At 73.0% G+C, this 224,943-nt stretch carries 208 protein-coding genes and 1 pseudogene (2 of these 209 only partly in view); 104 read left to right on the top strand and 105 right to left on the bottom strand.

The genetic code is table 11. The features are described 5' to 3' along the window. Positions 1-201 carry the 3' end of an ABC transporter ATP-binding protein gene (locus AC3RJ8_RS17180; RefSeq protein WP_489713766.1) on the top strand. Its footprint begins 588 nt before the window's first position, so only the last 201 of its 789 coding nucleotides appear in the window; its start codon lies beyond the left edge, outside the window; the stop codon is at positions 199-201. A gap of 202 nt (positions 202-403) precedes the next feature. Next, positions 404-4,597, top strand: coding sequence for a PQQ-dependent sugar dehydrogenase (locus AC3RJ8_RS17175; RefSeq protein WP_489713765.1), 4,194 nt, complete (start codon positions 404-406; stop codon positions 4,595-4,597). A gap of 156 nt (positions 4,598-4,753) precedes the next feature. Here AC3RJ8_RS17175 and AC3RJ8_RS17170 read toward each other — a convergent pair whose 3' ends face one another. The 6 genes from AC3RJ8_RS17170 to AC3RJ8_RS17145 form a co-directional block, all read right to left on the bottom strand. Continuing rightward, complete coding sequence (locus AC3RJ8_RS17170) at positions 4,754-6,385, bottom strand: alpha-amylase family glycosyl hydrolase (RefSeq protein WP_489713764.1); 1,632 nt, start codon at positions 6,383-6,385, stop codon at positions 4,754-4,756. A 107-nt stretch (positions 6,386-6,492) separates the two neighbouring features. After that, positions 6,493-8,127, bottom strand: coding sequence for a glucoamylase family protein (locus tag AC3RJ8_RS17165; RefSeq protein WP_489713763.1), 1,635 nt, complete (start codon positions 8,125-8,127; stop codon positions 6,493-6,495). Between the two features lie 85 nt (positions 8,128-8,212). Further along, positions 8,213-9,403 (bottom strand): glycoside hydrolase family 1 protein, encoded by a 1,191-nt coding sequence (locus tag AC3RJ8_RS17160; protein WP_489713762.1) that lies wholly within the window; start codon positions 9,401-9,403, stop codon positions 8,213-8,215. Positions 9,404-9,414: 11 nt separating this feature from the next. Beyond that, a complete protein-coding gene (locus tag AC3RJ8_RS17155) occupies positions 9,415-10,320 on the bottom strand; it encodes a carbohydrate ABC transporter permease (RefSeq protein WP_489713761.1) in 906 nt (301 codons plus the stop codon). Positions 10,321-10,342: 22 nt separating this feature from the next. Continuing rightward, positions 10,343-11,290, bottom strand: coding sequence for a carbohydrate ABC transporter permease (locus tag AC3RJ8_RS17150; protein WP_489713760.1), 948 nt, complete (start codon positions 11,288-11,290; stop codon positions 10,343-10,345). A gap of 3 nt (positions 11,291-11,293) precedes the next feature. Then, positions 11,294-12,583, bottom strand: a complete 1,290-nt coding sequence (locus AC3RJ8_RS17145; protein ID WP_489713759.1) for an extracellular solute-binding protein — start codon at positions 12,581-12,583, stop codon at positions 11,294-11,296. 147 nt (positions 12,584-12,730) lie between these two features. On the opposite strand from AC3RJ8_RS17145, the gene AC3RJ8_RS17140 reads away from it, so the two are divergent. After that, positions 12,731-13,738, top strand: a complete 1,008-nt coding sequence (locus tag AC3RJ8_RS17140; protein WP_489713758.1) for a LacI family DNA-binding transcriptional regulator — start codon at positions 12,731-12,733, stop codon at positions 13,736-13,738. Positions 13,739-13,809: 71 nt separating this feature from the next. Here the strand turns inward: AC3RJ8_RS17140 and AC3RJ8_RS17135 are convergent, their stop codons facing one another. Together AC3RJ8_RS17135 and AC3RJ8_RS17130 are read right to left on the bottom strand one after the other, a co-directional pair. After that, positions 13,810-14,580 (bottom strand): polysaccharide lyase family 7 protein, encoded by a 771-nt coding sequence (locus AC3RJ8_RS17135; protein WP_489713757.1) that lies wholly within the window; start codon positions 14,578-14,580, stop codon positions 13,810-13,812. A 524-nt stretch (positions 14,581-15,104) separates the two neighbouring features. Further along, positions 15,105-15,671, bottom strand: coding sequence for a carboxymuconolactone decarboxylase family protein (locus AC3RJ8_RS17130; RefSeq protein ID WP_489713756.1), 567 nt, complete (start codon positions 15,669-15,671; stop codon positions 15,105-15,107). A gap of 136 nt (positions 15,672-15,807) precedes the next feature. On the opposite strand from AC3RJ8_RS17130, the gene AC3RJ8_RS17125 reads away from it, so the two are divergent. Continuing rightward, on the top strand, positions 15,808-16,413 hold the full coding sequence (locus tag AC3RJ8_RS17125) for a TetR/AcrR family transcriptional regulator (RefSeq protein ID WP_489713755.1): 606 nt from the start codon (positions 15,808-15,810) through the stop codon (positions 16,411-16,413). A 7-nt stretch (positions 16,414-16,420) separates the two neighbouring features. Here AC3RJ8_RS17125 and AC3RJ8_RS17120 read toward each other — a convergent pair whose 3' ends face one another. From AC3RJ8_RS17120 to AC3RJ8_RS17105, 4 genes are all read right to left on the bottom strand, one after another. Then, on the bottom strand, positions 16,421-18,403 hold the full coding sequence (locus AC3RJ8_RS17120) for a right-handed parallel beta-helix repeat-containing protein (RefSeq protein ID WP_489713754.1): 1,983 nt from the start codon (positions 18,401-18,403) through the stop codon (positions 16,421-16,423). Positions 18,404-18,544: 141 nt separating this feature from the next. After that, positions 18,545-19,501 (bottom strand): sugar kinase, encoded by a 957-nt coding sequence (locus tag AC3RJ8_RS17115; RefSeq protein WP_489713753.1) that lies wholly within the window; start codon positions 19,499-19,501, stop codon positions 18,545-18,547. Next, positions 19,498-20,355: a fumarylacetoacetate hydrolase family protein gene (locus tag AC3RJ8_RS17110; protein WP_489713752.1), complete on the bottom strand. Its 858-nt coding sequence runs from the start codon at positions 20,353-20,355 to the stop codon at positions 19,498-19,500. The genes AC3RJ8_RS17115 and AC3RJ8_RS17110 overlap by 4 nt, the downstream gene beginning before the upstream one ends. Next, a complete protein-coding gene (locus tag AC3RJ8_RS17105) occupies positions 20,352-21,428 on the bottom strand; it encodes a LacI family DNA-binding transcriptional regulator (protein WP_489713751.1) in 1,077 nt (358 codons plus the stop codon). The genes AC3RJ8_RS17110 and AC3RJ8_RS17105 overlap by 4 nt, the downstream gene beginning before the upstream one ends. Before the next feature lie 241 nt (positions 21,429-21,669). On the opposite strand from AC3RJ8_RS17105, the gene AC3RJ8_RS17100 reads away from it, so the two are divergent. From AC3RJ8_RS17100 to AC3RJ8_RS17065, 8 genes are all read left to right on the top strand, one after another. Further along, the gene (locus AC3RJ8_RS17100) at positions 21,670-22,977 is read left to right on the top strand and encodes an ABC transporter substrate-binding protein (RefSeq protein WP_489713750.1); all 1,308 of its coding nucleotides are present in this window, start codon (positions 21,670-21,672) and stop codon (positions 22,975-22,977) included. A gap of 69 nt (positions 22,978-23,046) precedes the next feature. After that, positions 23,047-23,988, top strand: coding sequence for a carbohydrate ABC transporter permease (locus AC3RJ8_RS17095; protein WP_489713749.1), 942 nt, complete (start codon positions 23,047-23,049; stop codon positions 23,986-23,988). Beyond that, positions 23,988-24,920: a carbohydrate ABC transporter permease gene (locus AC3RJ8_RS17090; protein WP_489713748.1), complete on the top strand. Its 933-nt coding sequence runs from the start codon at positions 23,988-23,990 to the stop codon at positions 24,918-24,920. The genes AC3RJ8_RS17095 and AC3RJ8_RS17090 overlap by 1 nt, the downstream gene beginning before the upstream one ends. 26 nt (positions 24,921-24,946) lie before the next feature. After that, on the top strand, positions 24,947-25,711 hold the full coding sequence (locus tag AC3RJ8_RS17085) for an SDR family NAD(P)-dependent oxidoreductase (protein ID WP_489713747.1): 765 nt from the start codon (positions 24,947-24,949) through the stop codon (positions 25,709-25,711). Further along, positions 25,708-27,474, top strand: a complete 1,767-nt coding sequence (locus tag AC3RJ8_RS17080; RefSeq protein ID WP_489713746.1) for a heparinase II/III domain-containing protein — start codon at positions 25,708-25,710, stop codon at positions 27,472-27,474. Before AC3RJ8_RS17085 ends, AC3RJ8_RS17080 begins: the two co-directional genes overlap by 4 nt. Then, positions 27,471-29,456 (top strand): DUF4962 domain-containing protein, encoded by a 1,986-nt coding sequence (locus tag AC3RJ8_RS17075; protein ID WP_489713745.1) that lies wholly within the window; start codon positions 27,471-27,473, stop codon positions 29,454-29,456. The genes AC3RJ8_RS17080 and AC3RJ8_RS17075 overlap by 4 nt, the downstream gene beginning before the upstream one ends. Beyond that, positions 29,453-30,118 carry a hypothetical protein gene (locus AC3RJ8_RS17070; protein WP_489713744.1) on the top strand — a complete coding sequence of 222 codons (666 nt, stop codon included), beginning with the start codon at positions 29,453-29,455 and terminating at the stop codon, positions 30,116-30,118. Before AC3RJ8_RS17075 ends, AC3RJ8_RS17070 begins: the two co-directional genes overlap by 4 nt. Further along, the gene (locus AC3RJ8_RS17065) at positions 30,115-31,314 is read left to right on the top strand and encodes an MFS transporter (protein ID WP_489713743.1); all 1,200 of its coding nucleotides are present in this window, start codon (positions 30,115-30,117) and stop codon (positions 31,312-31,314) included. Before AC3RJ8_RS17070 ends, AC3RJ8_RS17065 begins: the two co-directional genes overlap by 4 nt. Before the next feature lie 69 nt (positions 31,315-31,383). On the opposite strand, the gene AC3RJ8_RS17060 is transcribed toward AC3RJ8_RS17065, so the two are convergent. The 3 genes from AC3RJ8_RS17060 to AC3RJ8_RS17050 are packed head-to-tail and all read right to left on the bottom strand — an operon-like array spanning position 31,384 to position 32,881. Then, positions 31,384-32,088, bottom strand: coding sequence for an HAD family hydrolase (locus AC3RJ8_RS17060; RefSeq protein WP_489713742.1), 705 nt, complete (start codon positions 32,086-32,088; stop codon positions 31,384-31,386). Beyond that, positions 32,085-32,606: a hypothetical protein gene (locus tag AC3RJ8_RS17055; RefSeq protein ID WP_489713741.1), complete on the bottom strand. Its 522-nt coding sequence runs from the start codon at positions 32,604-32,606 to the stop codon at positions 32,085-32,087. The genes AC3RJ8_RS17060 and AC3RJ8_RS17055 overlap by 4 nt, the downstream gene beginning before the upstream one ends. Next, positions 32,603-32,881 (bottom strand): OsmC family protein, encoded by a 279-nt coding sequence (locus AC3RJ8_RS17050; protein ID WP_489713740.1) that lies wholly within the window; start codon positions 32,879-32,881, stop codon positions 32,603-32,605. Before AC3RJ8_RS17050 ends, AC3RJ8_RS17055 begins: the two co-directional genes overlap by 4 nt. A 120-nt stretch (positions 32,882-33,001) precedes the next feature. Here AC3RJ8_RS17050 and AC3RJ8_RS17045 point away from each other — a divergent pair, with 120 nt between their 5' ends. Continuing rightward, a complete protein-coding gene (locus tag AC3RJ8_RS17045; RefSeq protein ID WP_489713739.1) occupies positions 33,002-33,358 on the top strand; it encodes a hypothetical protein in 357 nt (118 codons plus the stop codon). Positions 33,359-33,421: 63 nt separating this feature from the next. On the opposite strand, the gene AC3RJ8_RS17040 is transcribed toward AC3RJ8_RS17045, so the two are convergent. The 4 genes from AC3RJ8_RS17040 to AC3RJ8_RS17025 form a co-directional block, all read right to left on the bottom strand. Then, positions 33,422-34,861 (bottom strand): HNH endonuclease signature motif containing protein, encoded by a 1,440-nt coding sequence (locus AC3RJ8_RS17040; RefSeq protein WP_489713738.1) that lies wholly within the window; start codon positions 34,859-34,861, stop codon positions 33,422-33,424. Positions 34,862-35,080: 219 nt separating this feature from the next. Beyond that, positions 35,081-35,533, bottom strand: coding sequence for a nitroreductase/quinone reductase family protein (locus tag AC3RJ8_RS17035; protein WP_489713737.1), 453 nt, complete (start codon positions 35,531-35,533; stop codon positions 35,081-35,083). Between the two features lie 60 nt (positions 35,534-35,593). Further along, positions 35,594-36,472 carry an SDR family oxidoreductase gene (locus tag AC3RJ8_RS17030; RefSeq protein ID WP_489713736.1) on the bottom strand — a complete coding sequence of 293 codons (879 nt, stop codon included), beginning with the start codon at positions 36,470-36,472 and terminating at the stop codon, positions 35,594-35,596. A 106-nt stretch (positions 36,473-36,578) separates the two neighbouring features. Further along, positions 36,579-37,559 (bottom strand): ArsR/SmtB family transcription factor, encoded by a 981-nt coding sequence (locus AC3RJ8_RS17025; protein ID WP_489713735.1) that lies wholly within the window; start codon positions 37,557-37,559, stop codon positions 36,579-36,581. A gap of 85 nt (positions 37,560-37,644) precedes the next feature. Here AC3RJ8_RS17025 and AC3RJ8_RS17020 point away from each other — a divergent pair, with 85 nt between their 5' ends. Together AC3RJ8_RS17020 and AC3RJ8_RS17015 are read left to right on the top strand one after the other, a co-directional pair. Next, complete coding sequence (locus tag AC3RJ8_RS17020) at positions 37,645-37,980, top strand: cupin domain-containing protein (protein WP_489713734.1); 336 nt, start codon at positions 37,645-37,647, stop codon at positions 37,978-37,980. After that, entirely contained in the window at positions 37,980-38,273 is a 294-nt protein-coding gene (locus AC3RJ8_RS17015) for a DUF4287 domain-containing protein (protein WP_489713733.1), read from the top strand. Before AC3RJ8_RS17020 ends, AC3RJ8_RS17015 begins: the two co-directional genes overlap by 1 nt. Positions 38,274-38,298: 25 nt before the next feature. Here AC3RJ8_RS17015 and AC3RJ8_RS17010 read toward each other — a convergent pair whose 3' ends face one another. The 3 genes from AC3RJ8_RS17010 to AC3RJ8_RS17000 are packed head-to-tail and all read right to left on the bottom strand — an operon-like array spanning position 38,299 to position 40,226. Next, entirely contained in the window at positions 38,299-39,495 is a 1,197-nt protein-coding gene (locus AC3RJ8_RS17010) for an NAD(P)/FAD-dependent oxidoreductase (RefSeq protein WP_489713732.1), read from the bottom strand. A gap of 3 nt (positions 39,496-39,498) precedes the next feature. Then, entirely contained in the window at positions 39,499-39,747 is a 249-nt protein-coding gene (locus AC3RJ8_RS17005) for a helix-turn-helix domain-containing protein (RefSeq protein ID WP_489713731.1), read from the bottom strand. After that, positions 39,747-40,226 carry a DUF2975 domain-containing protein gene (locus AC3RJ8_RS17000; protein ID WP_489713730.1) on the bottom strand — a complete coding sequence of 160 codons (480 nt, stop codon included), beginning with the start codon at positions 40,224-40,226 and terminating at the stop codon, positions 39,747-39,749. The genes AC3RJ8_RS17005 and AC3RJ8_RS17000 overlap by 1 nt, the downstream gene beginning before the upstream one ends. Positions 40,227-40,355: 129 nt before the next feature. On the opposite strand from AC3RJ8_RS17000, the gene AC3RJ8_RS16995 reads away from it, so the two are divergent. Beyond that, the gene (locus AC3RJ8_RS16995) at positions 40,356-41,204 is read left to right on the top strand and encodes a PhzF family phenazine biosynthesis protein (protein ID WP_489713729.1); all 849 of its coding nucleotides are present in this window, start codon (positions 40,356-40,358) and stop codon (positions 41,202-41,204) included. A 57-nt stretch (positions 41,205-41,261) separates the two neighbouring features. Here AC3RJ8_RS16995 and AC3RJ8_RS16990 read toward each other — a convergent pair whose 3' ends face one another. The 3 genes from AC3RJ8_RS16990 to AC3RJ8_RS16980 form a co-directional block, all read right to left on the bottom strand. Then, on the bottom strand, positions 41,262-42,221 hold the full coding sequence (locus AC3RJ8_RS16990) for an LLM class flavin-dependent oxidoreductase (protein WP_489713728.1): 960 nt from the start codon (positions 42,219-42,221) through the stop codon (positions 41,262-41,264). Positions 42,222-42,266: 45 nt separating this feature from the next. Then, entirely contained in the window at positions 42,267-43,097 is an 831-nt protein-coding gene (locus AC3RJ8_RS16985) for an aldo/keto reductase (RefSeq protein ID WP_489713727.1), read from the bottom strand. A gap of 94 nt (positions 43,098-43,191) precedes the next feature. After that, complete coding sequence (locus AC3RJ8_RS16980) at positions 43,192-43,965, bottom strand: thioesterase family protein (protein ID WP_489713726.1); 774 nt, start codon at positions 43,963-43,965, stop codon at positions 43,192-43,194. A 77-nt stretch (positions 43,966-44,042) separates the two neighbouring features. Here AC3RJ8_RS16980 and AC3RJ8_RS16975 point away from each other — a divergent pair, with 77 nt between their 5' ends. Both AC3RJ8_RS16975 and AC3RJ8_RS16970 read left to right on the top strand, forming a co-directional pair. Then, on the top strand, positions 44,043-45,500 hold the full coding sequence (locus AC3RJ8_RS16975; RefSeq protein WP_489713725.1) for an ATP-binding protein: 1,458 nt from the start codon (positions 44,043-44,045) through the stop codon (positions 45,498-45,500). Between the two features lie 24 nt (positions 45,501-45,524). Beyond that, a complete protein-coding gene (locus tag AC3RJ8_RS16970; RefSeq protein ID WP_489713724.1) occupies positions 45,525-47,888 on the top strand; it encodes a beta-galactosidase in 2,364 nt (787 codons plus the stop codon). Here AC3RJ8_RS16970 and AC3RJ8_RS16965 read toward each other — a convergent pair. The 5 genes from AC3RJ8_RS16965 to AC3RJ8_RS16945 form a co-directional block, all read right to left on the bottom strand. Continuing rightward, complete coding sequence (locus AC3RJ8_RS16965; protein WP_489713723.1) at positions 47,878-48,444, bottom strand: DJ-1/PfpI/YhbO family deglycase/protease; 567 nt, start codon at positions 48,442-48,444, stop codon at positions 47,878-47,880. The two genes, AC3RJ8_RS16970 and AC3RJ8_RS16965, sit on opposite strands and share 11 nt — an antisense overlap. Positions 48,445-48,543: 99 nt before the next feature. Next, positions 48,544-49,140, bottom strand: coding sequence for a DUF1775 domain-containing protein (locus AC3RJ8_RS16960; protein WP_489713722.1), 597 nt, complete (start codon positions 49,138-49,140; stop codon positions 48,544-48,546). After that, positions 49,137-50,858: a copper resistance CopC/CopD family protein gene (locus tag AC3RJ8_RS16955; protein ID WP_489713721.1), complete on the bottom strand. Its 1,722-nt coding sequence runs from the start codon at positions 50,856-50,858 to the stop codon at positions 49,137-49,139. The genes AC3RJ8_RS16960 and AC3RJ8_RS16955 overlap by 4 nt, the downstream gene beginning before the upstream one ends. Positions 50,859-50,863: 5 nt before the next feature. Beyond that, the gene (locus AC3RJ8_RS16950) at positions 50,864-51,631 is read right to left on the bottom strand and encodes a YcnI family copper-binding membrane protein (protein ID WP_489713720.1); all 768 of its coding nucleotides are present in this window, start codon (positions 51,629-51,631) and stop codon (positions 50,864-50,866) included. A 99-nt stretch (positions 51,632-51,730) separates the two neighbouring features. Continuing rightward, positions 51,731-52,276: a hypothetical protein gene (locus AC3RJ8_RS16945; RefSeq protein WP_489713719.1), complete on the bottom strand. Its 546-nt coding sequence runs from the start codon at positions 52,274-52,276 to the stop codon at positions 51,731-51,733. 144 nt (positions 52,277-52,420) lie between these two features. Between AC3RJ8_RS16945 and AC3RJ8_RS16940 the strand changes: the two genes are divergently transcribed. Next, complete coding sequence (locus tag AC3RJ8_RS16940; RefSeq protein ID WP_489713718.1) at positions 52,421-52,729, top strand: DUF5808 domain-containing protein; 309 nt, start codon at positions 52,421-52,423, stop codon at positions 52,727-52,729. A gap of 97 nt (positions 52,730-52,826) precedes the next feature. Here the strand turns inward: AC3RJ8_RS16940 and AC3RJ8_RS16935 are convergent, their stop codons facing one another. Continuing rightward, the gene (locus AC3RJ8_RS16935; protein ID WP_489713717.1) at positions 52,827-53,828 is read right to left on the bottom strand and encodes a LacI family DNA-binding transcriptional regulator; all 1,002 of its coding nucleotides are present in this window, start codon (positions 53,826-53,828) and stop codon (positions 52,827-52,829) included. Positions 53,829-53,947: 119 nt separating this feature from the next. On the opposite strand from AC3RJ8_RS16935, the gene AC3RJ8_RS16930 reads away from it, so the two are divergent. The 5 genes from AC3RJ8_RS16930 to AC3RJ8_RS16910 are packed head-to-tail and all read left to right on the top strand — an operon-like array spanning position 53,948 to position 59,427. Then, positions 53,948-54,883, top strand: coding sequence for a carbohydrate ABC transporter permease (locus AC3RJ8_RS16930; RefSeq protein WP_489713716.1), 936 nt, complete (start codon positions 53,948-53,950; stop codon positions 54,881-54,883). Continuing rightward, a complete protein-coding gene (locus tag AC3RJ8_RS16925; RefSeq protein ID WP_489713715.1) occupies positions 54,873-55,817 on the top strand; it encodes a carbohydrate ABC transporter permease in 945 nt (314 codons plus the stop codon). Before AC3RJ8_RS16930 ends, AC3RJ8_RS16925 begins: the two co-directional genes overlap by 11 nt. A gap of 25 nt (positions 55,818-55,842) precedes the next feature. After that, positions 55,843-57,144, top strand: a complete 1,302-nt coding sequence (locus tag AC3RJ8_RS16920) for an ABC transporter substrate-binding protein (protein ID WP_489713714.1) — start codon at positions 55,843-55,845, stop codon at positions 57,142-57,144. 11 nt (positions 57,145-57,155) lie between these two features. Then, positions 57,156-58,325, top strand: coding sequence for a Gfo/Idh/MocA family protein (locus AC3RJ8_RS16915; protein ID WP_489713713.1), 1,170 nt, complete (start codon positions 57,156-57,158; stop codon positions 58,323-58,325). A 28-nt stretch (positions 58,326-58,353) separates the two neighbouring features. Continuing rightward, positions 58,354-59,427 (top strand): Gfo/Idh/MocA family protein, encoded by a 1,074-nt coding sequence (locus AC3RJ8_RS16910; RefSeq protein ID WP_489713712.1) that lies wholly within the window; start codon positions 58,354-58,356, stop codon positions 59,425-59,427. A gap of 442 nt (positions 59,428-59,869) precedes the next feature. On the opposite strand, the gene AC3RJ8_RS16905 is transcribed toward AC3RJ8_RS16910, so the two are convergent. The 3 genes from AC3RJ8_RS16905 to AC3RJ8_RS16895 form a co-directional block, all read right to left on the bottom strand. After that, complete coding sequence (locus tag AC3RJ8_RS16905; protein WP_489713711.1) at positions 59,870-62,935, bottom strand: InlB B-repeat-containing protein; 3,066 nt, start codon at positions 62,933-62,935, stop codon at positions 59,870-59,872. Positions 62,936-63,192: 257 nt separating this feature from the next. Continuing rightward, entirely contained in the window at positions 63,193-64,209 is a 1,017-nt protein-coding gene (locus AC3RJ8_RS16900) for a LacI family DNA-binding transcriptional regulator (RefSeq protein WP_489713710.1), read from the bottom strand. Then, positions 64,206-67,916 (bottom strand): glycosyl hydrolase 115 family protein, encoded by a 3,711-nt coding sequence (locus tag AC3RJ8_RS16895; RefSeq protein WP_489713709.1) that lies wholly within the window; start codon positions 67,914-67,916, stop codon positions 64,206-64,208. The genes AC3RJ8_RS16900 and AC3RJ8_RS16895 overlap by 4 nt, the downstream gene beginning before the upstream one ends. Positions 67,917-68,025: 109 nt before the next feature. Here AC3RJ8_RS16895 and uxuA point away from each other — a divergent pair, with 109 nt between their 5' ends. Beyond that, entirely contained in the window at positions 68,026-69,207 is a 1,182-nt protein-coding gene (uxuA, locus tag AC3RJ8_RS16890; protein ID WP_489713708.1) for a mannonate dehydratase, read from the top strand. On the opposite strand, the gene AC3RJ8_RS16885 is transcribed toward uxuA, so the two are convergent. Then, the gene (locus tag AC3RJ8_RS16885) at positions 69,152-70,714 is read right to left on the bottom strand and encodes a carboxylesterase/lipase family protein (RefSeq protein ID WP_489713707.1); all 1,563 of its coding nucleotides are present in this window, start codon (positions 70,712-70,714) and stop codon (positions 69,152-69,154) included. The genes uxuA and AC3RJ8_RS16885 overlap by 56 nt on opposite strands. 114 nt (positions 70,715-70,828) lie before the next feature. Here AC3RJ8_RS16885 and AC3RJ8_RS16880 point away from each other — a divergent pair. Continuing rightward, a pseudogene (locus AC3RJ8_RS16880) lies at positions 70,829-71,455 on the top strand (MFS transporter); the annotation flags it as partial. Positions 71,456-71,496: 41 nt separating this feature from the next. Here AC3RJ8_RS16880 and AC3RJ8_RS16875 read toward each other — a convergent pair. The 5 genes from AC3RJ8_RS16875 to AC3RJ8_RS16855 are packed head-to-tail and all read right to left on the bottom strand — an operon-like array spanning position 71,497 to position 75,162. After that, the gene (locus AC3RJ8_RS16875) at positions 71,497-71,661 is read right to left on the bottom strand and encodes a hypothetical protein (RefSeq protein WP_489713706.1); all 165 of its coding nucleotides are present in this window, start codon (positions 71,659-71,661) and stop codon (positions 71,497-71,499) included. Positions 71,662-71,677: 16 nt separating this feature from the next. Next, a complete protein-coding gene (locus AC3RJ8_RS16870) occupies positions 71,678-71,950 on the bottom strand; it encodes a metal-sensitive transcriptional regulator (protein ID WP_489713705.1) in 273 nt (90 codons plus the stop codon). Between the two features lie 18 nt (positions 71,951-71,968). Then, complete coding sequence (locus AC3RJ8_RS16865) at positions 71,969-73,660, bottom strand: FAD-dependent oxidoreductase (protein WP_489713704.1); 1,692 nt, start codon at positions 73,658-73,660, stop codon at positions 71,969-71,971. 45 nt (positions 73,661-73,705) lie between these two features. Then, positions 73,706-74,722 (bottom strand): NADP-dependent oxidoreductase, encoded by a 1,017-nt coding sequence (locus AC3RJ8_RS16860; RefSeq protein WP_489713703.1) that lies wholly within the window; start codon positions 74,720-74,722, stop codon positions 73,706-73,708. 41 nt (positions 74,723-74,763) lie between these two features. After that, the gene (locus AC3RJ8_RS16855) at positions 74,764-75,162 is read right to left on the bottom strand and encodes a DUF1304 domain-containing protein (protein ID WP_489713702.1); all 399 of its coding nucleotides are present in this window, start codon (positions 75,160-75,162) and stop codon (positions 74,764-74,766) included. Positions 75,163-75,260: 98 nt separating this feature from the next. Between AC3RJ8_RS16855 and AC3RJ8_RS16850 the strand changes: the two genes are divergently transcribed. From AC3RJ8_RS16850 to AC3RJ8_RS16820, 7 genes are all read left to right on the top strand, one after another. Next, positions 75,261-75,851 (top strand): TetR/AcrR family transcriptional regulator, encoded by a 591-nt coding sequence (locus tag AC3RJ8_RS16850; protein ID WP_489713701.1) that lies wholly within the window; start codon positions 75,261-75,263, stop codon positions 75,849-75,851. A 176-nt stretch (positions 75,852-76,027) separates the two neighbouring features. Then, complete coding sequence (locus tag AC3RJ8_RS16845) at positions 76,028-76,288, top strand: hypothetical protein (RefSeq protein ID WP_407319699.1); 261 nt, start codon at positions 76,028-76,030, stop codon at positions 76,286-76,288. A 70-nt stretch (positions 76,289-76,358) separates the two neighbouring features. Further along, positions 76,359-78,197: a glutamine--fructose-6-phosphate transaminase (isomerizing) gene (gene glmS / locus AC3RJ8_RS16840; protein ID WP_489713700.1), complete on the top strand. Its 1,839-nt coding sequence runs from the start codon at positions 76,359-76,361 to the stop codon at positions 78,195-78,197. Between the two features lie 64 nt (positions 78,198-78,261). Further along, positions 78,262-79,206, top strand: coding sequence for a metal ABC transporter substrate-binding protein (locus AC3RJ8_RS16835; protein ID WP_489713699.1), 945 nt, complete (start codon positions 78,262-78,264; stop codon positions 79,204-79,206). Then, positions 79,203-80,015, top strand: coding sequence for a metal ABC transporter ATP-binding protein (locus AC3RJ8_RS16830; protein WP_489713698.1), 813 nt, complete (start codon positions 79,203-79,205; stop codon positions 80,013-80,015). The genes AC3RJ8_RS16835 and AC3RJ8_RS16830 overlap by 4 nt, the downstream gene beginning before the upstream one ends. Next, positions 80,012-80,875, top strand: a complete 864-nt coding sequence (locus AC3RJ8_RS16825; RefSeq protein ID WP_489713697.1) for a metal ABC transporter permease — start codon at positions 80,012-80,014, stop codon at positions 80,873-80,875. The genes AC3RJ8_RS16830 and AC3RJ8_RS16825 overlap by 4 nt, the downstream gene beginning before the upstream one ends. 90 nt (positions 80,876-80,965) lie before the next feature. Next, positions 80,966-82,228, top strand: a complete 1,263-nt coding sequence (locus AC3RJ8_RS16820; protein ID WP_489713696.1) for an arginine deiminase — start codon at positions 80,966-80,968, stop codon at positions 82,226-82,228. Positions 82,229-82,249: 21 nt separating this feature from the next. On the opposite strand, the gene AC3RJ8_RS16815 is transcribed toward AC3RJ8_RS16820, so the two are convergent. Next, positions 82,250-82,651: a VOC family protein gene (locus tag AC3RJ8_RS16815; protein ID WP_489713695.1), complete on the bottom strand. Its 402-nt coding sequence runs from the start codon at positions 82,649-82,651 to the stop codon at positions 82,250-82,252. A gap of 76 nt (positions 82,652-82,727) precedes the next feature. On the opposite strand from AC3RJ8_RS16815, the gene AC3RJ8_RS16810 reads away from it, so the two are divergent. The 8 genes from AC3RJ8_RS16810 (at position 82,728) to AC3RJ8_RS16775 (ending at position 90,529) form a co-directional block, all read left to right on the top strand. After that, positions 82,728-83,309, top strand: coding sequence for a TetR/AcrR family transcriptional regulator (locus AC3RJ8_RS16810; protein ID WP_489713694.1), 582 nt, complete (start codon positions 82,728-82,730; stop codon positions 83,307-83,309). 63 nt (positions 83,310-83,372) lie between these two features. Further along, complete coding sequence (locus AC3RJ8_RS16805) at positions 83,373-84,575, top strand: inositol-3-phosphate synthase (RefSeq protein WP_489713693.1); 1,203 nt, start codon at positions 83,373-83,375, stop codon at positions 84,573-84,575. After that, positions 84,572-85,459: an SCO3242 family prenyltransferase gene (locus AC3RJ8_RS16800; protein WP_489713692.1), complete on the top strand. Its 888-nt coding sequence runs from the start codon at positions 84,572-84,574 to the stop codon at positions 85,457-85,459. The genes AC3RJ8_RS16805 and AC3RJ8_RS16800 overlap by 4 nt, the downstream gene beginning before the upstream one ends. After that, complete coding sequence (locus AC3RJ8_RS16795) at positions 85,456-86,334, top strand: sugar phosphate isomerase/epimerase family protein (RefSeq protein WP_489713691.1); 879 nt, start codon at positions 85,456-85,458, stop codon at positions 86,332-86,334. Before AC3RJ8_RS16800 ends, AC3RJ8_RS16795 begins: the two co-directional genes overlap by 4 nt. Beyond that, positions 86,331-86,939 carry an EboA domain-containing protein gene (locus AC3RJ8_RS16790; RefSeq protein ID WP_489713690.1) on the top strand — a complete coding sequence of 203 codons (609 nt, stop codon included), beginning with the start codon at positions 86,331-86,333 and terminating at the stop codon, positions 86,937-86,939. The genes AC3RJ8_RS16795 and AC3RJ8_RS16790 overlap by 4 nt, the downstream gene beginning before the upstream one ends. Before the next feature lie 87 nt (positions 86,940-87,026). After that, positions 87,027-87,941: a TatD family hydrolase gene (locus AC3RJ8_RS16785; protein WP_489713689.1), complete on the top strand. Its 915-nt coding sequence runs from the start codon at positions 87,027-87,029 to the stop codon at positions 87,939-87,941. Between the two features lie 3 nt (positions 87,942-87,944). Then, positions 87,945-89,132 (top strand): metabolite traffic protein EboE, encoded by a 1,188-nt coding sequence (gene eboE, locus AC3RJ8_RS16780; RefSeq protein WP_489713688.1) that lies wholly within the window; start codon positions 87,945-87,947, stop codon positions 89,130-89,132. A gap of 5 nt (positions 89,133-89,137) precedes the next feature. Next, on the top strand, positions 89,138-90,529 hold the full coding sequence (locus tag AC3RJ8_RS16775; protein ID WP_489715664.1) for an alkaline phosphatase family protein: 1,392 nt from the start codon (positions 89,138-89,140) through the stop codon (positions 90,527-90,529). On the opposite strand, the gene AC3RJ8_RS16770 is transcribed toward AC3RJ8_RS16775, so the two are convergent. Beyond that, positions 90,495-91,700 carry an ROK family transcriptional regulator gene (locus AC3RJ8_RS16770; protein WP_489713687.1) on the bottom strand — a complete coding sequence of 402 codons (1,206 nt, stop codon included), beginning with the start codon at positions 91,698-91,700 and terminating at the stop codon, positions 90,495-90,497. The genes AC3RJ8_RS16775 and AC3RJ8_RS16770 overlap by 35 nt on opposite strands. 409 nt (positions 91,701-92,109) lie before the next feature. On the opposite strand from AC3RJ8_RS16770, the gene AC3RJ8_RS16765 reads away from it, so the two are divergent. The 3 genes from AC3RJ8_RS16765 to AC3RJ8_RS16755 all read left to right on the top strand — a co-directional run bounded on the left by AC3RJ8_RS16765 (position 92,110) and on the right by AC3RJ8_RS16755 (position 97,091). Further along, positions 92,110-95,427, top strand: coding sequence for a PQQ-dependent sugar dehydrogenase (locus tag AC3RJ8_RS16765; RefSeq protein WP_489713686.1), 3,318 nt, complete (start codon positions 92,110-92,112; stop codon positions 95,425-95,427). A 129-nt stretch (positions 95,428-95,556) separates the two neighbouring features. Then, entirely contained in the window at positions 95,557-96,489 is a 933-nt protein-coding gene (locus tag AC3RJ8_RS16760) for a sugar phosphate isomerase/epimerase family protein (protein ID WP_489713685.1), read from the top strand. A gap of 143 nt (positions 96,490-96,632) precedes the next feature. After that, positions 96,633-97,091 (top strand): DUF2255 family protein, encoded by a 459-nt coding sequence (locus AC3RJ8_RS16755; RefSeq protein ID WP_489713684.1) that lies wholly within the window; start codon positions 96,633-96,635, stop codon positions 97,089-97,091. Positions 97,092-97,118: 27 nt separating this feature from the next. Here AC3RJ8_RS16755 and AC3RJ8_RS16750 read toward each other — a convergent pair whose 3' ends face one another. From AC3RJ8_RS16750 to AC3RJ8_RS16715, 8 genes are all read right to left on the bottom strand, one after another. Continuing rightward, on the bottom strand, positions 97,119-98,264 hold the full coding sequence (locus AC3RJ8_RS16750; RefSeq protein ID WP_489713683.1) for a winged helix DNA-binding domain-containing protein: 1,146 nt from the start codon (positions 98,262-98,264) through the stop codon (positions 97,119-97,121). 59 nt (positions 98,265-98,323) lie between these two features. Beyond that, positions 98,324-100,168, bottom strand: coding sequence for a Na+/H+ antiporter NhaA (gene nhaA, locus AC3RJ8_RS16745; protein WP_489713682.1), 1,845 nt, complete (start codon positions 100,166-100,168; stop codon positions 98,324-98,326). 119 nt (positions 100,169-100,287) lie between these two features. Continuing rightward, positions 100,288-101,124 carry an HAD family hydrolase gene (locus AC3RJ8_RS16740; protein WP_489713681.1) on the bottom strand — a complete coding sequence of 279 codons (837 nt, stop codon included), beginning with the start codon at positions 101,122-101,124 and terminating at the stop codon, positions 100,288-100,290. A 70-nt stretch (positions 101,125-101,194) separates the two neighbouring features. Further along, on the bottom strand, positions 101,195-102,640 hold the full coding sequence (locus AC3RJ8_RS16735) for a family 43 glycosylhydrolase (RefSeq protein WP_489713680.1): 1,446 nt from the start codon (positions 102,638-102,640) through the stop codon (positions 101,195-101,197). 178 nt (positions 102,641-102,818) lie between these two features. Continuing rightward, complete coding sequence (locus tag AC3RJ8_RS16730) at positions 102,819-104,504, bottom strand: ribonuclease J (RefSeq protein WP_489713679.1); 1,686 nt, start codon at positions 104,502-104,504, stop codon at positions 102,819-102,821. Positions 104,505-104,612: 108 nt separating this feature from the next. After that, positions 104,613-106,184, bottom strand: a complete 1,572-nt coding sequence (locus AC3RJ8_RS16725) for a SulP family inorganic anion transporter (protein WP_489713678.1) — start codon at positions 106,182-106,184, stop codon at positions 104,613-104,615. A gap of 211 nt (positions 106,185-106,395) precedes the next feature. Further along, complete coding sequence (locus tag AC3RJ8_RS16720) at positions 106,396-107,988, bottom strand: peptide chain release factor 3 (protein ID WP_489713677.1); 1,593 nt, start codon at positions 107,986-107,988, stop codon at positions 106,396-106,398. Then, positions 107,985-108,401: a MerR family transcriptional regulator gene (locus AC3RJ8_RS16715; RefSeq protein ID WP_407319657.1), complete on the bottom strand. Its 417-nt coding sequence runs from the start codon at positions 108,399-108,401 to the stop codon at positions 107,985-107,987. The genes AC3RJ8_RS16720 and AC3RJ8_RS16715 overlap by 4 nt, the downstream gene beginning before the upstream one ends. A 116-nt stretch (positions 108,402-108,517) precedes the next feature. On the opposite strand from AC3RJ8_RS16715, the gene AC3RJ8_RS16710 reads away from it, so the two are divergent. The 5 genes from AC3RJ8_RS16710 (at position 108,518) to AC3RJ8_RS16690 (ending at position 113,262) form a co-directional block, all read left to right on the top strand. Continuing rightward, positions 108,518-109,183, top strand: coding sequence for a pentapeptide repeat-containing protein (locus AC3RJ8_RS16710; protein ID WP_489713676.1), 666 nt, complete (start codon positions 108,518-108,520; stop codon positions 109,181-109,183). Then, positions 109,173-110,120, top strand: a complete 948-nt coding sequence (locus AC3RJ8_RS16705) for an alpha/beta hydrolase (protein ID WP_489713675.1) — start codon at positions 109,173-109,175, stop codon at positions 110,118-110,120. Before AC3RJ8_RS16710 ends, AC3RJ8_RS16705 begins: the two co-directional genes overlap by 11 nt. 130 nt (positions 110,121-110,250) lie before the next feature. Continuing rightward, positions 110,251-110,928: a response regulator transcription factor gene (locus tag AC3RJ8_RS16700; RefSeq protein WP_489713674.1), complete on the top strand. Its 678-nt coding sequence runs from the start codon at positions 110,251-110,253 to the stop codon at positions 110,926-110,928. Position 110,929: 1 nt separating this feature from the next. Beyond that, the gene (locus tag AC3RJ8_RS16695) at positions 110,930-112,285 is read left to right on the top strand and encodes a sensor histidine kinase (RefSeq protein ID WP_489713673.1); all 1,356 of its coding nucleotides are present in this window, start codon (positions 110,930-110,932) and stop codon (positions 112,283-112,285) included. Beyond that, positions 112,285-113,262, top strand: coding sequence for a TAXI family TRAP transporter solute-binding subunit (locus AC3RJ8_RS16690; protein ID WP_489713672.1), 978 nt, complete (start codon positions 112,285-112,287; stop codon positions 113,260-113,262). The genes AC3RJ8_RS16695 and AC3RJ8_RS16690 overlap by 1 nt, the downstream gene beginning before the upstream one ends. Positions 113,263-113,268: 6 nt before the next feature. Here AC3RJ8_RS16690 and galE read toward each other — a convergent pair whose 3' ends face one another. Further along, positions 113,269-114,420, bottom strand: coding sequence for a UDP-glucose 4-epimerase GalE (gene galE, locus AC3RJ8_RS16685; protein ID WP_489713671.1), 1,152 nt, complete (start codon positions 114,418-114,420; stop codon positions 113,269-113,271). 129 nt (positions 114,421-114,549) lie between these two features. Here galE and AC3RJ8_RS16680 point away from each other — a divergent pair, with 129 nt between their 5' ends. After that, the gene (locus tag AC3RJ8_RS16680) at positions 114,550-114,975 is read left to right on the top strand and encodes a hypothetical protein (RefSeq protein ID WP_489713670.1); all 426 of its coding nucleotides are present in this window, start codon (positions 114,550-114,552) and stop codon (positions 114,973-114,975) included. 15 nt (positions 114,976-114,990) lie between these two features. On the opposite strand, the gene AC3RJ8_RS16675 is transcribed toward AC3RJ8_RS16680, so the two are convergent. Together AC3RJ8_RS16675 and AC3RJ8_RS16670 are read right to left on the bottom strand one after the other, a co-directional pair. After that, positions 114,991-115,686: a GPR1/FUN34/YaaH family transporter gene (locus AC3RJ8_RS16675; RefSeq protein WP_489713669.1), complete on the bottom strand. Its 696-nt coding sequence runs from the start codon at positions 115,684-115,686 to the stop codon at positions 114,991-114,993. A 61-nt stretch (positions 115,687-115,747) separates the two neighbouring features. Further along, a complete protein-coding gene (locus tag AC3RJ8_RS16670; RefSeq protein ID WP_489713668.1) occupies positions 115,748-116,725 on the bottom strand; it encodes a LacI family DNA-binding transcriptional regulator in 978 nt (325 codons plus the stop codon). A gap of 199 nt (positions 116,726-116,924) precedes the next feature. On the opposite strand from AC3RJ8_RS16670, the gene AC3RJ8_RS16665 reads away from it, so the two are divergent. The 7 genes from AC3RJ8_RS16665 to AC3RJ8_RS16635 all read left to right on the top strand — a co-directional run bounded on the left by AC3RJ8_RS16665 (position 116,925) and on the right by AC3RJ8_RS16635 (position 128,167). Beyond that, positions 116,925-117,845, top strand: a complete 921-nt coding sequence (locus tag AC3RJ8_RS16665; protein ID WP_489713667.1) for a carbohydrate ABC transporter permease — start codon at positions 116,925-116,927, stop codon at positions 117,843-117,845. Beyond that, positions 117,842-118,777 (top strand): carbohydrate ABC transporter permease, encoded by a 936-nt coding sequence (locus AC3RJ8_RS16660; RefSeq protein ID WP_489713666.1) that lies wholly within the window; start codon positions 117,842-117,844, stop codon positions 118,775-118,777. Before AC3RJ8_RS16665 ends, AC3RJ8_RS16660 begins: the two co-directional genes overlap by 4 nt. Positions 118,778-118,863: 86 nt before the next feature. Continuing rightward, a complete protein-coding gene (locus AC3RJ8_RS16655; RefSeq protein ID WP_489713665.1) occupies positions 118,864-120,204 on the top strand; it encodes an ABC transporter substrate-binding protein in 1,341 nt (446 codons plus the stop codon). Between the two features lie 118 nt (positions 120,205-120,322). Continuing rightward, positions 120,323-122,413 (top strand): beta-galactosidase, encoded by a 2,091-nt coding sequence (locus AC3RJ8_RS16650; protein WP_489713664.1) that lies wholly within the window; start codon positions 120,323-120,325, stop codon positions 122,411-122,413. Positions 122,414-122,494: 81 nt separating this feature from the next. Continuing rightward, positions 122,495-125,812 (top strand): Ig-like domain-containing protein, encoded by a 3,318-nt coding sequence (locus tag AC3RJ8_RS16645; protein ID WP_489713663.1) that lies wholly within the window; start codon positions 122,495-122,497, stop codon positions 125,810-125,812. Positions 125,813-125,898: 86 nt separating this feature from the next. After that, complete coding sequence (lhgO, locus tag AC3RJ8_RS16640; protein WP_489713662.1) at positions 125,899-127,095, top strand: L-2-hydroxyglutarate oxidase; 1,197 nt, start codon at positions 125,899-125,901, stop codon at positions 127,093-127,095. A 64-nt stretch (positions 127,096-127,159) separates the two neighbouring features. Further along, positions 127,160-128,167 (top strand): LacI family DNA-binding transcriptional regulator, encoded by a 1,008-nt coding sequence (locus tag AC3RJ8_RS16635; RefSeq protein ID WP_489713661.1) that lies wholly within the window; start codon positions 127,160-127,162, stop codon positions 128,165-128,167. A gap of 96 nt (positions 128,168-128,263) precedes the next feature. Here the strand turns inward: AC3RJ8_RS16635 and AC3RJ8_RS16630 are convergent, their stop codons facing one another. From AC3RJ8_RS16630 to AC3RJ8_RS16620, 3 genes are read right to left on the bottom strand one after another with little or no spacing between them, the layout of a single operon-like run. Further along, positions 128,264-129,181 (bottom strand): cation diffusion facilitator family transporter, encoded by a 918-nt coding sequence (locus tag AC3RJ8_RS16630; protein WP_489713660.1) that lies wholly within the window; start codon positions 129,179-129,181, stop codon positions 128,264-128,266. Then, on the bottom strand, positions 129,181-129,876 hold the full coding sequence (locus AC3RJ8_RS16625; RefSeq protein ID WP_489713659.1) for a cation diffusion facilitator family transporter: 696 nt from the start codon (positions 129,874-129,876) through the stop codon (positions 129,181-129,183). Before AC3RJ8_RS16625 ends, AC3RJ8_RS16630 begins: the two co-directional genes overlap by 1 nt. Further along, entirely contained in the window at positions 129,873-130,256 is a 384-nt protein-coding gene (locus AC3RJ8_RS16620; protein WP_489713658.1) for an ArsR/SmtB family transcription factor, read from the bottom strand. The genes AC3RJ8_RS16625 and AC3RJ8_RS16620 overlap by 4 nt, the downstream gene beginning before the upstream one ends. A 342-nt stretch (positions 130,257-130,598) precedes the next feature. On the opposite strand from AC3RJ8_RS16620, the gene AC3RJ8_RS16615 reads away from it, so the two are divergent. After that, a complete protein-coding gene (locus tag AC3RJ8_RS16615; protein ID WP_489713657.1) occupies positions 130,599-131,162 on the top strand; it encodes a hypothetical protein in 564 nt (187 codons plus the stop codon). A gap of 4 nt (positions 131,163-131,166) precedes the next feature. On the opposite strand, the gene AC3RJ8_RS16610 is transcribed toward AC3RJ8_RS16615, so the two are convergent. The 5 genes from AC3RJ8_RS16610 to AC3RJ8_RS16590 all read right to left on the bottom strand — a co-directional run bounded on the left by AC3RJ8_RS16610 (position 131,167) and on the right by AC3RJ8_RS16590 (position 135,370). Then, positions 131,167-131,724: an RNA polymerase sigma factor gene (locus AC3RJ8_RS16610; RefSeq protein ID WP_489713656.1), complete on the bottom strand. Its 558-nt coding sequence runs from the start codon at positions 131,722-131,724 to the stop codon at positions 131,167-131,169. Between the two features lie 107 nt (positions 131,725-131,831). Further along, positions 131,832-132,422: a ScbR family autoregulator-binding transcription factor gene (locus tag AC3RJ8_RS16605; RefSeq protein WP_489713655.1), complete on the bottom strand. Its 591-nt coding sequence runs from the start codon at positions 132,420-132,422 to the stop codon at positions 131,832-131,834. Positions 132,423-132,603: 181 nt separating this feature from the next. Next, on the bottom strand, positions 132,604-133,413 hold the full coding sequence (locus AC3RJ8_RS16600; protein ID WP_489713654.1) for a hypothetical protein: 810 nt from the start codon (positions 133,411-133,413) through the stop codon (positions 132,604-132,606). Between the two features lie 31 nt (positions 133,414-133,444). Next, positions 133,445-134,104 carry a response regulator gene (locus AC3RJ8_RS16595; RefSeq protein ID WP_489713653.1) on the bottom strand — a complete coding sequence of 220 codons (660 nt, stop codon included), beginning with the start codon at positions 134,102-134,104 and terminating at the stop codon, positions 133,445-133,447. 3 nt (positions 134,105-134,107) lie between these two features. Beyond that, on the bottom strand, positions 134,108-135,370 hold the full coding sequence (locus AC3RJ8_RS16590) for a sensor histidine kinase (protein ID WP_489713652.1): 1,263 nt from the start codon (positions 135,368-135,370) through the stop codon (positions 134,108-134,110). A 148-nt stretch (positions 135,371-135,518) separates the two neighbouring features. Here AC3RJ8_RS16590 and AC3RJ8_RS16585 point away from each other — a divergent pair, with 148 nt between their 5' ends. Continuing rightward, on the top strand, positions 135,519-135,932 hold the full coding sequence (locus AC3RJ8_RS16585) for a hypothetical protein (RefSeq protein ID WP_489713651.1): 414 nt from the start codon (positions 135,519-135,521) through the stop codon (positions 135,930-135,932). A gap of 53 nt (positions 135,933-135,985) precedes the next feature. Next, complete coding sequence (locus AC3RJ8_RS16580) at positions 135,986-137,476, top strand: multicopper oxidase family protein (protein ID WP_489713650.1); 1,491 nt, start codon at positions 135,986-135,988, stop codon at positions 137,474-137,476. An 83-nt stretch (positions 137,477-137,559) separates the two neighbouring features. Here AC3RJ8_RS16580 and AC3RJ8_RS16575 read toward each other — a convergent pair whose 3' ends face one another. The 5 genes from AC3RJ8_RS16575 to AC3RJ8_RS16555 form a co-directional block, all read right to left on the bottom strand. Then, entirely contained in the window at positions 137,560-138,609 is a 1,050-nt protein-coding gene (locus AC3RJ8_RS16575; RefSeq protein WP_489713649.1) for a 3-keto-disaccharide hydrolase, read from the bottom strand. Positions 138,610-138,716: 107 nt separating this feature from the next. Then, a complete protein-coding gene (locus AC3RJ8_RS16570; protein WP_489713648.1) occupies positions 138,717-139,547 on the bottom strand; it encodes a hypothetical protein in 831 nt (276 codons plus the stop codon). Continuing rightward, on the bottom strand, positions 139,544-141,667 hold the full coding sequence (locus tag AC3RJ8_RS16565; RefSeq protein WP_489713647.1) for a coiled-coil domain-containing protein: 2,124 nt from the start codon (positions 141,665-141,667) through the stop codon (positions 139,544-139,546). Before AC3RJ8_RS16565 ends, AC3RJ8_RS16570 begins: the two co-directional genes overlap by 4 nt. Further along, a complete protein-coding gene (locus AC3RJ8_RS16560) occupies positions 141,667-141,984 on the bottom strand; it encodes a hypothetical protein (protein ID WP_489713646.1) in 318 nt (105 codons plus the stop codon). The genes AC3RJ8_RS16565 and AC3RJ8_RS16560 overlap by 1 nt, the downstream gene beginning before the upstream one ends. 93 nt (positions 141,985-142,077) lie before the next feature. After that, complete coding sequence (locus AC3RJ8_RS16555; protein WP_489713645.1) at positions 142,078-142,749, bottom strand: hypothetical protein; 672 nt, start codon at positions 142,747-142,749, stop codon at positions 142,078-142,080. A 175-nt stretch (positions 142,750-142,924) separates the two neighbouring features. Here AC3RJ8_RS16555 and AC3RJ8_RS16550 point away from each other — a divergent pair, with 175 nt between their 5' ends. Continuing rightward, positions 142,925-143,413, top strand: coding sequence for a hypothetical protein (locus tag AC3RJ8_RS16550; protein ID WP_489713644.1), 489 nt, complete (start codon positions 142,925-142,927; stop codon positions 143,411-143,413). 35 nt (positions 143,414-143,448) lie between these two features. After that, complete coding sequence (locus AC3RJ8_RS16545) at positions 143,449-144,327, top strand: alpha/beta fold hydrolase (protein ID WP_489713643.1); 879 nt, start codon at positions 143,449-143,451, stop codon at positions 144,325-144,327. Positions 144,328-144,367: 40 nt separating this feature from the next. On the opposite strand, the gene AC3RJ8_RS16540 is transcribed toward AC3RJ8_RS16545, so the two are convergent. Next, positions 144,368-146,131, bottom strand: a complete 1,764-nt coding sequence (locus AC3RJ8_RS16540; RefSeq protein WP_489713642.1) for a carbohydrate-binding module family 20 domain-containing protein — start codon at positions 146,129-146,131, stop codon at positions 144,368-144,370. Positions 146,132-146,326: 195 nt separating this feature from the next. Between AC3RJ8_RS16540 and AC3RJ8_RS16535 the strand changes: the two genes are divergently transcribed. Then, positions 146,327-147,232, top strand: a complete 906-nt coding sequence (locus AC3RJ8_RS16535) for a ribokinase (protein WP_489713641.1) — start codon at positions 146,327-146,329, stop codon at positions 147,230-147,232. A gap of 49 nt (positions 147,233-147,281) precedes the next feature. Here the strand turns inward: AC3RJ8_RS16535 and AC3RJ8_RS16530 are convergent, their stop codons facing one another. Beyond that, positions 147,282-147,944, bottom strand: coding sequence for a PepSY domain-containing protein (locus AC3RJ8_RS16530; RefSeq protein WP_489713640.1), 663 nt, complete (start codon positions 147,942-147,944; stop codon positions 147,282-147,284). 88 nt (positions 147,945-148,032) lie between these two features. On the opposite strand from AC3RJ8_RS16530, the gene AC3RJ8_RS16525 reads away from it, so the two are divergent. The 5 genes from AC3RJ8_RS16525 (at position 148,033) to AC3RJ8_RS16505 (ending at position 152,168) form a co-directional block, all read left to right on the top strand. Next, entirely contained in the window at positions 148,033-148,917 is an 885-nt protein-coding gene (locus tag AC3RJ8_RS16525) for an oxygenase MpaB family protein (protein ID WP_489713639.1), read from the top strand. Positions 148,918-149,150: 233 nt separating this feature from the next. Then, positions 149,151-149,672 (top strand): DUF402 domain-containing protein, encoded by a 522-nt coding sequence (locus AC3RJ8_RS16520; protein WP_489713638.1) that lies wholly within the window; start codon positions 149,151-149,153, stop codon positions 149,670-149,672. Between the two features lie 61 nt (positions 149,673-149,733). Further along, positions 149,734-150,834: an AI-2E family transporter gene (locus tag AC3RJ8_RS16515; RefSeq protein ID WP_489713637.1), complete on the top strand. Its 1,101-nt coding sequence runs from the start codon at positions 149,734-149,736 to the stop codon at positions 150,832-150,834. A 42-nt stretch (positions 150,835-150,876) separates the two neighbouring features. Then, positions 150,877-151,635 carry a MerR family transcriptional regulator gene (locus AC3RJ8_RS16510; protein WP_489713636.1) on the top strand — a complete coding sequence of 253 codons (759 nt, stop codon included), beginning with the start codon at positions 150,877-150,879 and terminating at the stop codon, positions 151,633-151,635. Between the two features lie 110 nt (positions 151,636-151,745). Further along, positions 151,746-152,168, top strand: coding sequence for a hypothetical protein (locus AC3RJ8_RS16505; protein ID WP_489713635.1), 423 nt, complete (start codon positions 151,746-151,748; stop codon positions 152,166-152,168). Positions 152,169-152,179: 11 nt separating this feature from the next. Here the strand turns inward: AC3RJ8_RS16505 and AC3RJ8_RS16500 are convergent, their stop codons facing one another. From AC3RJ8_RS16500 to AC3RJ8_RS16475, 6 genes are all read right to left on the bottom strand, one after another. After that, complete coding sequence (locus AC3RJ8_RS16500; RefSeq protein ID WP_489713634.1) at positions 152,180-153,403, bottom strand: hypothetical protein; 1,224 nt, start codon at positions 153,401-153,403, stop codon at positions 152,180-152,182. A gap of 51 nt (positions 153,404-153,454) precedes the next feature. Continuing rightward, positions 153,455-154,417, bottom strand: coding sequence for a hypothetical protein (locus tag AC3RJ8_RS16495; RefSeq protein ID WP_489713633.1), 963 nt, complete (start codon positions 154,415-154,417; stop codon positions 153,455-153,457). After that, a complete protein-coding gene (locus AC3RJ8_RS16490) occupies positions 154,414-155,349 on the bottom strand; it encodes an FAD-dependent oxidoreductase (RefSeq protein ID WP_489713632.1) in 936 nt (311 codons plus the stop codon). Before AC3RJ8_RS16490 ends, AC3RJ8_RS16495 begins: the two co-directional genes overlap by 4 nt. A gap of 30 nt (positions 155,350-155,379) precedes the next feature. Beyond that, positions 155,380-156,141, bottom strand: coding sequence for an amino acid ABC transporter ATP-binding protein (locus AC3RJ8_RS16485; RefSeq protein ID WP_489713631.1), 762 nt, complete (start codon positions 156,139-156,141; stop codon positions 155,380-155,382). Next, positions 156,134-156,787, bottom strand: a complete 654-nt coding sequence (locus AC3RJ8_RS16480; protein ID WP_489713630.1) for an amino acid ABC transporter permease — start codon at positions 156,785-156,787, stop codon at positions 156,134-156,136. Before AC3RJ8_RS16480 ends, AC3RJ8_RS16485 begins: the two co-directional genes overlap by 8 nt. Before the next feature lie 111 nt (positions 156,788-156,898). Beyond that, on the bottom strand, positions 156,899-157,705 hold the full coding sequence (locus AC3RJ8_RS16475) for an amino acid ABC transporter substrate-binding protein (protein ID WP_489713629.1): 807 nt from the start codon (positions 157,703-157,705) through the stop codon (positions 156,899-156,901). 221 nt (positions 157,706-157,926) lie between these two features. Between AC3RJ8_RS16475 and AC3RJ8_RS16470 the strand changes: the two genes are divergently transcribed. From AC3RJ8_RS16470 to AC3RJ8_RS16460, 3 genes are read left to right on the top strand one after another with little or no spacing between them, the layout of a single operon-like run. Further along, positions 157,927-158,403 carry a heme-degrading domain-containing protein gene (locus AC3RJ8_RS16470; protein ID WP_489713628.1) on the top strand — a complete coding sequence of 159 codons (477 nt, stop codon included), beginning with the start codon at positions 157,927-157,929 and terminating at the stop codon, positions 158,401-158,403. A gap of 47 nt (positions 158,404-158,450) precedes the next feature. Further along, the gene (locus AC3RJ8_RS16465) at positions 158,451-159,956 is read left to right on the top strand and encodes an amidohydrolase (protein WP_489713627.1); all 1,506 of its coding nucleotides are present in this window, start codon (positions 158,451-158,453) and stop codon (positions 159,954-159,956) included. Beyond that, on the top strand, positions 159,946-160,317 hold the full coding sequence (locus AC3RJ8_RS16460) for a TraR/DksA family transcriptional regulator (protein WP_489713626.1): 372 nt from the start codon (positions 159,946-159,948) through the stop codon (positions 160,315-160,317). The genes AC3RJ8_RS16465 and AC3RJ8_RS16460 overlap by 11 nt, the downstream gene beginning before the upstream one ends. A 6-nt stretch (positions 160,318-160,323) precedes the next feature. Here the strand turns inward: AC3RJ8_RS16460 and AC3RJ8_RS16455 are convergent, their stop codons facing one another. Genes AC3RJ8_RS16455 through phnD form a run of 5 tightly spaced genes read right to left on the bottom strand, consistent with a single transcriptional unit; the run spans position 160,324 to position 164,386 of the window. Next, the gene (locus tag AC3RJ8_RS16455) at positions 160,324-160,929 is read right to left on the bottom strand and encodes a TetR/AcrR family transcriptional regulator (RefSeq protein WP_489713625.1); all 606 of its coding nucleotides are present in this window, start codon (positions 160,927-160,929) and stop codon (positions 160,324-160,326) included. After that, positions 160,926-161,774 carry a tyrosine-protein phosphatase gene (locus tag AC3RJ8_RS16450; RefSeq protein WP_489713624.1) on the bottom strand — a complete coding sequence of 283 codons (849 nt, stop codon included), beginning with the start codon at positions 161,772-161,774 and terminating at the stop codon, positions 160,926-160,928. Before AC3RJ8_RS16450 ends, AC3RJ8_RS16455 begins: the two co-directional genes overlap by 4 nt. Beyond that, positions 161,771-162,640 carry a phosphonate ABC transporter, permease protein PhnE gene (gene phnE / locus AC3RJ8_RS16445; RefSeq protein ID WP_489713623.1) on the bottom strand — a complete coding sequence of 290 codons (870 nt, stop codon included), beginning with the start codon at positions 162,638-162,640 and terminating at the stop codon, positions 161,771-161,773. The genes AC3RJ8_RS16450 and phnE overlap by 4 nt, the downstream gene beginning before the upstream one ends. After that, positions 162,627-163,409 (bottom strand): phosphonate ABC transporter ATP-binding protein, encoded by a 783-nt coding sequence (locus tag AC3RJ8_RS16440; RefSeq protein ID WP_489713622.1) that lies wholly within the window; start codon positions 163,407-163,409, stop codon positions 162,627-162,629. Before AC3RJ8_RS16440 ends, phnE begins: the two co-directional genes overlap by 14 nt. A 44-nt stretch (positions 163,410-163,453) precedes the next feature. Continuing rightward, positions 163,454-164,386, bottom strand: a complete 933-nt coding sequence (gene phnD, locus AC3RJ8_RS16435; RefSeq protein ID WP_489713621.1) for a phosphate/phosphite/phosphonate ABC transporter substrate-binding protein — start codon at positions 164,384-164,386, stop codon at positions 163,454-163,456. Between the two features lie 163 nt (positions 164,387-164,549). On the opposite strand from phnD, the gene AC3RJ8_RS16430 reads away from it, so the two are divergent. From AC3RJ8_RS16430 to AC3RJ8_RS16415, 4 genes are all read left to right on the top strand, one after another. Further along, positions 164,550-165,170 carry a nucleoside/nucleotide kinase family protein gene (locus tag AC3RJ8_RS16430; RefSeq protein ID WP_489713620.1) on the top strand — a complete coding sequence of 207 codons (621 nt, stop codon included), beginning with the start codon at positions 164,550-164,552 and terminating at the stop codon, positions 165,168-165,170. A 166-nt stretch (positions 165,171-165,336) separates the two neighbouring features. Beyond that, on the top strand, positions 165,337-166,734 hold the full coding sequence (locus AC3RJ8_RS16425) for a class-II fumarase/aspartase family protein (protein WP_489713619.1): 1,398 nt from the start codon (positions 165,337-165,339) through the stop codon (positions 166,732-166,734). A gap of 90 nt (positions 166,735-166,824) precedes the next feature. Further along, the gene (locus tag AC3RJ8_RS16420; protein WP_489713618.1) at positions 166,825-168,876 is read left to right on the top strand and encodes a hypothetical protein; all 2,052 of its coding nucleotides are present in this window, start codon (positions 166,825-166,827) and stop codon (positions 168,874-168,876) included. Positions 168,877-168,962: 86 nt separating this feature from the next. Next, a complete protein-coding gene (locus AC3RJ8_RS16415; protein WP_489713617.1) occupies positions 168,963-170,714 on the top strand; it encodes an LPXTG cell wall anchor domain-containing protein in 1,752 nt (583 codons plus the stop codon). 309 nt (positions 170,715-171,023) lie between these two features. Here the strand turns inward: AC3RJ8_RS16415 and AC3RJ8_RS16410 are convergent, their stop codons facing one another. Beyond that, complete coding sequence (locus AC3RJ8_RS16410) at positions 171,024-171,380, bottom strand: ArsR/SmtB family transcription factor (protein ID WP_489713616.1); 357 nt, start codon at positions 171,378-171,380, stop codon at positions 171,024-171,026. A gap of 79 nt (positions 171,381-171,459) precedes the next feature. Between AC3RJ8_RS16410 and AC3RJ8_RS16405 the strand changes: the two genes are divergently transcribed. Beyond that, complete coding sequence (locus AC3RJ8_RS16405; RefSeq protein WP_489713615.1) at positions 171,460-172,821, top strand: FAD-dependent oxidoreductase; 1,362 nt, start codon at positions 171,460-171,462, stop codon at positions 172,819-172,821. 19 nt (positions 172,822-172,840) lie between these two features. Beyond that, entirely contained in the window at positions 172,841-173,170 is a 330-nt protein-coding gene (locus tag AC3RJ8_RS16400) for a hypothetical protein (protein WP_489713614.1), read from the top strand. A 7-nt stretch (positions 173,171-173,177) separates the two neighbouring features. Here the strand turns inward: AC3RJ8_RS16400 and AC3RJ8_RS16395 are convergent, their stop codons facing one another. From AC3RJ8_RS16395 to arsB, 5 genes are all read right to left on the bottom strand, one after another. Then, positions 173,178-174,443, bottom strand: a complete 1,266-nt coding sequence (locus AC3RJ8_RS16395; RefSeq protein ID WP_489713613.1) for an APC family permease — start codon at positions 174,441-174,443, stop codon at positions 173,178-173,180. A 61-nt stretch (positions 174,444-174,504) separates the two neighbouring features. Then, positions 174,505-176,238 carry an FAD-dependent oxidoreductase gene (locus AC3RJ8_RS16390; protein WP_489713612.1) on the bottom strand — a complete coding sequence of 578 codons (1,734 nt, stop codon included), beginning with the start codon at positions 176,236-176,238 and terminating at the stop codon, positions 174,505-174,507. Further along, on the bottom strand, positions 176,235-176,648 hold the full coding sequence (locus AC3RJ8_RS16385; RefSeq protein ID WP_489713611.1) for an arsenate reductase ArsC: 414 nt from the start codon (positions 176,646-176,648) through the stop codon (positions 176,235-176,237). Before AC3RJ8_RS16385 ends, AC3RJ8_RS16390 begins: the two co-directional genes overlap by 4 nt. Positions 176,649-176,659: 11 nt before the next feature. Continuing rightward, positions 176,660-177,730 (bottom strand): metalloregulator ArsR/SmtB family transcription factor, encoded by a 1,071-nt coding sequence (locus AC3RJ8_RS16380; protein ID WP_489713610.1) that lies wholly within the window; start codon positions 177,728-177,730, stop codon positions 176,660-176,662. Continuing rightward, positions 177,727-178,854 (bottom strand): ACR3 family arsenite efflux transporter, encoded by a 1,128-nt coding sequence (gene arsB / locus AC3RJ8_RS16375; protein WP_489713609.1) that lies wholly within the window; start codon positions 178,852-178,854, stop codon positions 177,727-177,729. Before arsB ends, AC3RJ8_RS16380 begins: the two co-directional genes overlap by 4 nt. Before the next feature lie 112 nt (positions 178,855-178,966). Here arsB and AC3RJ8_RS16370 point away from each other — a divergent pair, with 112 nt between their 5' ends. The 3 genes from AC3RJ8_RS16370 to AC3RJ8_RS16360 are packed head-to-tail and all read left to right on the top strand — an operon-like array spanning position 178,967 to position 182,414. Beyond that, positions 178,967-179,710, top strand: coding sequence for a TetR/AcrR family transcriptional regulator (locus AC3RJ8_RS16370; RefSeq protein ID WP_489713608.1), 744 nt, complete (start codon positions 178,967-178,969; stop codon positions 179,708-179,710). Next, positions 179,707-180,741 carry an ABC transporter ATP-binding protein gene (locus tag AC3RJ8_RS16365; RefSeq protein ID WP_489713607.1) on the top strand — a complete coding sequence of 345 codons (1,035 nt, stop codon included), beginning with the start codon at positions 179,707-179,709 and terminating at the stop codon, positions 180,739-180,741. Before AC3RJ8_RS16370 ends, AC3RJ8_RS16365 begins: the two co-directional genes overlap by 4 nt. Further along, positions 180,738-182,414 carry an ABC transporter permease gene (locus AC3RJ8_RS16360; protein WP_489713606.1) on the top strand — a complete coding sequence of 559 codons (1,677 nt, stop codon included), beginning with the start codon at positions 180,738-180,740 and terminating at the stop codon, positions 182,412-182,414. Before AC3RJ8_RS16365 ends, AC3RJ8_RS16360 begins: the two co-directional genes overlap by 4 nt. A 13-nt stretch (positions 182,415-182,427) precedes the next feature. On the opposite strand, the gene AC3RJ8_RS16355 is transcribed toward AC3RJ8_RS16360, so the two are convergent. Beyond that, positions 182,428-183,216 carry an SDR family NAD(P)-dependent oxidoreductase gene (locus tag AC3RJ8_RS16355; protein WP_489713605.1) on the bottom strand — a complete coding sequence of 263 codons (789 nt, stop codon included), beginning with the start codon at positions 183,214-183,216 and terminating at the stop codon, positions 182,428-182,430. Positions 183,217-183,302: 86 nt separating this feature from the next. Between AC3RJ8_RS16355 and AC3RJ8_RS16350 the strand changes: the two genes are divergently transcribed. From AC3RJ8_RS16350 to idi, 5 genes are all read left to right on the top strand, one after another. After that, positions 183,303-183,917 carry a TetR/AcrR family transcriptional regulator gene (locus AC3RJ8_RS16350; protein ID WP_489713604.1) on the top strand — a complete coding sequence of 205 codons (615 nt, stop codon included), beginning with the start codon at positions 183,303-183,305 and terminating at the stop codon, positions 183,915-183,917. Positions 183,918-183,926: 9 nt separating this feature from the next. Next, on the top strand, positions 183,927-185,354 hold the full coding sequence (locus tag AC3RJ8_RS16345; protein WP_489713603.1) for an amino acid permease: 1,428 nt from the start codon (positions 183,927-183,929) through the stop codon (positions 185,352-185,354). Next, positions 185,347-186,012 carry an MOSC domain-containing protein gene (locus tag AC3RJ8_RS16340; RefSeq protein ID WP_489713602.1) on the top strand — a complete coding sequence of 222 codons (666 nt, stop codon included), beginning with the start codon at positions 185,347-185,349 and terminating at the stop codon, positions 186,010-186,012. Before AC3RJ8_RS16345 ends, AC3RJ8_RS16340 begins: the two co-directional genes overlap by 8 nt. Positions 186,013-186,103: 91 nt before the next feature. Further along, positions 186,104-187,747: an HNH endonuclease signature motif containing protein gene (locus AC3RJ8_RS16335; RefSeq protein ID WP_489713601.1), complete on the top strand. Its 1,644-nt coding sequence runs from the start codon at positions 186,104-186,106 to the stop codon at positions 187,745-187,747. An 18-nt stretch (positions 187,748-187,765) separates the two neighbouring features. Continuing rightward, a complete protein-coding gene (gene idi, locus AC3RJ8_RS16330) occupies positions 187,766-188,359 on the top strand; it encodes an isopentenyl-diphosphate Delta-isomerase (protein WP_489713600.1) in 594 nt (197 codons plus the stop codon). An 8-nt stretch (positions 188,360-188,367) separates the two neighbouring features. On the opposite strand, the gene AC3RJ8_RS16325 is transcribed toward idi, so the two are convergent. Together AC3RJ8_RS16325 and AC3RJ8_RS16320 are read right to left on the bottom strand one after the other, a co-directional pair. After that, the gene (locus AC3RJ8_RS16325; RefSeq protein ID WP_489713599.1) at positions 188,368-188,898 is read right to left on the bottom strand and encodes a PH domain-containing protein; all 531 of its coding nucleotides are present in this window, start codon (positions 188,896-188,898) and stop codon (positions 188,368-188,370) included. Between the two features lie 4 nt (positions 188,899-188,902). After that, positions 188,903-189,526 carry a histidine phosphatase family protein gene (locus AC3RJ8_RS16320; protein ID WP_489713598.1) on the bottom strand — a complete coding sequence of 208 codons (624 nt, stop codon included), beginning with the start codon at positions 189,524-189,526 and terminating at the stop codon, positions 188,903-188,905. 123 nt (positions 189,527-189,649) lie between these two features. Here AC3RJ8_RS16320 and AC3RJ8_RS16315 point away from each other — a divergent pair, with 123 nt between their 5' ends. Further along, entirely contained in the window at positions 189,650-190,120 is a 471-nt protein-coding gene (locus tag AC3RJ8_RS16315) for an NfeD family protein (protein ID WP_489713597.1), read from the top strand. Between the two features lie 45 nt (positions 190,121-190,165). After that, positions 190,166-191,641, top strand: coding sequence for a flotillin family protein (locus tag AC3RJ8_RS16310; protein WP_489713596.1), 1,476 nt, complete (start codon positions 190,166-190,168; stop codon positions 191,639-191,641). Between the two features lie 80 nt (positions 191,642-191,721). Here the strand turns inward: AC3RJ8_RS16310 and AC3RJ8_RS16305 are convergent, their stop codons facing one another. Further along, positions 191,722-192,351: an RNase H family protein gene (locus AC3RJ8_RS16305; protein WP_489713595.1), complete on the bottom strand. Its 630-nt coding sequence runs from the start codon at positions 192,349-192,351 to the stop codon at positions 191,722-191,724. A gap of 222 nt (positions 192,352-192,573) precedes the next feature. Between AC3RJ8_RS16305 and AC3RJ8_RS16300 the strand changes: the two genes are divergently transcribed. Both AC3RJ8_RS16300 and AC3RJ8_RS16295 read left to right on the top strand, forming a co-directional pair. Further along, positions 192,574-193,680 carry a VIT1/CCC1 transporter family protein gene (locus tag AC3RJ8_RS16300; RefSeq protein ID WP_489713594.1) on the top strand — a complete coding sequence of 369 codons (1,107 nt, stop codon included), beginning with the start codon at positions 192,574-192,576 and terminating at the stop codon, positions 193,678-193,680. A 64-nt stretch (positions 193,681-193,744) separates the two neighbouring features. Beyond that, the gene (locus AC3RJ8_RS16295) at positions 193,745-194,041 is read left to right on the top strand and encodes a GNAT family N-acetyltransferase (protein WP_489713593.1); all 297 of its coding nucleotides are present in this window, start codon (positions 193,745-193,747) and stop codon (positions 194,039-194,041) included. 10 nt (positions 194,042-194,051) lie between these two features. Here AC3RJ8_RS16295 and pgm read toward each other — a convergent pair whose 3' ends face one another. The 3 genes from pgm to AC3RJ8_RS16280 all read right to left on the bottom strand — a co-directional run bounded on the left by pgm (position 194,052) and on the right by AC3RJ8_RS16280 (position 198,449). Next, positions 194,052-195,734, bottom strand: a complete 1,683-nt coding sequence (gene pgm / locus AC3RJ8_RS16290; RefSeq protein WP_489713592.1) for a phosphoglucomutase (alpha-D-glucose-1,6-bisphosphate-dependent) — start codon at positions 195,732-195,734, stop codon at positions 194,052-194,054. Between the two features lie 76 nt (positions 195,735-195,810). Continuing rightward, on the bottom strand, positions 195,811-196,746 hold the full coding sequence (locus tag AC3RJ8_RS16285) for a 3-oxoacyl-[acyl-carrier-protein] synthase III C-terminal domain-containing protein (protein ID WP_489713591.1): 936 nt from the start codon (positions 196,744-196,746) through the stop codon (positions 195,811-195,813). After that, on the bottom strand, positions 196,743-198,449 hold the full coding sequence (locus AC3RJ8_RS16280; RefSeq protein WP_489713590.1) for a thiamine pyrophosphate-binding protein: 1,707 nt from the start codon (positions 198,447-198,449) through the stop codon (positions 196,743-196,745). Before AC3RJ8_RS16280 ends, AC3RJ8_RS16285 begins: the two co-directional genes overlap by 4 nt. Before the next feature lie 241 nt (positions 198,450-198,690). Here AC3RJ8_RS16280 and AC3RJ8_RS16275 point away from each other — a divergent pair, with 241 nt between their 5' ends. Next, positions 198,691-199,164 carry a nitroreductase family deazaflavin-dependent oxidoreductase gene (locus tag AC3RJ8_RS16275; RefSeq protein ID WP_489713589.1) on the top strand — a complete coding sequence of 158 codons (474 nt, stop codon included), beginning with the start codon at positions 198,691-198,693 and terminating at the stop codon, positions 199,162-199,164. 2 nt (positions 199,165-199,166) lie between these two features. On the opposite strand, the gene AC3RJ8_RS16270 is transcribed toward AC3RJ8_RS16275, so the two are convergent. Both AC3RJ8_RS16270 and AC3RJ8_RS16265 read right to left on the bottom strand, forming a co-directional pair. Continuing rightward, positions 199,167-200,753 (bottom strand): Na+/H+ antiporter NhaC family protein, encoded by a 1,587-nt coding sequence (locus AC3RJ8_RS16270; protein ID WP_489713588.1) that lies wholly within the window; start codon positions 200,751-200,753, stop codon positions 199,167-199,169. Positions 200,754-200,765: 12 nt separating this feature from the next. Then, complete coding sequence (locus AC3RJ8_RS16265; RefSeq protein ID WP_489713587.1) at positions 200,766-200,942, bottom strand: hypothetical protein; 177 nt, start codon at positions 200,940-200,942, stop codon at positions 200,766-200,768. Positions 200,943-201,090: 148 nt separating this feature from the next. Here AC3RJ8_RS16265 and AC3RJ8_RS16260 point away from each other — a divergent pair, with 148 nt between their 5' ends. Next, positions 201,091-202,290, top strand: coding sequence for an SH3 domain-containing protein (locus AC3RJ8_RS16260; protein ID WP_489713586.1), 1,200 nt, complete (start codon positions 201,091-201,093; stop codon positions 202,288-202,290). Positions 202,291-202,296: 6 nt separating this feature from the next. Here the strand turns inward: AC3RJ8_RS16260 and AC3RJ8_RS16255 are convergent, their stop codons facing one another. Beyond that, positions 202,297-203,061: an SDR family oxidoreductase gene (locus tag AC3RJ8_RS16255; RefSeq protein ID WP_489713585.1), complete on the bottom strand. Its 765-nt coding sequence runs from the start codon at positions 203,059-203,061 to the stop codon at positions 202,297-202,299. Between the two features lie 114 nt (positions 203,062-203,175). Between AC3RJ8_RS16255 and AC3RJ8_RS16250 the strand changes: the two genes are divergently transcribed. Beyond that, on the top strand, positions 203,176-204,021 hold the full coding sequence (locus AC3RJ8_RS16250) for a helix-turn-helix transcriptional regulator (RefSeq protein WP_489715663.1): 846 nt from the start codon (positions 203,176-203,178) through the stop codon (positions 204,019-204,021). 16 nt (positions 204,022-204,037) lie between these two features. Here the strand turns inward: AC3RJ8_RS16250 and purB are convergent, their stop codons facing one another. Together purB and AC3RJ8_RS16240 are read right to left on the bottom strand one after the other, a co-directional pair. Continuing rightward, positions 204,038-205,546 carry an adenylosuccinate lyase gene (gene purB, locus AC3RJ8_RS16245; protein WP_489713584.1) on the bottom strand — a complete coding sequence of 503 codons (1,509 nt, stop codon included), beginning with the start codon at positions 205,544-205,546 and terminating at the stop codon, positions 204,038-204,040. A 16-nt stretch (positions 205,547-205,562) separates the two neighbouring features. Beyond that, positions 205,563-206,894: an FAD-binding oxidoreductase gene (locus tag AC3RJ8_RS16240; RefSeq protein ID WP_489713583.1), complete on the bottom strand. Its 1,332-nt coding sequence runs from the start codon at positions 206,892-206,894 to the stop codon at positions 205,563-205,565. A 113-nt stretch (positions 206,895-207,007) separates the two neighbouring features. Between AC3RJ8_RS16240 and AC3RJ8_RS16235 the strand changes: the two genes are divergently transcribed. The 3 genes from AC3RJ8_RS16235 (at position 207,008) to AC3RJ8_RS16225 (ending at position 209,718) form a co-directional block, all read left to right on the top strand. Further along, positions 207,008-207,859, top strand: a complete 852-nt coding sequence (locus AC3RJ8_RS16235; RefSeq protein WP_489713582.1) for a sigma-70 family RNA polymerase sigma factor — start codon at positions 207,008-207,010, stop codon at positions 207,857-207,859. 81 nt (positions 207,860-207,940) lie between these two features. Further along, entirely contained in the window at positions 207,941-208,171 is a 231-nt protein-coding gene (locus AC3RJ8_RS16230) for a hypothetical protein (protein ID WP_489713581.1), read from the top strand. Continuing rightward, on the top strand, positions 208,168-209,718 hold the full coding sequence (locus AC3RJ8_RS16225; protein WP_489713580.1) for a lipase family protein: 1,551 nt from the start codon (positions 208,168-208,170) through the stop codon (positions 209,716-209,718). Before AC3RJ8_RS16230 ends, AC3RJ8_RS16225 begins: the two co-directional genes overlap by 4 nt. Positions 209,719-209,728: 10 nt before the next feature. On the opposite strand, the gene AC3RJ8_RS16220 is transcribed toward AC3RJ8_RS16225, so the two are convergent. After that, on the bottom strand, positions 209,729-210,121 hold the full coding sequence (locus AC3RJ8_RS16220; RefSeq protein WP_489713579.1) for a phage holin family protein: 393 nt from the start codon (positions 210,119-210,121) through the stop codon (positions 209,729-209,731). 59 nt (positions 210,122-210,180) lie between these two features. Between AC3RJ8_RS16220 and AC3RJ8_RS16215 the strand changes: the two genes are divergently transcribed. The 3 genes from AC3RJ8_RS16215 to hisC all read left to right on the top strand — a co-directional run bounded on the left by AC3RJ8_RS16215 (position 210,181) and on the right by hisC (position 212,615). Continuing rightward, entirely contained in the window at positions 210,181-210,537 is a 357-nt protein-coding gene (locus AC3RJ8_RS16215) for a hypothetical protein (protein ID WP_489713578.1), read from the top strand. 238 nt (positions 210,538-210,775) lie between these two features. Continuing rightward, complete coding sequence (locus tag AC3RJ8_RS16210; RefSeq protein ID WP_489713577.1) at positions 210,776-211,384, top strand: carbohydrate-binding protein; 609 nt, start codon at positions 210,776-210,778, stop codon at positions 211,382-211,384. Between the two features lie 103 nt (positions 211,385-211,487). After that, positions 211,488-212,615, top strand: a complete 1,128-nt coding sequence (gene hisC, locus AC3RJ8_RS16205) for a histidinol-phosphate transaminase (RefSeq protein WP_489713576.1) — start codon at positions 211,488-211,490, stop codon at positions 212,613-212,615. On the opposite strand, the gene AC3RJ8_RS16200 is transcribed toward hisC, so the two are convergent. The 5 genes from AC3RJ8_RS16200 to soxR all read right to left on the bottom strand — a co-directional run bounded on the left by AC3RJ8_RS16200 (position 212,572) and on the right by soxR (position 218,228). Further along, positions 212,572-214,311, bottom strand: coding sequence for a pyruvate dehydrogenase (locus AC3RJ8_RS16200; RefSeq protein ID WP_489713575.1), 1,740 nt, complete (start codon positions 214,309-214,311; stop codon positions 212,572-212,574). The two genes, hisC and AC3RJ8_RS16200, sit on opposite strands and share 44 nt — an antisense overlap. Before the next feature lie 492 nt (positions 214,312-214,803). After that, positions 214,804-215,466, bottom strand: coding sequence for an SDR family oxidoreductase (locus AC3RJ8_RS16195; protein WP_489713574.1), 663 nt, complete (start codon positions 215,464-215,466; stop codon positions 214,804-214,806). Positions 215,467-215,544: 78 nt separating this feature from the next. Further along, a complete protein-coding gene (locus tag AC3RJ8_RS16190) occupies positions 215,545-216,468 on the bottom strand; it encodes an RNA polymerase sigma-70 factor (protein WP_489713573.1) in 924 nt (307 codons plus the stop codon). A gap of 4 nt (positions 216,469-216,472) precedes the next feature. Further along, positions 216,473-217,696 (bottom strand): NAD(P)/FAD-dependent oxidoreductase, encoded by a 1,224-nt coding sequence (locus AC3RJ8_RS16185; protein ID WP_489713572.1) that lies wholly within the window; start codon positions 217,694-217,696, stop codon positions 216,473-216,475. 43 nt (positions 217,697-217,739) lie between these two features. Further along, positions 217,740-218,228, bottom strand: coding sequence for a redox-sensitive transcriptional activator SoxR (gene soxR, locus AC3RJ8_RS16180; protein WP_489713571.1), 489 nt, complete (start codon positions 218,226-218,228; stop codon positions 217,740-217,742). 53 nt (positions 218,229-218,281) lie between these two features. On the opposite strand from soxR, the gene AC3RJ8_RS16175 reads away from it, so the two are divergent. Together AC3RJ8_RS16175 and AC3RJ8_RS16170 are read left to right on the top strand one after the other, a co-directional pair. Continuing rightward, on the top strand, positions 218,282-218,974 hold the full coding sequence (locus AC3RJ8_RS16175; RefSeq protein WP_489713570.1) for a thiamine pyrophosphate-dependent enzyme: 693 nt from the start codon (positions 218,282-218,284) through the stop codon (positions 218,972-218,974). Continuing rightward, positions 218,971-219,903, top strand: a complete 933-nt coding sequence (locus AC3RJ8_RS16170; protein WP_489713569.1) for a transketolase family protein — start codon at positions 218,971-218,973, stop codon at positions 219,901-219,903. Before AC3RJ8_RS16175 ends, AC3RJ8_RS16170 begins: the two co-directional genes overlap by 4 nt. Positions 219,904-219,984: 81 nt before the next feature. On the opposite strand, the gene AC3RJ8_RS16165 is transcribed toward AC3RJ8_RS16170, so the two are convergent. Further along, positions 219,985-220,398, bottom strand: coding sequence for a DUF952 domain-containing protein (locus AC3RJ8_RS16165; protein WP_489713568.1), 414 nt, complete (start codon positions 220,396-220,398; stop codon positions 219,985-219,987). A 45-nt stretch (positions 220,399-220,443) separates the two neighbouring features. On the opposite strand from AC3RJ8_RS16165, the gene AC3RJ8_RS16160 reads away from it, so the two are divergent. Both AC3RJ8_RS16160 and AC3RJ8_RS16155 read left to right on the top strand, forming a co-directional pair. After that, positions 220,444-221,052, top strand: a complete 609-nt coding sequence (locus AC3RJ8_RS16160; protein WP_489713567.1) for a TetR/AcrR family transcriptional regulator — start codon at positions 220,444-220,446, stop codon at positions 221,050-221,052. Between the two features lie 9 nt (positions 221,053-221,061). Continuing rightward, positions 221,062-221,427, top strand: coding sequence for a cupin domain-containing protein (locus AC3RJ8_RS16155; RefSeq protein ID WP_489713566.1), 366 nt, complete (start codon positions 221,062-221,064; stop codon positions 221,425-221,427). Positions 221,428-221,506: 79 nt separating this feature from the next. Here the strand turns inward: AC3RJ8_RS16155 and pdxR are convergent, their stop codons facing one another. Then, on the bottom strand, positions 221,507-222,946 hold the full coding sequence (gene pdxR, locus AC3RJ8_RS16150; protein WP_489713565.1) for a MocR-like pyridoxine biosynthesis transcription factor PdxR: 1,440 nt from the start codon (positions 222,944-222,946) through the stop codon (positions 221,507-221,509). A gap of 71 nt (positions 222,947-223,017) precedes the next feature. On the opposite strand from pdxR, the gene AC3RJ8_RS16145 reads away from it, so the two are divergent. Next, positions 223,018-223,719, top strand: coding sequence for a pyridoxamine 5'-phosphate oxidase family protein (locus AC3RJ8_RS16145; RefSeq protein WP_489713564.1), 702 nt, complete (start codon positions 223,018-223,020; stop codon positions 223,717-223,719). 95 nt (positions 223,720-223,814) lie between these two features. After that, a protein-coding gene (locus AC3RJ8_RS16140) for a pyridoxal phosphate-dependent aminotransferase (protein ID WP_489713563.1) crosses the window boundary here: on the top strand, positions 223,815-224,943 show its 5' portion. 86 nt of this gene lie beyond the right edge of the window; the window shows 1,129 of its 1,215 coding nt (coding positions 1-1,129); it begins with the start codon at positions 223,815-223,817; its stop codon lies off the right edge, out of view.

Raw genomic sequence — 224,943 nt, 5'->3', positions numbered from 1 at the left:
GGCGTCGCCGTGCTCCTCGTGGAGCAGAACGCGCGCCGGGCGCTCGAGACGGCCGACATCGGCTGCGTGCTCGACCTCGGGCGCGTCCACATCACCGGGCCGGCGCCGGAGCTGCTCGCCGACCCGCAGCTCTCGGAGCTCTACCTGGGCGGCCGGGCGTCGGCGACGAGCGGCGACGGCGCCGCCCGTACCGCGCGCTGACCTCGTCCGCCGCGTACCACCCGTACCTCCCGTACCTCCCACCGGTGCCCGGTCCCGACCGGGCACCGGTGCCCGGTCCCGACCGGGCACCGGTGGGACGCAGCCCCCACCAGTGTCCGCCGGACGACGTGCCGCGCCGCGGCGGGTGGCAGGACAGCACTCGGCACAGAACTGATCGACAACGACGTTGAGAGGTGACCCGATGCACCAGCGCACCGCACGACCGCCGGCCATCCGGCGGAGAACCACCGAGCACAGACACTCGCACCCCGCACGCACGGCCGCGGCGGCCGTGGCCGCCACGCTCGTCGGGACCGTCCTGGTGAGCACGCCCTCCGTGGCGGCCGACCCCGTACCGTTCACCGAGCTGCTCGACTTCGAGCAGTACGAACGCACCTCCCTCGACGGGCAGGACGGCTGGACCGCGTCCACCGCACCGCGCGTCGTCGCCGACCCGCTCGACGCCAACAACCAGGTCCTCGAGTCGGTGGGCGGGGGCCAGCGGGCCTACCGCGCCATCCCGCCGATCACCGACGGCGACACCGGGACGCTCTTCTTCCGGTTCCTGCGCAGCGGCAGCGTCGACACGTCGTTCGGGATCACCGACGTCGACGCGCCGGCGGACTACCCGAACAGCCGCGCCTACGTGAACAACCAGAACAGCGACGTCATGCTCGTCCGGGACGGCGGCGCCTTCCGCCCGGTCGGCACGTGGTCGCGCGACACCTGGCAGTGCGTGTGGATCGTTGCCGACAACGCCGCGGACGAGGTCACGGTCTACAGCCAGGGCGGACCCTACGAGGAGATCACCCGCCTGCCGGAGGGCACCGAGCAGCAGTTCGACTTCCGGGAGAACGTCACCGGGGCGCTCGACAGGTTCTTCTGGATCAACGGCTCGAACAGCGCGGGGCGCCTCCTGCTCGACGACGTCGCGGTCGACGACTCCGGCGAGAACCTCTCGATCGCGACGGAGAACCCGGGCGACTGCGCCGCCGGCGGCACCGAGCCGGACGCACCGCTGGTCAACCCGCTGCCCGACCCGGCGCCGTCGAGGCTGGGCATCGAGGTCACCGAGCTCGCCCAGCTGCCGGAGTCGCAGACGACCCCCGCGACCGCGGACCAGCGCCTGGTGCGGCACAACCGGATCACGCACCTCGACGAGGTGCCCGACGGGTCCGGCCGTCTCGCGGTACCGGACATGAACGAGAGCCTGTACCTGGTCGACGAGGAGACCGGCGAGCACGTCGAGTACCTGAACGTCCGCGACGAGTTCGTCGACAACTTCCACAACCACGCAGGTCTCGGGACCGGGTTCGGGTTCGTCGAGTTCCATCCCGAGTTCGCCGACAACGGCCTGATCTACACCGTGCACACCGAGTCGGGCAGCGCGCTGACGGAGGACACCCCGGACTTCCCGGCGTTCGGTGGCACGAACTATCACAGCGTCGTCACGGAGTGGACGGCGACCGACCCGGCGGCCGAGACGTTCGAGGGTACGAGCCGCGAGCTGATGCGCGTGCCGTTCGCCGGCCGGGTGCACACCGTCCAGCAGATCGCGTTCAACCCCACCGTGGAACCGGGCGACCCCGACCACGGGATGCTGTACATCCTGGTGGGTGACGGCGGCAACGGCGTCGGCAACGGCAACCCGCAGGACCTCTCCACGCCGCAGGGCAAGATCTTCCGGATCGACCCGTCCGGGGACGACAGCGCGAACGGGCGCTACGGCGTGCCGTCCGACAACCCGTTCGTCAGCACACCCGGGGCGCTGGGCGAGATCTACGCCGTCGGCATGCGCGACCCGCACCGCATCAGCTGGGACCCCGAGGGCGACCACGCGATGTACCTCGGGCACATCGGCGAGTGGCAGGTGGAGTCCGTCTACGAGGTCGAGGCCGGCGACAACTTCGGCTGGTCCGACCGTGAAGGACCGTTCGTCGCCGAGAACCGCCAGATCTTCCCCCTGCCGGCCGACGACGCCGAGCGGTTCGACTTCACGTACCCGGTCGCGGCCTACGACCACAACCGCGACCCCGGCCAGACCGGCGACGCGGGCGTGGCGCTCAACGGCGGCTTCGTCTACCGCGGCGAGATCCCCGAGCTGCGGGGGCGGTACCTGTTCACCGACCTCGTGCGGGGCTGGGTGCTGTCCACGCAGGCCGACGAGATGCAGCGCAACGACGGCGACCTGGAGGACCTCGCCGAGATCGAGCAGCTGCGGGTGTTCCACGACGGCGAGGAGACGACGTTCCAGGACCTCGTCGGGGACCGGCGCGTCGACCTGCGGTTCGGCGCCGACGCCGACGGCGAGCTCTACCTGGTCTCGAAGGCCGACGGGAAGATCTGGAAGGTGACCGGCGCCCGGCAGGTCGGGGCCTCGTCACCGTTCGCCCTGCCCGAGCTCGCGCCCCACCTCGTCGCGCACTACGACTTCGACCACCCGGTCGCGGGCGCTGCGACGTGGGAGGACGACCAGGGCTGGTCGGGCACGGACATCGAGCTGGTCAACGGCGGCACCGAGATGCGCGTCGCGGACCGGGCGTACCCCGGTGCCGGGGATGCGCTGCAGACCCAGCAGATGAGCCCGCGGACCCCGTCGAACGACGACTGGAAGGCAGGTGTGTACGACGCCGACGGCGTGGACACGCTGGACGCGTTCGCGGGGACCGACGAGGCCGCCGTCATGGGCTGGTTCAAGCCGACCGGCGACCACCCGGCGCTCAACTCCGGGTCGGCGAACCCGGACGACCGGTACAACGCGGTCGGCCTGGCCGGCGTCCTGACCGGGACGTCCGACGGCCACGCCGTGCGTGCGTTGCTCGAGGTCATCACGGTCGACGGCGAGCTGAAGCTCGTCGCTCTCGGCCGTCGCGTCGACGGGGCCGGCTCGTGGACGTACGCGGCCGACCTGCCGTGGCAGGACATCCTCCAGAAGGGCCGCTGGGTCCACCTCGCCGCGACGTTCGACTTCGCGGGCGGGGAGATGAAGCTGTTCATGGACGGAGAGGAGCTCGAGGGCGACTACACGGCCTCGAACAGCTGGGGCCCGGGGTCCACGTCCCCGTCCGACCCGGCGGGCATCAAGATCGGCGGCAGCTACCCGCAGAACTCCCGGGAGGCGAACCCGTTCACCGGTCGGATGGACGACCTCATGCTCCTCGACGTCGCGCCGACGGCCGAGCAGGTCGCGGCCCAGTACGAGCTGTTCGGCGCCACCGAGCCGGAGCCACCGGCCGAGCCGTCCTGCACGCCCGCCGGGCAGGAGATCACCGACGTGATGTCCGCGGAGGACTGGGCGCCGCGCACGCCGGCCAAGTGGGCGTTCCCCGGTGACGAGGTCGTGCTCACCGAGCCGGGGACGAACCCGAACGACGGCATCCGCCGCCCGTTCGAGTACGCCGTCCTCACCGAGGGGCCGGAGCTCGGGTCGTTCGACCTGTCGGGCCAGGTCCGGCTCGACGCCCCGGCGTCGCTGAACAACCGCGACGTGATCGTGGTGTTCGGCTGGCAGTCGGACACGGAGTACTACTACGCGCACCTCTCGCAGGACAACACGATCTACGCCCACAACGGCATCTTCAAGGTGGACGGCGCCGACCGGGAGCGGATCGACGACCAGTGGGACGGCACCGTCGGTGCGCCGCCGGCCGTCACCGACGAGGAGTGGCACGACGTCCGCGTCGTGCGGTGCGTGGACAGCGGTGACGTCGCGGTCTACGTCGACGGGCTCGACGCCCCGTTGCTCACGGCGAACGACTCCACGTTCTCCGAGGGCCGGGTGGGCTTCGGCTCGTTCGACAACCACGGGCGCATCCGTGACCTCACGGTCACGAGCACCCCGACCGACACGACCGGCCCCACGGTGACCGTCAAGGAGGGGGCCGAGTTCACCACCGGTGTCGAGGGCGCCTACGGGAAGGTGTCGTTCAAGCTGTACGACGAGGGGAAGGTTGACGGGCTGACGCTCAACGGGGTGGACAAGGACCTGACGGACGCCGTCTGGTCGGACCTCAACTTCGTGAAGCCGGGTGCCTTCGGCGCGGTCGCGGGGGAGAACACCCTCGTGGTGCGGGACGTCGCGGGGAACACCACCACGGTGACGTTCGTGCTCGACGGCACGGCACCGGAGGTCACGGTGAAGGAGGGCGGCCGGTACACCGTGGGGAGCGACCCGAGCTACCGCAAGGTGTCCTTCAAGCTGTACGACGCGGGGAAGGTCGACGGGCTGACGCTCAACGGGGTGGACAAGGACCTGACGGACGCCGTCTCGTCGGACCTCAACTTCGTGAAGCCCGGTGTCTTCGGCGCAGTCCGGGGCGAGAACACCCTGGTCGTGCGGGACGTCGCGGGGAACACCACCACGGTGACGTTCGTCCTCGGCGCCAACGCGTCGTAAGGCCGACTCTGGGAGGGGCGACGCCCCCGGTCTACCGCTCGGGCAGGCCGGGGGCGTCCGCGCGTGGCCGCCGCCCCCGGCCGGCCGTCAGAGGCCCGGGACGAGTGCGTCGTCGACGGAGCAGCAGACCCGTCCCGGCCTCGAGGACGAACCGGCTCACCGGATCGCGAGATCGATCACCGCGTACCCGTGGCCGGCCAGGTGCACGGCATCGGCGTCGAGCCGACAGCCCCGGACCAGGAGCGGCGTCGACGTTCCGGCTCCCGGCAGCGGCTGAATGACCGTATCGCGCCCGGGGTTGAGCACGACGGCGAGGCTGCCGCCGCGCAGGTAGGCCATCGGGTAGCCGGTGGCCAGCACCTCGACCGGGGACCCGACGTCGAGCCGGCGGTCCCGGTGTCGCAGGGTGATCAGCTCGCGCACGAGATGCAGCAGGGAGTCGGGGTCGGCGACCTGGTCGGCCACCGTCGGACGGGCGGGTTCGGGGTCCGTCGGCAGGTACGCCGACGTCGCTGGAGTGCCCGGGCCGAGCGGATCGGACGCCAGGTCGCCCCACTGCATGGGGGTGCGGGAGCCTGCACGGTCGTAGGTCGGCCCGAGCCGGGACCCCTCGATGGTGGGGGCGCCGGCGACGTACCGCATACCGATCTCGTCGCCGTAGTAGAGCGCTGGCATCGCCGGCCAGGTCATGACGAGCACGTGTGCGGCGCGCGCCTGCTCGGCGTCTCGCGACCCGGCGACGAGCCGCGTGAAGTCGTGGTTCGACGTCGGGAGACCGACCACGCCGCCACGACCCGCGGCGGCGATCGCCTCGGTCGCGGCCGTCCACTCCCGCACGAACGCGACAGCGTCCCCACGCCCTTCGGCGTCGGCCCACGCGGGCACGTCGCCCCAGGTGGGCTGGGTGGTGCCGGCGCCGTTGTTCCACAGCGAGCGCAGCGGAAGGCCGTCGTCGTCCCCGCCGAACTGGAGCAGGAAGTCGGCGTGGAACCCTGCCGGGACGGCGACCTTCGGGTCACCCCACTCGCTGATCAGGACCCGTCCGGGATAGGAGCGGTCGAGCCAGTCACGCGTCTCGCGCCACAGGCGGCGTGTCTCGACGAGCCCGGGGTCGTCCTTGACGAGGGAGGCGGCCATGTCGACGCGGAAGCCGGCCACGCCACGGTCGAACCAGAACGCCATGATCTCGCGCAGTGCGGCTCGGTTGGCCTGCGGGCCGGGGGCGTCGACGGGCTGTCGCCACGGCTCGGCCGGGTCGAGGCGGGCGTACCCGTAGTTGAGGGCGGGCTGCACGGGGAAGAAGTTGGGGCGGTAGTAGCCGCCGCGTCGGCCGGTGCCAGGCTCGAACCCGACGACCGGGACGTCGCTCCACACGTACCTGTCGTCGTCCGGGTCGTCGATCGCCGCGCGGAACCAGGGGTGCTGGTCCGACGTGTGGCCGGCCACGAGATCGAGCAGGACCGCGATGCCGCGGCGTGCCGCCTCCTCGGTGAGGTGCTCGAGGTCGGCGTTGGTGCCGTACCGCGGTGCGATGCGCAGGAAGTCGGCGACGTCGTAGCCGGCGTCGGCGAACGGGGAGACGAAGCAGGGGCTGAGCCAGATCGCGTCGACCCCGAGCCAGGCCAGGTAGTCCAGGCGGTCGGCGATGCCACGCAGGTCGCCGATGCCGTCGCCGTCGGCGTCCGCGAAGCTCTGCGGGTAGATCTGGTACAGCACCGTTCGGTCGAGGCGCTCCGCCAGGTCCGTGACCTGACCACTGCTGCGGGGTTCCGGGGTCGTGCCGGCCATCGTGCGTGCTCCTTCGTCGGGGCTGATCGAGCCCTCTGTCGTCGCGACGGACGGTCCCCGGGAGGCGCACCTCCCGGGGACCGCCCGCCAGCGGCGGACCCCCGTCGTCACTTCCCGTGCGACGGTTCCCGGCCGGAGGCGGTGAACTCCTCCATCTCCATCAGGGGACGCAGCGAGTCCTCGACCGCGCCGTCGGAGACGTAGCCGCGGACCGAGTCGTCGGCCAGCGCGTTGCCGAGTGCGGCCATGATCATGCCCTGGTCGAGCGCGAGGTAGCGCTCGGAGACCTGCCCGGAGCGCACCGCGACGGCGTCGTAGAACCCGCCCGGACCGTAGGCGTCGAAGTCGCGGGCGATCTTGCGCAGGTTCTTGACCGCCTCCTGCGGGGCGTACCGCAGCGCGAGGAACGAGGCGTGCGGGGTGACGACGCCGTCGCCGTACTCCGTCGGCGCCTCGGAACCCTCCCGGCAGCCCTCGTACGGCTGTTCCACCGTGGTGCGCTCCTGGTCGGAGGTGTACCCCGGACCGTCCATGCCGAGCTGGTCGACGCCGTACTCACGGTAGCCCCCGGCCGGGTCGTTCGACGGCGAGAAGCCCCAGTAGCCGTAGTCGGCCTCCTTCAGCCCGTGCTCGATCTGCCCCTGCACGTACAGCGGGTGGTTGACGGCCCAGGAGTCCGGGCCCCACTCCTCCTCCGGCACGAACAGCGGCACCATGAGCGCCTCGAACATGCTGCCGCCCCAGGTCGGCACGATGTCCATGCCGCGGTAGGGCAGCGTGCCCTCGAAGACGTCCACACCCAGGTAGTTCTTCCACTCACCGGACGCGTCGGTCTCCGTCCACGACCAGTCGCAGGTCGGCTCGAAGGTGCGCACCGGGCCGAAGTAGTGCTCGGCAGGGATCTGTCCCTCGGCGATCCCCAGGTAGGACGCGATGCGCGGCTCGGTGTTGAACGCGCCGTAGTGGTGGCCGGTGTACCAGACGTCGGTGCCCATGCCGCAGTAGTCGTCCACGGGCAGGTTCGGGTCGTCCTGGTCGGTGTCCCAGAACCCCCCACGGATCTGGTTCACCTCCGGGTCGTAGAAGCAGCCGAAGTCCATCTGCTCGCGCACCGCGTCCGCCTCGTCGGCGAGCGACGGCTCGGCGTTCGCTGCCAGCAGCAGGCCGGTGGCGAGCCAGCCGTTGTCCACGCTGGACAGGAACTGCTCGACCGGGTCGTCCTCGCCCAGCTCATCGAGCTTGGCGCCCGTGGCCGGGTCGTACCAGTTGTAGAACATGCCGCTCGGATCGTGCTTCTCGAGTCCAGCCACGGTCTCCAGCGTGGTGGCCATGCGGTCGTGGGCCTCATCGTCCTCGATCAGCCCGGCGTCACGGGCGACGACCGTGCTCCACAGGTAGGCGCCGATGTTGGTCGGTGACGTGTACCCGCCGCGGCTGTCGGGGCTGAGGTCGCCGCCGATGTTGTCGTCGGGCAGGCCGGTCTCGTCGACGACGAGGGCCTCGAACGAGGTCCAGGTGTCCTGCGTCCACTGCTCCAGCAAGCGCTGCTGCCTGCCGCGGTGGCCGTCGTCGTGCCTGCCTCGATCCTGTCCCTCCACGGCGGGGTGGACGCGTTCGGCGCCGGCCCCTCCGGTGCTCGCGGCGCTCGCCGGGATCGTGGCGCTCGCCGGGATCGTGGCGCTCGCGGCGAGCGCCACGCCTGCGGCCGCCAGGGCGGCCACGGTGGTCCGTCGTCTGGTCATGGGTCGTCTCCTCAACGTCGTCGTCGTGCGAAACGTGCGGGTGCCGCCACCGGGTGCGGCGGCGGCACCCTCTCCCGGGCGCCGGTCAGGCGGCCGGGAGGCTTCCGGTGCGCGCCACCTTCCCGAGCCAGGCGAGGCTCGGCTTGGGGGCACGCACGAACGTGCTCCGGTCGACGGCGATCAGCCCGAAGGTCGGGCGGAAGCCGGACATCCACTCGTAGTTGTCGAGCAGCGACCAGTGCAGGTAGCCCTCGACCCGGCAGCCGTTCTCCATGGCGCGGGCCATGGAGGCCAGGGCGTCGCGGGTGTAGTCGATGCGGCGGGCGTCGTCGTCGGTCGCCATGCCGTTCTCGGTGACCAGCATGGGCACGCCGCCGGTGATCCGGTGGGAGTACTCCAGGGCTTCACCGAGGGCCTGCGGATAGTACTCCCAGCCGGTGAGCGTCTTCTCGACGTCGTCGCCGAACGGGACGGGTTCGCCGTCGGGCCCGATGATCGTGCGCAGGTAGCTCTGCACGCCGACGAAGTCGTCGTCGCGGGCCACCTCGAGGAAGAAGTCCTCGCGTGGGTAGGCGTACGCGTCGCGCGCCTCGTCCGCCCCGGGGGCGGCCTGGAACACCTGGTTGGCGATGGACCAGCCCGCGCGCACGTGTCCGAGCCCGTGGAGGAGCTCGACGGCGCGGCGGTGGGCCTTGGCCTGGACCTCGGACGCCTCCTGGTCGGGGGCGGCCAGCCCGGCGGCGTCGAGGTTGGTGCGGCGGCTCGCGCCCAGCATCATCGAGGTGATGTTGGGCTCGTTGATGGTGACGACCTGGTCGACGTCGTCGAGGATCGTCGCGACCGTCTCGACGTACCGGGTGTAGGTGTCCACGGCGTCCGGGGCCAGCCATCCGCCGCGCTCCGCGAACCAGCGCGGCAACGTGAAGTGCAGCAGCGTGACGATCGGCGTGACGCCGGCGGCCAGGCAGGTGTCGATCATGCGGCGGTAGTGGTCGAGCTGGGCGCGGGAGACCTCGCCCTCGGCGGGTTCGATGCGCGCCCACTCCACGGAGAAGCGGTAGGCGTTCAGCCCGGCGTCGGCCAGCAGGCCGATGTCCTCGCCGTAGCGGTGGTAGCTGTCGACGGCGTCGCCGGAGCTCTCGGCGCACAGGGTGCCGGGCTGGTGCTCCTTGGCCCACCAGTCGCTGTTGACGTTGCCGCCCTCGATCTGGTGAGCCGCCGTGGAGGCGCCCCAGCGGAAGTCGGGGGCGGCGGGCAGCGTGATCGCGTGGGTCACGGGGGTGCTCCTTACTTGATGCCGGTGGTGGCGATGCCCTGGATGATGCGGCGCTGCAGCACGAGGAAGACGACGAGGATCGGCGTCACGATGACGGTCGCGCCGGCGAGCAGCAGCCCGTACTGCACGGTGTTCTGGCCGGTGGAGTACAGGGCGAGGGCGACGGGCAGGGTGTACATGTCGGCGGACTGGACCGCCACGAGCGGCCACAGGAAGTTGTTCCAGGACCCGAGGAAGGTCAGGATCCCGAGCGTGGCCAGCGCGGGGCCGGTCTGGGGCAGCACGATGCGGAAGAAGGTGCGGAACTCGCCGGCGCCGTCGACCCGTGCGGCGTCCAGCAGCTCGTCGGGGATGTCGAGCATGAACTGGCGCATGAGGAACACCCCGAACGGGGCGGCGAGGAACGGCAGGATGAGTGCCGCGTAGGTGTTGATCAGGTCGAGGTTGGCCACCAGGACGAACAGCGGCACGAAGGTGATGGTCCCGGGCACCATGAGGGTGGCCATGATCAGCAGGAACAGCGCCTTGCGGCCGGGGAAGTCGATCTTGGCCAGCGCGTAGCCGACCATCGCGCTGAACAGGACCGCCCCGACGGTCACGGCGAGCGCCACGATCACGGAGTTCAGGAAGAACTGCGGGAAGTTCATCCGGTCGAAGAGCGCGGTGTAGTTCTCCAGCGTCACGTCCTGCGGGATCAGCGTCGGTGGGAACTGGCGGATCTCGCCCTCGGGCTTGACCGAGGACAGGACCATCCAGATCAGGGGACCGAGCGAGGCGGCGAGCCCGACGAGCAGCGCGCCGTTGAGCAGCAACGCGCGGGGGGTGAACAGGCGACGTCGCTCGCCGCGGGTGCGCTGCTCGGACGCGACGTCCGGCGCGGCGTCGGTCGCCACCGGGGGCAGGGGTGTGGTGGTCACGGGTGCTCCTCTCGCTGCCCGGTCAGTTCTTGGGCCGCAGCAGGCGGAACTGGACGAAGGACAGGATCGCGATGGCGACGAACAGCAGGTAGCTCATCGCGGCGGACAGGCCGTAGTCGCCGAACCCGAACTGGTTGTAGATCTCGTAGGCCACGGAGTTGGTGGCACCGAGCGGGCCGCCCTGGGTCATGACGAACGGCTCCTCGAAGAACTGCAGGTAGGCGATGCCGGTCATCACGGCGCAGAACAGCAGCGTCGGGCGCAGGAGGGGAACGGTCACGGACCGGAAGGTGCGCACCCCTCCCGCACCGTCGAGGGCCGCCGCCTCGTACAGGTCCTTGGGGATGCCCTGCAGCCCGGCCAGCAAGATGACCATGGAGAAGCCGACGTTGCGCCAGACGGCGAGCATGATGAGCGACGGCATCGCCCAGGTGGGATCGGTGAGCCAGTCGGGCCCGTCGATCCCCACGGTGCCGAGCACGGTGTTGATGAGCCCGAAGTCGGGCTGCAGCAGGAAGCGCCAGACGACGGCGACCGCGACGATGGAGGTCACCACCGGGGCGTAGAACCCGACGCGGAAGACCGACCGGAACCAGGTGAGACCCGAGTTGAGCAGCGCGGCGAGCAGCAGTGCGACACCGAGGGTGAGGGGCATCGCCACCCCCACGAAGTAGACGGTGTTGCCGGCGGCCTGCTGGAACTGCGGGTCGGTGACCGCCGTGACGAAGTTGTCGAGGCCGATGAAGTTCACCGCCAGCGGGGACCGGAGGTCGGCGCCGCGCATGTCGGTGAACGCCATGTACAGCGAGGCGCCCACCGGCAGGATCATGAAGAGGGCGAACAGGACGGTGAACGGCAGCGCGAACCCCCAGGCCGCGTAGCCGCGCCGGCGGCGTCGGGCGCTCTCCGGGCGGCGGCCACGCGTCGCGGGACCGCCGGAGACCGGTCGAACCTCGGTGCTCTGGGCCACGGCTCAGCCCAGCCCGGTGCCGACGGAGTCGGCGGCGTCCTGCATCTGCTGGGCGGCCTCGGCGGGGTCGAGCTGGCCGTTCACGACCTGCTCGATGATGAGGTTCAGCTCGTGCTCGATCTCGGACCAGGTGGGCAGTGCCGGGGTGGAGCGGGCGGTCTCGAGCGCCTCGCCGTAGACGGCGAGCGACTCGTCGCCGGCCAGCGTCTCGTCGTCCCAGGAGGCCTGGACGGCGGGCAGGTCGTGGGAGATATCGAACCAGTCGACCTGGACGTCGGGTTCGGTGGCGAACTCGACGAACTTCCAGGCGGCGTCGGGGTTGGCGGCCTCGGCGGTCACGGCGAGGTTGGAGCCGCCGATGAACGAGGCGGCCTGCTCGTCGGCGGGCAGGGCGGTGACGGAGAACTTGTCCGCGAAGTCGTCACCCGCGGTGGTGAGCAGGTTCGAGCGCTCCCACGGTCCCGACACGAACGCGCCGAGCTCGCCGTCGATGAAGTCCTGGACCTTCTCGTCCTCGACGAGGCTCTGCGGGGCCAAGCCGTCGGCCATGAAGGAGGAGTAGTAGTCGAGCGCCGCGACCTGGGCGTCGTCCGCGAGCGTGAACTCGCCGGCGTCGTCCGTGATCTCGCCGCCGGCCTGCCAGTAGAAGGGGAAGTACATGAGCGCGGTGCCCTCGCCGTTGGTCTGCAGGGCGATGCCGTGCTCGGCGCCCGTGTCCTGCATCCCGGCGGCGAACGCCGTGAGCTCGTCCCAGCTCTGCGGCTCGTCGACGCCGGCCTGCTCGGCGAGGTCGGTCCGGTAGTACAGCACCCGGGTCTCGACGTACCAGGGGACGCCGTAGGAGGTGCCGTCGACGACGGTGGTCTCCCAGGCGCCCGGGAAGAACGCCGACGAGTCGATGCTGTCGGGCGTCTCGGCCAGCCCGCCCAGCTCGACGAACCCGCTCATCAGGGTGGTGCCTGCCTGCAGGACGTCAGGGACCTCGCCGGTGGCCATCGCGGTGTTGATCTTCTGGACCGCGGAGTCCCAGGGCACGGGCGTGACCTCGACGGTGACGTCAGGGTTGTCGGTCTCGAACTGCTCGGCCAGTTCGGGCAGGAGCTCGCCCTCGGTGCCCATGGCCCAGACCTCGATGGTCCCCGACGCAGGTCCTTCGGAGATCTCGATGTCGGTACCGCTGTCGGAGCCGGCCGAACCGGTGTCGCCGTCGTCGCGCCCGCAGGCCGTCAGCCCGAGCGTGAGGACGAGTGTCGAGGCGGTCGCCGCGGCGGCGCGGCGTGCGGTGCTGTTCACGGTCACTCCTTCGTTGATCCGTCGAAATTTCGGAACCTACACTCGAAATTGCTCGGCGACAATAGAGCGCCGACGAGGTCATGTCAACGACAGAACAGCGATTGAGGTAGCATCCGGGTTTCGGAAACGGTCGAAGAAGGAGGAGGCATGGCGGCCGAGAGACCGGACGTGCCGCTCGCCGTCGTGGCCGCCGAGGCCGGGGTCTCGGTGCCGACGGTGTCGAAGGTGCTCAACTCGCGCACGGACGTCGCCAGCGCGACTCGCGAGCGGGTCACCGCCGTCCTGCACCGCCACGGCTTCACGCTGCGTCCGCGGCGTCGGCGCGCCACCGGGATGATCGACGTCCGGATCGTCGATCTGGAGGGGACGTGGTCCGAGGCCGTGGTCCGCGGTGCCGTCGCCGGAGGGCGCCGCCTGGGCCTGGACGTCGTCCTCGCCGTCGAACCCGACCCCGACGACTGCAGCGCCTGGGTACGGCATGCGCTCGAACGCGGCACGGACGGGCTGGTCAGCGTCGTCGCCGTGCCCGACGCCGATGCCCGCCGTGCGCTCGCCGACTCCGAGACGCCGCTCGTCGTCGTCGACCCGCGGCAGCGACCGCCGGAAGGCATGCTGTCCGTCAGCGCGACCAACTTCCAGGGCGGGCTGGAGGCCACGGCGCACCTGCTGTCCTTGGGTCACCGCCGCATCGCCACCATCACGGGCGCGCTGGAGCAGGACAACGCCATCGCCCGTCTGGCCGGATACCGGGCCGCCCTGCTCCAGGCGCGGGTCGAGGTCGACGACGACCTCGTCGTGGACGGCCCCTACGGTGTGACGGCCGGGTACGACGGGGTGCAGCGGCTCCTGGCCCTGGCCGACCCGCCCACCGCGATCTTCACCAGCAGCGACGACACCGCGCTCGGGGCGCTGCACGCCCTGCGGGAGAAGGGGCTCGCGGTGCCCGACGACGTCTCGCTCGTCGGGTTCGACGACCTGCCCGTGGCACCGTGGATCGATCCGCCGCTGACCACCGTCCGGCAGCCGCTCGCCGAGATGGGCGCCACCGCCGTCGACCTGGTGCACCGGGCGCGGAGCGGCAGCGGGCACACGCTGCGCACCGAGCTCGCGACGAGCCTCGTGGTGCGGGAGTCCACGGCGGCGCCGAGGCACTGAGGTCGCGACGACGCCGCCGGGTGCGAGCCTGCTGGCTGCACCCGACGGCGTCGGATCCTGGTCAGGTCAGATCAGGAGTGGGTGACGTTGAGCTTGTAGAGGGTGGCTTGGCCGTAGTTGGAGTCGTTGCAGGGTGAGGAGTTGTCGCAGTTGGCCTGGGTGTAGGCGCCGGCCTTGAAGTAGTTGCCGGACTTCGCGTGGTCGATCGTGGTCTGGAGCACTCCGTTGTAGTAGACCTCGATCTCGCCGTCGCTGACGACGAACTTGCCCTCGAACACCTGGTGCATCTGGTAGTTGCTGGTCACGAGCTTGTGGTGGGTGTCGTTGCCCTCGGTGATGTAGAGGTTGTTGCCCTCCACACGGAACACCGTGACGTCGTCGTCACCGTCGTGGATCTGCCCGACGACGACGTGCGGCTTGTCCTCGGGCAGGTGGTTGACGGCCGTGCGGAACGTCATGGTGTGGGTGCCGGACGTCGAGGACCAGGCGGCCCGCTCGGTCCCGCCGTCGGTCATCTCGCGCAGCTCGGAACGGGGGTAGCCCGAGCCCGAGGTGGTCACCCCGTTGACCGCGGCGCGGAACTGGATGCCGGTGCACTTGCTGTTCACCTGGAACCACGGCGCGACCGAGAAGTCTTCGAGGTCGGGCTGCTTGATCTCCGTGGGGGAGTTGCCCGAACCGGTCGGAAGGGTGACCTTCCAGTTCTCCAGGTCGACCTGCTGGGCCGGGTAGTCGCACGGGTCGGCGGCGGTCGCGCTGCCGATGCCGCCCAGCTGAGCAGCGACGAAGACGGTCGTGGCGAGCATGGTGGCCGCGAGGCCGTGCTTGCGGTGGAGTCTCATGATGGTGCGGTTCCTCTCGGATGGTCGCCCTGGACGTCTGAGGTCGTTCGCCGTCGGCGGTCGTCGGAAGGCGTGCCCGTCGGCACGTCTCCGCCATGTCGTCGTTGACGTGGTGGGGAGGGCTCGCCCGCACCCATGACGACCTCTGCACTGCCGGAGCCGCCGAGCAAAGCTCCCTTCGTCGGCGAGGGGGACGGCTCCGTCCTGATGGCCACACGGTGGTGCATCGCTGCACCAGAGATCTCACTAGTGAACCTAAGCGTGCCCTGGCGAACTGTCAACAGGGAGGGCTGAGGTGATCAGAGTGGAAGTAAAAAGCCTGGTGAAATCGCTCCTCACGCATCCCTGCGCCTCCAGCGGGCCGATGGCCAGCGGTAGTGATTGTAGTGAAACGATGCATCGACGTGGCTGACCATCGGCTCCGATCGTCGGCCTCGTCCGGGCGGTGCCTGTGCGGTGGCGCACGCGAGGGGCCCGGGCCCCGACGTGCGCGGGGCCCGGGCCCTTCGAGGTGATGGCCGGCGTCAGCTCGGGACGACGGTGCCCTTCCACTCGTACTTGCGGTTGGGCTCGTCGATCGGCGTCCGGGCCAGGTGGTTGGTGTAGTTCGACATCACCTTCTGGGCGATGCCGAGCACGATCTCGAGCACCTGACGCTGGGTAAACCCGGCGTCGAGGAAGGTCTGGACGGTGGCGTCGTCGACCTCGCCACGCTCGCGGACCATGGCCAGCGTGAACGTGCGCAGCGCCTCGAGGCGGGGCTCGTGCAGGGGCGTGCCGTCACGCAGCGCGTCGATGATCTCGTCGTCGACGCCCATGCCCTTGGCGATCGCCGTGTGGGCGGGCACGCAGTAGTGGCAGGAGTGCTCGACGTTGATCGACTGCCAGACGACCGTGATCTCGTCGGCGTCGAAGCTGGTGGAGTTCTGGAAGAGGCCGTGGAGCTTCTGGTAGCCCTCGAGCAGTCCGGGAGCCTCGGCCATCACCGCGTGGAGTCCGGGGACGCGCCCGAAGTTCTGCTTCGAGGTGGCCAGCAGTTCCTGGCTCTCGGCCGGGGCGGTTTCCTCGTCGTGCAGCGTGAAGTCGACCATGGGGTTCTCCTTGTCGTCTGTGCCTGCGGCCTCCCATTCTGTACCGATCGGTACTCAATAACGCAAGCGCGCGGTGTGCGGTGGATCTCCCCGGCCTCGCGCCCTTCGGCAGCGCCGGCGCTCGTAGGATGGACCGATGGGCACGCAGGAGAAGGCCCCCGCCGGTCGCCCCCGGTCATTCGACGAGGAGGTCGTCCTCGCCGAGCTCACGGCGCTCTTCTGGCGACAGGGCTACGGACAGACCTCGATGACCGACCTCGTGGTGGCCAGTGGGGTCCACAAGCCGAGCCTGTACCGAACGTTCGGCAGCAAGGAAGAGCTCTTCGCGACGGTGCTGCGGCGTTACCTGCGCGAGCGGATGGAGATGTTCGCCGCCCTGGTCGATCGGTCCGGGCCCGGCGTCGGCGGCGTCCATCGGTTCCTGGACCTCCTCGGCGCTGACGCGGAATCCGAACGCGGCCGCGACGGCTGCCTCATGGTGATGGCGTCCAACGAGCTGCGCGGCACGTTGCCGGGCTACGACTTCGGCGCCGACTACCGGCTGCGTATGCACGACGTGCTCGGCACCCTCGTGCAGCGCACCCTGTCGGGCACGCCGGACGACGACGCGGTGCTGCGGCTCCGGACCGACCTGCTCACGACCCACCTGCTCGGTCTGCACGTCGTCATGCGGTCCGGGGCGCCGCCCGAGGAGATCAGGAGCTACCTCGCCGCCATGCACCACGTCGTCGACACCTGGTGACCGACGGCTACTCGACCGTCACTCCGGCGCCGTCGTCGATCTGCGTGTCCTGGCGGTTGCCCCGGATCTTGTTGTCCGTGAGCCGGATGTCCTGGCCGGTGTCGATCCGGACGCCGCCGGTGTTCCCCACCACGAGGTTCTGCTCGAGCACCACGTCGGTGGGCACTCCGCTCGCGTGACCGTCGTCGCCCGGGTCCTCGGCGAGGTGGATGCCCCAGAACCCGTCGGCCCGGTTGGCCAGCACGGTGTTGTGCCGCACCACTGTTCCCGGGGCGTTGCGCACCTCGATGCCGGAGCGCACGTGATCGCCGCGACCACGGGTGATCACGTTGCGCTCCACCAGGGTGTCGGGGGTGCCGAGGATCAGCAGGATGCCCTCACGGTTGTTCTGCAGCACGTTGCTGTGGATCCAGTTCCCCGGACCCGCGGCGTCGTGCTGCGTGGCCGTGCCGCCGGTGTTGCCGAGCGCGATCGCCGCAGCCTGCACGTCGGTGATCTTGTTGTGCCGGACCTCGTTGAGGTACTCGTCCTCGCCGTGCATGTCGATGGCGTCGAGCACGCCGCCGTCGATGGTGTTGCGCGCGACGAGGTTGTTGTGGGTCCAGTACTGCAGCAGGATGCTGTGGCGCAGGTGCGTGCCGTCGAACTCGTTGTCGACGACCACGTTGTGCCGGGAGTCGTCGGTGTACGCGTAGCGGTCCTTGCCGGCGGTGCCCTGGATGGAGATGCCGTAGCCGTTGCCGCCGCCGCCGACGCTGGTGGCGTCGCGGAAGGTGCTGCCCCGCACGGTGACCTCGCGGCTCTTCTCGATGCGCACACCCATCTTCTGGAAGCGCTCGACGACGACGTCCTCGACGAGCACCTGCTGGCTCGCCCGGGAGCCGAGGTTCGCCACGACGATCCCGTAGGCGGGGCCGCCACCGGCGGCGTCGTCCTGGTGGTCGGTGGGCAGCGGGCCGTCGTAGGTCGAGCTCACCGTCAGGTCGCTGATCCGGACGTCCTGGACGCCGTAGCCGCGCAGCACCTTGCCGGAATGCGTCTCGGGCGTGAACGCCGATCTCAGGACGGTGCGCGCACCGTCGCCGCGGAGGTCGACGCCGGTGCGCAGCGCCACGTGGGTGGTCGGGTCGGCGGCCTCGGTGCTCTCCAGGTCGTACGTGCCCTCGGGCAGGTAGACCTCGTCACCGGGCTGGGCGTCGGCGAGAGCGGCACGGATCGCCGCGGCGTCGTCACCCGACTGCGGGGCGGGGTCGGCGCCGTGGTCACGGACGTCGATGGTCCGGCCGGTCGCCTCGCCGGGCTCCTGGGGTCGGAACCGGTCCCCTGCGGGGGTGACCAGCCCGGGCTCGGTCCAGGGCTTCGCGTCCGGGTCGGGGGTCGGAAGGAGCCCGGAGAGGTCGTCGACGACGGCGCCGTCCGGGTTCGGCGGGTAGACGCGGATCTCGGTGACGCTGTTCCAGCCCGAGACGCTGTTGCCGAGACCGAGGTAGCGCACGTAGCGGGCCTCGGAGCCGCTGGTCGCGTCACCGCCCAGGACGACCGGTTCGAGGTTCGACGAGGTTCCCGAGCTGGCCTGGTCCTGGGCGGCGGGCTGCCAGGTCGATCCGTCGGTCGAGACCTCGACCTCGTAGAGGGACTGGCGCTGCTCACCCTTGTGCCAGGCGATGCCCAGGTAGCCGACCGACCGGACCTCACCCAGATCGAGGACGAGCCACTGGGGCTCCTCGGGGCTCTCGGTCAGGGACGACCAGCGGGTCGCCGGGTCGTCGTCGACGGCGAACTCGGGCAGGTTGCCGTCGCTGCTCAGGGCGCGGACCGACTCGACGGTCCAGTGGTCGGGTGCGCCGGTCGCCTCCGCGGGCGGCGGGGCGGTGACAGCGGTGGTGTGGTCGGTCGTGGTGGCCGCGGCGGGGCCCCCGAGACCGATGCCGAGAGCGGCCGCGAGCAGGGCGGCCACGGACTGTGGTGCAACGATTCGCCATCGGATCATGGTCAGACTCTGGCACCGACGGCGCGCTAGAGCAAGAGTCGAGGGTGATGTTCTTCGAAGCGTGGGCCGTGCTGGAGCATCTTGGAATGTAACGATGCACCGAGGAACGGGCAGCGACGATCTTCTGGGCGCAGGGCCGTGCTACCGCGTGACGGGTTCGCTGCCGGTCAGGCGGTCGAGCTCGTCCCGGCGGGGGAGGACCTCCCAGTCCCCGTCCCCGGTGCAGGCGTACGCGCCGACGGCGGCCGCGGTGGCCAAGGCCGTCGGGACGTCCCGTCCCGCGATCCGGTCCGCGAGGAACCCGGCCACGAACGCGTCCCCGGCACCGACCGTGTCCCGTACCTCGACCGGTACGCCCGGCGCGGAGAACATGCCGTCCTCGGTCGCGGCGACGGCGCCGTCCGGTCCGCGCTTCACGACGGCGGTCCGTGCGCCGAGGGCGTGCAGCTCGCGGGCGGCGGCGTCGGCGTCGTTCCCGCTGCACCCGAGCAGCGCTGCCTCGTCCAGGCCGGCGAAGACCACCGCGCAGCGCGGCACGATGCGGGCGTAGACGTCCCGGGCCGCTTCGGGCGTCCAGAGCGACGAGCGGTAGTTCAGGTCGAACGAGAGCGGCACGCCGAACTTCTCGGCGCGTTCCACGAGGTCCAGCGTGAGTTCGAGCGCCGACGACGAGAGCGCGGGGGTGATACCGGTCAGGTGCACCGTCGCGGCCGACCGGACCGCCTCGTCGGGTACGTCACCCGTGGCGAGGCGGGACCCGGCGCTCCCGGCCCGGTAGTACCAGATCCGAGTCTCCATGGTGGAACGCCGCTCCTTGAGCATCAGCCCCGTCGGGGCTTCGTCGTCGCGCAAGCAGGTCGTCGCGACGTCCTCGCCGCGCAGCAGGCGCTCGACCAGATCACCCGCCGAGTCGGTGCCGATGCGCCCGATCCAGGCCGACGGAGCGCCCAGCCGGCGCAGGCCGATCGCCACGTTGCTCTCCGCGCCGCCCATGCCGAGCGACATGAGGGTGCTGTGCCGGAGCGGCTCCGGGCGGGTGCTGCCGACGAGCACCATGGTCTCCCCGACCGTCAGGACCGGAGCGGACGGCGGACTCATCGAGGCGCGACCACGCGCTGACGCTGCGAGCCCAGGCCGTCGATGCCCAGCTCCACGATGTCACCGGGCTGCAGCCACGCCGGGTCGGCCATCCCGTTCGCCACCCCCGGTGGCGTGCCCGTGTTCACCAGGTCACCGGGTTCGAGCACCATGTACTGGCTCAGATGACACAGGATCTCGTACGGGTCGAACACCATGGTGGCCGTGCTGCCCGTCTGGCGGCGTGTCCCGGAGACGTCCAGCCACATGCCCAGCGCGGAGACGTCGTCGATCTCGTCGGGCGTGACCAGCCAGGGACCGCAGGGGTTGAACGTCTCGGCCGACTTGCCCTTGAGGATCTGTCCGCCGTGGTCGTCCTGGAAGGCGCGTTCGCTGACGTCGTGGCACACCACGAAACCGGCGACGTGCTCGCGCGCCTGCTCGGGACCGTCGAGATAGCTCGCCCGGCGGCCGACCACCACGCCCAGCTCGACCTCCCAGTCGAGGCGGCTGAAACCGCGTGGCGCGCGGACGTCGTCGTGCGGCCCGACCAGGGTGTTCGGGGACTTCGAGAACACCAGCGGCAGCTCGGGCACGTCCGCCCCGATCTCCTCGGCGTGGTCCCGGTAGTTCAGGCCGACGCACAGGATCTGGTGCGGACGGGCCACCGGGGCGCCGATCCGGCGGTCGCCGAGCGGTGCTGCCCGGCCCGCGGCGACGCGGTCCTCGACGTGCTCGCCCAGCCAGGCCAGGCCGCCGGGCAACGTCGTGGCGTCGACGTCGGCCAGCAGGTCGCTCACGTCGACGTAGGCGTCGGGTCCGACGACGACGGCGGGCCGTTCCCGGCCGGGCGGGCCCAGACGGACGATCCTCATCGGAGCACCCCGTCCTCGCTGGTGGAATCTGAGGGCGCGAGGGCGGCAGGGGCGGCAGTGGACTCACGCACGACCAGCTCCGGGCGCAGCAGCACCGAGCGGCCGGGCTCGCGGTCGTCCTCCTTGAGCGCCTCGTCGAGGCTGAGTGACGCCATCCGCGCGATGGGCTGGCGCACCGAGGTCAGCGGCGGGTCGTACAGCTCGGCCAGGATGATGTCGTCGAACCCGACCACCGAGACGTCCGTGCCGACGTGCAAGCCCTGGTCACGCAGGCCGCGGCAGAACCCGAGCGCCGTCATGTCGTTGATCGCGACGATCCCGGTGGGTGCTTCCGTCGAACCGGAGAACAGGTCGTGGGCGGCCTGGCGTCCCACCTGCGCGGCCTCCACGTCCCCGAACGGGGCACCGTCGCCCGCGGTCCACGTCGGCATCGCGCCGGGGTCGAGACCGACGGCCTCGAGCGCTGTGCAGAAGCCGCGGAACCGGCCGGTCCGGTTCACCGCGGCCAGCGAGCCGGAGACGAAGGTCAGCCGCTCGTGACCGAGCCCGGTCAGGTGGGACGTCGCGAGGAATCCGCCGACGTGGTTGTTGATGCTGACGCTGACGACCTCCTCCGGGTCGCCGGCCTGGGCCGGACGGTCGAAGGTCACCAGGCGCAGGCCGCGCCGGACGATGTCGGCGAGATGGTCGAGCGTCGGCAGGGAAGAGCACAGGACGATGCCGCGGACACCGTCCTCCCAGAGTTCCTCGACGTAGCGGCGCTCGCGGTCCGGGTCGCGCTCGCTGTTGCAGAGGAGCACGTTGCATCCCGCGGCCAGGGCTGCGACCTCGAGCTCGCGGGCGAACGCGCCCCAGAAGGGGTTGCCGACGGAGGGCACGATGAGACCGACGGTCTGCGTGCGCCCGGTCCGCAGCTGGCGCGCGGCACGGTTAGGGCGGTAGCCGAGGTCGGCGATCGCCCGTTCGATGCGGTCCTTGGTCGCCGGCACCATCCGGTTCGTCCGGCCGTTCAACAGGTTCGAGACCGTGCTGGGAGAGACCCCTGCGGTGGCTGCGACCTGCTGGATCGTCACGCGTGCCACGCTTCCTCCAACGTCATCGGTGGTGCACGAACTGTGCATCGTTGCAGTCATCCTAGCCGAGATCAGGCCGACGGCTGGACGGACGCGGTTCGAAAGTCGTGACTGCTGCGCAGTCGACCGGGAGTTGACGCGGGTGCCTCGATGTGCCTAGTTTTGTGCATCGTTACACCGGCATCGTCGCCACGGCGGAGTCGTCCGACACCAGCCGACCGCACAACGTGAAGGATCAACGATGATCATCAAGAGTCAGAACCGCCGACGGTTCACGGGCGCCGCAGCCCTCGCCGCCGTCGCGTTGAGCATCACCGCCTGCAGCTCGGGCACGACCACGGACACCGCTGGCGGGGACGGAGGCGAGGTCTCCGGCGACATCACGCTGCTCACCCCGATCTTCGAAGGAACCGATGGTCAGCAGCTCCTCGAGGACGAGCTTCTGCCGCAGTTCTACGAGGAGTACCCGGACGTCACGGTGTCCGTGGACTACACCACCTACGGCAACCTCAACGAGAAGCTCACCACCGCCGCCGTCTCCGGCGCGGTGCCGGACGTCATGATGATGGGTGTCGGCTGGATCGAGGGCTTCGCCGACCGTGGGCTGCTGGCGGACCTCAGCGAGCTCGGGCTGACGGAGGACCAGCTGCTGGAGACCTACACGCCGGCGATCGTCGACGCCGGCACGTGGGACGGCGGCGTCTACGGCGTGCCCATCATGCTCGACACCCGGTACGGCGTCGCCAACATGGAGCTGCTCGAGGAGGCCGGCTACGACTCCCCGCCGTCGTCCTGGGACGAGCTCGTCGAGATCGCCGAGACCTTGACGGTCCGAGCCGACGACGGGACGCTCGAGCGGGCCGGCTTCGACATGCTCTCCCTCGACCCGCGACAGGCCTTCGAGACGATGCTCTTCTCCGCCGGTGGGGACCTGTTCAACGAAGACGTGACAGAGCCGGCCTTCAACGGTCCGGAGGGCGTCTCAGCACTGCAGCTCATGACCGACCTCATCAACGAGCACGAGGTCGAGGACATCGGGTTCTCCTCCCCGGACGCCGCTGTGAACCCCCTGCTCAACGGGCGCGCCGCGATGGGCATCGCCCACAACAACCTGTGGACGCAGGGTCTCGAGGCCGACCCCGAGGCGCTGGACAAGCTCGAGCCCTTCGTGATCGAAGGTGGGGGGTCCGGCATGTTCTTCGGCGGAACGTTCGCCACTCGCTCGGCCACCTCGCAGAACCCGGAGGCCGCACAGGCCTTCCTCGAGTTCCTGGCCAGCCCCGGGCCCGCCCTGGCCGCCAACGAGCAGCGCGGCAACGTGCCCGCACTGACCGAGCTTCTCGACAGCGACTACGTGGAGTCCAACCGGTTCGTCCAGTTCTCCATGGAGAACCTCGAGGTCGCGAAGCGTGAGGGCGGACCGGCCGAGTGGCTCGAGGTCCGCGGTGACTTCGCTCCCGCCGTCGAAGCGGCGCTCCTCGGCCAGTCGGAGCCCCAGGTCGCGCTCGACGAGCTCGCGGGGCTCGTCGAGACCGCGATGGACCGGTAGCACCGACCCCTCTCGGAGCGTCGGGCAGTCCTCGCGGAGGCCCGACGCTCCTCGGAAGAAGTAGGAACCATGTCACGCACCGAGACCCCACCAGGGGCAGCGCTCGCCTCGCGGGCACCAGCGCCCGTCCGGCGCCACAAGTACTCGCCCGCGGAGCGCAAGCTGCGACGGACGGGATGGCTGATGGTGACGCCGGCTCTCCTGCACATCGGCCTGTGGACCGCCATCCCGGTGGTCGCCACGTTCGCGCTCGGGTTCACGGACTACAACGTGTTCTCCCCGCCGCGATGGATCGGCCTGCAGAACTATGTCGAGATCGTCCAGGACCCCGTCTTCCTCAAGGCGACCTGGAACACCATCGTCTACACCTTCTGGACCGTGCCGGTCTCGATGGCCATCGCGCTGGTGATCGCCGTCGCGCTCAACCAGGGCCTGCGCTTGCAGAAGTGGTACCGGACGGCGTTCTTCCTGCCGCAGGTCACGGCGACCGTCGCGATCGCCATGGTCTGGTTGTGGATCTTCAACCCACAGCAGGGGCTCCTCAACGCCTTCCTGGGCCTCTTCGGCATCCCCGGCCAGGCCTGGCTCGCCGACCCCGACTGGGCGTTGTGGGCCGTCATCCTCGTCGGCGCCTGGCAGGGCATCGGCATCAAGATGCTCATCTACATCGCGGCGCTGCAGAACATCGACGGTTCCCTCTACGAGGCGGCCTCGGTCGACGGTGCGTCCACCGTCCGCAAGTTCTTCGCCATCACGGTGCCGATGCTCAAGCCGGCCACGTTCTTCGTGCTGGTCATCTCCATCATCAACGCGTTCCAGGTGTTCGACCAGATCTACGTGCTCACCAACGGCGGTCCCGCCAACGCGACCACGATGATGACCTACGAGGTCTACCGGTCCGCGTTCGAGGAGTTCCGCATGGGCATGGCCTCGGCGCAGTCGGTCGTCCTGTTCGTCTTCCTGCTCTTCATGACGCTCGTCGGTCGACGGGCCACCCGAGAGGACCACTGATGGCTCTCCTCGCCCCCCGGTCCACCGCCGGCCCCACGAGGTCCGGACCTCCTCCCCGCCTGAACCAGTCGTCCGTGCGCCGGCGCAACAAGATCGTCCTGCACGCGCTGCTGATCCTCGGTTCGGTCACGATGGTGATCCCGTTCGTCTGGATGCTGTTCACCTCGGTGAAGTCGCCGGCGGAGCTGGCACAGTTCCCGCCGACGTTCTTCCCGCAGGAGTGGCACTGGTCGAACTATGCCGAGGCGCTGGACGCCGCCCCGTTCGACAAGTACTTCCGCAACAGCCTGATCATCGCGACGGGACACACCCTCATCACGCTGGTCGTCGGGTCGATGGCGGGCTACGCCCTGGCACGCATCCGGTTCCGCGGCCGGGAGATCGTGTTCCTGTCCATGGTGGCGATGCTGATGATCCCCACCTACACGAAGATCGTCCCGCAGTTCCTCATCGTGAAGTTCATGCCGCTCTTCGGCGGCAACGACATCCTCGGCCAGGGCGGGAGCGGCTGGCTCGACTCCTGGTGGGCGCTGCTCATCCCGGGTGGGCTCAGCGCCATGTCGATCTTCCTGTTCCGGCAGTTCTACCTGACGCTGCCCAAGGAGCTCGAGGAGGCGGCGCGGCTCGACGGCCTCGGCGAGTTCCGCATCTTCGCGCAGATCTACACACCGCTGATGAAGCCTGCGGTGGCGACGGTCGCGCTGCTCACCTTCCAGGAGAGCTGGAACAACTTCCTGTGGCCGCTGCTCGTCACCAGCTCCGACGACCTACGGGTCATCCAGGTCGGTCTGGCGGTCTTCCAGCAGCTCGAGAGCACCGCGTGGCAGTACCTGATGGCCGGGACGACGCTGGCGACCGTCCCCATGGTGCTGCTGTTCGTCCTGGCGCAGAAGTACTTCATCCAAGGATTCACGAACTCGGGCATCAAGTGAGCCCGACGACCGACGAAAGAGGAAACATGCAGCACGTACTCAACGGGCGCTCCGCGCTCGTCACCGGTGGTGGCCACGGGATCGGCGCCGCACTCGCCCTCGGGCTCGCCGAGGCAGGCGCTGACGTCGCGGTCCACTACGCGCACAGCGGCGACGCCGCGGCGACCGTCGTTGACAAGATCACGGGTATGGGCCGGCGCGCCGTCGCCGTCCAGGGAGACCTCACCGACCCCGAGGCCGCACGGGCCGTCGTCGCGACCGCCGCGGGTGAGCTCGGTGGCCTGGACGTCCTCGTCAACAACGCCGGTCACCTGGTCGGTCGAGCGACGGTGGCCGAGATGACCGACGAGCACTGGGCCCAGGTCTGGAACGTCAACGTCTCGAGCGCGTTCTACGTGACGCGCGCCGCCGTCGAGCACCTCAAGGCCAGCGACGCCGGTCGGGTCGTGACGATGGCGTCCCTCGCTGCAGAGAACGGCGGCGGTCCGGGATCGGTCGCGTACGCCGCGGCGAAGGCGGGCGTGGTCGGGTTCACCCGAGGGCTGGCCAAGGAGCTGGCTGGGGACGGGATCACCGTCAACGCGCTCGCACCGGGTTTCATCGGGGACACGCCGTTCCACGACGCCTTCACCCCGCCGGAGGCCCAGGCGAACATCGTCTCGGGCATCCCACTGGGTCGGGCGGGTTCCGTCGACGACGTCGCGGCGGTGACGACGTTCCTCGCGTCGGACGCCGCCGGCTACATCACCGGGCAGGTCATGGACATCAACGGAGGGCTCAACTTCCGATGACGACGGTCCCCCCAGGGCTGGGCGGCTGGTGGCACGACTACGTGTGCCCCACGCACGGCACCGAGCTCGTCGGCGTCGAGGGCAGCGGTCACCGGTGCTCCCGAGGGTGCACCGTGACCGGGCCCCGCGTCGACGGCGCCCGGAGCGTGCTCGACCACCAGGCGTGCGCGAGAGAGATCCGGCTGCTCGCCCGCCGGGCCGCCAGCACGGGGTCGGGCACCGACCGGGACCGCGCGCTGTCCCTGCTCTCCGACTACGCCGACGTCTACGCCGGAGCGGTCGGTCCGGGCTGGAGCGAGGCTGCGGAGCCCTGGATGCTCCGGGGGCGGCTCTTCTCCCAGGCGCTGACCGAGGCGCAGTGGGCGGTCCAGATCGCCGACGCCGTGATCCTGTGCGGACGGGACGCGGCCGGACCAGGGGTCGTCACGATGCTGGAGGACCTGCTGGCGACGTTCGAGCAGGCGTACGCGATCCTCGTCGACGAGCGCCAGGACGAGCGCAACAACTACACGGCGTGGCTCGGGGCCGCCGGGGCCCTCGTGGCGCAGGCGCTGGAGGCGCCCGCCACCGTGACAGGACCGTGGCGGGAACGGGTGCTGCAGCACGTCGGCCTCGCGGTCCGCGACGACGGCTGGGAGTGGGAGGCGTCGGTCTACTACCACCTCTTCGTCCTCCGGGCCTACCTGCTGGCGCTCCGTGGCGCGGTTCCGGCGGAGCTGCCGCCGGCAACGACGGAGCGGCTGGCGGCCATGGTCCGGGTGCTCGCCGAGGTGGCAACGCCGGACGGCCGACTGCCGGCGTTGCACGACGGTCCGTACGAGCGGGTTCCCGCGCACCGCGAGGTGCTCGAGGTCGCCGAGCTCGCCCGCGGGCTCATCAGCCCGACAGGTTTGCACACGGTGGAGCGCTTCGCGCGAGAACGCCTCGGCGACGACGACGACGGCCTGGAACCGTTGCTGTCCGGCTGGTTCGCCGGTGACCCCCTTCAGGTCCCTGCACCGTCCCGGGACAGCGTGCTCTTCCCAGACGTCGGCTACGCCGTCCTGCGCGACGACGACGACACGTTCCAGGCGATCCTCGACGCGGGCCCGCATGGAGGGGCCCACGGGCACCTCGACAAGCTGGCCGTATACCTGTACGGCTCCGCCCCGTGGCAGCCGGGGCCCGGGGTGCCGCCGTACGCGAGTCCGCTACGGCGGGGCTACTACGCCCGCACCGTCGCGCACCCGACGGTGCGGGTCGACGGCCTGGACCAGGACGAGGCGACCGGGAAGATCGTGGACTGGGACCCGGACGCCGGGACGCTGACGGCGACGGCCGAGCCTGTCGCCGGGGTCCGTCTGCGGCGCACCCTCGGGCTGGCGGCAGGGTGCCTGGCCGACGTCGTGACGGTCGAGTGCGACAGCCCGCGGGAGGTGGCACTCGCACTGCGTCCCGCTGTCGATCTCGAGGTCCGGACCACGGCGGACGGCGCGGAGACGACGTGGACGGCGGCCGACGGCACCGTCCTGCGGGGTTTCCACGCCGCGTCCGTGCCCGCGTCGCTCGTCGCTGCGCCCGGTCGAGGCCCGTCCGACGACCCGGCCCGGCCTCTCACCGTGGCCGACTGGACCGCGACGGGAGACCGGGTCGTGCTCGCCTCCCTCTACCACCAGGGGCCGCGCCCACCGTCTCCCGTCACGATCTCCTTCGCGCCCGACGGCGGCGCGATCTTCCACCTGACCACCCCCGACGGGGACTCGACGATCGAGGTATCACCATGACTGAACCCCTGCTCATCGCCGGACGTGAGGACTCCCTGCGGGCCGAGCTCCGCGACGTGCGCAGCGCGCAGTTCCGCCGGCTGGTCGACGAGTGCGAACGCCTGACCTCGCTGGAGCTCCCGGAGGAACACCCGCTGGCCTCGATCACCTACCTGGGCGCGGGCGCCGCGAACCTGGCGCTCGCGCACCGTCTGACGGGCCAGTCGCACTACCTGGACGAGCTGCGTCGCTGGCTGACCCCGGCGCTGTCGTTCCCGCACTGGGGTCGGGCGAACCTGCCCGACCACGACCTCGACGCCGGGTGGTTGCTGCACGGCCTCGGGCTCGCCTACTCGTGGGCGGGCAGCGCGCTGGAGCCGCGCGAGCGTGCGGCGCTGCGCGACAAGCTGATCCTCCAGGGCACCCGGCTGTACGACTACGCCGTCGAGTCGGAGGGGGGATGGTGGTCGTCGTCGTACTGGCAGAACCACAACTGGATCTGCTATGCGGGCCTCGCGACGGCGGGGTACGCCCTGCGGGACGACCACGAACCCGCGCACGAGTGGACCGAGCGCGCCAAGGAGAACTTCGCCACGGTGCTGCGGATGCTCCCCGAGGACGGTTCCAACAACGAGGGTGTCGTCTACTGGCGCTACGGCGTGCCGTGGCTGGTCAGCTACCTGGACGTGTTGAAGTCCACCGAGGGTCTCGACTGGTTCGTGGACAGCGACTACCTCCGGGAGACCTTCTGGTATCGCCTCTACCAGGCGGCCCCGGACCTCGAACGGATCGTCGACCACGGCGACTGTCACGACCGGCGCAGCGGTCACCCGGTGGCGATGTACTACAAGCTGGCCGCGGAGTACCGGATCCCGCAGTGCCAGTGGCTCGCGGACAAGGTGGCCGACGAGTTCTTCTGGCGCGAGGCCTACGAGTCCGGCGTGCGGCCGGGGGTCCGGGCCGAGGCGTACCAGGAGCTGCTCTGGTTCGACCCGACGGCTCCGTCGGAGGGTCCCGAGCAGCTGCCGACGAACCGGTGGTTCACCGACCTCGGGCTCGTGGTCGGTCGCACGTCGTGGGAGCCGGACGCCGTCATGGTCTCGTTCAAGGCGTCGCCGGGCGGCGGGCACAAGGCCTGGGACACGTCGCACCGCATCAAGCGTGAGACCGGGTGGACGACGCTGAACGCCGGCCACCACCACCCCGACGCCGGCACGTTCGCGCTGCTCGGTCACGGTGCCTACCTCGCGCTCGACGAGGGCTACTCCTCGCGCAAGCGCACCGAGCACCACAACGCCGTCCTGGTGGACGGCAACGGGTTCGTCAACGAGGACCGCTACCACGTCTTCGAGAACCTGGCCGAGGAGTACGAGGCGCACATCGTCACCGCGACCCTGACCGACGGCTGGGTGCACGCGGTCAGCGAGACCTCGGCCATGTACGACCGGGCGCTCGGCGTCACCCGGGCTCGGCGCCACCTGGTTCTCACGCCGGGCGGCACCGTGGTGCTGCTGGACGACCTGCGGTCAGAGGCGCCCCGCACCTGGACGTGGCTGCTGCAGACCGAGCACGCCGCACGACCCGAGGGCGCGGGGGAGTGGCTCGCCGAGGCAGGCACCGGCTGTCTGCTCGTCACGGCGCTCGACGACGTGACCGACACGGACGTGGTGCCCACCCCCGTGCACGCCAACCCGACGTCGTCGACTCCCAGCCTGGCCATCGAGAAGGTCCAGCACACGCTGCGCCGGTCGACCGCTCCGACGGAGCGAGGACGGTTCGTCACCGTGCTCGAGCCGCGCGCCTGGGACGACACCGGGCGGTCGCGGGTCACGGTCGACGAGTCCGACGGGACCTACACCGTCCAGGTGTCTCGCGACGGCCGCACCGAGACGGTCGTCCTGTCGCTGGAGCTCGAGTCGCCGGTGGCGGCGCCTGACAGCGCCACCGGACGAGGGTTCGCCGGCCGGGTGTCGGTGGCTGCGACGGCGGGCGTGTCCGCGTGAGCGCGGCGACGGCGCCCCGACGGCGGACGGGCGGGTGGGAAGCAGCGACGCTGCGTGCCCTGATGTATCCCGCCAACATCGTGCTCGGTGGCGTCGTCGCCTTCCTCCTCGCGCTTCCCCTGGTCACCGCGCTGCCGGTGGCCGTCGCGCTCGGCCGGTCGCTCTCGACGTGGCACGTCGAGTCCGACGACGCCGTGGTGACCAACCTGCTGCGTGAGCTCCGGGCGACCTGGCGGCGTACCTGGCGGCTCGGCGTCGCCGTCGGCATCGCGCTGTTCCTCCTCGCCGCCGACGTGCTGTTCCTCCTTTCGCGGCTCGGGACACCCTCCGAAGGGCTCGCCGTCGTCGTGGGCGGGGCGACCCTCCCCGTCGCGTGCGTCGTCGTGCTCGCCGCCCTGTTGGTGCCCGTGGCCGCCGCCCGGGACCGGCAGGGTGACGTGCGGGCGTGGCTGACGGATGCGCTCGGCATCGCGACGGGCACTCCGGCTCGCACCGCGGCGATCTTTCTGCTGAGCTGCGGGATCGTCGCGACGTGCATCGCCCTTCCCACCCTCGCGCCCTTCGTCCTGATGTCCCTGCCCCTCGACCTCGCGGTGCGGGCCTGGCCCGCGCTCCCGGCCGCGGGTGGTGTGGGAACCGGCGCCTCCGGCGACGGCGAGTGAGACGCCGCGGGGCCGGCGCAGGCGGCGGCGCCCTGTGGGTGCTCTATGGCGACACGCTGACGATGGCCGTCGGCTTCTACATGCTGGTGCCCCTGCTGGCCTACCACTTCCTGCAGGACCTCGGGCTGACGATCGCCCTGGTCGGTGCGCTCACGGCCCTGCGCTCGGCAGCACAGAACGGCATCATGCCGATCTCCGGCTGGGTCGCCGATCGCATCGGCTACCGGCGGGCGATCGCCGGTGGCGTGCTCGTCCGCGCGGCAGGGTTTGCCGTGCTGGGCTCGGTCTCGAGCGTGCCGCTCCTGGTGGCGGGCTCCGTGCTCACCGGGCTGGGGGGCGCCCTGTTCCACCCTGCGAGCTATGCGGCGTACACGGCGTTGGCCGTCGGGCGCGACGCGGTGCGGGTCTACTCGACGCGCGAGCTCTTCTCGAACGTCGGGTTCGTCATCGGACCGATGCTCGGTGGTCTGCTGGCCGGCGTGGACTTCCAGTGGGTGGCCTTCTCGTCGGCCGCCCTGTTCCTCGGAGCCTTCGTGCTCACCGTGGTGGGACTGCCCGCCGGGCTGGCGCCCACGGGTGGTCGGCCGGCGCGGTTCGGTGAGGCGCTGAAGGACCGGGTCTTCCTGCGCTACTGCCTGCTGGCGGCGACGCTGTGGTTCCTGGTGTCCCAGCTCTACCTCGTGGTGCCGGTCCGGGCGAGCGACGTGCTCCCGGGAGCCATCGGCGTGGGACTCGTCTACACGGCTGCTGCCGTCTTCATGGTGCTGGTCATGCTCCCCCTGACCGGCTTCGTCTCCCGGCGTCTGGTGCCGCGCCGGATCCTCGCGCTCGGCGCCCTCTCGCTGGGGAGCGGGATCGCCGTCATGGGTCTGTGGGGCACCGTGGCAGGGCTCGTCGCCGGGGTGCTGCTCTTCACGGTGGGGCAGATGCTCTCCCAGCCGGTGATGAACGCCGTCGTCTCCGACTTCGCCGACGGTGGTGCGGTCGCGTCCTACTTCGGAGCACTGGGCCTCGCTCAGGCTGCGGGTGGCGTGGCCGGGAACCTGGTAGGCGGTGCGCTGTACTCGGTGGCAGGTGCCGGCGGCCCGCACGCGCAGCTCGTCTGGTACGTGTTTGCCGCCTGCGGTGCGACGGTGGCCCTCTTGTTCTGGACGGTGGGTCCGCAGACCGGTGGTGCGGCACGAGAGGAGCACTGACCGTCACCCGCCGGGAGCCGACCCGGGTGGCGCAGGACGACGGCTGCCGCACCTCCGCTCGGGTGGTGCTCAGCCCGTCGGGCGCAGCACCGCTGCGAGGGCGCTGCCGTCCAGGTCGGCGAGCAGCTCCGCGACGTCCGTGCGGATCTCGACGGCGCCCGCCTCGGTCAGCTCGTGCGCGCCGACCCCGCCGCTGAGGACGCCGATGCACGGCACACCGGCCCGCTCCGCGGCGATGACGTCCCAGACGGAGTCGCCCAGGAACACGGCCTCGGACGGCTCGACGCCGGCTGCCCGGAGCGCCACCTGCACGAGCTCCGGCTCCGGCTTAGAGGCCTCGACGTCCTGGGACGACGTCACCGCATGGAGCACGTCCTCCACGTCGAGCAGCTCCCGCAGCCGCTCGAGCTGCTCGAGCGAGGCGGACGTCGCCAGCACCGGGCGCGCTCCGCGCGCGGCGATCTCACGGACGAGCTCTCGAGCGCCGTCGAACACGCGCATGCGGTCGGCCGACGCGGCCTCGTGCCGTGAGTGGGCCTGCTCGACCTCGTCCGCGGCCCCGGGCGGCAGGTCAACGCCGCAGAGCGAGGCGACGCGGGGGACCAGCTGGTGCCCGGCCATCCCGACGGTTCGGTGGACCCGCCAGGCGTCGACCTCGAAGCCGACGTCGCGGAAGGAGCGCACCCAGGCCTCGACCTGGACGTAGTTCGAGTCGACGAGCGTCCCGTCGATGTCGAGCAGCACGGCACCAGCGGGCTGTCCAGAGTGAGTCATCTGTCGATCCTCCAGTCCGAACGGTGCCGTCGCCACTTCGAGCGGCCCTCGGGCGGTCCCGGCGACCCTCGCGCCAGGATGACCTGGCGTACCGCCCGGGACCAGCCGTGGCCGCCGGGCAGCCCCCGCTCCCACGCTTCGACGACCTCCCGGCATGCGGTGTCGTCGTCGGCGACGACGACCAGGTTTCCGTCGTGGTCGCCGTACTGGACCTCGACGTTCACGCCGGCGTCCCCGAGCAGCCGGGCCAGGGTGCCGAGCTGGCCGGGGGTGTCCTGGTCGAGCCGGGTCACGACCACGTCGCGCACGACGGCCGGGCCGAGCCCGGCAGAGGCGACAGCGTCCAGAGTTGTTGCGCCGTCGTCCACGAGGTAGTGCGCCACCGCCCCTTCACCGTGCGCGACGACGCCACCTCCTTCGAGGCTCACGCCCGCGCGGCCGAGCGCCTCCCCGAGGTCGGCGAGCGCACCGGGCCGGTGGGGCAGCTCGACCCTGAGGTCCTGCCGCGGCCTGTTCACGGCGTCACCACCCTCGTCTCGACGAGCACCGGGACGGACAAGGAGCCCGCGACGTAGCACTCCCGGTGCGCCTGCTCGGCGAGCTGGAGTACCCGAGCGGGGGAGACGTCGGCGCCGACCTTGACCGTCGGGTGCAGCCGGACCTCGCCGAGGCGCACGGGCCGCGCGGTCAGGTCGAGTTGGCTCGTCGCGTCGTCGTGGTACACCAGCACCTCGACGCTCGCCCGTGCCGCCGCGCCGAGGAAGGACAACATCTGGCAGGAGGACGCCGCCATGACGACGAGCTGCTCCGGGTTGAGGCGTTCCGGGTTCCCGCGAAAAGCGGGGTCGGCGCTCAGGGGGGACCGCCCCCGTCGTCGGCTACCGGCCCACCCGGCACGCCCAGCACCTCGCCCGTGCACGATTCTGCTACGACCATCTGGCCGGGCGCCTCGGCATCGCGCTCGCGGACGCCTGGACCGGGAGCGGGTGGCTGGCCGTCACCCTCCGACGCCGGCGCCGACGGGCTGCAGGCCACCGGCGTCGACGTCCACGGCGCGATCAGGGCCCGCCGGCCCACGACCCGCGCCTGCCTCGACTGGACCGAACGACGACCGCACCTCGCCGGGGCACTGGGTGCCGCCGTCGGGCGGCGATTCCTCGAGGCGCGCTGGGTGGTGCGGCACCGCTCGGGTCGTGGCCTCGACCTCACCGAGAGCGGGACGGCGATCCTCCAGGAGGCGTGGGGCGTCCGGCTCGCAGAGCCCGCCTGACCTGCTGGCGCGTCACCCGCCGGCGCAGCACGGACGCCGCACGAGCGCATCGACTCGCCGCGATCATGCTGCCTCTCGGTGCGCGATACGGACCGGCCGTCGCGGATCGTCGAGCGCGTCGACGCGAGGTTCGAGCGGGTGGCCGCCGGGCTCGCGGGTGGCGGCGATCGGGGTGCCGTGCCGGTCGCGGAACTCCCAGCGGCCACGGTGCCAACGCATCGTGACTCCCTGACCGTCGACCCGGTCGTGATGGTGCCAGCACAGCAGCGCCCCGTTGTCGACGCTGGTGCTCCCGCCGTCCGCCCAGTGGGTGACGGCGTGGTGGATCTCGGAACGACTCGGCGGTTCCTCGCAGCCCGGCCAGGTGCAGTGCCGGTCTCGGGTGATCACGGCCCGGCGCAGCTGCCCGGTGACAGTTCGGCGACTTCGGCCGACGTCCAGGACCTGGCTGTCCGGTCCGAAGACGATCCGGGACACCTCGCTGTCGCACGCGAGCCGACGCAGAAGCGACGACGGCAGCGGGCCGCGCCCGTCCGCGAACGTCGGCAGGCCGTCGCCACCGTGGCCGTCGACTCCCTGAAGGCCGGAGCCGTAGCGCGGGGCGTCGCCCGACGCGGCGAGCGCCGCCCGCAGCTCCGTCAGGCCGACAGTGACGTTCAGGTGGGGACGGACGGACGCGCCGGTGCCCACGGCGGCGTTGTCCAGGGCGATCCGGGCCAGATCGGCGATGCCCTGGGCCCGCCGCTGGGTGGAGGTCCGGGTCTCGGCAGCGGCGGGCGCCCCGACGACGCTGTCGAGCGCCGTCCGCAACACCTGGCCGTTCTCCTCGGTGAGAAACCCGGCCACGTGGTAGCCGTCCCAGGTGGGCGAGACCTCGAAGAACTCCTTCTCGCGGGCGCGGGCATACCCGCGCTCGTCGGACTCCGGGTCGGCGACGTGCGCGAACCGGCGCACCAGGCGGCGAAAGGGCCCGACCGGGTACCGGCCGGCGAGCGCGAGCAGGAACTCCTCGCCGGTGGGTGGCGCTGAGGTGTCCGCAGGCGTGGCCGACGCGGCGGCCTCCTCCGCGCCATCGGCCGCCACTGGGGCCGCCAGGGCGTCACGGCGGGCCTGCGAGGTCGGGGCGATGTCCACCATCGCTCGCACGTGGTCCGCCCCGACCGTTCCTTCCGCGGCCGCGAGGGCGGTGGCCGGCAGGGCGTCGCGGAGGGTCTTCGCCGTGCGCACCTCGCGGCGCGCGGTGGCGAGCGTGACGTCCTGCGTCCGGGACAACCAGTGGGCGAACGACCGGGACCCGTCGATCGCCCACGTCCTGGCGTCGTCGAGCTCCGTGAGCAGTCGGAGGCGGACCGCGTCGAGGCGTTCCTCGATCGTCCGGAGCCTTGCGGTCACCTCCGTCAGAGTGCCGACGTCCTCGCCGGCCGAGGGGCCCTGGGCCGCGAGGGAGTCGACGGCGGATTCGAACTCGGCGAGCAGGCCGAGCGTGTCGCGCCGAGTCGTCATCGTCCCTCCTCGTGGCCGTCTCGTGGGCTCCTTTTGCCCCTTGCGGGCACCTCCGATGCTATCGAACATACGTTCGTCTCACTAGGTCAGGAGGAATTTCCGCCCCTTCTGTGGACGGTCCCGAGCGTCCACAGGTCTGCCGTAGCCTCGGTGTCCGCCGACGAGCCACGGCGACCGACTCGGTGCCGCTCGCGCTCGCCCAGGAGCGGCGACCCCGGATCAGCGCCGGGTCAGTCGCACCACGGGGATTTGCCGGTCCGTCTTGCGCTCGTAACCGGCGAACTGCTTCGCGGAGGCCTTGATGCGCTCCCACGCGACGGCGCGGTCCTCGCCCTGCAGCTCGGAGGCGGTGACCGGGATCGTCTCGCCGCCGAGCTCGATGGTGACCTCGTCGGGGTGGGCGGCGACGTTGCGGTACCAGCCCGGGTTCGTCGCGTCCCCGCCGGCGGACGCCACGACCAGCCAGCCGGCGCCGTCGCGGAACCAGGCCAGCGGCGTGGAGCGGGGCTCGCCGCTCGTGCGGCCCACGGCGGTGAGCACGAGCAGGTTCATCCCCAGCGTGCTTCCGGACGCACGCCGGGCGCGCCAGGCGGCGAGCCTGTTCGTCAGCCTCATGAGGGGACCGCTGGGCATCCCTGCGCCGTACGTGCCCTGCGGGTGGGTGAAGGACATCGGCTCTCCTGGTCGTCGGTGACGGCGTGCTCCGTCGAGGTTACGCGGAGCAGCCTGGCGTCACTGCAGCGCGAAGCCGCCGTCCGTGGTGAGCCGCTGACCCACCACCCACGACCCCGCCGGGCTCACCAGCCACCCGATGAGGCGGGCCGGGTCGGTCGGCTCGCCCCAACGCCCGAACGGTGTTGCCGCCCGCAGCTCCTCCAGCTCCGCCAACGGGCGGTCCGTCGTCCCGGGGTCGAGGTAGCCGGTGTTCACCGGGCCAGGGTTCACGGTGTTGAGGACGGTGCCGAGCTCGAGCAGCTCGGCCGCCACCGTGGCGGTCACCCCGGCCAGCGCCGCCTTCGACGTCGCGTAGGCGACCTCGCCACGCATCGGGCCGCCCTCCTGGCCCGACGTCATCCACACGACCTTCGGCGCGGTGGCCGGGTCCGACGGCGCGGCGCGGCCCAGCCGTTCGCCGGGACGCGTCGTCGTGCCCGGCGCGGCGGCGACCTGCTGCTGCGCGAAGCGACGGGTCAGGAGCAGCGTGGACCGGGTGTTCGTCTCCCAGAAGGCATCCAAGGTGGCGGCGGACATGTCGAGGATCGAGCCGTCGCCGCCGCTGCGCGCGTGGTTGCACACCAGCACGTCGACCGACCCGGTGAGCGCCCGGGCGGTGTCGAACAGCTCGTCCACCTGGGCGGGGTCGCGCAGGTCGGCGCTCGCGGACCCGGAGACGGCGTCGCCCCGCAGCGCGGCACGGACGCCGGAGTGCACGGCGGCGAGATCGTCGGCACCCCACGGCTGATCGGCGTCGTGCGGGGCGTAGTGGTGCGTGAAGACGCTCGCCCCGAGCCCGGCGAGCTCGCGGGCGACGGCGTAGCCGATGCCCTTCCGGCGGGAGACTCCGGTGACGAGCGCCGTGCGGCCGGCGAGGGAGGTGTCGTGGTGCGTCATGCCGGCGACGGTAGCGACGAGGGTCGGCCCGAGGCCCGCTGATTTCGGCCGGGCCGCAGGCCGTCACCCACGCTCCGGCGGTCGCGCGCTGCCGGGTCCGCGCCCCTCACCCGCCGACCAGGGCCTCGCCCAGCGGCGTGCGCACGTGCACGACGCGGGCACCTTCCCGGCGGGAGTCGACGAGCCGGGCCGCCGCCAGTCGGGAGAGGTGGTGGGACGCCGTCGAGACGGCGAGCTCCTGCGCGACCGCGACCTCGCTGGTCGACAGCGGTGCACGCAGGGCGAGGAGCACCCCGGCCCGACCGGCACCGAGCAGGCCGGCGAGCGCCCGTGTCGTGTCGGCCGCGGCGTCGGCCCATCGCTCCGAGACTCCCAGCGCCGGGTAGAACAGAGTCGGCTGGGCCGGCGGTTCGGTCACGACGGCGCAGCGCGGCGCCATGACGGACGGCGTCAGGACGAGTCCGCTGCCCGCGCAGTCGAGCACCTCGCCGTGCTGCCGGAGCCGGACGTGCACGGCGTGCGAGCCCCAGGTCACCGCGTCGTTCAGCGTGTCGACCATCGCCGCGAGGCCGTGCGTCGTCGTCCGGCGCGAGCGCACGCCGATGTCGGCTCGCAGGAGCCGCTCGAGCTGTGGCCAGTACGGGGCGAGGACGGCGTCCCACACCTGCTGCCAGGCATCGGCGACGGCGGACCGGGTGCGCGGGAGGTCGTCGGCCAGCGCGCGCAGCAGCCGCTGCTCGGTGCCGCTGGTGCGAGCGACACGCTTGTGCAGGTCCACGCGCATCGGTTCGAGCGCGGTCTCGCGCAGCCGCTCGACCTCCTCCGCGGGCCCGAGGTCCCAGCCGGGCGTGGACGTGAGGAAGTCCGGCATGTAGCCGTCCGGACCGACGAGGAGCCGGAGCAGCTCGACAGCGCGTGCCGGGACGCGCTGTCGCGCCTGCCGCAGCCAGCCCCACTGCAGCGGGTGGTACTGCGGACGGCCGAGTACCCGCACGGCGTGCGCGAGCTCGTGGCCCGGCGAGATGCCGAACCGGATCGCGGAGAGGTCGTCCGGCGTGAGCCGGAACTCGACCACGTTTCGATGCACGTCGAAACTCTAGGCGTCGGCCGGGGCGCGCACGAGGCTGGGTCCACCTCGACCGCACGGGTCGAGCGCACCCGACGGAGGAGTCATGGCCACGGTCGTCAGCGCGGAGTCCCTCCGCATCCCGGGTTCGAGGACGTTGCGCTTCGAGGGGCGCGACCACGGGTCGGGGGTCTCGTTCTACCTCGTCACGAACGAGCCGGGCCAGGGACCCGGACTGCACCGCCACCCGTACACCGAGACGTGGACAGTGCTCGAGGGCGAGGCCACGATCACCATCGGCGACGAGACGGTCGTCGCCCGGGCGGGCGACACCGCCGTCGTGCAGCCTGGTGTCTGGCACGGCTTCACCAGCACGGGCACCGGCACGCTGCGCATGATCTGCGTCCACGCGTCCGCCACGATGATCCAGGAGAACCGCTGATGTCCTTCCAGGCCTACCTCGACGCCGTCGAGACGAAGACCGGGCTGACCCCGCGCCAGCTCGTCGATGCCGCCGCCGAGCAGGGGTTCGGTCACGGCAGCAAGGCGACGCCCGTGGTGACGTGGCTCAAGGAGACCTACGGTCTCGGCCACGGGCACGCGATGGCGATGGTCCACGTGATCACCAAGGGTGACCGCATCGGCAGCAGGCACGTCGGCTCCGACGGTGCCCATCGGGACGCGAGCGACCGGCTGTGGCTCGACGGGAAGGACACCCGGCCCGACGACCGGTGACACAGGGATCACCCCGCCACCGCGCCTACGGGTCGGGGAACGACCCGCTGCCGAACAGGATCCGGCGCGCAGCAGCCCGCCCGGGTGGCGTGCGCAGCAGGGCGACCCCGGCCGTCGCGACGGCGGGCGTGCGCACCATCGACAACCCGCGGCGCATCGTGAGCCGGCCGCGGAACCGGGCACGCAGCGCCGCGCCGTCGTACCGGCGCAGCGCGTCACGCCGTCCCGTCCGCAGGGCGTTGTCCAGCACGTCGACGGCGTGCTCGGACAGCCGCAGGCAAGGGTCCAGCCCGCCCGCGGTCAGGGGGGAGACGGCGCCGGCGGCGTCGCCGACGAGGAGCCCGTGCGGGCTCGCGATCCGGCGCAGCAGCCCGCCGACGGGGATCGGACCGCCCCGGCGCTCGACCTCGTCGGCCGCACCACCGGCGCCTGCCGCCGTGCCGCCGTCGAGCCGCGCTCCGCCGTCGTCGCGTGCTCCGTCGTCGCGCGCGACGCCGACGAGACCAGGAGCCGACACCGCGAACTCGCGCAACGCCTGGCGCATCCCGCGCGGGTACCGGTCGGCGTAGCCGGCGACGCCCACATGGACGTGCTCGCCGTCGTCGAGCACCCAGGCGAGGTATCCGGGCGCCAGGCGAGGGTCGACGACGCAGTGGAACGCGGGTACGACGTCGCGGCGGGGCGCGGGGTAGACCTCCTCGGCGCCGACGAGGAGCTCGGTGTTGCGGTCGAGGTCGAGCTCGCGGGCGACGGCCGACCGGGCGCCGTCGGCCCCGACGACGAACCGCGCGCGGACCCGGGCCGGGCCGTCCGGGCCGTGCAGCACGTGGTGCCCGCCGTGTCGTCCGGCGTACCGGGCGCCGAGCAGGAGGCGCACCCCGGCCGCGGCCGCCGCACGCGCCTGCGTCACGTACAGCGGCGCCATGTCGCCCACGCGGTACTCGTCGCGGGCGCTGTCGAGCACGACGGGACGGCGGTGCGAGGGCGGGTAGAGCACCATGCGCCGGATCGCGGGGCCGAGGTGCTCGGGCGGCAGGTCGAAGTCCTCCAGCGTGCGGCGCACGAAGATCCCGGTGGTGCGCACGGTCCCGTCCAGGCGGGTGCGGCGCTCGGCGAGCACGACGTCGTGACCGCGCCGGGCGAGCTGGGTGGCGGTGTGCAGACCGGCGAGCCCGGCGCCGACGACGAGCACGTCCGTTGCGGGCAGGCGTCCGGTGAGCACGGCTCAGGCCTCCGTCTCGCCGTCGGACGGGTCGTCGAGGGGCGGGTCGTCGTCGACCCACTCGAGGAGGTCCCCGGGCTGGCACTCCAGGACGCGGCACATCGCCTCCAGCGTCGAGAAGCGCACGGCCTTGGCGCGGCCGTTCTTCAGCACGGCCACGTTGGCGGGCGTGAGACCGACGCGCTCGGCGAACTCGCCGACGCTCATCTTGCGGCGGGCGAGCTCCACGTCGAGCCGGACGACGATCGGCATCAGATCACCTCGTCCATGTCGCTGCGCAGCGCCGTCGCCTGCCCGAGCAGGGCACGCAGCACCACCATGAGGAGCCCGACGGCGGCGCCCACCAGGAGCACGACGAGCAGCAGGGCGGCGATGCCGGAGAGGCCCTCCGCGGCCGCGACCAGCACGCACGCGACGAGGACGAGCGTCCAGGCGACGGCGACGGCCCCGAGGATGACGTCGACCCACACCCGGGACCGCTCGGAGAAGATCTGGTCGTCGCGGACCATGGTCAGCAGCCTCCACGCGCACACGAGCACCACCTGCACGCAGCCGAGGACGACGACGGCGAGGGCGAGCAGGGGCCAGCGCAGCGGGTCGAGGTCGGGGTTCTGCTCGGCCATCCGGCGGAAGACCGCCGGCAGCACGGCGACCTGTGCGCCGACCAGCGTCACGAAGACCGCGGCGAGCAGGGCGCGCAGGGGGACGACGAGGCGAGATGTCCGGGACATGGAGCGAGACTCGCGCGACGTCTATCGAAAGTCAATAGGAAAGCACCGTTTTTCGATGTCTTCACGCGGGCGACACCGGACCTGTGCGCCAGCCGCGGGGGAGCGGTGCCCAGCGGCTACTGTTCCCGGATGGAGCGCAGATTCCGGCAGGTGGACGTCTTCGGCCAGGACCCGTGCACGGGCAACCCCGTGGCGGTGGTGCTCGACGCCGAGGGGCTCGACGACGAGACGCTGCGACGGTTCTCGGTGTGGACCAACCTGTCCGAGTGCACGTTCGTGCTGCCGCCGACGGAGGCCGGGGCGGACTACCGGGTGCGCATCTTCAGCCTGAGCACCGAGCTGCCGTTCGCGGGACATCCCACCCTGGGCACCGCGCGGGCGTGGCTGGACGCCGGCGGCACCCCGGCCACGCCCGGCGTCGTCGTGCAGCAGTGCGGGACGGGGCTGGTCCCCGTGCGCATCGACGGAGACCGCCTCGCCTTCGCGGCACCGCCGCGGCTGCGCTCCGGCCCGGTCGACCCCGCGCTGCTCAAGACGCTCGTGGAGATCCTCGGGGTCCGGCGCGAGCAGGTGCTGGACGCCGAGTGGCTCGACAACGGGCCCGGCTGGGTGGGCCTGCTGCTCGACGGTGCGGGCACCGTCCTCGACCTGCGCCCCGACGCCTCTGCGCACCCGGGCAGGTGGGACATCGGCGTGATCGGCGCCCACGACCCGGGTGCCGAGACGGCGTTCGAGCTGCGAGCGTTTTTCACCGACGGCGACGAACCGTTGCGCGAGGACCCCGTGACGGGCAGCCTGAACGCGGCAGCGGCCCAGTGGCTCGTCGCGACCGGCCGCGCCCAGGTGCCCTACGTCGCCGCGCAGGGCACCGCCATGGGTCGACGGGGCAGCGTCCACCTCGACAGCGCGGACGGCAGCCTGTGGGTGGGAGGCCGGACCGAGGTGGTCCTGTCCGGCACGGCCGGGCTGCCGGCCTGAGCCTGAGCCTGAGCAGCGGCTTGCCACCCGCACCCCGCGGTGGGCAGCCGCGCCGGTTCACAGCACCGTCGCGAGCTGTTCCAGCGCGGCGAGCGGGTCGGGACCGGCGGGCATGAGCACGTTCGAGGTGACCCCCGCCGCCCTCAGGTCGTCGATCCGTGTGCGGACCTGGGCGGGCGTCCCGGCGAGCGCGAGCTGCTGTACCCACTCCGCGGGCAGCCGCTCGGCGAACTCCTCTCGCGTGGCGCAGTCGGCACGCAATGCCGCGAACTCCGCCGCGAACGGCAGCGGCGCCAGGTGCGGTGCCCAGTCCGGTTCCCCGATCCACTCGAGACCCGGCCGCGCCGTGTCGATGGCGACGTCCGGGTCCGGGTCGACAGCAGCGAGGTTGTAGGCGACGACTCGGTGCGCGTCCTGGGCCGAGATCTGCTCGCGCGCCGCGACCACGTACTCGGGCGTGACCGGCTCGGCCAGCACGGTGCCGTCCGCCACCTGCCCCGATACCGCGAGCGACCGCGGCCCACGGACGCCGAGCAGGAGCGGCGGCGAGGTCTCGGGCAGCGACGACGGTTCCAGCCGCACGTCCTCGAGGCGGGCCCCCGCGACGGTGTCGTTCAAGGTGTCGCCGCCGAGGAGTGCACGCACCCCTTGCGTGTACTCGCTCAGGAACGTCAGCGGCCGTTCCGGCCAGCAACCGGCCTGCCGCATCCAGCCCGGCATGCCGTGCCCGATCCCGACGGCGACCCTCCCAGGGAAGAGCTGGCCGAGCGTCGCGATCTCCATCGCTGCGAAGGCGACGTTGCGGGACGCCGCGGGCAGGATCCCGAGGCCGACACCGATGCTCTCGGTACCGGCCAGGACGGCCCCGGCCTGTGAGAAGCCGCCGCGGAAACCGAGGTCCTCGACGACCCACAGCTCGTCGAACCCGAGGCGCTCGGCCTTCCGGGCATAGCCCAGCACCTGGTGCGCGGGCAGGTCACGCGGCAGCATCACGCCGGTGCTCGATGGCGAAGTCATGGAGCATGACTACCAGAGCGCTCGCCGACGAGCGCGATCGACGCGTCAGAACTCCTCGTAGACCGCCGGGTCCTGGTCGTTGTTGCGCCCGTCGGCCCGCGCGAGCGAGGCGATGGCGTCCATGTCGGCGTCGCTGAGCGCGAGGTCCACTGCGTCCAGGTTCTGGCGCTGCCGCTCGGGCGCGGTCGCCTTCGGCAGCGGCAGGACGCCGAGCCGCGCGTGCCACGCCAGGATCACCTCGGGGACGCTGAGGCCGCGGGCGTCGGCGACGCCCGCCAGCACCGGGTCCTGCAGCATCTCGTTGGCCCGGCCGATCGGGCTCCACGCCTCGGTGGCGATGCCGAGGGAGGCGTCGTAGGCGCGCTGCTCCTCCTGCGGGAAGTAGGGGTGCAGCTCGACCTGGTTCACCGCGGGGACGACGCCCGTGGCCTCCACCAGCCGGTCGATGTGCTCGGGCAGGAAGTTCGACACGCCGATCGCGCGGACCAGGCCGCGCTCGCGGGCCTCGATCAGCGCCTCCCACGCCCCGACGTACCGGCCCTGGGAGGGGTTCGGCCAGTGGACCAGGTACAGGTCCAGATGTTCCAGCCCGGTGCGGTAGACGCTCTCCTCGACCGCTTCGAGCGCGGCGTCGTGCGCATGGTGCCGACCCGGCAGCTTGGAGGTCACGATCACCTCGTCGCGGGGCACACCGCTGCCCCGCACCGCGGTGCCCACCGCCCCCTCGTTCTCGTAGTTGAACGCCGAGTCGACCAGCCGGTAGCCGGCCCGCAGGGCGCTCGCGACGGTCCGAGCGCCGTGCTGCCCCTTCAGCATCGCGGTGCCGAAGCCGATCCGGGGCAGGCCCAGGCCGTCGGTGGGGGTGGAGCGGGGCATCGGTCCTCCTCGGGGCGGGGTTGCTCTCCTGGCGACCGTACGCAGGGAGCCTCCTCGTCGCGCGAGCGGGCCGGGGCTGCGCCCGGCGGGCGGGTCAGGTGAGCCGGCGCACCACGAGCGACTGCGCCAGCCGACCGAACGCGCCGTCGGCGTCGTGCAGGACGGCTGAGGTCACCCCGGTGCCCCCGGCGCCGAACGTGACGGTCGTGTCCAGGCCGAGCCAGCCGCCGGCCGGTGCGCGGAACAGGTGCGCGGTGAGGTCGACGTTGGGGAAGGCGACGGTCCGCGGGTCGGCACGCACCGTCATCCCGTTCGCCACGTCGAAGAGGCCGACCGTCCTGGCCAGCGTGCTCGCCTCCTCGTCGTCGAGGAGCGGGACGTCCGTGCGCACCCACACCCGGCCGCGGCCGGGCGTCTCCAGGGCGCGGCGCACGTCGATCGAGGCGACGAACCCGCCGGGCCAGTCCGTCGTCGGGTCCCAGGCGGGCGTGTCCTCGGGGCCGGGCACGGGGTCCGGCACGCCGTCCTCCAGCGCGAGCGTGTCGGAGGCGGCGGTGAGCCAGGCGCGCAGCGTGGCGACCCGACGGCCGCCGCAGCGCACCTCGGCCTCGACGAGCTCGACGCCGCGGCCGGGTCGGAGCACCTGCACGGCGGTCTCCATCGGTGCGAGCGGGTACGGGCCCCACACGTCGAACGACAGCCGGGCGGGGGTGAGGTCGTCCCGGCCGCGCGCGACGCGATCGGTCTCCACCAGGTGCGTGAGCAGGCCAAACGTCGGGGCGACGTGCTGCTCGGCGGTGTTCCAGGCGCCGCCGACGGCGGGGGTGGGGTCGAACGTCGTCGCGCCGGTGCGTCGGAAGTAGCTCATGGTCGTCATCCTGGCAGGACGGTGACGAGGCCCAACCTCCTTCCCGTGTTACATACAGACGATGTATCATTCATTTCATGAGTCATCGCCTCGATGCGTCGCACGTGCCGCGTTCCGGCGCCACGAACGCGCTGCAAGGTCATCTGGACGCCGTCCGACGGCGAGGCACCGGCCGCATCGTCGCGCTGCGGGGAAGGCGGCAAGTCGGGAAGTCCACGCTGGTGGAGAACTTCATCGAGTCCATCGACGTGCCGAGCGTCTTCGTGCCGGGGGTCTACGGGTCCGCGCTCAGTCGGCAGCTCCACGACGCGACGCGGGCGATCAGCGAGTCCCGCCGCCCGCTGCCCGACGCCGAGCTGTTGACCCAGTCGCCGGCGGCATCCTGGCGGGAGTGGTTCGGTCGGCTCGCCGTGGCTGCGCGGTCGGGACCGGTCGTCGCGGTGCTCGACGAGTTCCCCTGGATGGTCGCCGGCGACCCCACGCTCGAGGGGGAGCTCCAGGCCCAGTGGGACCGCGTGCTGGAGAGGCTTCCCGTCCTGCTCGTCGTCATCGGGTCCGACGTCGCGATGATGGAGCGGCTCGCGACGCACGGGCGGCCGCTGTTCGGACGGCTACGTCCCTGTGTCGTCGCACCGCTCGACCCCGCGGAGGTCGCGACGGCCCTTCCCGGGCGCAGCGCCTTCGACGTGTTCGACGCGTACCTGGTCACCGGTGGCTATCCGCGGCTCGTCGCCGACCTCGCCGACCACGGTGGCGACGCGGAGGCCTACACCCGGACGTCGCTGAGCGATCCCTACAGTCCGCTCGTCGCCACGGCACGGCTGACCCTCGATGCCGAGTTTCCCGACGCTCCCGCCGCGTACCGGGTGCTCGGTGCCATCGGATCCGACGACACCGCGAACCCAGGATTCACCGACGTCCTCTCCGCCATCCAGGACGGTGCGGAGCGCAAAGCGCTGGAGACGGCGACGACACGTGCGCTGAAGACCCTCACCGAGACCAAGGGCCTGGTCGAGCGGGAGCTCCCCGCCTGGGCGCCGTCGTCGAGCCGCCTGCGTCGGTACCGCGTGACGGACCCCTACCTGAGGTTCTGGTTCCGCTATGTCGAGCGCCGCGTCGAGCAGATCGCCCGGGGGAGGGCCGACCTCGCCGTGGCGGCGTTCGACCGCGACTGGCCGAGCTGGCGCGGGCGGAGCGTCGAGCCCGTCGTCCGGGAGTCGCTCACGCGCCTCGCCCGGTCCGACGCCTCGCTCGCCGACGTGGAGGAGGTGCACCCCTGGTGGACCCGGGACGGACGGGTGGAGGTCGACGTCGTGGCCGCGACGGCCACCCGCACGGCCGTCGTCGGCTCTGTGAAGTGGCGCCGGGAGGGCGGGCTGACCGACCGTGAGGTCCGGGCGCTCGCGGTCGCGGCCGGACGGGTACCACGCAGCGAGGATGCGGAGCTGGCCGCCATCACCCCGTCCGGCGAGCCGGCCGTGGGGGCCGGGCTGGCGTTCGGGGCCGAGGACCTGCTCGCCGCCTGGCGGCACTGAGCGCTCGACCCGTACCGTCGGGGCGTGCCGACCACGCCGACCGACGCCACCGACGACATCGCCGTCCGCCCCGCCTGGATCGAACGCGGCGGGCGGCCCTGGTTCCCCGTCACCGGCGAGGTCCACTTCTCCCGGGTACCGCGCGAGCGCTGGTCGGAGGTGCTGGGCCACGCCCGGGCCGGCGGGCTGACGTCCATCGCCACGTACGTCTTCTGGCAGGCGCACGAGCCGTCGCCGGGCGACCTCCGGTGGGACGGAGACCTGGACCTGCGGGCGTTCGTCGAGCTCGCGGGTGCGCACGGGCTGGAGGTCGTGGTCCGGCTCGGGCCGTGGTCGCACGGGGAGGCCCGGCACGGCGGGTTCCCGGACTGGCTCGTCGAGCGGGACCTCGCGCTGCGCACCGACGACCCGGCCTACCTCGACCTGGTCCGGCGGTTCTACGGCGCGACGGTCGCGCAGCTCGCGGGGCTCACGCACGCCGACGGCGGCCCCGTCGTCGGCGCCCAGATCGAGAACGAGCTCTACGATCAGCCCGGACACCTCACGACGCTGCGGACGATCGCCGTGGACGCCGGGCTGCACCTGCCCCTGTGGACGGCCACCGGCTGGGGCGGGGCGCAGGTGCCGGGGTCGCTGCTGCCCGTGTACAGCGCGTACGCCGACGGCTTCTGGGCGGAGGCCGACGACGAGTGGCCCCCGTGGTCGCAGGTCCACTTCCGCTACTCCCCGGTGCGCGACGACCTCGGCACGGGCGCCGACGTGCGCGAGGCCCTCGACGGCGTCGCGACGCCGGACGGCGGCGTTCCGGCGGGCGAGGTGCCCGACCCGGGCACGCCGTTCATCACGTGCGAGCTCGGCGGCGGGATGCACGTGGCCTACCACCGCCGACCGCTCGTGCAGCCCGCCGACGTGGCGGCGCTCGCGCTGGCCAAGATCGGCAGCGGCTCCGTCTGGCAGGGCTACTACGTGTACGCGGGCGGCACGCAGCGCACCGGGCCGCACGGCACGGAGCAGGAGTCGCAGGCCACCGGCTACCCGAACGACGTCCCGACCCGCACCTACGACTTCGGGGCGCCCGTCGGTGAGCACCAGCAGGTCCGGGCGCACCACCACCTGCTGCGCCGGCAGCACCTGTGGTTGGCCGACGACGGCGCAGCGCTCGCCGCGATGCCCGCCGCCGTCGGCGGCGGCAGCGACGACCCCGACGAGCTGCGGTGGGCCGTGCGCTCCGACGGGCGCCGCGGCTACCTGTTCGTCAGCACCTACCAGCCCGCGCGTGCTCCGCTGCCGCCGCAGCCCGGGGTCCAGCTCGACGTCGCGTTCGAGGACGGCCCGGTCACCGTCCCCACGCGGCCGGTCGACCTCCCTGCCGGGGTGTCGGTCGTCTGGCCGTTGCGCCACCCGCTCGCCGGCGACGTGGTCCTGCGCAGCGCCACGGCACAGCTCGTCACGCGGCTCGACGACGTGCCCGCCGCGGCGGTGGGCGACGACCGCAGCGCCGTCGTCGTCCTCGCGGCGACCGACGGCGTCCCCGTCGAGCTGGTCCTCGACGGCGAGGTCGCCGTCGACGGCCCGGTCACGACGCGGGCCGACGACGGCGCCACCGTCGTCACGCTGGACGCGCCGCCGGGACCGGGCACGGTCGTCGACCTGCCCGGCGTGCGCGTGCTGGTGCTCGACGACGCCACCGCCGACCGGCTCTACCGGCTCGACGTGGCCGGGCGTGAACGCCTCGTGCTGGCCGACGCCCCGGTGCACGCGGTGGACGGCGAGCTCGTCGTGCACGCGGAGTCACCGCACGTCAGGATCTCGGTGCTGCCCGGCGCGGACCTCGAGCCCGCGGCGCTCGCGAGCGACGACGGGGCCGCCACGGTGGCACCGGCGGACGGCCCGGGCGGACCGTGGAGCACGTGGGCGCTGCACCTCCCGGCGGCCGGCACCCACGAGCTCGCGGTCGAGCCCCAACCCGTGGCGCCGGCGCCGCCCGCCCCCGTGCGCGGTGGACCGGCGGACCGGCTGAGCGCACCCACCGACTTCTCCGGCGCGGCCCACGTGCACCTGGAGGTCCCTGCCGTGGCGCTCGCCGACGTCGACCGCACGCTGCTGCGCCTCGACTGGACCGGCGACGTCGGGCGCGCCGTCGTGGGCGGCGAGGTGGTCAGCGACCACTTCTGGCACGGCCGGACGTGGGACGTCGACCTCACACCCTGGCGGGAGCAGGTCGCCCGGGACGGGCTGATGCTCGAGCTGCTGCCCTGGCGAGGTGCGACGGGCGTCTGGGTCGACCCGTCGGTGCGGTCCGTGCGCGACGGGATCACCGTCGGCTCGGCGCGCGTGGTGCGGGTGGCCCGGGCCGTGCTGTCGTTCGCGGACGACGTCAGGCGCTGACGAGCGCCTCGTGGACCGCGAAGAGGAAGTCGTCGAGGTCCTTCGGCGTCCTCGACGTGATCAGCGTGCGGCCCTGCGCGGTGCACACGACGACGGACTCGTCGCGCCACTCCTCGGCTCCCGCGTTGCGGATGTCGGTCCGCAGCGACGGGTAGGACGTGAGCGTCTTGCCAGCCACCACGTCGGCCTCGACCAGCGCCCAGGGGCCGTGGCAGATGGCGGCGACCGGCCGGCTGGACTCGGTGAACGACCGCACGATGCGGGTGGCTGCCGCCTCCAGCCGCAGCGAGTCGGCGTTGAGGGTGCCGCCCGGCACGAGCAGGAGGTCGAAGCCCTCCGGGTCGACGTCGTCGAGGGAGACGTCGACGGGCACGGTGCGGCCCGGGTCCTTGTCGCCCACGAGGGTGGCGACGTCGTCGGTCGTCGTGGCCGCCACCGTCACGACGGCGCCGCGCTCGCGCAGGTGGTCGAGCGGGACGACGAGCTCGTCCTGCTCGACGCCGTAGTTGGTCACGATGGCCAGGACGGTCCGTCCGGTGAGGTCGTGGTCAGCCATGGTGGCTCCTTCCGTCAGGGTCTGCTGTCGGGGTCGCCCACCGTAGGCACGCCCCCGCACCGACGCACGCCGGTCCGTGGCGTGCGTCGGTGCGGCCGGTCAGAGGCGCCGGCGGTGACGCGAAGCGGCCCAGCCGCCACCGACCCCGGCGCCGGCGGCCGCCACGGCGAGCGCCGCGACGAGCGGCCCCATCGGGACGGACGGCGGCGCCGCCGGAGCGGGCGGCGCGGAGAGCATCGACGAGGTCGCCACGAGCATCGGCGCCGGGTACGCCCCCGAGGTGTCGTCCCAGTCGGACGAGTCGCCCGACGTGCACTCCTGCACCGCGGGGAAGACGAACGACTGCCCGGGCGTCCCGACCATCCGCACGTCGACGGTGAGCTCGGTGACCGCACCGTCCGCGACCGGCTCGCCCTCCCACCGGACCTGGTCGGGGGTGACGTCGACGGTCCAGCCGTCGGGCGCCACCGCGGTCAGTGCCTCGACGCCCTCGGGCATCGTGACCTGCACGGCGTCGGTCGGTGCGCCGTCGCAGCCGTGGTCGAACACGAACGTCACTGCGGAGGTGCCGTCGGCGCGGGGCTCGACGCGGTCCACGGTGACGTGCGCCGCGGCCGACGTGGCGGGCAGCAGGACGAGAACGCTCACGGCGACCGCGAGCGCGGCACGGCGACCCGCCCGCTGCGGGGCGTTCACGGCGTCACCTCCACGGGGATCTCGACGATCGGGTTGGCGTACTTGGACGTCCGCACGCTGACCTCGAGGACCCACTCGCCGGTGACCGGCAGGTCGATCGTCGCCTCGTACGTCCCGGGGCCGGTCTCGACCAGGGGTCGTTCCAGCGGTCCGAGCGACGGGTCGGCGAGCGTGGCGGACAGCTCCGGGTCCGCGACCGGTTCCAGGGGCGCGCCGTCGGCGTCCAGGAGCTCGATCTCCACCGAGCTCACGCCCACCCGTGCCGGGGTGACGTGCGCCCGCAGCGTCCCGTCGTCGATGTCACGGGTGACCTCCACCGCCGCCGACGTCGGAGCGGCCTCGGCCGGCGGCGCCTCGGGGGACTGCGAGACGAGCACGCCCGTCACGGCGAGGACGAGTCCGAGGAGGGCGGCCTCCGCGGTGACCATCCGGCGGAGCTGGCGTCGCACGGCGGTGCTCCCGGTGCCGTGCGACGCCGCGGGCGGCCCGCCGTCACGGGCGACGAGCGGCACCAGCCGGTAGCGGTTCCACGCGGCGACCAGGACGACGTAGAGCACCGCCCACGTCTTGGTCAGCAGGGCGAGGCCGTACGACGTCGTCCACAGGGCGTCGAGCGCGCCGACGATCCGCCAGGCCAGGACGGCGCCGGTCAGGGCGAGCACGACGAGGAGGCCCGCGCCGAGCGTCGAGAAGCGTGACACGGTGCGTGCGGCGCGTCGCGGGTCGACCAGGCTCGACGGGGCGAGGACGAGCGCGAGGCCCACGACCCCGCCCAGCCACACCGCTCCCGTCACGACGTGCAGGACGTCCGTGGGCACGACGAGCCACGCCGGCCCGGCGGTCCGCGTGTGCCCGACGAGGGCGAGGGCGCCCAGCGCCAGGGTGGCGCCTCCGAGCGCGACGCCCGCCGGCCAGACCGCCCGTTGCTCGCGTCCCGCGCGGGCGGCGAAGGCCGTCGCGACGGCCAGGCCGGCGAGGCCGATCGCCGAGGCGACGGCGGTCTCGGAGACGGCGCTCGCCGTCCACGTGCCCGGGTCGGTCAGGGCGCCCCACCCCGCACCGGCCTGCCAGGCCGTGGTGGTCGGCGCGAGGAGCACGGCCGCGACCGCGGCCGTGGTCAGGGCGACGGACCGCCCCCGCTGGAGCCGACGGCGCAGCACGGGTGCCGCTCCCGGCGAGACGTGGAGCACGAGCAGCTCGAAGACGACCAGACCGGCCCCGAGGAACGTGCCCGCGAAGAACGCCGTCTGGACGACCGTGCGCGCGCCGGCCAGGGTGGCCGAGGACGCCCGGGCGCCCGGGTCGGCCGGGGCCGCGCCGCCAGTGTCCGCGCTCGGCTCGCCGACGGAGAACGAGAACGCGCCGGCGACCGGATGGGCGTCCAGCGAGACGACGCGCCAGCTGACCACCCACGTGCCCTCCGTCAGCCCGGCGTCGGGGGTGATCACGACCGCGCTGTCGGTGGCAGCGACCTGGACGTCCACGGGGTTGCCCTCCGGCGACAGCAGGGTGGTGCCCGCCGGGACGGCCTGGACCGGTTCGTTGAACGACAGCGTCAGCTGTTCGGGCGCACTCTCGAGCACCGTCCCGTCCTGCGGGTCGGTGTCCTCGAGTACGGCGTGCGCCGCGGCCGGGCCGCCCGCGAGGAACGCGAGCAGGATCCCGGCCGCGGCGACGAGCACGGCCGACAGGCGGCGCCGTCGTGCCGAGGTGTGCACGGTGGTCAGGCCTGGCGAGACCGCGTGCGCAGCAGGGCGACGAGCCCCAGGACGGCGCCGACCGCACCGAGCCCGAGGGCGGCCCACGTCACCGCGGAGGTCCCGGTGCCGGCGGCGGTCGGGGTGCCGTCCGCGTCGCTCGCGGTCCCGGCCGTGCCCGTGCCGGACGTGCCCGCGTCGTCGGTCGACTCCGCGGCCGCCTCGTTCGCGTCGGCGCCGTCCTCGGTGCCGTGCCCGTCGCCGTCCGCGGCCGTGACCTCGATCAGCGGGGCGGGCAGCTCGAGGTCGTGCGGGTCCTGACCCTCCTCGGCGACCTGCGCCCAGGCCGTCTCTCCCTCGGTGCACGTCTGGACCACGGGCAGCACGAGCGCGCCGGGCTCCTCGGGGAGCTTGACCGAGAGCTCGAACGCGGCCCGCAGGTCGGCGGGCAGCGGCGTGTCGGTGGTGTAGACCACCTCCGCGACCCGCTCGGTGCGCTGACCGCCGTGGCCGTCGTCCTCCGGCTCGTCGAGCTCGACCATGACCTTCTCGACGTCCCAGCCCGCGTGGACGGTCGGGGTGACGGTGGCGATCTCCTCGGGGATCTGGATGGCGACCTCGGTGGTGGGGGAGGCGTCGCAGCCGTGGGGGACGCCGAACGTCAGCAACGCGTACGCGCCGGCTGACGTCGTGTCGGGCGTCACCGACACGTGGGCGGACGCGGAGCCGGCTCCGGCGAGGACGAGCCCGGCGGCGAGGGTGAGCGCGCCGGCGGCGCGGAGGTTCTTTCGCATGTCATGCCTTTCGGAAGAGGTGGGCGCTCCGCGTGCGGGCACGACGGCGTGCCGCGGGCGCGCGGGAGCGGGACGCCGCGGTCCGGCGTCCGGGGGGCGTCAGGCGATGACGGGTGGTGCGCGTCCCTGGACGGCGCCGCGCCACCGGCTGCGGGGCGGCACCGAGAGGTCGGGGGCGGCCGGGCGGGCCGCACGGGCCACCACGACGTGGTGGCCGGCCGTGGGGATGCGGTGGCTCCACCAGCGCCACAGCCGCCACAGCAGGGACTCGCCGTGCCGCAGGGTGACGGCGAGCACGAGGTCCGCCACGACGTGCGCGGCGACCATCGTGGCGGGCGACATCGCGCCGTGGTGCGCGTGCGCCGCCATCTCGCCGGCGGAGGTCAGGGCTGCCGCTCGTTCGAAGGCGACGTGCAGCAGCACCTGGCCGACGGCCAGGGCACCCAGCAACCCCGGCAGGCGGAGCTCGCGACGCGACAGGGGATGGGCGGCGACGGCCGTCAGCGCCACCAGGACGAGGAGGAGGGCCGTCCCGGGGCTCGAACCGCCGGCGGCGACGTGCGCGCCGAGCGAGGGCAGCACGATCGCCACGGCGAGCAGCAGCGTCCGCGCCGCGCGCAGGGTGCCCGTCCCCGGCGATCTCATCGCGCCGAGCCTAGCCGAGCCCCGGCGGAGACGTCGGCCGGCCCGGCGGGCAGGCCGCACCACCGCAAGTCCGGGCGCTGGTGCTGTGGACCCCGGTGGCCGGGCGCGGCAGGATGGAACGGAAGCCGACGAGCGGAGACCCTGATGGAAACACCGAAGAAGACCCGCACGAAGCGCGGGGGACCCCCCTCGCTGTTCAAGATGGTGATGTTCGCGCTGGTCGTGGCGGCCGTCACCAAGGAGCTGCAGAAGGACCCGGAGGACCGGGAGTGGCACGGCACCGTCGCCGGGTTCGTGCCCTACGAGTTCCGTGTGCCCACGATCGAGCGCTTCAAGGAGCGGGTGTGGGACCCGGAGGGGCAGCACCTCTTGAGCCCGCACGTGTTCGGTGTCGGCTGGACGGTGAACGTCGGCCGCGTCGTCGCCGTCGTGCGCGAGAAGCTGGCGGACTGACGTAACGCTGTGACGGGGGGACCTCCCCGCGCGCCGTGGTTCCGCACTGGTGCCACGGCCGTCACGTCCGCGTGGGTCGGGCCGAGTGGCGCTGGGATCAAGGAGTCGGGCCGGCCGTCCCGGTCGACTCTCGCCAGACGATCCGTTGAAGCGGTGTGCCCGACACCGGTGGTTCCTCGCCCCGCAGTCTGGCGATGAGGAGCCGCATGGCGCGGCGGCCGCCCTCGTGGAAATCCACGGCGACCGTCGTGAGCGACGGCATCGTGTACTGCCCGAAGTCTGTATTGTCCCAGCCGGTCACCACCAGGTCACCGGGCACAGACCACCCCCGCTCGGCTGCCCCTCGGAGTGCGCCGATGGCAAGAAGGTCATTGGCAGCGATGACAGCCAGAGGCGGAGCGTCGTCAGGGAGCGCGAGCACGGCCTGCCGTCCGGTCTCCGCCGGCCACTCGCCGCCGAGCACGCCCAGGGAATCGACGCCGAGGCGCTCGACGGCAGCGAGGTACGTCTCGCGCCGTGCGCGTGCTGACGCGTACTGGTCGGGACCTGCGACGTGGGCGAAGCGCCGGTGGCCGGCCGTGACGAGCGACGACACGAAATCGTCGAGCAGGTCCGCGTCGGCGAGCTCGCCCGTACTGTGCATCTCGTCGTCGAAGGCGGTGGCGGCCAGCACCGGTACACCGGTCTGCCTGTCCCGAAGGGCTGCGGGGTGAACCGGCACGAACGAGAGGATGCCCTCGTACTGACCGTCAGCTGCCAGGTCGAGCATGCGATCGGTCCGGTCGGCGATGGTCCCGTCGACGCTGTGGGTCTCCATCACGAAACCTGCCTCGTTGGCGATCTCGCTCGCGCCGGTCAGCATGGCCAGTTGATTGTCGATCGCGAGCCCAGTGATCACTCCGAGACGTCCGGACCGGCGAGTGCGCATCGAGCGTGCAGCGAGGTTCGGGCGGTATCCGATGGACTCGGCGATCTCGAGGACGCGCTGGCGCGTCCGAGGTGAGATCGCACCCTTGCCGGTAAGCGCATAGGACACCGTCGACTGCGAAACGCCGGCCAGGCGAGCGACGTCGTGGCTGGTCGGCGGCGATGTGCTCACGGCCACCCTCCTTCTCTTGACACGTTGACAGTCTGTCACGGACACTCGCTCATACGTACCACCTGATACGTACCACTGCGCCGTCCGGCGCTGGGTCAGACCTCAATGAGGAGGCGTACATGTCTCTCGCCGATCTGCAGCGGCCGAGCAGGGGCTCGCCGCCGCGCCGCAACCGGCAGCCCGCCCCCGACAACAGGGCGGCGATCGCATTTCTTGGCCCGTGGCTGGTCGGGGCCGTGTCCCTCACGCTCGGCCCGATTCTCGCCTCGCTGTATCTCTCGTTCACCGACTACAACCTGCTGCAGAGTGCGAGCTGGGTCGGTGCCGAGAACTTCGAACGCATGCTGTCGGACGACCGCTTGCACCAGTCGCTCGTCGTCACGCTGGTCTACGTGGTGGTCTCTGTGCCGGGACAGCTCCTGGTGGCACTTGGGCTCGCGCTGGTGCTCGACCGGGGTCTGCGCGGCCGGTCGATCTATCGCTCAGCCTTCTACCTGCCCAGCCTCCTCGGCGCCTCGGTCGCGATCGCCGTGCTCTGGCGGCTGGTATTCGGCGGGTCCGGCCTCTTCAACGGTCTGCTCGGTCTCGTGGGTATCGATTCGACCACGAGCTGGATCGGCAACCCTGAGACGGCCCTGGGAACGATCATCTTGCTGCACGTCTGGACGTTCGGATCGCCGATGGTGATCTTCTTGGCAGGCCTGCGGCAGATTCCGGTCGAGCTCTACGAAGCCGCAGCCTCGGACGGCGCTGGCCCGTGGCGACGGTTCCTCGCCATCACGCTGCCGTTGCTGACCCCGATCATCTTCTTCAACCTCGTCCTGGCAGTCATCAACGCGTTCCAGTCCTTCACACAGGCATTCATCGTCTCGGGGGGATCGGGGGGACCATCCGATTCACTGCTCTTCTACACGCTCTACCTCTACCAGGAGGGATTCTCCTCGTTCCGTATGGGGTACGCGTCGGCACTCGCCTGGCTCCTCGTCCTCATCGTCGGCGCCTTCACCGCGATCAACTTCTGGCTCTCGAAGCACTGGGTGCACTATGACAACTGAGTCCACGGCCCGCCCCGACGCCGCTGTCGGCCACCCCTCGTCACCAAGCCTCGGCAGCCGGTCACCCAGTCCCGCACGACCACGTCCCGAGCGTCGCCGCCGGACGCGGCCGCTGCTCGGCCGGGTCGTCAAGCACGTCCTGCTCGCCCTGGGGGTCCTGACCACCCTGTACCCGGTGCTGTGGATGGTCGTGAGCTCGCTGCGTCCGGACGGCGAGATCTTCGGCAACCCGTCGCTCCTGCTGACCACGTTCCACGTGGAGAACTACACCTACGGGTGGACCGCTCTCGGCCGGCCCTTCAGCGTCTACCTGCTCAACTCGGCCCTCGTCGTGCTCGGATCGATCATCGGCAACCTCGTGAGCTGCTCGATGGCGGCCTACGCCTTCGCGCGGCTACGCTTTCGATTCAAGCAGCCGGCATTCACCTACATGCTCATCACGATCATGCTGCCCATCCACGTCGTGATCGTGCCCCAGTACATCCTGTGGGCCCAGGTGGGTCTCGTGAACTCGCTGTGGCCACTCATCGTGCCCAAGCTCCTCGCCACCGACGCGTTCTTCATCTTCCTCATGGTCCAGTTCGTCCGCGGCGTGCCTCGTGAGCTGGACGAGGCCGCTCGCATCGACGGGGCCGGGCACGGCCGGATCTTCTTCCTCATCATCCTGCCGCTCATGAAGCCGGCTCTCGCCACCACGGCGATCTTCACGTTCATCTGGACGTGGAACGACTTCTTCTCGCAGCTCATCTACCTCACCGACCCGAACCTCTACACCGTCCCGATCGCGCTGCGCTCGTTCATCGACGCGCAGTCGACCTCGTCGTTCGGCGGGATGTTCGCGATGAGCGTCGTCGCCATCGCGCCCCTCGTCCTCGCCTTTGCCCTCGGCCAGAGGTACCTGGTCCAGGGCATTGCCACCACCGGGCTCAAATGAGCCCTCGTACGAGAAGGAACTCACCATGAACCGGATCCGTCGGACGGTCGCCGGCACCGTCGTCGCGACCACCACGTTGTCCCTCGCCGCGTGCGGCGTCTCGGAGACCGAGGCGTCGACCGAGCTCAGCGACGAACCCGTGACCCTACGCGTGACCTGGTGGGGCGGGGACGCACGCCACGCTCGTACCCAGGAGGCCTTCGACCTGTTCGAGGAGGAGTACCCCGACATCACGATCGAACCGGAGTTCTCCGACTGGACCGGCTACTGGGAGAAGCTCGCCACCGCCACCGCCGGAGGCAATGCCCCCGACCTCATCCAGATGGACCAGCTCTACCTCGCCTCGTACGCCTCGCGAGGGAGCCTCGCTGACCTCGGCTCGCAGCCCCAGCTCGACACCTCAGCGCTGGAGAAGCCTGTGCTCGAGATGGGGACGTGGGACGGGACCTTCTACGCGATGCCGATCTCGACCACCTCGACGGGGCTGCTGGTGAACACGGACCTGGTCGAGGAGATCGGCGTTCCTCTGCCGGACACCACGACCTGGACGTGGAAGGAGTTCGAGTCGTGGGCACAGGAGGTCACGGAGGCTTCGCCGGACGACACCTACGGCACGAACATCATGTACAACGAGTTCACGCTGCAGCTCTTCGCCCGCCAGCACGGCGATCAGCTCTTCTCCAAGGACGACATCGTGATCCAGCCCGAGACGCTGGCCGCGTACTTCCAGCTCGCGCTCGACTGGACTGCGGCAGGTGCCGCGCCGTCGGCGTCGATCACCGCCGAGACCGTCAGCCTGCCGCTTGACCAGACACTCTTCGCGACCAGCAAGACCGCGGCGGTCTTCACACCCTCGACGATGATCACGGCCTACGCGGCGGCCGTCGACGCTGAGCTCGAGCTGGTGCCGCTGCCGACACCCGACGAGGACACGACGAAGTACGACTACTTCAAGCCGGGGATGTACTGGTCGGTGTCGTCGGGCAGCGCGCACCCTGCCGAGGCAGCGCTGCTCGTCGACTTCCTGGTCAACGATCCTGAAGCAGCAGAGATCATCGGTACGGAGCGAGGCATCCCGGCCAACTCGGAGGCGCTCGAGACACTCGGGGGCGACCTCACGTCGGAAGAGCACAAAGCTGCGGAGTTCGCCGAGCAGCGCACCCCCCACCTGGGTGCGGCCCCGGCCATCGTGCCGAACGGCGCGTCCGACATCGAGACGGTGCTCGCGCGGTACCTGCAGGACGTCATCTTCGAGGAGCAGACGCCGACGGAAGCGGCGAACGCCCTGATCGCCGAGGTCCAGGCCTCGGTCGAGGCCGCCCAGTGAACGGAGGAACCATGCTCAAGGTCGGGATCATCGGTACGGGTGGAATCTCCCGCGCACACGTCGACGGGTACCGGCGTTTCGCGGGCGAGTGCGAGATCGTCGCCCTCTGCGACGTCGTTCCCGGAAAGTCGACAGCGGCGCGAGACGAGCTCGGTCTCGTGTCGGCACGGGCCTACGAGCAGGTCGAGGACATGCTCGCGGCCGAGGAGCTGGACCTCGTCAGCATCACCACGCCGCCGTCCACCCATGCCGAGCTGACGATTGCGGCCCTGCGAGCCGGCGTCGACGTGCTCGTCGAGAAGCCGATGGCGCCATCGCTCGAGGAGTGTGACGCGATGATCGCGGCCGCCACCGAGAGCGGCAGGCTCCTGTCCGTGGTCGCGCAGAACCGCTTCCGCGACGATATGGCCAGCTTGAAGGAGGTGCTGGACTCGGGGCTGATCGGCCCTGTCGCCCATGCACACGTGAACTCTGCTTGGTGGCGTGGCACCACCTACTACGACCTGTGGTGGCGTGGCACGTGGGAGTCCGAGGGTGGTGGGTGCACGCTCAACCATGCGATACACCACCTGGACCTCACGTTGTGGATGCTCGGCACGCCCCGCGCGGTCACCGGGGTGCTGACCAACGCCCAGCACGAGAACTCGGAGGTCGAAGACCTGTCGATCGCCGTCCTGCAGTACGACCGCGCGCTCGCTGAGGTGACGAGCTCCGTGGTGCACCACGGCGAGGAGCAAGCCATCGTCGTGCAGGGGCAGCACGCCAGTGTCGCCCAGCCGTGGAAGGTCGTGGCCGACGTCGCCGAGGCCAACGGATTCCCCGTCCAGGGCGGCGACCCCGCGCGCGTCGGCAAGATCGAGGCGCTAGCAGCCTCACGGCGGCCGCTGGAGCACGAAGGGCATGCCGGTCAGATCGGGGACATGCTCGCCGCGGTCCACGACCGTCGTCGGCCTGCCGTCGACGGCGCTGACGGGCGCCGTGCGATCGAGCTCGTGACGGCGATATATCAGGCGAGCATCGAACGACGCACCGTCGACCTGCCGTTGCCGGCCGACGACCCCTACTACCGAACCGGCACGCTCGTCGAGCGTGCGCCGCGCTTCTTCGACAAGACGACGGCGGCGTCGGAGCTGCCTGGTGCGATCACGGTCGGCAGCAGCGCCGGCGGCGGTGACCGGTGAAGAAGCACATGTCGGACGGGAGGATCGGATGACGATGACCAGTGGGGCTGCATACGCGCCGGAACCCATACCTGCACCGGTCGTCGGGCCGGGTGACTTCGTCTTCGGCGCGGCGCGCCTCGACCACGGGCACATCTACGGGATGTGCGAGGGTCTGGTCGCCGCCGGGGCGACGCTCAAGTGGGTCTACGACCCAGACCGCGAGAAGGTCGAGGCCTTCCGCGCTCGGTTCCCCGACGTGCGCGTCGCCCGGAGCGAGGAGGAATTGCTCGACGATGACGCGGTGCGGCTCGTCGCAGGCGCCGCGATCACGTCGGAGCGGTGTGCGCTGGGCCTGCGCGTCATCGCGGCGGGCAAGGACTACTTCACGGACAAGGCGCCCCTGACCACCCTCGACCAGCTCGAGGCCGCCCGGGAGGCGACCGCGCGGACAGGGCTGAAGTATGCCGTCTACTACTCCGAGCGGATCCACGTCGAGGCCGCGGTGCTGGCCGGCCAGCTGATCGACAGGGGGGCCATCGGCCGCGTGCTCCAGGTCGTCGGTCTCGGACCGCACCGGTTGGGCACGGGAAGGCCCGACTGGTTCTTCGAGAAGGAGAAGTACGGCGGCATCTTGTGTGACATCGGCAGCCACAACTTCGAGCAGATGCTGCACTACGCCGGAGCCAAGGACGCCCAGATCACGCACGCTGCGATCGCGAACTACGAGCACCCGGAGCACCCGGGCCTGGACGACTTCGGCGAGGCCGGTCTGATGATGGACAACGGCGCCACAGGCTACTGTCGTGTCGACTGGTTCACCCCGGACGGTCTGAGCACGTGGGGCGACGGACGCACGTTCGTCCTGGGCACCGAGGGCTATCTTGAGCTGCGCAAGTACGTGAACGTCGGCATGGATCAGAGCCCGGGCCACGTGTTCCTCGTCGACGGACGGGGCGAGCACCATCTGACCACTGACCGCAAGGTCGGCTTCCCGTACTTCGGCGAGCTCGTGCTCGACTGCCTCGAGCGGACCGAGACTGCGATGACGCAGGAGCACGCCTTCAAGGCAGCCGAGCTGAGCGTTCTGGCGCAGGAGCGCGCGAGGGTGCTCACGCCGTAGCCCGACGGATGCCTGTCCTGGGCCGCGTCTCACCAGTGCGGGACAGGGCGCGGACACCGCCAGGTGGTGGGTCGGTCGCTGTCATGGCGACCGGCCCGTTGCTTCGGACACCATCCGGCACCCGTGGGATGCCGTCCCTCTCGCGGTGCAATCGGACGGCACACGCCAACTCGCCGATGTTCTGGCCGGCATCCGCGTCCCGCGCCCGAGACCCGGACGCCGCGCGCCCGACCCGACGTTGTGGCTCTCGGCGTGCATCGACGGAGTGTTGGCCCGACGACCAGCCCCTCCGCACCGAGACGGTCGAACCTGATCGCCCCGTCGGCAGGTGTGCACGCGAGACCGCGTTGCCAGTGACGGGAGATCGACGGGCCCCACCCGTCGGAGCGCCCGAGGGCTCGGCCCGCCGTCCGCGGACCGAGCCCTCGGGCATCCTCTGAGGTCAGTGCGGGGCCACCTCCAGCATGAACTCGACGGTGCGGGTGTTGCCCGCCACGTCGTGCACAACCAGCGTGTTCTCCCCCTCCACCGCACCGAATCTGCCCGGCTCGACAAAGTTGAGATCCGACCAGGCGTTGTCCGAGAGGTCCTTCTCGGTGCCGTTGAGCATGATCTTGTCCACCAGGCCGCCCGCGTCGTGGAGCTTGAAGCTCACCAGCGAGTACGTACCGTCTGCACCGATCGTGAACGACTCGCCCTTCTTGACTGTCGCCGTCGGCGGCGTGGAGTCACCGTCACCGGACCCGGTGTCGTCGCTGACCAGGTCCCAGATCGCGATCTCGTTCACCATGACAGTCCCCGTCCCGGCGTTCGCCATGTCGACGTTGATCGTCAGATACCCGTTCGCCGCCGTCGTGATCGCATCGACGGTGATCGGGTTGGTGTGGTCACGCGAGAACAACGTGGGTTCGAGAGCGGTGACTTCGTTCCCGGTGCCTTCGTTGAACGTCACGGTCGCCTCGTACCCACGGTCGACCTGGCTGGCCCAGCCCGTGGCGATGGTGAGTCGCACGCGGTACTCGCCGTCCTCCAGCTGGAACTTGTACGGTACGCCCGCGCGGTCCTCGAGGGGCTCGAGCTGGTCCTTGGCATAGCGGTAGGTCTGTGCGGCTGGGCTCTCGTCGGTGTAGCCGTTGTTCTCGGCGGGCCATGTCTCCTCGCCGGTCAGGAGGTCTGGGTAGCCCGACGACGGTGCGGCGGAATCCTCGACACCCCAGTGCTTACCGGTAGCGGGATCGGGTCCGAAGAACTGGTCCGTCACGGAGTTGTACGCACCGTGCTCGGCGCCCGGACTGAGGGTGGCCGGGTCGATGTCGCCCGCATCCACGGAGTACAGGATCTCGCCGAGCTCGAGCCAGGTGGCGTGGACCGTCAGATCCTGCTCCACGACCGTCTCGGGCGTGACGTTCCCGCCGCTGCGGTCGGGCGATGTGTTCCACCCGGCGAACATGTAGCCCTCACGGGTGGGAAGGGGCGGCAGTGCACCGATCTCGTCGCCGGCCTGCAGCGAGAAGTCGGAGTCGATCGGGCGGTCCGCGCCGTTGCTCTCGAACGACACCTGCACCGAGTCCGACGCGACGCCCGCGCCCGCCAGCTCCACGTCTTGGATCCCGATGGCGTATCCAGCGCTCGCAGTGTTCTTGCCAGCGCCGACAATGCGATAGCTCAACTCGTGCGCGCCCGCGCTCAGGTGGACGGTGCCGTGGTCGAACTCGAGACTGCGTGTCTCGTCTGCGTAGAGGTCCACAGGGGTACCCGTCGAGTCGCCGTCGACGTACAGCTGCACGAACCCGCCGCGGTCCGCCTGCACGAAGTTGGTGGTGAGACCGTAGACGCCCGACTCGTCGACGTCGATGCCGTAGGTGACGACGTCACCCGTCTCGGTCGCGATCTCCGCGCCCGACTCGTCGACGTACGAGCTCGGCCGGCCACCCGTGTACCACTCGTAGGTGGTGTCCCCCAAGTACGCGGTCTGCGACCGGACCTCACCGGTCGCCGTGACCTCGACGGGCTGGGCGCCCACGCCCTCGAGGGCGCCGAACGTCGTCGGGTCGCCCGAAGGCGGAGTGGCGACGATCTTCGCAGCGGTGCGGCCCGGCAGCTCGAGGCTGAACGTCGCCGACCCGTCAGTGATCGCGACGTTGCGCGTCAGTACCGGATCGGTGCCGTAGGACGGCGTCGCGAGCGTTTCGTCGATCAGCTCGGTGCGCACCTTGATGTGTCCGTCGACAGCGAGCCCGGTCGGGATGTTCTCGAGCGTGACGGGGACGATCTTGGCGTCCTCTTCCCAGTTCCCGATGAGGGCTCCGGACCGGTTGACCTCCGGGTCACTGTCGTAGGTGGCGACGACGTCAATCTCCGACCGGTCGGCCTGCGTCCCGACCTTCCTTCCTGTCATGTCCCAGTAGGCGTCGTAGACGTACCAGAGACCGGTGGCCATCTTGCCGTTGTCGTCGAAGGTCGCCATCTCACCGAGGTACCCGCGAGCGTTCGGATCGTCACCGGCCAGACCCCACTGGGAGCGTAGGCCGAACCTCAGGGTGCTGACCTCGGAGGCGCGTTCGAGCCCGCTGAGATACGACACAGCGAGTCCGGTGTTGTAGTTCCCCTGAGCGCGCCGTCCGGACTCCGTCGTGCTGTATCCGCTGCCCTGGTACTCGGTGATGGCGAAGGGCATCACCGGGATGTCGTTGTCCTCGAGCCACGTCGTCAGACGCGTCGCGTGCTCCTCGATGTCGAGCGGGTTCCGCGACAGCTCGTGCCAGGCGAGCACGTCGGGGATGCAGTCGTTCGCCTTGCAGTACGTCAGGAACTGGGTCATGTAGTCCCAGTTGAAGCCCGCGAGCTCGGGGGCCTGGCTGCGCGCGTCCGGGTCGATCGCCTTGAGGTTCTGGTGCGCGTACTTGTGCGCCTCGAAGTAGGCGTTCCGGTCGTTCCACTGGAGATCAGGCTCGTTCCAGAGGACCCACGAGTACACGTCGATGTCGAGCCGCTCGGCTTCGGCGAGCTCCCACTCCATGTACTCCTCGTACAGTGCACCCTGATCCTTGCGGGCCAGTGCCTTCCAGTCGGTGTTCCCGTTGTCGTACTCCCCGGCCGCGACTTTTCCCTTGAAGCCGTAGTACGTGCCGATCATCTGCGTCGCACCGGGGTTGATCTGCTGGAGACGATCCTGCGTCGGCTCCTCGAAGAAGCCCGGCAGGTTCACGTAGTAGTCGTTCGACCGGCTGCTGAAGTCCATCCCGCGGACCGCGTTGATGTTGACCCCGTCCGTCAGCCACTGGGCCGGGCTGCGTTCGTCGAACGGGTGCAGGTTCCCTCCACCGACGTGTGCCGCCTCACCGGCATCGACTCCGTAGTCGATGATGACGGAACGGGTGGACGCAGCTGCTGCCGCGGTGGTCTCCGTCACCGGTCCGGTCGCGGCTCCGCTGGTCAGGGGGATGGACCCCAGCGCCAGTGTGGCGCCGAGGGCCGCGGCAGTCGCCACGGTCGCTCTCTGTCGCACGTCGTCTCCTTTGACTCTGTCAAGGAGGGCACGTCTGCCAACGGGTTGGCAGCACCGCTGCATCCTCCTTGATGCCAGCTGGTCGCATCGCTTCCGATCGAAGTGATACGTATGCATGGTACGTATCACTAATTGTGCGGCGCGATCCGTTCCGCGTCAAGACGGTGCAGGTGGTTGCCCGGTCTGGAAGGGCGGGGTATCTCTGAGGGCTTCGTCCTGCCCCTGCACTGCGCGAGACCTGCGCCCGGACGAGGCAGTCAGCCGGGCGCCGTGCCGGTCGACCCGCGCACGACGAGCCGGGTCGGCAGGGCGACGTCCCGGTCCGACGGTGGCACACCCGCTTCGTCGGCACCGCCCGTCCCGTCGAGGATCCCCAGCAGCTGCGCGGCGGCCCGGGCACCGAGCTCCTCGGCGGGCACCGCGACGGTGGTGAGCGCGGGCGTGGTGAGGTCGGCGCCGAACACGTCGTCGTGCCCCACGACGCTCAGACCGTCGGGTACCCGCACCCCCGTCTCGGTGAGTCGGTCGAGCGCGCCGAACGCGACGAGGTCGTTGTAGGCGAGCAGCGCGGAGGCGCCCGCGCCCCGGGCGGCGTCCGCGGCGGCCGGGCCGGCGTCGCGCCGCGGTGCGTGGTGGCCCAGGTCGGTGAACCGCACACCGAGGCGTGCACAGGTCTCGACGACGGCGCGGCGTCGCCGTTCGTCGGACCACGAGGTCGACGGCCCGCCCGCGTAGGCGACGTGCCGGTGGCCGTGCCGTGCCAGGTGCTCGACCGCCGCCTCGACCCCTTCGGTGCCGGTCGTGACGGCCGGGACCGCGGCGTCGGCCGCTTCCCGGTTGATCACGACGAGCGGGACCCGCCGTGCCCACCCGGCCAGCGCGGCGCGGTCGAGGCGCGATGCCGCCAGCACGATGCCGTCCACCCGGCCCGCCAACGCCTCCAGCACCTGCTCCTCGGACCGGGGCTCCTCCTCGACGTCGGCGACCACCTGCACCACGTCGTGGGCGCGCAGGTGCCGGGTCGAGCCGCGGACGAGCGACATGAAGAACGGGTTCGTGAGGTCCGGCACGACGAGCGCGACCGTGCCGGAGTGGCCGGAGCGGACCTGACGGGCGGCGACGCTGGGCACGTACCCCAGCTCGTCGGCGGCCTGCTGGACGCGCGCCGTCGTCGGGGGACTCACCCGTCCGGGACGGTGCAGGGCGCGGGAGGCCGTGGACACCGAGACTCCCGCGCGCGCGGCGACGTCGGCGAGCGTGGCCCGGCGGGTCACGTGCCGGCCGCCGGGTCGACGGACCGCGACTCGACCCACCGGTCGTCGACCGGCGGCCGTTCGTCGCCGAGCGTGAGGTAGAGCCGGTCGACCCGCAGCCCCGCCTTCCGGGCCAGCACGGACAGCACGTGCAGGCCGGCCGTGAGCTCGACGTCCGTGAGCTCGTGCCACACCCACGCCTGGGCGGTGCCGAAGCTGAACATTTCCCCGCCGCAGAACTGGTCCTCGGGCGGCAGCGGCGTGCCGTCCACGGCGAGGGTCAGCGCGTCGTCGGTGTCGGCGTCGAACTTCACCAGCACCCACACGGCGTACGTGCCGGGCCGGGGGACCTCGACGCGCAGGTGCAGGCCGGGAGCGAGGTGCGGGTCGTCCCAGCGGCGTCCGGGGGCGTCGACGTGCATCGCGAGCCCGGTGCGCCCGTCGGTCTCCGCCTGGGTGTGCGTCCAGCCCACCACCGGCTCGTCGGTGCTCGGTGTGGTCCACGCCCCGGGTGCCTGGCGCAGCGTGCGCTCCGCCTCCAGGGCGAGCACGCCGCCGTCGGCCACCGCGACGCCGCTCGAGAGCTGGGCGAGCACGTCCTTGGTGCCGGCCGGGCCGGGCCCGTACCGTTCGGGGCCGAGCCGCGGCTGGGCGACGACCTCGTTCCGCGTGAAGGTGGTGGGGGTCGACCAGTACGCGCGCGGCACGAACACCGCCTGGTGCGGAGGGACCTCGTCGGGCAGCACGCCGTAGAGGTTCCGCGCGACCCGGTCCAGCGCGTCCAGGTCGACCGACGCCGGGTCCGGGTCCTCCGGCCAGGACGCGGGCCGGCCGGCGCGCGCCGACGACGGCGGAGGCAGCGCCCCGCTGCGACGCTCGCCGGTCCACAGCACGAGCGAGGACAGCGAGAACCGCGCATCGACGACGTGCAGGCGCACGGTGTGCGCCCCGGCGGTGAGGAACGGCAGCCGGAGCGTCAGTCGCTCGACGTTCTCCACGACGGCCTGCGCCCACACCCCGCGGTGCTCGTCGGTGGTGGGGGACTCGACCACGACGGCGGGCTCGTCGTCCACGGACACCCCGACGCGCAGGCGGCCGGCGGCGTCCAGACCGGGGAACCGGAACAGCTCCAGCAGGTGAGCGCCCGCGGTCTCGAGGTGCACGCGGAAGCCCACCGTGCCGCCGTCGGGCAGCCGGGCCGGGTCGGCGCTCGCGGCGTGGCCGTGCGCCTCGAGCAGGCCGCCGCCGCCACGGCCCAGGCCGGGGACCACGACCCAGGAGCTCTCCGCGGTGTCGCGCCGCTCGTCCGGCGCGTCGGCAGGGAGGGACACACAACCGTCGGCCTCCAGCGCGCACCCGTCCTCGGGTGCCGAGCCGTCGGCGCCGGCGGGGCGGCGGGTCCGCACCGGGACGACGACGGTGCTGCCGTCGGTCTCGCAGCGCACGACGATCTTGCCCGCCCGGTCGGCGGCGTCCTGCGGCACGCGGACCGGGATCCGGCGCTCGGTGGTGACGGTGAACCGGGCGACACCGGACCCCGTGCCCAACTCGATCCACGGGTCGGCCTCGAGGGTGACCTCGATCGGCCCGGCACCGGTGGTGAACACCTCGATCCACTTCGACCGGGTGCCGTGGGCCGCGAAGTCGAGGGCGGGCGCGTCCCCGGGCAGCTCCTCGCCCCACACGACGACGCCGAGCCCCGGCGCGCCGATCTCCAGGGCCGGCCGGGCGGGCGGGAACAGGGCGGTGGCCGGGGGCGGGAAGTCCTCCGGCGTCATGATCCCGTCCCACTTCCCGCCGGACATGACGGTGTTGTACGCGCGGATCATGGCGCGCTTGTACCCGTCGAACGTCCGGGACAGGGCGAGGTGGTGGTCGGCGGCGGCCATCTTGCCCTGGGCGTACGCGAGCGCCGAGCGGTCGGCGTGCACGAACTGGGCGTTGGTCAGGTACGAGGCGTGCACCCGCAGGCCGACGAGCTGGAAGAACGCGTCCCGCTCCGCCGCGGGCAGCCCGGTCCAGACGGCCGACACCTCCTCGGCCAGGTGCCGCAGGCGGTCGAGCCGCCGGGCCGCCTCGTCGCCGGACGCCGTCTGCGAGAAGGCCCGGGCGGACAGGTGCTCGATCTTGCGCACGTCGGTGAGCTGGGCGAACTCCTCGACGACCGGTCCGATCCGCGCGCCGATGCCGCCGGAGAAGGACCGGTCGAGCCACTCGCGGGTCCATGCCGAGACGTCGGCCGTCGTCGCTGGGGCCCGGTGCGTGCCGCCCTCCACGGGGCTCTCCACGGGCCCTTCCGCGCGGCCGACCTCCCACGCGTACCGGAGGAAGAACTCGGTGTCCTGCTCGAGCGGCTTGAGGGCACCGACGTTGTCCACCCACAGGGTGCGGATGCCCCGGTCCCAGGCCGTGCGCAGCTCGTTCTTCATGTGCGCGAGCGGCATCGAGGAGATGAACAGGTAGCTGCGCGCCGGGGGCGACCAGTACGACGAGTGGTAGTACAGCCCGTGGCCGCCGCGCCGCCGTCGTTCGTCCTCGTCGGGGAACCGGCGGACGTGCCCGAAGCTGTCGTCCGACCAGATGAGCGTGACGTCGTCGGGGATCTCGACGCCGTCGTCGTAGAGCGGCAGCACCTCCTTGTACGGGACGAAGCACTGCAGCTCGCCGACGGCGTGCTCGGCGCCGAGCTCGTGGGCGAGGAGCGCTCGCTGGTCGTCGATCAGCCGGTTCAGGAGCGTGACGCGCGCGCGGTGCTTCTCGTCCGGCGAGAGGTCGGCGTCCTCGTCGATGCGCGAGGTGACGAACCCGGAGTCGTGGATGCCGCGCATGCCGACGGTCCAGCCGACCTCGTAGTCGGCGTTCTGCTGGATGCTCTCCCGCCAGTACTGGTGCAGCAGGTCGCGGTTGGCGCCCTCGATCGAGTAGTCGTACTCGACGTGGCGGCCGGCCCGGGACTGCTCGGCGGCCCAGGGGGCCCACTCGTGCTCGTTGGAGCGCAGCAGCATGTCGCAGTGGCTGGTCCCGATGACGATGCCGGCCTCGTGCGCGAGCCGGCCGTTCTCCGGGTCCGCGTTGAACGCGTTGACGTGCATGGCGGGCCACAGGTAGTTGCCCTTGAGGCGCAGGACGAGCTCGAACACGTGGGCGTAGAGGGTCGGCCCGATGGTGCCGTCCGGGGTGTGCTTCCGTGCCCAGGCGTCGAGCTCCTCCTCGTCGTTGAGGAAGATGCCGCGGTAGCGCACCGAGGGTCGGTCGGCGTGGTCGGTGTCGCACGCGACGGTGAGGTGCTCGCGCTCGCGGACCGGCACGTCGGCGAACCAGTGCCACGGCGAGACGCCGGCGCGCTCGCACAGGTCGTAGACGCCGAAGACGGTGCCGCGCCGGTCGGCGCCCACGATCCAGAGCTGGTCGCCGACCGCCCGGACGAGGAACGCCTCCCACGCCGGGGCGCCGTCGTGGTCGAGGAGCGCGGCGACGTCGAGGCGGCCGTCGGCGACGGCGTCGTCCACCAGGCGGCTCGTGCCGAGCGTGCCGACGACGACGGTGGCGCGGTCCGCGTGCTCGCCCTGCTTCACCGTGGCCCCCGGGCAGACGCGGCCGAGGTCGTCGACGAGGTGACCGACGGCGCGGAACACGGCGGTGGGCTCGGCCGGGTCGACGGCGATCATCGTCGTGGTGCCGGGCGTGGCCAGCGTGGTGCCGGCGCGGTCGTCGATGACGTAGCTCATGCGACGACCCTAGGGTGCAAACGTTTGTCGGTCCAGCAATCCCGCTGTGCTTGACCCCGGGCGAGTTGCGTGACAACGTTTGCCATCGGCGAGGAAGCGGAGGACGGCGATGGAGCACACCTGGCGATGGTTCGGCCCGCGGGACCCGATCACCCTGGCGGACGTCCGCCAGACCGGGGCGACCGGCGTCGTGACGGCGTTGCACGACGTCCCCAACGGCGAGGTCTGGACCGTCGAGGCGATCACCGAGCGCCGCGAGATGATCGAGGCGGCCGGCCTGCGCTGGTCGGTCGTGGAGAGCATCCCCGTGCACGACGACGTCAAGCGTCGGGCCCCGGGCTACGAGCGGTGGCTCGAGACGTACGCCCAGAGCGTGCGCAACGTCGCGGCCTGCGGCATCGATGTCGTCTGCTACAACTTCATGCCGGTCCTGGACTGGGTCCGCACGGACCTGGCCTACCCGCTGCCCGACGGCGCGCTGGCGCTGCGGTTCGACCAGGACGCCTTCGCCGCGTTCGACCTGTTCCTGCTCCGGCGGCCGGGCGCCGAGGACGACTACACGGACGCCGAGTTCGACCGGGCGCGTCGGCACCTCGACGCCATGACGCCCCCGGAGGTCGACCGGCTCGTCGCGACCGTCTCGGCCGGGCTCCCGGGCTCGGAGGAGACGTGGACGCTCGACGGGCTGCGTGCCGAGCTCGCCGCCTACGCCGAGGTGGACGAGGCGTCCCTGCGCGCGGCGCTCGTCGAGTTCCTCGAGGCGATCGTCCCCGTCGCCGAGGAGTGCGGCGTCCGCCTCGGTATCCACCCCGACGACCCGCCGCGCCCCGTGCTCGGCCTGCCGCGGATCATGTCCACCGCCGCGGACGCGCGCTGGCTTCTCGACGCCGTCCCGAACCCGGCGAGCGGGCTCACGTTCTGCACCGGCTCCTTCGGCGTGCTGCCCGAGAACGACCTCGTCGCGATGGTCGACGAGCTTGCTCCCCGCATCCACTTCGCGCACCTGCGCTCCACCCGCCGCGAGGCCGACCCGCGCACCTTCCACGAGGCGTCCCATGTGGGCGGGGACGTCGACATGGTGGGCGTGATCGACGCCCTGGTCCGTGAGGAGCTGCGTCGCGAGGCCGAGGGCGGAGCCCGCATCCCGATGCGCCCGGACCACGGCCACCTGCTGCTGGCCGAGCAGGCCTCCGAGCGCGCGTCGGCCGTCCCCGGCTACTCCCTGGTCGGGCGGCTCAAGGGGCTCGCCGAGCTGCGCGGCGTCGAGCTGGCGGTGCGGCACCAGCGCTGACCTCGCCCCCGAGCGGTGTTCCGGAGGAGCGGACCAGCGGGTCCACGTCCGCGTACGCGTCGGTCTGCTCGGCGGGGCCGGTCGTGTCCCAGACGCGCGCGGTTCCCGGGGCGTCGGTCCAGGCGGTCCACCCGGGGTCGAGCGTGCGGACGAACGCCGCCGCCGCGCCGTGCACGTCGTCGGCCAGGTGCTGCGGGGGATCGTCCCCGGCGATCGCGTCGACCCCCGGCGCCCCGAGGACGTCGAAGAAGAACGGCACGTCGAGGCAGTGCAGCGCGATGCCGTGCGTCGGGGACGGCCAGGAGAACCGGTAGGTCCAGGTCGCTGCGGGTCCGGCCGCGTCGCCGCGGGCCCGGGCGATCTGCACCACCTCGCGCCGGAACACCATGTCGGTGACGAACCTGCCGAGGAGCCGCGTCGTGCCCTGTGCACGCAGGTCGGCGTTCGCCTCCAGGTAGGCGCGTCGCCGGGCCCGCGGGACTCTCAGCAGGGTCAGGGCGAGGTTCGGAGGGATCCACCGGAGCAACCGCCGGCTGCCGTCGAGCACCATCGAGAACTCGTCGTCGGCCGTACCGAGCACGAGCGGCTTGTCCGCACCGACCCCGGCGCGGAGAGACGCGCTCGTCGGGCGGGGGATCAGGTCGCCGTCCACGACCGGGCCCAGGGAGATGCTGTTGGTCAGCTCGTCGACGGCGATCGTGAGCGGCCCGCCCGGAGGCCGTGCCGCCTTCTTCTGCAGCTCGACGACCCGGGCTCCTAGCGCGCTCCGGAAGCCGTCGAGCGTGGGAGGGACACCGAGGGCCTCGCCGAGGCGTCCCGCGACCTGGCGGGCGCGGTCCTCGGCGACGTCTGCGAGGGCGCCGGACAGGCACCACGCGGCACGGAAGAGGTGCTGGGCCGCCGGCATCCCGAGCAGCGTGAGCACCGCACCACCGCCGGCCGACTGGCCGGCGATCGTCACCCGGTCCGGGTCGCCACCGAACGCCGCGATGTTCTGCTGCACCCACTCCAGCGCGAGGAGCCAGTCGCGCACGCCCCGGTTCGACGGAGCGCCGTCGATCCATCCGAAGCCGTCGAAGCCGAGCCGGTACGACAGCGTCACGGTGACGACGCCGTCGCGCGCGAACCCTGCGCCGTCGTACCAGGGGCTCGCCGGCGAGCCCGAGGTGTAGCCGCCGCCGTGGACGTAGACGAGCACGGGCAGGCGCGCGCCGACGCCAGGGTCCGGGGTGAAGACGTTGACGTTCAAGGTGGCGTCGCCGGCGACGGACGGTTCGGGGATGAGCGTGATGCCGGTGTCCCCACGTTGCGGCGTCGGGCCGAACGCGGTCGTGTCGCGCACACCGTCCCATCCCGCGTGCGGTACGGGGGCGGCGAGACGGCGGTCACCCGTGGGCGGTGCGGCGTAGGGGATGCCGAGGAATACGGCCAGCGGTGTCCCGGTGTCTCCCCGCCACGTTCCGCGCACGCGGCCGCCGCGCGTCGCGACCTCGGGATCTGTGCTCACCACGCGTGGCCCCCCTCGTCGTCCGACGAGGCCAGCGTAAGCGGAGGCCGTTCCGCGGGCCCGGACGACCCGTCGTCGCCACCGGCGAGGCCGCCCGGGAGCGACTGCGCGAGGATGGTCCGGATGGGCACCGAGACCACGCCGGGGCGACGGCCCGGCCCGGCGGCACGCCGGGCGCGCGCCGCCGTCGCCGCGCTGTTCCTCACCAACGGAGCGCTGTTCGCGAACCTGCTGCCCCGCTACCCGGAGATCAAGACGTCCCTGGAGCTCACCAACACGGTCTACGGCCTCGCCGTCGTCGCGTTCTCGGCGGGTGCGGTCGCGTGCGGGCTCGCGGCAGGCCCGCTGGTGCGCCGGTTCGGCTCCGCGCGCGTCGCTGCGTTCGGCACGCTGCTGACGGCGGTCGGGGTGCTGTGCGCCGGGCTGTCCCCGACGCTCGGCCTGTTCGTCGGCGCCCTGTTCGTCGCGGGCGGGTCGGACGCGCTCACCGACGTCGGTCAGAACGCCCACGGCCTGCGCGTGCAGCGCCGGTACGGCCGGTCGATCTTCAACTCCTTCCACGCCCTGTGGTCGATCGGGGCCGTGGTCGGCGGGGGGATGGCAGCCCTGGCGATCACGCTCGGCGTCCCCCTCGGTGTGCACCTCGCCGTCTCGGGTGCACTGTTCTCCACCGTGGCGTTCGTGGCGCTGCGCTTCTGCCTGCCGGGGCTCGACGGCGCGGAACGGGCGGACGAGGAGCGAGTCGCCACGGCGCGGAGTCTCGCCCCCCGGAGTCGACGGCCTCAGCGCCCGAACAGCCGGGCGAGGAACCCTCCGGTCGGGGCCTCGTGGTCGTGCCCGCCGCACCACTGCGCGGCGGGCACGCTGCGGCGCACGTCGTCGACGTGCTGGCCGCAGCCGCTCCAGGTGGTCTTGCCGCAGGTGCGGCAGGTGACGGGTCGACACATGGTGGTGCTCCTTCGGTCAGGCGAGGGTGAGGAAGAGCTTCTCGAGCTCGTCGGCCGTCAGGCCGTCCTCGGTGGTCTGGTCGGGGTCGGACAGGCAGTCCTGCATGGCGGTGGAGATGACGGCGTAGCCCGCCCTGTCGAGGGCGCTGGAGACGGCGGAGAGCTGGGTGACGACGTCGCGGCAGGGCTTGCCGGTCTCGACGGCGGTGATGAGGGCGTCGAGCTGGCCGCGGGCGCGCTTGAGCCGGTTGGCGATCTTGCGCTGGGCCGCGGGGTCCGGGATGGCCATGAGGGGTCTCCTGAGGTGTCAGCCGGCGAGCGCCGGTTCGTGGGTGGTGAGCAGCTCGTCGGCGGCGGGGCCGAGGGCGGCGCGCAGCGTGAGCATCCCGCCGGACAGCGACGCGGAGTCGAGACCGGCCTGCACGAGGACGCGGTGGGCGATGTGCGACCGCACGCCGGAGCCGCACAGCGCCCGGACGGGCCGGCCGGCGGCGGCCTCCCGGACCTCGTCGAGGCGTTCGCGCAGCTCGGTGTGCGGGACGTTGAGCGACCCGGGGAGGTGACCGGTCGCGAACTCGGCGCGGCTGCGGACGTCCAGGACGAGCGCCTCGGCCGTCACCGCGTCGAGCTCCGCGACGTGCCAGGTCCGCAGCGTGCCGTCGAGCACGTTGCTCGCCGCCATCCCGGCGAGGTTCACCGGGTCCTTGGCGGCGCCGTACGGCGGGGCGTAGGCGAGGTCCAGGTCGATGAGGTCCTCGACGTGCAGGCCGGCGCGGAGCGCGGTCGCGAGCACGTCGATGCGCTTGTCGACCCCGGCACGGCCGACGGCCTGCGCGCCGAGGAGGCGGCCGTCGTCGGCGCCGAAGTGCACGACGAGGTGGATCTGCTCGCCGCCGGGGAACCAGCCGACGTGGTGGCTGGGGTGCAGGTGCAGGGTGTGGAAGGCGGTGCCCGCCGCGGCGAGCGCGGCGCGGTTGGCCCCGGTGGTGGCGGCGGTGAGCTTGCCGACGCGGACGACGGCGGTCCCGACGGCCGCGGGGATCGGCCGGGCGGACGCCGGGCGCAGGATGTGGTCCGCGACGAGGCGTCCGGCGCGGTTCGCCGGTCCCGCCAGCGCGACCGGGCGCCGCGCGCCGGTGACGGCGTCGGTGCTGACGGTCGCGTCACCGACCGCCCACACGTCGGGGAGGTTGGTGCGGCCATGCTCGTCGACGACGATCGCACCGCGCTCGGTCTCGACACCGGCCCGTTGGAACACCTCGGTGTCGGGACGGACGCCCACTGAGAGGACGACGAGGTCGGCGGCGGCGTGCGTGCCGTCGGCGAGGACGACGACGTCGTGCTCGGACCCGGGAAGGACCTCGGTGGCGGCGACGCCGGCGCGGACGGTCACGCCGAGCCGCCGGAGCTCGTCGGTCACGAGCGACGCGAGCTCGGGCTCCAGCGGAGGGAGCACGTGGTCGGCGAGCTCGACCACGGTGACGTCGAGGCCCTGCTGGGCGAGGGCCTCGGCGGCCTCCAGCCCGATGAACCCGGCGCCGAGCACGACGGCGCGGCGGGCGCCCGCGGTGATCCGGTCCCGCAGGGCGGTGGCGTCGGCGACGGTGCGCAGGGTGCGCACGCGCGGCGAGTCGAGGCCGGGCACCGGCGGTCGGACGGCCTGCGCGCCGGGCGAGAGCAGGAGCGCGTCGTAGCCGAGCGTCTCGGTGCCTGCCACGGTCCGGACGGTGAGCGTGCGGGACGCGGCGTCGAGCCCGACGACGTCGTGCCGCGTGCGCACGTCGAGGTTCAGCGCGGCCCGCAGGGACTCGGGCGTCTGGACGAGGAGGGAGTCGGCGGCAGGGATCTCACCACTGACGTGGTACGGCAGCCCGCACCCGGCGAACGAGACGTGCTCGCCCCGGTCGAGGACGATGATCTCGGCGCTCTCGTCGAGACGCCGCGCCCGGGCGGCGGCGCTCATGCCGCCGCCGACCCCACCCACGATGACGATTCTCATGCGGTCGACGCTAATACCCCCGGGGGTATTTGTCGAACCGCCTGGTCACGCGTTCGTGCGCACCACCATCTTGCCGACGTTGCCGCCGCGCATCATGTCCAGGAAGGCCTGCGGTGCGTTCTCGATGCCGTCGACGACGGTCTCGTCGTAGGCGATCCTGCCCTCGGAGAACCAGCCCGACATGAGCTCCTGGAACCGGGGGGCGTGGTCCATGTAGCTCGGCAGCGTGAAGCCCTGGAGCGTCAGGCTCCGCGTGACGATGTTGGCCAGGTTGTCCGGCCCGGGCGTGCGCTCGGTGTCGTTGTACTGCGAGATGGCGCCGCACAGGGCGACGCGCCCACCGGTGTTCATGCGGTCCAGCGCCGCTTCCAGATGGTCGCCGCCGACGTTGTCGAAGAACACGTCGACGCCGTCGGGCGTGACCTCGCGCAGCTGGCGCCGCACGGGGGCGTCCTTGTAGTTGAACGCGGCGTCGTACCCGTACTTGCCGGTCAGCAGCTCGACCTTCTCGGCCGATCCCGCCGAGCCGATCACTTGCGAGGCGCCGAGCAGGCGGGCGATCTGCCCGACGGCCGTACCCACGGCGCCGGCCGCACCGGAGACGAACACGGTGTCGCCCTCGCGCAGGCCGGCGACGGCGGTGAGGCCGACGTAGGCGGTGAGCCCGGTCAGGCCGAAGATGCCGAGGTAGAGCGACAGTGGCGCGCCGGGGATCTCCGGCACCACCTGGAAGCCGCGGGCGTCCTCCTGGACGACGTCACGCCAGCCGTGCTGGTGCTGGACCACCGCGCCGACCGGGACGTCGTCGGACGCGGACTCGACGACGCGGCCGACGGCGCCGCCCGTCATGGTCTCGCCGAGCGCGAAGGGCGGGACGTAGCTCTTGGCGTCGTTCATGCGGCCCCGCATGTACGGGTCGACGGAGACGAACTCGTTGACGACGCGCACCTGGCCGGGCTCGAGGTCGCCGTAGGTCACCTGGACGGTGCGGAAGGTGTCCTCGGTGGGCCAGCCGGTGGGGCGGGCGGCGAGCTGGACCTGGGTGGACGTGACGTCGGACATGGTGAACCTGCCTTGCTTCGAGGTCGGGTGGGACGAACGTCTCAGAGGAGGAGGCCCGTCGCGAGCGCGACGACGGCGAGCAGCGGCACAACGCCCTGCTTCAGCGCCGCGCCGCGCTTGCCGGGCGACGACACGAGCAGCACCAGGGCGGCGGCCGCCATCGAACCCGTGCCGGCGAGCGTGAGGGCCGTGCCGGCGGCGTCGAGCCCCGAGCCTTCGGTGCCGACGACGGCCAGCACGATGCCGACGGCCGTGACGACCGCGAGGAAGAGGTTGTAGAAGCCCTGGTTGAAGGCCAGCTCGCGGGTCGCGGCGGCCTCCTGCTCGGTGGTGCCGAACACGGCGCGCGCACGCGTGGTCCAGACGACCGACTCCAGCCAGAAGATGTAGACGTGGAGGGCTGCGGCCAGCGCTGCCAGGACGAGTCCGGCGACGGTCATCGGGTGCTCCCTGCTCGGGTGGTGCGGCGGGACGACTTCTGAAACGATCGGTTCACAATATATACTGGAACGATCGTTCCAACAACCGGAGGCGCGCGATGGGCAGGGTGCAGGCGTTCGAGACCGATCGCGTGGTGCGGGCGGCGCTCGGCGTGTTCTGGCGCTCCGGCTTCGAGGCGGCGTCCGTCCCGGCGCTCGAAGAGGCGACCGGGCTGAACCGGTCGAGCATCTATCACGCGTTCGGGTCCAAGCGAGGGCTCTTCGACGCGGCCGTGCAGACCTACCTCGACGACGTCGTCCGCCCCCGGCTCCGCCCGCTGCTCGCCGACCCGGTCGCCCCGGACGCCGTCGTGGACTACTTCACGGGGCTGCGTGACGCGCTCGCACGCACCGGCGAGATCCAGGCGGACAGCGGCTGCCTGCTCGTCAACACCTCCGGCGCGCCGATCTCCCGGGACGAGGCGGTGCGCCGGACCGTGGCCGACTACCGGGCCGAGCTCCGCGCGGCGCTGGGCCGCGGCGTCGACGCCCGGTACCCGGGGCGCGGCCGTGCCGAGCGCGACCGGCTGGCGGACCTGTGCACGTCGCTCGTGGTCAGCGCCTTCGCGCTCGTCCGTGTCGACCCGGACGGTGCGACCGGCTCGCTGGACAGCGCGCTGATGCTGCTCGAGGCCGACACGGGCGCCTGAGCACGATCCACGAGCGTCCCTGTTCGTCAGGAATCAGCACCGGATTCCTGACGAACAGAGACGCTCGTGGCGGATGCCCCCGGCTGAGCGGACCCCGCGAGCGGTAGACGGGGCATTCTCTGCCCGAAGTCGGGCAGATTCTGGACACTCGTGCTCGAGGGGCGCATGATGAACCGGTGACCGATGCCGACCTCGTCTCCCGCGTGGCCCTGACGACGGGCCTGAGCCCGTCCGAGGCTGCGCGTGTGGTCGACGACGTCATCGCCTGGTACGCCGAACCGGTGGAGGACGTCGTCCGACGTCGGCACGCGGCCCTCCAGGCGGCGGGCCACCGCAACGCCGAGATCTACGCGCGCATCGCCGCGGAGCTGCGCGAGCGCGTCGTGGCGGCGCCGGACCTCACCGAGCGCCAGGTCCGCCGGCTCGTCTACGGATAGGCAGCGGGCGCTCGCCCGCAGCCACTCCTCCGCCCCTCTCATCCCTCTCTCAGCCAGGAGCACCCAGCACATGTGCGGAATCGTCGGCTACGTCGGCCCCCAGCAGGCAGCACCCGTCCTCGTCGAGGGCCTGACGCGTCTGGAGTACCGCGGCTACGACTCGGCCGGGATCGCCGTGCTCAACCCGCGCTCGACGGCGCACCCCTCGCGCGTCGTCCGCGCCCAGGGTCGCGTCCGCGACCTCGAGGCCGCCCTGCCCGCGCGTCTGGCCGGCACCACCGGCATCGGCCACACCCGGTGGGCCACCCACGGCGAGCCGAGCGAGCGCAACGCCCACCCGCACACCTCCGGCGACGGTCGCGTGCACGTGGTCCACAACGGCATCATCGACAACTTCGCGACGCTGCGCAGCCGTCTGGCCGACGACGGCGTCGAGCTGACCTCCGACACGGACACCGAGGTGGTCGCCCACCTCGTGGCGCGCGAGCTCGCGACCGGGCTGACCCTGGAGGACGCGGTGCGTGCCGCCGTCGGGCAGATCGTGGGGACCTACGCGCTGGCCGTGCTGGACACCCAGTCCCCCGAGCGGGTGGTCGTGGCCCGCAACGGCTCGCCGTTGCTGCTCGGTGTGGGTGACGGCGAGATGTTCGTCGCCTCGGACCCCGCCGCGATCGTGCGGCACACCAGCCAGGTCGTGCTGCTCGACGACGGCGACTTCGCCACCGTCACCGCCGACGGCTTCCACAGCTTCACCGACGACGAGGCGCGGACGGCGCGGGCCGCCGTCACCATCGACCTCACGGTCGAGGAGCTGGAGCTGGGCGGGCACGACCACTTCATGCACAAGGAGATCCACGAGCAGCCGGAGTCCGTCGAGCGGATGCTCACCGGGCGCCTCGACGACCGCTTCGGCACCGCCAAGCTCGCCGGCCTCAACCTCGAGCCGCGCGACCTGCGCCGCTTCGAGCGCGTCAAGGTGCTCGGCTGCGGGTCCGCCTACTACGTCGGTCAGCTCGGCGCCTCGATGATCGAGGACCTGGCGCGCATCCCCGCCGACGCCGAGCCCGCCAGCGAGTTCCGGTACCGCAACCCCATCATCGAGCCGAGCACGCTCTACGTGGTCGTCAGCCAGTCCGGCGAGACCGCCGACACGCTCTTCGCCGTCCGCGAGGTGCAGCGCAAGGGCGGCACCGTCGTCGGCCTCGTCAACGCCGTGGGCTCGTCCATCGCCCGGGAGGTCGACGGCGGGATCTACCTGCACGCGGGCCCCGAGGTCGCGGTCGCCTCGACCAAGGCGCTGACGCACATGTCCATCGGCTTCGCGCTGCTGGCGCTCACGCTCGGTCGGGTGCACGACCTGTCGTTCGCCGACGGCCGGCGCATCATCGCCGGGCTGCGGGCGATCCCCGGCCAGATCGCCGAGATCCTGGCCGGCGAGGAGGAGCTCGCCGCCGCCGCGAAGGAGCTCTCGACGGCTCCGAGCCTGTTCTTCGTGGGTCGCGTGCGCGGCTACCCCGTCGCGCGGGAGGGGGCCCAGAAGTTCAAGGAGATCACCTACCGGCACGCCGAGGCGTACCCGACGAGCGAGCTCAAGCACGGCCCGCTCGCCCTCATCAGCCCGGAGCTGCCGTCGGTGGCGATCATCCCGGACGACGACCTCGTGGAGCGGAACATCACCGCGGCGCAGGAGATCCGTGCCCGCGGTGGTGCCGTGGTCGCGATCACCCACCCGGGTGTCGAGCTGGGCACTGCGGCGACCGCGCGCATCGAGGTGCCGCGCAACGAGGTCGAGCTGGACCCGATCCTCCTGACCATCCCCACCCAGCTCCTCGGGTACCACGCCGCCGTCGCGCTGGGCGAGGACGTCGACCGCCCGCGCAACCTCGCGAAGTCCGTCACCGTGGAGTGATCCGCGGCGCGTCACCGCACCCCGTCGGTCGCGACGGGGTGTGGTGACGGCCTATAGTTTCGGTATGCCGAAACTTTGGACACGGAGGTCCGGATCCGGGGTGGCCGTGCTCGTGGGCGTCGGGCTCCTCGTCGCCTGCACGGCCCCGGCCGGGGGAGAGCCCGCCGACGACCGCCCCGTCGTGCTGACCACCTTCACCGTGCTCGGAGACATCGCCGAGCACGTCGCGGGCGACCATCTGCGGGTCGAGTCGATCACCAAGGTCGGCGCCGAGATCCACGGGTACGAGCCCACGCCGGGGGACGTGCGCAAGGCGTCCGACGCCGACCTGATCCTGGACAACGGCCTCAACCTCGAGGCGTGGTTCGGCCAGTTCGTGCAGGACGCCGACGCCGAGCACGTCGTCGTGTCCGACGGTGTCGAGGTGCTCGACATCGCCGAGGACGCCTACGCCGGCACGCCGAACCCACACGCGTGGATGAGCCCGCTCAACGTCCAGACGTACGTCGACAACATGGCCGACGCGTTCGCCGAGCTCGCTCCCGAGCACGCCGACGACTTCGCCGCCAACGCCGAGGCCTACCGCGCGGAGCTGCAGGCCGTGCAGGACGAGCTCGTCGCCGAGCTCGAGACCCTGCCGGCCGAGCAGCGGGCCCTGGTCACCTGCGAGGGGGCGTTCTCCTACCTCGCTCGCGACGCCGGCCTGACCGAGCAGTACCTGTGGGCCGTCAACGCTGAGCAGCAGGCCACCCCGCAGCAGGTCGCCGACGTCATCGAGTTCGTCGAGGCGAACGACGTGCCCGCGGTGTTCTGCGAGTCCACGGTGTCCGACGCCGCGATGCAGCAGGTCGTCGAGGCCACGGGGACGACCTTCGGCGGCACGCTGTACGTCGACTCCCTCTCCGAGGCCGACGGGCCGGTGCCCACCTACCTCGACCTGGTCCGCCACGACGCCGACCTCATCGTCGCCGGGCTGACCGGCGGGTCATCCGGCGGGTCCGGCGCATGAGCGCCGCCGCGGACGGTCCGGTGAGCAGCCCGGCGGGCGAACCCGTGATCGAGACGGACCGGCTCACCGTCCGGTACGGCGACGTGCTCGCGCTGGACGGCGTGAGCCTGCGTATCGGCGCCGGCACGGTGTGCGGCCTCGTGGGGATGAACGGCTCGGGCAAGTCCACCCTGTTCAAGGCCGTCATGGGGATGGTCGACGTGGCGCACGGCGGCGTGCGGGTCGACGGCGGCACCCCGGCCCGCGCCCGTCGTCGCGGCGCGGTGGGGTACGTCCCGCAGACCGAGGCGGTCGACTGGGGGTTCCCCGTCTCCGTGCGCGACGTGGTGATGACGGGCCGCTACGGTCACCTCGGGATCACGCGGCGCCCCCGGGCGGCGGACCGGGCCGCCGTCGACGAGGCGCTGGAACGGGTGGGGCTCGCCGACCTGGCGGACCGGCAGATCGGCCGGCTCTCCGGCGGGCAGCGCAAACGGGCCTTCGTCGCCCGCGGCATCGCGCAGGACGCGCGGATCCTGCTGCTCGACGAGCCGTTCGCCGGGGTGGACAAGCGTTCCGAGGCGACGCTGGTGCGGCTCCTGCGCGAGCTCGCCGCCGACGGCCGGACCGTCGTGGTCTCCTCGCACGACCTGCACGCCCTGCCGCGGCTGGCCGACGGGGCGATCCTGCTGCTGCGCCGGGTGCTGTTCCACGGTCCGGTCTCCGAGGCGCTGCAGCCGCGCAACCTGGCACGCACGTTCGGGCTCGACACGGACCTCGACGTGCACCCCGACGTGCCGCCGGACGTGTTCGGCGGTGGCGCCGCATGAGCCCCGTGGACCTCCTCGAGCTGATCCTCGAACCGCTGTCCTACGACTTCATGGTCCGCGCGTTCGTCACCACCACCATCGCCGCCGTCGTGGCCGCGCTGCTGTCCTGCTGGCTGGTGCTCATCGGCTGGTCGCTCATGGGCGACGCCGTCTCGCACGCGGTCCTCCCCGGCGTGGTGCTGGCCTACGTCGTCGGAGCGCCGTTCGCCCTCGGCGCGCTGGTGTTCGGGGGCCTGGCGGTGGTGCTGATCGGCGCCGTGCGGGACTCCGGGCGGGTCAAGGAGGACGCGGCGATCGGCATCGTGTTCACCACCCTCTTCGCGCTCGGGCTCGTGCTCGTCTCGGTGACACCCAGCCAGACCGACCTGAGCCACATCGTCTTCGGCAACGTGCTGGGCGTGTCCTCGGCCGAGCTGGTGCAGGTGGCCGTCCTCGCCGTCGTCGGCTCGACGGTGCTGCTGGTCAAGCGGCGCGACCTGGTGCTCTTCGCGTTCGACCCCACGCACGCCCACGCGATCGGGCTGTCCACGCGGTGGCTGAGCGCGCTGCTGCTCGGGGTGCTCGCCCTGACCGCCGTCGTGGCGCTGCAGGTGGTCGGGGTGATCCTCGTGGTGGCGATGCTCATCATCCCGGGCGCGACGGCGTCGCTCCTGACGGACCGGTTCGGCCGGATGCTCGTGCTCGCGCCCTTGATGTCGGCCGTGTGCTCGATCACCGGGATCTACCTGTCGTACTGGCTGGACGCGGCCTCGGGCGGCCTCGTCGTGCTGGTGCAGGGCGCGGTGTTCGCCGTCGTGCTGCTGACGAGCCCGCGGTACGGGCCGCTGCGACGCTGGCGCCGCGTCCGCCAGGTGTCCTGACGGCGAGGTCCCGCGGGCCCGGCGTGCGCGGACCTCCGGCTGCTGCGAGGATCGCCGCGGACGGAGGCGCGACATGGCTGAGGCGGTGGCATGACGGAGCGGCCGACGGCGGGGACGGGCGCGGCGCACGGCGTCCACTCGGAGGTGGGGCGGCTGCGCAAGGTGCTGGTGTGCGCGCCGGGGCTGGCGCACGAGCGCCTGACGCCGAGCACCTCCGACGATCTGTTGTTCGACGACGTGATGTGGGTGGAGGCCGCGCAGCGGGACCACCTCGACTTCGTCGATAAGCTGACCGATCGCGGCGTCGAGGTGGTCGAGCTGCACGACCTCCTCGCCGAGACCATGGCGATCATGGGCGCCCGGGACTGGCTGCTGGACCGCAAGGTGGTGCCCAACCGGGTGGGGCTGGGGATGGTGGACGGTACCCGCGCGTACCTCGACTCGCTGACGCCGCACGAGCTGGCGCGGTTCCTGGTGGGCGGCCTCTCCACGGCGGACCTGCCCGGCGACTACCGCACGGGCTACGCCTCGCTCGCCCAGCAGGCGCCCGACGCCCGGGAGTACCTGCTGCCGCCGCTGCCGAACACCCTCTACACCCGGGACACGACGTGCTGGGTCTACGGCGGCCTGACGCTCAACCCGCTGTACTGGCCGGCCCGCAAGGACGAGACGCTGCTGATGAAGGCGGTCTACTCCTTCCACCCGGAGTACCGGGACGCGACCGTGTGGTGGGGCGACCCGGAGCTGGACTGGGGCCAGGCCACGCTCGAGGGTGGTGACGTGATGCCGGTGGGCGGCGGGGTCGTCCTGGTCGGCATGAGCGAGCGGACCTCGCGCCAGGCGATCACGCAGCTCGCCAAGGCGCTGTTCGACGGCGGAGCAGCGGAACGCGTGGTCGTCGCGGGGATGCCGCGGCTGCGGGCGGCGATGCACCTGGACACCGTGTTCACCTTCGCCGACCGGGACCTGGTCACCGTGCACCCGACGATCGTGGACGACATCCGCCCCTACGAGCTGTTCCCGAGCGACCGCGCCCCGGGCGTGGAGGTCGTGGAGCGGGCCGGGACGCCGTTCGTCGAGGTCGTCGCGCACGCCATGGGGCTGGACCGGCTGCGGGTGGTCGAGACGGCCGGGGACGTGTATGCCTCGGAGCGGCAGCAGTGGGACTCGGGGAACAACGCGGTCGCTCTCGAGCCGGGGGTGGTGTTCACCTACGACCGCAACACGCTGACCAACGCGGCGCTGCGGAACGCCGGCGTGGAGGTCGTCACGATCGTCGGCGGTGAGCTGGGCCGAGGTCGCGGCGGTGGGCACTGCATGACCTGCCCGATCGCACGCGACCCGCTCGACTGATCCGTCCTGGGAGGCCGCCGCTCACGCGAAGGCTGCCGCGAACTCGGCCGTCGGCTCGATCGGCTGGATGACGTCCACCAGGACGCCGTCGGGCGCCTCGACGATGAAGTGCCGCTGCCCGAAGTCCTCGTCGCGCAGCGGCAGCACGGGCTCCAGGCCGTGCTCGTCGACGAGGCGGCGGTGCTCGGCGTCGGCGTCGTCGACCTCCAGGTTGAGCAGGAGGCCCTGGACGGGGCGGCCGAAGCCGGCCGGGACCGTGGGATGGGAGGGGTCGAGCACCGCCAGCTCGAACGGGCCGCGGCGCAGGCTGACGTACCAGTCGGCCTCGAAGGTGGTCTCGAAGCCGAGGACGTCGCGGTAGAAGTCGGCCGCCGCGCCCACGTCGGCGGACATGAGGACGGGGTAGAAGCTGGTCACGGTCATGGTTCCTCCTGCGCGCGCGATACATACACTGTGTATGTCAACCACTATACATACGCCGTGTATGTCAGGAGGAGCCATGGCCCGCGCCACCGCGGAGGCGGCCGCCGAGACGGCCCGTCGTCTCGTCGAGATCGCCGCCGACCTCTTCGCCGAGCGCGGGTACGCCGCCGTCGCGCTCGACGACGTCGCCACCGCCGCCGGCGTCACCCGCGGCGCGGTCTACCACCACTACGGCAGCAAGAAGGGGCTGTTGCGGGCTGTGGCCGCGCATCTGCAGGACGAGGTCGCGGCCGCGCTGGTCGCGGCGGCCGACCGTGCTGACGGGCCGCACGACCGGCTGCGCGCCGGGAGCCACGCGTTCCTCCACGCCGTCACCTCGCCACGGACGGTGCGGATCCTGCTCGTCGACGCTCCCGCCGTCATCGGCTGGCAGGAGTGGCGGGCCCTGGACGCTGCCACCTCGGCCGTCCATCTACGCGAGGCTCTGGCAGACGCCGGGGTGGCGCGCGAGCTGCTCGACGCGCTGACCGCCCAGCTCTCGGGCGCGATGAACGAGGCCGCCCTGTGGCTCGTCGAGCACGACGGCGAGCCGGGCGTGCGCGAGGCCGCCCACCGTGCGCTGGACGTGCTGCTCGACGCGGTGTCGCCGACGTCGTAGGGTCGGGCAGAAGGTCGCCGACATTTGCTTGACAGCAAACAAAAGTCGCGTAGTGTGCGCGATATGGTCAATGATGACGCTGTCCGAGGACCACGGCGTACCGGCATCTGGTTCATCGGCGCCCGCGGTTCGGTCGCCACCACCGCGACGGTCGGAGCCCTCGCGCTCGCCCGGGGCGGAGCTCCCGAGACGGGGCTGGTCACCGAGCTGGAAGAGGTCGCCCGCGCCGGCCTGCCGCCCCTCGACGGGCTGGTGATCGGCGGGCACGACCTCGCCGGGAGCATGGTCGACCGGGCCCAGGAGCTGGCGCGGGCCGGTGTGGTGCCCGCGGAGACCGTGGCCTCCGTGCTCGACGACCTCGCCGTCGTCGACGGCCGGGTCCGCCCGGGCGCCACCACCACCGACGGTCTCGCCGACCGCGCCACCACCGACCGCCTCGAGCAGGACCTGCACGCCTTCCGGGTGGAGAACGATCTCGACGACGTCGTCGTCATCGACGTCTCCAGCACCGAGCCGCCGTCACCGGAGGCGGCCCGCCTCGGCACGCTCGACGAGCTCGACCGGGCGCTGGACGCCGGGACCGCGCCGCTGCCGCCGTCGTCGATCTACGCCTACGCCGCCTTCCGGGCCGGGTGCCCGTTCGTCGAGTTCACGCCGTCCACCGGCCCGCACGTGCCGGCCCTCGCCGAGCTCGCCAAGACCCAGCACCTGCCCTGGGCGGGCCGCGACGGCAAGACCGGCGAGACCCTGCTGAAGACGGCGCTCGCGCCGATGTTCGCGACGCGCGCCCTCGCGGTGCGGTCGTGGTCGGCGTTCAACATCCTGGGCGGCGGCGACGGCCGCACCCTGGCGGACCCCGCGGCCGCCGCGAGCAAGACCGCCACCAAGGCCATGGCGCTCGAGGCCATCCTCGGCTACCCCGTCGACGGGCCGGTGCGCATCGACCACGTCGCCGACATGGGCGACTGGAAGACCGCCTGGGACCACGTGTCCTTCGAGGGGTTCCTCGGCACGCGCATGCGCATGCAGGTCACCTGGGAGGGCTGCGACTCGGCGCTGGCCGCACCGCTCGTCCTCGACCTCGCCCGGCTCGTGGCCCGGGCGCACGAGGCCGGCCGCACCGGACCCGTCGCCGAGCTCGGGTTCTTCTTCAAGGAGCCGCTCGGCGGGACCACGCACGCCCTGGGCGACCAGTGGCAGGCCCTGACCCGGTGGTGCGCCGAGCTGGGCGACGCCCCGACCGGCACGAGCGGCAGCGCCGCATGAGATGGCGTGACCTCGCCGAGCTGGTCCGGCTCCCCGCCGCGCTCACCGTCCCCGGCGACACCCTCGTCGGAGCGGCGGCGGCCGGCTGGCCCAGCGGGCGCCGCACCGCCGCGCTGCCGTTCGCCTCGGCCGCCCTGTACTGGGCGGGCATGGCCCTGAACGACTGGTCCGACCGGGGGCTCGACGCCGTCGAGCGCCCGGAACGACCGATCCCGTCGGGCCGCGTACGGCCTGACGAGGCCCTCGCGGTCGCCGCGGGACTCACCGGTGCGGGCCTCGCGTGCGCGGCGGTGGCCGGCCGCCGCCCGCTGGCCGTCGCGACGGCGCTCGCCGCCGCCGTGTGGACCTACGACGTCGCGGCCAAGTCGACGCCGGCCGGTCCGGTCGTCATGGCCTCGACCCGGTTCCTCGACGTCATGATGGGAGCCGGCGGCCACCGGACCGCCCTCGGTCCCGCGACGGCCCTCGGCGCCCACACGCTCGCGGTCACCGCCGTCTCGCGCGGCGAGGTGCACGGCTCGACGGAAGGCACCGCGCGCGCCGCGGCGGCGACCACCGGTGCCGTCGCGCTCGCCGCCGCGGCCGACGCCGTCGTCGGCTCCTCCCGACGTGCCGCCCGGAGCGGGTCCCGGGCGTGGCCGCACCAGCTCGCCGGGTCCGTCCTCGCGGCGTCGTACACGGCGGCGGTGCTGCCGGCCCAGCTCGACGTCGTCCGGTCGCCCGACGCCGGGAACGCGCGCCGGGCGACCGGCGTCGGCATCCGGGGCATGGTGCCTCTGCAGGCGGCCCTGCTCGCCGGACGGGGCGCCGTCGTCGGCGCGCTCGGCGTCCTGGCGGTCGCACCGCTGGCCAGGCTGGGCGCCCGGGTGGTGAGCCCGACGTGATCACGCTCGCCTACGGCACCAACGGTCTCGCCGACCACCGTCTCGAGGACGCCCTCGCGCTCCTCGCCGAGCAGGGGTACGGCGGGGTCGCGCTGACGCTCGACCACATGCACCTCGACCCGCTGGCGCCCGGCCTGGCGGGGCGGGTCGCGCACGCGCGGGGGCTGCTGGAACGGTACGGGCTGCGGGTGGTCGTGGAGACCGGTGCCCGCTACGTCCTCGACCCGCGTCGCAAGCACGAGCCGACGCTGCTCTCCGGCGACGGTCACGAGCGCCGCCTCGACCTGCTGCGCACCGCCGTCGACGTGGCCGCGGACCTGGGATCGCCCGCCGTGCACCTGTGGTCCGGGGTGCTGCCCGCGGGCACCACGTCCGAGATCGGCCGTGCGCGGCTGCGCGCGGGCCTGGAACAGCTGCTCCCGGCCGCCGAGGCCAACGGCGTCGTGCTGGCGTTCGAGCCGGAGCCGGGGATGCTCGTCGAACGCGTCGACGACGTCCTCACCCTGCGGACCGACCTCGGCGACCCGGACGCCCTGCGGCTCACCGTGGACGTCGGGCACCTCACGTGCGTGGAGGACGAGCCGGGGCCGGACGTGATCCGCCGCGCGGGCGGCCTGATCGCGCACGTCCAGGTGGACGACATGGTCCGCGGCGTGCACGAGCACCTCGAGCTCGGCACGGGGGACGTGGACCTCCCCGCCGTCCTGGCGGCGCTGCACGAGACGGGGTTCGACGGTCTGGCCGCCGTGGAGCTGCCCCGCGACTCGCACGCCGCTGCCCGCCTCGTGCCGTCGAGCGCCGCGGCGATCCGTGCCGCCGCTCGTGCCGCCGACATCCCCCTCGCGCCGTCGACCAGGAGGTTGGTCCCGCAATGATCGCCGATATCGACGCCCAGCTCCTGCTCGGCACCGAGCAGGAGGAGCGGCTCGGCCCGCTCGTCGCCGCGGTGCGGGCCGACCCCGCGACCCTCGCCCGCCACGTCGCCCGGGCCGCGCGCGTCGTCGGGCGCGGCCCCGGCCCGTACGGCCGCCGTGTCGAGGACGTCGCCCGGTCGCGGCTCCTGCTCGCCGCCTGCGAGACGGTCGGCCCGGAGGGTGCCGCCGACGTCGTCGCCGCGCAGTACACGACGGGCGACGCCGACGAGCGACGGGCCGTGCTCCTCGCGCTGGCCGCCCTGGACGCCACCGCCGCGATCGGTGCCGCCGCCGTGCCCGTCGTCCTCGACGCCCTGCGGACCAACGACACCCGCCTGGTCGCCGCCGCCATGGGCCCGTACGCCGCCGCGCACCTCCCCGCCGACGACTGGCGCCACGGCGTGCTCAAGTGCCTGTTCACCGGGGTCCCGCTCGCGGCCGTCGCCGACCTGCACACCCGCCGGGACCGCGAGCTCGACCGCATGGTCCGCGCCTTCGCCGAGGAACGACGGGCCGCCGGGCGCGACGTCCCCGACGACGCCGTGCGCCTGCTCGCCGCCCCCTGACGGATCGCCGCCAGCCACCTCGACCGACCCGACAACCCCGCCCCCCGACCACCGCGCATCGTCGCGGACCGACCCGAGGAGAGTGCCGTGCGCATCTTCGACCCGCACATCCACATGACCTCCCGGACTACCGACGACTACGAGGCGATGCACGCCGCGGGGGTACGCGCCGTCGTCGAGCCGGCCTTCTGGCTGGGGCAGCCCCGCACGTCGGTCGGCTCGTTCGTCGACTACTTCGACGGGCTCATCGGCTGGGAGAGGTTCCGTGCCGCGCAGTTCGGCATCGCCCACCACGCGACCATCGCCCTGAACCCGAAGGAGGCGAACGACCCGCGCTGCCTCGCCGTGCTCGACGTGCTCCCGCGCTACCTCGAGAAGGACGGCGTCGTCGCCGTCGGCGAGGTCGGCTTCGACTCCATGACGGACGCCGAGGAGCAGGTGATGGTGCGCCAGCTCGAGCTCGCCGGGGAGCACGACCTGCCGGTGATGGTGCACACCCCGCACCGGGACAAGGTGGCCGGCACCCGCCGCACGCTGGAGATCGTGCGCCAGGTGGGTCTGCCGGCCGAGCGGGTGCTCGTCGACCACCTCAACGAGAAGACCATCGACCTGGTGGACGACGCCGGGTGCTGGGCGGGCTTCTCCGTCTACCCGGACACGAAGATGGACGAGGAGCGCATGGTCGCGATCCTCGACCGTCGCGGCCTCGACCGCGTGCTCGTCAACTCCGCGGCCGACTGGGGCCGGTCCGACCCGCTGAAGACCTACCGCACCGGGCAGGCGATGCTGGCCGGAGGCTACGGCGACGACGACGTCGACCGCGTGCTCTGGCGCAACCCCGTCGCGTTCTACGGCCAGAGCGGGCGGCTGCTGCTCGACGACGGCTCCCTCGATGCCACCGTCGGCGCCTCCGCTGCGGACTTCGCGGGCAACACGCTGCAGCGCGGCGAGCCGCTCGCGCCCGCCCCGGCCGGAGCGCGGACCCCGGGCGCGGAGGGCTGAGCCGTGCGCCTGAGACACCCCGACGGATCGCTCCTGCACGTCTCCTACGGGACCAACGTCCACCCGGCGCAGGACGTGGACGGGCTGGTCGAGCAGGTGCGCCGGTTCGCCGGACCCGTCCGGCGACGGCTCGGCGCGGACCGCCTCGGGCTCGGGCTGTGGCTCCCGGCCGAGGCCACGCGTCACCTCGCCGCGGACCCCTCCGCCGTCGACCTGCTGCGCAAGGCGCTCGACCACGAGGGCCTGGAGGTCGTCACCGTCAACGCCTTCCCGTACGGCAACTTCCACGCCCCCGTCGTCAAGAAGGCCGTCTACCGGCCGGACTGGACGCAGGAGGAGCGGCTCGGCTACACCCTCGACTGCGCCCGGGTGCTCACCCGGCTCCTGCCCGACGACGTCGCCCGCGGCAGCATCAGCACCCTCCCGCTGGGGTGGCGCGACCCGTGGGACGACGACCGTGCGGCAGCCGCCCGCGAGCGCGTCGACCGCCTCGCGGAGGGCCTCGCGGACCTGGAGGACCGGACCGGCCGGACGGTGCGGGTCGCGTTCGAGCCGGAGCCGGGCTGCGTCGCCGAGACGGCCGCCGGGGTCGCGGAGCACCTGCGCGGCATCGACACCGACCGTCTCGGTGCCTGCCTGGACCTGTGCCACCTCGCGACCGAGTTCGAGGAACCGTCCGAGGCGCTCGCGGCGCTCGACGAGGCAGGCCTGCCGGTGGTCAAGACGCAGGTCTCGGCGGCGCTGCACTGCGAGGACCCGCGTGACCCGGTCGCGCTGGCGGCGCTGGAGGAGTTCGCCGAGGCGCGCTTCCTGCACCAGGTGCGCGAGCGTCGCGCCGGCGCGGCCGCGGGGGTCGAGCGCCGGGACGACCTGCCGGACGCGCTGGGCCGGGTGGACGGCACCGCCGCGCTGCCCGGCGACGGCCAGTGGCGCGTCCACGTGCACGTGCCGCTGCACGCCACGCCGCGACCGCCGCTGCGCAGCACCCGGGACGTGCTGACCGGCGCGCTGGACCTGCTCGTCGGCGGCGCGCACCCGGTCGTGGACCACCTGGAGACCGAGACGTACACCTGGTCGGTGCTGCCCGACCACCTGCGCCCGCACGACGACGACGGCCTTGTGGCCGGGATCGCGGCGGAGCTGGACTGGACCCGGTCGCAGCTCGTCGACCGGGGGATGGAGGTTCTGTGAGCCGGATGCTGGTGCTCGACGTCGTCGGGCTGACCCCTCGTCTGCTGGAGCACATGCCGCGCCTGCGCGCGCTGGCGGCGGGCGGCCGCCAGGCGGAGCTGGGCACGGTGCTGCCCGCGGTGACCTGCACGGTGCAGTCGACGTTCCTGACGGGCCTGCTGCCCCGTGACCACGGCATCGTGGCCAACGGCTGGTACTTCCGCGACCTCGGCGAGCCGCTGCTGTGGCGGCAGCACCACCGGCTCGTGGAGGGGGAGAAGGTCTGGGAGACCATCCGGCGCGAGCAGCCGGGCTACCGGGTCGCGAACGTGTGCTGGTGGTACGCGATGGGCTCGACGACGGACACGACGATCACCCCGCGTCCCGTCTACCGTGCCGACGGCCGCAAGGAGCCGGACTGCTGGACGTGGCCGCCGTCGCTGCACGACGAGTTGGAGGCGGAGCTCGGGCCGTTCCCGCTGTTCACCTACTGGGGTCCGACGGCCGGGATCGCGTCCTCGCGGTGGATCGTCGCGGCGGCCCGGAAGCTGTTGCCGGACCACGACATGACGCTCGTGTACGTGCCGCACATGGACTACGACCTGCAGCGGTTCGGCCCGGACGGTCCGGAGGCGGTGGCGGCGGCCCGCGCGGTGGACGAGGTGCTCGCCCCGCTGCTGGACGACGCCGAGCGGACGGGGACGAGCGTCGTCGCGCTGAGCGAGTACGGGATCACGGCCGCGCGCCGGCCGGTGGACGTCAACCGTGCCCTGCGCCGGGCGGGGATGCTGCACGTGCACACGAACGACACCGGGGAGCTCCTCGACCCGTGGACGTCGCGGGCGTTCGCCGTGGCCGACCACCAGGTGGCGCACGTGTACGTCCGCTCCGACGACGACGTGGCGGAGGTGGCCGAGCTGCTGGGCGGTCTGCCGGGCGTCGCGGAGGTGCTGGACGCCGACGGTCGCGCCGCCCACGGCCTGGACCACGAGCGCTCGGGGGACCTGGTGCTGGTGGCGGAGCCGGACGCCTGGTTCACGTACTACTACTGGCTCGACGACGACCGGGCGCCGGACTTCGCGCGGTCCGTGGAGATCCACAAGAAGCCGGGGTTCGACCCGGCCGAGCTGTTCTGGGACCCGCAGGACCGGTGGGTGAAGGCTCGTGCCCTGCTGCACGTGCTGCGCAAGAAGACGGGGCTGCGCTCGACGATGCGGGTGGTGCCGCTCGACCCGTCGCCGGTAGGTGGCACGCACGGCCGCCTGCCGGCCGACCCGGCGGACGGCCCGGTGCTGATCTGCTCGGCGCCCGACGCGGTGCCTGACGCGGCGCTGGGGGCCGGGCCGGGACGTGTCGAGGCGACCGAGGTGCGCGACCTGCTGCTCAGGCTGTCGCGGCAGCCGAGCCCGGTGCGGTGACGCCGTCGTCGCCGACGAGGAGGGTGGGCTCGGCGAAGGCGTGCTCGATGGCGGCGTGAGCGCCGCCGAGGACACCGGCCCGCGGCCCGGCGATGCTCGTCACCACGCGCAGGTGCTGGGTCGCCAGGGGCAGCGAGCGGGAGTAGACGACCTCGCGGATCCCGGCGATGAGATGCTCGCCGGCCCGTGACATGGAACCGCCGACGACGACGGCGGACGGGTTGAGGAGGCTGACGCAGCCGGCGAGCACGGCGCCGATGGACCGCCCCGCCTCCCGGACGGCCGCGGCGGCCCGCAGGTCTCCGTGCCGGACCAGGTCGACGACGTCGTTGGTGCCGCCGGCAGGGACGCCCTGCTCGGTGAGGCGGGCGGCGACGGCCGCCCCGCCGGCGATGGCCTCGAGGCAGCCGGTGTTCCCGCAGGTGCAGACCACGGCGTCGGCGCCCGGCACGGCGATGTGCCCGAGGTCGCCCGCGCTGCCCTGGGCGCCCCGGTGGATGCGGCCGTCGGCCACGATCCCGGACCCGACGCCGGTCGCGACCTTGACGTAGAGGAGGTGGTCGAGCTCCGGCAGTGCGGTGGCGTGCTCGCCGAGTGCCATGAGGTTCACGTCGTTGTCGACGAGGACGGCGACGGCGCCGAGTCGTTGTCGGAGCGCTCCCACCACGTCGGTGCCGTCCCAGCCCGGCATGATCGGTGGCTTGGTGGGGCGGCCGGTGCGGTGGTCGACCGGCCCGGGAAGCCCGACGCCGACGCCGACGACGTCGCGGAGCGGGCGACCGAGGTCGTCGACGAGCCTGGTGAGCAGGGCGGCGACGTGGTCGAGCACGACGTCCGGGCCGTCGGAGATGCGGAGGAGCTCGAGCTCGCCGCCGAGCTCGCGGCCGGCGAGGTCGGTGACGGCGACCCGGACGTGCGTGGCACCGAGGTCGACACCGGCCACCAGGCGGGAGCCGGGTGCGAGCGCGAACATCGCGGCGGGCCGGCCGCCGGTGGACTCGGCGCCGCCGACGGGGGCGACCAGGCCGATCCGGAGGAGCTCGTCGATGCGTGCCGCGATCGTGGACCGCGAGAGGCCCGCGGTGCGCGCGAGCTCCGCGCGCGTGCGGTACCGCCCGTCGCGCAGCAGTTGGAGGACGGCACCGAGCTCGGGTGCCGGGACGGTCGCCATCTGACGAGTCAACCACATTTCCCGCGACCTCCGCGGGAAGTTGTGTTTTGGGATGCCAACTTTTGCTTGACGGATGGCAGAAGTGGGTTAGGGTCGTCCCATGGTCAGGGAGGACCGTGCAGCACTGTCGCTGCCGAACAGACATCGCGAGCCCGAGGGGACGGGTCTCGTGACTCACCGTGGGCGGACGGGCACCGCTCGCGACGCGGCGAGCCCCACGGAGCGCATGACGCACCCCGGTGACGGGTGCCAGGGCTCGGCGCCCGTCACCACCTGTCACGGCACAGGACGACAGAACCCGTGCCGCAGTTCCCGGACGTGAGGAACCCCGCCAGGACCTGCTCCCGTCGTGCCAGCGACAGGGGTCCGGCGGGGCACCCACGCACCGCATCCCAGGAAGGAAAATGCGATGGTCAAGTCTAGACGTTCCCGGTTCGCCGTGGCGTTGGCGACGGTGTGCGCGCTGGCCGTGCCAGCTGCGGCCGCGGCGCACGACGGTGTGGACCACGGGTCGGAGGAGGGCGCCGAGGCGGCGCTCGACTGGTCCAACTACGAGAAGATCCTGCTCACCAAGAACACCGGTGAACCCATCGGCATGGCCGTCATGCCGGACGGGAGCGTCCTGCACACCGCTCGCGACGGCGTGATCCGGCACACCGACCCCTCGACCGGCGTCACCGCCGAGATCAACGAGGTGGACGTGTACGCCAACTCCGAGGACGGCATGCAGGCGATCGCCCTCGCGCCCGACTTCGAGGAGTCCGGCTGGGTCTACATGTTCTACGCCCCGCGAGTGATGGAGGGCGAGGACTATCCCGAGACGACGCCGTCCGGCTCCGCGCCGAACCAGCTTCCCGCGGGTGAGGACGAGTCCTACTGGGACCGGTGGAAGGGATACAACCAGCTCTCGCGCGTGCAGTGGGACGCCGAGGCCGGTGCCCTGGACATGAGCACCGAGCAGAAGATCCTGCAGGTCGAGGTCCAGCGCGGCCAGTGCTGCCACGTCGGTGGTGACATCGACTTCGACGCCGACGGCAACGTCTACGTCTCCACCGGTGACAACACCCCGGCCGGCACGCCAGGGGCCAACGGGTTCGCACCGATCAACAACGCCCCGGGCATGAACCCCGGGTTCGACGCGCGGCGCGGCGCCGGCAGCACCGACGACCTGCGTGGCGCGATCCTGCGCGTCCACGTCGAGGAGGACGGCAGCTACACCATCCCGGAGGGGAACCTCTTCGAACCCGGCACCGCGGGGACCCGGCCCGAGATCTTCGTCATGGGCCTGCGCAACCCGTTCCGCATCGACGTCGACGAGACGACGGGCGCGGTCAGCTGGGGCGACTACGGCCCCGACTCCGGGGTCGCCAGCGACGAGCGCGGGCCGATGGGCTATGTCGAGTGGCAGAGCACGACGACGCCGCTCAACGGCGGCTGGCCGTACTGCCACGGCCCCCACGCCAACTACAACGAGTGGGACTACGCCACCGAGTCGCCCGGCGAGTGGTTCGACTGCGAGGCCGGCGCCGAGAACAACTCCACCTGGAACACCGGTCTCGACGTCCTGCCGCCCGCGACGGCGCCGCAGGTGTACTACGGCGACAACCCCGGCGACCAGCCGTTCGACGAGTTCGTGGAGTTCGACGCGCAGGGCGGGCAGGGCCCGATGGGAGGCCCGGTCTTCGACTTCGACCCGGAGGGTCCGGACACGCAGTGGCCGGAGTACTGGGACGGCAAGGCGTTCATGTACGAGTTCTCGCAGGACTACATCGCCGCGCTGACCCTGCCCGACCCTGACGGTCCGGTCGAGCACGTCGAGCACGTGCTGCCGAACGCCGCGCTGACGGACAACGTGCAGGCCATTACCGACGGCCCGATCGACATGGAGTTCGGCCCGGACGGCTCGCTCTACATCCTCGACTACGGCAACGGCTTCTTCCGGCAGAACCCGGAGGCCGGCCTGTACCGGGTCGACTACGCCGAGGGCAACAAGGCGCCGACGGCGGTCATCGGGGCCGACCCGGTCTCGTCGTCCGAGGCGCCGCTGACCGTGAACCTCGACGGCACCGGCTCGACCGACCCGGAGGGCGAGGATCTCACCTACGAGTGGGACCTCGACGGTGACGGGACCTTCGACGAGTCGGGCGCCCAGGTCACGACCACCTACACCGAGCTCGGCCAGTACACGGTCCGGCTGCGGGTCACCGACCCGGCGGGCCGCCAGGGCCTGACCTCGCGGCAGATCACGGTGGGCAACACGGCGCCGACGCTCACGGCCGACCACCCGGCCGACGGCGGGTTCTTCGCCTGGGGCGACGCGGTGCCGTACGCGTTCAGCACCTCGGACCCGGAGGACGGCGACGAGACGGTCTGCTCGGAGCTGTCCTGGACCTTCGGTCTCGGTCACGACACGCACGCCCACCCGGAGGTGCTCGGCAGCGGGTGCGCGGGGGCGTGGGCCACGCCGGGCGACGCCCCGGAGCACGGCGCGACGGAGAAGCTCTACGGCGTCGTCGTGGCGAACTACACCGACCAGGGCAACGGGGACATCCCGCCGGCCACCTCGGAGGTGTCGCTGCTGCTGAACACCTTCACCCAGGAGGCGCAGCACGCCGACACCCTTTCCGGTGTGGAGGTCGTCGCCGACGACACGGCGGGCGGCCTGGCGAAGGTCGTCTCGTTCGACGCCGGTGACCACCTCGCCTGGGACCCGGTGAACTTCACCGGGATCGAGGGTGTCGAGGTCCGCGGTGCGGGCACGGGCACGATCGAGCTGCGCTGGGGCGCGGCCGACGCCGAGCCGTTCGCCACCGCCGGCCTGGACTCGGCCGCCTGGTCCACCGTGGCCGCCGACGTGTCCGCGTTCCCCGAGGGCACGGGCGAGCTGTTCGTCACCTCCACGGGCGGCGTGGACCTCGACACGCTGGTCTTCGACGGTCCGGGCGTCACCGACGTCACGGCGCCGGAGGCCACGGTCACGCTCGACCCGGAGGAGCCCACCGGGGAGAACGGCTGGTACACCGGTCCGGTCGAGCTGGCGCTGTCCGCGACGGACGACGGCCAGATCGGTGACGGCGAGGTCTCGTACGACGACGGCGAGACGTGGCAGAGCGTGCGCCACCCGTGGTTCGGCACCCTGCAGCCGGTCACGCTCGACGACGACGGCACCCACGAGGTCCTCTACCGGGCCACCGACACCGGCGGCAACGTCTCCGAGGTCGGTTCGGTGACCGTGTCGATCGACGCCACGGCCCCGGAGGTCGCGGTGACCGGCGTCGAGGAGGGTGACGAGCCCGGCTCGTCGGCCACGCTCGTCCTCGGTGCCGAGGCGAGCGACGCGACCTCCGGGGTGGCGTCGTCGGGCCTCACGCTCGACGGCGAGCCCGTCGAGGCGGGCGAGCTCGACCTGTGGACGCTCGACCTCGGCGACCACGAGGTCGTGGCGACCGCGACCGACGAGGCCGGGAACACGACCGAGACCGCCGTGACGTTCACCGTCACGACCTCGATCGAGGACCTGGGCGCTCACGTGGCCCGGCTGGCCGAGGCCGGGGAGCTCTCGCCGTCCGAGACCGCCCGCCTGTCCGCGGCCCTCGACCAGGCCGAGCGGCACGCCGACGCCAGCCGGGACCAGCAGGCCGTGTCCGCGCTGCAGCGGTTCGTCGCCGCCACCGACGAGGAGGTGCTGATCCGCGACGCCGAGGCACTGATCGACCAGCTCGGCTGACCAGTCGGCGGGGCGGGGCCGCACGGCCCCGCCCCGCCACCGGGCGGCGACGCCGCCCCCCGCCACACACCGCGCTACAACCCGCCACACCCCCGCAACATCGCTGTTGCCACACCGAGGAGAATCGTTGTGAACATCCACCAGACCCGCCGCACGATCGCCACGACCGCCGCCGGCAGCCTGCTCGCCGCCGGCCTGATGGCCGGCGCCCCGGCCGCCGCCGTGCCGGACCACCCCCACGGGGACGACCGCCCCGGCCAGGGGCAGGGGCGCACCGTCCCGGCCAGCAAGATCTCGATCCAGCTCTACTCCTACTGGGGCTGGCAGCGCGAGATCGGGGTCGAGGCGCTGCTCGACGAGGTCGCCGACATCGGCTACCGGAACGTAGAGCCGTTCGGCGGCTCGTACGGCGACTACTCTGCCGCGGAGTACCGCGACCTGCTGAAGTCGTACCAGCTCAAGAGCCCTACGTCCCACGGCGGCACGAACGAGGCCACGTTCGACGAGACGCTGGCCGACGCCAAGGACCGTGGCCAGAAGTACACCGGATCCGGGGGCTTCGCGTCGCCCGGCATCGGCGGCGGCTACGACAACGTCATCGCCACCGCCGAGACGATGAACCGGCTCGGCGAGCGGTCGGTGAAGAACGGCACCGGCAAGTTCTTCGGGCACAACCACCAGTCCGAGTTCACCACCCAGTACGCCGACCCGGACACGGGCGAGATGAAGAGCGCCTGGGAGATCCTCGTCGAGAACACCGACCCTCGGTACGTGACGTTCCAGCTCGACACGTTCTGGGCGGCCGACGCCGGGGTCGACGTCGTCGCCCTGCTGGAGGAGCACGGCGACCGCGTCGAGCTCCTGCACATCAAGGACGGCGACCTCAACGGCGACGCCCGGGGCATCCCCGGTGACGTCGGCGAGGGCGACATGGAGTGGGGTCCGATCCTGCGCGCTGCCCACGGGCAGGTGAAGCTCTACGTCGTGGAGCGTGACGGCGCCCCGAACAGCGCCGAGTTCGCCGAGGACAGCTTCGAGTTCCTCACGAGCTTCCGCTACTGACCGGCGGACGTCTCGCCGGGAGCGCGGGGTCCCGGCCAGCCTGGGGGAGGCCGGCGGGGCCCCGCGCCGTCGTGCGCACGGAATACCCTCGCCCGGTCCGAGGTTCGGACCGTCGGAACGAGCACGCCGACGCGAGGAGACCCATGCCCAGCACCAGCATCGACGCCCTCGCCTCCGCGCGCGTCGCGCAGCTGCTGACGAGCGACGGCCCGGGGCCGGGCGCACCCGCCTGGGTCGTCTCCCTCGGGCACGAGCTCTACGTCCGGTCCGCCCCCAGCCTCGGCGGCACGTGGCCCGGTGGAGGCCGTGCACGGGTCCGGGTGGCGGGGGCCGAGCACCCCGTGACGTTGGCGGAGGTCGCGCCGGAGGTGCACGACCTGCTCGACGACGCCTACCGGGCCACGTACGGCCGCTGCGGTCCGGAGAAGGTCTCGGCCCTGGTGTCGGACGGCGCGGCGGCCGCGACGTTCCGCCTCAGCCCGCGGCGCGCGACCCTGTGGGAGCGCACCGTGCCGCTGCTCGACGCCGCCGAGTCCTGGTGGCGGCGGCTGCGGGCCCCCGCGACCGACCGGACGTCCGAGGCGCTCTGCCCGAGCTGCTGACCGCGGCGGGAGCGGCCCGCGGCGCCGTCAGTCGGTGAGCCGGCGGACGTCGTCCCCCGGGAGCTTGTCCCACCAGTGGCGGTAGCGGCCGTAGACCACGGGTTCGCGGTCGGCGACGAACGCGCGCAGCGCCGCGGCCTCCGCCTCCAGCGCCGACCACGCCGCTCGGGGGAGCGGCTCGAACGCGGCGGCGTCGATCCCCTCGTCCGTGGCCCGCCAGACCCCGACGACCCGCCCGTCGACCAGCAGCATCGGCAACGTGTCGCCGTTGCGGCGGATCACGTGCGCGCGGTGGGCCTCCGGAAGGATCCGACGGCGGTCGCGGTGGGCCAGCGCGACGCTGTCCCACATCCCGAGCAGACGGACCGGTGCCGGCGTCTCCGGGTCCGGGCGTGGCGCGTCCGGGAGGTCGAGCAGCTCGGTCCCGTCGGGCCCCTCGACGACCATCAGCTCGTCGCGCAGGGCTGCCACGGCCGGCCCCGTGAACCGTCGGCGCAGCATCGTGAACTGCGCGAAGTCGGCCTCCGACGCCGGCCCGAAGGCGACGAGGTAGCGCCGCAGCAGGTGCACGGTCGCCGGATCGTCACCGGACGGCGCGCTGTTCGCCGCTGTGGGCGCCCCCGACCGGTAGCGGCGGGCCCGCGGCGAGTAGGACCACGGCGGACCGGTCGGCACGTGGTGCAGCGGGGCGAGCGTCCGCAGCGCGAACCAGGCGGCGGGCGCCCGCTCCTCGTCGAGGAGCCGGCCGAGCTCGCCGAGGATCTCGTCCTGCGTGCGCGGCGCGGCCGTGAACGCGAGCAGCGCGTCGCGGACCTCGTCGGCCTGCGAGGCCGTCAGCAGGGCCGGCGCGAACCGCCGGTCGCCCAGTCGCGACCTCCGCAGGGGATCGGTGACGGCGCGGTGGAACGCGGCCCAGTCGTCGCGGTGCACCGCGTGCAGCGTGATCCGCACGAGCGTGGCGCGGACGACCGCGCCGCTCGCGAAGGCCTCGTCCAGGTCGGCCGGGTCGAACCCGGCGACCCGGTTCCAGAGCGCGAGGTACGGGGACGCCGGTTCCTGGGCCTGGAGCACGGCGATTCGCTGCACGGCCGCGGGCACCGGGACGTCCTCGCGGCCGAGCAGGAGCTGGCGGGCGAGGGTGGCACGGCCGAGGGCGATCTGCGAGAGCTGCACCGGTCGAGCATCCTGCCTGTCGAGAGGCCCGGGCAAGCGCTGCGGGTGCGGCGCTGCCGTCAGCCCCGCCGTCGGGTCCGCCGGGACGGCTCGGCGTCGTCCGCTGCGTCCAGGGCCTCCAGCGCCGAGATGAGAGTCTGAGCGTCGTGCGATCCGCGGTGGCGGGTGCCGTCGAGGAAGAACGTCGGCGTCCCGCGGGCGCCGCTCGCCCGTGCGCTGACCACGTGGTCCCGCACCCGCGCGTGCAGGGCGTCGTCGGCGAGGTCGGCGTCGAACTGGTCCAGGTCCAGGCCGAGCTCCTGCGCGTAGCCACGCAGGTCCTCGCCCTCGAGCCCCGACTGGTGGGCGAACAGCAGGTCGTGCATCTCCCAGAAGCGGCCCTGGCGGTCGGCGGCCTCGGCGGCGACGGCGGCCAGGTGGGCCCGCGGGTGCACGTCGTCGAGCGGCAGGTGCCGCACCACGTAGCGGATGCGATCGCCGAAGTGGTCGCGCAGGTCCCGCCACATCCCGGTCGCCCGGGCGCAGAACGGGCACTCGAAGTCGAGGTACTCCACCACGGTGTGCGGGGCGTCGGGGTCGCCGCGCACGTGGTCGTGGCGCAGGTCGACCGGCGGGTCGAGCACGACCGGCAGGTCGGCGCTCTCCTCGCCCCAGCGCACGCGCGCCGTCGCGAAGATGCCCCAGGCCAGCAGCGACGCGACGACGAGGGCGAGGAGCACGCCGACGGTCGCCGCCTGGGCCTGCGACGCGTCGTCGAACGCGAGGTCCACGACGAGCAGGGAGACGGTGAACCCGATGCCGGACAGCGCCGCACCCCCGAGCACGCTGCCGGGCCCCACGCCGTCGGGCAGGGTGCCGAGGCGCAGCCGGACCGCCGCCCACGTCCCTAGGCCGATGCCCACCAGCTTGCCCAGGACGAGGCCGGCGACGACGCCCCAGGTGACCGACGATCCGAGCGCGTCGCCGAGCGCCCCGCCGCGGAGGTCGATCCCGGCGTTCGCGAGCGCGAACAGCGGCACGACGACGAGGGCCACCGGCGTGTTCAGCGCGAGGTGGAGGCGGTGGTTCACCGAGATGGACCGGGCGAGGCCGACGTTCACCTCGCGCGCGACGCCGGCGCTGGGGGACTGCCAGTAGGCGCGGTACAGGCTCTTGGTCCGCACGACGTCGTCACGTCGGGTGAGCGCGGCGGGGACGAGGAGGCCGGCGAGCATGCCGGCGATCGAGGGGTGGATGCCGGCCTGCACGGTCGCGCCCCACAGCACCACCACCACCAGCACGTACGGTGTGCTGCGCCACTCGCGCATGCGCCCGAACAGCCACAGGGCACCGAGGCAGGCGAGGGCGATCAGCAGCGGTCCGAGCCGGACCTCGTCGGAGTAGACGACGCCGATGATCGTGACCGCGAGGAAGTCGTCCACCACCGACAGGGTGAGCAGGAAGACGCGCAGCTGGTTCGACATCGCCGGACCGACCAGCGCGAGTACCCCGAGCAGGAACGCCGTGTCGGTGCCGACGACGACGCCCCATCCCTCGGGCGCCTCGCGGCCGGCCACCGCGAGATAGATCAGCGCGGGGACCGCGACGCCCACGGTGCCGGCGACCAGCGGGACCAGGCGCTGGCTGCGGCGGCGCAGCGAACCGATGGAGAGCTCCTGGCGGACCTCCAGGCCGACGACGAAGAAGAACAGCACCATGAGGCCGTCGTTGACCCAGTGATGCAGGTCCATGTCGAACGCGAGCTCGCCGATGTCGACGAGGACCGGCGTCGCCCACAGACGCTCGTACAGCCCGGACAGCGGCGAGTTCGCCCAGAGCAGCGCGAGCGCGGTGACGCCCAGCAGCAGCAGGGCGGCACCGGAGTCGGTGCGTAGGCGAGCCGCCAGGTGTCGTCGTCCGGCCATCGTCACCCCTGTCCAGTGCAGTTGCCCGGAAGCCTACGTCGGCCCGGCGCGAGACCGCACGACGCCGGGGGAGCAGAACTGTCCCGGGAGGCCGTCAAGCAGCGGGCCGGGCGGTCGGCTCAGCCGTCGAGCATCGTCGCGAGCACCCGGACCACCCCGTGGTCGGCGTTGCCGGGCGCTGTGTACCGGGCGCGGGCCAGCACGTCGGGGTGCGCCCCCGCCATGGCGTACGACCAGTCGGCGGCGTCGAGCATCTCGACGTCGTTGAGGTAGTCGCCGAACACCATCGTCTGCGCGGGTGTCACGCCCAGCTCGGCCTGCAGGCGGCGCAGCCCGCCGCCCTTGGTCACGCCGGTGGGCATCACGTCGATCCAGTGCGGGCTCGACACCACGACCTGGTAGCCGCTCCGCAGGTGCACGAGCGCCGGCAGGGTGCCGGTGGCGGAGTCGACGTCGTCGTACACGGCCACCTTGAGGACGTCGTCGTCGACGTCGAGCAGGTCCTCGACGACGTCGAGCCGGTGGTAGTAGCTGCGCACGTGGTCGACGAACCCCTGGTCGCCGCGCTCGACGTACGCGCCGCGCTTGCCGGCCAGCACGGCACCGCCGTCCCAGGAGGCGCCGAGTCCGCGCACGGCGCGCACGACGGCGGCGACCCCGTCCCGGTCGAGCGTCTCGGAGGACACCTCCTGGTCGCCGCGGGTGACGAGCGTGCCGTTCTCCGCGATGATGACCAGCTCGTCGCGGGCGGGGGTCGTGCCGGCGGGGAACGCGTCGGCGATGGTGGCGTGCTGCCGTCCCGACGCCGGGACGAAGGCGATGCCGGCCTCGTGCATCCGGGCGAGCAGCGGCCACAGACCGTCGGGCACCTCGCCGGCCGGGTCGAGGAGGGTGCCGTCCATGTCGGTGACGACGAGGCGCACCTCGTCGGGGCGGGGGACCGGGGGCAGGAGCATGGGTCCATGATCGACCGGACGGCGGGGCTGGTGCCCCGCCGTCCGGTGTGAGGATCGCCACGCCGGTGCGTCAGTACACGTACGGCCAGCCGGCGTCGTCGTAGCCGAGCAGGTTGACGCCCAGGAACGAGGCGCCCGAGTCGGCGTAGTAGTGGTACATCAGGACGTCGGAGTCGTCGTCCGTGAACACCGTCTGGTGACCCGGCCCGTTGATCGAGCCGTGGCCCGCGAGGATCTGGGTGCCGCCGCCGTTCATCATCGGCACGCCGGCCCGGTCGACGTACGGCCCGGTGACGGACGTCGAGCGCCCCACCATGACGCGGTACGTGCCGTCCGCGCCCTCGCAGCACTTGTCGAACGACGCGTACAGGTAGTAGTAGCCGTTGGTGCGGTGGATCGTGGGGGCCTCGATCGCGTCACCGCCGCGGCTCGCCAGGGAGTGGAAGGCGGTGCCCTGCCGCAGGCCGGTGCTCGGGTCGAGCCGGATCATCTTGATGCCGGACCAGAACGAGCCGAAGCTCATCCACCACGCGCCCTGCTCGTCGACGACGAGGGCCGGGTCGATCGCGTTGAAGTCGTCGCTCGGGGACGACTCGACGACCAGGCCGCGGTGCGTCCAGGTGCCCGCGTCGCCCGTGGGGCTGGTCGCCAGGAAGATCGCCGACTTCCTGCTCCCGAACGACGACGCCGAGTACCACAGGTAGTACTGGCCGTTCGCGTAGTGGATCTCGGGCGCCCACAGGTGTGTGCTGCCCTCGGTGTAGGCGTCGGCCCACGGGGTGCCGCCGGGGAAGGCCGAGCCGGCGGCGTTCCACTGCGTGCGGTCGGTGGAGGTCTTGAGCTGCACGCCCGGCCCGGTGCTGGCCAGGAGGTAGCGACCGTCGACCTTGACGACCTCGGGGTCGTGCAGCCCGGTGTCGCCCGTGACGGGGCCGGGGGCCGGGTAGTCGGTGGTGCCGCCGTCGGGAGCGACGGGGGTCAGGCGCCAGCGCTGGCTCGCGCCGTCGTGGTCGGTGTACTGGGAGGCGCGGGCGCCGTCGTCCGTCGACCAGTCCCAGATCTCCAGCGCCTTGCCGCTGTGCCGGTTGACGAGCCGGACGGAGCCGTCCGCCGAGTCCACGACCCGGAACTGCTGGTTCGCCGCACCGGTGTCGGGCCACTGGACGATGTCCGCGCCGTCCGCGGTCGACCAGTCGAGGACGTCGACCACATTGCCGCTGTGCCGCGACTGGAGCCGGTAGTAGCCGTCGCCGGAGTCGAGGAAGCGCCACTGCTGCCAGGCTCCGCCGTTGGCCGTCCACTGGCCGATCTGTGCGCCGTCGGCGGTCGAGGTCTCGTAGACCTCCAGCGCCTTGTCGCTGTGGACGTTGGTCAGGGTGTACCAGGTGCTGGTGTCGATGGTCGCGGCGCGTGCGGGCGCGACGAGCGACTGGGTGAGGACGAGCGCTGCGGCGACCAGGAAGGTCAGCAGCGCGCGGTGCCGTCGGTCGGGGATGGTGCTCGATCGTGCTGTCACGGGACTCCTCCACGTTGAGGGTGATGTGAGCGCTCACATGAGCAGGATCGAGTATTCTATCGTTGTAGAAGCCGTGGCAAGTGCCCGGGGCATCTGCGAGGGTGCCGAAACGTTTCCGGGTCCGGTCCGTCGTGCGGCGCACGACAGACCGGACCCGGAGCCCGCGGGACGGGGAGGATCAGGCGTCGAGCACCAGGGCGATGACGACGGGTTCACGGCGCGACGTGCGGGCGAGGGAGCGCCCGACCGCGCCCGCGAGCCGCTTCTCGAGGTCCTCGCCCTCGGTGATGCCCCGCTCCGCGGCGTCGACGAGCGCCTTCTTCAGCGCGCCGGTGGCGGCCTCGAGGCTCTCCGGGCTCTGCACGAACCCGCGGTGCAGGTACTCCGGCGGCTCGGCGAGCTCGGTCGTGCCCGGCTTCAGCAGCACGAGCACGGTCAGCACACCGCCGGCGCTGAGCTGGCGGCGCTCGGCGAGCGTCTCCTCGGTCGCGTGCCCCACGGTCTGGCCGTCGACGTAGACGAGGTCGGCCTGGACCTGGCCGACGATGCGTGCCGTCCCGTCGGCGAGGTCGACGACGGCGCCGTCGCGGGTGATCAGCACCCGGTCGGGCTCGACGCCGGTCCGCTCGGCGAGGGCGCCGTTGGCGTGCAGGTGCTTGGGCTCACCGTGCACCGGCATCACGTTGCGCGGCTTGAGGATGTTGTAGCAGTACACGAGCTCGCCGGCGCTCGCGTGCCCGGAGACGTGCACCCGGGCGTTGCCCTTGTGGACCACGTTGGCGCCGAGGTCCGTGAGCTTGTTGATGATGCCGTAGATCGCGTTCTCGTTGCCCGGGATGAGCGAGCTGGCCAGCAGCACGGTGTCGCCCTCGCTGACGCTCACCTCGTGCGACTCGTTGGCCATCCGCGACAGGGCCGCCATGGGCTCGCCCTGCGACCCGGTGCAGATCAGCGTCACCTTGTCCGGAGCCATGCCCCGGGTCTTCTTGTAGTCGACCACCAGGCCGCGGGGCACCGTGAGGTAGCCGAGGTCCCGGGCGATCCGCATGTTGCGGATCATCGAGCGGCCCACGAACGCCACCTTGCGGCCACGCGCGTGGGAGGCGTCGAGCACCTGCTGGATCCGGTGCACGTGGCTGGCGAAGCTGGAGACGATGACCCGGCCGGGCGTCGTCGCGAAGACCTGCTCGATCGCCGGGACGAGGTCGCTCTCGGAGATCGTGAAGCCGGGGACCTCGGCGTTGGTGGAGTCCACCAGCAGCAGGTCGAGGCCCTCCTCGCCGATCCGCCCGAACGCCCGCAGGTCGGTCAGCCGACCGTCGAGCGGGAACTGGTCCATCCGGAAGTCGCCCGTGTGCAGCACGCTGCCGCCGGCGGTGCGGATGGCGACGGCCAGACCGTCCGGGATCGAGTGGTTGACCGCGACGAACTCGAGGTCGAACGGACCGGCCTGGTGCCGGTCGCCGGCCTCGACGTGACGGAACACCGGCGTGATGCGGTGCTCCTTGAGCTTGGCGTCGACGAACGCCAGGGTCAGCTCGGAGGCGACGACGGGGATGTCGGGGCGGTGCTTGAGCAGGTACGGCACGCCGCCGATGTGGTCCTCGTGGCCGTGCGTGAGGACGATCGCCTCGATGTCGTCCATCCGGTCGGCGATGCTCGTGAAGTCGGGGAGGATGACGTCCACGCCCGGCTGCGTCTCCTCGGGGAACAGCACCCCGCAGTCGACGACCAGGAGGCGGCCGTCCTGCTCGAAGACCGTCATGTTGCGGCCGATCTCCCCGATGCCGCCCAGCGGCGTGATGCGCAGGGCACCCCGCGGGAGTCGTGGTGGGCGGCCGAGGTCGCGGGGCGCAGTGTGCATGTCGTCCTTCCGCACGGTGGTCCGTGTCGATGGTCCGGTGCCTCGCGGCGTGCTGCGCACGCCGCGAGGCCCGTCGTGGTCGGGCCCTCGTGAGAGGTGCCCTGAGGTCTAGTGTCCCCCGCCGAGCCGTCCGGCGAGCAGGTCGAGCCGCGCGGTCGTGTCCGCGTTGGCGCCGACGATCGTCACCGTCTTGCCCTTGGCCTCGTACTTGGTACGGACGGCGTCGAGGCTGGCCACCGTGGAGGCGTCCCAGACGTGGGCCTTGGTCATGTCGATGACGATGTCCTGCGGGTCGCCCGAGTAGTCGAACTGGTAGACGAGGTCGTTCGAGGAGGCGAAGAAGAGCTCGCCCTCGACGGCGTAGACGCGTTGGTCGTCCTCGTCGGACGCGTCGAGGCGGGTCACGGTGGTGAAGTGTGCCACGCGCTGGGCGAAGAGCACCATCGCGACGAGGACGCCGACGGCGACACCGTACGCCAGGTTGTGGGTCCAGACGGTGACGACCACGGTCGAGAGCATGACGGCGGTCTCGGACTTGGGCATCCGGCGCAGCGTGTCGAGCCGGACCGAGTGCCAGTCGAACGTCCCGACGGCCACCATGATCATGACGGCGACGAGCGCGGCCATGGGGATGATCGCGACGACGTCCCCGAGCCCGACGACGAGGATCAGCAGGAACACGCCGGCCAGGAAGGTCGAGATGCGGGTGCGCGCTCCGGAGGCCTTCACGTTGATCATCGTCTGGCCGATCATCGCGCAGCCGCCCATGCCGCCGAAGAACCCGGTGATGACGTTGGCGGCACCCTGGCCCCATGCCTCGCGGGTCTTGTTGGAGTGGGTGTCGGTGACGTCGTCGACCAGCTTGGCGGTCAGCAGCGACTCGAGGATGCCCACCAGCGCCATGGCGAGCGCGAACGGCGCGATGATCTGGAGGGTCTCCAGGGTGAACGGCACGTCCGGGACGAGCAGGGACGGCAGCGACTCGGGCAGCTCGCCCTCGTCGCCGACGGTCGGGACGTTGAGCGCCGCGGTGACGGTCGCGGCCGTCAGCAGCACGATCGCCACCAGCGGGGCCGGGACCACCTTGGTCCACCGCGGCAGCAGCACCATGATGACCAGACCGATGATGACCAGGCCGTAGATCCACCAGCGGTTGCCGGCGGTCACCTTGTCGCCGAACAGGTGCGGGAGCTGCGAGGTGAAGATGAGGATCGCCAGGGCGTTGACGAAGCCGACCATCACCGAGCGCGGGATGAACCGCATGAGCTTGGCCACGCCGAGGACGCCGAGCACCACCTGGAGGACGCCCGCGAGGACGACCGTCGCGATGAGGTAGTCGACGCCGTAGTCGCGGGCGACCGGAGCGACGACCAGGGCGATGGCCCCGGTCGCCGCGGAGATCATGGCCGGGCGACCGCCGAGGAAGGCGATCGACACCGCCATGGTGAACGAGGCGAAGAGGCCGAGCCGGGGGTCGACGCCCGCGATGATCGAGAAGGCGATGGCCTCGGGGATGAGCGCCAGCGCGACGACGAGGCCCGCCAGGACCTCGGTCTTGAGGATCCGCGGAGACTTCAGCGCTGCCAGCACGGAGTAGGTCTGGCTCGCTTCCGGCGCCCCGGTGACGGGCCGCGGGACGGGCGCTGGGTCGGACAGGGGGACGGAGGAGTCGTTCGACACGCGGCTTCCTTCGGGTTCGGCGGGCGCGCGCCCGCGGACCAGGTCACGGGACTCGGCCGGGGATGGACAGGACAGAGGCACGCGACGCTGCGCACGAGAAGGGTGGGTGGCGTCGGTCCCCCGTGAACGTGGGCACACCGGAGGACCGAGCCGAGGAGAACTCTACCCTAACGTCAAGGCAGGTTTGCTGCACCCTGCGTGCTGGACAGGATCAGACGGCCCCGCCGCCGACGAGCGGGACCAGGGAGATGTCCGGGTGCGCCCGCTCGAAGGCACGGGCGTGCCACACGTCGCGCAGGAGGGCCAGGCGTTCGCCGTCGCGGCGGCTGGCCACCTCGGCGCCCGTGTAGCTCGCCACGGCCGGGGCGTCCTCCGGCTCGATGTGCCGGGCCACCGAGAGGGCCAGCGGCTCGAGGGTCATCGGCGCCGAGAACTCGTGCTCCATCCGGAACGTCGCGACCTCGAACTGCAGGGGACCGACCGCGGCCAGGACGGGGCTGGCGTCCCCGCGCAGGTCGGAGACCAGCACCTGGACGACGCCCTCCTGCTCGAGCTGGGCCATGCCCTTGCGGAACTGCTTGGACCGCCCGGGGTCCGACGCCCGCGCCACGGCGAAGTGCTCGGGCTCGAACGCCGGCATCGGGGGGAAGCGCACGGTGGGGCCGGACGGCTCGTAGACGGTGTCGCCGACGGCGAGGGCCCCGGCGTTGACGAGCCCGACGACGTCGCCCGGGTAGGCGTCCTCGACCGTGGAACGCTCCCGGCCGAAGACGGACAACGCGTACTTCGTCGCGAACGGGCGACCGGTGCGCTCGTGGGTGACCGTCATGCCGCGCTCGAACCGTCCGGAGCAGACCCGCAGGTAGGCGACGTGGTCGCGGTGCTTGGGGTCCATGCCGGCCTGCATCTTGAACACGAACCCGCTGAACGGTGCGTCGACGGGGCGGTCACCGCCGTCGACGGCCGGCCGGGCGCCCGGGGCGGGTGCGAGGTCGACGACGACGTCGAGGAGCCGGCGGACACCGATGTTGGACAGGGCCGCGCCGAACAGCAGCGGCGTCGTCGCGCCGGTGCGGAACGTGGCCGGGTCGACAGGGTCCAGCAGCCCGACGCCGTCGACCGCCTCGGTGTAGTCGGTGTCGAGCTCGGCGGCCGCCTGGTCGGCGTCGAGGGCCCGTTCCTCGGCGATCGAGGCGCCGCCGGGAGCGCGCCGGTAGGTCGTCACCCGGCCGTCCTGGCTGTCGAGGAGGCCCAGGAACCGGCCCGCCTCGCCGACGGGCCAGTTGACCGGTGTCGGGTGCAGGCCGATGCGCTCCTGGAGCTCGTCGCAGAGCGCGAGGACCTCGCGCCCGGGGCGGTCCCACTTGTTGACGAACGTGATGACGGGCACGCCGCGGCGACGGCAGACCTCGAAGAGCTTGAGCGTCTGCGGCTCCAGGCCCTTGGCCGCGTCGAGCAGCATCACGGCGGCGTCGACGGCGGTGAGGACGCGGTAGGTGTCCTCGGAGAAGTCGGCGTGCCCAGGGGTGTCCAGCAGGTTGATGACCACGTCGCGGTAGACGAACTGCAGCGCGGCGGAGGTGATCGAGATGCCGCGCTTCTGCTCCATCTCGAGCCAGTCGGACACGACGCCGGACCGGTCGCCCTTGCCGTGCACCGCGCCGGCCTGGTCGATCGCGTGCGCGTGCAGCGCGAGCGCCTCGGTGAGCGTCGACTTGCCGGCGTCCGGGTGGGAGATCACGGCGATGCTGCGCCGTCGGGCCGCCTGGGCGGTGACCGACGTGCTGTCGGTGAGCGTCGTCATCGGGCGCGGCTCACCACCCGGCGCTGGGCGCGCAGCTCGCGCCGCAGGTTGCCGGCGAACTCCTCGGCGCTCTCCAGCCGGTCACGCAGGCTGCGGCAGCGTTCCTCGGCGGCCGCCTCGAACAGGGCCAGACGCTCCAACGTCTCCTCGCGGCGGTCGGGGCCGAGGTCGCCGCGCTCCAGCTCGTCGAGCGTGGTCAGCAGCTCGCGCATCTCGTCGAGGGAGAAGTCCAGGGGCTTCATGCGCTTGACGAGCATCAGCCGGGCGATGTCCGACTCCGTGTACAGGCGGAAGCCGCCGTGCGACCGCGCGGACGGGATGACGAGGCCGACCTCCTCGTAGTAGCGGATCGTGCGCAGCGAGAGGCCGGTGCGCTCCGCCACCTCACCGATCTGCTTGTGGTCCATGCCCATGACTCTCCGTTCGACCCGTCTACCCTACCGTCGCGGGAGGGTGTCGCCGACCGCCCGGGGAGCGCGGACCCCGACCAGCGCCGCACCGCAGGTCGCCCACGACCTACAGTGGGGTCGTGCCGTCCCGCTCGCAGCATCCCGCCCGCCCCGTGACGGACCCCGTCGTGCTGGAGGACCTGACGCCGGGCGGCGTCGAGGACCTCGTCCCGGGTGCGGACCTCGACGGTGTCGAGATCAGGGACGTCCGCCTCGACCGGGTGGAGCTGCGCGGGGCCCGGGCCGACGGCTCCCGCCTCGACGGGCTGCGCGCCGACGAGGCCGACCTGCGCCACCTCACGCTGACCGAGGTCGTGCTCTCCCGCGCGGACGTCCCTGTCGTGCAGGGCATGCGCACCCGCTGGCGCGACGTCGAGGTGCGCGACGCCCGCATCGGCTCCGGCGAGCTCTACGAGTCCGTGTGGCAGTCCGTGCACCTCGTCGGCTGCAAGCTGGGCTTCGTCAACCTGCGGGGCGCCACGCTGCAGGACGTCGTGCTCACCGACTGCACCGTCGACGAGCTGGACCTGGTCCAGGCCCGGGCCACGCGCGTCGCCTTCGAGCGCACCCGCGTGCGACGCCTCGACGTGCAGGCCTCCACCCTGCACGACGTCGACCTGCGCGGCGCCGAGCTGAGCGAGCTTGTCGGCACCGACGCCCTGCGCGGGACCACGATCACCCCGGACCAGCTCGCACAGCTCGCGCCCGTCCTGGCCGCCAACCTGGGCATCGACGTTGCCGACTGAGCCGCTCGGGCCGTGGACGTGGGCCGTGCGGGTCGTCGCCGCGGCCGGGGTCGCGGTGGTCGTCTGGGTCTGCGCGACGGCGTGGGGCGCCGTGGTGCACGGGCACCCCGCCTACGTGGTGCTGCTGGGCCTGACCCTGCTGGTCAGCGCCGCGGCGGGGTGGCGTGCGCGGCGGCCGACCGGTCGCCGGAGCGCCTGGCGCCGGACCGGCACGGCGGCCCTGCTCGTCCTCTCCGTGGCGTGGATCGCCGTCGTGGGCTGGCTGCGGCCGTTCGGCGCGGTCGAGCCGGCGCTGGGGGCCCTGCGGTCCGACGGCGCGGTCACCGTCACGCAGAGCGCGACGCAGATCGTGCTGGCACCGACCGGCGGGGCATCCGGCACGGGGGTGCTCTTCCAGCCCGGTGCCCGGGTCGACGCCCGGGCGTACGCCGCGGTGCTGCGGCCCCTCGCCGAGGCCGGGCATCCCGTCGTCGTCGTGAAGCAGCCGCTCGGCATCGGCTTCCTCGCCCTCGGGGCGCTGGACACGGCTCGCCAGGACCACGCCGAGGTCGACCGGTGGGTCGTGGCGGGCCACTCGCTCGGTGGCACGGTCGCGGCCATGGCGGCCGACGACGCCGACGACGCCGGGCCGTCACCCGCCGTCGGGCTCCTGCTGTACGCCTCGTACCCGGCCGACGACGTCAGCGACTCGCTCACCGCTGCCGTCGAGTCCGTGTCGGGCACCCGCGACGGGCTCTCGACGCCGGCGAAGATCGAGGCGTCCCGCTCCGACCTGCCACCGGACGCCACGTTCGTCGTCGTCGACGGCGCCTCGCACGCCCAGTTCGGCGACTACGGGCCGCAGCCGGGCGACGGTTCGCCGACCCTCGGCGACGACGAGGCCCGCGCGCGGATCGCGGCCGCGAGCGTGCGGTTCGTCGCGGGCCTGGACGGCTGACCAGCCCGTCGCGCGCCCGCGGCGGTCGCGCCCGCGCCGGACCCACCCGGCGCGATCTCACCCGGTGCGCCGGCGGTCCGACCCGTGGCCCCGTCTATCGGTCGGGCCCTCGCTCGGCTACCGTCGGACCGTGCAGCTGCTGGTCGTGGAGGACAACGAGCACGTCGCCGGCGCGCTGGTCTCCGTCCTGGGCAAGCACGGGTACGAGGTGATCCGCGCCCCCGACGGCGGGAGCGCGCTCGACGCGCTGAACCCGCGCACCGACCTCGTGCTGCTCGACCTCGCCCTGCCGGACATGGACGGGTTCGAGGTCTGCCGGCGGATCCGCAAGGTCTCGGACACCCCGATCATCATGGTGACCGCCCGCACGCAGCTCGAGTCGAGGGTGCGGGGGCTCGAGCTCGGCGCGGACGACTACGTGACCAAGCCGTACGACATCCGTGAGGTCCTCGCCCGCATCGACGCCGTGCTGCGTCGGGGAAGGTCGCGGGAGTGGGACGGCCGGGCCGACGTCGCCCGCATCGACGTCGGGGAGGTGCAGGTCGACCTCGCCGCCCGGGTGGTGCGCCGCACCGGCGGCGCCGTGGTCTCCCTGACCCGCAAGGAGTACGACCTGCTCGCGCTGCTGGTGCGCCACCGCGGCACGGTGCTCGCCCGGGAACGGATCCTGCGCGAGGTCTGGGGGTCGAGCTGGAAGGGCCTGGGCCGCACCCTCGAGGTGCACGTCGCCTCGCTGCGCCGCAAGCTCGGCGAGCCCGCCGTCGTGGAGACCGTGCGGGGCGTCGGGTACCGCGTCGGGCAGGACTGACATGCGCAGCCGGCTCGCCGCGATCGTCTACGTGCCGCTCGCCCTGGTGATCCTGCTGCTCGGGATGCTCTACGCCGGCAGCGTCACGCGGGCGCACCAGCAGGAGGTCTTCCTCGACCGGCTGCGGGACGTGACCTACCTGGTGCTGCCCGCCCGCCAGGCGATCGTCGCCGACGACCCGTCGCTCGTCGCCGGCGACCTCGCACGGTACCGGGAGGTCTACGGCATCAGCGCCGCCGTCGTGGACCAGTCCGGTGCGACGCTCGTGGCGGAGGGCCTGCAGGTGCACGACTACGCGGAGCGGCACGCGGCGCTCGCCGGGCGGCGGGCCGAGATGCGCGAGGCCTTCTGGCCGTGGGACGCCCAGCGGATCGTGGTCGCCGAGCCGCTGTTCGACGGCGGCGACCTGGTCGGCGCGCTCGTGACGGCGTCGGACGCCGGCGGCGTGCAGCGGGCGATCTGGCAGAGCTGGGCCCTGCTGGGCGCGGGCGGCGTCGTCGTCGCGCTGCTGGCGCTCGTCCTCGCCGACCGGACCGCGGGATGGCTCCTGCGTCCCGTGCGTGCCGTCGACCAGGCGATGGAGAAGATGGGCGGCGGGAGCCTCGACGAGCGCATCCCTGCGTCGACGGGACCCCCCGAGCTGCAGCAGGTGGTGACGCGGTTCAACGAGATGGCCGAACGGGTGGAGCACCTCATGCGGCGACAGCAGGAGTTCGTGGCCAACGCCTCCCACGAGCTGCGCAACCCGCTCAACGCCCTCATGCTCCGTGTCGAGTCCCTCGCGCTGACCGTGCCGCCCGAGGAGGCGGACGAGGTGGCGCACGTGCGGGCCGAGGCGGAGCGCATGGCCGAGATCCTCGACGCGCTGCTGCTTCTCGCCGACGGCGGCAGCATGGGTGTGGCCCAGCCGGTGGACGTGGCCGACGTCGTCGCCCGCCGGGTGGAGGGGCGCCGGCTGCTCGACCCCGACCGGGAGCTCCGCCTCACGACGCCCGGGGGAGAGGTGCTGGGGCTGGTCGACCCGACGGCGCTGGAGAGCGCGCTCGACACGGTGGTCGACAACGCGCTCAAGTTCGCGCCGGCGCACGAGCCGGTGGACGTGGCGGTGGTCCGCGGTACCGGGACGGTGGAGGTCAGTGTGCGCGACCGGGGTCCCGGGGTGCCGAGCGAGCAGCTCGACCGGCTCACCGAGAGGTTCTGGCGCAGCCCGGGCCACAGCTCGGTCAAGGGGTCCGGCCTCGGTCTCGCGATCGCCTCGGAGCTGATGACGGCGGCCGGTGGCGGCGTGCGGCTGGCGCTCCCCGACGACGGCGGGCTGCTGGTCCGGCTGCAGGTCCCGGCCTGGGAGGAGGACTGATGCGTCGGGTCGTGGCGGCCGTCCTGTCGTCGCTCTGCCTGGTCGCCCTCCTCGGGGGGTGCGTCGGCGGGACCGGTGACCCGTGGGAGAGCGACCCCTGGAAGGGGCAGCGTCCGGAGCGGCTCACGATCGCGACCGGCGGGACGAGCGGGATCTACCACGGGTACGGCGAGGAGCTCGCCGCCGTGCTCGAGGAGCGGTACGGGATCGAGACGGAGGTGCTCACGACCGGCGGCTCGGTGGACAACCTGCACCTGCTGGCCGACGGGACCGCGGACGTGGCCTTCAGCGCGGCGGACGCGGTGACGGACGCCGTCGACGGCGTGGGGGACTTCGACGAACCGGTCGAGGTGCAGGCGCTCGCCCGCGTCTACGACGACTTCGCGCACCTGGTGGTGCCGGCCGACTCCGACGTCGAGGACCTGGCCGACCTGCGCGGCCTGCGGGTGTCGCTGGGGGCGCCCCGCTCCGGCACTTCCCTCATCGCGGGGCGGGTGCTCCGGGCGGCGGACGTCCCGGTGAGCGACCTGCGGGTGTCCGAGCTCGGCATCACGGAGTCGGTCGCCGCGCTGCGCAGCGGGAGCCTCGACGCGGTCTTCTGGTCCGGCGGCCTGAAGACGCCCGGGATCGTCGAGCTCGCCGAGGAGATGCCGATCCGGCTGATCCCTCTGGACGGGGTGGTCGACGAGCTGCGCCGGATCCACGGGCACGGCTACCGCCACGGCGTCGTCCCGGAGGGCGTCTACGGGGTCACCGACAACGTGGAGACGCTGGCCGTGCCCAACATCCTCGTGGCGGGGCCGGGGCTGCCCGACGCCGTGGCGCACGGCCTGGTCCAGACGGCCTTCGACGCGCGCGCCGAGATCGCCGCGAGCGTGCCGTCGGCGGCGCTCCTCGAACGGTCCCGCGCCATCTACACCGATCCGGCCGACCTGCAGCCCGGCGCGCTGCGCTACTACCGGGAGACCAAGACCTGAGCCGCGTCAGCGGGGCACGGCCGCCGAGAGGGGCGGGACGAGCCGCAGCCGGTGGCCGACGCCGCCGCGCCACGGGGTCTCCGGGGTGACGGTCGACGGGTAGCCGCGCGGGTGCTGCTGCTGCCAGCGCCAGTGGTCCCGGCAGACGTCGGCGAGGTCCCGGGCCGCGGTCCAGCCCAGCTGGTCGGCGGCCCGCACGGTCGAGGCGACCGCGGTCGCGACCGTCCCGGGCGGTGCGGGCATCAGGCGGTACGGGATGCGGTGACCGGTCACCTCCTCGAAGGTGCCGAGCACGTCGAGCACGCTGGTGGCGCGGCCGGTGCCGAGGTTCCACGTCTGCACGGACGGCACCGGCTGCAGGGACGGCACGTCCTGGTCGACCGGCCGCTCGGCCGACCGGTCGAGGGCGGCGAGAGCGGCGACGTGCCCGGCGGCGACGTCGCCGACGTGCACGTAGTCGCGGACCGGCGTCCCGTCGGCGGTGGGCAGGTCGGCGCCGAGGACGTTGATGCGCTCGCGACGGCCGAGCGCCACCTCGCCGATCCGGGCCAGCAGGCTCGACGGCGCCCCGTTGCGGTCCTCGCCCAGCCGGCCCGACGGGTGCGCCCCGACGGTGTTGAAGCACCGCACGACGCCGACCCGGAGCGCCGACCCGGCCGCCACGACGTCCTGCAGGAGGTGCTCGTCCGTCACCAGGGTGCGGCCGAGAGGCGAGACCGGCGCGAGCGGGTCGTCCTCGGCCAGCACGTCGGCGCCGTCGGCCCCGCGGCTGCCGTAGACGGCGGCGTTCGACGACAGGACGAGGCGGGCGACGCCGTACCAGGTCATGCAGCGCAGCAGCGTGAAGGTGGTCGTCAGGTTGGTCTCGTAGGCGTCGAGCGGCCGGTCGGCGCACTCGGTGGCGGACCGCAGCCCGGCCACGTGGACGACGGCGTCGACGGTCGCGGTCGCGAAGACGCGTTCCATCGCGTCGATGTCCGCGATGTCGGCCGTGTGGGTGCGTACCCGGCGGCCGGTGACGGCCTCGACGCGGGCGAGCGACGCCGGTGTGCCGCGCGAGAAGTCGTCGACCACGTCGACCTCGTGACCGGCCTCGACCAGTGCCAGGACGACGTGGGAACCGAGGTAGCCGGCGCCACCGGTGACCAGGACCCGCATCTGACACACCTCGCACGACGTTTGCTGACGCCAGACATGATCCCGGTGCCGGCCCGCGCGACACCAGGCGAGTTGAGGTAGTCAAGAGCATCCCGCGCACGATCGTGTGACGTGTGCCACGCTGCTGCCATGCTGAGACTGCTGGCCCGGACCGCCGTCCTCCTGCTCGCCGTCGCCGTGGGGATGCTCCTGACCGACTGGGCGTTCGCCGTGCTCGACTGGCAGACCTTCGAGATCGTCTGGAGCAACCCGATCGGCTTCGTGGTGGCCGTCGTCGTCTTCGCCGTCGCGCAGGCGGTGCTCACGCCGTTCTTCGCGAAGGTGGCCCGCAACAACGCGCCCGCCATGCTCAGCGCCGTCGGCCTCGTCACCACCTACGTGGCCCTGCTCATCGCCGTCCTCGTGGCGCCGGACGGGCTGGAGATCTCCGGGTGGCTGGGCTGGGTGGTCGGCCCGGTCATCGTGTGGATCGTGACCCTGCTGGCCAACTTCCTGCTGCCGGCGCTGCTGCTGAAGAACGCGGTCGAGAAGCGTCGCGACGGCGCCGGCGACTGACGCGACCGGGCCGTCTCAGAGCTGCTGGCGCACGCCTGCGGCCCGGGCGATGCCCTCGACCTGCTCCTCGAGATCGTCGCGCAAGGGCTTCACCCCGTCTCCCCGACGCAGCACCGGGAGCTGGACCGGGTGGTCGGCCTCCTCGAGCACGAAGCCCAGCGCGACGTAGAGCGCGAGGAGCGCGAGGGCCAGGCCGAGGACACCCGCGGCGACCTCCCACCCGCCGGACCCTGTGAGCTCGGCGACGCCGGTCAGCGCGAAGCGGGCCGCGGACCCGACCATGACGGCCGCGGCGAGGACCTTGCCGTGCGCGGCCGACGCCGGCACCAGGAGGCTGACGGCGGCTGCCAGCAGGAGGACGCCCACGGCGGGGCTCGACGTCCCGGGCGGGGAGGTCAGCGTCGCCGCGGCGAGCATGGCCCACACGCCGGACACCATCGCCATCCCCGTCCCGGCGATGGGGTCCCGGGCGCCGAAGCCGACGATCGCGGCGAGCGACTGCAGCGGGACGGTGAGCACCAGCACGGCCAGCGCCACCGTGCTCTCCTCCTCGGGCTCGAGGAGGCCGAGCTGCAGGCAGCTGAACCCGATCGTGGCCACGGCCAGCGCCATGAAGCCCAGGGGCAGGGGGTTGCCGCTCGGGCGGAGGACGATCCGCGTCATCTGCAGGGCTTCGCTGCGCCGGGGCTGCTCGTCGGGTGGTGCGCTCATCCGGCCACACAACACGATGTGGGCGCCGCGCACCAGGCGGGAGCACCGGAGGGCTGCTCCGTCAGGGGGCGCCCGTGCTGGCGCGCTCCACGAGGCGGGTCGGCACGAGGGTGCGGCCGCGGGGCGTGGAGTGGTCCGCCATCTGCCGCAGCACGCCCGCGACGCACAGCCGGCCGACCTCGGCGAAGTCCTGGTGCACGGTCGTCAGGGGCGGCAGGAACGCCACGGCGTCGGGCAGGTCGTCGAAGCCGACCACGCTGACGTCCTGGGGCACCTTGCGACCCGCCTCGGCGAGCGCCCGCAGCAGACCGAGGGCCATCTGGTCGTTGGCCGCGAACACGGCGGTCGCATCGGTGCGGGCGATCTGCCGTCCGGCCTCGTAGCCCGACGCCGCGGACCAGTCCCCGCGGTGCACCTCCGGGACGTCCCGGCCGGCCTCGCGCAGCGTCCGGCGCCAGGCGTCCTCGCGGCGCTGGGCCGAGAAGGACTCGGACGGTCCGGCGAGGTGCACCACGGTGCGGTGCCCGAGGCCGAGCAGGTGCTCGACCGCGGCGCGGGTGCCCGCGGCTTGGTCGGTGTCGACGACGGCGTAGCGGTCCCCGGCGTCCGAGTCCGCGACCACGACGGGCACGTCGGTGGGCAGCGAGATGCTGGCGGCGTCGAGCAGGTGCACCTCCATCAGGAGGATCACGGCGTCGACGGCGAGCTCGCCCATCCGGGTGAAGGCGCCGTTGACGCCGTCCTGGGTGGGTGCCGCGACGGGGATGACGGTGATGGCGTAGCCCTCGGCCGCGGCGGACGTCGCGATGGCGTCCAGGGTGCGCACGTTCCCGGTCGTGGACAGCGAGAAGAGGATGATCCCGATGGTGCGGAATCGGCCCGAGCGCAGGGCGCGGGCCGCGCTGTTGGGCCGGTAGCCCAGCTCGCGCATGGCGGCCAGCACCTGCTCGCGCGTGCTGTCGACGACGCCCTGGTGGCCGTTGGAGACCCGCGAGACGGTCTGCGACGAGACGCCGGCGCGCCGCGCGACGTCCGCCATGGAGACGCGCTGGGGTCGCCCCGGGGGGCTCCGGTCGGCCAAGGGTCCTCCGATCAGGTCACGGTTCGGTCTCGGGTGCCGCCGGGGTTGACGTACGCGATCGACCGATGCACGATCACCCTAGTCCATGTTTACGCGAACATCGCGAGCCGTCGCCCGCCATGTTGACGTGAACATCCCCGTGAGCCCGAGGAAGCAGATGACGACGACGTCCCCACCGGTCGCGGCGACGCCCCCGCCCGTCGCCCACCGCCGCAGCCGACGGCGATGGACGGGCTGGATGTTCGTCGGCCCCTTCATGCTCGTGTTCGGGCTCGTGTTCCTCGCCCCGATCGCCTACTCGCTGTACCTGTCGGTGTTCCGCACCCGGATGGTCGGTGGCACCACGTTCGTGGGCCTGGAGAACTACGCCCGCGCGATGCAGGACCCCCAGTTCTGGGAGGGCCTGGGCCGGGTGAGCCTGTTCCTCGTCGTGCAGGTGCCGATCATGCTCGGCATCGCGCTGCTCGTGGCCCTGGCCATCGACTCCGGCCGGCTCTACGGCAAGAGCTTCTTCCGGATCTCGATCTTCATGCCCTACGCGGTGCCCGCCGTCGTCGCCTCGCTCATGTGGGGCTTCATGTACGGCACCCGCTTCGGCCTGGTCGGCAACCTCAACGACCTGCTCGGCATCTCGCTGCCCGACCCGCTGTCGCCCGACCTCGTGCTGGCCTCGATCGGCAACATCGTCACCTGGGAGTTCGTCGGCTACAACATGCTGATCTTCTACGCGGCGCTGCGCGTCGTCCCGCACTCGCTCTACGAGGCCGCGGAGATCGACGGCGCGACGCAGTGGCAGGTCGTGCGCGCGATCAAGATCCCCGCCATCCGCGGTGCGCTCGTCATCGCCACGATCTTCTCGATCATCGGCAGCTTCCAGCTCTTCAACGAGCCGAGCATCCTGCAGTCGCTGGCGCCCAACGCCATCACGACGTCGTACACCCCGAACCTCTACGCCTACTCCCTGTCCTTCTCCGGGCAGCAGTACAACTACTCCGCGACCGTCGCCATCATCATGGGCCTGATCACGATGGTGATCGCCTACGTGGTGCAGCTGCGCGGCATGCGCAAGGAGGCGTGACCGCCGTGACCACCGCCACCACCGCGACCGCCCCGTCCGCCCGGGGGCCGCGCCTCAAGGCGCGGACCGTCAACAAGCACAGCGTGGACCGGCCCCGCCGCAGCCCGCTGCTCACCGTGCTGACCGCCGTCGTCCTGCTCTACTCGCTGGTCCCCCTGGTCTGGCTGCTCGTCAACTCCACCAAGACCCAGGGCGACCTGTTCTCCTCGTTCGGCCTGTGGTTCGGCGACTCGTTCGCGCTCTGGGACAACGTCGTGGCCACGCTCACCTACGACGACGGGGTCTTCGTCCGCTGGCTCGCCAACACGCTGCTCTACGTCGTGCTGGGCGCCGGCGGAGCCACGTTCCTGGCCATCCTCGGCGGGTACGCCCTCGCGAAGTTCGACTTCCCGGGCAAGCGTGGCGTGTTCGCCGTCGTCATCGGTGCCGTGGCCGTCCCCGGCACCGCCCTGGCCGTGCCGACGTTCCTCATGTTCAGCCAGATGGGCCTGACGAACACGCCGTGGGCGGTCATCATCCCGTCACTGATCTCGCCGTTCGGGCTCTACCTCATGTGGACGTTCGCGGTCGAGGCGATCCCGACGGAGCTGCTCGAGGCGGCGCGCATCGACGGCGCCGGGGAGTTCCGCACCTTCTTCCGGGTCAGCCTGCCGCTGCTCGCCCCGGGCATCGTCACCGTCCTGCTGTTCACCATGGTGGCCACCTGGAACAACTATTTCCTGCCGCTGATCATGCTGCGCGACAGCGACTGGTACCCGCTGACCCTCGGCCTGAACGCCTGGAACGCGCAGGCCGCGACCGCCGGCGGCGAGGCGATCTTCCACCTCGTCATCACCGGCTCCCTCCTGACCATCCTGCCGCTCGTGGCGGCGTTCCTCGTGCTGCAGCGCTACTGGCAGTCCGGGCTCGCCGCCGGGAGCGTCAAGGAATGACCTGACCGATGCCCGGTCGGCGGCACCACCGATGACGCCGCCGACCGCCCGACCGAACCGTTCCGACAACGAAGTGAGGACCTGAGATGACTGCACGAACGAATGCCCGCCCGGGCCGTGCGCTCCGCGCCACCGCCGTCGCCGGCGTCGTGGCCCTGGGCCTGACCGCCTGCGCAAGCGGCGAGACCGACTCCGGCGAGGCCGCCCAGGACGCGGACTCGGCGCTGGAGGAGGGTGGGGAGATCACCGTCTGGGCGTGGGACCCCACGCTGGAGTCCGTGGCCGCCGACTTCGAGGCGGAGCACCCCGGCGTCACCGTCAACCTGGAGAACGTCGGGACCGGCAACGACCAGTACACCGCGCTGCAGAACGCCATCGCCGCCGGTGACGGCGTGCCCGACGTCGCACAGGTCGAGTTCTACGCCCTGCCGCAGTTCGCGCTCTCCGAGGCCCTCGCGGACCTCACCGCGTACGGGGCCGACGAGCTCGACGGCACCTTCACACCCGGCCCGTGGGGTGCGGTGCAGCAGCAGGGTGGCGTCTACGCCCTGCCCACCGACTCCGGGCCGATGGCGCTGTTCTACAACAAGCGCGTCTTCGACGAGCACGGCATCGAGGTCCCCGCCACGTGGGACGAGTACGTCGAGGCCGCCCGTACCCTGCACGAGGCCGACCCGGACGCCTTCCTCACCAACGACGTCGGCGACGCCGGCTTCACCACCTCGATGATCTGGCAGGCCGGCGGGCGGCCCTACCAGGTCGAGGGGACCGACGTCACGGTCGACTTCACCGACGACGGCTCCCAGCAGTTCGCCTCCACCTGGCAGACCATGCTCGACGAGGAGCTCGTGGCCCCGGTCGGTTCGTGGAGCGACGAGTGGTACCAGGGCCTGGCCGACGGTTCGATCGCCTCGTTGGTGATCGGAGCCTGGATGCGCGGCAACCTCGAGTCCTCGGTGCCGGACGCCTCCGGCGACTGGGCCGTCGCCCCGATGCCGCAGTGGGAGAGCGGTGCGGAGGTCACCGCGGAGAACGGCGGCAGCGCGCTGGCCATCCCCGCCGCGAGCGAGAACGCCGACCTCGCCTGGTCCTTCCTGGAGTACGCGACCGTCGGGGACGGCATCGCCACCCGCGTCGACGAGGGGGCCTTCCCGGCGACCGTCGCCGAGCTCGAGGACCCCGCGTTCCGCGAGCAGGAGTTCGAGTACTTCGGCGGCCAGGCCGTCAACGAGGTGCTGGCCGACTCGTCGGCGAACGTCGCCGAGGGCTGGCAGTACCTGCCGTTCCAGGTGTACGCCAACTCGATCTTCAACGACACGGTGGGTCAGGCGTACGTGTCCGGCACGACGCTGACCGACGGCCTGGCCACCTGGCAGGAGCAGACCGTCACCTACGGCAACGACCAGGGCTTCACCGTCAACCCGTGACGACGCGCCCGTGAGACCCCGGGGGACGGCGAGCTGCCGTCCCCCGGGCGCTCACGGCGCCCCCGCAGACCCCGCAGACCCCGCAGACCCCGCAGACCCCGCACGCCCAGGAGCCTTCATGACCGACGTCCCCCGCCTGATCGCGGGCCCCGAGACGACCCGCCCCGCACGCCTCGGGTACGGCGCCGACTACAACCCGGACCAGTGGCCCCGCGAGGTCTGGGCCGAGGACGCCCGGCTCATGCAGGCCGCCGGTGTCACCGTCGTCTCCGTCGCGATCTTCTCCTGGGCCCGGATCCAGCCGGCACCCGACCGGTGGGACCTCGACTGGCTCGACGAGGTCATGGACCTCATGCACGCCCACGACATCTCCGTCGACCTCGCCACCGCCACCGCCTCCCCGCCGCCGTGGCTCACCACCCTGCACCCCGAGATCCTGCCCGTGACGCGCACGGGGGAGACCCTGTGGCCGGGCGGCCGCCAGCAGTGGCGGCCCACCTCGCCGGTGTTCCGGCGCTACGCGCTCGCGCTGGTCGAGAAGCTGGCCGAGCGGTACGCCGAGCACCCGGCGCTCGCGGCCTGGCACGTCAGCAACGAGCTCGGCTGCCACAACGTCGAGGACTACTCCGACGACGCCGCCCGCGCGTTCCGCACCTGGCTCACCGCGCGCTACGGCACCCTCGACCGGCTCAACGAGGCGTGGGGCACGGCGTTCTGGTCGCAGCGCTACACCGACTGGGAGCAGATCCTGCCGCCGCGGCTCGCGGCGTCGTACCCGAACCCGACGCAGCAGCTCGACTTCAAGCGGTTCTCGTCGGACGCCCTGGTGGAGCACCTGCGCGCCGAGCGGGACGTGCTGCGCCGGATCACGCCGGACGTCCCCGTGACCACCAACTTCATGGTGATGGGCGAGACCAAGGGCATGAACTACGCCTCCTGGGCACCCGAGATCGACTTCGTCTCCAACGACCACTACCTGCAGCCCGGCCCGCAGGGCCGCGAGGAGATGTCGTTCTCCGCGAACCTGACCAGCGGTGTCGCGGGCGGGCGCCCCTGGTTCCTCATGGAGCACTCCACCAGCGCCGTGAACTGGCAGCCGGTGAACGTGCCCAAGCGACCGGGCGAGCTGGCCCGCGACTCCTTGACGCACGTCGCCCACGGCGCCGACGCCGTCTGCTTCTTCCAGTGGCGCCAGTCCGCCGCGGGCGCGGAGAAGTACCACTCGGCGATGGTGCCGCACGCCGGGGAGGACTCGGCGCTGTTCCGCGACGTCGTCGCCCTCGGCCGCACCCTCGGCGACCTCGCGCCCGTCGTCGGTGCGGAGCGGGCGCCGGCCCGCGCCGCGATCCTCTTCGACTGGGACTCCTGGTGGGCGTCCGAGCTCGACTCGCACCCCACCGAGCTGCTGCGCTACCGCGCGGAGGCGCTGGACTGGTACCACGCGTTCCTCGACGCGGGGGTGCGTGCCGACGTCGTCCCCGTCGCCGGGCTGGAGGACGGCCGCACGGACCTCGCCGACTACGACGTGGTCGTGGCCCCGGTGCTGCACGTGGTCCCCGCGGCCCTGGCCGAGCGGCTCGCGCGCTGGGTCGCGGCCGGCGGCCACCTGGTCACCACCTACTTCTCCGGCATCGTCGACGCCGACGACCACGTGTGGCTGGGCGGCTACCCGGGCGCCCTGCGCGACCTGCTCGGCCTGCGCATCGAGGAGCTCAGCCCGCTGCACGACGGGGAGAGCGTGCGGCTCGACGACGGCTCGACCGGCACCCTGTGGACGGACCGCATCGACGTCCTGCCGGGAACCGACGTGCTGGCGAGTTACCTCGACGGCCGGCAGGCCGGGCGACCGGCCGTCACCCGGCGGGCGGTGGAGCGGGGATCGGCCGCCTACGTCTCGACCCGGCTCGGTGCCGCGGGCCTCCGCCCGCTGCTCGAGCGGCTGCTCGCCGCCGCCGGCGTGCGCTCCGAGCTGCCCGAGCCGCTGCGCGGCCGGGTGGAGCTGACCGTGCGCCGCACCGCCGACGAGGAGTTCTGGTTCCTCGTGAACCGGACCGACGAGGCGCTGGGCCTCGCCGGCCTCGACGGCAAGGTCCTCGTCAGCACCACGCCGCACGACGGCGAGGTCGCGGACGCCCGCCCGCCCGTCGAGCCCGCGGCCGACACGCTGGCGCCCCGCGGTGTCGTCGTGCTGCGCCGCCCCCGCGCCTGACCACCCGTCCCCACGACCGGCACCACCTGCACGACCGGACCATCTCGGACCATCGCACCGACGCGAGAGGAAGGCTCACCGATGAGCACCTGGCAGGACACCGCACCACCGCCCCGAGCGGTCCGCACCCGGCGCGCGGTCGCGTCGCTGACCGGCGGCCTCCTGGTCGCCGGTCTGGCGACGGCGCCCGCGACGGCCGTCCCGGACATGGCCCGTCCCGCGACGACGACGGTCCCGAGCGTGACGACGGCGGCGCGGGACGCCGACGTCATCGTCCGCCCGGACCCGTCGTACGCCGGCCAACCGTTCGAGGGCTGGGGGACCAGCCTCGTCTGGTTCGCGAACGCCACCGGCGACTACCCGGACGAGATCCGGGACCGGCTCGCCGACATGGTCTTCGGCGACGAGGGGCTGAACCTCAACATCGCCCGGTACAACGTGGGCGGTGGGAACGCCCCGGACGTGCCGGACTACCTGCGGGCGGGCGGCGCCGTCGACGGCTGGTGGAACGCCCCGGAGGGCACCACGCGCGACGACGTCGACTGGTGGGACGCCGAGGACCCCGCCGACTGGGACCCGGACGCGGACGCCACGCAGCGCTGGTGGGTGGACCGGATCAAGGACGACGTGACGCACTGGGAGACGTTCTCCAACTCCCCGCCGTGGTTCATGACGGAGTCCGGCTACGTCTCGGGCAACTTCGACGCGAACGAGGACCAGCTCAAGCCGGAGAGCGTCGACGACTTCGCGCGGTACCTGGTGGGCGTCACCGAGCGGCTCGAGGACGCGCACGGCATCGACGTGGACACGATCGACCCGTTCAACGAGCCGAACACCGACTACTGGGGCACCCAGCTCGGTGGGGACGGCAACCCCACCGGCGGGCGGCAGGAGGGCGCCCACATGGGCCCGGAGCTGCAGCAGCAGGTGCTCCCGGCGCTGGCCTCTGCGCTGCAGGGTTCCGGGACGGACGCCGTGATCTCCGCGATGGACGAGACCAACCCCGGCCGGTTCGCGAGCAACTGGAACGCGTACTCGCCCGAGGTCCGGGACCTGGTGGACCAGCTCAACGTCCACACGTACGGCACCGGGCAGCGCACCACCGTGCGCGACATCGCCAAGGGTGAGGACAAGCCGCTGTGGATGAGCGAGGTCGGTGGGTCGTGGAGCAGCACGGGCCAGGACTTCGAGTCCATGGAGTCCGGCCTGGGCAGTGCCCAGCACATCGTCGACGACCTGCGTGAGCTGGAGCCGTCCGCCTGGGTGTTCTGGCAGCCGGTGGAGGACTACGACAACATGGCGCCCGGCGGCGAGAGCCCCGAGGGGGGCAACTGGGGCGAGATCCAGATCCCGTTCTCCTGCACGGACGACGACACGCTGGAGACCTGCCCGATCTACACGAACACGAAGTACTGGGTCACCCAGAACTTCACGCACTTCATCTCCCCGGGCGACCGGCTGATCGGGGTGGACGACCGGAGCAGCACCGCGGCCGTCTCCGCCTCCGGCGACCAGGCCGTCGTCGTGCACGTCAACGACGAGACCTCCGCGCGCGAGGTCGCGCTCGACCTGTCCGGCTTCGGGCAGGTGGCCGACGGTGCCACCGTCACCCCGGTCGTCACCGACTCCGGCGGCTACCTCGTCGAGGGCGAGCCCGTCCCGGTCGAGGCGGGCGACGGTGCGGCGCACGCCACGCTGACGGTGCCGGGCGAGTCCGTGACGACGTTCGTCGTCGACGGCGTCTCCGGCGTGGCCCACGACGCCCCGCTGGCCCAGGACGGGCACGTCTTCCGGATCGACGGCGTGCAGTCCGACCGGTCGCTGGCCCCGGCCGGCGACGGGGTGCAGATCGCCACCGACGACCCCGCCGCGGCCGACCAGCTGTGGACGCTCACGGACCTGGGCGCCCCGGAGGGCTCGGGCACCCACCGCACGCGCTATGCGGTGACGAACGTGGCCACGGGCCAGCAGCTCGCCGTCGACGCCGACACCTCCGCCGTGCTGGTCGGGGCGCCGGCGGACCGTGCCGCTGTCCCCGCGGCCGCGCGCTGGATCCTGTCCACGCCGGGCGACGGCACGTACACGCTGGTCAACGCCTCGTTGGGCACGCTGCTCGAGGTGGGTGGGCAGGCCACCGCCGACGGCTCGCCGGTGGGCACCTACCTGGCGAACTCCGGCGCGAACCAGCGGTGGGAGATCGTCGACGAGACGCTCCTCGCCACCGAGCCGGTGGACGTCTTCACGACGCCGGGCACGGTCCCGGAGCTTCCGGAGTCCGTGACCCCGGTATACCCGGGCGGCGCGGGTGACGCCCTGCCGGTCACGTGGGACGTCCCGGACGACGCCGTGTGGGCCGAGCCGGGCACCGTGGAGGTGACCGGCACGGTGGCGAACCCGGCCGGCGGCACGGTCCCCGCGACCGCGACCGTCACGGTCGACGTGCTCGCCTCCACCCGCACGGCCTCGGCCTCCACCTACGCCGGTGGCGCGCCGGCCCTGCCCGCCACGGTGACGGCCGTGACGGCCGGCGGCGTCGACGTGGAGCGGGCGGTCACCTGGGAGCAGGCGGCCGACGGCGTCTACGACGAGATCGGCGTCGTGCAGCTCTCCGGGGCCGCCGACGCCGGGGCGGGCGGCACGCTGCCCGCCACCGTGCGCGTCCTGGTCACCGAGCCCGGTGAGACCAACATCGCGACGGACGACGGCACCACGGTCGAGGCGACGTACACCGAGCCCGGCTACCCGGCCGAGCGGGTGGTGAACGGCGACGTGGACGACAAGGGCTGGTCCAACTGGCGCTCCGGCGACAAGAACCCGACGGACACGCTCACGGTGACCCTGCCGGAGCAGCGCGACGTCACCGGCGTGGACGTGCACTTCTACGTCGACGGCTCGCACCGCAGCTGGGCGCAGAGCCTCCAGATCGAGGCCCACGTCGACGGTGCGTGGCAGGCCGTCGGGGACGCGGTCGAGCCCGCGTCCGGCGCCGAGCCGGTGGCGGTCGACGCGGACGTGCGCACCGACGCCGTCCGGGTCGTCATGACCGCCCACGAGGCCACGCACCTGGTGGTCAGCGAGATCGAGGTGCTGGCGAAGGTGCCCGGCGACCCGTCACCCGTGTGGGACGCCGACGCGACCTACACCTCCGGTGACGAGGTGTTCCACGACGGCTCGTACCACGTGGCGCAGTGGTGGACCCGCGACGAGCCGGGCAGCAGCGTGTGGGGCTCGTGGCAGGAGACGGTCCGCGCCGCCTCGGGCGACGCCCTGTGGACGCCGTCACGCGTCTTCACCGCCGGTGACGTCGTCGTGCACGACGGCGAGACCTACACCGCGCGGTGGTGGACCCGCCACCAGGAGCCCGGCGACCCGCACGGACCGTGGGCCGCCGCAGACTGAGAGCGCGGCGCCGAGCAGGAACCTGGGCCCGCATTCACCCTCGATAGCGGGACCAGGTTCCTGTTCGGCATCGGTACGCTCGCCGTGTGGACAGCACCGGGAGCGTCGGCATCGTCGGGGGCGGCATCGTCGGTCTCGCCGTCGCCCGGGAGGTCCTGCGGCGGCGCCCGGGCACCCGGGTCGTCGTCCTGGAGGCCGAGGACCGCCTGGGCGCGCACCAGACGGGTCACAACTCCGGCGTGGTGCACGCGGGCATCTACTACCGGCCGGGCAGCCTCAAGGCGCGCCTGTGCACGCGCGGCCGCGACCTGCTGCGGGAGTACTGCGCCGAGCACGGCCTGCCGTACGAGGAGGTCGGCAAGCTCGTCGTGGCGGTCGACGGCTCGGAACGCGACCGGTTCGACGCCCTCGAGCGGACGGCCCGGGAGAACCGGGTGCCCGGGCTGCGCCGCCTCGCGGGCGCGGAGATCTCCGACGTCGAGCCGCACGCCGTCGGGGTCGCCGCCCTGCACTCGCCCCGCACCGCGATCACCGACTTCGCGGCCGTGTGCGTCCAGCTCGGTCGCGACGTCGAGGCGGCCGGCGGGCAGGTGCGGCTCGGCGCGCGGGTGACCGGCATCGCACGGTCGCGCGGCCGGGTCGTGGTCACCTGCGCGGACGAGCGGCACACCGTGGACCGGCTCGTCGTGTGCGGCGGTCTGCAGTCCGACCGCCTCGCCGGGCTGGTGGGCGGCGCCCGCGGCCCCGTCATCGTCCCGTTCCGCGGTGAGTACCTGACGGTCCGCCCGGCCCGGCGGGACCTGGTGCGCGGCATGGTCTACCCGGTGCCCGACCCCCGCTACCCGTTCCTGGGCGTGCACTTCACCCGCACGGTGGCGGGCGACCTGGAGGTCGGGCCCAACGCGGTCCTCGCCCTGGACCGAGGCGCCTACCGGCGGTTCGCGGTGAGCCCCCGGGACACGGCCGCCGTGCTCGCCTGGCCGGGCTTCTGGCGGATGGCAGCCCGGCACTGGCGCACCGGCGTGCGGGAGATGTATGGCTCGGCCGTGACGGCGGCATACCTGCGGACCGCCCAGCGCTACGTCCCCGGCATCGGCGGCGACGACGTCGTGCGCGGGCGGACGGGTCTGCGCGCCCAGGCCGTCGAGCGCGACGGCACCCTGGTGGACGACTTCGTCATCGAGACGTCCGACGGCGTCACGTGCTTGCGCAACGCGCCCTCGCCCGCGGCGACGTCGAGCCTCGCGATCGCCGAGCACGTGGTCGACCGTATCGACGGGTGACGCCCGCGAGATCCGGCCCCGTCAGGGCCTGACCGGCGCTGATAATCTCACCGCGTGATGAGCCATGCCTGAGGCGACCGTGACGATCCACGACGTCGCGCGACACGCCGGGGTGTCGGCGGCGACGGTCTCGAACTACTTCAACTGGCCGGACAAGCTCTCGGACCGCACCAGGACCCGCGTCCACACCTCGGTGTCCGAGCTCGGGTTCGTGCCGAACATGCCCGCGCGGCAGCTGCGCCGGCAGCGCAGCGGGATCGTGGGACTCAGCGTCGTCAACGCCTCCAACCCCTTCTTCGCGGGGATCGCGACGGCGGTGGAGCAGGTCGCCGAGGACGCGGCGCTGTCGGTCGTGGTCGGCTCGTCGCACGAGTCGGCCGACCGCCAGGAGAAGTTCCTGACCCTGTTCGAGCAGCTCCGCTTCGACGGGGTCGTCGTGGCTCCGTCGGACGACGAGCTCGAACCGCTGCGCCAGCGCCGCGACCGCGGCACCCCGGTCGTGCTGGTGGACCACGAGGACCCGGACGGCCGGCTCTCCTCGGTGTCGCTGGACCACCGCGAGGGCGGCCGGATCGCCGCCGAGCACCTCGTCACCGCCGGGCGCACCCGGCTGCTCTTCGCCGGCGGCCCCGAGGGCGTCCGGCAGGTCGCACGGCGGCTGGAGGGCTGCCGTGAGGTGGTGTCCGGTATCGACGGCGTCCGGCTCGAGGTGGCCCGGTCGGCCGACCTGGACCTCGTCGACGGCGAGGAGATGGGGCGATGGATCGCCGGCCTCGACCCGGCCGAGCGCCCCGACGCGGTGTTCGCCGGCAACGACCTGCACGCCATCGGCCTGGTCAACGCGCTGGTGGCCGGCGCCGTACGGGTGCCCGAGGAGGTCGCGGTGGTCGGGTACGACGACATCCCGTTCGCCGCGCGTGCGGCCGTCCCGCTGACGACCGTGCGGCAGCCGATCGCCGAGATGGGACGTGCTGCCGCCCGGCTGCTGCTGGACGAGATCAGCGAGCCCGGCCGCGAGCCGCGCGACGTCGTCTTCCCGCCGGAGCTCGTGGTGCGCGCGTCCGCGCCCTGACGCTCGACGGGTGTCTTGGGACGCGTGAGTCTGCGGCTTGGCTGCGGGCGGACGCCTTGCTGCGCTGCGGCCCCCACCCTGCGCCGCGCCTCCGCCTCACGCGTGGGTGGGGTGCTCGTGGTCCGGGTGCGTGTCCGGCTCCACCTGGAACGTGGTGTGCTCGACCCCGAAGTGCTCGCGCACGCAGTCCTGCAGCTCGTCGAGGATGCGCCCGGCGTGCCCGTCCTGGAAGCACCCGGTGTCCACGACCACGTGGGCGGAGAGCTGGGGCAGGCCCGTCGCGATGAGCGAGGCGTGCACGTCGTGGATCTCGCGGACGTGGTCGACCCGCAGCAGGTGGGTCCGCACCTCGTCGAGGTCGAGATCCGCCGGCGTGGACTCCAGCAGCACGGCGCCGGTCTCGCGCAGCAGCCGCACGGCGCGCGGCACGATGAGCGCTCCGATCACGAGCGCCGCCACGGTGTCGGCGTACTGCCAGCCGGTCGTCGTGATGACGACGGCGGCGACGATGACGGCCAGGGAGCCGAGGGCGTCGTTGAGCACCTCCAGGAAGGCGGCGCGCAGGTTGAGGTTCGCGGTCCGGCGCGAGGCCAGCACGGCCAGCGCGGCGACGTTGCCGACCAGCCCGATCACACCGAAGACGACCAGCTCGCCGCCGGGGATCTCGGGGGGCTCCTGGAGCCGCTGCACCGCCTCGACGAGCACGAAGACGCCGACGGCGAGCAGCACCGCCGCCTGGGCGAGCGCGGCCAGCGCCTCCGCGCGCCGGTAGCCCCAGGTGCGCCGCGCCGTCGGCGGCCGCATCGCGACGTGCGCCGCGAAGAGCGCGAGGCCGAGCCCGCCCGCGTCGACGAGCATGTGTGCGGTGTCGACAAGCAGCGCGAGGCTGCCGGTCAGGACGGCGCCCACCACCTGTGCGACGACGATCGTGGCCGTGATGCCGAAGGCGACCGCGAGACGGCCCCGGTGGCCGCCCTCGGGTGGTGCGTGGTCGTGACCTGCCGCGTGCCCCATCAGTCGTGGTCCTCGACGAGCTCGCCCTCCCAGGCCTCGAGCCCCTCGTGCACGGCGAACGCCGCGACGACGAACCCGGCGAGGGGGTCGATCCACGCCTGGCCCGTCCACCAGAAGGCGAGCAGGCCGGCGAGCGTCGCCACCGACAACCAGACGCAGACCCGCGTCTCGGCGGCGTCCGCGAGGACGAGCGGGTCGCCGAGCGCCCGGCCGACGCGGTACTTCGCGACGGCGAGCACCGGCATGATGACGAGCGAGGCGACCAGCACCCCGAGGGCGACGGGGGAGGTCTCCGGCACGGCGCCGGTGACGAGCGCGCGGATGCCCTCGACGGTGACCCATGCGGCGAGCAGGAAGAACGTGGCGGCGACGGCACGCAGGGTGCGGTGCTCACGGCGGAGCTCGGCCGGATCGGGCTCGGTGAGGTCGGTCCCGGTGGGGCCGGGGTCGGCCTGGCCCGCGGAGGCGCCCCGCCGGAGGCGCGCGGCCAGGCGCATCGCCACCAGCACGGCGGCAGCGGTCTCGATGCCCGAGTCGATCCCGAACCCGATGACGGAGACCAGCCCGGCGGCGACGCCGGCACCGATCGCGACGACGCCCTCGACCACGTTGTAGCCGATGGTCAGGCGGGCCAGGCGCAGCCCGCGCCGGGTGAGCGCGGTGGTGGTCTCGGCGGCCTCGGTGGCGGGTCTCATGCCGCGACCTCGCCCGGGGTGCCCTCGCCCGCGGTGCCCGGCGTGGCGCTGGTCGCGCAGGTGCAGTCGGGTCCGCAGCAGTCTGGCTCGACGATCAGGGTGAGGCGCAGGAGGTCGCCGAGCGCGTGGGCGAGGTGCGGGTCGCAGAGCCGGTACTCGGTCCGGCGGCCGTCGCGGTGGGCGGTGACGAGCCCGCAGCCGCGCAGGCAGGCCAGCTGGTTGGACATCACCTGGCGAGAGACGCCGAGGGTGTCGGCGAGGTCGGCGGGGTAGGCGGGGGCGTCGCGCAGGGCCAGCAGGATGCGCGCCCGGGTGGGGTCGCCGAGCGCGTGGCCGAGGCGGGCGAGGGCGGCCGTGTGGGTGAGCGTCACCTGGTCCATGACCGCAACAGTACACAATGCGATGTATTCAGGAAATCGTGTATCAGTTCCCGGTGTGCGGGCGGCACGCACCCGCTATCGTCGGCGGGTGCCCGCACCTCGTCCTCTCGCCGCGCTCGCCGTGGCCGTCGCGGCGGCGCACTGCCTGACGGCCTGCGAGACCCCCGCCGACCCGGCCGAGCCCGCGGGGTCGGAGCGTCCGGCCGATCCGGGAGCGACAGAGCCGGTCGAGGACGAGACCGTGGCGACCGCCACCCCGAGCGGAGCCCCCGGCGACGGGACTCCGACGCCGGGCTCTCCGGGGCCGGGGTCCCGGCACCGCAGGCGTGCGACGACGTCCGCATGGTCGAGGACCGGCAGTACACGGGCTCCGAGCTGTCGACGTGCCTGGCGGCGCTGTTCCAGGCCTGGGGCTCGGGTCGCGAGTACATGGACGACGGCACCACCACCGGCGACGTCGAGTTCGTCTACAGCGAGGACGTGCGTTCCTTCGACGTGGTGCTGCACGGCGACGCCACCGGACGCCTCCGGGTGATCGGCGAGGACTCCTGGTTCGACGGCGGCGCCGGATGGCAGCCGGACGAGGTGATGGGTCCGCTGTACGCCGCGCTGTCGAGCCCGGAGGCGCTGTTCGAGGTCGTCGCACCGGACTCCACCTGGACCGTGCAGGGCGAGCGGGAGCTCCTCACCCTGCCGAGCGGCGACGACGTCGAGGCGTGGGCGGTGGTGCTCGACGAGGGCTACGACCTCGGTGACGTCTCGGTCGAGGAGTGGACCCTGTGGTTCGCCGACGACGTCACCCCGGTCGGCAACAGCGGCACGTCGTCTGTCTGGGGGACCAGCGCCACGTCGACCCAGATCTTCTACGACCTGGGCGCCGACATCGTCATCGAGCCGCCGGCCTGACCTGTCAGTCAGGCGGGCGCTGGAGGTGACGGCGCAGCTCGCGCCGGGCGCGGTGCAGCCGTGACTTCACGGTGCCCACCGGCACGTGCAGGCGCAGTGCGACCTCGGCGTCGGGCAGGTCGTCGACCAGGGCGAGCCGGGCGACCTGGCGCTCGAGCGGGCCGAGCAGTGCGAGGGCGTCACCGAGTGCGATCCGGTCCGCGACGGACGCGGCGTGGTCGGGGGCGATCAGCGCCTCGGGCGCCGCGGAGGCCGCGGTGCGGTGCAGCAGACGGTCCTGGCGCAGGCAGCGCCTGCGCTCGTTCGCGCAGAGCCGGGTGGCCACGGCGCGGAGCCACGGCCAGGCGGTGGTCTCGACGTGCACGGCCCGGCGCCGGCGCCAGAAGGTGTGGAAGACGTCCCCGACGACGGCCGTCGGGTCCGCGCTCGTGACGCCTCGCAGCTGAGCGGTCACCCAGCGCAGCACGCGGCGGTGGTAGCGGACGAACAGCGTGGCGAACGCCTGCTCGTCGTCGGTGCGCACCCGCGCCCACAGCTCAGGATCCGTCGCCTCGGAACGCATGGCGGACCTCCAGTCGACGGCTCCTTGCGACCCCGTGCACCCTCAGCCTGCAGCGGAGGGCGACGGAGCGCAAGACTTTCGCTGACCTTCGCGTAGGTCAATCGTGGTCAGCGTGGGCGGAGCCCGTCCAGGAGCGAGGGCCAGAGGCGTTCCTGCCGGTCGACGAGATCGCCGGGATCGGGGAGTCGCCGGGCGAGCTCCTGCATCCCCAGGAACGTCGCGACCAGGTGCCAGGCGAGCGAGTCGACGTCGATGTCGGTCCGCACCTCGCCCGCCCCCACCGCGCGGTCGAGGCAGCGGCGGACGACGCCGATCCAGCTCGCGAAGGGGTCGGGCAGCCCTTCCGCCGCACCCTGGGCTGTCAGGCGGGCGGCGGCGCGGAGGGCGACGTCGTCCCGGAACCGCCGGGCCGCCTCCGCCGAGAGGCGTTCGAGGGCGTCGAGGCCGGTCAGGCCGTCGTCGTCGATCGCGCGGACGATCGGTTCCCAGGTGGACGACCCGGAGCGGACGACCTCGGCGGCGAGCTCGGCCTTCGACGGGAAGTGGAAGTACACGGACCCTTTGGTCAGCCCGAGGCGGTCGGCGATGTGCGCGACAGAGGTCGCGGAATAGCCGTGGGCGTCGAACTCCTCGGCGGCGGTGTGCAGGATCGCCGCTCGGGTCGCTGCCTTCTGTCGTTGTCGTGATGTTGCGGCCACCGATGCTTCCTTCGCTGCCGGCCGGTGCCGGAACGCCTGATATCGCGGCGTTCCTCACTGGACGGTAGCGCGATCGGAATGGCGGGTCGTCCGGGCGCGCGGGGGATAGCGGCATGTGTGCGCGGAATTCTTCGGGCGATTGATGCGACAATCCTATTTCACTGACCCGACAGAAGGTCAGTCAATGTCCGAGACGCACCTCGCCGCGGGCGACGACCGCCCTGTTCTGCAGCACCGAGACCTCGACCGAGTCGGTCGCCGCCGTCGCGTAGACCTCCGGTCGGGGCGTGTACTCCACGAACCGGTCGATCCCCATCGAGACGCCGACCGCGGGGCGTCCTGGACGGAGCAGGTCCGCGGCGCGCAGCGCCGTCGCCACGAGCGTGTGCCCCGAGAGCCGGTCGAGCGTCGGGTCGACCTGCCACGGGTCGTCCGACTCCCACCCGATCCGGCCGAGCAGCCGGTCGCCGTCCTGCTGCAGGACGCTGACCGGCGACGCGTCGTGCCGGACGGGTGCGGTCCCCGCCGGCGGTGCGCTGCCGCGCACGAGGGGGTACGTCAGCGGGTCGATGCATTGGACCGAACCGCTGCCGTGCGCGATCTCCCGGGATCCTGCCCGCACGGTCACCGAGGCGTCGAAGGCCGCCGTGGTCCCGCGCCGGACGCGCCGGGAGTGCACCCTGGCGAACGCCGTCGCGCCGAGCGTCCCGCCCTCGGGCAGCGCCGGTGGTCTGCCCGTCCACCGGAACCCGATCCGTCGCATGCTCAGGTGATGGTCCAGGGGCACGCCCAGGCACTCCCGGGCCAGCGTCACGCCCACGTGCCGCACCAGCTCCAGCCCCACCAGCAGCGGGACGGGCTCGCCGGTCGGGAGCCCGGGACGTGCGGTGACACGCACGCCCAGGTGCCAGGCGTCCGTGCCTGCCGCCGACGGGCTCCCCACCCGCACCGGTCCCGGTTCGGCCCCACCCGTCGCGCTCAAGATCCCCATGCTCCGGAATGTCCGGCACGGGCGGATCGGTTCACGCCGGACCCTGTCGTACCAGTCCCCACTCGTAGGCCAGCACGACCAGCGCGACCCGGTCGCGCGCGTCCAGCCGGGCGAGCAACCGGCTCACGTACGTCCGCGCGGTCGCGGGGGAGAGGTAGAGCTCGGCGGCGATCTCCGCGTTCGTCAGCCCGCGGCCGACGGCGGCGAGCACCTCGCGCTCACGGTCGGACAGCGCGTCGAGCGGGGAGGTGCCCGACGGCGGCGGGCCTGCCACCACGGCGCGCATGACTCTGGCGGTCACCGCGGTCGAGAGCAGGGAGTCCCCGGCGGCGACGGTGCGGACCGCCGCCCGCAGGTCCGCCGGCGCGACGTCCTTGAGCAGGTACCCGGCGGCTCCCGCCCGGATCGCCGCGAAGACGTGCTCGTCCTCGTCGAAGGTGGTCAGCACGAGGACCCGCACGTCGCGCAGCGCCGGGTCGGCGACGATCGTCCGGGTCGCCTCGATCCCGTCCACGCGAGGCATGCGCACGTCCATGAGCACGACGTCGGGCGTGGTCCGCCGGACGAGAGCGAGCCCGTCCCGTCCGTCCGCGGCCTCGCCCACCACCTCGATGTCACCGTCGTGCTCGGCGAGCGGGCGCAGCCCGGCACGGACGAGCTCCTGGTCGTCGACCAGCGCGAGGCGGATCACGCGTCAGTCCTCCAGCCGCGCCGGGAGGTCCGCGACGACGCGGAAGCCGCCGTCCGGCGTGTCCGTGGCCCGCAACGACCCGCCCAGCAGCGCCGCCCGCTCGGCCATCCCGGCGATCCCTGCGCCGCTCGCCGCCCGCGCACCGGCCCCCGTGCCGTCGTCGGACACGGTGAGGCGCAACCGCCCGTCCGCGACGGCGAGCCGCACGAGCGCGGACCGTGCGCCCGAGTGGCGGAGCACGTTCGTCAGCGACTCCTGGACGATCCGGTAGGCCGCGGCGTCGACCGTCGCGTCGATCGAGCCCGCCGGGATGTCGACCCGGGTCGAGACCTGGATCCCGCTGGCCCGCACCGGTTCGACCAGCGCGGCCAGGCCCGCCGGTCCGGTCGCGGCGGGCAGCGTGTCGCGGTGCGTGGCCGGCGCCGTCGGAGCGGGCACGTCGGTGTGGTGCAGCGGTCGACGCAGGACCCGCACCGTCGCGCGCAGCTCGTGCAGCGTGCCCGACGTCGCCTCGCGGACGTGCCGCAGCGCCGTCCGGACGGCGTCGTCGTCGCGCCCGACGGCCTCCGTGGCGACGCCGGTGTGCAGGGCGACGACGGACAGGTTGTGCCCGACGACGTCGTGCAGGTCGCGGGCGATGCGCATCCGCTCGTGCTGCAACCGCTGGTCGGCCGCCCGTGCCTGCTCGGCCGCGGTCAGGGCACGGACCTCCTCCGTGTGCGCCCGCGCCTCGCCGGTCAGCCGCACCGCGACCCCGAGGGCCACGGCGGCCGCGACGAGCGCCACGTTGGTGACCAGGTCGTAGACCGTCAGCGCGGCCGACGGGTCGTCGTCGTCCGTCACCCGGAAGAACGTCGCCACGACGATGAGGACGGTGCCGGTACCGACCGCCCAGCGGGTGCGTCCCTGCCCGGCGGCGGCGTAGAGGGCCGCGACGGCGGGCAGCGCCATGCCGATCGGGGCGAAGCCCAGGGCGTAGTAGGCGAAGACGGCCAGGACTGTCGCGACCAGCATCAGCACCGGTGCCCGACGGCGGAGCAGGACCAGCGCGCCGAACCCGGCGGTGAAGAGGTACGCGACCGGCCCGTGCCCGTCGAGCCCGCCCACGGCCGTGCCACGCGCAGGCGACCCGGCGCCGTCGGCCGCGACGACGACGGCGATCACCAGCGCCGTCGCGAGCGCCAGCACGACGTCCGGCACCCACGGCGACGGCGCGGTGGCACGCGCACCGGCGTCGTCGTCGACTGCGGGGGCGATCCTGGGCACGAGCCCCAGCGTAGGTCTGCGGGACGCGGCTCGCCCTTCCCCCGGCGTCGCTCAGGGGTGCTCAGGGTGAGATGTCGCCCCGGGGCGACACCAGGTGACGCCCCTGGGCCGATGTGGGCGGGCGGGTGTGCCCGGGAGCGTAGGGCGCATGACAGCACAGCACCCTTCCCAGTACTCCACGCGGCCGACCGAGGGCGTCCGGTGGCCCCTCGTCGCCGGCCTCGCCGCGATGGCCCTCCTCTGGCCGCTCACCGGGCTCCTCGACATCGGCTCGGGGCCGGGGCGCGCGTTCGCCATCATCGGGATCACCGCGGTGGTGTGGATCGGCGTGGTCGGGTTCGGCCGGGTCGCCCGCCCCGTGCTCACCCTGACCCTCACCGGCGTCGCCTTCGGGATCGTCGCCACCGTGACGTCGATGCTCCTCGGCGGGCCCGGCATGCTCGGCGACGGCGCCGCCCCGTGGACCGTGGTCCCGGCGCTCGCGATGGACGCCTTCTGGGGCTTCGTCGCCGGCCTGCTGGCGCTCGCGGTCCAGCGTGCGCGCGCCGGGGCAGGCCGATGACCGCCCGACGCTGCGGGTGTACGACACGCCGCTACGTTGCCCGGGTTCGCGGCGTGTCGTGCACCCACAGCGTCGGGGTGGTGGCCGCGGTGCTCCTCGTCGCCGGGTGCGGGGCGTTCCCTGGTTCGGTGACCCCCGTGGACGACGTCACGTTCGACCAGGAGCTCGCGATCCCCCCGCTCGCGGAGTCGGAGGTGGTGGACGGCGTCCGCACGTTCTCGTTGACCGCGCAGGAAGGCACGACGTCGTTCGCCCCGGCCACCCGTCCCGGCGTCGCCACCGAGACGTGGGGTTTCGACGGGCCGTACCTCGGCCCGACGCTGCGGGCCGAACGCGGCGAGCGGGTCGCCGTCGACGTCGCCAACGACCTGGGCGAGACCACCAGCGTGCACTGGCACGGCATGCACCTGCCGGCTGCGATGGACGGTGGGCCCCACCAGGAGATCGAACCCGGCGGCACCTGGCACCCCACGTGGGAGATCGACCAGCCCGGTGCCACGCTCTGGTACCACCCGCACCCGCACGGCGAGACGGAGGAGCACGTCTACCGCGGCCTCGCCGGGATGTTCATCCTCGACGACGACGCGACCCGGGCGGCCGACCTCCCGTCCGAGTACGGCGTCGACGACGTCCCGGTGATCGTCCAGGACAAGGTGTTCGACGACGCGGGGCAGCTCGAGCTGACCGACGACGGCGGAGAGCCGGGAACGCTCGGCAGCGTGGTCGTGGCGAACGGCACCGTGGGCGCCTACCAGGCGGTGACGACCGAGCGCGTGCGGCTGCGCCTGCTCAACGGCTCGACCGCGCGGACCTATACCTTCGGGTTCCCGGACCGTCCGTTCGACCTCGTCGCCACCGACGGCGGTCTGCTGGAGGCGCCGCTGGAGCTCGACCACGTGCGGCTCGCGCCCGGCGAGCGGGCCGAGATCGTCGTGACGATGACGGCGGGCGAGACGACGCGCCTGGCGTCCACCGACACGGAGCTCGGGAGCGTGGCCGCGCCGTTCGCGATGGGCGGCAACGACGCGTTCGACGTCCTCGAGCTCCGGGCCGCCGACGAGCTCGCACCGTCCCCGGAGCCCGCGTGGGAGCCGTCGCGGCACGCGGAGGCGGACACCCTCGACCCCGACGCCGCCTCGGTGACCCGCACCTTCGAGCTCGACGAGCGCCGGATCAACGGCGAGCGGATGGACATGGGCCGCATCGACGAGGTCGCGACCGTCGGTGGCACCGAAGTCTGGGAGGTGCGCAGCACCGTGCCGATGCCGCACAGCTTCCACGTCCACGACGTGCAGTTCCGCATCCTGTCGGTCGACGGCCAGGCTCCGCCGCCCGAGCTGGCCGGGCCGAAGGACACCGTCTACCTGGAACCGCGACGTACCTACCGGCTGCTCCTCCGGTTCGAGGACTACACCGACGACGCGGTGCCGTACATGTACCACTGCCACATGCTGCGCCACGAGGACGAGGGGATGATGGGGCAGTTCCTCGTCGTGGCACCCGGGTCGGAGGCCAGACCTGGCCCGCTCCATGACAGCCACTGACCCTCCGTCCGCTGTGGGTGCACGACACGCCGCTGGCCCGCGCGCCGGGGCGGCGTGTCGTGCACCCACAGCGGACGGAGGGGTCAGGGGATCGGGCGGATCCGCACGTCGCGGAAGGACACGACATCGGGCGCCGAGCCGTGCGCCTGCAGGCCGATGTACCCGCTCAGGCCACGGCTGCTGGAGTCCGGGTCGTTCGGCCGCCCGGGGAAGGGCAGCCCGGGCAGGTTCTCGAACTCGTTGATGACCACGCCGTTGCGGATCACCGTGTAGTGCTGGCCGACGACGCGGATCTCGAGGTCGTTCCAGGTGCCCTTCGGCGTCGGCATGGCCTCAGTGAGGTCGGCGAAGCCGTAGACCGACCCGGTCTTGCGGGGATCGTTGGACCCGGTCTCGGGTGAGTCGTTGATCTGGATCTCGTGACCGCAGTTGACCGCGATCCACGACAGGTTGCCGGTCTCGCTGCCGTCGAACGTCGTCGGGCACCCCTCGACCGGACCCCACAGCTCGGGGAACCGCAACTGCACCCCGCTGTTCGCCCGCAGGTCGTCGGGGGCGACGTCCCGGAACTTCAGCCGCAGCGAGAAGTCCGTGTACTGCTCGTCCGGGTACCAGAGCGTGCCGAAGCCGCCGTCGGCGCCCACCCGGCTGCGGATCGACCCGTCATCGACGTAGTCGAACCCGCCGTCGCCGGCGTAGGCCCAGGCGTCGAACGACTCCTGGGTCCCGTCGAACAGGGCCTCGTACCCGGCGACCGTGCCGACCTCGGACCGCGCGGCCGCCGAGGTGAGCGTGCGGGCGTCGGTGCGGGACAGCGCGCCGTCGGCGACGAGGTCCTTGCCGACGTGCGTCACGTGCGCCACGAACTGGCCGTGGTGGTCCCACGCGCGCTCGTCGTCGAGCACGTCGTTGAGGGTGCAGCCCCCGGCGAGCGTCGCGTTCTCGACCCCGGTGTCGGCGTCGAGGAAGACGACCGTCGGCCGGGCGTCCGGGGCGGCGCACGACGGGTCGCCGTCGTCCGCCGCGGGCGGTGCCGCGCAGGCGGGGGCGGTGAGGCCGAACGTGGCGAGGAGGGCGGCGGCCGTGACGGACAGCCGCGCGACCGTCGAGCGGGCGGGGCGGGCGATCGACATCGTTGTCTCCTCCGTGGTGAACGCACCGCTCTGGAGTGCGGACGAGCCCCGAGCAACTGTGCTTCGACCCTAGGTGTTCCCGGGGCCCGCGCACGCAGCACCGGCCGCTACCGCCGGCCGTCGGACGGGTCCGGCGGGTCCGCCCGGACCTTGGCGGCGACCTGGGCGACCAGCGCGTCGACCTGCAGCTCGGCGGGGACGGTGGCGTCGTCCGGGGCGAGCGTCGCGAGCAGGACCACGGTCCCGGAGACCGCCGTCATCACGACGGTGACGCGCTGCCGGGCACCGGTCACCGGGTCGGTCTCGACGGCGGTGAACCCGGCGTAGCCTTTCTGGCCGGTGGACCGGTCGCGCTCGACGTAGTCCTGCCAGCCGGGCGCCAGCCAGCCCCCGTCACCGCGGGTGTGCTCTCCGATCCGGCGCAGGGAGGTCAGCTCGACCCCTGCCGCCGCGGCGTGGTCCAGCACTCGCGAGGGCCAGTGGTCGTCCGTGATCGACCCGGCGTAGACCTTGCCGGCGGGGTGCGGCGCCGGATCCCGGGCGTCCGGGACGAAGACGCTGGTGTAGACCGACACCGGGCCGTGACGGGCACCGGAGACGGCGGTGACGACGTCGGCACCTCCGTCCTGCGGGGACCAGTCGCGTGTGAGGAAGCGGCTGCCGAGGTAGTGCAGACCGGGCAGCAGGTGCGGGACCGGCTCGTGCGGTGCGGAAGGGCCGACCCAGGCGGGGTCGACGGCGATCTCCTCGGCGCCCGGCGGCAGGTCCGCCGCCGTCAGGGCCCAGTCGCCGGGGTGCCATCGTTCGCGCAGCGCCTGCTGGATCGCGCCTCCCCAGGTGAGCGCCCCGAGGACGAGGGCGAAGAGCGCCACGGTGGCGACAGGCACGACGACCTCGCCCCGCCAGGTGCGGCGTCGTCGGGTGGTCGGACTTCTCACGTCTGCTCTCCCAGCTCGCGTCGGAGGTCGGCGTTGAGGGCGTAGGTGCTGTCGAAGACGTCCTGCATGTTGTCGGAGTCCGGCGCGAGCCGTTCGGTGGCACGTTCGACCTCCTCGGCGGATGCCCCCTGCGCGGCGAGCTGTTCGCCGGCCGCCTCGTGGAAGCGTGCCGTCACCCACTCCCGCACCTCCGGCTCGTTCGCGAGCACCTGCTCGCGAGCGTCCGCCACGCCGTCGGGCAGCAGCGGAGGCAGCAGAGCACCGGCGCCCGTCGCCGCCAGCGAGGTGCCGGCCCGTGCGGGCGTGGTCGCGAGGCTGAGGCCGGAGGTGAACCAGGTGGCGGTCGCTTCCGCGGCGTCGCGCTCGGCGCGGGCGAGCATGATCGGACCCGAGCCGACCGCTCCGAGGACCGCCGCCCCGTCGCGGGTGGCGGCCTCGGCGAGCGCCTCGGCGTCGGCGCTGCCGCGCCCTTCGGCCGTCATCCCGACGACGGCGTCGTCCAGGTACGTGTCGACCCGGTCCAGCCAGAAGCCCGCCGAGGCGTCCGTCGCCGACGTCGCGGCGATGACGTCCCGAAACGCGAAGGCGTCCAGGTGCGGCTGGACGAGCTCGGCGTGCTCCCCGGTGCCTTCGGCGAGCTGGGGGTTCCCCAGCAGGCCCGGCTCCGGACGGCCCGTCCCGTGCGTCTGCCACTGCACGGTGTCGCCGGCCGAGACCAGGTACGGCGCGTAGGCGTCGGCGACGTGGCGGCTCGCCATGTCCGAGACCGGGTAGGGGCCGGCCAGCAGGCCGTCCGGCGAGACGAGCTCCTGGGTCGCGGCCGAGGAGAGCAGCGCGGCCCGGCGCTGCCGGTCGAGGTCGTCGGTCCGGGTCCCCGCGCCGACCGCGGCGGCGAGCAGGCCGGTGACCGCGGCTCCGCCGTCCGGCCAGCCGTCGGTCGGCGTCGTACCGAACCAGAGGTGCGCTCGCGCCAGGGTCTCGTCGTCGTCGCCCGGGGCCAGCCGTTCCAGCGCCGCGTCCGGGTGGGCGGCCAGACCGTCGGCGATCGCGACCGTCAGCAGCCCCGTGGCGACCAGGTCGGCCTCGACGCCGTCGGTCCGCTGACGACGTTCGACCAGCGCGTCGGCGGCACCCGCGTGCAGCGCGACCGGCAGAGGCGGTGCCAGGAGGGCCGCGGCCAGGTCCGCGCGTTCCCCGAGCTCGACGTACGAGTCCGGCAGCTCGTCCACCAGCGAGCGGCCGAACGTCTCCAGCTCGGTCGGCGAGGCGCTTCGTGCCCAGGCCTCGAGCCCCTCGCGCAGCGTGGTCTCGACGTCGTCGTCGACGGGCGTCACCCCGATCGCCGCGTAGAGCTCGGCCGGTGTGACGCCCTCCCAGAGGGCGGTCCACAGGGCAGGGTCGTCACCCGCGGCGCGGAGCGCGGCGAACAGGTCGGCCCGAGCGGCGTCGTGCGCCTCGCGAGGGCCGTCCGGTGAGACTCGGCGGACGAGCACGGCCAGCTCCTGACCGCGGTGCCAGGAGTCGGCGAAGGCCTGCGGGGCGGTCCCGGCGGATGCGGCGAGGCGCACGGCGCGGACGTGCGCGAGCCCCGCCAGCCGCGGTGCCGCCTGTCGTGAGGCGGTCTCCTTCGCGTCCCGGACCCGGCGCCACCGCGCCTCGGCGGCCGCGACGTCGGCGAGCGCCCGCTCGGCGCGCTCGCGAGCGAGCCAGACGAGGTGCACACCGTCGGCGTGCCGAGGATCGAGGGGATCGCCGGCGATGCGCCAGGCGGTCACCTCGTCGTCCGCGGCACGCTCTGCACGGAGGAGGGCATCGTCGCGCGCCGTGATCGCCCCCCGCGCGTCCTGCTGCTCGTCCCCGAGGGAGCGGGCGCGGCCGGCGAGCGCCCGTGCCGCCGCCTCGAGCACGTCGGCGCACAGCTCGGCCTCGGCGCGGAGCTCCGCGAGGAGCTGCCGGGCCGCGTCCACCGCCGCGGACCGGTGCCCCTCCAGGGCGCGCTCGATCCCGGCGAGCCCGGCACGGGTCTCGACCAGCGCCGAGGCAGCGCGAGCCGCCGTCGACGACAGCTCGTCGAGCTCACCGGGCGACCCGGTGAGCGGCTGGAACTCCACGTCGTGCATCAGCGAGCCCTGTCCGTGCCCGTGACGGCGCGGGCCAGTCCCTGCGCCGTGACCGTCTCCGCCGCCTCGAAGGTCGTGGCTGCCCGGCTCATCCGGTCCGCGTGCGTCTCGAGGGTCGCGACGAGGGTGCGGTGCACGGGGGTCCAGGCGTCGAGCAACGCACGGATCGCCTCGGCGAGCACCGGCTCGCCCGCGGCGTGCCCGGCGCGCGGAGCACCGACGTGCTCGGCGGTGGCACCGGACAACAGGCTCGTGGCGTCCCGTGCGCGGGCCGCCAGCGCGGCGAGGTCGGCGGGATCGAGGTCGATTCGCGGCATGTCCACGGACGCTAGCCGGGAGGCCGACAGGGCGGGTGCGGTCGTCCACAGGCCTGTGGACGACCGCACCGCCGGGTTCGGAGGCGGCGCCGGTCAGTCCCACCAGAGGCGGTACCAGTGGTCGGTGTCGGCACCACCGTCGGGCGCCGGTCCGGAGCCGTCGCCGGGACGGTCGCGCAGTCCCCAGCCCCACCAGGGGACGACCTCGTGGGGAGGGACGGCCGCGTCGTCCACGCCCAGCCCCACCACGAACCGGTAGAGCTCGTCGCACTGGCACCCGGGGCCGTGGTGCTCACCCACGGCGAACTCGTGGTCGCACCGCACCAGCACCCCCTCGACGGTGATCCGCTCGTCGCACCGACCGGGCCCCACCACGTAGCCGTGGGCGCGCAGCCGGTCGGGGTGCGCGACGACGGCACCGAGCACCGCGCCGATCGTCGGTCCGTCGTTCTGCCGCTCACGGGCGAGGTAGTCGGCGGGCAGGCGCCGCACCAGGTCGGCGGCGACCTCGGCGTCCAGGTCGACGAACCGGTAGAACGACGACGCGCCCAGCGCGTCCGGCACGAGCACCGGCTCGAGGGCCTCGTCGAGCCCGGCGCGACACATCCACCCGTGCCGGTCGTCGCACCAGAAATGGGTCGCGGACGCCGCCGTGGCCCGCTGCTCCTCGAGCTGCCAGGCGGTGGTCAGGTCGACGGGCTCGGGCGAGGTGAACCGGCGGCGGGGCAGGACGGGTCGGTCGGACGGTGCGGCAGGTGCTGGCACGGGATCCTCCACGAATCAGGCGGGTGACGGACGGCCACCGTCGCGCGGACCGCCCGACCGCCGTCGTGCGGGGGACCGGACCTGTGGAAATCTGGAAAGGTGGTCGGCCGCGGCGTGTTGCGCCACGGGAGAACGACCGTGACAACGAGCCCAGGAAGGCGCATCCTCGACACTGATGAGCGACACCACCATGCGGCCCGAGCCGCGCACCTACCCGCAGACCCCGACGGACGAGCCGGTCAGCGACGAGATCCTGGTGGTCCACCTCAAGCGCGGCGGCGACGTGCGGAGCGAGTACTTCCGGCCGCCCGAGCTGGTGAGCCACGACGTCGGCGACGGCGTGCTCGCCGTCACCCTCGCACCGGACGGCGAGACCCCCGGCCGGACACGCCACTTCCCCCTGACGGAGATCGCCGAGTACGTCCTCGAGGCGCCGAGCGCAGCCTACGAGGCGGCGTTCGACGCGTGGACCCAGGCCACGTTCGGCGTCGACGCCGGCACCTACCGCTCCATGCGCGACACCACCAAGGGCGTCACCATGGCCGAGAACATGCGGCGCCAGATCGCCGAGGGGCTCGGGGTCGACCCGGACGCCGTGCACTTCGGCGGGTCCTTCACCATCGACGACGACGAGGACTGGGAAGGCTCGCCCGACGACGAGTAGCGATGAGTTCGCGGCCGCCCGCTCGTCTACCCGGCATGACGACCGAGACCCGCACCCTGGACGTACCAGGCGCCGTCCTGACCTATGACATCCACCTGCCGGAGCGTGACGGTGGGTGTCCGCCGCTGTTCGTGCTCGGCAACCCGATGGAGGCGGACGGCTTCGCCCAGCTCGTCGCGGAGGTCGGCGACCGGACGGTCCTGACGTACGACCCGCGCGGCACGGCCCGCTCCACCCTGGAGACGGACGGCGGCACACGCGTCGAGGATCATGCGGCCGACCTGCACGCCGTGGTGCAGGCGGCCGGTGTCGGGCCGCTCGACGCCCTGGGGTCGTCCGGGGGCGGTGTCACCGGGCTCGCCTGGGCGGCCGCGTACCCCGAGGACGTGCACTGCCTCGTGGCGCACGAGCCGCCGCTGACCTCGTTGCTGGAGGACCGGGACATCGCCGTGCGGGCCCAGGCGGACATCGTCGGGACCTACGAGGAGTCGGGGTTCGGCCCGGCCATGGCGAAGTTCCTCCGGCTGATCTTCCAGACGCAGCCGCTCACGGAGGATTTCCTGGCTCAACCGGACCCGGACCCCGCGCAGTTCGGCCTGCCGGCCGAGGACGACGGCCGCCGCGACGACCTCATGCTGGGCAAGATGCTGACGACGATGCCGCTGTGGGAGCCACCGCTCGACGAGGTGCGCGCCCTCGTCCGCGACGGCCGCCTGCGGGTGCTGGCTGCCGTCGGCGCGGCGTCCCCGCCCGGGGCGCTCGCCACCCGCGGGTCCGCCGCGCTCGCCACGGCGCTGGGTTCCCGGCCGGTGGTCTTCCCGGGCGACCACGGCGGCTTCGCGAAGAACGAGTGGAACCCGGACAACGACCCGGGGGCGTTCTGGGTGCGTCTGCGCGAGGTCCTCGCCTGCTGATCGGCCCGGCCGGCCCGGCCGGGCCGATCAGCACGCGTGCTCAGCTCCGCCAGGTGTCGTCGAGCTGAAGCGCCCCGTCGGCACCGACGGTCGCCGACCGGTTGCCGCCGGACTCCCAGACGACGTCCTCTCCGTCGACCTTGACGTACTTGTACTCGAAGGCGGTGCCGGCGGGCAGGTCGATCGTTCCGGTCCACACCGGGTAGCCGCCCGGGTCGAGGACGACGGCGGAGGCCGGGTCCCAGGAGCCCAGCTGCGGGTGGTCGCCGACGACGCGCACGTCCTGGCCCCACGTCGTGGTCGCCTCGACGGACACCTCGACGTCCTCCTCGGAGGGCGGCGACGTCGCGGTGCCGGCCGTCGCCCCGACGTGCAGCGCGATCGCCCCGTAGGCCGGCACCGTCGCGGTGAACGTGCCGTCGCCCGCCACGGTGCGGGTCACCGAGCAGTCGGAGGCGGCGACGACGTCGCAGTACTCGCCCGCCGCCAGGTCGGTGGCGTACGTGCGCGTCACGTCCCAGGAGTTGTTGTTGATCGTCACGTACCCGGCGGAGCCACGGCCGTACGCGACGTGGTTGCCGCCGTCGTCCCACCACCGCGTCACGTCCGCCGAGCCGACGGTGTTGTGGAAGCCGACCATGCCCTGGACCTCCGTCCAGCGCTGCTCGCAGGTCCACGCCCCGGAGGAGCACTCGGCGTCGGGCACGTTGTCGGAGGTGGCCCCGGGGGCTCCGGCGTCGAAGTCGGAGAACTCGTACCCGGAGTAGACGGTGGGCGAGCCGTACGGCCACGACAGCAGGAAGACGTTGGCGAGCGTGTACTTGGCGCCCCACTGGTAGCTCATGGACTCGCCGTTGCGCTCGGTGTCGTGGTTGGAGACGAAGACGCCGGCGCGGTCGGACGGGAGCTTGCCGTCACCGACGTACCGCAGGGTCGCGATGTTCGCGTCGAACGCGTGCTTGACCTCGCGGGCGTAGTCGAACTCGTGGGAGTCGCCGCTGCCGAGGTACTCCGACGGTTGGATCGGTTCGCCGGCCGCGCCGATGACCTCGTGGACCCAGTAGACGTCGGAGTGGTCCATGGCGGCCTTGATGGTCTCCAAGTCTGCCGCGGAGACGTGCTTCGCGGCGTCGATGCGGAACCCGGCCACGCCGAGGGAGACGAGGTCGTCGAGGTAGGCCGCGATCGTCTCCCGCACGTACGGGGACGAGGTGCGCAGGTCCTGCAGTGCGACGAGGCGGCAGTGCTGGACCTCCCACCGGTCCTGGTAGTCGCCGATGTCGGAGCGGCAGTCGTTGAAGTCCCACCCCGAGTACATCGGGAAGCTGTCCTCGGCGTAGGGCGACCCGGCGACGCCGTAGCCGGCGGAGTCCGCACCGGCCATGTGGTTGACGACGGCGTCGGCGATGACCTCGACCCCGGCGTCGTTGCAGGCCGAGACCATGGCGGAGAACTCTTCCCGGGTGCCGAGCTTGGACTCGATCTGGTAGCTGACGGGCTGGTAGGAGGTCCACCAGGCGTCGCCGGGGACGTGCTCGGCGGGTGGGGACACCTGGACGTAGCCGAACCCGGCGGGGCCGATCGTCGACGAGCACTCCGCGGCGACGGAGCTCCACGTCCACTGGAAGAGGTTGAGGATCACGCTCTTGTCGTCGTGCGGTGGGGTCTGCGCCTGTGCGCTCGGGGCGCTGGGCGTGAGCCCCAGCGACAGGGCGACGGCGGCGACCAGGGCCGCCACGAAGGTGGCGGGCCGGGTGCTGCCGGGGCGGACCCCGGCGTGGGTCGGTGACGGGGCGGTGCGCATCGTTGCGGCTCCCTCGGTCGTCCGCGCATCATTGCACGGGTTTGCGGGCTGTTGCTGCAACCTTACAGACCGGGGCGTCGTCGCACCAGAGCGACGTCCGGACCCGGCGGCGGGGCGGGTCGCCCGCGACGATCGCCGCCGTGATGCGGGATCATGGGGCCTCCGACGTCGAGACCTTCAGGAGGTGGCCGAGGCATGACCGCGATCGTGGTCGTCGGCTCCGTCAACGCCGACCTCGTCACGCGCGTCCCCGCGCACCCCGCGCCCGGTGAGACCGTGCTGGCCGACGGCATGACCGTGCTGCCCGGCGGCAAGGGCGCGAACCAGGCCGTGGTCGCCGCCCGGCTCGGCGGCGACGTCGCGCTCGTCGGAGCGGTCGGCACGGACGCCTTCGCCGCCGCCGCGCTTCCGGGGTTGCGGCGCGCGGGGGTCGACCTGACCGCGGTCGCGACGGTGCCCGGTCCCACCGGCGTCGCGCTCGTCTGCGTCGACGACGACGGCGAGAACGCCATCGTCGTCGTCCCCGGTGCGAACGGGTCGGTCGACGCAGCCGCCGTGGGACGGCACACCGAGCTCGTCGCGGGGGCCGCCGTCGTCGTCGTCCAGGGCGAGATCCCGGTCGCCGGGACCGACGCCGCCGCCCGCACCGCGACCGGTCGGCTGCTGCTCAACCTCGCCCCCGTCGTCCCGGTCGGCCGCGAGACGCTGGCGCTCGCCGACCCGCTGGTGGTCAACGCCGGTGAGGCGTGGCGGCTGCTCACCGAGGCGGGGCGCCCCGTCCCCGAGGGAGAGCCCTTCGCCGTCGTGGCCGAGCTGCGCGACCTCGGGCCGCGTTCGGTGGTGATGACCCTGGGCGGCGCAGGCGCCGTCGTGCTGGACGACGACGGCGACGGCCCGGTCGTCGTGCCCGCGCCCGCGGTGGAGGCCGTGGACACCACGGGCGCCGGTGACGCGTTCGTCGGTGCGCTGGCCTGGCGGCTCGCCGGTGGCGACACGCTGGTGGACGCGGTGCGCACGGCGGTGCGGGTCGGGGCCTTCTCCGTGACGGCCCACGGAGCCCAGCCGTCGTTCCCCACGGCGGCCGACACGTTGCCCGGTTGAGACCCGCCCCGCCGGGGTGGTGGCGTCGACGGACACCGCCCCGGTGCGGTCAGTCACCCGGAGTCACCGCACCGTCGATGAGGTCGACGAGGTACTCCTCCTCGTCGCCGGCGGACGTGAGCACGGAGACCTTCCAGTGGGCCACCCCGCCGTCCGTCTCGAGCTCGGCGTCCTCCAACGTGCCGCCGGACTCGCCGACGACACGCTGGATCGCCTCGGGCAGTCCGACGCTCGCGGCGTCGAGGGCCGCCCGGTCGTCGCCGTCCAGGCCGTCCGTCTCGGTGCCGAGGACCTGCCCACCGGTGCCGTCGACGGAGGCCACGACCGTCTCGTCGCCCAGTGCGACGTCGACCTCCCACGACGACCCTTCGTCATCGCCGTCGATCGCGTAGGCGGCGCCCTCGACCTCTGCCTCGGCGGTCGCGACGGCGGCGAGCGCGGTCGTCGTGCGGTCACCGAGCGCTTCGGACCCTGCGCCGGACCCGCTGCCCTCGTCCGTGCCGGCACCGCCGTCGGCACCGTCGTCCGCGTCGTCGTCCTCACCAGCCGCGTCACCGGTCGCGGCGTCCGCCTCGTCCGTGGGCTCCGCGGAGGCCGTCCCCGGGTCGACGGGGGTCTCGGCCGACGACGGGTCGTCCGAGCAGGCGGTCAGCGTGAGGCCGAGCGTCAGAGCGAGGGCGATCCCGGCCGGGCGGGTGCGTCGGAGCATCATGGGGCCATCGTGGCGGTTCCGCGACGTCGCCGCACACCCGTCCCGGGGTGCGTCGCGGATCCGGGCACTCCGGCGGGATACTGGTCCCATGACCACGGCAGGGCACCCGCTGGAGCGGTTGCGTGCTCGGGTCGGCGACGCGCTCTTCCTCAAGGTCGCCGGCCCGGACGGTCATGCCGCCCGGGACCGGATCCACCTCACGCCGGGCCCACGGTGGTTCGCCGCGGGAAGCCCGGTGCGGCGGGTGCACGCCGACACCGCGACCTTCGTCGGGGGCCTGCGAGCCCTGCTCCTGCAGTCGCTGCACCCGCTCGCGATGGCGGGCGTCGCCGGCCACTCCGGCTACCGGGGCGACCCGTGGGGACGCCTGGCCCGGACGTCGACCTTTCTGGCCACCACGACGTTCGCGACGGCCGACGACGCCCAGGCGATGATCGACCGGGTGCGGGCGGTGCACGAGCGGGTGCGGGGCAAGGCCCCGGACGGCCGCCCGTACCGCGCCAGCGACCCGCACCTGCTGTCCTGGGTGCACGTCGCCGAGGCGGACTCGTTCCTCGCGGCCCACCAGCGCTACGGCGAGCGACCGCTGACGCCGGCCGAGGCCGACGAGTACGTCGCCCAGTCGGGGCGGGTCGCCCGGGCGCTCGGCGCCGTCGTCGTCCCGGAGACGGTGGCCGAGCTGCAGGACGTCCTGGACGCCTACCGGCCGGAGCTGGAGGCAGGCCCGGAAGCCCTCGACACCGCGCGGTTCCTGCTGCGGGAGCCGCCGCTGCCCTGGCCCGTCCGGCCGCCGTACCGGTTGCTGGCCGCGGGCGCGGTCTCGCTCCTGCCGGGCTGGGCGCGTGACGAGCTGGGTCTCGGCGGTTGGTTCGACCGTGCGTGCGGCGGGCCGGCGGGCTCGCTCGCCGTGCGCGCGATCCGGTGGGGTCTGGGGCCGGCCGAGAGCCGGGACCGCCTCGGCGAGCCCGCCTGAGCAGCCCCGCCCGTGTCGCGCCATGCTGACCGGCGGCGGGCTCGTGGAGTGCGGCTACGCCGCCGTCTGACGCCTGCGCGTCCACGAGGCCAACCAGCCACCTCCCGTTCATCCAGGCGTCGTGCGATCGTCATCCGGTCGAAGCGTCGATGCCACACCGTCCCGCGAGGATCGGTGGACCCGGCCCGCAGGGGATGCGGACTCCGGGTCGCCGACGTCGTAGGGAGGGCGCCATGGGTACCGTCCGGGTCGAGAAGCGCAAGCCGTGCGGGAGGGTGCGCCGCACGTGGCGGGCCGAGACGCTCGGCGCCGACGTGTGGGGCGACTGGTTCTCGGTGCCCGACCTCCGGGGCCGTCGCGAGGGGCCGCGGCGCGCCTCGTGGGACCGAGACGACGGCGGAGTCCTGCTGCTGCCCGTGGCGGACCCGTGGGTCGCGTGGTTCCGCACCGACGGATCCGTCCGCGTGGACGTCGCGACCACGGTGGTGGCCGCCGCCCCGGTGAGCTCCTTCGTCGACCTGGACGTCGACGTCGAACGGGACCCCGACGGCACGGTGCGGCTGCTCGACGCCGACGACCTGCTCGACCGCGCACCGACCTACCCCCGGGCGTGGGTGGAGCTGGCCTGGGAGGCATGGCGCGACGTCGAGCGCGACGTCACGACCCGTGCGGAGCCTTTCGGGACGGCGTCGGACCGCTGGCTCCGGCGAGCCGTCGGCGCTGGGCGGCCGGCCTGGGCCGCCGTCCCGGTCTGACCCTGCCCGGACGGTTCTCGCGCCGCGGGCGAACGGGAACGATGGGTGCCAGCCTGGCCCGATGGACGATCGTCATCGCTCGGTGTCCGCCCTGTGGGGCGACCGGCTGGGCCGGCCTGCGACGCGAGCGGCGCAGGTGCTGCTGCTCCTCGCGCTGGTCGCCTGCGTCGTCTTCGCGCTGACGCGGCTGTCGCTGCTCGTCATCCCGCTGCTCATCGCGCTGATCCTCGCCGCGGCCCTGGCCCCGCTGGTCCGGTTCCTCAAGGACCGGGGGTGGCCCCCGCTGCTCGCGACCTGGGCCACGCTGCTCGGCGGGCTCGTCCTCCTGTCCCTGGTGCTGTGGCTGGTCGGCAACCAGTTCGGCGACGAGTGGCCGACGCTGGTCGAGGAGGCGGGCCGGGGTGTGGACGAGCTCGAGCAGTTCGTCACCGGACCTCTCGGCATCGGGCCCGAGCAGCTCGAGTCGATCCGGCAGTCGGCCACGGAGGGGCTGACCAGCGACCGGGTGCAGTCCGGGGCGATCCGCGGTGCGACCGTCGCCGTCGAGTCGGTCGCCGGGCTGCTCCTCGGCCTGGTCGTGCTGTTCTTCCTGCTCAAGGACGGCCGGCGCATCTTCACGTTCTTCCTGACACCGCTGGCCCCGGAGACCCGGCGACGAGCCGTCCAGGTCGGGGACCGCTCGGTCGAGGTGCTCGGCGGGTACCTCCGGGGCACCGCCATCGTCGCGACGGTCGACGCGGTCGCCATCGGGATCGGGCTGCTCGTCATCGGGGTGCCGCTCGCGCTACCGCTGGCAGTGGTCGTGTTCCTCGGCGCCTTCGTCCCGCTCGTCGGCGCGGTCGTCGCCGGGGCTCTGGCCGCGCTGGTCGCCCTGGTGACGAACGGTCCGGTGGCGGCGCTCGTCGTCGTCGCGATCGTGGTCGCCGTGAACCAGCTCGAGGGCGACCTGCTCGCCCCGGTCGTCATGGGCAAGGTCCTGTCGCTGCATCCCCTGGCGGTGCTGTCCGCCCTGACGGCCGGCACGATCCTCGCCGGGATCGTCGGGACCCTGCTGGCGGTCCCGATCGCGGCCGTCGCCTGGGCCGCGGTCAAGGAGTGGAACGCGACCGCACCGCCGGGGGACGAGCTGGTGCCGAGCAGCCCGCCCACGGACGACGACTGAGGCCTTGCGGTTGACGCGGCGTCAACCTCTACCGTCGTGGACATGACCCGTTCCATCCAGGACGTCGCCCGCCTCGCGGGCGTCTCGAGCCGCACCCTGCGTCACTACGACCAGATCGGTCTCCTGCCGCCGTCGGGCACGGGCAGCGGCGGGCTGCGCCACTACGACGACGGCGCGATCCGTCGTCTGCAGCGCATCCTGCTGCTGCGCGAGGTCGGCCTCCCGCTGACCGAGATCGCCGACGTCCTGGACGCCCAGACCGATGAGGTCGCGGCCCTGGGTCGCCATCTGACAGTGCTGCGCGACGAGCGCGGCCGGATCGACCGGCAGATCGCCTCGGTGGAACGGACCCTGACCGCACTGGAGAAGAGGAGGCCGATCATGGCCGAGAAGATGCTCGACGGATTCGACCACACGCAGTACCGGGACGAGGTGACCGAACGCTGGGGGGCCGACGCCTACGCGACGTCGGACGCCTGGTGGCGCGGGCTGGGCACCGAGAGGCAGACCGAGTTCAAGGCCCGCCTCGAGGACCTCAACGGCGCCTGGGCGGCGGCGGCCGGGCGGGGTGTCGACCCGGCGTCGGACGAGGCGCAGGCGCTCGCCGCCCGCCACGTCGAGTGGCTCGGTTCCGTCCCGGGAACTCCCGGGTCCGACGCCGGACGCCCGCCGAAGGAGTACGTCGTCGGCCTCGCCGAGATGTACGTGGCCGACGCGCGGTTCGCCGCGAACTACGGGGGCACCGACGGCGCGACGTTCGTCCGCGACGCGCTGGTGGCCTACGCCGAGCGCGAGCTGTAGGCGCCCCTGCCTGCGCTGTTCGGCAGTTCCAGCTCCGTTCGGTCGTTCGAGGTGCCGAACGGGACGGGGACTGCCGAACGCTGGCGCCTGCCCGGTGCCACACTGGCCCGATGAGCGAGAACTGGGCCGCGCAGCGCACCGAGGCCGCCCGGGAGCACGCCGCCCGGCTGGCTGCCCGGCAGGACGCCGAGCACCGCCGCGCCGAGGAGATGCTGCACCGGTTCGTCCGCGCCGCGCGGGACGCCGGGCTCGAGCCCGGCCCGCTGCAGGTCAAGGGGTACGGCGGTCGCGGCACGGCCCGGACCGCGCTGCGCGGCTGGTACGTGCGCACCGACCGGACCGCGGCGGTGTCGACCGACGGGGACTTCTACGTGCTCACCGCGCCACTGACCCTGCGCGACCGGGTACGCGGCGTGCGGCCGGAGCCGAAGCGGCCGCCCCTGGTGCTCGGCGCCGGCGGCAAGGACGGCGACTCCATCGACCTCGACGTCGCGCTGGAACGCCTGCTGCCCGGGTGGCGCGACCCTCTCTGACGCTCGTCAGGTCAGGGCACCGTGTGGCCGCTGCGCTGCCGGAACGCCTCGACGAGGGCCGCGGCGTCGGCGACCTGGTCGAGATGGATCACCACCGGGGACCCGTACCGTTCGTGCTGCTTCAGCGCCTCGGCCTCGGCGCTGCGGTAGAACCTCACCCGCAACGGGTTCGTGGCCCTTCGGGCGACGTCCCGTGGGTGGTGCACCCGGACCACGAGGCGCCGGTCGCCGGCCTCGTCGTCGAGACGCAGCCCCACGACCTCGGCCCAGCGGACCCGGCCGACGTCGACGCCGGAGGTTCGCTCCCGGAAGCCGGAGGCGTCGACGGACACGGCGGGGCCGTCCGGCAGGTGGTGGTGCGGCATGGTTCCGAACAGGTGCGCCAGCCACCCTGCGCCGACGACCAGCAGGCACAGGGACGCGACCATCAGCTCCCACGCGCTGTCGCCGGTGATGACGCCGTCGAAGCCTCCGGCCATGAAGATGCTCAGCAAGAAGGTCAGCACGACGGCGCCCGCGACGGGCAGCGTCCATCCGAGGACGGCGAGGGCTTTCCGTCGGGCCGTGTGCCGGGCGGGCCGGGCGGCGTGCAGGGTCTCCTCCGCACCGTTGCCCGTCCCGGTCGCGCGGACCCCGAACCGGGCGAACGCGTCGAACAGCTCCTCCTCCGACGCCGCGAGGCAGGTCAGGTCGACGAGCAGCGGCGTGCCGTGCTGCGCGATGCGCGACCGGGCCTCGGGCGCCGTGTCCCGGCCCCGCTGGGGGACGGCCAGCCGCTGCGGATCCCGGACGTGCACGGCGAGCCGCGGGCCGTCGTCGTGCACGACCTCGACCGAGGTGACCTGGTTCCAGCGGACGAGCTCGGACCTGCCACCGGGCGTCGCACGGTGGCGGAGTCCGGTGCCGTCCAGCACGAGCGGCGTGCTGCGGGGCGTCGACCGCCGTAGGTACCGGCGGAACAGCGCGACGACGGTGCTGATCACGATCGCGAGCGGGCCCGCTGCCAGCAGTGTCGTGAACGCCGACACCTCGTACCGCCAGTAGGTGTAGGGCGTCCCGGTCCGTTCCGCGTAGTCGGCCCAGCCGCCCCGCAGGGTCCACACCCACATCGCCGCGCTCGTCGCGACGACCAGGAAGAGGGGAATCACCCAGAGGGTGGGCTGGCGTCCCGCAGCACGGCGGCCGGGACGCCAGCCGAAGGCGACGGGCTCGGCCTCGGGAGCGTTGCTCGACAAGGGAGTCCTCTCGTCGGGTGGGAGGCGGGCTGCGCACGCCAGGTGCGGTGATCAGCGCTCGAGCCTGAGCCCGGCAGCGACGACCTCCGCGACCCGCGGCGAGGCCAGGTATCCGGTCCAGGTGTCGTCGTCACGCCGGACGGCGGCCGCGTGGTGCCACGGTGCGGTGTTGCGGACGGGCAGCGCCTCGACGACAGGTGAGCCCGCGGGCAGCGGGAACGTCCAGGGCGTGAGGTCGTGCAGGGCGAGCAGGTCCCGCGGGTCGCGGGCGTTCACCCATCGCCCGACAGCCGGCCAGGTGAGCGAGCTGCTCGCCTCCACGCCCGAGCGGACCGCCTCGATCGCCAGGGGCGACCCGAGGGTGAGGAGCAGCGGCACGTCCCACCGGCCGGTCTCTGCCCGTCGCAGCACGTCGTAGGCGATGACCGAACCGAGGGAGTGCGCCATCACGACCACGGGTTCGTCGGTCGGCAGCACGGCGGCGAGCCCCGTGACGACGGCGGCGCGCGCCTCGTCGTCGTGCAGGTAGGTGTGCACGTCCCTGGTCAGCAGGAGCACCACCGCGCCGCTCAGCCCGGGCACGTACCGGTCGATCGCCGCGAGCGCGGCGACCAGGGAACGGGCGATCGCGTCGGCGACCGAGTCCCCGAGCCGGACGGTGGTGCCCTCCTCCGGTCCGACGGCGGTGCTCGCCTCGGCCGGCACGCCGGCGCCGGCGAGCACTTCCTGGGCGACGGCGAGCGTGAACCGTGCCTCGCCCGCAGTCAGTCGGTGGACGGCGCCAGCGGCCCCGGGGCTGTCGGCGACGTGCACGGACACCGGCGCACGTGCGCTGTCTCCGGGCGGGCTCAGCGTGTCGCCGTAGTAGACGAAGGTGGCGTCGTCGTCGGTGAGCCGGAGCGGCGACCCCGCGGAGGCCAGACCGAAGTTGAGGGCGTCGAGCCAGCGTGACTCGAACTCCTCGGGGTCGCGGCCGTCGGCGTCGCGGCCGTGCACGAGCACGAGCCGGGTCATACGGCCACCGACCGGGCCGCCTCGTCGGCGCAGCCCCAGCTCAGCGTGACGCCGGCGCCGCCGTGCCCGTAGCAGTGCACCACGCGGCCCTCCCGCTCGACCCGGACCGACGGCCGCGCCGGCCGGAGCCCGACGGCGTGCCGCAGCACCCGTGCCCGGCGCACCTCGGGCACGAGCCGGGCGGCCCGGTCGAGGATGTCCGCGGCGGTGTCTGCGGACGGCGTCCGCTCCCAGGCGCCGTCGTCGTCCGTCCCGCCGACCACCACCTCGCGGAGGCGCGGAATCACGTACGTCGGTCCGCTGGCATCCAGCCACCAGCGGTCCAGCCCCCACTGCTCCAGCACGACGACCTGGCCGCGCACGGGGCGCACGGTGGCGTCGCCGGTGAGCTCTCGCGCGCCGAGACCCGTGGTGTTGACGATCGTCTCGTCGGTGGGCAGCTCGTCGAGGTCCCTCAGGGTGTGCTGCGTGATCGTGCCGCCCAGCGCCACCGCCCGGTCGGCGAGCCAGTCCAGGTAGACGGGCATGTCGACCACGGGGGAGGAGAAGGTCCAGCCCGCACGGTACGACGGCGGAACCTGGTCCGTGCGCGTCAGTTCCGGGACGGCGTCGCGCCACCAGGGGTCGGGCGGTGTCTCGGCGAAGACCTCCGTGCCGGGGCGCATCCGCACGCCGGACCCGGGGGTCGTCGCGGCGAGGTCCGCGAACGCGGTGAACGTCTGCGCCGACCAGGCGGTCACCCGGTCCTGCGAGCGGGTGACACGGTCCGGGGAGAAGGCGAGGTACGGGTACCAGAGGGCGGCGGCGACCGCCGACGTGGTGTCCGGCGGCAGCTCACGCGCCAGGACCTGCACTCGATGGCCGGCTTCCAGGAGCCGGACCGCGCAGCTCAGGCCCAGGACACCGGCACCGACGACGATCACGCGCGACATGCGCCGGAGTCTGCCAGATCGGCATCGGGCCTAGTCGAGCGGACGGAGGATCCGGTGCAGGAACTGCCGGGTCCGCTCCTCGCGGGGGTGGGTGAAGAGCTGCGCGGGCGCACCCCGCTCGGCCACCACACCACCGTCGAGGAACAGCACCTCGTCGGCGACCTCGCGGGCGAACTGGAGCTCGTGGGTGACCACCACCATCGTCCAGCCCTCGTCGGCGAGGCTCTTCATGACGTGCAGCACCTCGCCGACGAGCTCGGGGTCCAGGGCGGAGGTCGGCTCGTCGAAGAGCAGCAGGTCGGGCTGCAGGGCCAGTGCCCGCACGATGCCGACGCGCTGCTGCTGCCCGCCCGACAGCTCGCGCGGGTACGCGTCGCGCTTCTCGGCGAGCCCGACCCGGGCGAGCAGGTCGGTCGCCCGGGCCTCGGCCTCGGCCCGGGGGACCTTGCGCACCTGGACAGGGCCCTCGGTGACGTTCTGCAGCACCGTCTTGTGCGGGAACAGGTTGTGGTGCTGGAACACCATGGCCGACCGGTCGCGGGCTGCGAACCGCTGTGCCGCCGGCACGGGCCGCGAGAAGTCGATCTCGGGGCCGCCGTCGAACATCAGGGTGCCGGCGTCGGGCATCTCGAGGCCGTTGAGCGAGCGCAGCATGGTGGTCTTGCCGGACCCGCTGGGGCCGATGAGGGCGACCACCTGGCCGGGGCGCACCTCCAGGTCGACGCCGCGCAGCACGTGGTTGTCCCCGAACGACTTGTGGATGCCGCGGGCGGACATCAGGGGCTCAGACATACTGCTCCAGCTTCTTCTCGATCCGGTCCTGCCCGAACGACAGCACGGTGCAGATGATCCAGTAGATGATCGCCGCCTCGACGTAGATCAGCAGGAACTCGGTGGAGGACGACGCGATCTCCTGCGCCTTGCGGAAGAGCTCGGTGACGAGGATCAGCGAGGCGAGCGAGGAGTCCTTCACCAACGAGATGAAGGTGTTGGACAGCGGGGGCACACTGACGCGCGCGGCCTGGGGCAGGATGATGCGCCGTAGCGTCCGGGCGTGCGACATGCCGACGACGTAGCCGGCCTCCCACTGGCCCCGGGGCACGGAGAGGATCGCGGCGCGGATGACCTCGGCCGCGTACCCGCCCACGTTGAGGGAGAACGCGATGACGGCGCTCGGCCACGGGTCGATCGTCACGCCGAGCGTGGGCAGCCCGTAGAAGATCACGAAGAGCTGCACCAGCAGCGGGGTGCCGCGGATGATCGAGACGTACACGCGTCCGATGGCGGACAGGACACGTCGCGAGGACAGTCGCAGCAGCGCGACGCCCAGCGCGATGACCAGCCCGAGGGCGAACGACATCAGGGACAGGGGAATGGTCCCGAGGATCGCGTCGCGCCACATCGGCCACCACGAGTCAGCGAAGAGCTCGACGTCCATGTGCTCACCTCACCATCAGCGCGCACCGGGACGACGACGGCGCGCGGGGGACGTGCGAGAGCGCCGGCACCCGTGGGGTACCGGCGCTCCTGCGCAACGGTCGGGGACGACTTACTCGGAGACGTCCTCGCCGAAGTACTTCTCCGACAGCTCAGCCAGCTCGCCCTCAGCCCGCAGCTCGTCGAGGGCACCGTCGATCGCCTCGGCCAGCGCCGCCCGCTCCGAGGTGACGACGAACCCGGACTCCGAGGTCTCCTCGGTCTCCGCGGCGATCTCGATCGGCGCGTCGGGGTGCTCGTTGAGGTAGTCGAGCACGGTGAGCGAGTCGTTGATCGTCGCGTCCACGCGGCCCTGCTCGATGAGGGCGACCGACTGGGCCCATCCCTCGACGGCCTCGATCTGCGCGCCGGACTCCTCGGCGAGGGTGCGCCAGTTGCTGGTGAGCGACTGCGCGGTGGTCTTGCCGTCCAGGTCGGCGAAGGTCGAGATCGAGGTGTCACCCTCGGGCACCACGACGACGCCGCGGGAGATCGTGTACGGCTGCGAGAACTCGTACTTCTCGACGCGCTCGGGGGTCATCGACACCTGGTTCGCGATGGTGTCGACGCGGCCCGCGTCGAGCCCCGCGAAGATGGCGTCCCACTGGGTCTCCGCGAACTCGATCTCCAGACCCAGCTTGTCCGCGACCGCCTCCGCCACCTCGACGTCGTACCCGACGAGCGCACCGGAGGCGTCGTGGAACGTGAACGGCCGGTAGGTGCCCTCGGTGGCGACGGTCAGCGTGCCGTCGTCGACCAGGTTCAGGTCCGACCCGGCGTCAGCACCGTCGGAACCGTCACCGGACCCCCCGCAGGCCGCGAGCGCCAGGGCGGTGACGGTGGCGGTCGCGGTGGCGAGGATGGCGCGGTGGCGTCGCATGGATGATCTCCTGTGTCGTGGTGCCCGGCGGTGGATGTGCCGAGGGCGCGGGGGTGTGGCCGTCCCATCGAAGGTGCCGATGGGTCACATCGAAGGTCACGATGTCCAGCCGGTCCAACAGACTGCCACGCAGGTGGCATTCCCGCTGTGAGCGGTGCCACTGCGGTGCGGCGGGGGTGCGCGCGGCGGGTCCGCCCTCGGACGCGTGGCAGGCTGGCCCGATGAGCACCGACGTCACCGCCCTGATCGCCGAGGTCGAGTCCGCCGAGCGCGAGCTCGTCCTGCCCCGCTTCACGCACGACGACGCCTGGCGGCTCGGATGCCTGCTGGTCGAGCTGGCCACCGAGCGGGACCTGCCCGTGACGATCGACGTGCGCAAGGGCACCCAGCAGGTGTTCCACGCGGCGCGTGAGGGCACGACGGCGGACAACGACTCGTGGGTCGAGCGCAAGGTGCGCGTCGTCTACCGCTTCGGGGCGTCGTCGTACCTGGTGGGCCTGCGCGCCCGCGCCCAGGGGCGCGACTTCAACGAGATCCACCAGCTCCCGCTGCAGGAGTACGCGGCGCACGGCGGCGCGTTCCCGGTCCGGGTCGAGGGCGTCGGCGTGGTGGGGGTCGCGACCGTGTCCGGGCTCGCCCAGGGCGACGACCACGCCCTCGTGGTGGAGGCCCTGCGGGGCTTCGTACCGACCGCCTGACGGCGCCACCGGGCCTGGCACCCCGCCCGCTCGCATACGGTGTGCGGGTGAGTGTGATCCTGCGCAACGCCCGCCGGGCGGGCCGGTTCGACGCCCCCGTGGACGTGCTGCTCGACGGCGGCCGGATCGTCGCCGTCGTCCCGGCCGGGTCCACCGTGCCTGGCGGCCGGGAGGGCGTCGGGCAGACCGTCGACCTCGACGGCCGGGTGCTGGTCCCGGGCCTGTGGGACGCGCACACCCACCTGACCCAGTGGGCGCTCGTGCGCCACCGGCTGGACGTCTCGGAGGCGACCAGCCCCGAGCACGCCGCGGTGCTCGTGCGCGCCCGGGTGCACGGCGCGACCACGCCGCTGCCACCGGACCAGCCCCTGGTCGGGTACGGGTTCCGCTGGGCTGCGTGGGACACCGAGCCCACGGCCGCCCACCTGGACGACGCCGTCGGCGACGTCCCCGTCATCCTGCTGTCCGGGGACCTGCACAGCGCCTGGGCGAACACCGCCGGACTGCACTACCTGGGCATCACCGGGCACCCCACAGGCCTGCTCCGCGAAGAGGAGTGGATGCCCGCGAGCCCGCGCATCGTCACCGTGGACGACGACGTCGCGGACGGCATGGTGGTCGACGCAGCCCGGGCGGCGGCCCGCCGCGGCGTGGTCGGCGTGGTCGACTTCGAGGTGGCCGACAACCTGCGGGTCTGGCGGCGTCGGGTGGCGCACGGGTGGGGCGGGCTGCGGGTCCGCGCCGGGGTGTGGGAGCAGTACCTCGACGACGTGCTCGCCGCCGGCCTGACCCACGGCGACCCGCTCGCCGAGGGTGCCGACGGCGCCGGTCTGGTCACCCAGGGCCCGCTGAAGGTGATCAGCGACGGGTCGCTGAACACGCTGACGGCCTACTGCTTCGACGAGTACGCCGGCATGACCGGCCCGGACGCGCACGGCACGCTGAACATCGCGACGGACCAGCTCGCCCCGCTCATGTCCCGCGCGCACGCGGCGGGGCTGCGCTGCGCGATCCACGCCATCGGCGACGCCGCGAACGCCCTCGCCCTGGACGCGTTCGCGGCGTCCGGGGCGCGGGGGTCGATCGAGCACGCCCAGCTCCTGCAGCCCGACGACGTCGCGCGGTTCGCCGCGCTGGGGATCACGGCGAGCGTGCAGCCCGAGCACGCGATGGACGACCGCGACGTGGCCGAGGAGCTGTGGACGCACCGCACCGACCGGGCGTTCCCGCTCGCGGAGCTGCGGCTCGCGGGTGTCCCGCTCGCCCTCGGCTCCGACGCCCCGGTCGCCCCGCTCGACCCGTGGGCGGCGATCGCGGCGGCCGTCACCCGGTCTCGCGACGGGCGCGAGCCGTGGCACCCGGAGCAGAGCATCGACCTGCGCACCGCCCTGGAGGCGTCCACGGACGGGCGGTCCTTGGCGCTCGACGTGGGCGGCCCGGCGGACCTCGCCGTCCTGGACGTCGACCCGCTCGACGTCGACCCGTCGGGCCTGCGGCAGATGCCCGTCGCGGGCACGCTCGTCGCGGGGGAGTGGACGCACCGTGGGTTCTGAGCCGCGACCTTCCCCGGCTGGCGGCGATGCCGACGCCGAGGCTCGCCTGCGCTCGCGGCTCGCGGAGGTCGAGGCCCGGATCGCCGCCCAGCGCGCCGTCGTGGACGGGATCGTCGCCTCGGTGCGCGGCGAGAACGTCGACGACGAGCACGACCCGGAGGGTGCGACGCTGGCCTGGGAACGGCAGCAGGCCGCCGCGTTGGCCGCGGAGGCCGTCGTCGAGCGCGACGAGCTGCGCACCGCGCTCGACCGCGTCGGTGCCGGGACCTACGGCGTCTGCGCGGTGTGCGGGCGGGCCATCCCGGCCGGGCGCCTGGAGGTGCGGCCGGCCGCGACCCGCTGCGTCGACCACGCACGCTGAGGGACGTCAGCGCGGCTCCACCAGCATCCCGCGCCACGCCGTGCGGACCGCCTCGCGGCACCGCTCGATCGCATCGGGGTCGGAGAGGGACACCCCGCGCACGACGTACTGGTAGTAGAAGACCCCGTTGACGAGGTCGATGCTCGACTCGACGTCGAGGTCCTCGCGCAGCTCGCCGCGGTCGATGCCGGCGTGCAGCACGGCCACCAGCGCCGACCGCCGCCGCGCCACGTGGGAGCGCCAGTACGCCTGGGCGATGCGCCGGTCCGACATCGCCAGCCGCAGCCGCAGGCGGAACCTCCGCTCCGGGTAGTCGCGCCCGGCGGGGTGAGCGGTGGGCGACAGCGCCGCCAGGAGGTTCTCCAGCAGGTCGCCCTCGGTCGGGACCTCGTACGGCTCGCGCCCCTGGTCGAGGGCCGCCGCGACCAGGTCCGGCAGGGAGGGCCAACGTCGGTAGATCGTCGCGCGGCTGACCCCGCTGGCCTCGACGACCCGGGAGACCGTGATGTCCTCGCCTTGGTCCAGGAGCGCGACGGCGGCGGTGAGGATGCGCTCGTCGTGCCCGGCGACGCGGGGGCGGCCGGGTCGTCGCACGGGTGGCGCCGACGTCACGCGGCACCCGTCGTCGTCGCCAGGGCCCGCTCGCGGAGCCGGTCGACGAGCCCGTCGGTCAGCCCGGCCGCCCGGAGCGGGACGAGCGGGTCGCCGTGCCGCTCGACGAGGGCGGAGAGCAGCTCCCGCATCGGCGCCGGCGAGAACGCGGTGCGCCTCGCGGCGCGGGCGGCGGCGTCCAGGTCGAGACCGAACCGGGCCATCAGCGGGCCGAGCACCGGGGCGAGCCGGTGCTGGATCGCCGCCGAGCTCTCCCCCGTACGGGCGTAGTCGGCGACGACCGCCTCCTCGCCGGCCCCGAGGGTGAGCAGCAGCGCCGCGGCGAGCACGCCGGTCCGGTCCTGACCCGCGGCGCAGTGGAAGGCGACCGTGCCGGGGGAGTACGCGACGACGGCGAGCGCGGTGACGATCTGTGCGGCCGCACCCTCGTACATGCGCAGGTACAGGGCGCCGAAGCGGGACTGGTCGAGCATGGTGGCCGGGTCCCCGCCCGGGGCGCCGCCGCCGGCCGTCGCGGCGTCGCCGATGTCGGCGAGGAACGGCACGTGGTGGTAGCTCACCCCGGGCCGGGTACCGAGCACGCCCCGTCCGGTGAGCGCCAGCTCGTCGGACGAACGCAGGTCGACGACGGCGCGCAGCCCGCCGGCCACCAGCTCCTCCGCGGAGGCCGGGTCCGTCGTGGACAGGTCGTCGGACCGCAGCACGACGCCGGACCGGACGACGCCGGCGGCCAGGGGGATGCCACCCAGGTCGCGCAGGTTCACCGGGGCGGACAGCGGCAGCCGGGCGGCCGTCGTCGGACCGGTGGCGTCCGGCGCGGTGGTGGTGGTGTCGAGCGTGGTCACGTGATCTTCCTCCGGATGACGGCGCTGGCCTGGTCGATGGCCGTGACCAGCACGATGATGCAGATGACGATCGCGGACAGGTGCCCGTAGTCGTACATCTTCATGGCGGTGGTGAGCTCGAGGCCGATGCCGCCCGCGCCGACCATCCCGAGGATGGTCGCGCCGCGGACGTTGCCCTCGAACAGCAGGAGCGTGTAAGAGACGAGCAGAGGTCCGGCCTGCGGGAGGATCCCGTACTGGACGACCTGCCGGCGGGAGGCGCCCACAGCCTGCATGGCGGTGACCGGGCCGGTGTCGACGGACTCCATGGCCTCGGCGAAGACCTTGCCGATGGACCCGACCGATCCGACCGTCATCGCGAGGATGCCGGCGAAGGGCCCGAGGCCGACCGCCGAGACGAACATGAGGGCGAACACCAGGTCGGGCAGCGACCGGATGACGTTCATCGTCCAGCGGGCCGGGTAGTAGACCCACCGCGGCGCGATGTTCGACGACGCGGCGAACGCCATGAGCAGCGACAGCACGGCACCCAGCACGGTGCCGATGACCGCCATCTGCAGCGTCTCGACGAGCTGGTCGACGATCACGTCGAGCTTGTCCCAGCTGGGCGGGAACAGTCGCGTGAGGAACTCCGTCATGTTGGCCGCGCCCTCGCCGAGCTTGGCGACGTCGAACTCCGCACCGACGGCGGACCAGCACAGGACGGCGAGCGCGACCGGGACGCCGAGCAGGAACCGGGCGCGCGGGACGGTGAAGGCCCGTTCGATGCGGTCCCGCTCGGCCGCCGTCAGCGGCTGCGCGGCGTGCTCGTGATGCCCGGTGCCGCCGCGAGCCGTGCTCGGCGGGCGCGTGTCAGTGCTGCTCATCGGTGGACTCCTCGATCCCGTCGTAGACGACGGCGAGCGCGTCGGCGTCGAGGGACGCGGTCGGTGCGGACACGAGCACCTCGCCGTGGCGCAGCCCGACGACGCGGTCGGAGTGCTCCAGCGCGAGCGGCAGCACGTGCAGGCTGACCAACACGGGGATGCCGTCCTCTCGCGCGATCTCCCGCAGCAGGTCGAGCACGGTGTGCGACATCCTCGGGTCGAGGGACGCCACGGGCTCGTCGGCGAGGACGACCTGGGGCTGCTGCATCAGCGCCCGGGCGATCGCCACGCGCTGCTGCTGCCCGCCGGACAGGGTCCGGGCCTGGACGTTCGCCTTGTGCGCGATCCCGACGCGGTCGAGCAGGGCCATGGCCCGCTGCCGGTACGCGGAGCCGAAGCCGCCCACCCAGTTGAGCGGACCGGCGTCGTGCAGCGCGCCCGCGAGCACGTTGGTGAGCACCGACAGGCGTCCGACCAGGTTGAACTGCTGGAAGACCTGCCTGACGTCGGCACGCACCCGGCGCAGCTCGCCCCGGCGCAGCCGGGTCATGTCGTGGCCGACGACGTCGACGCTGCCGCCGACGATCGGCGCGAAGCCGGTCAGGGAACGCATCAGGGTCGACTTCCCCGAGCCGGACGACCCGAGCAGGGCGACCGTCTCTCCCGGGGCCAGGTCGAGGTCGACGCCGTCGAGCACGACGGGGCCGTCGCCGTAGGCGACGCGCAGGCCGGACACGGAGACCAGCGACGGCGCCGGAGCGGGCCCCACGGTGCTTCCCGACGGCCTGGAGGTGGGTGCGAGGGTCGTCACGGTCAGCCCAGGTCCGAGATGTCGACGTCGGCGATCGCGGCGATGTCGACGAACGGCTGGAAGATGTCGTCACCGGGCTCGAGGACGGGCTCGGTGCCCTGCATGGCCTCCAGCATCGCGCCGAGCTCGTCGGCGTTCTCCTCGACGAAGACCGTCGGCAGCGCCTCGAGCAGCTCGGCGCGCTTGTCCGCGGCGAGCTGCTGGTCGGCGAGCACCGTGACGGCGACGGGCATCGAGGCGCTGACCCCGATGGAGCGGGTCTCGCCCTCCTCGAACGGGAACATCGGGTCGCCGAGCCCGGCCATGGTCGGGAAGATCGTCGAGGTGCAGGCCACGTCCACCTGGCCCTCGGCGAGTGCGATGAAGGACATGTCGTGACCGCCGGAGAACATCGGGGTGTAGTCCGCGTCCGCCTCGAGACCGGCCTTGTGCAGCATCGCGGTGGGCATGAAGTACCCCGAGCTGGACGCCGGGTCGGCGAACGCCACGACCGTCTCGGGCGTGACGTCCTCGAGGGACTGCAGCTCCGAGTCGTCCATCACCAGGCAGGTCGACACCGGCTCGTCGTTGCCGGGCCAGGCGACCAGGGCGTCGACCTCGCCGGTGTTGACGGCCAGCGCGGACGGGAACCCGCTCATGAACCCGATGTCGACGTGGTGGTTGCGCAGCGCCTCCACGACGGCGGTGTAGTCCGGCACGTCGACGATCTCGACCTCCCGCCCGGTCTCGGCGGTGACGAGCTCCGCGAAGGCCTCGACGGGGTTCTCTGCGCCGGGGTCGTCGCCCAGCGGGGTCGTGGCGAACGTGATCGGGGCGTCGGGGTCCGACGGCGCGGCGGACGGCGTGTCGCCGGCCTCCGCGGAGCCGGAGCAGCCGGCGAGCAGGGCGGCCCCGAGGCCGAGGACACCGAGGGCAGGAAGGGTGCGGGAGCGCATGGTCGTTCCTTTCGGGCGGAGGGCGGCTCGCCGGGACGAGTTCCGCGACCGGCGATACCGGTATCCGACCCGGCCGAGGTGACGGCGAATTACGAGACCGCCGTACATGGAACCGACGAGGTGGTGAACATCCGGTGCGGCGGCGCCGTGGCAGCATGGCCGGATGCAGGTCCGCCCCGTGACGTTCGACGGTGCCGTCGCGCACGTCGTCGAGCGGGTGGTGGCCCGGCCGGGCGACCGGCCCGTGCGGGTGCTGGTCGACGGGCACCCGTCCACGGCGCCCGCCGCGTTCGCCGACGCGCTGGTCGCGCCCCTGCGGGTCGCCGGGCGACCCGTCGGGCGGGTGCACGTCGACGACTTCCTGCGGCCCCCGTCGTTGCGGCTGGAACGGGGCCACCACGACCCCGACGCGCTGCTGGACGAGCGGATCGACGTCGGCGGCCTGAACCGGGAGGTGCTGCACGCCGTCGTCGGCCAGGGCCGGTACCTGCCCACCCTGCGGGACCTCGGCTCCGGACGGTCGACCCGTGCGGCCTACGAGCCGCTGGCCCCGGGTGCGGTCGTCGTGGTCGACGGCTCGCTGACCCTCGGCCGGGGGCTGGACGTCGACGTCGCCGTCCACCTGGCGCTGCAGGCGGCGACGGAGACCCGCCGGACGCCTCTGGACGAGGCCTGGACGCTCGCCGCGTACAGCCGCTACCGGCGTGAGGCGGCTCCCGAGCGGACCGCCGACGTCGTGGTGCGCGTCGACCACCCGGACCGTCCGGCGCTGGTGGAACGCTGACGGCTCGCCCAGATGTGAGCGTCTCGGTCCCAGGGCAGCCCTCTCAGGGTGGTGGCCTACCTAGCGGTCGCGATCTCGCGGGGCGGTCGGGGCTCGCGTCCGGCGCCGATGAGGACGATCATGCTGCCCACCGCCGTCGGACCGGTGGCGGGCCCGAGGAGGAAGCATGATCGTCGCACCGTTCGGCCGCTTCACCGAGGGGCGCGTCCCCGACCCCGGCGTCGCGGCGCTGTTCACCCGTGAGAACCGGTGGCAGGCCCGGCTCGACGTCGAGGCCGCGCTGGCGCTCGCGGAGGCGGACGCCGGCCTCATCCCCCAGGAGTCCGCGCGCGCGATCGCACTGACCGCCCGCATCGAGAAGCTCGACATCAAACGCGTCCTCGCCGCGACGGCGGAGGCCAGCCACCCGCTGGTGCCGCTCATCGAGGAGTTCGCCCGCGCCGTCGGGTCCAAGCACGGCGGCTGGGTGCACTGGGGCGCGACCACCCAGAACATCACCCAGACCGCCGACGTCCTGGTGCTGCGCGACGCCCACCGGTTGCTCCTGGGTCAGCTCTCCGGGGTGCTGCGCTCGGCGGCGGGGCTCGCCGAGCGCTCCGCCGAGCTGCCGATGGCGGGCCGCACGCACTCGCAGCACGCCGTCCCCGTGACGTTCGGGTTCAAGGTCGCGGTGTGGATCGACCAGCTCGTGGCGCACACCGAACGGCTGGAACGTCTCGACGACCGGTTGTTCTGCGTCCTCATGGGCGGCGCGGCCGGCACGTTCGCCTCGTTCGGTGACGCGGGCCGGATCATCGAGGCCGGGGTGGCGCACCGGCTCGGCCTGCACCCCATGCGCGTGCCGTCGCGTGCGGTCAACGACGGGATCGTGGAGCTGGTCCTCGTCCTCGCCCAGCTCGCGGGCACGGTCGGCAAGGTCGCCAAGGACGTCTACGCGCTCATGCAGCCCGAGTTCGCCGAGGCGTTCGAGCCGGTCCCCGAGGGGACCGTCGGATCGTCGACCATGCCGCACAAGCGCAACCCGCAGCTCGCGCTCGACCTGCTCACCATGTCCGCCGAACTGCGGGCGCTCGCGGCCCCGGCCCTGGAGTCGATGCTCCACGACCAGGAGGCCAATGGGGCGATGACGGCGCTGCTCGAGGACGTCGCGGCCTCTGCCGCGGTGCTGGCCGGCGACATGCTCGCCCGGCTCGACGTCATCGTGGGGGGACTGGAGCTGGACCCGGCCCGGATGCGCGACAACATCAGCCTCTCGGCGGGCATGATCGGTTCGGAGTCGTTGATGCTGGCCCTCGGCGAGAAGATCGGGCGTCAGAAGGCGCACGACGTCGTGTTCGAGGTCGCGCAGGCGGCGGCGACGAGCGGCACGTCCTTCGTCGAGATGCTGCTCTCCGACCCCGTGGTGTCCGGAGCGTTCGGGCGGTCCGAGCTTCGCGACCTCATCGACCCCGCGGCGTACCTCGGCCTGAGCACCCAGATCGCCGGCGAGCTCGCCCGGTGCGCGGTCGAGACGGCCGGGCGGCTGGACGCGCTGCCCGCGCGGCAGCCGCTCATGACGCGGTGACCTGGCCCCTTGCGGTTGCGCCGGTGCGACGGGCGCGCCAGAGTGGGGCCCGTCACAGGCGTCCGACGTGAACTGGGGGCGGGAAGCCGGATGGTGCGTGTCAGCCGGGGCACGGGGGCGACGAGCCTCCGCCGCTGGACGCTGCGCGCCGCCGGGGTCACCCTCGGCACGGCGGTGACCGGCCTGCTGCTCGCCACGGGCGCGGCGGCCGACGACGGCGACGACCGGGAACGGTCCGGCGGGCTGCTCGGCGGCGTGCTGGAGACCACGACGGAACACGTGACCGACCCGCTGCTCGACGGTGTCGGCAAGACCGTCGAGACGGTGACGAAACCGCTCGGCGACGCGGTCACGAAGGCGACCGAGCCGCAGGAGCCGGCCGAGAAGCCCGCGGAGAAGTCCGCGGAGCCCGCTGAGCCCGCTGAGCAACCCGACCAGCCCGCCGAGAAGCCGGCGGAGGAGTCCGCGGAGCCGGCCGAGAAGCCCGCGGAGCAGCCCGACCAGCCCGCGAAGAAGCCCGCGGAGAAGCCCTCTGAGCGGCCGGCCGAGAAGTCCACCGCGGACGCCGACGAGCCGACGAAGGATGCCGACGGATCGGCCGACGAGCAGGACGAGCAGCCGGGCACGGACGAGGACGAGGACCAGCAGAACGCGGAGCCGGCGCAGGATCCGGAGGCTTCCGGGCAGCCCGCCGAGGCGCCCGCCGTCGAGCCGGACGGAGCTCCGGTCGAGCAGGGTGACGAGGTCGTGGAGCCCGCCGAGCAGTCAGGGGACTCCGCCGCGTCCGGCCAGGAGGCTGCGGCCGATGCGCCCGGGCCGTCGTCCGACAGCCACCAGGGCCCGGTGCTCGGTCTGCTGGAGACGGTGTCCGGCGACGTTCTCCTGCCGGTCACCGAGACCGTCGGCGGGGTCCTCGACGCCGTGCTGAGCCCGGTGGTGCCGGCGCGTCCCGCGGTGGAGCCCGACCACGGGGCCGACCCGTCGGACGGCCCGCCAGGCACGACCGACGAGACACCGACCGACGAGGTGCCGGCCGACGACGGCGGACCCGGTGAGGCGGGCAGCCCGCCCACCGACTCCCCTCCGGACGGTCGGCCCGCGGACGGGGGCGTCCTCGACGCGGTCGTCCGCCCGGTCACGGACGGGCTCGCCCCGGTGACGGGCGCCACCGGCGAGGTCGTCGAGAGCATCACCGGCCCGGTGGCGGAGCCGGTCGGGTCCGTGACGGGGACGGTCGGCGAGGTCGTCCGCCCGGTCACCGAGGCCCTGAGCCCGGTGCTGGAGCCCGTCGGGTCCGTCGTGGGGTCGGTGACGGAGGTTCTGGCCCCGGTGGTCGAGCCTGTCGCGGCCGTCGTCGAACCGGTCCTCCGTCCGGTGCGGGAGGTCGCCGCCCCGGTCGTGGGCAGCCTGGCCCCGGTCGTCGAGGTGCTCGACCCGGTGCTGGACCCGGTGGTCCGTCCCGTCGTGGACGTCCTGCACCCCGTGCTCGACCCCGTCGTCGACGCGGTGGCGCCGGTGCTCGACCCGGTGGTCGACCTGGTCGACCCGGTCGTCCGCCCGGTGATCGAGGTGGTCGACCCCGTGCTCGACCCGGCGCTCGACCCGGTGGAGGACCTGCTGCCGCCGGTGACCGGCAGCAGCGACGCCACGGGCGACGGCGTCCCCGCGACGTCGGTCCCGCCGGCGATCGCCCCGGACACCGCCGCACCGGCAGCCGCGGCCGGTCCCGCCCCGACCGCCGTCGAGCCCGCCGCCACCGTCCAGAGCGCCGAGACGGCGCAGGACACGGCTCCGCGCCCCGTTCCCGCGGCCGCCCCCGCGATGGACCGTACGGCGCTCGCGTCGGCGATCGCCCCGGCGCCGGAGGCCGCCGCTCCGCTCGCGGCCGCATCGACCGCCGTGGACGACGGAACCGGTGCCACGGCGTCGAAGAGCTCCGACGGCGACGCCGCCCCGACGGCGGTCAACGCCGCCGGCGGGTCCTCCTCCATCTCCGTGCGCGGAGGTGCGAGCACCGGCGACGTCGCCGCGCAGCTCGCCGCCGCGGCACGTGCCGACGGCAGCCACTGGCTGCTGCCGGCCCATGAGGCGCACGCACCGCTCCCGGTGCCCGACTTCGAGATCCCTGTTTCTCCTGCCTGACGTGGCCGCGTCGCGCCGCTGAGCGCGTCACGCCGAGGGTGGCTGACCTGCCACCTGCTCCCACGTCACACGGCAGGAGAATTGTCATGCGTACGAACGCGCGACGAGTGCTGCACGCAGCGCTCGTCACAGGCGGCCTCGTGGTCGCCGGGGCCTGGACGGCCCATGCTGCGGAGGACGACGTCGTCGACGTCGAGGTCGGCGAGAACACCTCGGTCGACCTGAACCTCGAAGAAGTGTCGGAGGAGCTGTCGGACGCTTCCCTCGACACCCCCGTCGACCTGCCCGAGGTCGACACCGAACCGGTCGAGACCGTCGTCGACGAGGTCGTCGGCGAGGACGGGCCGGTGGACGACGTGCTAGGGGCCGACGAGCCGAGTGAGACCACGACGGACGACGTCGTCGACACCGTCGCGGAGGACGTCAGCCAGACCGTCGAGGACGTCGCTTCCGGCGACATCGAGGCGGTCGTGGACGACGTCGTGGCCGATGAGGGCGTCGTGGACGACGTCCTCGAGGACGGCGGAGCGGATGCCGCCGTCGAGGAGGTCGTCGAGACGACCGGCGAGGTCGACGAGGTGCTCGGCACGGACGACGCGGTCGAGGAGACGGTGTCGGGCGTGCTGGGCGAGGACGGTCTCGTGGACGACGTCCTCGGTGCCGACGAGCCCGAGGAGGGTGTCACGGACGACGTGGTCGAGGAGGTGCTCGAGGACGTCGACACCACGGTGGACGACGCGCTCGAGGGTGACCTCGACGCGGTCGTGGACGACGTCGTGGCCGACGAGGGCGTCGTGGACGACGTGCTCGAGGACGGTGGCGTGGACGCGGGCGTCGAGGAGGTCGTGGACACCACGGGTGCCGTGGACGACCTGCTCGGTACCGACGGCGAGGTCGAGGGCCTCGTCGGTGACCTGATCGGTGCGGACGGCGTCGTGGACGACGTCGTCGGTCCGGACGCTCCGGAGGAGGGCGTCACGGACGGCCTCGTCGACGAGCTGGTGAACGACGTCGACGTGACACTCGACGACGCGCTCGAGGGTGACCTCGACGCCGTGGTCCGCGAGGTGCTCGATGAGGACGGTGTGGTCGACGACCTGCTCGAGGACGGCGGCGTGGACACCGTCGTCGGGGACGTCGTGGACTCCACCGGTGCGGTGGACGACCTGCTCGGTACCGACGGCGAGGTCGAGGACCTGGTCGACGGGCTGATCGGCGAGGACGGGCTGGTCGACGACGTCGTCGGTCCGGACGAGCCGGAGGAGGGTGTCACCGACGGTCTCCTCGACGAGCTCCGCAACGACCTGAACGAGACGGTCACGGAGCTGCTCGAGCTCGACCTGGTCGGCGTCGTCGACAGCGTCCTCGCCGAGGACGGGCTCGTGGACGACGTCCTCGAGAACGGCACCGACGGCACCGACGACGGCACCGACGACGGCACCGACGACGGTACGGATGACGGCACCGACGGGACCGACGGGACGGACGGGACCGACGGCGCGGACGGGACCGACGGCTCGGGCTCCGGCGACGGAACCGGCAACGGTTCCGACGGCAACGCGTCCGACGGCTCCGGTTCGTTCGGTGGCGTGACGACGACCGGCTCGGGCGGGGGCCCGAGCGTGTCGGCGGCCGCGTCATCGGACGGGGCGCCTGCCGCGTCGTCGGCCACGAGGTCCGGCGCGACGTCCGGTGCCGCCGCGCTGGCGGAGACCGGAGCGAGCTCCGGGACGCTCGGCATCCTGGCCGCCCTGCTGGTCGTGACGGGGATCGCCCTCGTCGCGCGACGCCGCCGGGTGCCCGCGGGGGACATGGTCCCCGCGCCGCACCTCGGCTGACCCGACCTGCCGCTGAGGCGGTGCGGTCGTGGGGCGTCGCAGGGGGACGGCCCACGACCGCACTTGCCCGGCGGTCGCAGGACCGGGGTCTCACGAGCGAGGAGGCGTCGCCTCCCGCCCGTGCCCGGTTCGCTCGGGAGGGTGTGCCGACCTCAGGTGCGGGCGGGGGCCCGTGCCGTCGAGCAACCCGTCCCGGGAAGGGAGCCGTGCCTGCGCGCGCGGTTCTCCGTCAGGTGGGTGCGGTCGTGGGGCGTCGCAGGGGGACGACCCACGACCGCACCCTCCGTGCGCCGACCGGTCGGCGACGGGTCATACCAGGGTGCGGACGTCGTCGGCGAGGCGATCGACCGCGCCGGGGACGACGGCGTAGTAGGACCAGCGACCGCGCTGGGCGCGGGTGAGCAGCCCGGCGTCGACGAGGATCTTCAGGTGGTGGCTGACGGTCGGCTGGCGGAGCCCGACGGGTGCGGTGAGGTCGCAGACGCAGGCCTCGCCGTCGGGGGACGCCGCGACGGTGGACAGCAGGCGGACGCGGGTGGGGTCGCCGAGCGCCTTGAACGCTCGCGCGAGGCGCTGCGCCTCCTCGGCGGCGACGGCGGCGCGCAGCGGCGTGCAGCAGGCATCGGTCGCGAGGGGCTCCGACGCGAGGGGGAGCGGAGTCGTCATACCCCCATGTTGTCATGCATCGAAGATTGTGGATACGTTGACCCCGACACATTGACGTTCTTCGATGAAGGAGTGTGGGATGGAGACGACGACGCAGCACCCGGTCGTGGTGATCGGGGCGGGCCCCGTGGGGCTCGCCGCCGCGGCACACCTGCTGGAGCGAGGGATGGAACCGCTCGTCCTCGAGGCGGGGGACGGCCCCGGCGCCGCCGTCGGCGACTGGGGCCACGTGCGCCTCTTCTCGCCGTGGCGCTACTGCCTGGACGCCGCGTCCCGCCGGTTGCTGGCCGACGACTGGCAGGAGCCGGACCTCGCCGCGCTGCCGACGGGTGCCGACCTCGTCCGCGACTACCTGAGCCCGCTCGCCGCGACGCCCGCGCTGCGTGACCGGATCCGCTACGGCACCCGCGTCACGGCCGTCGCGCGCGACGGTGCGGACCGCACGCGCTCCCTCGGTCGCGAGCGCCGCCCCTGGCTCGTGCGCACGGAGTCCGACGGCGCCACGCGCGACCTGCGGGCCGCCGCCGTCATCGACGCCTCCGGCACCTACGGGCAGACCAACCCGCTCGGCGCCAGCGGACTTCCGGCGATCGGCGAGCCCGCGGCGGCACCCTTCCTGGCCGGGCCGCTCCCGGACGTGCTCGGGCGGGACCGTGCCCGGTTCGCCGGGCGCCGTGTGCTGGTCGTGGGCATGGGGCACTCCGCGGCGAACACGCTGCTCGCCCTCACCCGCCTCGCGGACGAGGAGCCCGGTACGCAGGTCGTGTGGGCGATCCGTGGCGGGTCGCCGCGCCGCCTGTTCGGCGGGGGCACCGACGACGAGCTCCCGGCCCGCGGCCTGCTGGGTACACGGCTGCGCGAGGCGGTCGACGCGGGCCGCCTCGAGCTGTGGACGCGGGTGGGGATCGAGCGTCTGGAGGCGACCGACGGCCGTCTCCGGGTCTCCGGGACCGGGCGCGCACCGGGCGAGCGCACCGAAGGGTCGTTCGACGCCGTCGTCGACGTGGTCTCGGCCGCGACCGGCTTCCGGCCGGACCTCGACATGCTGCGTGAGGTCCGGCTCGACCTGGACGACGTCGTGGAGGCGCCGGCACGGCTCGCGCCCCTCATCGACCCGAACCTGCACTCGTGCGGCACCGTCTCGCCGCACGGCGAGAGCGTCCTCTCGCACCCCGACGAGGGCTTCTACCTCGTCGGGATGAAGTCCTACGGGCGGGCGCCGACCTTCCTGCTCGCCACCGGGTACGAGCAGGTCCGTTCCGTGGCCGCCGCGCTGGCTGGCGACCGCGCCGCGGCCGACGCCGTCGAGCTCGAGCTCCCCGCGACCGGTGTGTGCTCGTCCGACCTGGCCGGCGACGGTGACGCCGAGAACGGCGCCGCCTGCTGCGGCGGACCGGCCGAGCCGCAGCTCGTCACGCTGGGCGCGGGCGGGGCGCGGTGAGCGGTGCCACCATGGGCCCATGGCACACCAGGTGACCAGGCGGCCCCAGGCACGGCGCTGGACGACGGCGGCGCTCGCCGTCGTCGTCCCCGTCGCCCTGACGGCGTGCGCGGCCGGGCCGAACCCCGGCCTCGACACCGCGCCCGCCGACCTGTCCCAGCCCGCCGGGTTCTGGCTCGGGCTGTGGCAGGGCATGATCCTGCCCGTCACGTTCGTCGTCTCGCTCTTCACCGACTCGGTCTCGGTGTACGAGGTGCACAACAGCGGCAACTGGTACGACGTCGGGTACGTGCTGGGCATCTCGTTCGTGTTCGGCGGCCCGCTCGGCGCGAGCCGGGCCCGCCACTGACCCGGACCTAGGAGGCGCGGCGGAGGCGGACGGCGCGCAGAGCGAGCCCCACGGCGAGCACGCCCGCCCCGGCGAGCACCGCGGCGACCGGCAGCGTCACGACCAGCACCACGCACGCCACGAGCCCGAACACCTGCAGCGCCCGCGGGTAGAGGCGGTCCGTGCCCGTCTGGGTGAACGCTGCGGCGTTGGCGACCGTGTAGTAGAGCAGCACCCCGACGCTCGAGAACCCGATCGCGCCCCGCAGGTCCACCGTGAGCACGAGGACCACCACGACGACGGCGAGCGTCACCTCGGCCCGGTGCGGCACCCGGAACCGCGGGTGCACGGCCGACAGCCACCTCGGCAGGTCGCCCTCGCGGGCCATCGCCAGCGACGTCCGCCCGATCCCCGCCACGAGCGCCAGCAGGGCACCGAGGGACGCCGCAGCGGCACCGACCCGGACGACGACCCCCGCCCAGGCCGAGTCCTCGACCGCCGCCGCCAGCGGCGCCGTCGTGCCCGAGATCCCGTCCAGACCCAGGGCGCCGAGCAGGGTGACGGCGACCACGGTGTAGACCACGACGGCGCCCGCGAGCGCGAGCAGGACCGCCCGCGGGATCGTGCGGCGCGGGGCGCGCACCTCCTCGCCCATCGTGGCGATGCGCGCGTACCCGGCGAACGCGAAGAACAGCAGCCCGGCGGCCTGGAGCACGCCGTACACCGCGGACCACCCCTGGAACGAGGCGGAACCGTCCGACCCCGTGCCGGGGAAGAGCCCGGGCGAGGTGCTCCAGACCACGGCGGTCCAGGTCGCGAGCGCCAGCAGCACGAGGGCCACGATCCAGCGTGTCAGCCGGGCCGTGCGGGTCACCCCGCGGTAGTTCACGGCCGCCAGCGCGACGACCGCGACCGCCGCGACGGGCCGGTCCCATCCCGGGGGTGCCGCGTACGCGGCGAAGGTCAGCGCCATCGCCGCGCAGCTCGCCGTCTTGCCGATCACGAAACCCCAGCCGGCCAGGTAGCCCCACCAGTCGCCGAGGCGCTCGCGCCCGTAGACGTACGTGCCGCCGGCCACCGGGTACTGCGCGGCGAGCTGCGCCGACGACGTCGCGTTGGCGTACGCGACGAGGGCAGCCAGCGCGAGCGCGCCGAGCAGCGCCCACCTGGTGCCCGCGGGCAGCACGGCGGCGGCGGCGGGTCCGAAGGCGGCGAAGACGCCGGCGCCGACCATCGAGCCGAGGCCGATCGCGACGGCGTCCTTCGTGCCCAGGCGGCGGGCGAGCTGCGTCATGGAGTCTTCCTTCTCCCGAGCTGTCAGAACCAGAACGCTGTGGACCCGGTATACCCGGCGCTCATTCTGACAAGTTCGAGGGGGTGGGGGTCTCGCGGGCCCGCACGAAGCGCTGGTAGGTCTTGTTCCCGCCGGAGAGGTTGGCCACGTCGCCGAAGCCGAGGAGGCGCAGCACGTTCTGCCCGGCGTTGCCGGTGACGCCCTTGTTGCAGTACGTCACCGTCGGCAGCGTCGGGTCGAGCTCGCCGGCCCGGGCGCGCAGCTCCGCGAGCGGGACGTGCACCGATCCGTCCACCGCGGACCTCGCCCGGTCCTTCGCGGAGCGGACGTCGACCACCTGGATGTTCTCGCCGTCGCCGCGGCGGCGGGCGAGCTCGGCCGCGGAGACCAGCGGCGTCCGTCCGCTGATCGCGCCGTCGAGCGCCATGCCCGTGTAGTGCACCGGGTCCTTGGTGGTGGCGTACGTCGGGGCGTAGGCGAGGTCCAGGTGGAAGAGGTCCTCGGCCTTCGCGCCGAAGGTGATCGCGGTGGCCAGGACGTCGATGCGCTTGTCCACCCCGGACGGCCCGACGACCTGCGCGCCGAGCAGCCGCCCGGTGCCGCGGTCCGCGACGGCCTTGACCAGCATCTCCTGCCCGCCCAGGTAGGTGGGGCGGTCCGGCTTGATGTTGTGCACGACGACGGGGGCGAACCCGGCCTCGCGGGCACGGTCCTCGGTGAGCCCGGTCTGCGCGACGGCGAGGTCGAAGACCCGCACGATCGAGGTGCCGAGGATCCCGCGGTGCTCCAGGTCGCCGCCGGTGAGCGCGTCCCCGGCGATGCGCCCCGTCTTGTTGGCGGTCGACCCCAGCGGCACCCACGCGGGCTCTCCGGTGATCAGGTCGTGGCTCTCGGCCACGTCCCCGACGGCCCACACGTGCGCGACGTCGGTGCGCCCCTGGCGGTCCACGGCGATCGCGCCGGTCGCGCCGACGGTGGTGCCGGCGGCGCGGGCGAGGTCGAGGTTCGGTCGCACGCCGACGGCGACGACCACGATCCCGGCGTCGACGGGGCGGTCCGTCCCGCCGTCGGCCACGCGCACGGCCCGCACGGCGTGACGTCCACCGTTCTGCGAGGCGTCGTCCGTCTCGATCGCGGTGACCCGCGCACCGGTGACCAGCTCGACGCCGTGACTGCGCAGCTCGTCGTCCACCAGCCCGGCGACGTCGGCGTCCAGGCGGGGCATCGCGTGCCCGGCCATCTCGACCACGGTGACGTCGATGCCGCGCCTGGTGAGCTGCTCGGCCGTCTCGAGCCCGATGTAGCCGGCGCCGACGACGACGGCCCGGTCGACGCCGCGTGCTTCGATCCACGCCCGCACGGCGCGGGCGTCGGAGGGGTTGCGCAGCGTGAACACGCCGTCGGCGTCGATGCCGGGCAGCGGCGGGACGACGGGGGACACGCCGGTGGCGAGCACCAGCTCGTCGTAGCCGTCGGTGAACGTCCTGCCGGTGGCGAGGTCGCGGACCGTCACGGTCCGGGCGGTGGCGTCCACGCCGGTGACCTCGTGCCCGGTGTGCACGTCGATGCCGTAGCGCTTCGCGAACCACGCGGCGTCGCGCGGGGTCAGCTCGTCGATGGTCTCGACCTCGCCGCCCAGGTAGTACGGCAGCCCGCAGCCCGAGTAGGAGATGTCGTGGTCGCGTTCGTAGACCACGATCTCCGCGTCCTCGCTGCCGCGCCGTGCCTTCGCCGCCGCGGAGGTCCCGGCGGCCACGGAGCCGACGACGACGATCTTCGGCCGGACGTCGTTCATGCCACCACCTCGACGTCCAGGGAGGCGAGGAGGCCGCGCACCCGCCGCTCGATCTCGTCGCGGATCGGGCGGACGGCCTCGATGCCCTGGCGGGCCGGGTCGTCGAGCTGCCAGTCCTCGTAGCGCTTGCCGGGATAGACCGGGCAGGCGTCCCCGCAGCCCATGGTGATGACGACGTCGGAGGCCTGGACGGCCTCGTCGGTGAGGACCTTCGGCTCCTCGGCGCGCAGGTCGATGCCGCGCTCCAGCATCGCCTCGACGGCGACGGGGTTGATCGAGTCCTTCGGCGCGGACCCGGCGGAGCGGACCTCGACGTCGTCGCCGCCGAGCGAGCGCAGGAACCCTGCGGCCATCTGGGAGCGGCCGGCGTTGTGGACGCAGACGAACAGGACGGAAGCTGGTGCGGGCACGGAGGGTCCTCTCAGGGGTGGGGGCGGTCGGGCAGCAGGTCGGCGAGCAGTGCGCGCACGCGTCGGTCGATCTCGTCGCGGACGGCCCGCGCCCCCCGCTCCGAGGCGAGCGCCGGGTCGCCGACCACCCAGTCCTCGTATCGCTTGCCGGGCAGCACGGGGCAGGAGTCGCCGCAGCCCATGGTGACGACGACGTCGGCGGCGCGCACGGCGTCGTCGGTCAGGGGCTTGGGGAACGTCAGGGGGTGCTCGGCACTGCCGGTGTCGTCGAGGATCTCGGCCAGCAGCGGCCGGACGGTGTCGTGGACGTCGGTGGCCGGCACCGACCCGGCCGAGCGCACCACGACGCGGTCGCCGGCGTACCGGCGCATCAGGGCGGCGGCGAGCTGGGAGCGCCCGGCGTTGCCGACGCAGACGAACAGCACCTGCGGCGGGTGGGACGTCCGGGCTTCCCGGGACCTCACCGTGTCGACCAGGCGCTGGCGCGCGAAGTGCTCGGTGAGCGCGACGAGGTGCACCGTCATCCCGCCGCGGCGGGCGAGAGCGGTGTACGACTCGCGCACCACGCGGAGCGCCTCGGCCTCGTCGGTCCCCGGGACCCGGCGGGCCAGCGAGGCCGCGAGGCTCTCGAGCTCGCGCTGGACGTCCTCGAGCCCGTGCATCTCCGTGTCCCGCGCCGTGCCCGGGGTGCCCGGTGCCTGCGCGACGCTCACGGCCGCGGGGGCAAACCGGTCGAGCAGCGTGGTCACGGCTCCGCGGTACCCGGGCGCCACCCGGTACCAGACCCACGTGCCGCGCCGCTGGGAGGTGAGGATGCCGACGTCGCGCAGCACCTTGAGGTGGTGGGACACGGTGGGCTGGGAGACGTCGGCGAGCTCGGCGAGGTCGCACACGCAGGCCTCGCCGGCGGGCGACGTCGTGACGGCCGACAGCATGCGCAGCCGCAGCGGGTCGGCGAGCGCCTTGAGCGCCGCGGCGACGGCGTCCGCGGCCTGCGGGCCGATGGCGTGCTCGGACGCGGCCTGGGCGGGGGTGCAGTCGAGCGACTCCTGGTCGTCCGGCGTGGGGGTGAGGGTGGTCATGAGCGGGTCTCCTGCCGGGACTCCGCCGACGTCGGCGCGGCGTGCTCTCGCGGGTCGACGGTGCCACGTGGGTCGACGCCGAACCAGCGGCGCCCGACCCACAGGCTGACGTAGACGAGGCCGACGAGCACGGGGACCTCGATGAGCGGCCCGACGACGCCGGCGAGCGCCTCGCCGGACGTGGCGCCGAAGGTCGCGACGGCGACGGCGATGGCGAGCTCGAAGTTGTTGCCCGCCGCGGTGAACGCGAGCGTGGTGGTCCGTGCGTAGCCGAGGCCGAGGGCCTTGCCCGTGACCATGCCGATGCTCCACATCAGCCCGAAGTACACGAGCAGCGGCAGCGCGATGCGGGCGACGTCACCGGGGTGGGAGGACACCTGCTCACCCTGCAGGGCGAAGAGCAGCACGATGGTGAACAGCAGGCCGTACAGCGCCCAGGGGCCGATGCGGGGGACGAAGCGCTCCTCGTACCAGTCGCGTCCACGGGTCCGCTCGCCGATCCAGCGGGACGCGAACCCGGCGACGAGCGGTATGCCGAGGAAGACGAGCACGTTGAGGGCGATCTGGCCGATGGAGACGTCGAGCCCGGCGGTGTCGAGGCCCAGCCAGCCGGGCAGGACCGTCAGGTAGAAGTACCCGAGCAGGGAGAACATGACGACCTGGAACACGGAGTTGACCGCTACCAGGACGGCGGCCGCCTCCCGGTCGCCGCAGGCGAGGTCGTTCCAGATGACGACCATCGCGATGCACCGGGCGAGCCCGACGATGATGAGCCCGGTGCGGTACTCGGGCAGGTCGGGCAGGAAGATCCAGGCGAGGGCGAACATCAGCGCGGGGCCGATGAGCCAGTTCAGCACGAGCGAGCTCGCCAGGAGGCGACGGTCGCCGGTCACCGCGGCGACGCGGTCGTAGCGGACCTTGGCCAGCACCGGGTACATCATCACCAGCAGCCCCAGCGCGATGGGCAGGGAGATGCCGCCGACCTCCATCGCCTCGAGGGCGTCGCCCAGCACGGGGACGAACCGGCCGAGCAGCAGCCCGCCGACCATCGCCAGGCCGATCCAGAGCGGCAGCCAGCGGTCGAGGGCGGACAGGCGGGTGGGCGCCGCGGTGGCGGTGGCCATGGTTCTCCTGACGTGGTTGATTCGATCAGCATCAATATAGACAGAACTCGATTCAATGACCAGCCCGATGCCCCCTTGCGGGCGGGCTGAACACGCGTTTAGTCTGTTGAACATGAGTTCAACCGAGCCGGGACAGCCGGGACGAGCGGTGCCTGAGGGCACCTCGCCGACCGGGCGCCCGCCGTCGGACGGAAGCACGCGCGACCGCATCCGCGACGCCGCCGTCCTGCGGTTCGCGAGCTCGGGCTTCGGCACGTCCGTGCGCACCATCGCCGCCGACGCCGGGGTGAGCGCCGCGCTCGTCATCCACCACTTCGGCTCCAAGGACGCCCTGCACCGCGCCTGCGACGAGTTCGTGCTCCGCTGGATCGTGGGCGCCAAGCGGCAGAACATGGGCAAGGCCACCAACGGGCAGCTCCTGCAGGTCATGGCCGAGGTCGACGAGTTCGCGCCGCTGCTGGGCTACGCCGTGCGGTCGCTGCAGGCCGGGGGAGAGGTCGCCCGCGCCTTCGTGCAGCACATGATCGACGACGCCCAGGTCTACACCCGCGAGGCGGTGGCCGACGGCATCGTCAAGCCCAGCCTCGACGAGGACGCCCGGGTGCGCTACCTGACGCTCTCCGCGCTCGGCACGCTGCTGCTCTCCCTCACGCTCGACCCGCCGGACGACCCGGAGGACGTCGGGGCGAACGTCCGCGCCTTCATGACCGAGCAGTACCTGCCCATGATCGAGCTCTTCACCCAGGGCTTCCTCACCAGCCGGCGCATGCTCGACGACTACCTGCTGTACGTCGGCGACCCGCCGTCGGACGGTGCTCACCTCGCCGCCACCGACACCGACGAAGAGGAACCATGACCACCACCGCGCCGGGCGCCACGCCCGCGATCGAGATCCACGACCTGCACAAGCACTTCGGGCCCACCCGCGCGCTCGACGGCCTCGACCTGACCGTCGACCACGGCCAGGTCGCCGGCTTCCTCGGCCCGAACGGGGCCGGGAAGTCCACCGCCATCCGCGTGCTCCTCGGCCTGCTGCGCGCCACCTCCGGCAGCGCCCGCCTGCTCGGCGGCGACCCCTGGTCCGACGCCGTGTCCCTGCACCGGCGGCTGGCGTACGTCCCGGGCGACGTCAGCCTGTGGCCCAACCTGTCCGGCGGCGAGTCGATCGACTACCTCGCCCGGCTGCGTGGCACGCCCGACAAGCGGCGCAAGAAGGAGCTGCTCGAGGCGTTCGAGCTCGACCCCACCAAGAAGACCCGCACCTACTCCAAGGGCAACCGGCAGAAGGTCGCGCTCGTGTCGGCGTTCATGTCCGACGTCGACCTGCTCGTCCTGGACGAGCCGACCTCCGGGCTCGACCCGCTCATGGAGGCCGTCTTCACCGAGCACGTCCGCCAGGCCAAGGGCCGCGGCACCTCGGTGCTGCTGTCGAGCCACATCCTGTCCGAGGTCGAGAAGGTGTGCGACACCGTGACGATCATCCGGGCGGGACGGGCCGTGGAGTCCGGCACGCTCGACGAGCTGCGCCACCTGACCCGCTCGAGCGTCACCACCGTGGTCTCCGGCGACCCCGACGCCCTCGTCGGCCTGCCGGGCGTGCACGACGTCGCCACCGTCGCCACCGAGGAGGGCGCCCGGGTGACGTTCGACGTCGACAACACCGAGATGGCGGGGCTGCTCACCGCGCTGAGCGGGCTCGGCGTGCAGAGCTTCACCGCGGCGCCGCCGTCGCTGGAGGAGCTGTTCATGCGGCACTACGGCGACGACGTCACGGACGGTCCCGACGGTCCCGACGGCGGGCCGGGCCCGTCGGCCGACGACGGCGGCGCGGGCGGCGAGACGTCCGGCCGGCGTTCCGGGGCACGCAGCGAGGCGGGCACGCGATGACCTCCACCCTGCATCGCCCCGCCCCGGCGGTGGCGCCGTCGGGCGGCTCGACGCTGACCGGCACGGGCCGGATGATCCGGTTCGTCCTGCGCCGCGACCGCGTACGCCTGACCGTGTGGACCCTGTCGCTCGTCGCGTTCTACGCCTGCTTCACGTTCGCCCTCGGCCTCATGTCCGAGACCGAGGGGGCGCTGCAGGCGCGAGCCGCCCTCATGGAGACGCCGTCCGGGATCGTCATGGGCGGGCCCGGCTACGGCACCGACGACTACACCGTCGGTGCGGCGCTGGCGAACGAGGGCACCGTGTGGGTGGTGCTGGCGCTCGCGATCATGAGCATCCTGCACGTCGTGCGCCACACGCGTGCCGAGGAGGAGTCCAGCCGGTCGGAGCTCGTCCGCGCCAACCCGGTCGGCCGGCACGCCCCGGCGGTCGCCGCCGTCGTCACGCTGTTCGTCGTCAACGCCGTCATCGCGGTCGTCTCGGCGTTGGCGATGACCGGGACGGGCGGCAGCGAGGAGCTGCCGCTGGCCGACTCCCTCGGGATGACCGTCGGCTCGGGCCTGAGCGCGATGGTCTTCGGCGCGATCGCCCTCGTGTTCTGCCAGCTCTCCGAGCACGCGCGAGGTGCCACCGGGCTCAGCATGGCCGCCTTCGGCACCGCGTTCGTGGTCCAGGTGGCGGGGAACCTGCGCGAGGTGCCCGGCGGTACCACGCTGTCGTGGGTCTCGCCGATCGCGTGGGCGCAGCAGACCCGGTCCTTCGTGGACCTGCGGTGGTGGCCGGTGACGCTCAGCCTCGTGGCGATCGTCGTGCTGCTCTGGTTCGCCTCGGTCCTGGCGTCCCGCCGCGACTTCGGCGGCGGCATGATCGCCGGTCGCCCGGGCCGCGCGGACGCCCGGGCGAGCCTGCGGGGTCCGCTCGCGCTCGCGTGGGTCCAGCAGCGGACGGCGCTGATGTGGAGCTGCCTCGGGCTGGGCCTGATGTGGCTGGCGTCGGGCACCCTCATCCCGGAGATCGGCGACATGATCGGCGACCTCCTGACGGACAACCCGGCGATGCAGGCCATCTTCGGCGACGACACGACTCAGTTCGAGGCGGCGTTCCTCGGGGCGATCATGCTCTACGGCGCCCTGTGCGCCGCCGCGTACGCCATCGTCATGGGGCTGCGCCCCAAGGTGGAGGAGACGTCGGCGCGTGCCGAGATCACGCTGTCCGCCCCGGTCTCCCGCGGTCGGTGGCTGGGTGCCCAGCTCGTCGTCGCGGGGCTCGGCACCGTCGTGCTGCTCGCGGTGGGGGTCTACGCGCTGTGGGCCGGTGCGGCCTCCGTCGGCGTGACCGAGCCCGGCCTCGGCACCTACACGGGGGTGCTCGCCGCCTACGCCCCGGCCGTGCTCGTCTACCTGGGGCTGACGGCCGCGCTGTACGCCTGGGTGCCGCGGGCGACCGCCGCCGGGTGGGCGCTGCTGGCGTACACCTTCGTCGTCGGCATGTTCGGCGGCCTCATCGAGGACCTGCCGGAGGCGGCGCACTGGGTCTCACCGTTCCACTGGGTGCCGGAGGCGTTCGTCGCCGACTTCGACCCGGGGTCCTTCGTCGGGCTCAGCGCCGTCGCGGTGGTGCTGTTCGTCCTGGCGTTCGTCGGGTTCCGCCGGCGCGACCTGCACTCGACCTGACCCGTCGGGGCCGTCAACCGGCCATCGCGCGCGCACCGGCGGCCAGGACCGCGCGGCGGGGGAGCACGCGGGTGGCAGCGCCCAGGAGCCGGTTGGCGGTCCCCGAGACGACCATCGACGGTGGCCGGCGGCGATCGAGCGCCCGGAAGAGCGTGTCGGCCACCTGGTCCGCCGTCTCGAACCGCCCGACGGCCGGTTCCTCGGACCCGACCACGTCGAAGAACTCCGTCCTCGTCGCGCCGGGGCACAGGGCGATCGCGTGCACGCCGGACCCCCGCAGCTCGACCGAGAGCGCCTCGGTGAGGCTCAGGACGAACGCCTTGCTCGCCCCGTAGGCGGCCATGTGCGGCAGGGGCTGCAGGGCGGCGGTGCTGGCGACGTTGACGACGGCCCCGGAGCCGACCGCGAGCAGGTGCGGCAGCATCCCGCGGGTCAGCGTGGTCAGGGACGCGACGTTGAGCGCGATCATCTGGTCGAGGCGGTCCGGGTCGGTGTCCGCCACGTCGCCGTAGGTGCCGAAGCCGGCGTTGTTGACGAGGGTGCCGACCCGCAGGTCGCGCTCGCGGACGGTGTCGAGCACGTGCTGCCGGCCCTCGGCGGTGGCGAGGTCGGCGGTGACGGTGCCCGCGGTGATCTCGTGCTCGGTCTGCAGCCGGTCGGCGAGCGCGGTGAGGCGGTCGCCGCGGCGGGCGACGAGGAGCAGGTCGGCGCCGCGGGCTGCGAGCCGGGCGGCGAGAACCGCACCGATGCCGGCGCTCGCTCCGGTGACGACGGCGGTCGAGCCGGTGAACGTGATGGCCATGGTGACCTCCTGGTCGGGCTGGGGCTCGAATGTAGGCACTGCCTACCGAAGTTGTCAATGGCTACATCGAGGCTAGACTCGACGGTGTGGCACCCGCACCGGACTCCTCCTACCATCACGGGAACCTGCGCAGCGCCCTGCTGGCCCGGGCGGAGGAGGTGCTGGCCGCCGACGGCGTGGACAGCCTCTCGCTGCGGGGCCTGGCGCGGGACCTCGGCGTCAGCCACGGCGCGCCGGCACGCCACTTCCGCGACCGGCAGTCACTGCTGGACGCGCTCGCGCTGAGCGGCTTCCAGTGCCTCGACGCCGCCCTCGACGCGTGCGACGGCGACTGGTCGCGCCGCCTGCGCGAGCTCGCGCGGACCTACGTCACCTTCGCCACGGCGAACCCCGCCCTGCTCGCCGTGATGTACGACGTCAAGCACCACCCCGACGCCAGCATCGCGCTGCGCGTCGAGGCCTCGCGGGGGATCGACATCCTGGCCGGTGCGCTCCGCGACGGGCAGCGGGCCGGTGAGGTGACCGCGGGCGACCCGCGCGAGCTGGCGCTGGTGCTGTTCGCCGCCGTCCACGGGGTCGCTCAGCTCGGGACCGGCGACCTGCTGGACGGCGCGGCGACGGAGGACGTGCTCGACGCCACCCTGGCCGTGTTCGGCCGCGGTGTCGCCGCCGGGCCGGGCGGCGCCGTGCCGACCGGTTAGCGTTCTCGGGTGACGATCTCACCCGACCCTGCGCGCACCCCCGCCCCGACGGGAGGTGCCGAACCGCTCGCCCACGGCCTGCGCCCGCGGCACCTGACGATGATGGGTCTCGGCTCCGCGATCGGTGCGGGGCTGTTCCTCGGGTCCGGCGAGGCGATCGCGACCGCCGGGCCGGCGGTGCTCGTCAGCTACGCCATCGCGGGCGCGATCGTGGTGGCCGTGATGCGGATGCTGGCCGAGATGGCCTCCGCCCTGCCCGCGTCGGGATCGTTCTCCGTCTACGCCGAGGTGGCGCTCGGCCGGTGGGCCGGCTTCCTCCTGGGCTGGCTGTACTGGTTCATGCTCATCATGGTGCTGGGCGTCGAGGTCACCGGTGTCGCGGAGATCGTCTCCGGCTGGTGGCCGGCCGTGCCGCAGTGGGCGGTCGCGGGCGCCGTCGTCGCCGTCTTCGGAGCGATCAACCTGGTCGGCGTGCGGCAGTTCGGCGAGGCCGAGTTCTGGTTCGCCCTGATCAAGGTCGCCGCCATCGTGGCGTTCCTCGCCGTGGGCGTGCTCATCGTGCTGGGCGTGATCCCCGTGGCCGGCAGCGTCCTCGGCGACTGGGCCGCGCACGGCGGGTTCGCCCCTGCCGGGGTGGCGGGCGTCGCGGCAGGGCTCCTCGCCGTCGCGTTCGCGTTCGGCGGCATCGAGATCGTGGCGATCGCGGCCGCCGAGGCCCGCGACCCCCGCGACGCCGTGGCACGCGCCACCCGCACGATCCTGTGGCGCATCCTGTTCTTCTACCTCGGTTCCGTCGCGATCATCGTGGCGCTGCTGCCGTGGGACGACGCCGACGCCCTGACCTCCCCGTTCGTCGCCGTCCTGGAGATGGCCGGGTTCGGTGGCGCCGCGCGACTCATGGAGGTGGTGGTCGTCCTGGCCCTGCTCAGCGCCTTCAACGCGCAGGTGTACGGCACCTCGCGGATGCTGTTCTCGCTCGGCGAGCGCCGTGACGCCCCGGCGGCGACCACGCGGGTGTCGCGGCGCGAGGTGCCCTGGGTGGCGGTCCTGGTCTCGGTGTTCTTCGGCGTCGTCGCCGTGCTGCTCAACCGGCTCCTGCCCGAGGCGCTGCTCTCCGTGCTGCTCAACGCCGTCGGCTCCGCGCTCTTCGTGGTCTGGCTGCTCATCACGCTCTCGCAGCTCCGGCTGCGACCCCGCCTGGAGGAGGAGGCCGCCCGTGCCGGTGAGCCGATGCGCCTGCGGATGTGGGGCTACCCGTGGCTCACCTGGGTCACGCTGGCGGCCCTCGTCGGCCTGGCCGCGCTCATGCTGTCCGACGAGGCCGCGCGCGCCCAGCTCGCCGCCACGGCGGGCCTCGTGCTCGTCATCCTCGGCGCGTTCCTCGTGCGCCGGCCGTTCGCACGACGGCACGGGTGGGACGATGTCCGCCATGGGTGAGCTTCTCGCGGTGTGCCGCGTCCACCAGCTGTTGCCCGACGCCGGCACGGTGGGGATCACGGCGATCGACAAACGTCCCGTCGAGGGCCGGATCAAGGCCGGACCGTTCGGGTTGTACGCCGACGTCCAGGCGGACCGGGCGAACCACGGGGGTCGCGACCAGGCCGTCTACGCCTACGCCGCCGAGGACGCCGCGTTCTGGGAGCCGGAGCTCGGGCGGGAGGTCGTCCCGGGCCTGTTCGGGGAGAACCTGCGGACCCGCGGGCTGGAGGTGTCCGGCGCGCTGATCGGGGAGCGGTGGCGGATCGGGTCGGCGCTCCTCGAGGTGACCCAGCCACGGACCCCGTGCGCCACCTTCGCCCGGCGGTTGGGCTCGCCACCTCGCTGGGTGCGCCGGTTCACCGAGGCCAACCGGGTCGGCGCCTACCTGCGGGTCGCCGAGCCCGGGGAGCTCGGCGCGGGCGACCAGATCGAGGTGGTGTCCCGCCCGGCGCACGGGGTGTCCGCGGCGGACTGGTTCGGCACGTGGAGCGCCGGTGCTCCGGCCTTCGCCGCGGCGGCGGAGCTGGCGGCCGCCCTGCGCACGTCCGCCGAGGCCGGCGAGGTACGGCTGAGCGACGAGATGGCCGGGCGGGTCGCCAAGGCCCTGTCGCGCTGAGCAGGACCCCCCCGCATCGGCCCTGGTCACGGGCTCGTCCTGTCGCACCTACCTCTTGCGCGCCCCGCCGTGCTTCGCTAGGGTCGAACACATGTTCGAAGACGACGCTTCCCTCCCGGCGCGGCACGTCGCCGGGTCTCGTCGTGCACGAACCTCCGGACCCGGGGCGGCCGGTGCCCCGACCGCCCCGGGTCCGCAGCCCTCCGGCGCTGTGCCCGGGCCGGCCGTCGCCGGGCTCCTGGACGACGACGCCACGGGGCTCGAGGACGAACTCGCCGACCTGCTCGCGGTCCACGTCGGTGCGGCGCACCCGTACACCACGTTCGAGCTCCGTCCCGGGGCCACCGACCAGGCCTTCGCCGCGCGGCTGCCCGACAGGTCCGGCCCCGCCCTCGACGCGCCGTTCGCGGACGGCCCCGGCCCGTCGCTCGTGGCGGCGCTGGCGGACCTCGACCCGGCGGGTCTCGACGACTCCTCCCTCGTCGACCTCCTGGCGGCGTGGGAGCGGCTGGCCGCGTGGGCGCAGGCCGGCTCCGCGGCGGCACTCGGGGAGCTGCTGCAGCGGACCCGCGGGTCGGCCCGGCACGAGTTCGTCGTCGACGAGGTCTCGGCCCGGCTGGGGCTGAGCCGGCACGGCGCCGCCCAGCACGTCGCGGTGGCCCACGGTGCGCACGCGGTCCCCGAGGTGGCGGACGCGATGCGGGCGGGAGCGGCCGACCGACGCAAGGCCGAGGCGCTGGTCTCGACGGGCAGGCTCGACGACGCCCGACGGCGCGCGGTCGTCCGCGAGCTCCGCCCCGATCTCGAGCACCTCACGGTCCGGCAGATCCGCGACCGGCTGCGACGGGCGGAGATCGCCGCCGACCCGGACGGCGCCGCCGCACGGCACGAGACGGCGCGGCGCACCCGCTCCGTGGTGCTGGAACCGGTGGACGACGCGATGGCCTACCTGACCGCCTACCTCCCCGCCGACGACGCCGCGCGGGCCTTCGCAGCGATCGACGGGACGGGCGTCGCGATGCACAGGACCCCTGGAGAGGTGCGACGGCTCGACGAGTGCCGGACCGACGCGTTGGTCGCCCTCGTCACGGGAGCCGTCGCACCTGTCGCCTCGGGCGTCTCGTCCAGCCCCGAGTCGTCCAGCCCTCCGGCTCCCGGCGTCCACGATCCCGCGGCGAGGACGCAAGCTCCCCGGTCGTCGTCCGCCGTCCAGGTCACCATCGCGGCCTCGACGCTGCTCGGCACCGACGATCTCCCGGCGATCCTGGCGGGCTACGGCCCGATCCCGGCCCCGATGGCGCGGACGATCGCCACCGATGCCGACGCGACGTGGCAGCGGATCCTCACCGACCCGGTCTCCGAGGTGCTGATCGACCGCTCGCCGCGCTCGTACCGCCCGAGCCCTGCACTGCGCGCCGCCGTGGTGGCCCGCGACGCCACGTGCACGTTCCCCGGCTGTTCCGTGCCGTCGTCGCGCTGCGACCTGGACCACCTCGAGCCGTTCGAGCCGGGTCGTGACGGTCCACAGACCCACGGCGACAACCTCCACCCCCTGTGCCGCACGCACCACCGTGCCAAGACGACCGGCGGCTGGTCGGTGGCGCGGGACCCCGTCACGGGGGCGAGCACCTGGACGTCACCCACGCAGCACCGGTACGTGCGCGCGCCGTACCGGGCGGTCCCGGTGCGCTCCCGGCCGCTTCCCCGGGCCGACGATGCCCCGCCGCCGTTCTGAGCGTGCCAGGATGGACCGATGGAGTCGCACACGCCTGTCACGGCCGACCATGTCGTGACCTGCGACGACGCCGGTCGCAAGATCGGTACCGTCGCTCGCGCCGAGGTACACACCACCGACACGCCGCTGCATCTCGCCTTCTCCTGCTACCTGCTCGACGCCGAGGACCGGCTACTCGTCACCCGACGTGCGCTGGTGAAGCGCACGTGGCCCGGGGTGTGGACCAACTCGTTCTGCGGGCACCTGCGGTGGACGGAGAGCACCGAGCAGTCCGTGGTCCGGCACGCCGCGCACGAGCTCGGCGCCGAGGTGGCAGGCATCGAGCCGGTCCTCCCTGGCTTCCGCTACCGCGCCGTGGACGCCTCGGGGATCGTCGAGAACGAGATCTGCCCCGTCTACGTCGCACGGGTGGTCGGGGGAGTGGCGCCCAACCCTGACGAGGTGTCGGAGCACGTGTGGGCCCCCGCCGACCAGGTGCGCACCGCCGTCGCGGCGACGCCGTGGGCGTTCAGCCCGTGGATGGTGCGCCAGCTCGCGGACGCGACCGCCCTCCCCGCGTCGGACCGGTCGTCCGGCGCGCAGGAGCTCGCCCACGCGCTCGGCCTCGCCTGACGGGCTGCCTAGCGGACCCGGCGGCGCGGCTCCCGCGGCGGCCACTCGCCGTCGTCGGAACCGTCGTCGGCCGCGAAGAGCAGCTCCTGCAGCCGGCGGTGCACGTCCTCGACGTCGGGGACGTCGTGCAGCACCATGCCCTGCTTCTCGGTGGCGTCGGAGACCACGAGGGTCCCGCAGCCGAACATGCGGTCGACGAGCCCCTTCTCCATCGCGACGTCGTTGATCCGGTAGAGCGGGATGTCGCGTCCCACGCGAGTCACCAGCCCGAAGCGCATGGCGATCCGCTGGTTCGTCACCGAGAACGACGTGGTGCGCCACTTCAGCCACGGCAGGAACACCCAGACCACCGCGACGAGGGCGAGCACCCCGAGCCCGACCCATCGACCGACGCCCTCGGGCACCAGCGTCACGACGGCGACGGCGCCGACCAGCACGGCGACCAGCAGCGCCGCCGGCCACACCAGGGCCTTCGGGTGCTCCCGCAGCTCCATGACGACGTGCTCGCCGTCGATGAGGTTCTTCTCGCTCAGCGCCATGGCGTCATCCTGCCACCTGGTTCCAGGCCTCGATCGTGGCCAGCCCGTGCGAGCTGCCGAGCGTGCAGATCGCCGCGGTGCCGAGCTCGAGGCGCGCACCGAAGGCGGGTTCGACGCCCAGCCACGCCGTCGCCAGCACGCGGAGCAGGTGGCCGTGCGCCACGGCCAGGACGGTGCCGCCGTCGTCGAGCGTCCGACGAGCCCGCGCGACGAAGCGGTCGGCGCGCCGGCGGACGTCCGCCAGGGACTCACCGGGTCCGGCGTCGTCGGACGGCAGCACCTGCACGCCGTCCCGGAAGATCTCGTAGTCCCGGCCGAGCAGCCCGGAGATCTCCGCGGAGGTGCGGCCCTCGACGGGGCCGTAGTCCCACTCGGCGAGGTCAGGATCCACGACGGCGTCGGGGAAGCCGGCGAGCTGCGCCGTCCGGTGGGCACGGGCCAGGGGCGAGCAGTACACCGCGGCGGGGGACAGCCCGGCCAGCCGGCTCCCCGCGTCCCGCGCCTCACGCTCTCCGCGGGGCGTGAGCGCCAGGTCGGTGCGGCCGGTGTGCTTCCCGGCGGCCGACCAGGGGGTCTCGCCGTGCCGGAGCAGGACGAGGCGGGGCGTGTCCGTGTGCGGCAGGTCCATGGACCGATCGTCTCGCAGACCCGGCCGGATCGTGGAGGGAGTCGCGCCGATCCGTCCGGATCTGGCATTCTTCACACGCTCGGCACAACTCGACATGATCAACCTCGACGCTCGGAGCTCAGCGTGCTCGTCTTCGTCCTCATCGGTGCGGCCGGCCTCCTGCTGCTCCTGCTCTCGCTCGTCGTCGGCGAGCTCCTCGACCTGGGGGACGGCGCCCTGTCCGGGACGTCGCTGGGCGTCGGTGCCGTCGTGTTCGGGTCCGTGGGGTCCATCGTGACCGTCAACGGGCTGCCCGTGTGGGTGGCCTACGCGGCGTCCGCCGTCGTGGGGCTGCTCGCCGCGGCCGTCGCCCAGCTCATGATCCGGCGCCTCAGCGCCACCGAGGACAACGCGAACGTATCTCTCGTGGGTGTCCAGGGGACCGCGGTCACCGACATCACCCAGTCGTCCGGCGAGGTGTCGCTGGACGCGGTGAGCGAGCTCGAGCGTCGCCTCGCGTGGTCGCTCGAGCCGATCGCCGAGGGCACGCGCGTCGTCGTGCTCGAGCACCAGCCCAACAGCGTGCGCGTCGGGCCGTACCGGCCCGAGGCGTAGTCAACGCCCACCCCTCCCGGAAGGAGCCGCGCTCCGGCGCGCACCATGACCGACTCCAGCTTCGTGACCACCGTCTCGGTGGTCGCCATCGTCATCGCGTTCCTCGCGGTGGGGATCTTCGTCGCCCAGCGCATCCGACGGGTGCCGCCGAACCAGGCCCTCGTCATCGTCGGCCGCGGTGCCGGCCGCAAGGACGTCTCCGGGCAGAAGGTCGTCATCGGCGGCCGCACGTTCGTCTGGCCGATCCTGCAGCAGGGCTTCGCGATCTCCCTGGAGCAGCGCCAGATCGGCATGACCGTCGAGGGCGTCGACGCCAACCGCATCAAGATCGCGATCAAGGCGTCGATCAACTTCAAGGTCCGCGGCGACGAGGAAGGGGTGCGTCGTGCGGCGCAGCGCTTCCTGTCCCAGCAGGAGCTCCTCACGGAGATCATCGCGGAGTCCCTCGAGGGGTCGCTGCGCTCCATCGTCGGCGACATGTCGATCGAGGAGATCATCTCCGACCGCAAGGGTCTCTCCGACCGCGTCGTCGAGTCCACCAAGAAGGACCTTGCCGAGCAGGGCCTCCAGGTCGACATCCTCAATATCTCCGACATCTCGACGCCGGGGTCGGACTACCTCGCCAACCTCGGCCGCGCCGAGTCGGCACGCGCCCGTCAGGTCGCCGAGGTCTCCGAGGCCGAGGCGCAGCGCGCGTCGGAGTTCGCGGTGATCGAGGCCGCCGAGCAGATCGCCGAGCGGCAGAAGGCCCTCGACCTCAAGAAGGCGGCCATCAAGGCCGAGACCGACCGGGCGCAGGCCGAGGCCGACGCGTCCGGTCAGCTCGCCCGCGCCGAGCAGGACCGCGTCGTCGCCCAGCAGGAGCGCGAGGCGCTGTCGGAGAAGGCGCGCGTGGAGCAGGAGCGCCTCGACATCGAGATCCGCAAGCCGGCCGAGGCCAAGGCATACGCCGAGGTCCAGGAGGCCACCGCACGGCGTGACTCGGAGAACGCCGCTACGGAGGCGGAGGCGTTCAAGCGCAAGACGATCGCCGAGGCGAACAAGACGGCCGCGATCCAGGACGCCGAGGCCGCCGCCGAGTCGGTCCGCCGTGCCGGTGAGGCCGACCGTGACCGACAGGTCGCGCAGGCCGAGGGTATCCGGGCCGAGGGTGAGGCCCGTGCGGCCGCCACCGAGGCCGAGGGCCGCGCGGAGGCCGCCGCCACGGACGCCAAGGCCCTCGCGCTCGAGAAGTACGGCGAGGCCGCCCTCGTCCAGGAGCTCATCGAGCGTCTGCCCGAGATCGTCCGCGCCGCGGCGGAGCCGATCGGCAACATCCAGGGCATGACCGTGGTCTCGACCGACGGCGCGTCCGCGATCACGAAGAACGTCAGCAGCGTCCTCGGCGAGGGCCAGGCCGTCGTCAAGGAGCTGACCGGGGTCGACATCAACCAGCTCATCGCCGGCATCGCGAACCGGGACGGCGGGGCCCAGGCGGTCTCCAGCTCCAACGGTGCAGGGAGCAACGGCTCGTCCAACTGAGGGCGGCATGCTGCCGGAGGGCCCGCACGATCCCGACGGATCGTGCGGGCCCTCCCGCGTTCCGCGACGGAGCCCGTGGCTCAGTCGAAGAGCGTGTCCAGCTCCCAGCCCGGACCGGACGTCGCCGAGCCCCGCGACCGGTCGCTCCCGGCGGAGGGGACCCCGACCGGCTCCGGGTCCCGGACCGAGGGACCCGGCAGGGCGTGCTCGCGCTGCTCCCGACGGGGCAGACCGGCGTCCTCGGCGTCCAGGAGGAGGCCCTCGACGGCGCCACGGCCGGCGGCCCAGTCGTCGGCGGCCAGCCGGGCGAGCTCCTGGGCGCGCTGCATGAAGGGGCTGTCGACGTGTCCGCGGACCCAGCGGAACCGCACGGGGCCGCCGCGGTCGATGATCGCGCGGTCGAGAGCCTGCACCAGCTCGAGATGCTGCACCGGCCCCCCGGACGCTGTCCGCCAGCCGTGCGCCTTCCACCCCTCCAGCCACTCGGAGGCGCAGCGGATCGCGTACTGCGACGCCGACTCGACCAGCAGCGGCTCGTCACCCGGATGAGCATCGACGGCGTGGCGCAGCGCGGTGAGGTCGGCGACCTGCGTGGTGCCGTCGACGGCACCACCGGAGTCGAAGCGGCCGGAGTCATGGGCGACCCACGCCCACCCGATCGCGCCGCCCGAGTCGCTCGGGCTGGAGCCGTCGGTGCTGACAATGATCACGCCGGTGTCCCTCGGTGTTCCTCGGTGTCCACGGAGTCCGTCGCCGTGGAGGGCAACGGGGAACATTGTGCCCTGCCCCGGTGACATCCCGGTGAATCCCCAGCATACGGATCGCCGAAACCCGGTCCGTGGACTGCCGCAACGGCTCGTGGCCGCGCCCCGGAACCCCGCTGGCCGCGCCCCGGAACCCGCTGTCCGCCGTCGGCGGGGATCATGGTGCCCATGGACGCCGCCACGCCCACCCCCGACCGCACCCCGGCCGCCGTCCGGCGGTGGCGCCGCTACCTGGCGGCCGAACGCGCCGAGGCCGCGGTGTACCGCGACCTCGCGTCCCGCCGCACCGGCGAGGAGCGTGAGATCCTCCTGGCCCTCGCCACCGCGGAGAAGCGCCACGAGCAGCACTGGCTCGATCTGCTCGGCGACGACGTCGGCATGCCGCTGCAGGGGGACCCCCGCACCCGGTTCCTCGCCTTCCTCGCGCGCCGGTTCGGCGGGGTCTTCGTCCTCGCCCTCGTCCAGCGGGCCGAGTCCCGGTCGGTCTACGGGCGCGAAGAGTTCGCGACCGCCCAGATGGCCGCCGACGAACAGATCCACGAGGAGGTCGTGCGCAGCCTTGCCACCCGCGGGCGCAACCGTCTCTCCGGGACCTTCCGGGCCGCCGTCTTCGGTGCCAACGACGGTCTCGTGTCCAACCTCGCCCTCGTGCTCGGGATCGGGGCGTCCGGGGTCGCGACCGGGACGATCCTGGTCACGGGCGTCGCCGGGCTGCTCGCCGGCGCGTTGTCGATGGGCGCGGGGGAGTACGTCTCGGTGCGTTCGCAGCGCGAGCTGCTCGAGGCGTCGACACCCGACCCGGAGGCCGCCGACGCGTTGCCCCACCTCGACGTCGACGCCAACGAGCTCGCGCTCGTCTACCGGGCGCGGGGGCTGGAGGCCGACGCCGCGCAGGTCCGTGCCGACGCCGTGCTCGCACGGCTCGGTGCCACCGGCGTGACCGAGAGCCTGGACACCGACGCCGAGGGTCACGAGCGCTCGGACGCGCACGAGACGCACGGCACCGCCTGGGGCGCGGCGGTCTCGAGCTTCTGCTTCTTCGCCTCCGGCGCGATCGTGCCGGTGCTGCCGTACCTCCTGGGGATGTCGGGCGCCGCGGCGGTGGTCGTCGCGTGCCTGCTGGTCGGGGTCTGCCTGGCCGTGACGGGGGCCGTGACCGGGCTGCTGTCGGGCACCTCGCCCGTCACCCGGGCGCTGCGCCAGCTCGCCATCGGCTTCGGCGCCGCCGGGGTCACGTATGCGTTGGGGCTGGCGTTCGGCACCTCCGTGGCGTGACGGGCGCGACGTGCGTCCCGGTCGTGCGCTGGCGTCCATGACCGTCTGTCACCAGGATGGGCAGATGAACGCCCCTCGCCCCGCCGTGACCGTCCGCGACGACAGCTCGCGCCGTGTCTTCCTCGCCCTGCTCGACGACGGCACGGAGGCCGGTGGCGCCTACTACCGGCGGCGCGACGGCGTCGTGACGTTCACCCACACCGAGGTCTCCCCGGAGCTCGAGGGACAGGGCGTGGGGTCGGCGCTCGCCGCCGGGTCGCTGGACCAGGTGCGGGCGGCCGGCGAGCGGATCGTCGCCCTGTGCCCGTTCATCGAGGCCTACGTCGACCGGCACCCGGAGTACCAGGACCTGCGCGCCTGAGCCGGGCGCCTCAGGCCAGGGCGTCGCCGACCACCTGCTTGGCCGCCGCCTGCACCTCGGCCAGGTGGTCCGCGGAGACGAAGGACTCGGCGTAGATCTTGTAGACGTCCTCCGTGCCGGACGGCCGCGCCGCGAACCACGCGTCCGACGTCGTGACCTTCAGCCCGCCGATCTTCGCCCCGTTGCCCGGTGCCTCCGTCAGCTTCGCGGTGATCTCGGAGCCGGCGAGCGTGGTCGAGGAGACCTGCTCCGGCGAGAGCGCGGCCAGCCGGGCCTTCTCCTCGCGGGAGGCCGGGGCGTCGACGCGGGCGTACCAGGACTCGCCGTGCTCGGCGACCAGGTCCGCGTGGTGCTCCGACGGGGACCTGCCCGTGGTCGCGAGGATCTCCGCGGCCAGGAGGGCGAGCAGCAGACCGTCCTTGTCCGTGGACCACACCCGGCCGTCGGTACGCAGGAACGACGCCCCGGCGGACTCCTCGCCGCCGAAGCCGATCCCGCCCTCCAGCAGCCCGGGCACGAACCACTTGAACCCGACCGGGACCTCCGTCAGGGTGCGGCCGAGCCCCGCGGCCACCCGGTCGATGAGCGCGGAGGACACCAGCGTCTTGCCGATCGCGGCCCCGGCCGGCCACTGCGGACGCGCGCCGCCGTACAGGTAGCCGATCGCCACCGCGAGATAGTGGTTCGGGTTCATCAGCCCGGCGTCCGGGGTGACGATGCCGTGCCGGTCGGCGTCAGCGTCGTTCCCGGTGGCGACGTCGAAGGGCGCGGCCCCGCCGTCGGGCCGCATGGTTTCCACGAGCGAGGCCATGGCGTGCGGGGACGAGCAGTCCATGCGGATCTTGCCGTCCCAGTCCAGGGTCATGAACGACCAGCGCGGGTCGACGCGCGGGTTCACGACGGTCAGGTCCAGGCCGTAGCGCTCGCCGATCGCCCCCCAGTACTCCACGGAGGCGCCGCCGAGGGGGTCGGCGCCGATGCGCACGCCCGACTCGCGGACGGCGTCCAGGTCGAGCACGTGGGCGAGGTCGTCGACGTAGGTCGACAGGTAGTCGTGCTTGTGCGTCGTCGCGGCGGCCAGCGCAGTCTCCAGCGAGACCCGGTGGATCCGGGACAGGCCGCCCTCGCGCAGCAGCTGGTTCGCGCGGTCCGCGATCCAGCCGGTCGCGTCCGAGCCGGCCGGACCGCCGTGCGGCGGGTTGTACTTGAACCCGCCGTCGCGCGGCGGGTTGTGCGACGGCGTCACGACGATCCCGTCCGCGAGCCCCGGCCCCGAGGTGCGCACGCCCTCGTCGGACGTCGCGCCGTTGTGCAGCAGGATCGACTGCGAGACGGCGGGCGTCGGCGTGAAGGAGTCCCGGGCGTCGACCATCACCGTGACGCCCGCGCCGGCGAGCACCTCCAGCGCCGTCTGCCAGGCCGGCATCGACAGCGCGTGCGTGTCGCGGCCGATGAACAGCGGGCCGTCGGTGCCCTGCGCCGCCCGGTACTCGACGATCGCCTGGGTGATCGCCGCGATGTGCGCCTCGTTGAACGCCACGTCCAGGCTCGAGCCACGGTGGCCCGACGTGCCGAACACGACCTGCTGGGCGGGGTCGTCCACTTCGGGCTTGCGGTCGTAGTAGGCGGCGACCACCTGGTCGACGTCGATGAGGTCCTGGTCCTGGGCCGGCTGGCCTGCGCGCTCGTGCATGTCTCGATACTGCCAGGCGGGACGGGGTGTGTCTCCCCCCGCCGCGACGAGCGGACGACCTGGTCGACGAGCCTTCCTAAGAGGTCGGACCATGTCGTGACAGGAGCACCGCGGTGATGTGAAGGCCGGTCCCCACGGCGACGATGACGACGTGCGGTGTCTGCACGTGCGGGAGGTGCTCGGCAAGAGTCACAGGGTAGGTGGCGCTGGTCATGTTGCCGTGCTCCGCGAACGTGTCGGGGTAGGCGCGGGGCCGGACGACGTCGGCCCAGTGGTCGAGCAGGGCACGGGAGCCCTGGTGCGTGATGAGTGTGACGTCCTCGGCCCGGACACCGTATCGCTCCAACAGCTCGCGCACGACGATCGGGACGTCGTCTCGCAGGTAGTCATAGAGCTCGATGTCCATGTGGTAGATCGGACGAAGGTCGCCGGACCCGTCGCGCGTGCGGAGCGCCATCGTCATGCGCTCGTAGTCCTTCCCCCGGGTGTGCGTCACCGAGCCGACGGCGGCGAACCCCGCACCGGGACCGAGCAGGGCGGCGCCCGCGGCGTCGGACGCGGCCACCGCGTACTCCTGCGTGGAGTCGACGTTCCGTGTCCAGCCGGATCCGGCGACGACGAGCGCGTGCCGGCAACCTCCCGCTGTCGCGGACTCGGTGGCCTGCAGTATGCCGACGACGAAGTTCGAGAACTCGCTGTTGATCGGCACGACGAGCGCGTCCGGCCGCAGCCCGATCCGTTCGTGCACCCGGTAGAGAGGGTTCGGTGTGGGATAGCGCGCCACGGAGACGTAGCCGTACAGCCGGTCCACGGCGTCGGCGGCGACCCCCGCCCGCGCGATCGCGTGGAGGCATGCTTCGACCGCGAGGTCCTCGGCCTCTTCGCCGTCGACCAGGACGTGGCGACGGCCAACCCCCGTGAACCGTTCCGACGGGTCACTCGCGGCCTCCCGGTCCGTGGGTGGGAAGGCCGTCCCGCAGCCGAGCACGACTGTCGGTCTCGGCGCCGTCACGTGCGCACCTTCAGCGTCTCGGCGCGCGCCTCGAGCGACCAGGCGACCTCGTCGGGGTCCACGTGGACATCGAGCACGACCGGCCCCGTCGGCAGCGCGGTGCCGTCGAGCACCTCGTCGATGGCTGCCTCGAGGTCCGCCACCGTACGTACCACCAGGGCTCGGGCACCGAAGCCCAGCGCGACGGTGGCCACGTCGATGGGCGCCACATACATCGAGCCGACGGCGCGGGAGAACATCAGCTCCTGCAGGTTGGCCACCATGGCGTTGCCTGCGTTGTTGAGCACCACCCACGCGACGGTCACCCCCAGCTCCGCTGCTGTGTGGATCTCCGGGCACGTCATGGCGAACGCGGCATCGCCCACGACGGCGACGACGGGGCGGTCCGGACGTGCCAGTGCGACACCCACCGCGGCCGGCACCGTGTAGCCCATGCAACCGACGTTGAGCGAGCAGTAGACCTCGCGTCCGGCGCCGGCGCGGTAGTGCTCACCCATCCAGCACAGGGAGTTGCCGTTGTCGATCAGCAGAAGAGTGTCGTCCGGCAGGCGACGGTCGAGCACGCGGGCGACCTGCGAGCCTTGCAGCGTGTCGGGGACCAGCGCGGGTTCGGCCGTGTCCTGCGACGAGCGCGTCAGGGTTCCCGCTACCGGGGACGTCGGTCTGACGATCCCGCGCTCGTCGAGCTCGTCCGCCAGGGCGTGGAGCAGCAGGGCGACATCGGACTGCACCAGATGGTCGGCTCTCATCGCGCGACCGAGTTGACGCCGGTCCACGTCCACCTGCCAGACGGCGCGGTTCTTGACGAGGCGCTCGTCCCAGCCGACGGTGGAGACCTCGCCGAGCGAGCTGCCCAGTACGAGCAGCAGGTCGACCTCCTCGTCCAGCACCGCTTCGGGCGTGTGCGGGTTCATCCCGTACGTCCCGTAGACCCCGAGCGCGAGCGGGTGCCGCTCGGGGAAGGTGCTCTTGCCCTTCATCGTGGTCGCGACGGAGAGGCCGAGCCGTTCCGCGACGTCGACGAGACCGGACTCCGACCGGGCGTTCTTGGCGCCCTGACCCGCCAGCACGAGCGGCCGACGCGCGGAGACGAGGGCTTCGGCGAGCCCTCTGACGGCGGCCGGGTCTGGATGCGGCGGGGACGCTCCAGGTCCGGTGGTGACGTCCGGCCGGGGCACAGGCCCGGCCAGGATGTCGGCCGGCAGCGCCAGGTGGGCTGTTCCGGGCACGGGCGACGTCGCAGCGGCGATCGCTCGGAGGGTCAGGAACTCGAGCTGACGGGCGTCGGCAACAAGGGCCGACATCTTGGTGACGGACCTGAACATGTCCACGAGGTCCGCGCTCCAGTCCCCGCCGCTGGAGTCTTGCAGCGCTCCGCGCCCGAATAGCGGCACAGGGACCTGGCCGGCGAGCAGCAGGACTGGTGCGCCGTCGCTCGTGGCGCTGGCCGCTGCCGTCACCGCATGCATCGTGCCCGGTCCGGAGCTCACGCAGGCGACTCCGAGACCTCCGCCCGCCTGGGCGAACCCCTCGGCCATGAAGACCGCGCCCTCCTCGTGCTTCGCCAGGACGAACTCGAGGCCCGGGTGGCTGTCGACGCGGTCGAGCAGGGACAGGAGAGGCCCACCGGGGACGCCGAAAAGACGGCGGACCCCGGCACGGGCGAGGAGGTCGAGGAGCAGGTCAGCGCCGGTCCAGGTCATCGTCGTCTCCAGCGTGGCGGTGGCGGTGGCGGGCTACGGTGACGGAGTCTTCCGCTTCCTCAGCGCGTCGGCCCGCCCCCAGGACCGACTCACACAGCGAGTGTGCCGGAGATGCGCCGGGACTGCACTCGGAACTCTGACCGGACCGTCGGCCATGCCGCCGGGCGTCGACCCGCCACCTGGTCCAGGGTCCGGTGCGCCTCCGATGGCCCGCGACCTCGGACGTCAGTACGGTCGGACGGTGAACCTTGCCTCGCGTCTGCTCCGCACCCGCTGGTTGGTCCGCGCGCCGATCACGCTCTTCCGCGCGGGCCTGGGGTTCGTCCTGGGCCCGCGGTTCCTCATGCTGCAGCACCGCGGTCGCCTCAGCGGCGAGGCGCGGTACGTCGTGCTCGAGGTGACGGACCGGCCCGCACCGGACCGGATCGTCGTCGTCTCGGGCATGGGGCCGACGGCGCAGTGGTACCGCAACGTCCTGGTCGAGCCGCGGGTCCTCGTCTCGACCGGGACCCGCCGGGACGTCCGCGCGCTCGCGCACGCGCTCCCGCCCGACGAGGCGGCCGCCGTCCTGGACCGCTACGCGCACGAGCACGCCGGGCCGTGGGCGGCGCTCCGACCTGTCCTGACCGAGTGGGCCGAGCCGCTGGCGGCCGCCGGCGCCGCGGAGCGGTGGGAACAGGTCGTGCCCGTGGTGGAGCTGCAGCTGCTGGACTGATCTCAGGCGGTGGTGCGGTCGGGGTCGCCGAGCGGCCGGCGCACGGCCCGGGCGACCGCCACGAGCACGCCGAGGGCCACGACGACGACCAGGAGCCCGACGGCGGTTCCGGCCCCCAGCGCGACGGCCACATAGCCCGCCAGCGCGGCCAGGCCGGCGGCGCCCGCGTACGGGATCTGGGTCAGCACGTGCGTGATGACGTCGGAACCGGCTCCGGTGGAGGACAGGATCGTGGTGTCGGAGATCGGCGACGCGTGGTCGCCGAGCACGGCGCCGGCCAGGACGGCGCCCAGGGCGGGCAGGAGGAGGTCGGTCTCGCCGACGGTGTTCATGATCCCGCCGACCAGGGGCAGCAGCAGCGCGAAGGACCCCCAGGAGGTCCCGGTGGCGAACGCCATCGCGGCCGCGAGGACGAAGATCACCGGTATCAGCCAGCTCGCCGCGAGGTCCGCGTCCTCGACCAGGCCGCCCAGGTAGGCGCCGGTCCCGAGCTGGTCGATGAGCCCGGTGAGCATCCAGGCGAGGACCAGGATGCTCACGGCCGGCCACATCGACCGGACGCCCTCGACCCACCCGCGGCCGAAGTCCCGCCCGGAGAAGCGGGGGTTCGGCGAGGTGTAGCGCAGGTAGTAGTAGACGGCGGCCACGAGCCCGAGCAGCCCGCCGACCATGAGGGCGGCGCTGGTGTCGGTCTCGGCGAGGATGTCGACCACCGACCAGCTGCCGGCGGCCGCGTACCCGGTCCAGACGATGCCGGCCAGCACGCCGACGACCAGCAGGACGAACGGGACGAACAGGGCGCGCCGGGCGCCGGGCTCGTGCACCGGCAGGTCGTCCGAGAGCTGGCCGGGCACGGTGGCGTCCTCGGCGAAGGTGCGGCCGTCGGTGACGGCCCGCTCCTCCTCGCGGCGCATCGGTCCGACGTCGAGCCGCAGGACGACGGCGAGCCACACCATCAGCACCGCCGCGATCGCGTAGTAGTTCGCGGCGGCCGCGCCGAGGAAGGCCTGGACGCTCGAGGTGGTCAGGGCCGACGCCGCGACGATCGGCGCGAGGAGGCCCATGATGTAGGCGCCCCAGCTCGAGAACGGCGCCAGGACGGCGACGGGCGCGGACGTCGAGTCGATGAGGTAGGCGAGCTTGGCGCGGGACACACGGTGCCTGTCGGTCACCGGGCGGGAGACCTGCCCGACGGCGAGGGCGTTGAAGTAGTCGTCGATGAAGATGACGATCCCCATCACCGCCGGCAGCACCTGTGCGCCGCGGCGGGTGCGGATGCGCTCCACGGCCCAGTCGGCGAACGCCTTCGTGCCGCCGGACATCATGATGAACGCCGCGATGACGCCGAGCAGCAGCGTGAACGCCAGGATGTACACGTACCAGGTGTTGACCGCGCCGTCGGTCCAGAAGATCACCGCGAAGGACTCCCCGACGAGGCGCACGGTCTCCAGCGGGTCGAGGTCAGCGACCAGGAGCGCCGCGACGAGGATCCCGGCCCCGAGGCTGATGATCACCTTGCGGGTGATCACCACCAGGGCGATGGCGACCACCGGTGGCAGCAGCGTCAGGGCCGGGTAGCTCTCGAGCATGCGGTCCGGCCGTCAGCCGGCGTCGAACCGGCGACCGTCCGCCTGCTCGCTCTTCTCGTGGCCGGCGTCCTCCGGCGGCGGGGCGTCGGCGAACCGCGGGTCGGTCACCGTCGTGTCGCGTCGCACCAGCTCCAGGGCGAAGGCGCTGGGCGGCACACGGGGGTCGCGCTCGGGTGCGTGCGTGGTCATGCGCTGCTCCTTCCGTCGTCTGCCACCGTAGGCGCGGTGGGCCGGGCCTGCGCGCTGTGCACCTCCGACGCGCGGGATCGAGCGCTCCGTCTTACGGTGATGTGCGCGAGCAACAGTTCTCGCCCTGACCGGCACGGAGGCTGGCGCCATGGGAACGACTCGACGCAGGGCTGTCACGCTGTTGCTGGCGGCCGCCACGACTCTCGGCCTGGCGCTCACCGGCGTCGGTGTCGCCGTCCCGGCGCAGGCGGCCACCACGGTCGCCGCGCCGCTCAAGGACCGGACGTACGTGCTGTCCTCCTACTACGGGCCGCGGTGCATGCCGGTGCGGGGGTCCTCGACCTTCCACCTCGGGCAGGACTTCGGGGCGTCCTCGGGCACCGACGTCCGTGCGGTCGCCGCGGGGACCGTCTCGCGCGCCGGCGCGGTCCGGGGCTTCGGGCAGTGGGTCGTGATCGACCACCGGATCGGTGGCACGACGTACTCCTCGCTGTACGCCCACGTCATCGACGGTGACGGCCGCGTCAAGAAGGGCCAGAAGGTCAAGAAGGGGCAGCACATCGCCGACGTCGGGTCGACCGGCACGTCGACCTCCCCCCACCTGCACCTGGAGGTGTGGCGCGGCGGCTACCCGAACGGGAAGGCGGTGGACCCGCTGAGCTTCCTCAAGAGCCAGGGGATCGACCTCACCCAGCGGTCGACGCGCAACTACGCGCGCTCTGTGCCGTCGTCGTGCAAGTACTTCACGGCCGACGAGGTCAACCTCCGCAGCGGGCCGGGCACCGGCTACCGCGTGCTGCGCACCCTGCAGCCGAACGTGGTGCTGCGGGCCGAGCCGGGCGACGGCTCCGGCGTCTGGCGCAAGGTCACCCGGTCGGGGCGGACGGGCTGGGTGCACCGTGACTACGTCTCGCCCGGCTACACGTCGCAGGGGACGCGCTACACGCTCACGTCGCTCAACATGCGCGCCAAGTCGTCGACGTCGTCCAAGGTCCGGCGGACGATCCCCGCCGACGCCAAGGTCACCATGCTGCGCGAGGTCAAGGGGTCCTGGCAGCGGATCCGCTACGGCGGGAAGAACGGCTGGGTCTCGGCGCGGTACATCTCCGACACCCGCGACGGCGCGCAGGTGGTCCGCAAGGCGTCCGGCAAGACCTACTCGTGGGTGGACACGACCAAGCTCCAGCTGCGCAAGGGGCCCTCGACGTCGACGGCGAAGGTGCGGACGCTCCGGCGCGACCAGCGCGTCCAGCACCTCGCCACGATGAGGAACGGCTGGCTGAAGGTCAGGCACGGCGCGAAGACGGGCTACGTCGCCACGCGCTACCTGACCTCCGACAAGCCGTAGACGGGGTCAGCGGGCGGCGGCCGGGAGCCCCAGACCGTTGACCTGCGCGACGGTCTCCGCGTACCGGCCGTCGATCTCCGCCCGCCGCATGAACTGCACGTCCTCGACGAGGATCTCGTGCGCGCCCGGGTCCGCCGCGAGCAGCGCCATCACCTCGTCGGCGAAGGCGTCCAGCGGGAGTGCTCCAGGATGTTCCTCGAGGATCGGCGTCAGCGAGGTGGACACGGCCGGCGGGACGATCTCGACGACCTGGACGCCCAGCGGTTCGAGCTGGAGCCGCAGCCCCTCCGAGAGGCTGTGGATAGCGGCCTTCGTCGCGTTGTACGTCGGGGTGAGCGCGAGGGGGACGTGCGCCAGCCCGGAGGAGACGGTGACGAACGCGGCGCCCGGCCGCGTCTGCAGGTGCTCGGTGAAAGTGGCGAGCAGGCGGAGCGGCCCGAGCAGGTTCGTGGTGACGACCTGCTCCGCCGCGTCGAGCGCCGCCGGAGAGCTCCAGTCCTCCGCCGGCATGATGCCCGCCATCGCGACGACGACGTCCAGGTCCGGGTGGCGGTCGAGCACGGCGCGGGCCGCGGCCTCGATGCTCGTCGGGTCCGTCGTGTCGATCTCGACGGTGTCGAGGCCGTGCTCGGCCGCGATCGCGGTGAGCCGCTCGGTGCGGCGCCCACCCACGATCACGGTGCTGCCGGCCGCGTGCAGTCGCTGCGCGAGAGCCAGGCCGATGCCGCTCGTCGCGCCGGGGATGAAGACGGTGCTGTGCGTGATGTCCATGCCTCCACGGTGCGCGTGGCACCGCGACGGCGGGAGAGGACCGCTCGTCGGGGGACCGACGATCCCTGGATGAGCCCTGGCGCTCCGGTGCGCCGCCGTCGGACCATGGTGGGCATGGACCGAGTCGCGCTCGCCGCCTTCCTCCGCCGCCGCCGTGAGACCGTCCAGCCTGCGGACGTCGGGCTCGCCGTCGGCGCCCGACGGCGCACGGCCGGCCTGCGCCGGGAGGAGGTCGCCGCGCTCGCCGCGATGTCCGTCGACTACTACACGCGGCTGGAGCAGCAGCGCGGACCGCAGCCGAGCGAGCAGATGCTCGCGTCGATCGCCCGGGCCCTGCGGCTGACCGACGACGAGGCCGACTACCTGTTCCGCGTCGCCGGGCGCGGCACGCCCGACCGCATCGTCTGCCACCCCCACGTGGCGCCTGCCCTGCAGCGGGTGTTCGACCGGCTCCAGGACACGCCCGCGGTGATCATGTCCTGCGTCGGCGAGGCGCTCGTCGCCAACCCCCTCGCCGTCGCGCTGTTCGGCGACCACTCGCAGGCCCGCGGCTGGGAGCGCAGCGAGTTCTACCGGTGGTTCACCGACCCGACGAGCCGGGAGATCTACCCGGCCGCGGACCGGGACCGCCACGGGCGGGCCGTCGTCGCGAACCTTCGCGCCGCCGTCGGCCTGGTCGGGACGGACTCGCCCGCCGGGGAGCTCGTCCGCACCCTGCAGGCGGTCAGCCCCGAGTTCGTCGAGCTCTGGGAGCGGCACGAGGTCGCGCGGCGGTACGAGGACCACAAGGTGCTCGTGCACCCGGAGGTGGGCCCGATCGAGCTCGACTGCCAGGTGCTGTTCACCCAGGACCAGACCCAGTCGCTGCTGGTGCTCACCGCCGCGCCGCGCTCCGCCGACGCCGAGAAGCTGGCGCTGCTGTCCGTCGTCGGGCAGCAGGAGATGACCCGCTCGCGCTGACCGGGTCCGCCGCGCGTCAGTCCAGGTAGTCCTCGACCAGCCGCGCCGCGATGCCGGTGTACGCGGCCGGGGTGAGCTCGGCGAGGCGTGCGGCGACGTCGTCCGGCAGGCCGAGGCCGGCGACGAACTCCCGCATCCGCTCGCCGTCGACGCGCTGGCCGCGGGTGAGCTCCTTGAGCCGCTCGTACGGGTTCTCCATGCCCTCGACGCCCGCGACGGAGGCGGCGCGCATCGCGGACTGGACCGGCTCGCCGAGCACCTCCCAGTTGTGGTCGAGGTCGTCGGCCATGAGGTCGGCGTTGACGGCGAGGGCCTTCAGGCCGCGGCGCACGTTGTCGATGGCGAGCAGCGAGTGGCCGAACGCCGGGCCGATGTTGCGCTGCGTGGTGGAGTCCGTGAGGTCGCGCTGCAGGCGGCTGGTGACCAGCGTGGCGGACAGCGTGTCCAGCAGGGAGCAGGAGATCTCGAGGTTCGCCTCGGCGTTCTCGAACCGGATCGGGTTGACCTTGTGCGGCATCGTCGAGGAGCCGGTGGCGCCCGCGACGGGGATCTGCGTGAAGAACCCGAGCGAGATGTACGTCCACACGTCCGTGGCGAGGTTGTGCAGGATCCGGTTGAAGCGCGCCATGTCGGCGTAGACCTCGGCCTGCCAGTCGTGCGACTCGATCTGCGTGGTCAGCGGGTTCCACGTCAGGCCGAGGTGCTCGACGAACGCCTCCGAGACGGCCGGCCAGTCGGTACCCGGCACGGCGACGGTGTGCGCCCCGTAGGTGCCGGTGGCGCCGTTGAGCTTGCCGAGGAACTCGGCGCCCGCGATCCGGCGGAGCTGGCGGCGGAGTCGGTGCGCGAGCACCGCGACCTCCTTGCCCATCGTCGTCGGGGTGGCCGGCTGGCCGTGCGTGCGGCTCAGCATCGGCACGTCCGCGTGCTCGCGCGCCATCTCCGCGAGCTGGTCGGTCAGGGCCTCGGCCGCGGGCAGCCACACGTCGACGACGGCGCCGCGCACCATCAGCGCGTAGCTGAGGTTGTTGATGTCCTCGCTCGTGCAGGCGAAGTGCACCAGCTCGCTCGCGGCCGGCAGGTTCGTGTCGCCCAGCTCGTCCGGGGCAGCGGCGATCCGGCGCTTGATGAAGTACTCGACGGCCTTGACGTCGTGCACGGTCTCGCGCTCGATGGCGCCGAGCTCCGCGATCTGGTCCGCACCGAAGGTCGCCGGGATCTGGCGCAGGTAGGCGACCTCCGCGTCCGACAGCGTGGGAGCGCCGGGCACCACGGGGCCCGGCGCGGCGGCCGTCCCGTTGCACAGCACGACGAGCCACTCGACCTCGACGTGGATGCGGGCCCGGTTCAGCGCGGCCTCGCTGAGGTGGTCCACGAGCGGGGCGACCGCACCGCGGTACCGGCCGTCGAGCGGCCCGAGGGCGATCGGCGGGGTGACGTCGGCGAGGTTCACCCGGTTCTGGTCGGTCAAGGCCGTCGTGCCGGGCTGCGCGGGGTTCGAAGAGGTGGAGGTCACGCCCGGCATTCTCCCACGGTGGCGGTCAGGCGAGCAGCGGGTACGCCCCGCGGACGACGCCGCGCGGGTCGCGGACGCGCTTGAGGTCCTGGAGCCGGGCCATGCTGTCCGGGGCGAACGCCGCCGCGGCCCGCTCTCCGGGCGCGAGGAACGACGTCGGCTTGCGTCCGCTCGTCACCGTGCGGAGCTCACCGGGCAGGGCGGCCAGGCGGTGCCCGACGGCGTCGGAGAGCTCCGGGGAGAATGCCAGGCCGAAGGCGTACAGAAGGTACGGCTCGGTCAGTGCGCCCAGGGCTCCGGCGTGCGGCCCGGGCGTCGCGAGCGCTCCGCCGAGGTGTCGCAGCTGCAGGAGCAGCAGCGGTGCGACGGGCTCGGTGAACAGCGCGGTGGCGGCGTCGTCGTCGATGCCCGTGAGCAGCTCGGCGCGGGAGCGGCCGGCCGCCGGCTCGGTCGGGTCGTCGGTGATGGCACCGACGTCGGCGACGGCGACGGGGCCGACGGCGTGGGCGAGGGCCCCACCCACGGTGTCGAACGGGCGCAGGGCCTCCGCGGCCGACGCCGGGTCGCCGAGATGCGCGACGTGCACGACGACGACGGGCGGCGCGCCGGGTGCCTCGACGCGAGTGAGCCACAGGCTGGTCTCGCGCGGGGCGGCCGCCGTGGCCGTGCGGTAGGCGTCCAGCACCGCGGCGGTGGTGGGGCCGTCGGCGGGCCACACGATGCGCCCACCGGTCAGCGCCGGAACCGGGACGAGGTCGAGCTCGAGCGAGGTGACGACGGCGAGGTCGCCCCCGCCGCCGCGCAGTGCCCAGAAGAGTTCCGGGTCGGAGTCGGCGGTCACGCGGCGGGCCGCGCCGTCGGTGTCCACGACGTCCAGGCTTCGCACGTGGTCGGCGGCGAGGCCGTGCGCGCGGGAGAACCAGCCGAGCCCGCCGCCGAGCGTGTAGCCCGTCACGCCCACGCCCGGTGCGCTGCCGAGCAGGCCCGTGAGCCCGTGCGGGGCGGCCTGCGCCTGTACGGCGGCCCACGTCGCGCCGGCGCCGACCCGTGCGGTGCGGGCGACGGGGTCGACCTCCACGCTGTCGAGCCGGCCGGTACGCAGCAGGACTGTGTTGACGACGTCGCCCGTCGCCCCGTGCCCGGTGGACTGGGCGGTGACGGACAGTCCCGCCGCCCGGGCCTGGCGGACCGTCGTGGCGACGTCGGCGGCGTCCGCGGCCTCGACGACGGCTGCGACCGGCTGGCTCACCGCCAGGTTCCAGGGGGTCGCGGCCCGGGCGAAGCCGGGCTCACCGGGTAGGTGGAGCTGCCCGGTCAGGGAGTCGGCGAACGTGGTGGGTAGAGTCAGGGAGGTCATCTCGTGCTCCTGTGTCGACTGTCACGTGTCGGTGTCGGCGGCCCGTGGTTCGGTAGGCACCGGCAGCGGTTGCTGCCACCCCTCTGACACGGGCGAGCCGAGGTGTGTGACACGTGAGCGCAGATGTCCTGGCCGAGCACTTCGAGTCCCGTCGCGCACACCTGCGGTCGGTCGCCTACCGGGTGCTGGGATCGACGGCTGACGCCGACGACGCCGTGCAGGAGGCATGGTTGCGGGCGCACGCTGCCGGAGCCGACGGAGTGGACAACGTGGGAGGGTGGCTCACCACGATCGTGGCCCGGGTGTCGCTCAACCTGCTGCGCTCGCGCACGTCGCGGCGAGAGGTGGACTGGCGGACGCACGTGCCGGACCCGCTGGTCGAACCGATCGACGACCCCGAGGGGCGGGCGGTCGCGCTCGACGAGGTGGGGACCGCGCTCCTCGTCGTGCTCGACAGGCTGGCCCCGGCCGAACGGGTGGCGTTCGTGCTGCACGACCAGTTCGCCGTCCCGTTCGACGACGTCGCACTCGTCGTCGACCGGTCCGTGGCCGCGACCCGCCAGCTGGCGAGCCGTGCGCGCCGCAAGGTGCGTGACGAGGTGCCGGTGCAGGACGACCCCCCGCGCCGACGCGAGGTCGTCGCGGCCTATCTGGCGGCGTCGCAGGCGGGCGACTTCGACAGGTTGCTCGCACTGCTGGACCCCGACGTGACGGCGCGGCTCGACGCCGGTGCGGGAGGGAGGTCGCAGCTCCGCCGCGGGGCCGCCGACGTGGCGTCCCAGGCCGCCCTCTACTTCGGTGTCGCGCAGTTCTCGCGGCTGGTGCTCGTCAACGGATCGCCGGGCCTGGCCACGGTGCTCGCCGGCGGCGAAGTCATGTCCGTGCTGGCCTTCACGGTGCGCCACGGGCGGGTCGTGCGGATCGACATCCTGTCCGACCGGGAGCGCCTCCGCACCATGGGGTGACACTGTCCACCGGAGGACGTCGTCCACAGGTGGTCGGGCCTGCCGCCGCGGCCGCCGCCGGCTCCGCCTAGCGTCCCGCGCATGCTGCTGCCCACCTCCGACGTCGCGCAGGCCGCCGCCCGGCTCCGGGCCGCGCGGACCGCGCTCGACGACGCCACCACGCTGCTCGCCCGTGCCGCCCTGCTCGACTGGGTCTCACCGGCGGGTGACAGTTGCCGGGCCGCCGTCGACGAGCTCCGCCGCGCGCTCGACGGCGACGCCACGACCCTCGACCAGGCCGCCCGCGTCGCCGACGGCTGCGAGCTGCCGTGAGCCGCGACCCGCGCGAGACGCTCGTCGTCGTCGGTGGGCGGCCCGTGACCCAGATCGACGCGACGGCGATCCGGGCGGCGGCCCGGACGCTCGCCGGCACCGCCGAGGACCTGCGGGTGGCGGCCGCGACGGCGGCGTCCGCCAGGTCCGCCCTCGACCGCGACCTGTGGACCCCCGTCCACCTCGGGGTCACGGACCCGTCCCGGGACGGACGGGTGCGATGGGCGCGGGCGCTCGCCGACGACGCCGCGGCGGCGCTCGCGCTGCGCGCCGACACCTGCGCGAGCCTGGAGCGACGGCTGCTCCTCGCCGCCGGACTGTACGAGCACACCGAGTCGGCCACGGAGGAGGTCGTCGGGGCGGGGGTGGCGGTCGTGACCGGGACGGTCGGGCTCGCCGTCACGTCCGTCGTCGCCGACCCTGTCCTGGGCTTCCCGCTGCGGCTGGTCGGTCGGTCCGGGCTGCTCGGCGTCGCCGCGCAGGCCGACGATCCCGACGGCCCGCGCGACGCGCCGGCGACCGCCCCCGACGTCGCACCGGGGGACGGCGCGGGGATCGGCGGAGGGTTGGTGCGCGGGCTGTCCCCGTACATGGACGAGGCCGTCCTCGGCGGCGGCGTGGGCGTCGCCGCCGGAGCACCGTCCGCCTCCGGCGCGGACTTCTCGGTCACCGGTGGTGCGCGGGTGCTCGCGGACGCCGTGCGGAGCGCGCTGCCCGACGTCGAGGTCACCGTCGAACGACTCGACCCCGGTGCCTTCGCCGGAGGTGTCCCGGTGTGGCAGGGGTCGTGCGCCGGGGACGTCGGGGAGGCCCTGGCCCGGTCGGTGGACCTGTACACGCACGGCAGCGGCATTCCGGGACGGCCCGCGCCCGGACCGCCTGCGGGCACGATCGCCGTCCAGCAGGTCGTGCACGAGGAGGGCACGACGAGCTGGACCGTGCTGATCCCGGGAACCCAGGAACTGCTGTCGCCCGAGAACCCGTTCGACGTCGCCACCGACCTCGACCTGATGGCGCAGCAGACGGCGGACGTGACGGTGGCCGTGGAGCAGGCGCTCGCCGACGCCGGAGCCGGGCCCGGCGAGCCCGTCGTGCTGGTCGGGCACTCGCTGGGTGGCATCGCGGCGACGTCGCTCGCGGCCTCACCGGCCTTCCACCGCCGGCACCCGGTCGGGGGGCTCGTCACGGCGGGGGCGCCGACGGCGACGTTCCGGGTGCCTCGCAGCGTGCCGGCGCTGCACCTGGAGAACACCGAGGAGCTCGTCTCCTCGCTCGACGGGCGGTCGGCGGCCGAGGCCGAGGTGGGACCGGACCGCGTCGTCGTGGGCCGCGACCTGGCGGGCTCCGACGACCCCCGCGACCGGGCGGCGTCGGGCAGCGTGCCCGAGGCGCACTCGATGTCCACCCACCTGCGCACGCTGGAGCAGGTCGAGTCGGTGCGGAACGTCCAGGTGGAGGGCGTGGCCGCGCCGATCGAGGCGCTCATGGACGGGGAACGCGCCGCGACCACGTTCTACGCGGTCCGGCGCATCCCCGACGCGGAGTGAGGAAGTCGGGTCAGTCGCGCTTGCCGGGGACGACCCAGCCGATGACCGTCTGCAGGACCGCGAGGATCAGCGCGATCCACAGGTACCACCAGAAGCCCCCGTGGATCTCGAGGCCCCAGTCGCCCAGCCACGCCTGACTGGTCAACCAGGACGTGATCCACAGCATGAGGGCGTTGATCAGCAGGTAGAACAGGCCCAGCGTGAGGACGAGCAGCGGCAACGAGATGAGGGACACGATCGGCTTCACGATCATGCTGACCAGGGAGAAGATCGTCGCCACGCCCAGGATGACGAGGACCCGCCCCAGCGCGTCGTCGCCACCGTAGATCTCGAGGTTGTCGAAGATCAGGTCACCGATCCACAGCGCGAGTGCCGTCACGATGATCCGTGCGATGAGGTTCATGGAGGCATCGTTCCACGGGACGCCCTGGACAGGAATGCCGGACCCTGACCCGCGCCGGCATGCTGGCAGCGGGTCTCGCGACCACGATGGCGCTCGGCCTGGCCGTCGCGCTGCCCGTCGGACCGGCACAGGCCGCCGGCCTCACGCTGACCGTCGACGTGGGAGACACCGTCCGCCCCGTGACCCACGTCGGCTCGGGCGGGCTGTACGGGATCAGCGGGGACGACCGGCCCACCACCGAACAGCTGCTGCCGCTCAGCCCGCAGGGGTTCACCCAGCCGGCACCGGGGACCACGCACCTGGGCAACGGGGCCACCGAGCCCTGCTGCGACGCGCTCGACGTGGGCCAGAACGTCATCCGCTCGGGTGCGCAGCAACTCATCCGCATGCCGGACATCTACCCGACGTTCCCGTAGCAGTGGCAGGGGTGGGGCGACTGGGAGCAGAAGGTCACCACGATGGTGAACGACCGCCTCGCCCGGACCGACCTCACCAACATCCGCGGCTGGGAGCTGTGGAACGAGCCGGACTGGACGTGGGACCCGGCAGCGGGCTCCTGGCTCGACGGGTGGACCCGGACCTACGAGGTGGTCCGGTCGCTCGATCCCGTCACCCCCATCGTGGGACCCAGCGACTCGTACTACAGACGGCGCCATGGCGGGCAACATCGCGGAGACGACGCCGCAGAGCTGGCCCGGCTCGGGCCGTCACGCGGCGGTGTCCGCGCCGACCGTCGAGTCGAGCACGATGATGTCGGTCTCGGACGGCCGGATCTCCGTCCCGGTGGACGACATGAACGCCGAGGGTGCGTACCAGATCCTGGTCACCGCGGCCGGCGGCCCGACGTCGGACTGGCAGCAGGTCTACGAGGCGGAGAACGCGACGGTCGTCAACGCGAGGACCGCCACCGCGTCGTCGGCGGCGTCGAACGGGTACTACGTCGGCGGGATCGACGGCGACGCGGACATGCGTTCGGACAGCTTCGTCGACTTCTCCGTCGAGGCCCCCGAAGCGCGTGACGACACGATGACCATCCGCTACGCGAACGGTACCGGTGCGACGTCGACGCACGGGTTGGCGTACAACGGTGGTCCGTGGTCCACGGTCTCGTACCCGCCGACGGCGGGCTGGGGGCAGTTCGCGACCACCCAGATCACCGTCTCGCTGGACGCCGGGTACAACATGATCCGGCTGGCCAAGGGGTCGCCGAACTTCGACGGCGGCACCGGCTACGCGGAGCTGGACAGCATCACGCTCTCCTGAGGCCGCAGGCCGGCCCCACGGTGGACCGTCCGTGGGGCCGGCCTGAGGAGCTGCCGAGGGGCTGCGACGCGCGACGCCCGGCGGGAGTGGCATCCTGTCGGCTGTGACCTCTGCTGCTGACCTGCCGACCGTCCCGCTGCGTGCCGCCGTCGCGGCCCTACCCGCGTACGTGCCCGGCGCGCGTCCGAGCGGGCGGGCGTACAAGCTCTCGTCCAACGAGAACCCGTACCCGCCGCTGCCGACGGTGCTCGCGGCGATCCAGGCGGCCGCCGCCGAGGTGAACCGGTACCCGGACATGTACGCCGCGGAGCTCGTCGAGACGATCGCCGGGCACGTCGGGCTGCCCGCCGAGCAGGTCGTCGTCGGCAACGGGTCCGTCGCGGTGCTGCAGCACGTGCTCGAGGCGGTCCTGGAGCCGGGGGACGAGGTCGTCTTCCCGTGGCGCTCGTTCGAGGCCTACCCGATCATCACCGCCGTGGCCGGAGGCGCCGCCGTGACGGTCCCGGTCACGGGCGACGGGCGTCTCGACCTTCCGGCGATGGCCGCCGCCGTCACCGAGCGCACCCGCGCCGTGCTGGTCTGCACGCCCAACAATCCCACCGGCCCGGTGGTGCACGCCGACGAGCTGGAGGCTCTGCTGGCGTCCGTGCGACGTGACGTGCTCGTCGTCGTCGACGAGGCCTACCTCGAGTTCGTGCGCGCCGACGACGCCCCCGACGGCCTCGACGTGCTGCGCCGCCACCCGAACGTGGTCGTGCTGCGCACCCTGTCCAAGGCGTACGGGCTTGCGGGCCTGCGTGTCGGCTACGCCTTGGCCGATCCGCGGCTCGCCGCCGGCATCCGGGCCACGTCCACGCCGTTCGGGGTGAACCACCTCGCTCAGCGCGCGGGGATCGCCGCGCTGCAGCCGCCGGCCCTGGCGGAGATGATCGAGCACGTCGAGGCGATCGTCGCCGAGCGCACCCGGGTCGCGGACGGCCTGCGGGAGCAGGGTTGGGACGTGCCGGACACCCAGGCGAACTTCGTGTGGCTCGGCCTGGGGGAGCGGACGGCGGAGCTGGCGGCGCAGGCGGCCGCGGCCGGCGTGCTGGTGCGACCGTTCCCCGGCGACGGCATGCGCGTCAGCATCGGCGAGGTCGCGGCGAACGACGCGTTCCTGGCCCTGGCCGCCGCCTGGCGCCGAGGCGTCAGCGCGGCAGGTTGCGCAGGTTGGAGCGGGCCATGGACATGACCTCGCCCATCCCGCCGCCGAGGATCTCCTTGGTCATGGCGGTCGCGAACCCGCGGATCTGCCCCGAGGTGATGGACGGCGGGATCGACAGCGCGTTCGGGTCGGTCATGACCTCCACGAGCGCCGGTCCGGGGGCGTCCAGGTGCTCGGCGAGCGCCTTGCGCAGGTCCTTCGGCTTCTCCACGCGAGCGGCGGGGATGCCGACGGCGGCAGCGATCGCCGTGTAGTCCACCTCCGGGGAGTCGGTGCCGTGCGAGGGCAGCCCCTCCACGAGCATCTCCAGCTTCACCATGCCGAGCGACGAGTTGTTGAAGACGACGATCTTGACCGGCAGGTCGTACGCCCGCACGGTGATCAGCTCGCCGAGCAGCATGGACAGCCCGCCGTCCCCGGCCAGCGCCACCACCTGGCGGTCGGGCTGGGCGAAGGACGCCCCGATCGCGTGCGGGAGGGCGTTGGCCATCGAGCCGTGGATGAAGGAGCCGATGACCCGCCGTCGTCCGTTGGGCGTGAGGTAGCGCGCCGCCCAGACGTTGTTCATGCCTGTGTCCACGGTGAACACGGCGTCGTCCGCGGCGGTCTCGTCGAGCTGCACGGCCGCGTACTCGGGGTGGATGGGCGTGTGCTTCTCCACCTTGCGCGTGTACGCGCCGACCACCTTGGTCATGGTCTCGGCGTGCTTGTCCACCATGCGGCGCAGGAACTTGCGGTTCGACTTGCGCTGCACGAGCGGGTTGAGCAGGCGCAGCGTCTCGGCGACGTCGCCGTGCACCGGCAGGTCCAGGCGGGTGCGCCGGCCGAGGTGGGAGGCGTCGATGTCGATCTGAGCGGTGGGGACGTCCGCGGGCAGGAACGACTCGTACGGGAAGTCGGTCCCCACCAGGATCAGCAGGTCCGCCCCGAACACCGCCTGGTGGCACGAGCCGTAGCCGAGCAGCCCCGACATCCCGACGTCGTGGGGGTTGTCGTACTGGATGATCTCCTTGCCGCGCAACGAGTGGCCGACCGGTGCGGCGGCGAGATCGGCGAGCTGGAGGACCTCGTCCCGGGCACCACGGGCTCCTGCCCCGACGAACAGCGTCACCTTCTCGGCGTCGTTGATCGCCCGGGCGAGGGCGGTGACGTCCGCCTCGTTCGGCAGCACGCGCGCCGGGCACGCGCCGGGGATGAGGATCGGGGCGTCGTCGTCGGCCACCTGCTGGTCCGCGACGTCGCCCGGCAGCGTGAGGACGGCGACGCCCGGCTCGGCCAGTGCGTGCTGGATCGCCGAGCGGGTGACGCGGGGCAGCTGGGCGGCCGTGGAGATCATCTCGGAGAACACGGACGCCTCGTTGAAGAGGCGGTCCGGGTGGGTCTCCTGGAAGAACTGCGTGCCGATCTCGGCGCTCGGGATGTGCGACGCGATGGCCAGCACCGGCAGCTTCGAACGGTTCGCGTCGTACAGGCCGTTGATGAGGTGCAGGTTGCCGGGTCCGCACGACCCGGCGCACACCGCCAGCCTGCCCGTCACCTCGGCCTCGGCGGCGGCGGCGAACGCGGCGGCCTCCTCGTGCCGCACGTGCACCCACGAGATGCCCTCGGTGCGGCGGACCGCGTCGACGACCGGGTTCAGGGAGTCCCCGACGATCCCGTAGATCCGTTCGACGCCCGCGGCGACGAGCTGGTCGACGAGGTGTTCAGCGACGGTACGAGCCATGACGAGGACCTCCAGGGAGCGGGTGCCGGTCCCTTGCGATGTTGCCCCACGTGGGTCGTCGATGCGCGGGGAAGGATGGTGGCGCTCGGCACAGCACGGGGTCGTGCGGAGGCGGACGTCGAGACGGACGTGCCAGGAGCGCGGGAGCGGTGACACCACACCGCGCTCTGCTCACGTCTGACGTGAGAATCACGCGACGCGTGATCCACGCACGCCCCGCGTTCCCGGATCCTGCGATGCGGACGACCCGCGAAAGGACACCGTGCGCCCGGGGCTGACATGGCGCGATGGGCAGATGCCGGGGACTCCGCCAACTCCACGTCGGTGTGCTGCTGCCCGACGCGCTGCGCTGGCTCTGGCGTGCACGGCGGGGACACCTCCACCGCGACCCTGGCCAGCACGTACGTCCCCGCGGACGATGGCTGGCGGCTCCTGCTGCACCAGCACACACCGGACTGACGGCGCCGGCACGCTGCGGGGCCGGCGCAGCCGTCAGCCGCGCAACGCGTCGGGCACGGGCGTCTCGCCCCCGCGGAACCGGACGAAACGGCCGACGGTCAGGGGCTCGCGCAGGGTGTCCGCCACCACCTGGGCGACGTCCGCCCGGGGCACGGCCGAGTCCTCGCCGCGGGCGAGGTTCACGCCGTCGGCGACGCGTTCGATGCGGCCCGTCGGGGCGTCGTCGGTGAGGCTGCCCGGGCCGAGGACCGTCCAGTCCAGGGTGGTGCCGCGCAGGTGATCGTCGGCCGCGAGCTTGGCGTCCGCGTAGGCGAAGAAGGTGGAGTCCTCGGGGATCCCGTGGTCCGGCACGGACCCGATCCAGGAGACCATCACGTAGCGGGACACGCCGGCGCTCGCGGCGGCGTCCATCGAGCGGATCGCGGCGTCCCGGTCGACGGCGTAGGTGCGGTCGGGGTTGCCGCCCCCGGCGCCCGCGGACCACACGACGGCGTCGGCGCCCCGGAGCGCGGCCGCGATCTCCTCGGTGCTCGCGTTCTCGACGTCGAGCAGCAGCGGCTCGGCACCCAGGCCGCGCACCTCGTCGAGCTGTTCCGGCTTGCGGACCGCGCCGACGACGTCGTCCCCGTCCTTCCGGAGCAGGGGGATCAGGTGGCGTGCGACCTTGCCGAGCGCGCCGATGACGACGACCTTCATGAGGACCTCCGGGGTTCTGAGGACTGCGGACGGACGCTCCCACCGTGACCTACGTCGGCGTCGGACGCCAGCGAGGAGTCACGACTGCTCGTGCCGGGCCCGGACCGCCCGGGCCTGCACCGCCCAGGCGTCGGCCACGGGACCCAGGTGCGCGAGCTTGTCGGGGTTCATCACTCCGCGGACCGTCTGGATGTGTCCGTCCAGCACGTCCAGGGCCATGACGGCGAGGAACTGCCCGTCCGTGGTGGAGATCACCATGCCCGGCTGGTGGTTGACCTCGTGCTGCGCGATCACCAGGTCGGCGGCCGACAGCATCTCGGCGAAGGCGTGGAAGGCCTGGGTGACCTTCTTCCGGCCGGCGACGGGGCGGGGGAACGCCGGTGCCTTGCCGCCGCCGTCGCCGATCACCTGGACGTCGGCGGCGAGGAGCTCGGTGAGGCCGTCGACGTCTCCCTCCCGGAACGCCTCGATGAACCGGGCGGCGAGCTCCTCGCGCTCGCGGCGGTCGGCGTCGAACCGCGGGCGACCCTCGGCCATGTGCCGGCGTGCCCGGGACGCGAGCTGCCGGCAGGCGGCCTCGGTGCGCTCCACCGTGGCGGCGATCTCGGTGAAGTCGAGCCCGAAGACCTCGCGCAGCACGAACACGGCCCGTTCCAGCGGACTGAGCCGTTCGAGCAGCACCAGGGCCGCCATGGACACCGAGTCGGCGAGCTCGGCGGAGCGCTCCGGGTCCTCGTAGGGGTCGTCCAGCAGCGGCTCGGGGAACCAGGCGCCGGTGTACTCCTCGCGCCGGACCCGCGCCGAGCGCAGCACGTCGATCGAGATCCGGGTGACGACGGCGGACAGGAACGACTTGACCGACGTCGGCTCCGCCGTCGTGCCCTCGTAGCGCAACCAGGTCTCCTGCACGGCGTCCTCGGCCTCGCTCACGCTGCCCAGGATCCGGTAGGCGATGGCGAAGAGCAGCGGTCGCAGCGCGGTGAAATCGTCGGTGCGGGACATCTGCTCAGCCTGCCACCGGCGCCTGGACGGGGCGGAGCGCGCTGCCGGAGCCGGGCCAGCGGATCGCGCCCGGCACGCGGCGCGCGAACCCGATCGCCGACATCACGCCGCGCACCTGGACCTTCTTCGCTGCGACGGCGCCGCGGCCGGTCAGCGCACGGTCCGTGGCGACGTCGTCGCGGTCGGTGAGCTGGAGCACGGCAGCGTGGCTGCCGATGCTGACGCAGCGCCCCTGGAACCCCAGGTCGAGCGGTGCCGGGCCGTCGTCGGCGACCGTGCCGAGGGCCTCGGCGGACAGCACGTCGGCGGCGTGCGCCCCCGACGGGAACGCGAACTGGCACGACATGCTGTACCGGCCGCCGTGGGGCGCGACCGTGTGACCGGCGTCGCCGACGGCCAGCACCTGGGGGTGGGAGACCGACTGCAGCGCATCGTCGGTGAGGACCGCCCCGGCCCGGTCGACGGCGAGACCCGACTCGCGCGCGAGCGGCGGCGCGGCGAACCCGCCGCACCAGACGGTGAGGTCCGACGGGACCTCGGCGCCGTCGTCCAGCAGCAGACGGTGCGGCTCGACGGCCTCGACGCGCGAGCCGCCGACGGCTTCGATGCCGAGCCCGTCCAGGCTGGCGCGCACGTGCGCGGTGGCCCGGGGCCCGAACCAGCCGGCGACCTCGCCGGAGGTGACCAGGCGGACCCTGAGGCCGGGGCGGGACCCGGCCAGCTCGCCGACGGTCTCCAGCCCTGTGAACCCGCCGCCGACGACGGCGACGTCCGCCCCGACGGGCAGGCTCGCGAAAGCGTGCCGCAGCCGTTCGGAGGACGCCAGGTCCGCGACCCCGTAGGCGTGCTCGCCGCCCGGGACCGGCACCGGCTCGGTGGTGCTGCCGGTGGCGAGGACGACCCGGTCGAACCTGATGGTGCGCGGGCCGTCCGGCCCGGAGACGCTGGCGCGGCCGGCGTCTGGGTCGAGGCCGGTGACCCAGCCCTGGACGAACGCGACGTCCGAGCCCAGCATCCGGCGGATGCCGGGGGCGGGGACGCGCTGCCCGGTGGCGACCTGGTGCAGGCGCAGGCGGTTGACGAACGTCGGGCGCGGGTTGACGACGGTGACGCGCACCCGGCCGCGGGAACGTCCCGCGAGCCGGACCGCGGCCATGCCGCCAGCGAACCCGGCACCGATGATCAGGACGTGGGTGCTCGGTGTGGTGTGTCTCGTGTGTCTGCTCATACCCACGGGACGATGCGGCGGCCGCGGGTGTGACATCGGCGGGTCAGCCGGCGGCTCGATCGCTCGCCGCCCGAACGGCGTCCGCCGGGCTGTCGCCCTCCAGGAACCGCGCGCCCGGACCGAGCGCGGCGGCCCGGTCGGCGGGGTTCTGGAGCATGCACCGTTCCAGCGACAGGCAGCCGCAGCCGATGCAGGAGTCGAGCTGGTCGCGCAGCCGTTCGATGGCGGCGATGCGCGCGTCGAGGAGGGGGCGCCACGAGCGGGAGAGGCGGGTCCAGTCCTCGGCGGTGGGGGTGCGGGCCTCGGGCAGGGTCGCGAGGGCCTCGCCGATCTCGTCCAGCGTGAGCCCCACCCGGGAGGCCGTGCGGATGAACGCGACCCGCCGCAGGGTCGTGCGCTCGTAGCGCCGCTGGTTGCCGGCGGTGCGACGCGACGTGATCAGCCCGAGCGACTCGTAGTAGCGCAGGCCCGACGGCGCGACCCCGCTGCGCCGGGACACGTCGCCGATGGTCAGGTAGCGCTCGATCGACACGGCAGTCCTCCAGGGGTTGACCTCAAGTTGACTTGAACTTACACGATCGGTGCATGACCACGACGACCACCGTCCCACCTGCCGTGACCGACCTCATCGCCCGCGTCACCGGCGACGAGAAGCACGACCCCAGCGCCCACTCGACCCTCGACGTCGTCTGGGTGCTGTACGACCAGGTGCTGCGGGTCTTCCCGGACGACCCCGAGCACCCGGAACGGGACCGGTTCCTGCTCTCCAAGGGGCACGGCCCGGCCTCCACCTACGCCGTCCTGGCCGCCCGGGGCTTCTTCCCCGTCGAGTGGCTCGACGACGTCGCCTCCTGGGACTCACCGCTGGGTCACCATCCCGACCGCACGCTCGTGCCCGGCATCGAGATCGGCAGCGGCTCGCTCGAGCACGGCCTTCCCCTCGCCGTCGGCATGGCGCTCGGACTGCGGGAGCGCTCGCGGGCGCGCGTCGTCGTCCTCGTGGGTGACGCGGAGCTCGACGAGGGCAGCAACGCCGAGGCGATCGCCGTCGCCGGCCGGTTCGGCCTCGACAACCTCACCTGCGTCGTCGTCGACAACCACAGCGACTCCCTCGGCTGGCCCGGCGGCCTCGGTGCCCGCTTCGCCCTCGAGGGGTGGCACACCGCCGACGTCGGCACGCACGACCACGGGGCGCTCGCGGCCGCGCTGCGGGGCACGGCACCCGACCGGCCCACCGCCGTCGTCGTCGACGTCCCGGCGACGGAGGTGGCGGCATGAGCGCGGCCGAGGTGCTCGACCAGCGGGCACGGTTCTACGCCGAGCTCGACCCGGTGCTCGCGGCGCACCCGGACGCCGTCCTCGTGCTGGCCGTCATCGGGTCGGGCTACGTCGGCGACACGATCGCCCGGCGGCCCGGCCAGGTGGTCGACGTGGGGATCCGGGAGCAGGCCATGATGGGCGTGGCCGGCGGCCTCGCCCTGGCCGGGCGGCGACCGATCGTGCACACCTTCGCGCCGTTCCTCGTGGAGCGCGCCTACGAGCAGGTCAAGCTCGACCTCGGCCACCAGGACGTCGGCGCGCTGCTCGTCAGCGCCGGCGCGTCCTACGACGTCAGCTCCGGCGGGCGGACGCACCAGGCCCCCGCCGACGTCGCGCTCGTGTCCGCGCTGCCGGGATGGACCGTGCACGTGCCGGGGCACGCCGACGAGGTGGCGGAGATCCTGCACCGTGAGGCCGCCGGCACCGGCCGGGTCTATGTGCGGCTCTCGGGGCAGCGCAACGCGGTGCCCCGGCCGGTGGACGGGCGGGTCCACCTGGTGCGCGACGTCGCGTCCGGGAGGCGGGCCGGCGCGTCGAGCGCTCCGCTGGTCCTCGCCGTCGGGCCCATGCTCGACGTCGTCCTCGAGGCCACGCGCGACCTGCCCGTGCGGGTGGCGTCCACGGTGACTCCGCACCCGCTCGACGCCGCCGGGCTGCGCGCTCTGGCCGGGCCGACGCCGGTGTTCGCGGTCGTGGAGCCGTACCTGGCGGGGACCAGCGCGGCGGCCGTCGCGGCGGCGCTGTCCGACCGGCCGGCGCGGGTGCTGCACGTCGGGGTGCCCCGCGACGCCGAGCTGCGCCGCTACGGCACGCCGCGTGACCACGCCGCCGCCCACGGGCTCGACGCGGCCGGCGTCCGGCGGCAGGTGAAGGTGCTGCTGGGCTGAGTCGCGTAGCGGGCGACCACGCATCATTCGGTGAAGCGTGGACTTCCACGCCGTCGCATCGCGACGGCGGGCCCTTCCGGCTCAGCCGGCGTCCGGGGCGGCGTCGCGCACTGCCAGGCCGTCCAGATCGGGGACGACCCAACCGTCCTCGTCCCGCCGCAGGGGCAGGACGGCGACGACGGTCTCGCGGTCCATCGAGAGCGGGCGGCCGATGCGCGGGGCGGCCGCGCCGTCCGGCCCGGCGCCGGGCTCCCAGCGCACAGGGACCTCCTGGTCGGCGAGCGCGGCCTCGTCGAAGACGGCGAGGACCAGCGGTTCGGAGGCGTCGCCGTACACGTCGCGCAGGACCAGCGGGAGTCCCGCCGCCGTCGTGGCGTGGATGAAGCCGGTGTCGTCGTAGAGAGTGTTGCGCGTGGCGACGTCGTACTCCCCGAACCGCTGGCACGCCTCCCAGTCGTCGCTGAAGGCCACGTGCAGCAGTCGTGTGGTGGTCATCGCTCCTCCTTGGCATCAATGAAACGGCAACGTATCATTACGTGGATGAGGATCGAGGCACGGACGGCGCGGACACCGACGAGACCAGGGCCCGGCCGGCCGCGGCGCGGGGAGGTCGATGCGCGGCGTGCGGAGATCCTCGATGCGGCGACCTGTCTGTTCGCCTCCCGCGGGCTCGCCGGGACGACGATCGAGGCGGTCGCGGCGGAGGTCGGCGCCACCAAGCGGACCGTCTACCGCCACTTCACCGACAAGACCGGACTGTTCGTCGCCGCCGTGGAACGGCTGCACGAGCACGAGCAGGAAGGGCTGCACGACGGGACGGAGCTGGAGGAGGTCGCCGCGCGGATCGTGCACACGCTGCACGGCGACGACGCGGTGACGCTGCACCGGCTCGTCGTCGCGGAGGCGCGGCAGCACCCGGACCTCGCGGAGGCGTTCTTCGAGCGCGGACCCGCCGCCTCCGTCGCGGCGCTCGCTCAGATCCTCGACGCACGGAGCGGCGCCGACGCCGATCGCGCCGACGCCCTGTACACCCTGCTGCTGGGGGAGCGGCACCGCCGCCGGCTGCTGGGCCTGGAGCCGGCGCCATCGAAGCAGGAGGCGATGGAGCACGCGAGGCGCGCGATCCGCATCGTCCTGGGCGATGTCTAGGCTGTCGGTGTGACCGACGACGTGCGCAACATCCTCACTGCCCTGTCCGCTGTCCCCGAACCGTGGCAGCCCCACCGCCTGGCGAGCGTCAACAACTACGACGTGAAGGTCGTCAAGCTCGACGGCGAGTTCGTGTGGCATGCGCACCCCGACACCGACGAGCTCTTCCTGGTCGTCAGCGGGCAGCTCACGATCCAGCTCCGCGATCGCGACGTCCACCTCGGCCCGCACGACGTGTTCGTGGTCCCGAAGGGTGTGGAGCACTGCCCGCGGGCCGACGGCGAGGTCCAGGCGCTGCTCATCGAGCCCCAGGGCACCGTCAACACTGGCGATGCCGGCGGGGAGCGGACCTCCTCGCTCCAGGAGCTCGGCTGATCTCTACCGCCGCAGCAGCATCTGCGCAGGAACCTGGAGCACTACCCCCGTCGTCATTCAGGTCTGGTGGGAACGTGGATCAAGGCCTCTGGTCTGGTCCAGCCTCCGCGCGGATGGTCCGCAGCGCGTCGCGCAGCACGGTGGCCGACGGCGGCGCGTAGCCGAGCACGATGCCGTTGAGCTCCAGACCGGACCCCGGCACGACGTAGTCCTGCAGGTCGGCGACCCGCACGCCGCGGTCCGCGAGCCGCGCGACCAGGTCCGGCGCCGGGACGCGGTCGAGCTCCAGGACCGCGTGCAGCCCGCCGTCCAGCGCCCGGATCTGCACACCGTCCGCACCCTCGAAGGCCTCGGCCACGATCCGGCGCTTGGTCCGGTAGTCGCGGCGGCAGCGGGCGACGTGTCGCCGCAGCGCCCCGGTGGACATGAGGTGGGCCAGCGCGTGCTGGGTCACGCTCGCCACGGTGGCGCCCCGAGCCGAGCGCGCCGCGAGGATGCCCGCCCCGTCCGGGGCGCCGTCGTCGGGCAGCACGAGGTAGCCGCACCGGAGCCGCGGGTCGAGCACCTTGGAGAACGAGCCGACGTGCACGACGACACCGTCGGCGTCGAGTGCGGCGAGGGCCGGCAGCGGGGCGCCGCGGTGCCGGAACTCCGAGTCGTAGTCGTCCTCGACCACGAGGACACCCTCGGCGGATGCCCACGCCAACAGCTCGTGCCGCCGTGCCACGGGCATCGCGCCGCCCAGCGGGTACTGGTGGCTCGGCGTGACCAGGACGGCGTCGAGGCGCTCGCGGGCGTGTGCTGCCCGCAGGGCGTCGAGGTCCATGCCGTGGTCGGTGACCGGTACGGGGACGACGACGCCGCCCGCAGACTGCGCTGCCCGGCGGCCCGAGCGGTAGCCCGGGTTCTCCACCGCGACCCGTGGCGCGGCGTCCGGGCCGGACCGTCGGGCAGCCACCTCGACCAGCAGGGAGATCGCCTCGGTGGTGCCGGCGGTGACGACGACGCGCCCGGCGTCCGGCGCGAAGCCTCGGCTCAGCGCGAGCTGGTTGGCGACCTGGGTGCGCAGCTCCGGTTCGCCCGCCGGGTCGGGGTAGGCGGCCACCAGCGGCTGGGCGGCCGCGTGCCGCCACGCCGCCCGCCGGTCCCGCTCCGAGACCGCCGCGACGGAGGGGACGCCGGGCGTCAGGTCGACGACGGCGGGCGTCACCGCCGGACCCGTGGCGGCGGTCCGGGTGGAGCGCGGAGGCGCCGGCTCGGCGAGCGGCCCGGTGAGCGTCGCGGCCACCCGTGGCACCGTGCCGTGGCGCAGCACCACGTAGCCCTCGCCGTCCAGCTGCTCGTAGGCGGCGGTCACCGTGCCCCGGGCGAGGCCCAGCTCGTTGGCGAGCGCGCGGGTGGAGGGCAGCGCGTCGCCCTCGGTCAGCCGACCGTCGTGGACCATGCCGCGGACCAGGTCGGCGACGTGGGCCACCTTGGTCCGCGGCGGGCGGCCGGGCGGGGTGCCGTCGTCGGGCATCGAAGTGGTCCATCCGTCGAGGTCGGGAGTGGACTACACGGTAGTCCAGCGGGCTCCGTACGGTCGGGTGCGTGACCACCGAGACCGCCCCGCACGCCGCCGCACCCGCCACCTGCCCGAGCCTGACCGTGGGCCGCAAGCCCGACCGTCAGACCGACGACCCCGCCGTCGTCGACCGCATCCTCGCCGACGGCTTCCTCGCCCACGTGGCGATGGTGCGCGACGGGTACCCCGTCGTGCTGCCCTACCTGTACGCCGTCGGCGACCTCGGCGACGGGCTGGGGCGCCGCCTGCTGCTGCACGGGTCCACGGGCGGCGGGCTGTTCCTCGACGCCGGGTCCGACGGCGTGCCCGTCTCCGTTGCGGTCTCGCACCTCGACGGTCTCGTCTATGCCCGGTCGCTGCACGACAGCTCCGCCAACTACCGCTCCGTGATGGTCGCCGGTCGCGCCACCGTCGTCCCGCGCGAGCTGCGCGTCGAGGCGCTGTGGCAGATCGGCGACCATCTCATGCCGGGGCGCCGGGCCGAGGTGCGGGAGATGACTGCCAAGGAGGTCGCCGCCACGCAGGTGCTTCAGGTGCCTCTCGACCGTGTGAGCGTGAAGACCCGCACGGGAGGCGTCGGTGAGCGGCCGGACGACGGCGAGGACCACGACGTCTGGGCGGGGGTGCTGCCGCTGGCCGTGCGGGCCGGGGCCCCGGTGCCCAGCGGGCTGTCCTCCGGGGCGGCCGTCGCGCCGTCGGTGACGGCGCTGGCCGCCCGCCTTGGATGAACCGCCCCTCGGATGACCCGTCGCGACGGGGCCCAGGGCCACCGGTCGCCGATTGGCTGTTCGCGCGAGCCCGGGGGAGCGGCGAAGATGGGGCGGTGCGCACCATTCGACAGAGCCAGAAGCTCCGCGGCGTCCGCTACGACGTCCGAGGTCCCATCCTCACCGAGGCCCAGCGCCTCGAGGCCGAGGGCCACCGCATCCTCAAGCTGAACATCGGCAACACGGCACCGTTCGGCTTCGAGGCACCGGAGGCGATCCTCGCCGACGTCGTCCACCACCTGCCCGAGGCGCAGGGGTACAGCGACTCGCGGGGCATCTACGAGGCGCGCACCGCGGTCGCCCAGTACTACCAGTCCCGGGGGCTGCGGGACACCATGGTCGACGACGTGTTCATCGGCAACGGCGTCTCGGAGCTCATCTCGATGGTGCTGCAGGCGTTCGTCGACGAGGGCAACGAGATCCTCGTGCCAGCGCCCGACTACCCCCTGTGGACGGGTGCCGTCACGCTCACCGGCGGCACGCCCGTGCACTACGCGTGCGACGAGGCGAACGGCTGGATGCCCGACCTGGCGGACATCGAGTCGAAGATCACCGAGAACACGCACGCCCTGGTGATCATCAACCCGAACAACCCCACCGGCGCCGTCTACAGCGAGGAGATGGTCAAGGCGCTCGTCGACATCGCGCGGCGTCACGATCTCGTCGTCATGGCCGACGAGATCTACGAGAAGATCCTCTACGACGACGCGGTGCACCACCACGCCGCGACGGCCGCCCGCGACGACGTGCTCTGCCTGACCTTCAGCGGCCTGTCCAAGGCGTACCGGGTGTGCGGCTACCGGGCCGGCTGGGTGATGATCTCCGGGCCGAAGGAGACGGCGACCGAGTTCCTCGAGGGCCTCACGCTGCTCGCCAACATGCGCATGTGCTCCAACGTCCCCGCGCAGCACGCGATCCAGACGGCCCTCGGCGGCTACCAGTCGATCGACGAGCTCATCGTGCCCGGCGGTCGGTTCTACGAGCAGACCATGCTCGCCGACCGGCTGCTCAACGAGATCCCCGGGGTGTCCTCCGTCCGGCCGCGCGGTGCGCTGTACTGCTTCCCGCGGCTCGACCCGGAGGTCTACGCGATCGACGACGACCAGGACTTCGTCATCGAGCTGCTGCGCGCCAAGAAGATCCTCGTCACGCACGGCACCGGGTTCAACTGGACGGCACCCGACC

Source organism: Isoptericola sp. MSGPD8_1_ISO-PGPR-S23-394, assembly GCF_058072785.1.
Note: the sequence above shows the minus strand (reverse complement) of the source record. Positions and strands in the feature narration are given on the sequence as shown.

Coding starts and splice junctions, on each gene's coding strand:
- AC3RJ8_RS16820 (WP_489713696.1), top strand. CDS start 80,966: ATGACGGAGCGGCCGACGGCGGGGACGGGCGCGGCGCACGGCGTCCAC.
- nhaA (WP_489713682.1), bottom strand. CDS start 100,168: ATGGCCGGACGACGACACCTGGCGGCTCGCCTACGCACCGACTCCGGT.
- AC3RJ8_RS16190 (WP_489713573.1), bottom strand. CDS start 216,468: ATGTCCCGCACCGACGATTTCACCGCGCTGCGACCGCTGCTCTTCGCC.
- AC3RJ8_RS17040 (WP_489713738.1), bottom strand. CDS start 34,861: ATGACGACTCGGCGCGACACGCTCGGCCTGCTCGCCGAGTTCGAATCC.
- arsB (WP_489713609.1), bottom strand. CDS start 178,854: ATGGCCACCGCCACCGCGGCGCCCACCCGCCTGTCCGCCCTCGACCGC.
- AC3RJ8_RS16195 (WP_489713574.1), bottom strand. CDS start 215,466: ATGAAGGTCGTCGTCATCGGCGCGCTCGGCAAGGTCGCACGCCACCTG.
- AC3RJ8_RS16575 (WP_489713649.1), bottom strand. CDS start 138,609: ATGTCGATCGCCCGCCCCGCCCGCTCGACGGTCGCGCGGCTGTCCGTC.
- AC3RJ8_RS16835 (WP_489713699.1), top strand. CDS start 78,262: ATGCCGAAACTTTGGACACGGAGGTCCGGATCCGGGGTGGCCGTGCTC.
- AC3RJ8_RS16775 (WP_489715664.1), top strand. CDS start 89,138: ATGCTGGTGCTCGACGTCGTCGGGCTGACCCCTCGTCTGCTGGAGCAC.
- AC3RJ8_RS16310 (WP_489713596.1), top strand. CDS start 190,166: ATGACCGACTCCAGCTTCGTGACCACCGTCTCGGTGGTCGCCATCGTC.
- AC3RJ8_RS16175 (WP_489713570.1), top strand. CDS start 218,282: ATGACCACGACGACCACCGTCCCACCTGCCGTGACCGACCTCATCGCC.
- AC3RJ8_RS16250 (WP_489715663.1), top strand. CDS start 203,176: ATGGACCGAGTCGCGCTCGCCGCCTTCCTCCGCCGCCGCCGTGAGACC.
- AC3RJ8_RS16690 (WP_489713672.1), top strand. CDS start 112,285: ATGCGTCGGGTCGTGGCGGCCGTCCTGTCGTCGCTCTGCCTGGTCGCC.
- AC3RJ8_RS16870 (WP_489713705.1), bottom strand. CDS start 71,950: ATGGCCATCCCGGACCCCGCGGCCCAGCGCAAGATCGCCAACCGGCTC.
- AC3RJ8_RS16800 (WP_489713692.1), top strand. CDS start 84,572: ATGAGATGGCGTGACCTCGCCGAGCTGGTCCGGCTCCCCGCCGCGCTC.
- AC3RJ8_RS16370 (WP_489713608.1), top strand. CDS start 178,967: ATGAGTTCAACCGAGCCGGGACAGCCGGGACGAGCGGTGCCTGAGGGC.
- AC3RJ8_RS17120 (WP_489713754.1), bottom strand. CDS start 18,403: ATGATCCGATGGCGAATCGTTGCACCACAGTCCGTGGCCGCCCTGCTC.
- AC3RJ8_RS17110 (WP_489713752.1), bottom strand. CDS start 20,355: ATGAGGATCGTCCGTCTGGGCCCGCCCGGCCGGGAACGGCCCGCCGTC.
- AC3RJ8_RS16810 (WP_489713694.1), top strand. CDS start 82,728: ATGGCCCGCGCCACCGCGGAGGCGGCCGCCGAGACGGCCCGTCGTCTC.
- AC3RJ8_RS16240 (WP_489713583.1), bottom strand. CDS start 206,894: ATGACCTCCCTGACTCTACCCACCACGTTCGCCGACTCCCTGACCGGG.
- AC3RJ8_RS17135 (WP_489713757.1), bottom strand. CDS start 14,580: ATGAGACTCCACCGCAAGCACGGCCTCGCGGCCACCATGCTCGCCACG.
- AC3RJ8_RS16945 (WP_489713719.1), bottom strand. CDS start 52,276: ATGAGATCGCCGGGGACGGGCACCCTGCGCGCGGCGCGGACGCTGCTG.
- AC3RJ8_RS16670 (WP_489713668.1), bottom strand. CDS start 116,725: ATGGCGGACGTCGCGCGGCGCGCCGGCGTCTCGTCGCAGACCGTCTCG.
- AC3RJ8_RS16920 (WP_489713714.1), top strand. CDS start 55,843: ATGAACCGGATCCGTCGGACGGTCGCCGGCACCGTCGTCGCGACCACC.
- AC3RJ8_RS16875 (WP_489713706.1), bottom strand. CDS start 71,661: ATGTGTCGACCCGTCACCTGCCGCACCTGCGGCAAGACCACCTGGAGC.
- AC3RJ8_RS16210 (WP_489713577.1), top strand. CDS start 210,776: ATGGCGGGCAACATCGCGGAGACGACGCCGCAGAGCTGGCCCGGCTCG.
- AC3RJ8_RS16565 (WP_489713647.1), bottom strand. CDS start 141,667: ATGCACGACGTGGAGTTCCAGCCGCTCACCGGGTCGCCCGGTGAGCTC.
- AC3RJ8_RS16510 (WP_489713636.1), top strand. CDS start 150,877: ATGACCCGTTCCATCCAGGACGTCGCCCGCCTCGCGGGCGTCTCGAGC.
- AC3RJ8_RS17115 (WP_489713753.1), bottom strand. CDS start 19,501: ATGAGTCCGCCGTCCGCTCCGGTCCTGACGGTCGGGGAGACCATGGTG.
- AC3RJ8_RS17015 (WP_489713733.1), top strand. CDS start 37,980: ATGTCCTTCCAGGCCTACCTCGACGCCGTCGAGACGAAGACCGGGCTG.
- AC3RJ8_RS16295 (WP_489713593.1), top strand. CDS start 193,745: ATGAACGCCCCTCGCCCCGCCGTGACCGTCCGCGACGACAGCTCGCGC.
- AC3RJ8_RS16755 (WP_489713684.1), top strand. CDS start 96,633: ATGCCCAGCACCAGCATCGACGCCCTCGCCTCCGCGCGCGTCGCGCAG.
- AC3RJ8_RS16830 (WP_489713698.1), top strand. CDS start 79,203: ATGAGCGCCGCCGCGGACGGTCCGGTGAGCAGCCCGGCGGGCGAACCC.
- idi (WP_489713600.1), top strand. CDS start 187,766: ATGGAGTCGCACACGCCTGTCACGGCCGACCATGTCGTGACCTGCGAC.
- AC3RJ8_RS16730 (WP_489713679.1), bottom strand. CDS start 104,504: ATGCACACTGCGCCCCGCGACCTCGGCCGCCCACCACGACTCCCGCGG.
- pdxR (WP_489713565.1), bottom strand. CDS start 222,946: ATGCCCGACGACGGCACCCCGCCCGGCCGCCCGCCGCGGACCAAGGTG.
- AC3RJ8_RS16655 (WP_489713665.1), top strand. CDS start 118,864: ATGACTGCACGAACGAATGCCCGCCCGGGCCGTGCGCTCCGCGCCACC.
- AC3RJ8_RS16485 (WP_489713631.1), bottom strand. CDS start 156,141: ATGTCTGAGCCCCTGATGTCCGCCCGCGGCATCCACAAGTCGTTCGGG.
- AC3RJ8_RS16400 (WP_489713614.1), top strand. CDS start 172,841: ATGGCACACCAGGTGACCAGGCGGCCCCAGGCACGGCGCTGGACGACG.
- AC3RJ8_RS16540 (WP_489713642.1), bottom strand. CDS start 146,131: ATGCGCACCGCCCCGTCACCGACCCACGCCGGGGTCCGCCCCGGCAGC.
- AC3RJ8_RS16520 (WP_489713638.1), top strand. CDS start 149,151: ATGGGTACCGTCCGGGTCGAGAAGCGCAAGCCGTGCGGGAGGGTGCGC.
- AC3RJ8_RS16910 (WP_489713712.1), top strand. CDS start 58,354: ATGACGATGACCAGTGGGGCTGCATACGCGCCGGAACCCATACCTGCA.
- AC3RJ8_RS16600 (WP_489713654.1), bottom strand. CDS start 133,413: ATGGGGATCTTGAGCGCGACGGGTGGGGCCGAACCGGGACCGGTGCGG.
- AC3RJ8_RS16715 (WP_407319657.1), bottom strand. CDS start 108,401: ATGGGCATGGACCACAAGCAGATCGGTGAGGTGGCGGAGCGCACCGGC.
- AC3RJ8_RS16980 (WP_489713726.1), bottom strand. CDS start 43,965: ATGAGCTACTTCCGACGCACCGGCGCGACGACGTTCGACCCCACCCCC.
- AC3RJ8_RS16215 (WP_489713578.1), top strand. CDS start 210,181: ATGCTGGCAGCGGGTCTCGCGACCACGATGGCGCTCGGCCTGGCCGTC.
- AC3RJ8_RS16720 (WP_489713677.1), bottom strand. CDS start 107,988: ATGACGACGCTCACCGACAGCACGTCGGTCACCGCCCAGGCGGCCCGA.
- AC3RJ8_RS17140 (WP_489713758.1), top strand. CDS start 12,731: ATGGCGGCCGAGAGACCGGACGTGCCGCTCGCCGTCGTGGCCGCCGAG.
- AC3RJ8_RS16625 (WP_489713659.1), bottom strand. CDS start 129,876: ATGAGACCCGCCACCGAGGCCGCCGAGACCACCACCGCGCTCACCCGG.
- AC3RJ8_RS16645 (WP_489713663.1), top strand. CDS start 122,495: ATGAGCACCTGGCAGGACACCGCACCACCGCCCCGAGCGGTCCGCACC.
- AC3RJ8_RS16395 (WP_489713613.1), bottom strand. CDS start 174,443: ATGACGCAGCTCGCCCGCCGCCTGGGCACGAAGGACGCCGTCGCGATC.
- AC3RJ8_RS17050 (WP_489713740.1), bottom strand. CDS start 32,881: ATGGCGGCGTCCTCCTGCCAGATGTTGTCCTTCCTCGGCGCGGCGGCA.
- AC3RJ8_RS16805 (WP_489713693.1), top strand. CDS start 83,373: ATGGTCAATGATGACGCTGTCCGAGGACCACGGCGTACCGGCATCTGG.
- AC3RJ8_RS17075 (WP_489713745.1), top strand. CDS start 27,471: ATGACTGAACCCCTGCTCATCGCCGGACGTGAGGACTCCCTGCGGGCC.
- AC3RJ8_RS16265 (WP_489713587.1), bottom strand. CDS start 200,942: ATGACCACGCACGCACCCGAGCGCGACCCCCGTGTGCCGCCCAGCGCC.
- AC3RJ8_RS16170 (WP_489713569.1), top strand. CDS start 218,971: ATGAGCGCGGCCGAGGTGCTCGACCAGCGGGCACGGTTCTACGCCGAG.
- AC3RJ8_RS16860 (WP_489713703.1), bottom strand. CDS start 74,722: ATGTCCGACGTCACGTCCACCCAGGTCCAGCTCGCCGCCCGCCCCACC.
- AC3RJ8_RS16680 (WP_489713670.1), top strand. CDS start 114,550: ATGCTGAGACTGCTGGCCCGGACCGCCGTCCTCCTGCTCGCCGTCGCC.
- AC3RJ8_RS17130 (WP_489713756.1), bottom strand. CDS start 15,671: ATGGTCGACTTCACGCTGCACGACGAGGAAACCGCCCCGGCCGAGAGC.
- AC3RJ8_RS16530 (WP_489713640.1), bottom strand. CDS start 147,944: ATGATGCTCCGACGCACCCGCCCGGCCGGGATCGCCCTCGCTCTGACG.
- AC3RJ8_RS16915 (WP_489713713.1), top strand. CDS start 57,156: ATGCTCAAGGTCGGGATCATCGGTACGGGTGGAATCTCCCGCGCACAC.
- phnD (WP_489713621.1), bottom strand. CDS start 164,386: ATGCGCTCCCGCACCCTTCCTGCCCTCGGTGTCCTCGGCCTCGGGGCC.
- AC3RJ8_RS16815 (WP_489713695.1), bottom strand. CDS start 82,651: ATGACCGTGACCAGCTTCTACCCCGTCCTCATGTCCGCCGACGTGGGC.
- AC3RJ8_RS16355 (WP_489713605.1), bottom strand. CDS start 183,216: ATGGCCATCACGTTCACCGGCTCGACCGCCGTCGTCACCGGAGCGAGC.
- AC3RJ8_RS16475 (WP_489713629.1), bottom strand. CDS start 157,705: ATGCGACGCCACCGCGCCATCCTCGCCACCGCGACCGCCACCGTCACC.
- AC3RJ8_RS17035 (WP_489713737.1), bottom strand. CDS start 35,533: ATGTCCTTCACCCACCCGCAGGGCACGTACGGCGCAGGGATGCCCAGC.
- AC3RJ8_RS16930 (WP_489713716.1), top strand. CDS start 53,948: ATGTCTCTCGCCGATCTGCAGCGGCCGAGCAGGGGCTCGCCGCCGCGC.
- AC3RJ8_RS16405 (WP_489713615.1), top strand. CDS start 171,460: ATGGAGACGACGACGCAGCACCCGGTCGTGGTGATCGGGGCGGGCCCC.
- AC3RJ8_RS16185 (WP_489713572.1), bottom strand. CDS start 217,696: ATGAGCAGACACACGAGACACACCACACCGAGCACCCACGTCCTGATC.
- AC3RJ8_RS16925 (WP_489713715.1), top strand. CDS start 54,873: ATGACAACTGAGTCCACGGCCCGCCCCGACGCCGCTGTCGGCCACCCC.
- AC3RJ8_RS16415 (WP_489713617.1), top strand. CDS start 168,963: ATGCGTACGAACGCGCGACGAGTGCTGCACGCAGCGCTCGTCACAGGC.
- AC3RJ8_RS16865 (WP_489713704.1), bottom strand. CDS start 73,660: ATGAGAATCGTCATCGTGGGTGGGGTCGGCGGCGGCATGAGCGCCGCC.
- AC3RJ8_RS16515 (WP_489713637.1), top strand. CDS start 149,734: ATGGACGATCGTCATCGCTCGGTGTCCGCCCTGTGGGGCGACCGGCTG.
- AC3RJ8_RS16635 (WP_489713661.1), top strand. CDS start 127,160: ATGCCTGAGGCGACCGTGACGATCCACGACGTCGCGCGACACGCCGGG.
- AC3RJ8_RS17090 (WP_489713748.1), top strand. CDS start 23,988: ATGGCTCTCCTCGCCCCCCGGTCCACCGCCGGCCCCACGAGGTCCGGA.
- AC3RJ8_RS16650 (WP_489713664.1), top strand. CDS start 120,323: ATGACCGACGTCCCCCGCCTGATCGCGGGCCCCGAGACGACCCGCCCC.
- AC3RJ8_RS16430 (WP_489713620.1), top strand. CDS start 164,550: ATGCAGGTCCGCCCCGTGACGTTCGACGGTGCCGTCGCGCACGTCGTC.
- AC3RJ8_RS16470 (WP_489713628.1), top strand. CDS start 157,927: ATGAGCACCGACGTCACCGCCCTGATCGCCGAGGTCGAGTCCGCCGAG.
- AC3RJ8_RS16365 (WP_489713607.1), top strand. CDS start 179,707: ATGACCACCACCGCGCCGGGCGCCACGCCCGCGATCGAGATCCACGAC.
- AC3RJ8_RS16360 (WP_489713606.1), top strand. CDS start 180,738: ATGACCTCCACCCTGCATCGCCCCGCCCCGGCGGTGGCGCCGTCGGGC.
- phnE (WP_489713623.1), bottom strand. CDS start 162,640: ATGAGCAGCACTGACACGCGCCCGCCGAGCACGGCTCGCGGCGGCACC.
- AC3RJ8_RS16480 (WP_489713630.1), bottom strand. CDS start 156,787: ATGGACGTCGAGCTCTTCGCTGACTCGTGGTGGCCGATGTGGCGCGAC.
- uxuA (WP_489713708.1), top strand. CDS start 68,026: ATGGAGCACACCTGGCGATGGTTCGGCCCGCGGGACCCGATCACCCTG.
- AC3RJ8_RS16490 (WP_489713632.1), bottom strand. CDS start 155,349: ATGTCGCGCGTGATCGTCGTCGGTGCCGGTGTCCTGGGCCTGAGCTGC.
- AC3RJ8_RS17095 (WP_489713749.1), top strand. CDS start 23,047: ATGTCACGCACCGAGACCCCACCAGGGGCAGCGCTCGCCTCGCGGGCA.
- AC3RJ8_RS16615 (WP_489713657.1), top strand. CDS start 130,599: ATGGTCGAGGACCGGCAGTACACGGGCTCCGAGCTGTCGACGTGCCTG.
- galE (WP_489713671.1), bottom strand. CDS start 114,420: ATGCGGGTCCTGGTCACCGGTGGCGCCGGCTACCTCGGTTCCCACGTC.
- AC3RJ8_RS16230 (WP_489713581.1), top strand. CDS start 207,941: ATGCTGCTGCCCACCTCCGACGTCGCGCAGGCCGCCGCCCGGCTCCGG.
- AC3RJ8_RS17080 (WP_489713746.1), top strand. CDS start 25,708: ATGACGACGGTCCCCCCAGGGCTGGGCGGCTGGTGGCACGACTACGTG.
- AC3RJ8_RS16325 (WP_489713599.1), bottom strand. CDS start 188,898: ATGGCGCTGAGCGAGAAGAACCTCATCGACGGCGAGCACGTCGTCATG.
- AC3RJ8_RS16420 (WP_489713618.1), top strand. CDS start 166,825: ATGGTGCGTGTCAGCCGGGGCACGGGGGCGACGAGCCTCCGCCGCTGG.
- AC3RJ8_RS16965 (WP_489713723.1), bottom strand. CDS start 48,444: ATGGCTGACCACGACCTCACCGGACGGACCGTCCTGGCCATCGTGACC.
- AC3RJ8_RS16320 (WP_489713598.1), bottom strand. CDS start 189,526: ATGGACCTGCCGCACACGGACACGCCCCGCCTCGTCCTGCTCCGGCAC.
- AC3RJ8_RS16390 (WP_489713612.1), bottom strand. CDS start 176,238: ATGAACGACGTCCGGCCGAAGATCGTCGTCGTCGGCTCCGTGGCCGCC.
- AC3RJ8_RS16200 (WP_489713575.1), bottom strand. CDS start 214,311: ATGGCTCGTACCGTCGCTGAACACCTCGTCGACCAGCTCGTCGCCGCG.
- AC3RJ8_RS16695 (WP_489713673.1), top strand. CDS start 110,930: ATGCGCAGCCGGCTCGCCGCGATCGTCTACGTGCCGCTCGCCCTGGTG.
- AC3RJ8_RS16255 (WP_489713585.1), bottom strand. CDS start 203,061: ATGGACATCACGCACAGCACCGTCTTCATCCCCGGCGCGACGAGCGGC.
- AC3RJ8_RS16525 (WP_489713639.1), top strand. CDS start 148,033: ATGACCACGGCAGGGCACCCGCTGGAGCGGTTGCGTGCTCGGGTCGGC.
- AC3RJ8_RS16770 (WP_489713687.1), bottom strand. CDS start 91,700: ATGGCGACCGTCCCGGCACCCGAGCTCGGTGCCGTCCTCCAACTGCTG.
- AC3RJ8_RS16280 (WP_489713590.1), bottom strand. CDS start 198,449: ATGACCTGGACCGGCGCTGACCTGCTCCTCGACCTCCTCGCCCGTGCC.
- AC3RJ8_RS16975 (WP_489713725.1), top strand. CDS start 44,043: ATGAGTCATCGCCTCGATGCGTCGCACGTGCCGCGTTCCGGCGCCACG.
- AC3RJ8_RS16495 (WP_489713633.1), bottom strand. CDS start 154,417: ATGACCCGGCTCGTGCTCGTGCACGGCCGCGACGCCGACGGCCGCGAC.
- AC3RJ8_RS16940 (WP_489713718.1), top strand. CDS start 52,421: ATGGAAACACCGAAGAAGACCCGCACGAAGCGCGGGGGACCCCCCTCG.
- AC3RJ8_RS16665 (WP_489713667.1), top strand. CDS start 116,925: ATGACGACGACGTCCCCACCGGTCGCGGCGACGCCCCCGCCCGTCGCC.
- AC3RJ8_RS16260 (WP_489713586.1), top strand. CDS start 201,091: ATGGGAACGACTCGACGCAGGGCTGTCACGCTGTTGCTGGCGGCCGCC.
- AC3RJ8_RS17100 (WP_489713750.1), top strand. CDS start 21,670: ATGATCATCAAGAGTCAGAACCGCCGACGGTTCACGGGCGCCGCAGCC.
- AC3RJ8_RS16160 (WP_489713567.1), top strand. CDS start 220,444: ATGAGGATCGAGGCACGGACGGCGCGGACACCGACGAGACCAGGGCCC.
- pgm (WP_489713592.1), bottom strand. CDS start 195,734: ATGCACGAGCGCGCAGGCCAGCCGGCCCAGGACCAGGACCTCATCGAC.
- AC3RJ8_RS16950 (WP_489713720.1), bottom strand. CDS start 51,631: ATGCGAAAGAACCTCCGCGCCGCCGGCGCGCTCACCCTCGCCGCCGGG.
- AC3RJ8_RS16895 (WP_489713709.1), bottom strand. CDS start 67,916: ATGAGCTACGTCATCGACGACCGCGCCGGCACCACGCTGGCCACGCCC.
- AC3RJ8_RS16790 (WP_489713690.1), top strand. CDS start 86,331: ATGATCGCCGATATCGACGCCCAGCTCCTGCTCGGCACCGAGCAGGAG.
- purB (WP_489713584.1), bottom strand. CDS start 205,546: ATGCCGGGCGTGACCTCCACCTCTTCGAACCCCGCGCAGCCCGGCACG.
- AC3RJ8_RS16340 (WP_489713602.1), top strand. CDS start 185,347: ATGGGTGAGCTTCTCGCGGTGTGCCGCGTCCACCAGCTGTTGCCCGAC.
- AC3RJ8_RS17000 (WP_489713730.1), bottom strand. CDS start 40,226: ATGTCCCGGACATCTCGCCTCGTCGTCCCCCTGCGCGCCCTGCTCGCC.
- AC3RJ8_RS16380 (WP_489713610.1), bottom strand. CDS start 177,730: ATGACCACCCTCACCCCCACGCCGGACGACCAGGAGTCGCTCGACTGC.
- AC3RJ8_RS17085 (WP_489713747.1), top strand. CDS start 24,947: ATGCAGCACGTACTCAACGGGCGCTCCGCGCTCGTCACCGGTGGTGGC.
- AC3RJ8_RS16270 (WP_489713588.1), bottom strand. CDS start 200,753: ATGCTCGAGAGCTACCCGGCCCTGACGCTGCTGCCACCGGTGGTCGCC.
- glmS (WP_489713700.1), top strand. CDS start 76,359: ATGTGCGGAATCGTCGGCTACGTCGGCCCCCAGCAGGCAGCACCCGTC.
- AC3RJ8_RS17175 (WP_489713765.1), top strand. CDS start 404: ATGCACCAGCGCACCGCACGACCGCCGGCCATCCGGCGGAGAACCACC.
- AC3RJ8_RS16425 (WP_489713619.1), top strand. CDS start 165,337: ATGATCGTCGCACCGTTCGGCCGCTTCACCGAGGGGCGCGTCCCCGAC.
- AC3RJ8_RS17170 (WP_489713764.1), bottom strand. CDS start 6,385: ATGGCCGGCACGACCCCGGAACCCCGCAGCAGTGGTCAGGTCACGGAC.
- AC3RJ8_RS16610 (WP_489713656.1), bottom strand. CDS start 131,724: ATGCGTTCCGAGGCGACGGATCCTGAGCTGTGGGCGCGGGTGCGCACC.
- AC3RJ8_RS16995 (WP_489713729.1), top strand. CDS start 40,356: ATGGAGCGCAGATTCCGGCAGGTGGACGTCTTCGGCCAGGACCCGTGC.
- AC3RJ8_RS16505 (WP_489713635.1), top strand. CDS start 151,746: ATGAGCGAGAACTGGGCCGCGCAGCGCACCGAGGCCGCCCGGGAGCAC.
- AC3RJ8_RS16535 (WP_489713641.1), top strand. CDS start 146,327: ATGACCGCGATCGTGGTCGTCGGCTCCGTCAACGCCGACCTCGTCACG.
- AC3RJ8_RS17125 (WP_489713755.1), top strand. CDS start 15,808: ATGGGCACGCAGGAGAAGGCCCCCGCCGGTCGCCCCCGGTCATTCGAC.
- AC3RJ8_RS16675 (WP_489713669.1), bottom strand. CDS start 115,686: ATGAGCGCACCACCCGACGAGCAGCCCCGGCGCAGCGAAGCCCTGCAG.
- AC3RJ8_RS17060 (WP_489713742.1), bottom strand. CDS start 32,088: ATGACTCACTCTGGACAGCCCGCTGGTGCCGTGCTGCTCGACATCGAC.
- AC3RJ8_RS16740 (WP_489713681.1), bottom strand. CDS start 101,124: ATGCTCCTGCCCCCGGTCCCCCGCCCCGACGAGGTGCGCCTCGTCGTC.
- AC3RJ8_RS16335 (WP_489713601.1), top strand. CDS start 186,104: ATGTTCGAAGACGACGCTTCCCTCCCGGCGCGGCACGTCGCCGGGTCT.
- AC3RJ8_RS16220 (WP_489713579.1), bottom strand. CDS start 210,121: ATGAACCTCATCGCACGGATCATCGTGACGGCACTCGCGCTGTGGATC.
- AC3RJ8_RS16165 (WP_489713568.1), bottom strand. CDS start 220,398: ATGACCACCACACGACTGCTGCACGTGGCCTTCAGCGACGACTGGGAG.
- AC3RJ8_RS17005 (WP_489713731.1), bottom strand. CDS start 39,747: ATGCCGATCGTCGTCCGGCTCGACGTGGAGCTCGCCCGCCGCAAGATG.
- AC3RJ8_RS16545 (WP_489713643.1), top strand. CDS start 143,449: ATGACGACCGAGACCCGCACCCTGGACGTACCAGGCGCCGTCCTGACC.
- AC3RJ8_RS16985 (WP_489713727.1), bottom strand. CDS start 43,097: ATGCCCCGCTCCACCCCCACCGACGGCCTGGGCCTGCCCCGGATCGGC.
- AC3RJ8_RS17165 (WP_489713763.1), bottom strand. CDS start 8,127: ATGACCAGACGACGGACCACCGTGGCCGCCCTGGCGGCCGCAGGCGTG.
- AC3RJ8_RS16850 (WP_489713701.1), top strand. CDS start 75,261: ATGGGCAGGGTGCAGGCGTTCGAGACCGATCGCGTGGTGCGGGCGGCG.
- AC3RJ8_RS16585 (WP_489713651.1), top strand. CDS start 135,519: ATGACAGCACAGCACCCTTCCCAGTACTCCACGCGGCCGACCGAGGGC.
- AC3RJ8_RS16825 (WP_489713697.1), top strand. CDS start 80,012: ATGAGCCCCGTGGACCTCCTCGAGCTGATCCTCGAACCGCTGTCCTAC.
- AC3RJ8_RS16410 (WP_489713616.1), bottom strand. CDS start 171,380: ATGACGACTCCGCTCCCCCTCGCGTCGGAGCCCCTCGCGACCGATGCC.
- AC3RJ8_RS17020 (WP_489713734.1), top strand. CDS start 37,645: ATGGCCACGGTCGTCAGCGCGGAGTCCCTCCGCATCCCGGGTTCGAGG.
- AC3RJ8_RS16620 (WP_489713658.1), bottom strand. CDS start 130,256: ATGGACCAGGTGACGCTCACCCACACGGCCGCCCTCGCCCGCCTCGGC.
- AC3RJ8_RS16855 (WP_489713702.1), bottom strand. CDS start 75,162: ATGACCGTCGCCGGACTCGTCCTGGCAGCGCTGGCCGCAGCCCTCCAC.
- AC3RJ8_RS17030 (WP_489713736.1), bottom strand. CDS start 36,472: ATGACGCACCACGACACCTCCCTCGCCGGCCGCACGGCGCTCGTCACC.
- AC3RJ8_RS16765 (WP_489713686.1), top strand. CDS start 92,110: ATGGTCAAGTCTAGACGTTCCCGGTTCGCCGTGGCGTTGGCGACGGTG.
- AC3RJ8_RS16990 (WP_489713728.1), bottom strand. CDS start 42,221: ATGACTTCGCCATCGAGCACCGGCGTGATGCTGCCGCGTGACCTGCCC.
- AC3RJ8_RS16300 (WP_489713594.1), top strand. CDS start 192,574: ATGGACGCCGCCACGCCCACCCCCGACCGCACCCCGGCCGCCGTCCGG.
- AC3RJ8_RS16550 (WP_489713644.1), top strand. CDS start 142,925: ATGAGCGACACCACCATGCGGCCCGAGCCGCGCACCTACCCGCAGACC.
- AC3RJ8_RS16560 (WP_489713646.1), bottom strand. CDS start 141,984: ATGCCGCGAATCGACCTCGATCCCGCCGACCTCGCCGCGCTGGCGGCC.
- AC3RJ8_RS16630 (WP_489713660.1), bottom strand. CDS start 129,181: ATGGGGCACGCGGCAGGTCACGACCACGCACCACCCGAGGGCGGCCAC.